Here is a 175,797-nt window from a genome sequence, read left to right as displayed (position 1 = left end):
TGGGCCTGGCGTGCGCGCCGGTGGGGGTGCGGGCCCTGGTGTTGGGGGCGATGGATCGTGGGGAGATCGGGTGGGGTCGGGCGCGGGCGTTCTGGCGGCGGTGCGCCCGGTTGCCGGTCGCGTAGGCCGAAGCCGTCGCGGAAGGGCTGTTCGGGTGCGACCCGGCGACGGCCGTCGCGGAGCGGGTGGACGGCGAGGGTGAGCTGGTGGTGCGGCCGTGGCGCGAGGGTGACTATGTCGCGGCGTTGGAGCGGGAGGCGGTACGGGCCGAGGGTCAGGACGTGATCGCCGAGCGGGAACGGCGCCGTCGGGCGTATGAGCAGCGGCACGCCGAACTCGTCGTGGCCGATGACGGGAGTGCGGCGTTGACGCTGGTCGGGTCGTTGGTCTCGTTGTGCGCGGCCCACACCCGCATCGATCGCGCCGCGCGGTTGCTGCGCACCCAGGGCGACCCGCGGACCCTGCCCCAGCTGCACTGCGACGTCGCCGCGGCCCTGCTCATCCACGGCACCCTGCCCCAGGCCCAGGCCCAGGCCCAGGCCCAGGCCCAGGCAGAGGAGGAGCTGGCGGTGGCGGACCTGGAGTCGATGGCACGGGTGCTGCACGCACTGCCCCCGATCGATCTGCAGGTCATCGTGCCCTGGGACACCCTCACCGGCACCCCCGCAACCCCCGCAGAACCGGCAGGCCCTTCTAGAGTCCCGCACGGCCAGGGGGCGCCCGGGTGCACCCCGGCCAGCGAGGACACCCAGGCCGGCGCTGGGGTCGGCGTCGGTGCTGGTGCTGGGGTGGGGTTGGTGGTCGGGGACCGCCCGGTGTACGTCTCGCCCGGGCAGGTCAGGGAGCTCGCGCTGGTCCCGGGCACGACGGTGCACCGGTTGCTGACCGATCCCGCGGACGGGCGGCTGATCGAGCGGACCCGGCAGCAATACCGCCCGGACGCGGACATGCGCGCCCACGTCATCGCTGCTGACGTGTTCTCCCGCGCGCCGGGCTCACGAACTCCTGCCGGCCGGTGCGAGCTGGACCACGTCACGCCCTGGGGCGCCCAGGGCGGGGTCACCGGCACGAGCAACCTCGTCGCGCTGTCGAAGCGGGCGCACCAGGCCAAGACCCTGCACCTGGCCACCGCCACCGTCAACCAGATGCGGGACCTGACCTGGACCACCCTGCTCGGACAGGTCCACACCACCCGCTCCCACGACTACCGACAACACACCCGCCCAGCGCCGGGTTCAGCACCCCCGGAGCACAGCCAGATCGGCCCGGAGGCGCTCGGCCCTGCCGGGCTGCGCCAGGCGCTGGACACCATCGCACCGGTGAACCCCGCCCCTGACGGCCATCGTGGGCAGCACCCCTCACAGCGGGCCGACATCGACCACCGCAGAGACACCGTGGCCCGCGTCCTGTACGCGGCCCTGGCCCACCGCGGACCCCACGCGCTGCTCACCGACGACGACGACCACCCCGGCTCCGCCGAGCACGGCGGACACCTCGGCGGCTGGCTCTTCATCACCCACACCACCCCCAGCAGATCCCGACGCCACGGACCACGACCAGAAACCCCCACCCCCGCCGACATCCTCCACCTCACCACCCCCGAGGAGAACACCCCTCCACCTGTGGGCCCGGATGACGAGCCCCCACCCTTCTGATCGCGGTCGTCCGCAGCAGTGGGCACAGACCCCTCGGGCGAGCCGTTAGCCTTGGTGGCCGGCGCAGCGCAGGACCGGCCGCGCCCGGGCCTCTAGCTCAATTGGCAGAGCTGCGGACTTTTAATCCGTAGGTTGTGGGTTCGAGTCCCACGGGGCCCACTTCGGAGTTACTGCTGGTCAGAGGGGGTGCCGCTCCGACTGATAGCCCTTCCGAGGAAACGGTCGGCGGCTGTTGAGCCGTCACGTAGGCCGTCACCGCCGACCACCCAGATTGCCGTCGAGTTCCACGGCCGCGCGAGCCCCTGCACATCCCGACGGGACGTCGACTCGTTAGATTGCGCTGGTGGAAGGACGCGATGGCACCGTGCGCTGGAACTTCCGTGAGGCGGAAGCCAGCGACACCGCAGCAGCGCAGGCCGCCTACAGGCAGATCGTCGACCACCTGGCGGTGACGGTGGACTTCCCGCACTGGCATACCGAGAACCGTCCGAGCGAAGCAGAGGTCCAGGAATGGATCGAGGCCGGCGAGCTGTACCTCACCCTTGACCAGGCCGGCGGGCGGATCGCCGGCGTCGTCGTGCTGAACCACGCCGCCCCCGACGCATACCTGCATGCACCGTGGGCCCTCGAGGTCCCCCCCGAGCAGATCCTCGTGGTTCACGCCCTGGCTGTATCCCCAGACTTCCTTCGCCAAGGCGTGGCGCGCTTCCTCGTCGAAGCGTCGCTCGACGTGGCCAGGGAGAAGGGCTGCCGCTCGGTCCGGCTCGACACCTACGTCGAGAACATCGCCGCTCGCGAGCTGTACACCCGCTGCGGGTTCACCGATCTAGGAGTCCACACACTGCACTACGAAGGCACTGACCTGAACCAGTTCCACCTCTTCGAGCGCGGGCTCTAGCGTTGCGGCGAGGGCCGACTCCGAGTTCGCCGCCGTGAAGCCGCGGCTGCACGACCTCGCGACCGAGCCACCTCGTTAAGGTGTGAAGATGGACGGATGAAGACTGTCATCCTCGTCCTGCTCGCGCTCTGGCTCGTGTTCGCCGTCCTCGGCGCGGTGCTGGAGGGCCTCTTCTGGCTCACGGTCATCGGCCTCGTCGCTTTCGCCGCCACCGCAGCCTGGGGATGGCTCAAGCTGCGGCGGTGACCCTGGTTGCTGCAGATCGCAGCGACGCGCGGGCCACAGCCGCCAAGCGGCGACCGTGACCCACGCGTCAACGCCACTCGGTCACTCGGACCGTCGTGACCCGGATCGGTGGGTGATCAGCAACCCGCCAAGGCCTACTGCCATGGCGACCAGCCCTGTCGTCAAGAGGGTGACGTTCATCCCGCCTCCGTCGCCGCCACCGGTCTGGACGCCACCGACGGGCCACGTCCGGACCTGCTCGTCGATGGGTCCTGGTTCACTCGGCTGAGGACCTCGCGGGCCCGGCTCGGTGGGCACAGGGTTGACGGGTCCCGGCTCAGTGGGCTCGGGCTCCGTCGGGACCGGTTCCGTGGGCACGGGCTCCGTCGGCACCGGCTCCGTGGGCACGGGGATCGTCGGCTCGGGCTCCGTCGGGACCGGCTCCGTGGGCACAGGCTCCGTCGGCACCGGCTCCGTGGGCACGGGGATCGTCGGCTCGGGCTCCGTCGGGACCGGCTCCGTGGGCACAGGCTCCGTCGGCTCCGGGATCGTCGGCTCCGGCTCAGTCGGCACGGGCTCCGTCGGGACCGGCTCAGTCGGCACGGGCTCGGTCGGCTCCGGGATCGTGGGCTCCGGCTCCGTCGGCACGGGCTCGGTCGGCTCCGGGATCGTCGGCTCCGGCTCCGTCGGCACGGGCTCGGTCGGCTCCGGGATCGTCGGCTCCGGCTCGGTCGGAACCGGTCCGGTCTCGCACGCGGGGACGGTGATGGTGTTGGTGTCCAGGGTGACGGCGCCGTTGCGAGCCAGCAGCCTGCCCTGCACGGTCGCGCCCGTGGTGGCGGTGATCGACGTCAGGGCCATCACGGTGCCGGCGAAGGCGGTGGTGGTGCCGATGGTCGCCGAGCTGCCGACCTGCCAGTAGACGTCGCAGGCGTCAGCACCGTTGATGAAGACGATCGAGCTGCTCGACCCGGTGATGAGTGTGCTGGCGGCCTGGAAGATGAAGACGGGGTCGATCTCGTTCCCGCCGTCGAGGGTCAGCTGACCGTTCAGGGCCAGGGCGTCCCCGGTATACACACCCGGGGTGAGGGACTGCCCCGCCAGGTCCGCGGTGATCGTGACATCCGTGGCTCGGCCGGCCGCGTCGTTGTAGGCGGTGGTCAGGTCGTCCTGGGCCACACCCGCCACCGCGTCGGCGGCATGCACCTCGCCGTTCACCACACCGGGAGGAAATCCGGTGATCGCGGTGCCGGGAGCGACGCCGAGGTCCCCATTGATCACTGAGGGGCCGGTATTCGTCACTGCGGATCCACCGAGGACGGCATAGCTGGTCGCAGTCCCCAACCCGACGCGGTCCAGCGCCGCCACCGGGCCGACCCCCGTCACGACGACGAGCGCCAGGGCCACCCCCAGCCCGAGCAGCACAGCGAAGAATTTTTGGGGCAGAAGAGAGTGGCGGTGAATGGCGTGAGCCGGCATGAATGCCCCAGACTGAGCGCTGAGCGCGGATGTATCGGAACCGCAATTCTAACATGAACCACACCACACCAAATACCTCTGCATATTACTGACCTCGGCACACTGGCAATCTCGAAGAAAACTGCACGCCGAATTTTGAGGTGATAGTTTACGCCGTTCACTCTGGCCATGGGTGCCAAACTTGGTCACGTTTTGACAGGTTGGGTCATGTTTTGACAGGTGCACTCGCTCAGACCCCCTCACCCGCCACAACGACCCCACTGCGAGCCGTCCCCCACCTCTCTGTCGGACCCGGCACCCATACTGAGAACAACCCGACAGACGGAGGAGATCCCGTGACACCAACCCTCACCCCTGAGCAGGCACGCCAGGTCCCCGGCATCGTCCGCTCCTATCTCACCGCTCGTGACTCCGGCCGGTATGCCGACGCCGCCGCGCTCTTCGCCCCCGACTCCGTGGTGGTGGACGACGGCCGGACGTACACCGGCATCGACGCGATCGCCGACTGGGTCACCGAGTCCGCGACCGCGGTCGAGCACACCACCACGCTGCTGGAGCACAGCGTCGTCGACGCCGAGACCGTCGACCTGCTCGTCCGTATCGACGGCGCCTTCCCCGGCGGGACCGCCACCCTGCGTCAGCGCTTCCACACCGACTTCGGTGTGATCCGACGTCTCACCATCGAACCGGCACCGGAAGCGGGCCTGACCCCTGGGTGACGCTGGCCTGTGGTCTACGGGGCGAGCCGCTTGTGCACCCCGTCGCACCAGGGCAGCCGCTGACTGGCCCCGCACCGGCAGAGTGCGACGACCGGGCGGGTGACGGCATGCGTGACACCCTCGGCGTCGATGACGGTCCGGGCACGGCGCACCAGCAGCGGCCCGTCCGGGCACTCGGTGAGCCGGACCTCCTCGGCCGGCAGCGGGGTGGCCACCGGCGGTCGGTCCGCGCTCATGCGGCCACACGCGACCAGGGCGGCAGCGGCACTTCCAGGCATGACCGCCCTTCACCCCAGGCCGCCATCGCCTGCTCGGCGACCAGGCCCTCCACGTGCAGCCCCAGCACGGCGCCGACGAGCAGGGTGTCCAACGCCTGCGGGTCGTCCGCCACCAAGGCACCGCACAGGTCACGCACCGCGACCTGCTCGTGGGCGGCGTCCGCCTCCACGTGCTCGTCGAAGTACCGCCAGGCCGCCTCGGGAAGCCCCAGCCGTCGCGCCCCTGCGACGTAGAGCTTGGACGGCAAGGCGCTGGTCGTCTCCACCATCGTGAGGTGCCCGACGACGGCAGGAGCCCACCGACGCCGAGCCGCGAGCCAGCCCAGTGTCACGTTGGCCAGCAGCACGGGCGTGGGCCAGGCGTCGGCATACCCGCCGTAGGAGCCGTCCAGACCCACGGCCCGCATGGCCCGGGCGAAGAGTTCGGAGTGCATGGCGGTCGGGTCACCGCTGCCGTACTCGTCGAACTGGATCTCCATCAACGCCACCTTGGCGGCCCCGGGGATGCGCGGGACGGCGAAGGTGTGCGGGTCCGCCTCCTTGAGCTGGGAGGCGGACCGGAGCACGAGCATCTCGCGCCACTGCTCGGTCGTCATCGACGAACGTGCCCAGGCCGAGACCGACGGCGCGAAGGCGGCGACCCGGTCGGGCAGGGAGAAGAGGGTGGCGGTGAGATCGGCCTGCGCCTCCGGCAGCAGGGCCTCCACGACGGGAGCGGCGACGCTCAGCAGCTCCTCCTGCAGAGCGGCCTCCAGCCGCGTGCGCACCTCGAGGACGGCCAGGTCCCACTCCAGGTCGGCGAGGACATCGGCATACCCGTGGTAGCTCAGCCCCTGCACCAGCCAGAGCGCGAGGAGGGCGTCCTCGTTGTCGATGACCCGCGAGGCCGGCTCCGCCTGCCCCACCGCCCGGAGCCCGTCCTGGGTCGTCGGGGATGCGTCACGCAGGTGGTCGATCACCGCACGCGACACCGGTCCACGTGCTGCAGGCAGCCTCACCTGGTCTCCTCTCGTCGGAGCTCCTCACGGTAGGTCGTCCGGGCCGACGGCGCGCCCCCATCCGACCGCCGGGGCCCGTGCGCGGAGTGAGCACCGGAGCGCGAGCATTTATCAACCAGATGGTTGACGACGCTGGAAGGCCGCGCTACCTTGGTATTCCACCGCTTGGTTGACAAGGAGTATCGATGAGCGACCAGCTGTCCAAGGTCTTCTCCGCCCTCGCGGACCCCACCCGTCGGGACCTGGTGTCCCGCCTCGCGGCCGGTGACGCCACCGTCGGCGCCCTGGCCGAGCCCTACGAGGTCTCCCTGCAGGCGGTGTCCAAGCACCTCAGGGTGCTCGAGGACGCCGGCCTGGTCAGCCGTACCCGGGAGGCGCAGCGCCGCCCGGTCCACCTGGAGGCACAGGTGCTGCACCTGATGACGCGGTGGATCGAGCGCTACGCCCGGAAGGCGGAGGAGCGCTACCAGCGCCTGGACGAGGTCCTGGCCGAGCTCGACGAGACCGGGGACACCCGCCCCCGGCAGCACACCCCCACGGAAGGACAGGCGTCATGACTATCACCACCACGGCCCGCATCGAGGCCGACGAGCACGTCCCGATGATCCACATCTACCGGGAGTTCGCGGCGAGCCCCGCCCAGCTGTTCCGGGCGCACACCGACCCCGAGCTCTTCACGCGCTGGATCGGACCCGCCGACATCGGTGCCGACGTCGACTACTGGGACGCCCGCGACGGCGGGTCCTGGCGCTACACCGCGGGCCGCGAGGAGTGGTCCACGTCGTTCCGCGGCTGCTTCCACACGGTCAGCCCGGAGCGCCTGGTGCAGACCTTCACCTGGGAGGAGATGCCCGATGCCGTCGCGCTGGAGACGCTGACCTTCACCGACCTCGGCGACGGGCGCACCCTGCTGCACGCCACCAGCCTGCGCGACTCCTTCGAGGCCCGCGACCAGTGGCTGGCCAGCGGGATGGAGACCGGCGTCTCCGAGGGGTACGCGGCGCTGGACGCCCTGCTGGAGGACGGCACGGTGTGAGCTGTATTCCGACCGCCCCGGCCGCCCGCCACCGCGTCATCTCGAGCCGGTTCGGCGAGCTGGTCCGGGACACCCGGGACTGGCGGGCCCCGACCCCGGTGGCCGACTGGCGGGCCCGCGACGTCCTCGGCCACCTGATCGACTGGCTGCCCGGACTGCTGGCCTCGGGCAGCGCGGTCCACCTGGAGGACGGCCCGGCCGTCGAGCAGGACCCGGTGGGCGCGTGGACGGCACGGGCCCGGGCGGTCCAGGCGCTCCTCGAGGACCCGGTCGTCGCGACCCGACCGTTCGCTGATCCGCACATCGGCGAGCTGACGCTCGCCCAGGCCCTCGACCGGTTCTGGACCCCGGACGTCTTCCTGCACAGCTGGGACCTGGCCCGCGCCACCGGCCAGGAGTCCACCCTGGACCCCGACCTGTGCCGCGAGCTGCTCGCGGGGATGCAGCCGGTAGAGGAGATGATGCGCTCCTCGGGACAGTACGGACCCCCGGTGCCCGTCGACGAGGACGCCTCGCCGCAGGACCAGCTCCTCGGTTTCATCGGTCGCAACCCGCACTGGCACGTGTGACCCGCGCGCAGGGTCGGCCGGGTCAGCCCTAGCCGGACCTGACCACCTCGGAGGTGGCCACGTCGTCGACGATGTCGATGACGATCCGGGACATCTCGATGAGCCCGCCGTAGAGCGGCCAGCGCAGGTCCGGGAGTCCGCCGTCGGAGAGGTCGGAGGCAAGCCGGTCGGTCCACCCGCGCAGCTCCTGGACGTCCGCCTTCGGGTCCTCGACCCTGCGTCCCAGCTCGTCCAGCAGGTCGATGAACGGCTCACGGAAGCCGGGTTCCCACTCCTCCGCGTCTGCGGTGGACTCGTGGATGAGCCGGGACATCCCCCGCACCTGCGCGATGCCCTCCTCCAGCCGGCCCAGCACCCGGGACAGCTCCTCACCGCTGGAGGCGCGACCACGCCGCGGGTTGCCCCAGGTGCTCTCTCTGGCCTCGTAGACCAGGGTCCAGGCGGTGTCCAGCCGTCGGTCCAGCGTGCGGGTGCGGTCCACCCAGTCGCCGGTGAGCTGGTCGTCAGCCCGCTCGCGCAGGCCCGCCGCCATGTCCTGCAGCAGCCGGCCCAGCCCCCGGTCGATCTCCTCGATCTGCTGACGCGCGCTCTGGTCCCGCAACGGAGCCACCACGACGGTGTTGACGACCAGGGCGACCGCCACCCCGATGGCGGTCGCGGCCAGCCGGTCGGCGAGCCCGCTCCAGCTGGTTTCCGTAGAGGCCGTGATGACGAAGAGCACCGTGGTGGCGACGGTGATCCCCTCCGCCCGCATCAGCCCGACCCGGGCCAGCAGCATCGCGACCAGCAGCGCGACCGCCAGGGTGAGGGCACCGTGCCCTCCCAGGAGGACCGCGGCGAAGGCGAGCGTCACCCCGACGGAGGTGGCGAGCATCGCCTGCGCCCCGCGGGAGAGGGTGCGGTAGACGGTGGCGTGCACCGTCAGCAGCGCGGTCCACGGGGCGAGGAAGGCCTGGTCCAGACCGAGGGCGGCGTCCGCCACCAACCAGGCCGTGACCGCCGCGATCACGCTCTTGACGACCTGCACCAGGTCGCTGCGGACGTCAGGACGGCTCAGCCAGCGCAGGACGCGCTGCGGACGGGACGACATGACCTCGACTATGGCATCCGGCCGGTATACCGCACCAGCAGCCGACGCGGTCAGCACCCCTGCGTCAGGGGGTGCGCTCCAGCACCCGCCCGAGGAAGCGCTGCACCGCGGCCCGCTCCTCGGTGCTCATCTCGTCGAAGAACAGGCGACGCACCGTGCGCACGTGGTCCGGTGCGGCGGCCTGCAGTGCCTGCTCCCCGGCGTCGGTCAGCACCACGAACGAGCCACGGCCGTCCTCGGCGCACTCGATCTTCTCCACCAGCCCGCGCCCGGCCATCCGCCGCAGGTGGTGCGAGAGCCGGGACCTCTCCCAGTGCATCTCCTCCGCGAGGGCGGAGATCCGCAGACGCCCCTCGGGCGCCTCGGACAGCCGGACCAGCGTCTCGAAGTCCTGCAACGACAGCTGACTGTCCTCGTGCAGCGCCCGCCCCAACGCGGAGGGCAGCTCCGTCTGTACCCGCAGCCAGGTACGCCACAGGTCCATCTCGGTCTCGTCGAGCCACGGGGCCCCAGGGATAGACATGACTCCAGAGTAACACTTGCGTGACACGTCATACAGGTCTAGAGTAGTCGTTGAAGCATCAACAACCTCTGCGGAAGGACACCACATGAGCACCCTCAACCAGCTCGACGGCACCTACACCATCGACCCCTCGCACAGCCGGATCGGCTTCTCCACCCGGCACGCCATGGTCACCAAGGTCCGCGGCGCGTTCAACGAGGTCGAAGGCACCGCCACCACGGGCCCCGACCTGCAGGACGCCCGCATCGAGCTCGCCATGCAGGTGGCCTCGGTCGACACCCGCTCGGCCGACCGTGACGGCCACCTGAAGTCGGCAGACTTCTTCGACGTCGAGAACTACCCGACCATGACCTTCGCCTCGACCGAGGTCACCGCTGTCGACGGTGACACCCTGCGCGTCACCGGCGACCTGACCATCAAGGACGTGACCCGTCCGGTCACCGTCGACTTCGAGTTCGCCGGCGGCGCCACCGACCCCTTCGGCAACGAGCGCGTCGGCTTCGAGGGCAGCACCGTCGTCAACCGCAAGGACTTCGGCCTGACCTGGAACGCGGCGCTGGAGACCGGCGGCGTCCTGGTGGCCGAGAAGGTCACCCTGGAGTTCGAGATCTCGGCCATCAAGTCGGCCTGACCTCCTCCACCCCACAGACTCCCCGGGCCGGCCCCACCGGCCCAGGAGACCCGAACGGCCCCGCCGCGCCTCGAGCGCAGCGGGGCCGTTCGGCCATGCAGCAAGCATGCAGGGGCGGGTCACCCCGATGGTGCGGCGTTCCGACCCTCAGTCGCGGAACTGGGTGAAGTCCGCGGTCTCCGGGTCCGGGAACATCCGCTGGTCGCTGTCCATCGCGGTGAGCGCGGCCATCTGCTCGTTGTCCAGCTCGAAGCCGAAGACGTCGGCGTTGGAGGCGATCCGCGCAGGGGTGGCGGACTTGGGGATCACGATCCGGCCCTGCTGCAGGTGCCAGCGGATGACCACCTGGCCGGGCGTGACGTCCAGCATCTCGGCGATCCGGGTGACCGCCGGGGCCTGCAGGTCCTCGCCCTGGCCGATCGGGGCATAGGCCTCGACCGCCAGCCCGGCCGCGGTGGAGGCCTCCTGGGTGTCGGTCTGCTGGAAGCTCGGGTGCACCTCGATCTGGTTCACCGCGGGCACCACCTGGGCGGTCTCCAGCAGTCGGGCCAGGTGGTTGGGCAGGAAGTTGGAGACGCCGATGGCGCGCGCACCGCCGTCGGCGTAGACCTCCTGCAGCACCTCCCAGGTCTCGGCGGCCAGACCCCTGCTCGGCACCGGCCAGTGGACCAGGTAGAGGTCGATCGCGTCGACCCCGAGAGCCTCGCGGGAGGCCTCGAAGGCGTCCCGGGCGCGGTCCCGGCCCTGGTCGCCGTTGCGCAGCTTGGTGGTGATGAAGACCTCGTCGCGGGCCAGCCCGCTCGCCTTCAGGGCGGCGCCGACGCCGGCCTCGTTGTAGTAGCCGGCCGCGGTGTCGATGTGCCGGTAGCCGGCCTCCAGCGCGGTCTCCACGATCCGCTGCGTCTCGGCCTCGTCGACGCGGAAGGTCCCGAAGCCGAGCTGGGGGATCTGCACGCCGTTGTTCAAGGTGATCATGGGCTGAGTCGTCATCCCGCAAGCCTACGTCGGGCACACTGGCAGGTATGTCGTGGGATGAGCCTCCCGACGGTCCGCGCCCAGGGGATCCACGGGACAGCACACCCTTCGAGCGCGCCGCAGCCCGCCTGCGGCTGCAGCTCCCGGGCCTCATCGAGCGGCGGGTCCCGGTGCGCGGCCTCACCCCCGGGCCGGTGCACGGGGTGGGCCGGCTGCGGATGGCCGACTCCACCACCTACCTGGTCGGCAGCGTCGAGCCCGGGGACCTGGGACGGCTCACCCGCTTCCTGCACGACCGGCGCTCCATCACCCTGGCCGGCTGGGAGAGCAGCCCGGCGGGCCTGCTGCTGACCCTGGGCGGGACCCTCGGCCGGGAGCCGGTCCGGCTGTGGCTGCTGGGGCCTGATCAGCCCGACTGAGCCGCCCGGCCGACCGCGCGCAGCATCGCCTGCGCCTTGTCCTGGGTCTCGGCATACTCCTGGGCCGGGTCCGACAGCGCGGTGACAGCCCCACCGACGCCGAAGGTGACGTCACCGTCGCTCCAGGTCAGCGTCCGGATCACGATCGAGGTGTCCATCGAGCCGTTGGCACCGACCCAGCCGATCGCCCCGGAGTAGACGCCGCGGGCGGCGCCCTCCAGGGCGTCCAGGATCTCCATCGTGCGCACCTTGGGGGCGCCGGTCATCGAGCCGCCCGGGAAGCAGGCCCGCAGCACGTCGGTGGGTGTCATCCCGGGCGCCAGCTCGCCGCGCACCGTGGAGACCAGCTGGTGCACGGTGGCGTAGCTCTCCACCGCGAAGATCTCCGGCACGTGCACGCTGCCGGTGCGGCAGACCCGGTGCAGGTCGTTGCGGAGCAGGTCGACGATCATCAGGTTCTCCGCGCGGTCCTTGACCGCCGTGGCCAGGTCGTCGGCCAGGGCGACGTCCTCGTCGGGGGTGGCCCCGCGGGGCCGGGTTCCCTTGATCGGGCGGGCCTCGACGACCCCGTCGCGCACCGACACGAAGCGCTCCGGCGACCCCGAGAGCACGCTCAGCCCGGCGCTGCGCAGCCACGCACCCCTGGGCACCGGGGAGGCCTCCCGCAGCGCCAGGTACAGCTCCCGCTCGTCCAGCCCGGCGCCGGTGACCGCGCAGGAGGTGGTCAGGCACACCTCGTAGGACTCGCCCCGGGCGATCTCCTGCTGCGCCCGCCGCACCAGCCGGGTGTACGCCTGCTCGTCGTGCCTCGCGGTGACCAGCGACGCGCCACGGTCCTGATCCTGCCGGGCCGTGGACGGGGCAGCAGGAGTCGGGGCGGCGGGGCGCGGGCGGGCAGCGGCCACCGCGTCCCGGACCGTCCCCACCCAGCGCCGCTGCTCGTCGGCCACCGCCGCATCCTCCAGCCAGAGCGCCCAGACGTCCCCGTCCTCGTGGTCCACGACCACCCCGCGGTCGGCCAGCACGAACCAGGCGTCCGGCCACCGGGAGCGGTGCGCGGCCGACCCCCCGGTCTCGGCCTTCAGCTCGTAGCCCCAGTAGCCGACGACGCCCGGTCGCCAGCCGAACGGTGTCGACGGGTCCTCCCCCACCAGCTGCCACCGCCCCAGCAGCTCGTCCAGCCGGTCCAGCAGCGGCGGGTGCTCACCGACCCGGTGGGTCAGCTCCTGCGCGAGCGGGCCGCGGGAGTCGACCAGCAGCGACCAGCCCCGCCCGTCCGAGGCGTCCAGCCACACGGAGCCGGCCGCGTCGCCGAGCAGGGCCTCGTGCAGGGCAGGCGCGTCCACCGGTCCGGGCACCCGGGCCGTCCGCACCGTCAGCCTCCGTCGCTCCCCGCCCGGCCGGAGGTCGTGCCGGCCCAGCGCGTCGCCGACCGCGACCATGCCCTCACCGGTACCGCCGGATCCGACGCCGGACCGGGGCACCCCGGCCAGATCCAGGAAGTTCGCGATGATCCGCTCACCGTGCCCGGAGAGCACCGACTCCGGGTGGAACTGCACCCCCCAGCGCGGGGCACCTGGCTCCGCGAGCGCCATCACCGACCCGTCGTCCAGGGCCCGCGCCGTGACCTGCAACGACGAGACCAGCGGCTCGGCGACCTCCAGCGAGTGGTAGCGGACCACCCGCACCGGGGAGGGGACGCCGACGAACAGGCCGGTGCCCCCGTGCGCGACCTCGCTGACGATGCCGTGCCGGGGCAGCGCCATCTCGACCACCTGCTCACCGGCCCGGTGCGCCATCCCCTGGTGGCCCAGGCATACCCCCAGGACGGGAACCTCCCGCTGGCTCAGGGCCAGGTCCGACAGACCCATGTCCGTGGCCACCTGCGGCCGGCCCGGACCGGGACCGACGACGATCGCGGCGAACCTGCGCAGCTCCGCGGTGTCGGCGGGGTGGTCGTGGCCCATCAGCACGGGCGGGCGGCCCAGCACACGGTGCAGCAGGTCGACGATGTTGTAGGTGAAGCTGTCGACGTTGTCGATCAGCAGCACCTCGCTCGGCGTTTGCTCGGCCACCGCCTCAGCCACGGGGGCGCAGCCGCACCTGCGGCAGCACCGGGGCGGGCAGCGCCTCCAGGCCCGGGTGCTGCACCGCACCGAACCGGCCCTGCGGGAACGCCCCGGTGGCCAGCTCCTGCTGCCACCGTTGCCGCGCCTCGACCACGTCCTCGTGCGAGCGTCCGATGAAGTTCCACCACATGACGATCTGCTCACCGAAGGGCGGGCCGCCGAGCAGCAGCACCCTGGCCCCCTGCTCCCCCGCCCGGAGCCGCAGCCGGTCCCGGCCGGGCCCGAGGTAGGCCAGGTGCGCGGGCGCCACCTCGCGACCCTCCACCTGGACCTGCCCGGTGTCGCCGAGCACCCCGTGCTCGAAGCCCGGGTCCACCGCCAGCTCGAGCTCTGCGCCGGGCTCCAACCGCACCTCGGCGCCGAGCAGCGGGGTGTAGGTGCGGACCGGCGAGAGGAGCTCGCGGTCCCCCGGCAGGCCCAGGGCACCGAGGAACAGGCTGACCCGTGCCCCCGGCAGGGTCACCGGCTCCGGGACGTGATGCTCGAAGGAGGGCGCCACGTCGGCGTCCGCGCTCGGCAGCGCCACCCACAGCTGGGCGCCGTGCAGCACCGCGGGCGCGCCGGGACCGGTCACCGAGACCTCCGAGTGGCAGACCCCGTGCCCGGCGGTCATCAGGTTGAGCTCGCCGGGGCGCACCACGGCCTGCACCCCGGTGGAGTCACGGTGCTCGATCTCCCCGCTGAACAGCCAGGACACCGTCTGCAGCGCGGTGTGCGGGTGCGGCGGCACCACCATCCCGCGGCCCTCGACCGGGTCCGGACCGTAGTGGTCCACGAAGCACCACGCCCCGATCATGGTCCGCTCCCGGGAGGGCAGGGTGCGCCGCACGGTCATCGCCCGGGGGCCGCCCAGCGGCACCTCGCGGGGCGGCAGCACCGACAGCTCCAGCGGTTGCGGCCGCTGCGCGCCGCAGGTCGTCTCGTCCGGCCGCGTCTCCAGCGAACTCATGCCCCCAGTCTCCCACCGTGACCAACGTCTCGTCGTCGTCGGCATACCCGAGGGGCCGGACGGGAAGCCTGAGGGGCCACGATGCGGTTGACTCAGGTATGAGCACCGACACCCAGACCCCCGCCCCGCACAGGGTCCTCGTCATCGGCTCCGGCTTCGGCGGCCTGTTCGCCGCCAAGGCCCTGTCCGATCCCTCGGTCCAGGTCCTGATGGTGGCGCGCACCGGTCACCACCTCTTCCAGCCGCTGCTCTACCAGGTGGCCACCGGCATCCTCTCCGAGGGCGTCATCGCCCCGCCGACCCGCGACATCTTCGCCGGCCAGGCGAACACCACCGTCATGCTCGGGGATGTCGAGGCGATCGACCTCGAGGAGCGCACGGTGAGCACCGTGACCGCGGGCGAGGACATGGTCTACACCTACGACAGCCTCGTCCTGGCGGCCGGCGCCAACCAGTCCTGGTTCGGCAGCCCGCACTTCGCCGAGTACGCGCCCGGGATGAAGTCGATCGACGACGCGCTCGAGCTGCGCGGGCGGATCTACGGCGCCTTCGAGCTGGCCGAGATCGCGGCGGCCGCCGGGCGCGAGGAGGACGTGCGGCAGCTGCTCACCTTCGTCGTCGTGGGGGCCGGGCCGACCGGGGTGGAGATGGCCGGGCAGCTGGCCGAGCTGAGCAAGCGCACGCTGCGCAAGGAGTTCCGGCACATCGACCCGACCAGCGCCCGGATCCTGCTGGTGGACGCCGCCGACCAGGTGCTGGGCAGCTTCGGCGACTCGCTGGCCGGCAAGACCGAGATCGCGCTGGCGAACCTGGGCATCGAGGTGAAGCTGGGCCGGATGGTCGTCGACGTGGACGAGGGCGGGGTCGTCCTGCAGTCGATGTCCGACGGCGCCCAGGAGCGGATCGAGTCCCGCACCAAGGTGTGGGCGGCCGGCGTCCAGGGCAACCCCCTGGGCCGCAAGGTCGCCGAGCAGGCCGGCGCCGAGCTGGACCGCTCCGGCCGGGTGAAGGTGCTGCCCGACCTGACCCTGCCCGGACACCCCGAGGTGTTCGTGGTCGGTGACCTGGCCGCCGTCGACGGGGTGCCGGGCGTCGCGCAGGGCGCCATCCAGGGCGGCCGGCACGCCGCCGACCAGATCCTGCGCCGGCTCCGCGGGGACGAGACCGGTCAGGCCTTCGAGTACCACGACAAGGGGTCGATGGCCACCATCTCCCGGTTCCGCGCGGTGATGAAGCGGGGCCGGCTCGAGCTCACCGGCTACCCCGCCTGGATCGGCTGGCTCGCGGTGCACCTCTTCTACATCATCGGCTTCAAGAGCCAGCTGGCCACACTGATGCACTGGGCGGTGAGCTTCGTCGGCCGGGACCGGTCCGAGCGGACGGTCACCGAGCAGCAGGTGTACGCGCGGCTCGCGCTGGAGTACCTGGGCGACGACTTCCGCAAGCCGCCGCGCACCAAGTAGTCAGGCGCGGGTCATCGGCAGGTGCGGGATGCCGTCCTCGAGGAAGTCGGGGCCGCCGCGGACGAACCCGAACCGCTCGTACCAGCCCTCCAGGTAGGCCTGGGCCTCGATCGTCACCGGACCGTCACCCAGCAGCCGCAGCGCCTCGGTGACCAGGCGGGCGGCATACCCCTGACCGCGGTGGCCGGTGTGCGTGGCCACCCGCCCCAGGTGCCGGGCACCGTCGGCGTCGACGAGGGTGCGCAGGCAGGCTGCGACCTGCCCGTCCACCTCCACCCACAGGTGCCGGGTGCCCGGCTCGACGTCCCGTCCGTCGATCTCCGGGTAGGGGCACTGCTGCTCCACCACGAAGACGTCGACCCGCAGCCGCAGCAGGTCGTGCAGGGTGCGCGGGTCGAGCTCGGCGAAGGGTGCGGTGCGGACGCTCGTCATGGCACGAGCGTAGGACCTCACCCCGGCCTACGCTGAGGCCATGACTGCTGGGCCGAACCCGCTGGAGCCGGTGGACGCGCTGCGCCGGATCGCCTTCCTGCTCGAGCGCGAACGCGCCGAGACCCGCCGGGTGGAGGCCTACCGGAAAGCGGCGGCGGTGATCCTCCCGCTCGGCGAGCAGGGCGTCCGGGACCGGGTCACCGCCGGCACCCTGACCGAGCTGCCGGGGATCGGGCCCTCGACGTCCGCGGTGATCGAGCAGGTGGTCGCCGGAGCCGTCCCGGACAAGCTCACCGACCTGGAGTCCCGGGCCGGCGAGCCGCTGGTGACCGGCGGGGAGCGGGTGCGGGAGGCGTTGCGCGGTGACCTGCACAGCCACTCCGACTGGTCCGACGGGGGCAGCCCGATCGAGGAGATGGTGGCCAGCGCGATGGAGCTGGGCCACGAGTACCTGGCGCTGACCGACCACTCCCCCCGGCTGACGGTGGCGCACGGGCTCACCGCGGACCGGCTGCGGCGCCAGCTGGCGGTGGTGGACGCGGTCAACGCGCACACCGCGCCCGGGTTCACCCTGCTCAAGGCCATCGAGGTCGACATCCTCGACGACGGGGGCCTGGACCAGGACCCCGACCTGCTCGCCGAGCTCGACGTCCGGGTCGCCTCCGTGCACTCGAAGCTGCGGATGGAACGGGCGGCGATGACCCGCCGGATGGTGGCTGCCGTCCGCAACCCGTTGACCTCGGTGCTGGGGCACTGCACCGGGCGCCGGGTGTCCCCCCGCCGGGGGGACCGCGGGGCGCGCAGCGGCTCCGGGACGCGACCGCCCAGCGACTTCGACGCCGCCGCCGTGTTCGCGGCCTGCGCCGAGACCGGGACGGCGGTGGAGATCAACAGCCGGCCGGAGCGCCAGGACCCCCCGGGTGAGCTGCTCCGCCAAGCCATCGACGCGGGGTGCCTGTTCGCCCTCAGCACCGACGCGCACGCCCCCGGGCAGCTGGACTTCCTGGACTACGGCTGCGAGCGCGCGCAGCGCCACGGGGTGCCCCTGGAGCGGGTCGTGAACACCTGGCCGGTCGAGCGTCTGCGGGAGTGGGCGAGGCCCTCGAACGGGGCCTGAGGAGGCGTTTTGATTCTTGGCGCGACGATCACGTATGCTCGCACCCGTCCTCAACGGATAGGTCCCCATCGTCTAGTGGCCTAGGACCCCGCCCTTTCACGGCGGTAACACGGGTTCGAATCCCGTTGGGGATGCACCACAGGTCTCGACCTGAAATCGAGGCCCCGTAGCGCAGTTGGTTAGCGCGCCGCCCTGTCACGGCGGAGGTCGCGGGTTCGAGTCCCGTCGGGGTCGCAGAGTGTGAGCGGCGTGGTCACCGGAGCAGTCCGGTGGCCACGCCGGATCACTACTCCGGCCAGGTAGCTCAGTTGGTACGAGCGTTCGACTGAAAATCGAAAGGTCGGCGGTTCGACCCCGCCCCTGGCCACGCGACAAGCCGCGGGTCTGCCCCTGAGACACCCGCGGCTTTCGCGTACCCGGGGCCAACCCCTTCTCTCCCACCGAGCGTCGGGTGTGGTTGCCGGCCATCACTTTGCCAACAGACTCGTGACTGTGGTGAAGTTAGGGTGTCCTAAGTCGCCCGTCCCAGGAGCCGTCCCATGTCCCGCACCCTGCGCCTCGCCCTGACCTCCACCGTGCTCGCCGCGACCCTGGCCGCCTGCGGCGGCACCGAGGGCGGTAGCGACGACACCACCACCGATGACACCACCAGCACGGACGACGACGGGGCCTCGGCGGACGCGACCGGGGGCGACGGCACCGTCACCCTCTACTCGGGCCGCAACGAGGACCTGGTCCAGCCGGTCATCGACCAGTTCACCGAGGCGACCGGCATCGAGGTCGAGGTGCGCTACGCAGGCACCGCCGAGATGGCGGCCCAGCTCCTGGAGGAGGGCGAGAACTCCCCCGCCGAGGCCTTCCTCGCCCAGGACGCAGGCGCCCTGGGGGCGGTGGCCGCGGGCGGTCTGCTCCAGGAGCTGCCGCAGGAGACGCTGGACGCCGTCCCTGAGACCTTCCGGTCCGCGGACGGCACCTGGGTGGGCCTGACCGGACGGTCCCGGGTGCTGGTCTACAACAAGGACCTGGTCTCGGAGGACGAGCTGCCGGCCTCGGTCGACGAGCTGACCGAGCCGCAGTGGGAGGGCCGGGTCGGCCTGGCCCCGACCAACGCCAGCTTCCAGGCCTTCATCACCGCGATGCGGGTGCTCGAGGGCGACGACGCGGCGACGTCGTGGATGGCCGACATGGCGGCCAACGACCCCCAGCTGCGCGAGGGCAACGGACCGATCGTCGCCGACGTCGAGGCCGGCACGATGGATGCCGGGCTGGTCAACCACTACTACCTCTACGAGGTGGCACAGGAGCAGGGCGTCGAGGTCGAGGATCTGGGCTCCGCGCTGCACTTCTTCTCCGAGGGGGACACCGGCGCGCTGGTCAACATCTCCGGCATCGGGATGGTGGGCGAGCAGGCAGACGGCGAGGCCCAGCTGCTCATCGACCACCTGCTCTCCACCGAGGGGCAGACCTACTTCGTCGAGGAGACGTCCGAGTACCCGATGATCGAGGGCCTCGGCGCCCCCGAGGGTCTGCCCGCCCTCGAGGAGCTGCAGACCCCGGAGATCGACCTCAACGACCTCGAGGACCTGCAGACCACGGTGCAGATGATCACCGAGTCGGGGCTGCTCTGACCTCTCGTCCACCGGGCAGATGGCTCGTCGCCGGGGCCCTCGCCGCCACAGCGGTGGCCCTGGTCCCGCTGGTCTACCTGCTGCTCCGGACCGCCCAGGAGGGTCTGCCCGCCTGGTGGGAGCTGGTCACCACCGAGCGGGTCGCACGGCTGACCGCCACCTCGCTCCTGCTGGCGGCGGTGGTCACCTCCGCCTGCGTCGTCATCGGGGTCGGCGCGGCCTGGCTGGTGACCCGGTCCGACGTGCCCGGCCGCGCGCCGCTGGCGGTGCTGCTGGCCCTGCCGCTGGCCGTCCCCAGCTACGTCGCCGCCTTCACCTGGGTCTCCGTCTCCGATCTGCTCCCCTTCGTGCAGGCCGGACGGTTCGAGGGCTTCGTGGCTGCTGCCGTGGTGCTCACCCTCTACACCTACCCCTACGTCTACCTGCCCGTCGCGGCGGCGCTCGCCCGGGTCGACCCCAGCCAGGAGGAGGTCGCACGCTCCCTGGGACGGGGTCCGTGGGACACCGTGCTCAGCGTCACCCTGCCGCAGGTGCGCCCCGCGATCGCCGGCGGCGGCCTGCTGGCCGCGCTCTACGTCCTCTCCGACTTCGGTGCCGTCTCGATCCTGCGCCTGGACACCTTCACCCGCGCCATCTTCACCGCGCTGTCGACGGGCTTCAACCGCTCCATGGCCGTGAGCCTGGCGGTGCTGCTGGTGCTGCTCACCGTCGTCATCCTCTACGGCGAGGGGATCAGCCGCCGGGCCGGGGCACGGTATGCCTCCCCCTCCGGGGTGCGCCCCGCACGGGCTCTCGGGCTGGGCGCCTGGCGCTGGCCGGGGTTCGCCGGCATCGTCGCGGTGCTGGTGGCCGCCCTCGGGGTGCCGGCCGCGTCCCTGGCCCGGTGGATCGGCGCCGGCACCTCCACCGACCAGGTCTGGGACCGGCTCGGTGACGCCGCCTGGGGCTCGCTGACCGCGTCCCTGCTGGGGGCCGGGCTGACGATGCTCCTCGCGCTGCCGCTCGGCGTCCTGGCCGCCCGGCACCCCGGGCGCCTGAGCGCGCTGCTGGAGCGGACGGCCTACCTCGCGCACGCCCTGCCGGGGGTGGTCGTGGGGCTGTCGCTGGTGTCCCTGGGGGTCACCCTGCTGCTGCCGCTGTACCAGACCACGGCCTTGCTGGCGCTGGCCTACGCCACCCTCTTCCTTCCCCTGGGGGTCGCGGCGGTCGCCGGTGCGGCGGCTCAGGCACCCCCGTCGTTGGAGGAGGCGGCCCAGTCCCTGGGCACCACCCCCGCGGCGGTCTTCCGCCGGGTCACCCTGCCGCTGACCCTGCCCGGTCTGGGCGCGGGAGCGGCCCTGGTCTTCCTCACCGCCATGAAGGAGCTGCCGGCCACCCTGCTGCTGCGCCCGACCGGCATGGACACCCTGGCCACCCGCCTGTGGGGGGCCACCGGTGTGGGCCGCTACGCCGAGGCGGCCCCGTACGCCCTGGTCCTGGTGGCGCTGGCCGCGATCCCGACCTGGGTCGTGGTCCGGCGCACCGGCATCGTGCCCGCCGTCACGGGCCCGGTGCCCCGCGCCGGCGCAGCCCGCCGTCGGCCCGGCGTCCGGCGGGCGCCGGACCCTGACCTGGTGCGCGACGTGGCACCATGAGGATCACCATGCCCCGTGTGCCCGCGCCCACGCCGGCCGCTGCCGCGCCGGCGCCCACGACCCCGACGCACGCCGTCGAGGTCGCGTCGGTGTCGAAGTCCTTCGGCGACGTGCTCGCCCTGGACCAGGTGTCGCTGCACCTGGACGACGGTGAGTTCGTCGCGGTCCTGGGGCCGTCCGGATGCGGCAAGACCACGCTGCTGCGCTGCGTCGCGGGGTTCGAGCGGATCGACGCCGGGCGGATCTCGTTGCGCGAGCACGCGGTCGCCCTCCCGGGGATTCATCTGCCCACCCACCGTCGTCAGGTGGCGGTGGTCCCGCAGGAGGGGTCTCTCTTCCCGCACCTCACGGTTGCCGACAACGTCGGCTTCGGGCTGAGCCGCCGCAGCGGCCGTGGCCGGGCCGCACGGGTGGCGGCCTGCCTGGAGCTGGTCGGCCTGGACGGGCTCGGTGCGCGCTGGCCGCACGAGATCTCCGGGGGCCAGCGTCAGCGGGTCGCGCTGGCCCGGGCCTTGGCGCCCGACCCCTCGCTGGTGCTCCTGGACGAGCCCTTCAGCGCCCTGGACGCCTCGCTGCGCACGGAGCTGCGCGCGGTCGTCCGGGACGCGCTGCGCCAGGCGGGCGCCACCGCCGTGCTGGTGACGCACGACCAGGGCGAGGCGTTGTCGATGGCGGACCGGGTGGCGGTGATGCGCGAGGGCCGCATCCGCCAGGTCGGCACCCCCGAGCAGGTGTATGCCGCGCCCACCGACGCCTGGGTCGCCCGGTTCGTCGGCGAGGCCGACCTGCTGCCGCTGGGACCCCTGACCGAGGGCACGACCGGGGGCTCGCGGATGACCTCGCCGCTGGGCCCGGTGACGCTCTCCCCGGCCGGCGTCGCACCGGGGACGACCCATGTCGTCGTCCGTCCGGAGCAGGTGCTGCTCGACCAGGGCGGGGTGCCGGCGACCGTGCGCGCGGTCGACTTCCACGGTCACGACGCCCTGGTGACCCTGACGGTGGAGGACGGGACCGTGCTGCGCGCACGGTGCGGCCCGTGGCCCCCCGCGGTCGGGGACCGGGTCCGGGCCCGGGTGTCCGGGGTATGCCGCGCCGTTCCCGGCGAGGAACGGGACGGCCCCGGCGGCCTCCCTGGCGGCCGCGGCGGCACGGGATGAGCGCCCAGCGCGTCGGACGGCTCAAGGCGCTGGCCGGGTCGCCCCGCGCGCTGCGCCACGGGATGAACGCCTGGCCGCCCTTCGCGTTCACCGGCATCCGCATCCTGGACATCTCGCCCGGCTTCCGTCGGGTGCGGGTCCGCCTCCGCCGCAGCCCGCTGACCAGCAACTACGTCGGCACCCTCTTCGGCGGGTCGATCTTCGCGATGACCGACCCGTTCTGGATGCTGATGGTGCTGCGTTCCCTGGGCCCCGGCTATGTCGTCTGGGACAGGGCGGCGGAGGTCGAGTTCGTCTCCCCCGGCCGGTCCACGGTGACCGCGACCTTCGAGCTCACCGACGAGGTGCTGACCGAGATCCGGGACGCGGCCGCGGACGGGAGCAAGGTGCTGCGCTGGTTCGGGACCGAGGTGGTCACCGACGACGGCACCGTCGTCGCCCGGGTCCGCAAGCAGCTCTACGTGCGGCTCAGGCGAGCGCCTGCCGGATGAGCCCGTGCAGGGCGACCATCCCATCCCGGGAGAGCACGGACTCCGCGTGCCCCTGGACGCTGGCCACACCGGCCCCGCGCAGGCCCACCACCGCGTCGTCGGGCTGGTGCACCGCCTGCTCCAGCACCCTGTCCCCGAGCGCCGGCTCACCGGGGCGCGCGACGAAGGTGTTGTAGAAGCCGATCCGGCGCACGTCGCCCCACAGGTCGACGGGCAGCTGCACGCCCTGGTTCGGCGACGGCAGCTTGGTCACCCGGAGCCCGGCCATCGAGGCCAGCACCTGGTGGGACAGGCAGACGGCCAGCACCGGCAGCTGCTGCTCCAGGCGCGCGCGCAGCAGGCCGTGCAGCCGCGCGATCCGCGGGTCGTCCAGGTTCGTCGGGTCGCCGGGGCCGGGCCCGAAGAGGACCAGGTCCCAGCCCGGCATACCGCTCGCGCCCCGGTCCCCCACCCTCCGGGTCACCTCCTGCTCGGTGACGCTCTCCCAGCGGCGCACCTGGGCCGACATCCCCACGTGCCGGACCATGTGCGCCAGCATCTGGGTCCAGGTGTCCTCGGCGTCGACGACTAGCACCCGGCGACCGACCAGGGTGGGGTCGGGCCGGGCCTCCTGCGGGCTCAGCCAGAACGGGGAGAGCGAGTCGTTGCGCAGCGCCAGGTCGTGGGCGACCCCGGGCAACGAGACCAGGTCGAGGGCGTGCCGCAGCTCGCGGCGCTCCCGCAGCCCGAGCGCGGCCAACACCCCCCGGGCCTTGGCCGCGGTCTCCGCGCACTCGGAGACCGGGTCGCTGTGCCGGACCAGGGTCGCGCCAGCGCTGACGGTGATCCCACCGGCGCCGTCCAGGTGGGCGGTGCGGATGAGGATCGGGGCGTCCAGGCGCTCGGACCCCTCCTCGTCGAGGTCGATGAGGGCGAGCACCCCGGAGTAGTACCGCCGCCCGGTGGGCTCGTGCCGGGCGATCACCGTGCAGGCGTTCTCCATCGGGGAGCCGGTCACCGTGGGGGCGAACATCGTCGCCCGGAGCACGTCGCGCACGTCCGCCTCGCTGCGGCCGTCCAGCAGGTACTCGGTATGGGTCAGGTGCGCCATCTGCTTGAGGTAGGGCCCGGTGATCCGCCCGCCGTCCGAGCAGATCTGCGCCATCATCTTCATCTCCTCGTCGACCACCATGAAGAGCTCCTCGGTCTCCTTGGTGTCCTTGACGAAGGCACTGAAGGCCTCCTGCATGAGTGCCCCGTCAGGCCCCGGGTCGACCGGGTGCCGGAAGGTGCCGGAGATCGGGTTCATCCACACCCGGCCCTCGCGCACGCTCACGTGCCGCTCCGGGGTCGCCCCGACCAGGGTGTGCCCGGGGGTGTGCATCGCGAAGGTCCAGTAGGCGCCGCGCTCGTCGACGAGCAGCGTCCGCAGCCAGGTCAGCGCGGCCGTCGCCGGGTCGGCGTCGGTGCGCGCCTCCACGTCCCGCCGGATGACGAAGTTGGCGCCCTGCCCGTCCCCGATCTCCTCCTCGATGACCCGCGCGACGGTGGCCGCGTAGTCGTCGTCGCTGACGCTGAACCGCTCCCCGGTCACCTCGACCGGGGCGGTGGGCAGCGCCGCGACCAGGTCCTCCAGCTCCAGCCGCTGCACCGCGGTCGGCAGCAGCACCCGCAGCGGGGTGCCGTCGTCGTGCACGGCGAAGCCGCGCTCGGCGATCTGCCGGAACGGGACGGCGGCCAGCACCGGCGCACCGGGGGTGGGTCGGGGCAGCTGGGCCAGCTCGTCCAGGTCGACCACGTCACCGACCAGGACCTCGACCCGCTCCTCGTCCTCGCGCCAGAGGATCGCCCAGGACTGGCCGGAGGGGTCGGCGACGATCTGGTCCAGCAGCGAAGCGGGCATGGGCGGAAGTCTGTCACGCGAGACATCAACGCACCGGCCTCATGACGTAAATAAGGTGAGGGTAACCTTGGGACCTCATCCCCCGCGAAGGAGCCCTGCATGTACGGAACGGTCGTGCGCACCGAGCAGCTCACCCCGCAGCTGCTCCGCGTCGTCCTCGGTGGCGAGGGTCTGGCCGACTTCGCCGACCCGCCCTCGGCCGACGCCTACGTCAACGCCTTCTTCCTGCCGGAGCAGGCCGACTACGCGCCGCCCTTCGACACGGAGACGGTGCGCGACCTGCCCCGGGACCGGCGCCCCTACCCCCGGCGCTACACCGTCCGCGGCTGGGACCGGGCGACCGGCGAGCTCACCATCGACTTCGTGGTGCACGGCGACGTGGGGTATGCCGGTCGCTGGGCCACGCACGCGGCTCCCGGCGACCGCCTGGAGCTGCGCGGACCGGCGGGCGACTACTCCCCGCCCGCCACCGCCGACGCCTACCTGCTCGTCGGCGACGAGAGCGCGGTGCCGGCGATCGCGGCCTGCGCCGAGGCGGTGCCCGCCGGGGCCCCGGTGACGGTGCTGCTGGAGGTCGAGGACGCGGCCGGACGGTGCGAGATCGCCTCTCCGGGCGAGCTGACCGTGCACTGGGTGCACCGGGCGGGGGTCGACGGGGCGGAGCTGGACACGCTGCTGGCCGACGCGGTCGCCGCGCTGCCCCGCCCTACGGGCACGCTGAGCGCCTTCGTGCACGGCGAGGCCGAGTCGATCCGGGCGGTCCGCCGGGTGCTGCTGGGCCAGGGGCGGGTGTCCCCCGAGCTGCTGTCCTGCTCGCCGTACTGGCGCCGCGGTCACACCGACGAGCAGTGGCGCACCGTCAAGCGCGACTGGGTCCGGGAGATGCACGCCGACCAGCCGTAGGCATACCTCTCCCGGACCCGCGTCGGCTCAGTGGGTGACCGCTCCCACGGACGCCGACCGGACGAGCGCGACGTACTTGGCGAGCACCCCGCGACGGGCCCGTTCGGGCGGCTCCGGGGCCGACCACTCGGTATGCCGTCGCTCCAGCTCGGCGGCGTCCACACCCAGGTCGAGCCGGCCGCCGGCGACGTCGAGGGTGATCGGGTCACCGTCGCGCACCAGGGCGATCGGGCCACCGTCGGTGGCCTCGGGGGCGATGTGCCCCACGCACAGGCCGGTGGTCCCGCCGGAGAACCGGCCGTCGGTGACCAGCAGCACCTCCTTGCCCAGCCCGGCACCCTTGATCGCCCCGGTGATCGCGAGCATCTCGCGCATCCCGGGCCCGCCCTTGGGGCCCTCGTAGCGGATGACGACCACGTCCCCGGCGGTGACGCTGCCGTCCTCGAGCGCGTCCATCGCCGCCCGCTCGCCGTCGAAGACGCGCGCGGTGCCCTCGAAGACGTCGGAGTCGAAGCCGGCCGACTTCACCACCGCTCCGTCCGGGGCCAGCGACCCCTCCAGGATCGTCAGCCCTCCGGTGGCGTGGATCGGGTTGTCCATCGCCCGCAGCACGGTGCCGTCCAGCGGCGGCGCGTTCAGCTCGGCCAGGTTCTCGGCCATCGTCCGGCCGGTGACGGTGAGCACGTCCCCGTGCAGCAGGTCGGCGTCCAGCAGCGCCTGCATCACCACCGGGATGCCGCCGATCCGGTCGATGTCGACCATCACGTGCTGGCCGAACGGCTTCACGTCGGCCAGGTGCGGGACGCGTCTGCCGATCCGCCGGAAGTCGTCCAGGGACAACTCCACCTCGGCCTCGCTGGCGATCGCCAGCAGGTGCAGCACCGCGTTGGTGGAGCCGCCGAAGGCCATCGTCACCGCGATCGCGTTCTCGAAGGCCTCCCGGGTGAGGATCTGCCGGGCGGTGATGCCCTGGCGGAGCATCCCCACCACGGCCTCCCCGCTGCGGCGGGCGAACCCGTCCCGGCGCCGGTCGGTGGCCGGCGGTGCCGCCGACCCGGGCAGCGACATCCCGAGGGCCTCGGCGGCGGCGGCCATCGTGTTGGCCGTGTAGAAGCCGCCGCAGGCACCCTCCCCGGGGCAGATGGCCCGCTCGATGACGTCCACGTCCTCCCGGGACATCAGCCCGCGCGAGCACGCACCGACCGCCTCGAAGGCGTCGATGATCGTCACCTCCCGCTCGCTGCCGTCCGAGAGCTTGGCGCGCCCGGGCAGGATCGAGCCGGCGTAGACGAAGACCGAGGCCAGGTCCAGCCGGGCGGCCGACATCAGCATCCCGGGCAGCGACTTGTCGCACCCGGCGAGCAGCACCGAGCCGTCCAGCCGCTCGGCCGACATCACCGTCTCGACGGAGTCGGCGATGACCTCGCGGGAGACGAGGGAGTAGTGCATGCCCTCGTGGCCCATCGAGATGCCGTCGCTGACCGAGATGGTCCCGAACTCCAGCGGGTAGCCGCCGGCGCCGTGCACCCCGTCCTTGACCGCCTTGGCGAGCCGCTCCAGCGACAGGTTGCAGGGGGTGATCTCGTTCCAGCTGCTGGCCACCCCGATCTGCGGCTTGACCCAGTCGTCGTCGCCCATCCCGACGGCCCGGAGCATGCCGCGTGCGGCGGTCTTCTCCAGGCCGTCGGTGACGTCCCGGGAGCGGGGCTTGACGTCGACCTCAGCCACGGGCGGCCGACCCCTCGACGTAGTCCTTGTCGGACTCGTGCCCCTTGACCCAGGACATCATCCCGCGCAGCTCCCTGCCCACGTCCTCGATCGGGTGGGCGGCACCCTTGGCGCGCAGCTCGCGGAACTCCGGGGCCCCGGCGTCCTGGTCGGTGATGAACCGGTCGGCGAAGGCGCCGTTGCGCACGTCCGCCAGCACGGCCTGCATGTTCTTCTTGACGCTGGGGTCGATGACCCGCGGTCCGGAGACGTAGTCGCCGTACTCGGCGGTGTCGGAGATCGACCAGCGCTGCTTGGCGATGCCGCCCTCGTACATGAGGTCGACGATCAGCTTGAGCTCGTGCAGGCACTCGAAGTAGGCGATCTCCGGCTGGTAGCCCGCCTCGATGAGGGTCTCGAAGCCGTACTGCACGAGCTGGCTCATGCCGCCGCAGAGCACCGCCTGCTCACCGAAGAGGTCGGTCTCCGTCTCCTCGGTGAAGGTGGTCTCGATGCCGCCGGCGCGCAGCCCGCCGATGGCCGAGGCGTAGCTCAGCGCCAGCGCCTTGGCGTTGCCGGTGGGGTCCTGCTCCACCGCGATCAGCACCGGCACGCCGCGCCCGTCGACGTACTCGCGGCGCACCAGGTGCCCCGGGCCCTTGGGAGCGACCATGCACACGTCCACGTCGGCGGGCGGCGTGATGTAGCCGAACCGGATGTTGAAGCCGTGGCTGAAGAACAGCGCGTCGCCCGGCTTGAGGTTCGGCTCGACGGCCTCGGCGTAGACGAGCCGCTGCACGTGGTCGGGGACGAGGACCATGACGACGTCCGCCTCGGCGCAGGCCTGCGCGGGGGTGAGGACACGCAGGCCCTCGGCCTCGGCCTTGGCCCGGCTGCTGCTGCCCTCGGCGAGACCGACGCGCACGTCGACCCCGGAGTCGCGCAGCGACAGGGCGTGCGCGTGACCCTGGCTGCCGTAGCCGAGCACGGCCACCTTGCGCGAGGAGATCAGGGCGAGGTCGGCGTCGTCGTCGTAGTACATGGTGGCCATGGGGTGAGCTTCTCCTGTGGGTGGGGAACGGTGACGTGGTGGTGCTGGTGGTGGTGCAGGTATGCCCTGATCGGGAGGGCGGTCAGAAGGCGGCGGCCGCCATCGCGCCGACCGGGCGCGGGCCGTTGTCGTTGATCTGCCACAGCTTGGCGCGGATGGCCTCGGCGTCCTCGATCTCCTCGATGTGGATGACCTCGACGAGCTTGTCCAGCTGGCTGGTGACCTTGTGCAGCTGCTCGGCGTTGACGTTCACCACGACCGTCATCCGGGACACCTTGTTGTCCTCGGTCGGGCCGACCACGAGGTGGTCGATGTTGAAGTTGCGGCGGGCGAACAGGACCGAGACCCGGGCCAGGACGCCGGGGTTGTTCTCGACCAGGACGGACAGGGCGTGGCGGGTGCGGGCGACGTCGTCGCTCATGGTGGTGCCTTTCGTCGGTGCTGCGGTGCTGCGCGGGATGCGCGGTGGTCGGTATGCCGGCGCGGGGGTGGGTACCTCCGCGGCGGTCGGTGGGTATCCGGACAGAAGGGTCAATCGTCCTCCCCGAAGTCGGGTCGCACGTCGCGTGCGTGCTGGATCTCGTCGTTGCTGGTGCCGGCGGGGACCATCGGCCAGACCATCGCGTCCTGGCTCACCCGGAAGTCCACGACGACCGGCTGGTCGTCCACCTCCATGGCGGCCTCGATGGTGGCGTCGACGTCGCCGGCGTTGTCGCAGCGCAGCCCCACGCAGCCGTAGGCCTGGGCCAGGGTCGCGAAGTCGGGGATCTGCATGGACGGGAGCTGGGAGTGGCTGAAGCGCTCGGAGTAGAACAGCGCCTGCCACTGCTTGACCATCCCCAGGCCGGCGTTGTTGATGATCGCCACCTTGATCGGGATGCCCTCGACGGCGCAGGTCGCCAGCTCCTGGTTGGTCATCTGGAAGCAGCCGTCGCCGTCGATCGCCCAGACGGTGGCGTCGGGCCGACCCACCTTCGCGCCCATCGCGGCGGGGACGGCATACCCCATGGTGCCCAGGCCCCCGGAGTTGAGCCAGTGCCGCGGCCGGTCGTAGGTGATGAACTGGCTGGCCCACATCTGGTGCTGGCCGACGCCGGAGGCGAAGACGGTGTCCGGGCCGGAGATGGCCCCCAGCCGCTCGATCACCAGCTGCGGCGCCATCGCCCCGTCCGAGGGGGTCTCGTAGCCCAGCGGGTAGCGCCGCTTCCAGCCCTGGCAGCGGCGGACCCAGGCCTCGTGGTCGGGCACCGCGCCGGCGGCGGTGCGTGTGGTCCACTCGGTCACCAGCCCGCGGATGCTCTCCTTGGCGTCGCCGACCAGGCCGACGGCGGTCGGGAAGTTCTTGCCGATCTCGGCCGGGTCGATGTCGGCGTGCACGATCGTGGCGTCCGGGGCGAAGGTGTGCTTGGCCCCGGTGACCCGGTCGTCGAAGCGCGCACCCAGGCTGATGATGAGGTCCGACTTCTGCAGGGTGGCGACCCCGGAGACGCTGCCGTGCATGCCGGGCATCCCCATGTGCTGGGGGTGGCTGTCCGGGAAGGCGCCGCGGGCCATCAGCGTGGTGACCACCGGTATGCCGGTCAGCTCGGCCAGCTGCAGGACCTGCTCGGAGGCGTTGGAGCGCACACACCCGCCACCCACGTAGAGCACCGGACGGCGGGCGGTGAGCATCAGCTCCACCGCGTCCCGGACCGCCTCGGGCGCGGGCCCGACAGGGGTGCGGTAGCCCGGCAGCGGCAGCTGCAGCAGGGACTCGTCGGCCGCGGCGACCAGGGCGTCCTTGGACACGTCGACCAGCACGGGGCCGGGGCGGCCGGTGGAGGCGATGTGGAAGGCGGAGGCGATCGTCGCCGCGATCTCCTCGGGGCGGGTGACCAGGAAGGAGTGCTTGGTCACCGGCATCGAGATGGACCGGATGTCGGCCTCCTGGAAGGCGTCCGAGCCCATCGCGGTGCTGGCGACGTTGCCGGTGATGGCCACCATCGGCACCGAGTCCATGTTGGCGTCGGCCAGCGGGGTGACGAGGTTGGTGGCGCCCGGGCCGGAGGTGGCCATGCACACACCCACCCGGCCGGTGGCGGCGGCATACCCCTGGGCGGCGTGCCCGGCACCCTGCTCGTGCCGGACCAGGATGTGCCGCACCTTCGCCCCGTAGAGCGCGTCGTAGAGCGGGAGCACGGCACCACCAGGGAGCCCGAAGACGTGCTCCACCCCGAGCCGCTCGAGGGTCGCGACGATGGCCTGCGCCCCGTTGCGCGGGGTGCCGGAGGGCGCGTCGGGGCCGGTGGTGGCGGGGGCGGTCACGGTGGCGCCGTCCGTGAGGCGATCACTGGTCAGGTGCGTCGCGGTCATGGGAGGGTTCCTGCCTGCTGAGGGTGGTTGTCGGGATCGTGGCAACAAAAAACCCCTCGGCCCGGTGGGCAGACGAGGGGAGGACGCGGCGGCGGTGGAGCCGGGACGCGTCCCTAGGTAATAAGTACGAGTGCACAGAACTGCATGAGAGCCATACAACCCCCTGGGCGACGTCGCGTCAACCCCCTGCATGGATATGTGACCCAGTGCACAGTCATGCATCGTCCGAGATTTATCGACATATCGTTGACACATCACGACACGTCACGCTATTCTTGCGTAAGACGCCGGGCGTGACACCGGCGACACCTCACGGACGAAGGAGACACCCATGACTTCACGACACCAGCACGGACAGGGACCCGGCTTCGGGGGCCTCGGCGGGCTCGAGGACCAGATCTTCGGCCCGAACGGCCTGCTCGGACAGGTCCTCGGCAACCAGGGATCGGCCGGCGGCTGGCCGGGCGCCGGCGCACGGCACGGCGGCCCGCGGCCCGGACCCGGCGGAGACCGGCGACGTGCCCGCCGCGGCGACGTCCGCAACGCGGTGCTGCACCTGCTGGGCCGGGAGCCGATGAACGGCTACCAGCTCATGCAGGAGATCGCGCAGAGCTCCGGCGGTGCCTGGCAGCCCAGCTCCGGCGCCATCTACCCCGCCCTCGCCCAGCTCGAGGACGAAGGCCTGGTCGCCCAGACCGAGGTCGAGGGCCGACGCGCCTACCGGCTGACCGACGAGGGCCGGGTCGCCGCGGACGCGCTCCCGCCGCAGGGCTGGGCCAGCGAGGAGGACACCGCCGGTGACGACGCCTGGGGCGAGCAGGTCGGCGGCCCCGGTCGTGGTGGTCCGGGGCGTGGCGGGCGTGGCGGCCCGGGACGTCCTGGTCGTGCCGGACCGGGCGGCCCAGGACGTGACCACGAGCACGCCGGTGGTCGCAGCGGCGGCTGGGCCGCGGCCGGCCGCAGCAACGGCACCCTGCTCAAGGCCCTCGGCAGCGTGGCGCTGGCCGCCCAGGCGGTCGGCCAGGTCGGCGACCAGGACCTCAGCCGCCAGGCCGCGGACCTGCTCGACCGCACCCGGCGCGACCTCTACCGGATGCTGGCCGAGACCGAGGTGGCCAAGGACAACGACGACCACCACGAGGACGACGAGATCACCGAGGCGGAGATCCTCGACGAGGGCTGACGCCTGTGCGATAACGGTGTGTCACATCCGTCACCATCACGACGGATGTGACACACCGTTCCTGCACATCCGTGGTGCGATGGCGGCCACCCCGATCCCCCGCGGCGGGCGGGCGCGCGGCGCCCACCGGGCCCACGGCATACTGGTGCCATGGCCGATCACTATGACGTTGTTGTCCTGGGCGCCGGCCCCGGTGGGTATGTCGCGGCGATCCGCGCCTCCCAGCTGGGCAAGAAGGTGGCCGTCGTCGAGAAGCAGTACTGGGGCGGGGTCTGCCTCAACGTCGGGTGCATCCCGAGCAAGGCGCTGCTGAGGAACGCGGAGATCGCGCACCTCCTCGCGCACGACAAGGCCAAGTACGGCATCGAAGGGGACGCCACGATGGCCTACGGCCCGACGTTCCAGCGCAGCCGCAAGGTCAGCGCGGGCATCGTCAAGGGCGTCCACTTCCTGATGAAGAAGAACAAGATCACCGAGGTGGACGGCTGGGGCACGCTCACCTCCGCCACCTCGATGGACGTGGCGGTCGAGGGCGGCGAGAAGAAGGAGCTGACCTTCGACAACCTCATCCTGGCCACCGGCTCGGTCACCAAGATGCTGCCCGGCGTCGAGGTCAGCAAGAACGTCGTCACCTACGAGGAGCAGATCCTCGACGAGGAGCTGCCCGGCTCGATCGTCATCGCCGGCTCCGGCGCCATCGGCGTGGAGTTCGCCTACGTGATGGCCAACTTCGGGGTCGACGTCACCATCGTGGAGTACCTCGACCGGCTGGTGCCGCTGGAGGAGCCCGAGGTCTCCAAGGTCCTGGCCAAGGAGTACAAGAAGCTCGGTATCACCCTGATGACGAGCACCAAGGTGGAGAACGTCGAGGACACCGGCTCCGGGGTGAAGGTCACCGTCGCCCCCGCGGACGGCGGCGACAGCCAGGTGCTGGAGGCCGACAAGCTGCTCTCCGCGATCGGCTTCGCCCCGCGTGTCGAGGGCTTCGGGCTGGAGAACACCGGCGTCGAGCTCACCGAGCGTGGCGCCATCGCGATCGACGACTACATGCGCACCAACGTCGACGGGGTGTATGCCATCGGTGACGTCACCGCCAAGCTGATGCTGGCGCACGTCGCCGAGGCGCAGGGCATCGTCGCCGCGGAGACGCTCTCCGGTGCCGAGACGATGCCGCTGGACTACCGCTTCATCCCCCGCGCCACCTACTGCCACCCGCAGATCGCGTCGATGGGCCTCACCGAGCAGGCGGCCAAGGACGCCGGCCACGAGGTGAAGACCACGACCTTCCCGTTCTCGGCCAACGGCAAGGCCATGGGCCGCGGCGACGGCGTCGGTTTCGTCAAGGTGGTGGCCGACGCGGAGCACAACGAGATCATCGGCGCCCACCTGGTCGGCCCCGAGGTCACCGAGCTGCTGCCGATCCTCAACCTGGCGCAGACCTGGGACCTCACCGCCGACGAGATGTCGCGCACCGTCTTCGCCCACCCGACCCTCGGGGAGGCCGTCAAGGAGGCCGTGCACGGCATCGCCGGGCACATGATCAACCTCTAGTCGGGGAGGACGCGACCCGTGGCGGCCCGGTGGAGCATCGGCCGCGCGGCCGTGCTGGTCGCCGGGCTCACCGGGGTCTCCACCCTCCTGGGGTTCGTCCGGGACGCCGTCATCGCGGCCGTCTACGGCGCCGGCCCGCAGCTGGACGCCTACTTCGTCGCGCTCGGGCTCGCCAACATCGTGCTGGGCCTGCTCGGCACCTCGCTGACCCGGGCCGCGACGCCGGTGCTGGCCCGGGAGGCCGACGGCGAAGAGGTATGCCGCGGCCACCGCACCTTCGACGTGGTCATCTCCACCTCGGTGGTCGCCATCGGTGCCCTCAGCGTGGCCCTCGGGGTGGCCGCCGCACCGGTGTCCCGGGTGCTGGCACCCGGGCTCACCGGCGAGGGTGCGGACCTGCTCGTCCTGCTCACCCGGATCGTGCTGGTCACCACCGTGCTGGTGGCGGCGACCGACCTGCTGGTGGCGCTCGCGCAGGCGCACGGGGTCTTCCGCTGGGGGGCGCTGCAGGGGGTGCCGTTCAACCTGGTGATGATCGCCTCCGCCGGGCTGCTCGGCCCGCACCTGGGCATGGTGGCGCTGGCCGCCGGCTTCGTGGTGGGCTCGCTCGCCCGGCTCGGGCTGCAGCTGGTGCCGCTGGTCCGGCACCGGTGGCCGGTGCGTGCCCGATGGGACCTGCGCTCCCCCGGGGTCCGCGAGATGGGTGCGCTGCTCCCCCCGCTGGTCGTCGGCCAGGCGGTGCTCAACGTCAACACCCTGGTGGACCGGGCGGTCGCCTCGACGGTGGGCGAGGGGGCCGTGTCCGCGGTCTTCCTCGGTTGGCGGCTGGTGAACCTGCCCGAGATGCTCGTGGTCGCCGCCCTGGTGGCGCCGCTCTACCCCGCGATGGCCGCAGCCGCCGACGACCCGGCCCGGATGCGCCACCTGGTGCACCGCGGGCTCGCCGTCTCGCTGACCCTGCTGTGCCCGGTGGCGGTGGCCCTGCTGGTGGCGCCCGAGGCGGTGGTCACCCTGGCCTTCGGCCGGGGCGCCTTCGACGAGCAGGCCGTCGCCCTGACCGCGGTGGCCGTGCTGTGCTTCCTGCCGGGGCTGCTCGCGCTCGCCTGCCGACAGGTGGTGGTGAGCGCGTGCTACGCCGTCGGGGACGTGCGCTGGCCGGTGGCGGTCGGCGTCCTGGCGATGGTGGTCAACGTCGTCGGCGACCTCACCCTCGCCCCGATCTGGGGGGTGGCCGGCATCGTGGCCGCGACCTCCGCCTCGCTGGTGCTGGCGGCCGTCCTCAACGGCTGGCTGGCCGCGACCCGGCACGGGCTGCTCGGGGGCCGGGCGACCGGGACGCTGCTGCTGCGGACCGTGGTCGCCACGACCGGCTCCGCGGCCACCGCCGCGCTCCTGCTGGCCTGGGCCGACCCCGGCGCGGCCTGGGCCAGGGCGGGCCTCGCCCTGGTCGGCGCGGCGCTGGCCTACCAGCTGATGCTGGCCTTCATGCGGGCTCCCGAGCGCTTCGTGGCGCTCGAGGTGGTGCGGCGGGTGCGCTCGCGCTGACCGGGAGGTCGTCGCCCCGGTCCGTCACCAGCCGGCCGGCGAGCAGCCCGAGGACCGGCCCGGGGTCGTCCCGGCGCAGCAGGCTGTGCTGCGCCCCCACGGCCCAGCGCAGGCTGGAGCAGACGTCCGCCGGGAGCCCTCCGCGGCGTTCCCGCACCGCGCGCCGCAGGTCTCCGGGGAGCCAGTGGTAGCGCACCCCCACCCGACCGTCCGGCAGCGCGGGGACCGGGAGCCCGACCGCGGCCCGCAACGAGGCGTCCACCAGACCGGGACGCGCCCGCTCACCAAGGGCCAGCGAGCCGTAGAACCGTCCGTTGAGGTCGATCAGCCGCGGGACCCTGTCCGGGCCGAGGAGGAACTGCAGCTCCACCAGCCCGGTCCATCCCAGCTCCCGGAGCAGCGCCTCGCTGCGGGCCGCCAGGTCGAGGTCGAGGGGCACCGTGACCGCGCGGGCCGAGGCACCCGAGGGGGTCGGCCACAACCGCGGCGAGACCTGCGCCACCCTGCCGGTGAGCCGCCCCTCGTGCATCACCCCCACCACGGCGGACAGCCGCCCGTGCACCATCTCCTGCAGCACCGGCTCGTCCTCGTCACCGCCGAAGCTGGCCAGGTGCGCCCGCAGCTGCTCCTCGGTCTCGCAGACCAGCGCCTCGATGCGGTGTCGTCGGTGCTGTCCGGGGGCCCAGTGCGACCGGTTCTTCACGACGACCGGTGGGCGCAGCCGCTCGTCCTGGCCGACGGTGAGGGTCTGGGTCACCGGGGTCCCCACCCCCACCCGCTCGGCGAGGCGGGCCAGCTCCACCTTGTCCATGGCCGCCGTCACCACCGACCGGGGCGGGTGGGCCACCGGCAGCGGCAACGCGTCCCGGTAGTGGGAGAGCGCCGACATCCAGTCGTCCCCGGACCCGACGACCACGTCGTAGGCACCCTGCTCCTGCGCGCTGCGGACGCCGGCGAGGAAGGCCTGGCCGTCCCCGGTCGGCCGAGGCACGACGTGCACGCGGCTCACCCCCCGGGAGGCCCCCACCAGCCCGCCGTCACGTCGTGGCGACCCGACACCGACCCGCCACCCTGCCTGGGCCAGGGCCCGTGCGGCGGTGACGACACCCCGGTCCCGGACGTGCGCCAGCAGCAGCACAGATCCGACGGAGGAGGCCATACCGACCAGCCTAGGCCGTGCGGGCCCGGTGCCGGGTGAGGATCGCCGCCGCGCCGCGCGATGCACCCACCCGGACGCCCCACGGACGAGCACGGGCGACACCGCGGGGGTTATCCCCCGGGCGGCTCCGGTCGCCAACCGGCTGCCGGGCGGACGTCCGCCCGGGGACCCTGGAGGTATGGACGAGAACCTCACCCCCACCTCCCCCCACTCCCTGCCACCGATCCTGCCCGCCCAGCGCACCGGCCCGTCCGGCACTGACTCCACCGGTCCCGGCCGCTCCGGCGGCGCGCTGGAGGGGGCCTACGCGGCCCTGCGCCGGCTGCCGGCCCGGGACACCGGCCACGCCGTCCTCGGCGGCGTCTGCGCCACGGTCGCCGACCGGCTGGGCGTCGCCCCCGTCGCGGTCCGCGCGGTCGCGGTGGTGAGTGCCTTCGTCGGCGGGCTCGGCGTCGGCCTCTACCTGCTGGCCTGGGCGCTGCTGCCGGACCGCGCCGGCAGCACCCACCTGGAGCAGGGCCTGAGCGGGGGCAGCGGCCGCTCGCTGGTCGTGCTGGCGCTCGGTCTCCTCGCCGCCCTCAGCCTGCTGACCGGCGGGATGTCCGTCCTGGCCTCGGCGCTGCCGGCGGTGATGGCGCTCGCGGTCCTGGTCGGTGGGGGCGTCTGGGCCTGGGGACGCCTCACCGACCGGGGCGAGGGGGGACGTCGCAGCGGGCATACCTCGGTCTGAGCCCGGACCGGAGCAGGAAGCGCCTCAGCCCGCCACCGCGGCGGGTCGGGGCGCTCCGCTGTGCAGCTGGCGCGCGGCGATCAGGGCCAGCACCCCGCCGAAGGCGCTGAGCACCAGGCCCGGGCCCGGCAGCCACCCCTGGACGCCGACGAGCTGCAGCACGTGCACCACCTGCCAGACCGGCAGCACGATCGCGACGACCGCCGAGAGCGCGGCCTGCACCATCGCCACCCTGTGCAGCCGGGGCGGCAGCAGGGCACCGGCGATCGCGAGCATCCCCACGTAGAAGACCCACAGCCCGCCGCCCACCGCACCGCTGACCGCCCCCGCCTGGGTGTACACCCAGGGCAGCCAGCCGCCGAGCGCCATGAACGCCCCCGCGGCCAGCAGCCGCAGCTGTCCCGGTGCTCGTCGCTGGCGCATGCCCGGCACTCTAACCCCCGACCTGCGCGAACCCGGCCGGAACGACGGCTTCCGGCCCCGTCACCCGGCCCCGCAGCCGCCGGGGTATGCCCACTCGTCGCGCGGATCGTGCCGCTCGGCGCACCCGGGGCACCGTTCACCGACCCGCCTCCCCCGGCTGCTTGCCCCACCGTCACGACCTCGTGTTGCGTGGTCGCCGCGGCACCAACCCTGGCCGCTCGTCCCGCTGAGCAAGGAGGCTCGATGCTAGACGCCGACCAACGCCGGGAGTACTGGCGGCGCAACGTCCGACTGATGTCCGTCCTGCTGGTCATCTGGGCCCTGGTGTCCTTCGGCGCCGGCATCATCTTCGTCGACCCGCTGAACAATCTCAGCATCTTCGGCATACCGCTGGGCTTCTGGTTCGCCCAGCAGGGCTCGATCGTCGTGTTCGTCCTGCTCATCGCCTTCTACGTGTGGCGGATGGACAAGCTGGACGCCGAGTTCGGCATCGAGGAGTACGACCAGGAGGTGCACGGACATTGAGCCCCATCCAGGCATGGACGCTCGTCTTCGTCGTCCTCACGTTCGGCATCTACATCTGGATCGCCTACCGCAGCCGGGTCTCCGACACGGCCGGTTTCTACGTCGCGGGCGGGGGCATCCCGGCACCCGCCAACGGTGCCGCGATCGCGGCCGACTGGATGAGCGCCGCGTCGTTCATCTCGATGGCGGGTCTCGTCGCCTTCAGCCAGAACGGGTATGCCGGGTCCGTCTACCTCATGGGGTGGACCGGCGGCTACGTGCTGCTGGCGCTGCTGCTCGCCCCCTACCTGCGCAAGTTCGGCAAGTACACGGTCCCCGACTTCGTCGGTGACCGTTACAACGAGACCGCCCGCCTGGTCTCCGTCGTCTGCGCCCTGGTCGTCTCCTTCGTCTACGTGGCCGGTCAGATGGCCGGCGTCGGCGTCGTCTTCCAGCGGTTCCTGGGCGTGGACCAGACCTGGGGCGTCGTGCTGGGGATGACGATCGTCTTCCTCTATGCCGTCCTGGGCGGCATGAAGGGCATCACCTGGACCCAGGTGGCGCAGTACTCCGTGCTGATCGTCGCCTACCTCATCCCGGCGGTCGCGATCTCCCTGCAGCTGGCCGGGAACCCGTTCCCGCAGATCGGGTTCGGCGCCATCCTGGAGGACCTCAACGGTCTGCAGGAGGACCTCGGGCTGGCCGCCTACACGGAGGCCTTCACCCAGACCTCCATGGTCAACATGGTGCTCATCACCGCGGCTCTGATGTTCGGCACCGCCGGGCTGCCGCACGTGATCGTGCGCTTCTACACCGCACGGTCGGTGCGCGCGGCACGCTACTCGGCGTTGTGGGCGCTGTTCTTCATCGCGCTGCTCTACACGACCGCCCCGGCCATCGGCGCCTTCACCAAGTACAACGTGCTCACCCAGATCCCGGGCACAGCGGTGGACGCGACCCCCGAGTGGTTCAACAACTGGCGTGACGTGGGCCTGATCACCGTCGACGACGCCAACGGCAACGGCATCATCGACGTGGCCGGCGCGATCGGTGAGGGCACCGAGCTGATGATCAACAACGACATCGTGGTGCTGGCCACCCCGGAGATCGCCGGGCTGCCCGCCCCTATCGTGGGGCTGGTCGCCGCCGGTGGCCTGGCCGCGGCCCTGTCCACGGCCTCCGGCCTGCTGCTGGTCATCTCCAGCTCGGTCGCCAACGACATCTACTACAAGAAGATCAACCCGCGGGCCAGCGACGCCCAGCAGCTGCGGGTCGGTCGGATCGCCATGGGCGCCGCCATCCTGGTCGCCGGCTACCTGGGCATCAACCCGCCCGGGTTCGTCGCAGAGGTGGTCGCGCTCGCGTTCGGCCTGGCGGCGGCGTCCTTCTTCCCGATCCTCTTCCTGGGGATCTTCTGGAAGAAGGCCACCGCCACGGCAGCCGCCTCCGGCATGGCCGTGGGGCTGGGCGTGACGCTGCTCTACCAGCTCTGGACGCTGCCGACGTTCTTCGGCAACGCCCCGATCTGGGACATCCCGGCGACCGGGATCGGCACCATCGGGATGATCCTCAACCTCATCACGATCGTCGTCGTCTCCCAGTTCACGGAGAAGCCGAGCGAGCTGATGCAGAAGGTGGTCGAGGACGTCCGCTACCCGGGCCGTTCCGAGCTGGTCGCCGCGCACGCGGCGGGTCACCTGGAGGACCTCGCCGGGGGCGAGGACCTGCGGCACGACGGCCACGACGGACACGGGGGTGACGGCGAGCACCGCTGAGTCCCCCTCCCCGGACCCCGGACGCGCGTTCTGCCCTGCAGAGCGCGCGTCCGGCTGTGCGGGGCAGAACGGTGCGAGGCCGGCGGCGCGGGGTCGACGGCACCCGGCCGGCGGGGCGAGGAACCGGCGCGGGTGACGCGACGTCATACCGGCACGCCTCACCGCCACCCGCGCAGCACAGGAGCCCGCCATGACACCGACGTCCGGCCGCACCCGCACCCTCGCCGTCACCGCGGCCCTGGTCGCCGTTCCCCTGGCCCTGGCGGCCTGCACCCCCGGGGACGTGCTGGCTCCGCCCCGGGCGGCCGCCGCGGAGCTGACCGACTTCTCCTCCTGCGACGAGCTGCTGGACTGGTTCCACGAGCACGCCCTGGAGCGGGTCGGGCCGTGGGGCTTCGGCACCGGCGGCTCCTGGGGGGACATGGCGACCGCCGACGCCGGTGCCGACAGCGCCGGGGGCGTGAGCATGCCCAGCTCAGCAGGCTCCGCCGAGATGAGTGCCGGGGACGACTTCTCCGGGACCAACAACCAGGAGGAGGGGGTCGAGGAACCGGACCTGCTGCAGACGGACGGCGAGGTCGTCGTCACCGTCCGCGGTCAGCAGCTCGTCGTGGTGGACGTCGCGGCCGGGGAGAAGGTCGGCTCGCTGCGCCTGCCCGGCCGGGGCGAGGGTTCCGAGCTGCTGCTGGACCGGGAGCAGGATCGGGCACTGGTGCTGTCCCGGGAGTGGCCGCAGGCGTCCCCGCTGCCCGCGATGGACGGGGTGAGCACGGCGCCCGCCTTCCCCACCTCCCGCACCGTGGTCACCCTGGTCGACCTGTCCGACCCGAGCTCCCCGGTGGCCCAGGGCAGCCTCCGCCTGGAGGGCGACTACCGGTCGGCCCGGATGCACGACGGGGCCGCGCGGGTGGTGCTGGTCACCCAGCCCCCGGGGCTCGCCCTGACACAGCCCCGCTCCGGGAGCCTCGCCGCGGAGGGCGAGGCGGAGCGGGCCAACCGGGCCATCATCGAGGAGTCCACGCTGGACGACTGGCTCCCGCACCTGCAGAGCATGGGCACCGGGGACGGCTCGACCGGCAGCACGGACCCCGAGCGGGCGGTGCCCTGCGAGCAGATCGCCCGCCCGGCCGAGTTCTCCGGCCTGTCGACGATGTCGGTGCTCACCTTCGACCTGGGTGCCGGGTCGCTGCAGACGACCTCCTCCGCCGGGGTGGTGGCCACCGGCTCCACGGTGTACGCCTCCACCGACCGGCTGGTGGTGGCGACCAGCCCGTGGGAGGCCTGGCCGGTGGACGGGACCTCCACGGCGAGCGACTCAGCCGTCGGTCCCGGCCCGCGCGGAGAGGTCAGCACGACGCTGCACACCTTCGACCTCACCGCCCCGGACGGCACCCGCTACCTGGCCTCGGGGTCGGTCCCGGGCCGCCTGCTCAACCAGTTCAGCCTGGACGAGAGCGACGGGGTGATCCGGGTCGCCACCACCAGCGAGGGCGACCCCGGGACCCCCTCGAGCAGCTCGCTGGTGGTGCTCGCCGAGGAGGATGGCCGGCTCGTCGAGCAGGGACGCGTCGACGGGCTCGGGGAGACCGAGCGGATCTACGCGGTGCGCTACCTGACCCCGGAGACCGCGGCGGTCGTCACCTTCCGGGAGACGGACCCGCTCTACCTGGTGGACACCTCGGACCCGACCGCGCCCGAGGTCACCGGTGAGCTGAAGATCCCTGGCTACTCGGCATACCTGCACCCGGTCGGGGAGGACCTGCTGCTCGGCATCGGGCAGGACGCGACGCAGGACGGCGTGACGACCGGGCTGCAGGCCGCGATCTTCGACATCTCGGACCTCACCGCACCGACGCAGGTGGCCAAGCAGACCTGGACCGACCACAGCTCGGACGCCGAGCACGACCACCGCGCGTTCCGGTACTGGCCCGCTACCGGGCAGCTGCTGCTGCCCGCCCACGCCTGGTCCGAGAAGGGCGACTGGACCGGGGTGGTCTCCGCGAGCGTCGACGGGACCTCGCTGGACCAGGGTCCGCGGCTGCAGCTCGGGAGCTCCGGGACCGGGCAGTGGGACCAGGCCCGCCGCATCCTGGTGATCGGTGACCAGGCCTGGGTGCTGGGCGAGCACTCGCTGCACGTGGCCGACCTCGACACGCTCGAGCGTCAGGACGAGATCATCCTGTAGAGGGCTGTGGTGGGCGGGCCACGCAGGGACGGACCCTGCCGACGATCCTGGGCTCCACCGAAGATCAACGTCATACAAACCCTATACCCGAAGATTCCACGAAACCGCCGCCTCCTATGCCGCTGATGTCGCATTGACTTCGGAGAACGTGCCCTGGTAGACAGATCCCCATGAGGACCGACACCCGCCGAATGCGTCGCTGCTGAGCCCACCCCTCGCAGCCGACCAGCAGTGACCCCCAGGGTCCCGGCCCGGTCCACCCCCGCTGCCGAGGCGGGCTCAGCAGAGTGACCACCACCCTGCTCACCCCACCCTCAGCGGAAGAAGCTTCGACATGGCGACCTACACCGACTTCACCACCCGGCAGATCCACGCCGGCCAGACCCCCGACTCCCAGACGGGCGCGCGGGCACTGCCCATCTACCAGACCACCTCCTATGTCTTCGACAGCGCCGACCAGGCCGCGGACCGGTTCGCGCTCGCCGAGCTCGGCCCGATCTACACCCGGATCACCAACCCGACCACCGAGACGGTGGAGAACCGGATCGCCGACCTGGAGGGCGGGGTCGGCGCGCTGCTGGTGGCCTCCGGGTCCTCGGCGATCACCCTGGCCGTACTCAACCTGGCAGGAGCCGGTGACCACGTCGTCTCCTCCCCCAGCCTCTACGGCGGCACCCAGAACCTGTTCGCGCACACGCTGCCCCGGCTCGGCATCGAGGTCACCTTCGTCGACGACCCGGCGGACCCGGCCAGCTGGCGTGCGGCAACCCGGCCGAACACCAAGGCCTTCTTCGGGGAGACGATCGCCAACCCCAGCAGCGACGTGCTCGACATCCGCGCGGTCGCCGACGAGGCGCACACCGCCGGGGTGCCGCTGATCGTCGACAACACCGTCGCGACGCCCTACCTGTCACGCCCGATCGAGCACGGCGCCGACGTGGTGGTGCACTCGGCCACCAAGTACCTGGGCGGCCACGGCACCGCGATCGCGGGCGCCATCGTCGACGCCGGGCGGTTCGACTACGGCGCCGAGGAGGGTCGTTTCCCGGGCTTCACCGAGCCGGACCCCAGCTACAACGGGCTGGTCTACGCCGAGGCGCTCGGCGAGGGCGGCCTGCTGGGCGCCAACGTGTCCTACATCATCAAGGCGCGCGTCCAGCTGCTCCGCGACCTGGGGCCGGCCGTCTCGCCCTTCAACGCCTTCCTCATCGCGCAGGGCCTGGAGACCCTGTCGCTGCGCATCGACCGGCACGTGCAGAACGCCCAGCGGGTGGCGCAGTGGCTCTCCGCCCACGAGCAGGTGCGCTCGGTCGCCTACGCCGGACTGCCCGAGCACCCCTCCTACGAGCGGGCCCGGACCTACCTGCCCGGTGGCGCCGGCGCGGTGCTCGCCTTCGAGATCGAAGGGGGCGCAGCCGCCGGACGGGCGTTCGTCTCCGCCCTGGAGCTGCACAGCCACGTGGCCAACATCGGTGACGTCCGCTCGCTGGTGATCCACCCGGCCTCGACGACGCACAGCCAGCTCTCCGAGCAGGCCCAGCTCGCCGCCGGGGTGACCCCGGGGCTGGTCCGCCTCTCGGTCGGGATCGAGGGTGTCGAGGACATCCTGGCCGACCTGGAGTCCGGCTTCACCGCCGCGGCAGCGGTCGCCCGCGACAGCGCGGCGGCCTGAGGATGAGCGCCGAACCGGTCACGCCGCCGCCCGCCTCCGGCCCCGGCCCCGGCCCCGGCCCCGGCCCCGGCCCGACCGCACGCTCGCACCGGCGCACCCAGCCGGTGGGCACCCTGGCGCTGGAGTCGGGGACGGCGCTGGAGGACGTGCGGGTCAGCTACCGGACCTGGGGGCGGCTGAACGCCGACCGCTCCAACGCGGTGCTGGTGCTGCACGCCCTCACCGGTGACAGCCTCGTCGTCGGCGAGCGGGCACCGGGCCAGCCCACCGCCGGGTGGTGGCCGGGGCTCATCGGCCCGGGCGCCCCGATCGACACCGACGAGTACTTCGTCATCGCCCCCGACGTCCTCGGTGGCTGCCGCGGGACCACCGGGCCGTCGGCCCCGGCCCCGGACGGGCGTCCGTACGGCAGCTCGTTCCCCTCGATCACCGTGCGTGACCAGGTGCGGGCCGAGGCGCTGCTCGCCGACGCGCTGGGCATCGGCACCTTCGCGCTGGTGGTCGGCGGCTCCGTCGGGGGTATGCGCTCGCTGGAGTGGGCGGCGACCTTCCCGGGCCGGGTCAGGCGCTGCGTGGTGCTGGCGGCCAGCGCGGCCGCGAGCGCCGACCAGATCGCCTGGTCGGTCCCGCAGCTGCACGCGATCCGGCTGGACCCCGGCTTCCACGGCGGCGACTACTACCCGGGCCCGGGCCCGCGATCCGGCCTGGAGGTGGCGCGCCAGATCGCGCACACGACCTACCGGTCGGCCGACGAGCTGGGTGCACGCTTCGGCGGCCTCGCGCAGGCCGGGGAGGAGCCGCTGCACGGGGGACGGTATGCGGTGCAGTCCTACCTGGAGCACCACGGCAAGAAGCTGGTCCGCCGTTTCGACGCCAACTCCTACCTGGTGCTGACCGAGGCGATGAACAGCCACGACGTCGGCCGAGGGCGCGGCGGGGTGGAGGCCGCCCTGCGGCGGGTCACCGCGGAGCTGACGGTGGCGGTGGTGAGCAGCGACCGCCTCTTCACCCCGGCCGACGGCGAGGTCGTGGCCCAGGCCCCCGCGTGCCGTGAGCTGGCCGTGATCGACTCGCCCTACGGCCACGACGCCTTCCTGATCGAGACCGAGCAGGTCTTCGCGGTCATCACCCGGGCCCTGGCCGGCGCCCCGGTCCCGCCGGCGAACCGGCCGCCCCGCCGGGCCGAGCCGGCGACCCGCCGGGGCTGCGCCGAGCCCGCGCCCGGGGTCGGCGCGGCCGGGCAGCAGGACACTCCCCGGCTGGTCGGCAGCGGCCTCTGGTAGGGGGCTCGGCCACACCCGGGGGAACCGCCCGGGCCCGCGACTCGTCAACCCCGTAGGATCGATGATCACCGGGGAAAGGAGTCCTCATGCCTGACTGGCTACGCGATTCACCGCAGTGGCTGTGGTGGGTGGGTGCCGCCCTGGCCTTCGGGATCGTCGAGATGACCACCCTCGACCTGCTCTTCCTGATGCTGGCGCTGGGGGCGCTGGTCGCCGCGATCGTGGCGGGCACCGGCATCGACCTGATCTGGCAGGTCCTCATCTTCGCCGTCTCGGCCGGGCTGTTCGTCGTCGCCCTGCGACCGGTGGCGCTGCGCTACATACAGCTGGAGGGCCGGGGTGGGCCGATGAACGTGGAGGGCAACATCGGCCAGACCGCCACCGTGCTGCAGCAGGTCACCGACCGTTCCGGTCGGGTGAAGCTACGCGGGGAGGAGTGGAGCGCCCGGGCCGAGCTGGAGGGGCAGACCTTCGAGCCGGGCGCGCTGGTGGACGTCGTCCGCATCGACGGCGCGACCGCCGTGGTGACGCCGTCCACCCCCGAGGACAAGCCCTTCGACCTGGAGCCGCCGCCCCGGACCTGAGCGGCGCACCGACCTGGCAGTACACAACAAGGAGATCGCAACCACATGGAACCCGTAGACTTCATCATCTGGGCGGTGGTGATCCTGGTGGCGCTCTTCGCCATCACCGCCATCGCCCGCGCCATCCGGATCGTGCCGCAGGCCACCAGCGTCATCGTCGAGCGGCTCGGCAAGTACGACCGGACGCTGGACGCCGGTCTGCACTTCCTGGTGCCCTTCGTCGACCGGCCGCGCGCCGTGGTCGACCTGCGTGAGCAGGTCGTCAGCTTCCCGCCGCAGCCGGTGATCACCAGCGACAACCTGGTGGTCTCGATCGACACCGTCATCTACTTCCAGCCGACCGACCCGAAGTCCGCGACCTACGAGATCGCGAACTACATCCAGGGCATCGAGCAGCTGACCGTCACCACCCTGCGCAACGTCATCGGCTCGCTCGACCTCGAGCAGACGCTGACCAGCCGCGACATGATCAACGGCCAGCTGCGCGGGGTGCTCGACGAGGCCACCGGCCGCTGGGGCATCCGGGTCAACCGGGTGGAGCTCAAGGCGATCGACCCGCCCGCCAGCGTGCAGGACTCGATGGAGAAGCAGATGCGCGCCGAGCGTGACCGTCGCGCCGCGATCCTGAACGCCGAGGGTGTCAAGGGCAGCCAGATCCTCACCGCCGAGGGCGAGAAGCAGGCCCAGATCCTGCGCGCCGAGGGTACGGCCCAGTCCGCGATCCTCGAGTCCCAGGGTGAGGCCCGCGCGATCCTGCAGGTCTTCGACGCCATCCACAAGGGCAACCCGGACAGCAAGCTGCTGGCCTACCAGTACCTGCAGATGCTGCCCGAGATCGCCAAGGGCGACTCCAACCAGATGTGGGTCGTCCCGACCGAGCTCACCGCCGCCCTCGCCGGCATCGGCAACGCGCTCGGCGGCGGCAAGGGACCGGACACCGCGGGCCTGGACGCCCCCTCCAGCGGGATCAGCTCCGAGGTCGGCGACATCGACCTGGGCGAGGACGTCCCCGTGCTGGAGGACCCCCGTGAGGCCCTGCGCCGGGCCCGCGAGGAGGCCGAGGGCGCGACCCGCGACGCCGAGATCTCGACCCGCAAGCGCTCCAAGCAGGACGCCGACGCCGCCATCGCCGAGGCCGCCGAGAAGGCCCGTCAGGCCGCCAAGCCGCACGCGGCCGGGCAGCAGGACGAGGCCTCGCAGGCCGAGCTCGGCACCCTGGAGCAGGAGTCGCCGGTCGTGCCGGACCTCCCGCAGCAGGACACCGGCTCCGCGCAGCCGGAGCGGACGGGCGAGCAGCAGGACCCGGAGCGCCGCGACGGCTGAGCACCGACGACGGCCCCGCCACCGGGGCCGACCGACCCGCAGGGGCGTGACACCGCACGGTGCCACGCCCCTGCGGCGTCCCCGCCCCCTCTCTCCCACCGGGCGTCGCTCGTGGTTGCCCCCGGACCCACCGGGCGTCGCTCGTGGTTGCCCCCGGACCCACCGGGCGTCGCTCGTGGTTGCCCCCGACGCGTCCTTAGAGTGGCGGGATGTGGATTCGTGACGTGCGCCCCTGGGGCGGTCCCGCTGCCGACATCCGACTGGAGGGCGAGGCCATCGCCGAGGTATGCACCCACGGCGGCCGCGGGCGCCCCCGTGCCGAGGGTGGGTCGCCCGGCGTGAGCGAGGACGGGCATACCGAGGAGCTGGACGGGCGCGGCCGGCTGCTGCTGCCCGCCTTCGCGGACGTCCACGTGCACCTCGACTCGACCCGGCTCGGGCTGCCGTTCCGGCCGCACACGGGCGGGCCGGGCGTGTGGACGATGATGCTGAACGACCGCGAGCACTGGCGCGACGCCGAGGTGGGGATCGTGGAGCGCGCCACGCATACCCTCGGGCTGATGATCGCCCGCGGGACGACACGGGTGCGCTCCTTCGCGCAGGTCGACACGGACGCCGGGCTGGAACGGCTGGAGGCCGTGCTGGCCGCCCGGGACGCCCACCGGCACCGGGCCGAGGTGCAGGTCATCGCCTTCCCGCAGGCCGGGCTGCTGCGCGAGCAGGGCTCCGCCGCCGTGCTCGAGGACGCCCTGCGCGCCGGGGCCGACGTGGTCGGCGGCATCGACCCGTGCACCCTGGACCGCGACCCCGTCCGCCACCTGGACATCGTCTTCGACCTCGCGCAGCGGTATGCCGTGCCGGTCGACATCCACCTGCACGAGCCCGGGGAGCTGGGCCGCTTCTCCGCCGACCTGATCCTCGAACGGACCGAGGCGCTGGGGATGCAGGGTGAGGTGCTGATCTCGCACGGGTACGGGCTGTGGGACGGCACCCAGGAGCAGACCACGACCTTGGTGGAGAGGTTCGCCGCGGCCGACATCGCCACCGCGACGATCGCCCCGGGAGGGCGCCAGACGCTGCCGCTGCAGCAGCTGGCCGAGGCCGGTGTCCGGGTGGGGCTCGGCGAGGACGGCCAGCGCGACTACTGGTCGCCGTACGGCAACGCGGACATGCTGGACCGGACCTGGCAGCTCGCGTTCACCCACGGCTTCCGGGCGGACGAGCTGGTGGAGCACGCACTGGCGGTGGGCACCCGTGGCGGGGCCGGCATCATGGACGCCTCGCTGACCCGGCTCACGGGCGTCACCGACCGTCCCGGGCTCGCCGTCGGTGACCGGGCCGACCTGCTCCTGGTGGCCGGGGACGCCCCGACCGCAGCGGTGATGGACCGGCCCACGGACCGCACGGTGCTGCACCGGGGCAGGGTCGTCGCCGACGCCCTCGTCCTGACCTGAGCGGGCCCGGCCGCGGGACCCTCAGAGGTCCAGCTGCGCCACGACCATCCGGGCGATGCGTTCCGGCGGGTTCGCGACGTCGATCGTCACCCCGCGCTCGTCGGGTCCGAGCGGCTCCAGGGTGTCGAGCTGGGACTCCAGCAGCGAGGGTGGCATGAAGTGGTCCCGACCGCTCATCCGCTCCAGCAGCAGACCCTTGTCCCCGAGCAGGTGCACGAAGTAGGTCCCGGCACCACCCTCGCGGAGCAGATCGCGGTAGTTGGTCCGCAGCGCTGAGCAGGTGAGGATCGTGGGCCGACCCTGCCCGTCGTGCTCGGCCGTCCAGTCCGCCAACGACCGCAACCACGGCCACCGGTCGGCGTCGACCAGGGGCCGCCCGCCGGCCATCTTGTCCACGTTGGACTGCGGGTGGAAGTCGTCGCCCTCGGCCATCTCCCACCCGAGCCGGTCCCGCAGCGCGGTGGCGATGGTGCTCTTGCCCGTCCCGGAGACGCCCATGATCACCAGGTGCAGCGGCACCCCGGTGGCAGGGTCGGGCAGCGGCGTCATGGCACCACCATCCACAGCCCGAGGGCGATCACGAAGATGGACAGCCCGAGCGTGGTCTCCATCACGGTCCAGGTCTTCAGCGTCGTCCTGACGTCCATCCCGAAGAACCGGCTGACCAGCCAGAAGCCGGAGTCGTTCACGTGCGAGAGCACCGTCGCGCCGGCGGCGATCGCCAGCACCAGGCAGGCGATCTTGAGGTCGGAGAGCCCCTCGGCGGTGACCGCGGCCGAGATGAGACCGGCGGTCGTGGTCAGCGCGACCGTCGCCGAACCCTGGGCGACCCGGAGCAGGGTGGCGATCAGGAAGGCGGAGACGATGATCGGCAGCCCCAGGTCGGCCATGCTCTCCGACAGCGCTGCCCCGATCCCCGAGTAGCGCAGGACCCCGCCGAACATGCCGCCGGCACCGGTGATCAGGATGATCGCGCAGATCGGGCCCAGGGCGTCGTTGAGCAGGCCCTCGATGGTGGACAACGAGCGGCCCTTGGTGCCGAGGACGTAGGTCGCGACCAGCAGCGTGATGAGCAGCGCTACCGGTGTCTGCCCGAGGAAGATCAGCACGTCCAGCGCGGCACCGTCCCCGAGCACCCCGGCCGCCCGCAGGGTGGCCGTCCCGGTGTTCAGCGCGATCAGCAGGAAGGGCAGCAGCAGCAGTCCGAGGACCAGCCCGAACGAGGGCGGGGCCGCCTGCGGGGAGATGTCGGACGGTCCGCCCGCCCCGCCGGTGTCGTCGGCACCGGAGTCGGTCCCGCCGTCGGTGCCCGACCCGCCATCGGTGCCGGACCCGCCGCCACCGACGGAGACCGTGCTGCGCGACATCGCCTCGTTGATCGGGACCATGATCTTGCCGGCATAGGCGGTGGTGAACAGGTAGACGCCGACGTACCAGGCGACGAACGCCACCGGTATACCGATCAGCATGCTGAGCCCGATCGACCCACCCAGCTCGGTCGCGGCGGTGACCGGACCCGGGTGCGGCGGCACGATCGCGTGCATCGCCGCGAAGGCACCGGCGGCGGGGATGGCATACATGAGCACCGAGCCGCCGAACCTGCGGGCGACCGAGAAGATGATCGGCAGGAAGACGACCAGCCCGGCGTCGAAGAAGATCGGCACGCCGAAGAGCAGCGCCGCGACGCCGAGCGCGAACGGTGCACGTTGCTCACCGAACCGGCTGATCATCGTGTCGGCCAGCACCTGGGCGCCGCCGGTGACCTCCAGGATCCGGCCGATCATCGCGCCCAGCCCGACCAGCAGCGCCACCTGGCCCAAGGTGCTGCCGAAGAAGCTGACGGCCACCTCGGCCAGGTCTCCGAACGGTATGCCCGCCGCCAGTCCGGTGATGAAGCTGACCACGATGAGCGCCACGAAGGCGTGCATCTTGAGCCTGATGATGAGGAAGAGCAGGACGGCGACCGCGACCGCCGCGATCGTCAGCAGCACCCCCGCGCCGTAGACAGGTTCCATCGGTTCCATGGCGACTCCCGGGTCGTCGTTGACGTAGACGTGCCCACGGTAGACCCCGGGTACGACCGACGTGTGCGCGGCGACCACGAGCGACGCTCGGTGGGTCTGAGTGCAACCACGAGCGACGCTCGGTCGAGAAGAGTGGGCTGGAGGGAGCCGGTCAGGACGGGATGAGGGTGGCCAGCACCTCGGTGACCAGCGCCGCCTGGGCGTCGACCACGTCGTACGGCAGCCCATCACCCGCCTGGTCCGCGAGCACCGACAGCTCCGTGCAGCCCAGCAGGACCGCGTCGGCGTCGCCGCGCAGCCGTCCCACGAGGTCGAGGAAGTCCCCGGTCGGCACCTCGACCCCGGCCTTGACCCCCTGGTAGATCACCGCCATCACCTCGGCCTGGCCGGCCGCCTCCGGCAGCAGCACCTGGGCCCCGGCGGCCTCGAGCGCCCGCTGGTAGAGCCCGCTGCCCCGGGTGCCGTCGGTGGCCAGCAGCATCACCCGGGGTCGACGGGCGGCATCACCACCCCCGGCCCCCGCACCGTCAGCGCCCCCAGGACCACCTGCGGCCCGGACCGCTCCCCGGGCGCCCACCTCGATCAGCGACAGCAGCGGCACCGGCAGGTCGGCGGGCAGGAAGGCGTGTGCCGTGTTGCAGACGATCACCGCGAGGTCGGCCCCCAGCCGCCCCAGCAGCTCCAGGTCCCCCATCAGGTAGGGCACCGGGTCGGCGGTGGTGTCGTCCTGCAGCCGGGCGGTCCGGTCGGGCGTGGTGGCGTGCCCGAGGACGACCGTGTCGATGTGGTCCTGGTCCCGGGCCGCCGGGGTCGCCCGCACCAGCGCATCCAGGAAGGTGACGGTGGCGGCCGGGCCCATCCCGCCGAGCACGCCCAGCACCGGACGCCGCCAGGTGTCCGGCAGCAGCCGCTCGTCGCGTCCCCCGCTCATCCGGTCACCGGCGAGCGATGGTGGGTGGCGAAGTCCCGCACGTAGTGCACGTCGTTCTTCAGCTGCGCGAGACGGCGCTCACGACCGTGGTCGGCGGCATACCGCAGCGGGCGCAGCACCCGGCCCTCCCGGCGGATCCGCCGCAACCGGGTGCGGACCCGGTCGTCCGTCACGTACCGCATCAGCAGCGGCACCGGCACGATCGAGTAGAGCCAGTCGTCGGTCTCCGCGCCCATCTCGACGTCCTCGAGCGGGTCCCGGCCCTCCACGTGCTCGCGCACCATCGGCACCAGGAAGGGGTGCCCGGCGGCGCTCATGTAGGCGTGCGAGCGCCCGAGCCGCGGGTTGAGCTCGAAGACGTGGCCGGTGTCGTCGCGCGGGTCCACCTTGACGTCGAAGTTGGCGTAGCCGGTCCACCCCACGTGCTCCAGCAGCCCGCGCACCTGCTCGGTGGCGACCGAGTGCTCGCCGTGCACGACGGCCAGCGGGTTCCCGATCAGCATCGGGTCGTGGTCCTCCAGCAGCACCTGCCCCATCCGCCCCCAGCGCACCCGCCCGGAGGCGTCCGAGTAGGTGGTGAGCACCCGCATCTGGTCGTCGCCGCCGGGGATCCGCTCCTGCACGACCAACCCCCCGGTATACCCGGCCGCGGCCAGCTGCTGCCGCAGGGCGGTGAGCTCGGCGGGTGAGTCGCAGTAGGCGACCTTCTGCTTCCCGGCGTACAGCAGGGTGCCGAAGGAGACGGAGTCGGCGGCCTTGACCACCACCGGCCAGCGCAGGTCACCCAGCAGGCCCACGGCCTCCTGCGCCCCGGCGGTGTCCGGGACGAAGGAGGTCCGGGGGTGGGCCACCCCCAGCTCGCCGCAGAGCCGCGCGAACTGCTCCTTGTCGGAGAGCCGCTCCATCAGGTCGACGTCCGGGTAGGGCACCGCGAACCGCTCGTCCAGCCGGGGGGCGAGCCGCGAGAGCGTGGTGCACCAGGAGTCGATGATCCCGAGCACCAGCACGCGGCGACCGGGGTGCGCGTCCGCGATGCCGCGCAACGTCGCCAGCAGCGTCTCGTCGTCGTCCATCCCCGGGCACGCCACGTGGTCCAGCACCGCCGAGCCGCGGACCGCGTAGGGCACCGTCCGACTGACCACGCTCGCGCGCACCCCGAGGTCGGCGTGGAAGGCCCGCGCCAGGGTGTAGGCCGCGAGCTCCGCGCCCAGGATCACGGGGACGAAGGGCACGGTGGTGGGGTACGGCGCCATGGCCTGGAAGTTATCAGCCACCGCTGGCCGGGCCCTGCACGTCGTCGGCGACGTCCCGCCACCCCTCCGAGCCGGTCCCCGGCAGCGGCTCGGCCCGGCCGCCGGTCAGCTCGGAGACGAGGGCGGGCAGGTCACCCGCCTCGGTGACCGGCACCTGCAGCCGCAGGGTCACCCCGGCGCCGTAGCGGACGTCCCCGATGCCCACGCCACGCGCCCGCAGGTCGTGCTCGACCCGCCCCGCGACGTCGTGGCCGACCTGCACGTCGACCTCGCGGACACGGACCCGGGTCAAGGTGCTCGCCTCCTCGACGGCTGCCCGGACCGCGCCTCCGTAGGCGCGGGCCAGGCCACCGGTGCCCAGCAGCGTCCCGCCGAACCACCGGGTGACGACCGCGACCACGTCGGTGAGCCCGGCATGGGTGAGCACCTCGAGCATCGGCATACCGGCCGAGCCCGCGGGTTCCCCGTCGTCGTTGCTCCGCACGGTCGCCCCGTCCGGGCCCAGCACGAAGGCCGAGCAGTGGTGGCCGGCACCCCAGTGCTCGGTGCGCGCCTCCTCGACCACCGCCCGCGCGCCCGCCTCGTCCTCGACCCGGCGCAGCCAGCACTCGAACACCGAGCGCCGCTCCTCGGTCCGGGTCCGGACCGGGGCGGCGAGCGTGCGGCAGGTGGTCGGTTCCACCCACGCAGGCTACGCCCAGCAGCCGTCCATACTGTTGGGGTATGACGCGTCTGCCCAGGATCCCGCTCGCCCTGCTGCTTACCGGCGCCCTCGTGCTGGCCCCCGGGGCGGCCCAGGCGCACGACGAGCTCACCGGCTCCGAGCCGGTGGACGGTGCGACCGCCGAGGCGCCGGAGGAGGTCACGCTCACCTACAGCGGTCAGATCGCGACCGTCGGGGCGACGGTGCAGGTCACCGACGAGGACGGCCAGGAGGTCACCGACGGCGATCCCGAGGTGGAGGGCACGAGCGTCGTGCAGGACCTGGTCGACGACCTGCCCGACGGTGAGTATGCCGTCGCCTGGCGGGTCACCAGCGAGGACGGACACCCGATCTCCGGTGAGTTCGGCTTCGCCGTGACCGGCTCGCAGGAGCAGGCCACCGAGGAGGAGACCAGCGCCGAGGAGAGCAGCGCACCCGCACCCACCGAGGAGACCGGTGCGGCGGAGACGACCGAGCCGGAGCCGACGACCGCGGAGGCCACCGAGGAGGAAACCGAGGACGCTGGCAGGGAGACCACGACCGAGGGGACCTCGGAGGCCACCGACGCCGCCACCGAGGCGAGCACCGACAGCGACTCGGGCGGACTGCCCTTCTGGGCCTGGGCCTTCATCGCGGCCGCCGTCCTCGGACTGGGCGCCGCGCTGGCCATGTCCTGGAGCCGCGCCCGCCGCTGAGCACCGTGTCGCGCAGGGTGCAGACCCGGGCGCGATGCGGGACGTGAGGGTCCTCTCATGTACCGTAGGCAGCACGGATTACACACATACCCGGGCCGGCTCCGCGACCTGAGCAATCAGCCAGCGATGCCGCTCCGGCTGACTCGATACAAGGGGGTCTCGCCATGGGGCGCGGCCGGGCCAAGGCAAAACAGATCAAGGTTGCACGGAAGCTGAAGTACTCGGCACCGGAGACCGATCTTTCGGCACTCGAGCGTGAGCTGCACGGCTCACGGGACGGAGACCTAGGACGCTCCGTACCCGCCGCCGAGGAGGAGCCGGACGAGGACGACGACCCCTACTCCGCCTACGTGGCGGACGACGAGGGTGAGGACGACGACTACGGGTCCTGGACGGCGGGCGACGGGCGCTGAGTCCCAGGAACCGCCAGGAGGCCCGGTGGACCCATGAGGACTCCACGGTCACGGGTCGAGGCAGACGGAACCGCGGCTGGGTACTCATTCCCCTGGTCGCGGTCATCGTCGTCGCGGCCACCGTGGGGTATGTCCGTTTCATGGGCTTCGAGACCATCAGCTACGAACTCCGGCACTGCCAGGAGACGCTGAGCGGGGACGCCGACTGGGAGCAGGTGCAAGCCGCGGCCTGCGACCCCCAGGACGCCGCGACGACCACCGTGGAGTTGGTGCACGAAGGTGGTGCGGAGTCCCCGGACAGCACCTCTGGCTCCGTCTACACCTTCGAGGACTGGCCGGTGAACTCTCCGTCGCACAGCATCTCGGTGACCACCTCGGAGGCCGTCAGCTCGGTGATCGTGGTCGAGCCGACGAACGAGGTCGTCAGGGACGAGCTGACCAGTGACGCGTCGGACACCCGCTGGAGCGGGTTCATCGGCTCGCGTGGTCCGACCGAGTACTGGGTGCTCGTCACGCCCTGAGGCGCGGCACGTCCAGGCGCTTGGTCGGGCATACCCAGACGCCCGGTCGGGCATTACGGGACGCCCGGTCAGGCATCTCGGGACGCCCGGTCAGGTGTAGGCGCCCACGACGCGGACGGTGCCGCCGTCCACGCCCTTGGCGCCCTGCACGACCGTGACGTCGTCGTGGTCCGGCTGCCCGGGCTGCGGGTCGCCCAGGTCGACGGTGCCGATCTGCCAGGTGTCGATCTTGGCGTCCGTCAGCAGCGAGGTCGCCCGTCCGGCCAGCTCGGCGTCCACGACCGCGACGAAGCCGACCCCCATGTTGAGGGTCTGCTCCAGGTCGGCCAGCGGCACCCGCCCCAGCTCACGGACCAGGGTGAAGACCGGCGGCAGCTGCCAGCAGCGTTCGATGGTGGCGGTCGCCCCGGCCGGCAGCACCCGCGCCAGGTTCGCGGCCAGGCCTCCCCCGGTGACGTGCGAGAGCGCGTGCACCCCACCGTCCAGGGCGCGGATGAGCGAGAGCAACGGCAGCGAGTAGATCCGGGTCGGCTCGAGGCACTCCTCACCGAGCGTGCGCCCCAGCTCGGGCACCTCCCGCTCCCAGCCCCAACCGGCGGCCTCGACCACCCGGCGCACCAGGGAGTAGCCGTTGCTGTGCAGGCCCGAGCTGGCCAGCGCGAGCACCACGTCCCCGGAGCGCACCCGCTGCGGGCCCAGCACCTCGTCGCGCTCGACCACCCCGGTGGCCGCCCCCGCCAGGTCGTACTCGTCCGGGTCCAGCAGACCCGGGTGCTCGGCGGTCTCGCCACCGACCAGGGCCACCCCCGCGAGCTCGCAGCCGCGGGCGATGCCCGAGACGATCGCCGCGATGCGTTCGGGGACCACCTGGCCGCAGGCGATGTAGTCGGTCATGAAGAGCGGCTCGGCACCGCTGACCACGATGTCGTCGACGACCATCCCGACCAGGTCCTGGCCGATGGTGTCGTGCACGTCCATCGCCTGCGCGATCGCGACCTTGGTCCCCACCCCGTCGGTCGAGGTCGCCAGCACGGGCGCCCGCATGCCGCGCAGCGCGGAGGCGTCGAACATCCCGGCGAAGCCGCCGAGCCCGCCCAGCACCTCGGGCCGCTGCGCTCGGCGCACCGACTCCTTCATCAGCTCGACGGCGCGGTCGCCGGCGTGCACGTCGACCCCGGCGCTGGCGTAGGTGATCGGCTGGTCGGTCATCGGTGTCCCCTCGAAGTGGTCATCGGGTGGCAGCGGACGGCAGACGGCGTGGGCGTATGCCGGGTCGGGCTCAGGGCCGGCGGACGGCCGCGTCGGCGCCCGGGGAGGCGGTGACGCCGACGCCTTCGACGTCCAGGGTCCCCACGTCGGTCGGGTCGGTGCCCTCGTGCACCACCGGGAACTGCAGCTCGAGGACGTCCTTGCCGAGCTGGCCCTCCTCGGGCAGCCCGATCGGGTACTCCCCGGAGAAGCAGGCGGTGCACAGGCTGGAGCGGGGCTGCTCGGTGGCGGCGACCATCCCGTCCTCGGAGATGTAGCCGAGGGAGTCCGCCCCGATGCTGGTGCAGATGTCACCGCTCTCCAGCCCGGTCGCGATCAGCTCGGCCCGGGTCGCGAAGTCGATCCCGTAGAAGCAGGGCCAGCGCACCGGCGGCGAGGAGATGCGCACGTGCACCTCCGCGGCACCGGCCTCGCGCAGCATCCGGACCAGCGCGCGCTGGGTGTTGCCGCGGACGATGGAGTCGTCGACGACCACCAGGCGCTTGCCCTTGATCACCTCGCGCAGCGGGTTGAGCTTGAGCCGGATCCCCAGCTGCCGGATGGTCTGGCTGGGCGCGATGAAGGTGCGGCCGACATAGGCGTTCTTCACCAGCCCCTGGCCGTAGGGGATCCCCGACTCCTGGGCGTACCCGATGGCGGCGGGCGTCCCGGACTCCGGGGTGGGCATCACCATGTCCGCGTCGACGGGGTGCTCGCGCGCCAGCTGACGGCCCATCTCGACCCGGCTGTTGTAGACCTCGCGACCGGCGATGGTGGTGTCCGGCCGGGCCAGGTAGACCCACTCGAAGACGCAGCGCTTGGGCGCGGCCTCGGCGAACCGGCGCGAACGCAGCCCGTCGGCGTCGATGGCGATCAGCTCGCCGGGCTCGATCTCACGGACCACGGACGCGCCCACGATGTCCAGCGCCGCCGTCTCCGAGGCGACCACCCAGCCACGCTCCAGCCGGCCCAGGACCAGGGGGCGCACACCCTGCGGGTCGCGGGCGGCATACAGCGTGGACTCGTCGCAGAAGACCAGGCTGAACGCGCCGCGCAGCTGCGGCAGCACCTGCATCGCGGCCTCCTCCAGCGGGAGGTCCTGGTCGGCGGTGAGCAGGCCGGTGACGATCGCGGTGTCGGTGGTGCTGCCCCGGCTCACCTCGCCGCCCGAGCGTGACAGGTCACCGCCGTGCGCCTGGCGCAGCAGGTCCCGTAGCTCGGCGGTGTTGATCAGGTTGCCGTTGTGCGCGAGCGCCACGGTGCCGTCGGCGGTCCCGCCGAGCGTGGGCTGGGCGTTCTGCCAGCTGTTGCGGCCGGTGGTGGAGTAGCGACAGTGGCCGACCGCCAGGTAGCCCTGCAACGAGGCCAGGGCTGACTCGTCGAAGACCTGGCTGACCAGCCCCACGTCCTTGTAGACCACCAGCCGCGAGCCGTCGCTGGTGGCGATCCCGGCCGCCTCCTGGCCCCGGTGCTGCAGGGCGTAGAGGCCGTAGTAGGTGAGCTTGGCGACCTCCTCACCGGGCGCCCAGACCCCGAAGACACCACAGGCGTCCTGGGGCAGGCGTTCCTCGGGCAGGAGGTCGTGCGAGAGCCGTCCGTCAGCGCGAGCCACGACCTCATCGTCCCACAGCCGCAGCGTGCCGGACACCCACGTCCCGCCGGTGCGACCCCGTCAGGACCCGAGCCGCGGCCGGTCGGCGACGAGATAGGCGAGCGCCCCCAGCGAACCGCCCACCCCGACCCCGAGCACGGTGAAGATCAGGTACTCCTCCAGGCCGTTGACGTAGGGCACGTCGTCGCCGAGGACGGCCACCAGCAGGCAGATCACCACCCCGGTCACAGCACCGACCACCAGGTACCTGACCAGGCTCGGGTGACGCGGCGCCATCGCTCAGTCCCGCTGGCTCAGCCGGTCCAGGACCAGGTAGAGGATCGCCGCGGCGAAGCTGGTGAAGATGGCCCCGATGGTGCCGAGCAGGACGATCTGCTGCAGCACGGTGCTGCCCGCCACCTCGGGTCCGCGCAGGGCCACCACGACCCCCAGCACGAAACCGACCAGGCCCCCCACCACGAGGAACCTGCTCAGCTGCGGGCGGCGGTGGACCCGCTGGGGTCGCGGCTGCGGGCCCGGGCCGGTGGGCGGCGCACTGGTGTCGTCTCGGTCGGGTACCACCACACCAGTATCCCCCTCCGCGGCGGTGCCGCGGAGGGGGCCCGGTCCGTGCTCACTCCTGCGGGAGGTTGCCGGTCGTCGAGCTGCCCGAGGGCCGAGCCGCGGGCGGGGCGGCCGCGCCGAAGAGCGCCTGCAGCTGCGCCTGGACGGCCGGGTGCACCGCCGACTCGCCCCCGACGACGGTGATCAGCGGGAAGGAGAACCCGGTGATCAGCCGGTCGACCTCACTGATCACCGCGGCGGGCACGGCCTCCGGCCGGGTCAGCGCCACCCCGGCACCGGTCCGGGCCGCCACCGGGACCGCGGTCAGGCTGTCCGGGAAGTCCTGGCCGGTGGCGACCAGCACCTTGCCCTCGGCCGGGAACTGCTCCAGCACGGCGGCGGCGGTCGCATACCTGTCGGCGCCCTGGTAGCGCGTCCACGGCTGGCCGCCGGCGACCTCGTCCAGGACGGCGTCCCCGAGCACGGCGGTCCCACCGGCGGCGTAGACGTGGTCGTAGTCGAGGGCGGTGAGCGCGGCGCCGGTGGCCGACGGCACCTCGTCGCTGCGGACCAGCACCAGCGGAGCCTGGTGCCGCGCGGCCAGTGCGCTCAGGACGAGCGCGTCCGGGAAGGCCTGCCCCGAGGCCACGAAGACCTCCGGGCTGCTGTCCTGGATCACCTGCTGGGCGACCAGCCCGGCGGTCGCGTAACGATCCGCGCCGGAGATCCGCTGCACGGTCGCGGCCGGCAGGCTCGCCTGCACGTCCTCCAGGACGGCGTCCCCGACCGCGGCGCTCCCACCGACGACCAGGACGTCCTCCGGGGACAGCCGGGTGAGCTCGGCACCGGTGGCCGCGGACAGGCCGCCGGGATGGGTGAGCAGCAGCGGGGCCCCGAGCTGGCCGGCCCAGGGCGCTGCGGCCAACGCGTCCGGGAAGTCCCGGGCGGTCGCGATGACGACGGTGTCGGCCGACACGAACTTCTGCTCGGAGAGCATCGCCGCGGTCTCGATCCGGGTCGGGCCACCGATCCGCTCCACGTCGAAGGCGCAGGGCCCGTCGACGTCGTCGGGGTAGAACGGGTCGACGACGTCCAGGGTGCCGACCTCGACGTCGGCCCCGTCCACGTCGCTGATGACGATGCCCACCCCCGGTGCCCCGCCGCCGTAGAGGCCGACGAAGGACAGGAAGGCGGACAGGTCACGGGTGGTGCCGACCTCGACCTCCAGGGTGCGGCTGTCCTTGAGCGCACCGTCGTCCCACACCTCGAAGCGCACCCGGTCGAAGCCGCCGACGTCGTCCGTGGTGCCGGTCACCCGGGCGTCGATGACGTACTCGTTGCGGCTGCAGTCGTCGTTGACGAACTGCACCCCGGTGATCTCGTGCTCCTCCAGGGTCGCGGCGAGCGCGGGGGCGCCGGCCAGACCGGTGGCGAGCAGCCCGAGGGCGGTACCGGCGGCCGTGCTCGGGCCACCGCCTCGACCGGGTCTGCCGCGTCGGCCGGGTCGGGCAGCGGGGTGGGTGGGGCGTGCGGTGCGTCTCATCCTGGGGCCTCTCCACGGGCCGGTCGACCTGCGACCGGGCGGCGCCGGGAGACCTGGGTGCCTCCGCTGGGCGTCGCCCCCTGAGAGCACCGACCCGGCCGCTGGATACCCCGCGGCCGGCCGGTCGGTCAGGACCGGGAGCCGGCGAGCGCCTCCAGCACCCGCACGTCCGCCCGGTAGGGCGCCTCCGCACGGGGCCAGTGCACGACGACGTCGGTGAACCCGGCCTGCTGCGCGCGCCCGATCCGGTCCTGGACCTCGTCCAGGCTGCTCAGCGCGGGCGCCCCGGCGTCCAGCGAGAGGTAGCGCTCCAGCGGCCGGTCCCGGCCCGCCCCGGCCTCCAGCTCGTCGACCCGGGCGGCGAGCTCGCCCACCCCGCGCCACCAGGCGTCCAGGCCGTCCTCGGCGGCATCGGGCGGCCCCGTGGTGAGCCACCCGGTGCCGTGCGCGACCGCCAGCCGCATCGCGCGGGGCCCGTTGGCGGCGACGACGAAGGGCACCCGGGGCTGCTGGACGCAGCGGGGACGCGCCCCGGCCCCGGCCACGGTGAAGAACTCGCCCTCGGCCTCGACGTGGTCCTCGGTCAGCAGCCGGTCCAGCAGCGGCACGAACTCCTCGAAGCGGGCGGTGCGCTCGCCGCGGCTGTGCTCGTCGCCGAGCAGTCGGCTGTCCAGGTCGCCCCCGGCGCCCAGACCGAGCAGCACCCGACCGGCGCTGAGGTCGTCCAGGGTGGTCACGTCCTTGGCCAGCAGGGCCGGGTGCCGGAAGTTCGGGGACGCGACGAAGGTGCCGAGTCGGACCCGGTCGGTGACCATGGCGGCCGCCGCGAGGGTGGCGACGGTCGAGTGCCAGGGCGCCTGCGGCAGCCCTGCCCAGACCAGGTGGTCGTAGGTCCAGGCGTGCTCGAAGCCCCAGTCCTCGACCTGCCGCCACAACGGCTCGGCCTCGCGCCAGGGGTGCTCGGGCAGGATGCAGACACCGATCCTCATGGGAGCCGAGGCTAACGCGAGCGGTCCCGCCTCAGCCGACCGGTGCGCGCTCCGGCTCGAGCTCGTGCGCGTCCACGAGCGACTGCGGGACGGTGGCGCCGACCAGCAGGGTGGCCAGCAGCATCACCGAGGCCACCCCCACCAGCACCACCGGGATGCCGAAGAGCTCGGCGACCTGGCCGCCTGCCAGGGCACCCAGCGGCATCGCCCCGAAGACCAGCACCCGGGAGGCGCCGCCGACCCGGCCCAGCACGTGGTCCTGGACCATCCGCGGTCGGATCGACCCGGAGACGATGTTGCCGACCACCCCGAGCGGCCCGACGCCCAGCAGGAAGATCGCCAGGCCCCAGGCCGTGGGCCACAGCAGCGGCATCAGGTTGAGGACGCCGTTGAGCCCCCAGCAGACGACCAGGACGCTCATCTCGGACCACCGCCGCAGCAGCCGTCCGGCCACCATGCTGCCGAGCAGCGCCCCGGCCGGGAGCGCCACCATGACCAGCGAGAACAGCTGCGGGGACAGACCCCCGACGGACTCCGGGCCGACCATCCACAGGATGATCACCGCGCTGAAGGCGGTGGACGCGAAGTTCCACAGCCCTGCGGCCAGGGCCAGCGGACGCAGCACCGGGTGGGCCCACAGGGTGCGCATCCCCGAGGTCAGCTCGGCCCACCGGGTCCCGGCGCTCTCCGCCTCGGGCCGGCTCGCGGCATACCGGCCACGCAGCCCGAGCGCGAGGGCCAGCACCGCGGCGACGGCGACCAGTGCGGAGGTCCCGACCAGCCAGGCGGCCCCCAGTGCCACCAGGATCCCGGCCAGCGGCGGCCCGGCGAAGCCGTTGCAGAAGTGCTGCACCGCCAGCAGTCGGGAGTTCGCCCGGCGCAGCCGTCCCGCGTCGCGCCCCACCAGCGCCGGCACCTGGGCGGCGGCGGCCAGGTCGGCGAAGACCTCGGTGACACCGTAGCCGAGCGCGAGCACGATGAGCACCCCGATGGTGAGGAGGTCGGCCCACGCGAGCAGCGCGACCCCGCCGAGCAGTGCCGCGCGGACCAGCAGGCTGCAGATCATCGTCCGGCGACGGTCCCAACGGTCGACCAGGACACCTGCGGGGATGCCGCACACCAGCCACGGGAGCCACACCGCGGCCGTCAGCACCCCCATCAGCAGCGGTGACCGGGTCAACGTGACCGCCAGCAGCGGCACCCCGATCTGGACGACCCCGTCGGCGAGGTTGGCCAGGCCGACGGCGGACAGGTGGCTGCCGAACGGGCGCCCCAGCGGCGACCCGGTGCTCCTCGGCGTGGTGGTGGTGCCGGTCATGGCGTGCTCCCCTATGCTCAGTGCAGAAGAAGTTATGCAAACAACTCTTTGCAAAGGTACCTCTGCACCATGACCGAGCGCAAGGCCTCCGCCGTCACCGCCCGATCCGTCGACGCCGCGACCCTCAAGGCGTTCGCCCACCCGCTGCGGATGCGGATGTACGACCACCTCAAGGACCACGGCGCCGCGACCGCCTCGATGCTGGCCCGGGCGATGGGCGAGAGCACGGGGCAGACGAGCTACCACCTGCGCCAGCTCGAGCGGCACGGGCTGGTCGAGGAGGAGACCGGGCGCGGCTCGGCACGCGAGCGCTGGTGGGTGGCCGTCGGCTTCTCCTTCGGCCCCGAGGTCGCGGCCGGCGACGCGGACGACGGGACGCGGACGGCCGCCCAGGCGGTGATGCACCACCAGCTGCGGACCCGGACCGCCCGGCTGCAGGAGTGGGTCGACCGGATGGACGACGAGGACCCGGGCTGGGCGGCGGCCTCGCTGTCGAACGAGGTCACCACCCTGCTGACGGTGAGCGAGGTGGAGTCGCTCTCCGACGCCCTGGCCGAGGTGCTGCGCGAGCACCTGGACCGGGCCAAGGCCGCCCGGGACGCCGGGCAGGGCGAGGGGCGGCGGATGGTGAAGCTCTACCAGCAGGTCTTCCCGCTCCCGGCGAGCGACGACGGCGCTGGTGGCGACGGCGCTGGCTGAGTGCTACCGCAGCGGCAGGTATGCCGTGAGGTCGGCCCGCTGCCCGGAGGCCCGGACGGTGCCGTCGGCCACCGCCGCCGGCCATGTGGTGCGGCCGGTCACCAGCTCCAGCCAGGTCTGCGGGTCGGTCTCGATGACGTTGGTCGGGGTGCCCCGGGTGTGCCGCGGCCCCTCGATCACCTGCGCCGCGGCATACGGGGGCACCCGCACCTCGACCGAGCGGCCGGGGGCCCGCGCGACCAGCTCCTCCATGGCGTAGCGCACCGCGGTGGCCAGCACCCCGCGCCCCAGCTCCTCCCCCGGCTGCAGCGCCTCCCAGGCGGCCAGCGCCTGCTCGCCGTCGGCGACGTCGACGCGGCGTCGGGCCGGCATCAGCCGACCGGGTCGCGCTCGATCGGGCAGGACATGCACCGCGGACCGCCGCGCCCCCGACCCAGCTCGGAGCCGCCGATCTCCAGCACCTCGACGCCTTGCCGGCGCAGGTAGCCGTTGGTGACGGTGTTGCGCTCGTAGCCGACGACCACCCCGGGCTCCAGCGCCAGCACGTTGCAGCCGTCGTCCCACTGCTCCCGCGCCGCCGCCCGCGGGTCCTGGTCCGCGGCGAGGACCCGCAGCTTCTCCAGGCCCAGGGAGTGGGCGATCACCTGCTCCATCTTCTCCGGCTGGTGCCGCTCGATGACCAGCTGGAGCTCGCCGTCCACCTCGTCACCGGCGGTCATCGTCCAGGAGGTGAGGTCGGGCAGGCCGGTGTAGCGGGTGAAGGTCTCCTGGTCGACCATCGTCATCACGGTGTCCAGGTGCATGACCGCCCGCGCCTTGGGCATGTCCAGCGCCACCACGGTATGCGCGTCGCCGGCGGCGAGGATGGTGCGGGCCAGCCGCTCCACCCCCATCGTGGTGGTCCGCTCCGACAGACCCACCAGCACCACCCCGTTGCCGGGCACCAGGATGTCCCCGCCCTCGGCGGTGGCCGGTCCGTCCTCGATCCCGTGGCTCCACCACCGCGTCCCGGACCCCGCGAACATCGGGTGGTACCGGTAGATCGCGTCGTAGTGCACCGTCTCCCGGCGCCGCGCCTTCTTGTGCATCGAGTTGACGGCGACGCCGCCGTAGACCCAGGCGGAGGTGTCCCGGGTGAAGAGGTGGTTGGGCAGCGGCGCGAGCACCGAGTCGTGCAGGCCGAGCTGGTCGACGACGACGGAGCGCGGGCTGCCGATCCTGGCCAGCACCTCGGCCTTGGTGATCCCCCCGATGAGGTGGGTGGTCAGCTCCGCGTCGTCCATCTCGTCGAACATCACCCGCAGCTCCTGCGCGGCCTGCGGGCCGACGTGCCGCTCGTCGAGGCTGTGGTCCAGCACGTGGTCGCGGGCCGCGGGCACCGCCAGCGCCTCCCGCAGCAGGGTGTCGAAGTGGTGCACGGTGACGCCGCGCTCGGTCATCACCTGGACGAAGTAGTCGTGCTCGGCCTGCGCCCGCTCGACCCAGAGGATCTCGTCGAAGAGGTAGCGGTCCTTGTTGTCCGGCGTCAGCCGGTGCATCTCGAGCCCCGGCCGGTGGACGATCACCTGGCGCAGACGGCCGACCTCGGAACCGACGTGGTAGCTCATGGCGGGATCCTTTCGCGGACTGGTGCCGGTCATCCTGCCACGCACCGACCCGGCACGGCAGGGCATGAAGAACCCCTCGCGCACCTGGAAGAGCTCGGCTGCCCTTGCTGCATTCCTGCCCTGGGGGAGTTCACCGAGGTACCACCGCACGAGGGGTCCGTGGACCAGTCTAGGACCTGGGACCGGCGCCTTCCAAGCCGTCCGCCGGCAGGCACGGTTTTGGCTGCCCCGAGGGCTCTCGGGTATCGTCTCCGGCGGAGGATTCGCATAGTGGCCTAGTGCGCTCGCTTGGAAAGCGAGTTGGGATAAAACCCTCGGGGGTTCGAATCCCCCATCCTCCGCCGAGGCGTCACGACGCCGGCACCAGGACCCGGGGCGCGATCAGCGCCCCGGGTCCTCGTGCGTCCCCCGGCGCAGCAGCCAGATCGCGACCAGAGAGACCAGTGCGAACCCGGCGGCCACCACGCGGAGCGCCTGGTCGGCCCCCGGGCCGTAGATCGCGGCCGGGTCCACGGACCCCTCGCCGACCCGCGCCAGCACCAGCGACGACGCCCCGAGCAGGGCGATCCCGGCACCGGCACCGATGGTGAAGGCGCTCTCCTGGATCGCCCCGGCGTCAGCCGTCCGGTCCTCCGGCGCCGAGCTCATGATGAGGTTGGCCCCGATCGTCATGATCACCCCGGTCCCCAGCCCGAGCACCACCATGGCGGCGACCCGGAGCCCGGGGCCGGGACCGGCCAGGGCCAGCATCCCCAGCCCGGTCGCCGCGGCCCCCACCCCCACCATCAGGGTCCGTTCCGGCGCCAGCAGGTCCTGCACGCGGGGTGCGAGGACGGCCCCCAGGGCGCTGGCCAGGGCCAGCGGCATGAGCGCCCAGCCGGCACCGATGGCGGTCATCCCCTCCACCTCCTGGAAGCGTTGGGTGAGGACGAACAGCACCCCCGCGAACGCCCCGTTGGCGATGAGGACGACCACGGTGGAGGCGGTGAAGGAGGGCAGCCGGAAGAGGCGCACGTCGAGGAAGGCCCGCGGCAGCCGCAGCTGCCGGAGCACGAAGAGGACGAGCAGCAGCGCCCCGGTCAGGGCGCCGGCCAGGCTCAGCACCACCGGCACCTCCTCCTGGGCCAGCCCCTTCAGGCCGGCCACGACCAGCGCCACCCCGCTGACCGAGGCCAGCACGCTGGGCAGGTCGAAGACCGGCGGGTCCGGGTTGCGGGTCTCCGCCAGGACCATCGCGGCGGCGACGGCGCACAGCAGCAGCACCGGGACATTCACCGCGAACAGCCAGCGCCAGTGCCCCCACTCCACCAGCGCACCCCCGACCAGCGGCCCGAAGGCCGAACCGACGCTGAAGCTGGCCGCCCAGACCCCGTAGGCGACCGCCCGCAGCCGGATCCCGGGGAAGGTGACCCGGATGATGGTGACCGTGCCGGCGATGAGCATCGCGCTGCTGGCGCCCTGGACGGCCCGGGCGAGGACCAGCACGGTGGCGCTGGGGGCGGTCGCCGCGACCGCGGCCGTGGTCGCCGCCAGCAGCAGCCCGGCGAGGTAGACACGCTTGCGGCCCACCGTGTCGGCCAGCACCGCGGCCGGCAGCAGCAGGGCCCCGGCGACCAGGCCGTAGACGTCGGCGATCCACAGACCCTGCAACGGTCCGGCGGACAGGTCGGCCGTGATCCGGGGCAGCCCCACCGTGACCTTGGTGAGATCGGTCCCGCCGGTGAACATCACCGCGGCGAAGACGACCAGGGTCGCCTTCATCCGCAGGGTAAGCCGTAGCCGGTCGGTGCCAGGGGTGGAGAAGGGAGTGCGAGCGGGCATACCCCCAGGTTCTACGCGCCCGACGACCGTTCGGTCCAGGTTCCGATACTCACGTATGCCGTGCACCATGGGTGCATGATCGATCCGCGTCTGCAGCTGCTCATCGCCGTCAGCGAGTACGGCACGGTGACCGGCGCCGGGGAGGCCCTGCAGCGCAGCCCGTCCGGGGTCTCCAAGCAGCTCAAGGAGCTCGCGGCGGACCTGGACATCACCCTGCTCGAGCGGCAGGGCCGCGGGGTGCGGCTCACCCCCGCCGGTCAGCGGCTGGTCGAGCACGCCCGGGTGATGAATGCCCAGTGGGAGCGGGCGCTGGGCGAGACGGCCCTGGCCGCGACCGAGCTCTGCGGCAGGGTCGACATCGGGGCCTTCCCGACCGCCCTGGCGGCGATCGTCGCCCCGGCCGTGGTGTCCCTGCGCCGGGACCACCCGGGGCTGCAGCCGCGGGTGCACGAGCTCTACTCCGGGACGCCGTTGCGCGAGCTGGAGACCGGGGCGATCGACGTGGGGCTGCTGGTCGGGGCGGCGGGCAGGACGGCGGCGGGGACCCGGCCGCGGCAGGTCAGCGTCACCGAGCTCGCGACCGACCCGATCGACCTGCTGGTGCACCGTGGGCACCGGCTCGCCGGCCCGGGCCCGGTGGACCTCGCGGACGCGGCCGACGAGGACTGGATCACCGGCCGCCCGGGACAGGACGCGTTCCTGGAGCTGGTCCCGGCGGCCCGCGCGGCCGGGTTCGTGCCCCGGGTGGTGCACCACGCCCAGGAGTTCGCGGCCACCAGCGCGCTGGTGGCCGCCGGTCTCGGGGTGGCCGCGGTGCCGCGCCTGGCCACCGTGATGCCGCACCCCGACGTGGTCCGGGTCACCCTGGCCGGCCCGAGGGTGCCGGCCCGGACGATCCTGGTGGCGGTGCGCGCCGGTTCGGAGGACAACCCACGGATCACCGTGTGCGTGGCCGCCCTGCGGGCCGCGGCGGCCGAGGCGCTCAGCGCCGGCGCCGCGTCCCGAAGATCGACCGGGTGACCTCGCGGCCGATGACCGTGCCGGCCGAGCGCAGCATCGACCGGACGGCGCTGGAGCCCAGCACCTGGTCCATCATCCCCTCCTCCTGCGGGGCGCGGCGGCTCCCCCGGGACGGGCGTGGAGCAACCCGCCCGTCGTCCTCGGCGCGGTCGCCGGCGGTGCGCTCCGCCGCCGTACGCTGCGCCTCCTGCTCCAGCGCGCGGGCGGTCTCCTGCATCCGCTGCGCCAGGACCTCCTGCGCGGACTCGCGGTCCAGCGCCTCGCCATACCTCGCGGTCAGCGACGAGCCGGCCACCACGGTGCGCAGCACCTCCTCGTCGGCGGGGCCGATCCGGGCCTGCGGCGCGCGCAGCATGGTGCGGGCCACCGGGGTGGGTGCCCCCTCCTCACCGAGCACCGTGACGACCGCCTCGCCGGTACGCAGCGAGGTCAGCACCTCGGCGAGGTCGTCGTCGCTGGTCGGGAAGGTGGACACGGTGGCGCGCAGAGCCTTGGCGTCGTTGGGGGTGTGCGCCCGCAGCGCGTGCTGGACCCGGTTGCCGAGCTGGGCGAGCACCGGGTCGGGGACGTCGGTGGGCGTCTGGGTGACGAAGAAGACCCCGACCCCCTTGGACCGGATCAGCCGGACGGCCTGCTCGACGGCGGTGAGGAAGGCGTCGGAGGCGTCGTCGAAGAGCAGGTGCGCCTCGTCGAAGAAGAACACCAGTCTCGGCTTGTCCGGGTTGCCGACCTCGGGCAGGTCGGCGAAGAGCTCCGCGAGCAGCCACATGAGGAAGGTGGAGAACAGGACCGGCTTGTCCTGCACGCCCGGCAGCTCCAGCAACGAGATGACGCCCTTGCCGTCGGCGGTGGTGCGCAGCAGGTCCTCGGGCTCGAACTCCGGCTCCCCGAAGAAGACGTCGCCCCCGGCGGCGGAGAGGGCGACCAGCTCCCGCAGGATCACCCCGGCGGTGGAGGTCGCCAGACCCCCCAGGTCCTTGAGGTCGCCCTTGCCCTCGTCGGAGACCAGGTGCTGGATGACGGCGGTGAGGTCCTTGAGGTCGAGCAGCGCCAGGCCCTGCTGGTCCGCCCAGTGGAAGACCAGCCCCAGGCTGGACTCCTGGGTCTTGTTCAGCCGCAGCACCTTGGCCAGCAGGGTCGGGCCGAAGCCGGTCACCGTGGCACGCACCGGGGCGCCGACGCCGTGGCCGCCCAGGTTGAGCAGCTCGACGGGGTAGGCCGCGGGCGTCCAGTCCTGCGCCAGGCCGGTCATCCGCTCCTCGATCTTCGCGCCTCCCGTGGCCGGGCCGGCCAGCCCGGTGAGGTCACCCTTGACGTCGGCCAGGAAGACCGGGACCCCGGCGTCCGAGAGCTGCTCGGCGAGCACCTGCAGGGTGACGGTCTTGCCGGTGCCGGTCGCCCCGGCGACCAGCCCGTGCCGGTTCATCGAGGCCAGCGGGATCCTCACCACCGCCTCCGGGACCACGTCCTGGCCCACCACCGCACCGCCGAGCGTGATGCTCGGGCCGGTGAAGGCATACCCCTCGCGGAGCCGATCGGCCTGGGTGCTCGTGCTGCTCTGCTCGCTCACACCCCAGACAATAGACTTCCGGCCATGATCTTCAAGGGCGTGGGCGACGCGCGACCGTACCCTGCGCACGGGTTGGACGAGGCCGCCGACTGGGCGCACCTGCCGCCGCGGATGCTGCGCCTGGACGAGCTGGTGACGACCCGGGCGGAGCTGGACCTGCGCGCGCTGCTCTCCGCCGACTCCACCTTCTACGGCGACATCTTCTGTCACGTGGTGCGGTGGCGCGGCGACCTCTACCTGGAGGACGGCCTGCACCGCGCCCTGCGGGCTGCGCTGCAGGGTCGACCGGCCGTGCACGGGCGTGTCCTCGACCTCGACTCCCCGTCGAGTCGATAACCTGCCAGGTCGGAGAGGAGTCCACCCGTGGGATATGTGCGCACGGCCGGTATGTCCACGGCTGCCCGTCGGTCGCGTCGTCGCGCCGCCCTGGTGATCACGGCCGTGCTGGTGGCGCTGCTGGTGGCACTGCTGGTGGCGATGGCCTACGTCCGGGGCTGGGTCGGCTCCGAGGACGAGGGCAGCGACGACGCCACCACCGCGACCGCGACGCAGGCGCCGGGACCGGACCCCGCCGACGTGGTCGTCAACATCTTCAACGCGACCGACCGGGCCGGCCTCGCCGGCCGGGCCAGCGAAGGGGTGGGGGCCCTCGACTTCACCGTGGACGGGGTCGGCAACTCCTCGGAGGCTATCGAGGGCGCAGGCAGGATCGTGCACGGCCCCACCGGTCTGGAGGGGGCCGAGCTGCTCGCCGAGTCGTTGCCGCAGGACGTCGAGCTGGTGCAGGACGAGCGCGAGGACGAGACCCTCGACCTCGTCCTCGGCAACGCCTGGGAGGACCTGCCGACGCCTGAGGGCGACGGCGAGGGTGACGCCGAGGGCGACGGATGAGCACGCACGAGGCCTGGGTGACCCGGCGGGTCGAGGCGTCCCCGGAGGCGGTGTGGGAGGTCGTCACCGACCTGGAGGCGGCGCAGGAACGACTCTCCCAGGTGACCCAGCTGCACGTGATCACCCCCGGCCCGTATGCCGTCGGCACCGGGTGGCGGGAGACGCGCCGGATGATGGGCGCCTCGGACACCCAGGACCTGTGGGTCGTCGAGAACGACCCCTACCGGCGGACCGTCACCGAGGCACGCTCCGGGGGGACGACCTACCGGACGGCCCTGTCCCTGGAGGCGCTGGAGGACGGTGCCGCCACCCAGCTCTCGGTGCACTTCAGCGGGTCGACGGCGGAGTCGGGTGCCCTGCAGCGGCTCGCGCTGAAGGTGGTCGGTCCGCTCGGGCTGAAGCTCACCGAGAAGGCGCTGCGCACCGAGCTCGACGACATCGCCGCCGCCGCGGAGTCGCTGCACCGCTGAGTCGGCCGAGGGGCCAGCCGTCGTCCACAGCGACGGGCCTCGCCGGTGCTGTCCTCGGGCGTGCTGGCATACCCTGGCGGTATGTACCGCTTCGAGCCCCCGCCGCCCCCGGAGTTCGGTGGTGGCGGCGCCGAGCCGGAGAACCCCTACGCGGCACAGGCCCCGCCGCCCCGGCCCACCGGGACCCCGGAGAACCCGTACGCCCTCTCCCCCGGCGCCCCCTGGGGGCCGCCGGGCGCGAACCACCACCCGCGCGGGACGACCGCGCTGGTGCTGGGCGTGCTCAGCGTCTGCGGGGTGGCGATCCTGGGGCCGATCGCCTGGGCGATGGCGCACGGCGCCCTCAAGGAGGCCGACCACTCCCCGTACCCGGTGACCAACCGGGGGCACCTGGTCGGCGCCCAGGTGATGGGCATGATCGGGTCGCTGTTCGTGCTGCTGGGCTTCGTCTGGACGGTCGTCGTGGTGCTGATCGTCGCCGGCGCCTGAGACGGCTCAGCCCCGGTCGCCGACCGACGGGTCGGTGTGCGTCAGCAGCTCCTGCACCACCACCCCGTGCAGCGCGGGTGGTGGGTACTCGTGTCCCATCCCCTGCAGCACCACCAGCCGGGCGCCGGGCACCGCGGCGGCGAGCGCCCGGCCGTGCGGCAGGGGGAAGAGCGGGTCGTCGGAGCCGTGCAGCACCAGCGTCGGCACCCGCAGGTGGTGGACGTCGGGCGGGAGTCCGACCGCCGGGTCCTCGTCCCCGGTGATCACCAGCCAGTGATTGTCCGCTGAGGCCGGGGACGCACTGCGCGCCAGCACCCGCCGGGCCACCCGGGTCGCTCGTTCCTCGTCGAAGCCGAGGCCGCCGGCGAACGGCCGCTCCGCCTCGACCAGGTGGGTCAGGAGGGACCGGTGGTCGCCCGGGTCGGGAGCCACCGGAGGCTGCGCGAAGAAGGAGGCCACGACGGGCATCGGCCCCGGGAGCTCCTCGGAGAGGCCGCCGATCGCGGAGGTCGCGATCAGGGTCAGGCTCGCGACGAGCTCCGGGTGCTGCAGGGCCACGCTCTGCACGATCCCCCCGCCCATCGAGAGGCCCACCAGGTGCACCGGTCCCCCCTCCGCGACCAGGTGACCGACCAGGGCCAGGCAGTCCCGGGTCAGCTGCTCACCGTCGTAGGTGGGTGCCCCGGGTGGGTCCCAGCTGGAGGCGCCGGTGTCCCGGTGGTCGTAGCGCACGACCCGGCGTCCGCCGCGGGCGATGCCCAGGCAGAACTCGTCCTCCCACCCGTCCATCGACCCCGCCGCGCCGGCGACGAGCAGCAGCGTCGGGTCGGCGGGAGCACCGAACCCCTGCACGCACAGCTCGGCCCCGTCGACCGGGAGCCGGTACTCCCGGTCCTGCGCAGGGGTGGGCGGCGTCATCGCCCCAGGATCGCAGAACCTCCTCCACCCCGACGGGCTCGTCGGCACGTCTGGCGCGTCCGGCACGACGAAGGGCCGGACCCGTGCGAGACGGATCCGGCCCTTCCGATGTCCTGCGACATCTCCTGGCGGTGGCGGTGGGATTTGAACCCACGGAGGATTTGCACCCTCACACGCTTTCGAGGCGTGCTCCTTAGGCCGCTCGGACACGCCACCGCAGATCAGGCTACCTGAGTCGGTGCGGCTGGAAAAAATCCCTCAGCAGGTCGGCGTTCTCCTGCGCCAGTACGCCCCCCACCACCTCCACCCGGTGCAGCGAGCGCCGGTCCCGGGGCAGGTCCCACACCGAGCCGCAGGCCCCCGCCTTCTCGTCCCAGGCTCCGAAGACGATCCGGTCCACCCGCGCCAGCACGGCTGCACCGGCGCACATGGCGCAGGGCTCCAGGGTGACCACCAACGTGCACCCCGCCAGCCGCCAGGAGCGCAGTGCCTCCCCCGCCTGCCGCAACGCGACGATCTCGGCGTGCCCGGTGGGGTCCGCGTGCTCCTCGCGGACGTTGTGCCCGCGCCCCAGCACCGCACCGTCCGGGTCCAGCACCAGCGCACCGATCGGCACGTCGCCGTCGGCCCCCCGACCGGGCGCCACCCGCCGGGCCTCGTCCATCGCCGCCCGGACCTGGTCGGCATACCCCCGGGACGCCCAGGCCGGACCGGCCGGGGGGCGCACGGGCGGGGTGCCGGGAGGGGGGCTCACGGCCTAGAGTCTGGCGTATGCGCGTCCACGTTGCCGACCACCCGCTCATCGCCCACAAGCTGACGTACCTGCGGGACCGGCGGACGGACACCCCCACGTTCCGGCGGCTCGCCGACGAGCTGGTGACCCTGCTGGCCTACGAGGCGACCCGTGAGGTCCGGGTGGCTCCCTTCGAGATCGAGACGCCGGTGGCGGCGACGACCGGGATCCACCTGGCCAGCCCCAAGCCGCTGGTGGTGCCGATCCTGCGCGCCGGGCTGGGCATGCTGGACGGGATGATGCGGATGCTGCCGACCGCCGAGGTCGGCTTCCTCGGGATGGAGCGCAACGAGGAGACCCTGGAGGCGCACACCTACGCCAACCGGCTGCCGGACGACCTGGACAAGCGGCAGTGCTACGTGCTGGACCCGATGCTGGCCACCGGCGGCACGCTGATCGCCGCCATCCGCTACCTGGTCGACCTGGGCGCCGACGACATCACCGCGATCACCCTGCTGTCCGCACCGGAGGGCATCGAGAAGGTGCAGGCCGGGCTGGCCGACGTGGAGCCGCCGGTCACCCTGGTCACCGGGGCCATCGACGAGCGGCTGGACGAGCGCGGCTACATCGTGCCCGGCCTCGGGGACGCCGGCGACCGCCTCTACGGCGTCGTCTAGGACAGGCCGGCCCGGTATGCCGCTGCCGTCGCAGCCGCGGGTCTCCGCCCGGTCGGCGGTCGAGCCCTTCCACGTGATGGAGGTGCTCAAGGCGGCCGCCGCCCGGCAGCGCAGCCACGGCGACGTCATCATGCTCTGCGCCGGGCAGCCCTCCACCCCGGCCCCGGCACCGGCCCGGGAGGCCGCGATCCAGGCGTTGGACGCCGACGTCCTCGGCTACACCGAGGCCACCGGGATCCTGCCGCTGCGGACGGCGATCGCCGAGTTCCACCGGCGCACCGCCGGGATCGAGGTCGCCGCGGACGACGTGGTGGTCTTCCCGGGCTCCTCGGGCGCCTTCACCACGCTCTTCCTCGCGGCCTTCGACGCCGGTGACCGGGTCGCGATGACCCGGCCCGGGTACCCGGCATACCGCAACAGCCTGGCGGCGCTGGGGTGCGAGGTCGTCGAGCTCGACTGCGGGCCGCGGACCCGCTTCCAGCCGACCGTGGCGATGCTGGAGGCGATGCCCGAGCCGCCCGCCGGGCTGATCGTCGCCTCGCCGGCCAACCCGACCGGGACCGTCATCGACGCCGACGAGCTGGCCGACCTGGCGCGGTGGTGCGACGAGCACGGGACGCTGCTGGTCAGCGACGAGATCTACCACGGGCTCAGCTACGGCCGGGAGGTGAGCTCGGCCTGGGCGACGTCCCGGGAGAGCGTCGTCGTGGGGTCGGTCAGCAAGTACTTCTCGATGACCGGGTGGCGGGTGGGGTGGGTGCTTGCGCCGCCGGGGCTGCGCCGGCCCCTGGAGGTGCTCACCGGCAACCTCAACATCTGCCCGCCGGCGATCGGGCAGCACGCCGCGATCGCGGCCCTCGGCGTGGACGCGACGGCCGAGCTGGACGGGCACCGGACCCGGTATGCCGCGAACCGCGAGCTGCTGCTGCGCCGGCTCCCGGAGATCGGGCTGCACGACTACGCCCCGCCGGACGGGGCGTTCTACGCCTGGTGCGACATCGGGCACCTGACCCAGGACTCGACCGCGTGGTGCCGGGCGGTGCTGGACGACTGCGGCGTCGCGCTCACCCCCGGGGTCGACTTCGACACGGTGGAGGGCCACCGCAAGGTGCGGCTCAGCTTCGCCGGGTCGACCCAGGACGTCGACGAGGCCCTGACCCGGATGGCCGCCTCGCCCCTGCTCCGCCCCTGACCATCCCTCCCCTTCCCTTCCCTCACCCCGACCAGATCCACCTCCCCACCGGGCGTCGCCCGTGGTTGCCCTCAGACCGACCGGGCGTCGAGTGTGGTTGCCCTCAGACCGACCGAGCGTCGAGTGTGGTGACCTCGGGCGCCACCGGCTCCACCGACCGCGGCACCCGGGCACGGAGCTGGCCGGCCAGCGCCCCGGCGAGCGCGAGACCGACGCCGACCAGCTGCACGGTGCCGAACGGCTCCGCCAGCAGCGCCACCCCGAGCCCGGTCCCCACCACCGGGTTCACCAGCCCGAGCAGGGCGGTCGACCCCGCACTCATCCGGGTCAGGCCGGTGAACCAGCACACGTAGGCCACCGCCGTGCCGATGACGCTGAGGTAGGCATAGGCGCCGGCCGCCGCGAGGTCGATCTGCGGTGGCGCACCCTCCACCACCCAGGCGACCGGCAGCAGCACCAGTCCTCCGGCGAGCAGCGTCCAGCTCGTCATCGGCAGCAGACCGGCCGGGGAGGGCCACCGCTTGATGAGCACGAACCCGAGCGCCGAGCTGGCGACCGCGCCGACCGAGGCGGCCAGGCCCACCGGGTCGACACCGCCCGGGACCTCCGCCGCGAGCAGCGCCACACCGCATATCCCGATGAGACCGCCGACGACCTGCCAGCGCCTCGGCCGCTCCCGCAGCAGCACCCAGGCCAGGGCCATCACCACCAGTGGCGAGAGCGCGGTGGTGGTCGCCGCGAGTCCGCTGGGCAGCCGGTATGCCGCGACGAAGAGCAGTGCGAAGAAGAGTCCGATGTTGAGCACCCCGAGGACGGCGGCACGCCACCACCAGGACCCGTGCGGCAGCCGACGGGTGAGCACCAGCAGCAGGAGCCCCGCCGGCAGCGCGCGGACGACGGCCGAGAAGAGCGGCCGGCCGTCAGGGAGCCAGAGCTGGGTGACCGCGTAGGTCGACCCCCACGCCACCGGCGCCACCAGGGTGATGAGGACGAGGGCGGTGCGCGAGAGCGGCGGCTGCGGCTCGTTAGTTTCCACGGAAGACACTATAGTTTCCGTGGAAGATATCTGCAACGTGCGGGCTAAGGTATGCCCGTGACGGACAGCGACCCGGTCGACGCGATCCTCGAGCAGTGGCGCCGCGAGCGCCCGGACCTCGACGTCTCCCCCATGGGGGTCATCGGCAGGATCAGCCGGTTGGGCGACGAGCTCGACGCCCGGTTGCGCCCGACCTTCGCCGCGAGCGGGCTGGGTGAGGGCGAGTTCGACGTGCTGGCCACGCTGCGGCGCAGCGGGCCGGGGGCCGAGCTCACCCCCGGCGAGCTCACGGCGTCGATGATGGTGACCTCGGGCGCCGTGTCCAAGCGTCTCGACCGGCTGGTGGGAGCGGGGCTCGTCCATCGCCGCAGCAGCGACCAGGACGCACGGTCACGGCTGGTCTCCCTCACCGAGCAGGGCCGCGGGCTGGTCGATGCAGCGGTCGAGGCACACCTGGCGAACGAGGAACGTCTGCTCGCCGGGCTCTCGCCGGAGGAGCGTCGGCAGCTCGCCGGCCTGCTCCGCAGACTCACGCTCTCGCTACCGGCGGGGTGAGGGCATACCGGGGCATCCGCGCGCGACGCCCGGTGGGATGGACGGGTGACGACACGCAGGACGGGCGCGCGCGTGCACGGCAGCTCCCGCCACATCTGCCACACTGACAACAGATCCGTGTCCACCGTCCCGTGAGGAGAGCCCGCCATGCCGAGCACGGTCAAGAAGATCCTGCATTGGCTGCTGTGGGGCTTCCTCATCTACGCGGTCATCACCAACCCCGACCGCGCCGCGGACATCGTCCGTGCCGTGTGGGACATCATCAGCGAAGGTTTCCTCAACATCGGCCGGTTCTTCAACCAGCTGATGGGGAGCTGACCCGGGGCCGTCGTGCGCCCCCACCGCACCCACGTCCCCGAGCCTCCGGGAGGCCGCCGGGTGGCCGAGCGCTACCTGCTCCGCGGTGAGCACACGGTCGTCGTCACCCGCCGTCACTGGGTGAAGCTGACCGGGCCCGCGGTCGCGGTGACGCTCGCCCTGGCGCTGACCCTGTGGGTCGCGGCCTCGGGCACCGTCGGCAACGGGTTGAACCTGGTGCTGGTGCTGCTCGGCGTGGTCGCCGCCTGGGCCGGGTGGCGCTGGCTGGAGTGGCGCAAGGAGTGGTTCATCGCCACCGACCGGCGGCTGCTGCGCACCTACGGCATCCTCACCCAGCGGGTGGCGATGATGCCGCTGGCCAAGGTCACCGACATGAGCTACGACCGGTCCATCCTCGGCCGGCTGCTCGGCTACGGCCAGTTCGTGATGGAGTCGGCCGGCCAGGACCAGGCGCTCAGCGAGATCACCTTCGTCCCCGACCCGGACGAGAAGTACCAGGCCATGTGCGAGACCATCTTCGGCCGCGAGATCAGCGACCCGGGCGAGGACGGCGTGCACTGGGAGGACGGCTACGACGACGACCAGGTCCGCGACGAGGGGCGGCACTGGGAGCCGGTGGACCGCTCCCAGCTCCCGTACGACTGGGAGTGGGTCGGTGAGGAGGCTCGCGGCGCCCGCGCCGCCACCCGTCGCCGGGTCGCCGTCGACCCGGACCCGACACCGCTGCGCTGAGACGCGGCCGGCCGGGGCGATGACCACCCGGCACAGACCTCAGCGGTGGTCGCCCAGCTCCAGCACCCACCGGCCCCCGTGCTCGCGGAAACCGATCCGCTCGTAGTACGGGTGCTGCATCCCCGCGGGCGAGAGCACCCGCTCGAAACCCCGACGCTCGAACAGCCCCGACTCACCGAAGACGAACTCCCCCGGCGAGAAGTCCCGGAAGCTGGGCGTCACCCAGTCCAGCACCACCTCGGCGGTGCCCTCCCCCGCGTCCCGGGCCAGCACGACGCCCACGGTGACGTCGCCCTGCAGCACCAGGTATGCCGAGTCCTGCGCCGTCGGCCGGTACCGGAAGCCGTCGTTGTGCCGGGCGATGTCCTCGCCGTGCACGTCCAGCACGTGGCCCAGGAACCGGTCGTCGGGCTCGACCTCCAGCACCGTGTAGGACGCCGCGTCGTGCCGGGACCGCAGCATCCGCCACAGGTAGACGATGTTGATGACGGCCAGCACCACGTTGAGCCCCACCATCGGCCAGACACCCACCGAGGCGTTGTAGCCGATCAGCACCAGGCAGCCCACCAGGTTGATCCCGCGCAGCCGCAGCACCCGGGTCTGCAGCAACGACACGACCAGGACGGCCGACCCGGTCCATCCCACGAGCTCGATCCAGTTCATGGACCTGAGGGTAGGGGTCGAGGACGGGCATACCTAGAATCTGTCGTCATGGCAGTCCGTCCCATCACCGTCATCGGCCACAAGGCCCTCCACGCACCGACCAAGAAGGTGCGTGAGATCACCGACGAGGTCCGCACCCTGGTCGCCGACATGTTCGACACCATGGAGGCCGCCGAGGGCGTCGGCCTCGCCGCCAACCAGGTCGGCTCGCGGGCCCGGATCTTCGTCTACGACTGCCCGCCGGAGCGCGGGGACGACGGTGAGCACGCGCGCGGCGTCGTGGTGAACCCGGTGCTCGAGCGGCTGGGCAGCCCTGCCCCGCTGGACGAGGAGGAGGACGGCGAGGGGTGCCTGTCGGTGCCCGGCGAGTGGTTCCCGCTCGCCCGCCACCCGCGGGCCCGGGTCACCGGCACCGACCTGGAGGGCAACGAGGTCGTCGTCGAGGGCGTGGGACTGCTCGCCCGCTGCCTGCAGCACGAGACCGACCACCTGGACGGCTACCTCTACGTCGACCGGCTCACCGGCCCCATCAAGACCGAGGCGCGGGAAGCCGTCAAGGACCGCGGCTGGGCGGCCGACGGCATCCTGCGCTGGGACCCCGCCTCCACCACCGCCGACAAGGTCTGAACGAGGGGCCGGACAGCCAGTGGACGCCTCGTCGCGGATCGGACGCCGCACCCTGCTGGCGGTGGGCGGCGCGTTGCCGCTAGCGGCCTGCGTGGGCGGGGGCGGGACGAGCGGTTCCGACCCCACCGGCTCCGGGAGCGGACGCCTCTCCTACGGCGACGACCCCTCCCAGTGGGCGCAGCGCCAGGTCCCGGAGGGCCCGAGCCGGGGCACCGTGGTGGTCATCCACGGAGGCTTCTGGCGGGCCCGCTACGGCGCCGACCTGGGCGAGCCGCTGGCCCAGGACCTGACGGCCCGTGGGTGGACCACGCTGAACGTGGAGTACCGCCGGGTGGGCAACGGCGGCGGCTTCCCGCAGACCTTCGACGACGTGCACGCCGCGCTCGAGCTGGTGCAGGGCCCTGGGCCGGTGGTCACTCTGGGCCACTCGGCCGGTGGGCACCTGGCGGCCTGGGCCGCTGGGCGTCTGCGCACCGGGGAGTGGACCGGGCAGGTCGAGGTCACGCACGTGATCTCCCAGGCCGGGGTCCTCGACCTGACCGCCGCGTACCGGGCCGGCCTGGGCTCCGGGGCGGTCCACGACCTGCTGGGGGTCGGTCCGGAGGACCCCCGCTACGACCTGGTCGACCCGCGACGGCAGGTCCCCCTCGAGGTCCCCCTGTGGGCGGTGCACGCCCCGGACGACGGCCAGGTGCCGATCAGCCAGTCCGTCGACTACGTCACTGCTGCCACCGCGGCCGGCGGCGACGCGGAGCTGGCCGAGGTCACCGGCGGCCACTTCGACCTCATCGACGTCGACTCCGCAGCCTGGACCCGGATCGTGCAGATCCTGGACGGCATCAGCCCGGCCTGAGCCCAGAGCCGCGCACTCGTGGGCACGTCCTGCATCGGTGTCGTCCTGCATCACGACACCAGTGCCACGGGTGCGCACGGGTGCAGGACCTGTCCGTCCCAGGTGGCCCCGGTGCGGTCCCCGTGCTGACGCACCTCCGCGGCGATCCGCTCCGCGCTCCGGCACACGCCGAGGCGCGCCTGCTCGACCAGGGCCCGGATCCGCTCGGGCCTGGCGAGGTCGGCCCAGACGAGACGCGCCACGCCGTAGCCGAGGGCACGGATGGCGTCCTCGCGGCGCTTCTCCCGCACCAGGGCCTGCCTTCCCTGCGCCCCGGCATACTTCACCTGGCCGTCCACCTCGACCACCACACCGAGGTCCGGCAGCAAGAAGTCGACGCGGGCCACGAAGCGGCCTCCCTCGTCCAGCACGGTGAACTGGGGGACGACGCGGTATCCGAGGGCCAGCAGCTCCAGCCGCGCCCGCGACTCGGCCGCCGACTCCGCGGTGGGACTCGCCCGGTCCACCACGAACCGTGCTCCCGTCACCCCCGGGGTATGCCGCATCCGCCCGAGCCAGGCGCCCATCTCCTCCCTCGTCGCGAGCCCGAGCCTCAGCGCTGCGTCAGCGACACCGATCCCTGCGCGGACCCCGGCCTCCAGGGCGGTGCCCACCACGGCCAGGCCAGGGGCGACCACGGCCTGCCCGCTCACACTCCCGAAGGCGTCAGGCACGCCAGGGCAGCGGTGCACGGTGAAGGTCTCGTGGCTGCGGGTGGCGGCGGTACCGGTCCGCCGGGTGACGTGCACCCGACGGAGGTCCCCGGCCGGGTCGGGACGCAGGTAGGCGCCTCGGACGACACGGCGCAGACTCCCGCTCCGGGTCAGCCGCCGCAGGTCCGGGGCGCCGAGTCCCAGACGCGCCGCCTCGGACGCGGTGATGACGCCGTCGTGGGCGTCGAGGAAACCGTCGAGGCGCTGGATGTCGTCCATGGGCCGACCCTGCCGCCCTCCCGGCAACGGCACCAGGAGCACTCAGCGAACTGTGGACGGTCGGCATACCGGACGGAGGGTGTGGACGGCGCCACGACGGGCAGGAACGGGACAGCCCGCCATGCCCCCGGCCGGGGCTACATGTCCTCTAGCTCGCGGCCCTTCGTCTCCGGGACCCACTTCAGCACGAAGAAGAAGGACAGCAGGGCGAAGATCGTGTAGAAGCCGTAGGCGAAGCCCAGCCCCAGGTCGGCCATCGCCGGGAAGCTCGTCGAGATGGCGAAGTTGGCCAGCCACTGTGCGGCGGCGGCCAGTCCCAGCGCGGTGGCCCGGATCCGGTTGTTGAACATCTCGCCGAGCAGCACCCACACGCCCGGCCCCCAGGACATCCCGAAGAAGACCACGAAGGCGTTGGCCGCGACCAGGGCCACCAGCCCGCTGGTGTCACCCAGCTCCGGGTTGCCGCCGACGACCGGGGCGTTGGCGAAGATCCAGGCCATCGTCCCCAGCGAGAAGAACATCCCGAACGAGCCGGTCAGCAGCAGCTTGCGCCGGCCGATCTTGTCGATCAGCGCGATCGCCACGATGGTCACCACGATGTTGGTGACCGAGGTGATCACCGTCTGGGTGAGCGCGTCCTCCTCGGTGAAGCCGACGGCCTGCCACAGCGTGGAGGAGTAGTAGAAGATGACGTTGATACCGACGAACTGCTGGAAGACGGACAGCGCGATCCCGATCCAGACGATCGGCAGCAGCCCCCCGGTCGACTTCATCAGGTCGGCCCAGGAGGCGCGCGCCTCCCGCCGCACCGTGCGCTGGATCTCGCTGATCCGCTCCGCTATACCCTTGCGCATCACCCGGCTCAGCACCTCGCGGGCCTCGTCCACCCGGCCGAGGCTGACCAGGTAGCGCGGCGACTCCGGGATGGTGGTGGCCAGCACGCCGTAGGCGAGCGCCGGGATGATCTCGGCCCAGAACATCCACCGCCAGGCGGTGCTGCCCCAGAGCGCCTCCCCGGACCCGCCCGCGACGCCGGCCAGGAAGTAGTCGGACAGCAGCGCCACGAAGATGCCGCTGACGATCGCCAGCTGCTGCAGCGAGCCCAGCCGGCCCCGGATCGAGGCCGGGGCGATCTCGGCGATGTAGGCCGGCGCGATCACCGAGGCGGCCCCGACACCGATCCCGCCGACGACCCGCCAGAAGATCATGTCCCAGGGCCCGAAGGCCAGGCCGGTGCCGATCGCCGAGATGGTGAACAGCGCCGAGGCCAGCATCATCACCCGGATGCGGCCGTACCGTTCGGCCAGCCGACCGGCCAGGTAGGCGCCGACCACACAGCCGAGGAGCGCCGAGCTGACGACGAAGCCGGTCAGCACCGACCCCATACCGAAGTCCTCGCGGATGGCGTTGACGGCACCGTTGATGACCGCCGTGTCGAAGCCGAAGAGGAAGCCGCCCAACGCCGCGACCGAGGCCAGCAGCACCGCCTTCCCGAGGTGGTAGTCGCGATCGCCCACCTGTACCTGCGCGTTCCCTGCCATCCGAGCCACCTCTTCCGTCCGTCCCCGTCGACGCTGATCCCGGACAGTGTGCCTCTCCGGGGCCAGGTCCGCGACCGCACACGCGCTACCGTGTGCGGGACCTTTCCCTGCCCCCGACGACGAGGACGTGGCACATGCGGCTGGCCAGCAGACTGGACGACCTGGGTACCGAGACGGCGTTCGCGGTGGCGACCGCCGCCGCCGACTGGAGGGCGAGGGGGAACGAGGTGTTCCCCTTCCACCTCGGCGACCTGGACTTCCCGCTCGCCGGCCATATCGTCGAGGCGATGAACGAGGCCATCGCGGACGGCCGCACCGGCTACTGCCCGGGTCCGGGCATCCCCGAGCTGCGCGCCGCGCTCGCCGACGACATCGGCAGCCGCCGGGGTATGTCCTTCGGTCCGGAGCACGTCACCGTCATGACCGGCGGCAAGCCGGTGATCACCAAGTTCCTGCAGGCCGTGATGAACCCCGGCGACGAGGTCCTCTACCCCAACCCCGGGTTCCCCATCTACGAGTCGCAGATCGAGTACCACGGCGGCGTCTCGCGCGCCTACCGCTACCTGCCGACCGACGACGGCTTCGACATCGACCTGGACCAGGTGCGCAGCCAGATCACCGACCGGACCGTCGCGATCATCTACAACGACCTGCAGAACCCGATCTCGGCGGAGTCCTCGGCGGCCGAGCGGGAGGCCATCGCGGCGCTGGCCATCGAGCACGACCTCTGGGTGCTCAGCGACGAGGCGTACTTCGAGATGCGCTACGAGGGCGAGTCCACCTCGATCGCCAGCCTTCCCGGGATGGCGGAGCGGACGTGCATCCTCTACACGTTCTCCAAGAAGTTCGCGATGACCGGGTCCCGGCTGGGCTGCGCGGTCGCACCCACCGAGCTGGGCACGGTCTTCTCCACGATGAACACCAACGACGAGTCCTGCACCACCCACTACGTGCAGTGGGCCGGGATCGCCGCGCTGCAAGGGACCCAGCAGCCGGTGGCCGACATGCTCGACACCCTCAAGGGTCGGCGGGACGCCGCCTGCGAGATCGTGAACTCCATCCCCGGGATGTCGGTGGAGACGCCGCGCTCCACCTTCTACCTCTTCCCGGACGTGACCGAGGCGGTCGAGCTGGTCGGCGCCCGCGACCTGGCGGACTTCGCCCAGCAGGCGCTGCACAGCACCGGCGTCAGCTTCTGCACCCGCAACCACTTCGGCCGGCCGCAACCGGGTGAGGACCGCCGCTACATCCGCTTCGCCTACTCCGGCCTGTCCGAGGAGAAGATCCGCCGCGGCCTGGGCGGACTGCGCGACTGGGTGGAGGCCTCCCGATGAGCCGCGTCGTCGTCACCGGCAGGATCCCCAAGCCGGGCCTGGACATCCTGCGCCGCGCCGGGCACGAGGTGGACGTCTGGGACAGCGAGGACACCCAGCCCCGGGACCGGCTGCTCGAGCAGGTCCGCGGTGCGGACGCCCTGCTCACGCTGCTCACCGAGCAGGTGGACGGCGAGCTGCTGGACGCCGCCGGGGAGCAGCTGCAGGTGGTGGCCAACGTCGCGGTCGGCTACAACAACGTCGACGTCCCCGCCTGCCGGGAGCGGGGCGTGGTCGCGACCAACACCCCGGGCGTGCTCACCGACGCCACCGCGGACATCGCGATGGCGCTCATCCTGATGGCCAGCCGCCGGCTCGGCGAGGGCGAGCGCATCATCCGCGCCGGCCAGCCGTGGCAGTGGGGCATGTTCTACCTGCTCGGCTCCGGCCTGCAGCGCAAGACGCTCGGTGTCGTCGGGCTCGGCAGCATCGGCGCCGCCACCGCGCGCCGCGCCCGGGCGTTCGGGATGAACATCATCTACAGCTCGCGCTCGGCGGCCCCCCGCGAGCTCGAGCTGGAGCTGGGCGCGCACCGGGTCGACATGGACACCCTGATCGCGGAGAGCGACGTGCTGTCCCTGCACTGCCCGTACTCCCCCGCCACCCACCACCTGCTCAGCACCGAGGAGTTCGCGGCGATGAAGCCGACCTCCTACGTGGTCAACACCGCCCGCGGACCCGTCATCGACGAGGCCGCCCTGGTCCGGGCGCTGCAGGACGGGCAGATCGCCGGCGCCGGGCTGGACGTCTTCGAGGACGAGCCGCAGGTGCACCCGGGCCTGCTGGACTGCGAGAACGCGGTACTGGTGCCGCACCTGGGCTCGGCCACCATCGAGACCCGGACCGCGATGGCCACCCTCGCCGCGGACAACGCGGTGTCCGTGCTGGCCGGCGAGGAGCCGCCGACGCCGATCCGCTAGGACGGGCAGGCGGGAGCGCGCGACGCCGTCTGGCACGATGGGCGGTGCGAGCCGAGGCACAGGGAGGTATGCCGGTGGGGACCGCACGGAGCACCCTGGACCGCGAGGACGCGGACGCGGTGCGGGAGCAGGAGATCGAGCGGTATGCCGTCCTGACCACCCCGCCGGGGCGGGAGCTGCAGGCCCTGGTCGAGCTGACGGCGCAGATCTTCGCCGTCCCGACGGCGGCGATCAACCTGGTCACCGGCACGGCGCAGCACCAGGTCGCGACCGCCGGTTTCGAGCCGTCGGTGTGCGCCCGCTCCGACTCGATGTGCGCCGCGGTGCTCGCAGAGCCCGCGGCGGTCGCCGTGGCGGACGCGCGGGACGACCCCCGCTTCGCGGACAACCCCTTCGTCACCGGTGTCATCGGCGCGGTCCGCTTCTACGCCTCGGCCCCGCTGCTCACCCCGGCCGGGGTGCCGATCGGCCGGCTCTGCGTCTTCGACGACGCACCCCGACGGATCGAGGAGCCGGAGCGCCGACGGCTGGCCGTCCTGGCCGAGCGCATCATGGACGTCCTGGAGCTGAGGTTCACCACGCAGCAGGTCGAGCGGACCCTGGGTGAGCTGACCAGCGCGCAGCAGGAGCTGCGCCGGTCCAACGAGGCGCTCCTGCACTTCGCCGGCCAGGTGAGCCACGACCTGCGCAACCCGCTCCAGGTCATCCGGTCCAACGCCGAGCTGCTGGGGATGGAGCCGGTCGTGGCGACCGACCCGGCGCTGTCCTCCGTCGTCGAGCAGATCACCGAGTCGACCACCGAGATGGCGTCCCTGATCCGGGACGTCCTCGCGGACGCGCGGGCCGGGAGCCTGCCACGACGCGAGCCCGTCGACCTGAGGGAGACGGTGGACCGGGCCCTGCGCGACCTCGCCCCCCAGGTCCGGGAGAGCGGTGCCGACGTCACGGTCGGCGACCTGCCCCGGGTCCACGCCGACCCGGAGCTGCTCTACGCCGTCATGGTCAACCTGCTCAGCAACGCCCTGAAGTTCCGGCGCCCCGGCACCCGGCCGACGATCGAGGTCCGGGCGCGACGGCATACCTCCCGGTGGCGCGTCACCGTCAGCGACGACGGGACCGGGGTGCCGCCCGGCACGGAGTCGGCGGTCTTCCTGCCCTACGTCCGGGCGGCGGCCAGCACCGGCACGGGCACCGAGGGGCACGGCATCGGGCTGGCGACGGTGCACCGCATCGTGCACGCGCACGGCGGCGAGGTGGGTCTGGAGCCGCGGTCCGGCGGGGGGACGACGGCCTGGTTCGAGCTGCCCGCCGGGCCGGCCGACACGGGCGGTGAGCAACCCCCTGCTCAGGCTCCTGATCGGTAGCCCAACTGGGGCACTCCTGTGGACCGCGCGTGGAGGACGCGTGGAACGACGCCTCGTAGCGTTGTACCCATCAGTACGAACCACGCAGGACGCCTCGCCCGAGGCCCGCACCCAGGAGCAACGACACCATGAAGACCTCCACCACCTCCAAGATCCTCGCCCCGCTGGCCGTCCTCCTCGCCGCCGGCGCGCTGGCCGTGGGCTCGGGCGCCACCTTCGCCTCCGACTCCAGCAACACGATCAGCGCGGTCACCTCCGGCACGCTCACGCAGAGCAACAGCAAGCAGGGCCAGGCGATCTTCAACCTGACCAACATCAAGCCCGGTGACACCGTCAACGGTTCGCTGACCATCACGAACACCGGGTCCCTGCCGGCCGCGTTCTCGCTCACCGAGACCGCCTCCACCAACGGCTTCTCCAACGAGTACCTGCAGCTGGTCATCACCAACACCACCACCGGCACCCAGGTCTACTCCGGCACCTTCGGCGGGCTCGAGGACGGCCTGAAGAACGAGCTCGGTGTCGTGCAGCCGGCCGTGGCCAACGCCTACACCTTCTCCGTCAGCCTGGACAAGGCCGCCCCGAACAGCCAGCAGGGCAAGACCGCCTCCGCCTCCTACGCGTGGAGCTCGGTCCAGCTCGACGGCACCACCGTCGACCAGTGATGCACGCCGCCCGCCGCACGGCCCGTCTCCTGGGCCGGCTCACGCTGGCCCTGGTCGTGCTCGGGTGCGGCGCCTACCTGCTGCCCAGCCTGATGGGGTACGAGCGGTACGTCATCACCGGTGGCTCGATGTCCGGCTCGATAGAGAAGGGCTCGGTCGTCTTCACGCAGGCCCGTCCCGTGGCCGACCTGGAGGTCGGTGACGTCATCACCTACCTGCCGCCCGCGGACAGCGGAGTCGGCACCCTGGTCACCCACCGGATCTCCGAGATCGAGCAGGACGACGACGGCCGGTCGGTGCTGCGGACCAAGGGCGACGCCAACGCCTCCGTGGACCCCTGGACGTTCTCGCTGCTCGCCGACACCCAGCCGGTGGTCGCCGGCTCGGTGCCCGCGCTGGGCTATCCGCTGATGGCCCTGGCGGACCGTGGCACCCGCATGCTGGTGATCGGGGTCCCGGCGGGCGCCATCGCCCTGTTCGCGCTCGTCGAGCTGGGCCGCAACATCGCCGGCCTCTCCACCGCCCGACGTGGTCCGGCGGGCACGGACGGCACACTCGCCCCCGTCACGACCGCCCTCGCCCCCACTCCCGCCCCGAGCTCCTGAGGACCCATCGTGCTGACCCGCCGCACCGCCCCGCTGCTGCTCCTCGCCGCTCTGCTGGTGCTGGCGGCGGCCGTCAGCGGGTTCTCCGGCGCGGTCCTCACCTCGGGGACGACGAACACGGGCACGGTCCGGGCGGCGCTCGACTGGACGCCCCCCACGGTCGCGATGGTGGACCCCGGTCCCGCCCTGACGGGCACCGTCACGGTACGTGCGACGGCCACCGACGGCGAGACCGGTGTCACCGGCGTCACGCTGGAGTACCAGCGGGTGGGGACCGCGTCCTGGACGACCGTGTGCACCGACGGCACCGCCCCGTACTCGTGCTCGTGGAACGTCGGTTCCCTGGCGGACGGGCCCTACGACCTGCGGGCCCGTGCCGTCGACGGGGCCGACAACGTCGCCACCTCGACCACCGTCCGCACGGCCGTCACCAACGGCACGACACTGGTCCTGGCGCAGCCGGCCGACGCCGTCCGCGGCACCGTGCCGCTGACCGCGACGCTCTACAACACACTCTTCACCTACTCCATCCGGTTCGAGTACCTGTCGCCCGGGTCCTCGACCTGGCGGTCCGCCTGCTCCGGCAGCGGACGCGAGGTGACCTGCGACTGGAGCACCGCCGGTCTGCCGGACGGTGTCTACGACCTGCGCGCCAGCAGCACGGTCTTCTTCAGCACGGTCACCTCGAACATCGTCCGCGTCACGGTCGACAACACCGCCCCCATCGTCACCATGACCAACCCGGGGTCGCCGCTGAGCGGCACCCGCACCTTCGCCGCGACGGCGTCCGACGCCACCTCCGGGGTGGAGCGGGTGGCCCTGCAGGCCGCCCGGGGCTCCGGTACCTGGACGACGCTGTGCACGCCGGCCGCGGCACCCTGGTCGTGCTCCTACGACACCCGCCTCCTCCAGAACGGCACCTACTCCTTCCGCGCGGTCGCCACCGACAGGGCGGGTAACACCGCCACCTCGGCGGTCGTGGCGAGCCGCACGGTCAGCAACCAGGCGGGCGGGCAGGTCGGCAGCGCCCGGGACGCCCAGGCACCCGCGGCGGAACGACGTGCCGCCGCGGCCCCGACCGAGTCGCCCGAGCCCGAGCCCGAGCCGACGCCGGCACCGGAGCCCACGCCCGAGACGACGCCGGCGCCCACTCCCGAGCCGGAGCCCACGGCGACGACCGAGCCCGAGCCGCCGCCCGTCCCGCTGGCCGCCGCCGACGTCCAGACGACGGAGGGGGGCGGCGAGGCCGGCCTCGTCGAGCAGGGGGACACCCTCACCTTCACGTACGCGTCCGAGCTGGACCTCGGTTCGGTGGCCACCGGCTGGTCCGGCGAGGCCACGCCGGTCACCGTGCAGCTGCGGGACGGGGCCGTCGCCCCGGACGCCGCCGACACCCTCGAGGTCCTCCAGGACGGGGCTCCCGTGGCCCTCGGACAGGTCGTCCTGCACCAGGACCACGTCGCCCCCGGGGCCACGGTCCTGCTCGAGGCCACCATGACGGCCGGCACCGTGACGGTGGACGGGACCGTCCGCAGCACGATCACCGTGCGGCTCGGCGCACCCCTCGAGGGCGCGGACGCCCTGCTCTCCGGCACCGGTGCCGGCACCATGGTGTGGACCCCGTCGTCGACCGCGACCGACCTCCGGGGCGAAGCCTGCTCCGCCGACGCCGTGTCCGAGAGCGGCCCCGCGGACCGGGACTTCTAGCCCGTGCCGCAGGACGGTCCCGACCCGCACCTATCCTCGGTACCCATGAGCCTCGTGGTGGTCGTCGAGGACGACGACAAGATCGCAGCCCCCCTCGTCCGCACCCTGGAGCGGGAAGGACATACCGTCGAGCGGTTCGCCGAGGGCCGTCCCGCGGTCCAGCGCCTCGGCGGGCCGGACGGGGCGGTCGTCGACCTGCTGCTGCTCGACCTGGGCCTGCCGGACATGGACGGCCTGGACGTGTGCCGGCACGTCCGGGAGGCCGGCTACGTCGGCGGGATCATCATCCTGACCGCCCGTGACGGCGAGCTGGACCGGGTCGTCGGCCTCGACCAGGGCGCCGACGACTACCTGGCCAAGCCGTTCGCGCTGGCGGAGCTGCTGGCCCGCACCCGGGCGCTGCTGCGCCGCAGCCCCTACCGCCCCGACACCACGCCCACGACACCCCAGGACGGCGACCCCTCCGCCGCGAGCACTCCCGACCCCCGTCCCCCGTCGGTCGCGACCGCCAGGACCGGGCTGCGGGTCGACGGTGACGCCCGCCGCGTCTGGGTGGGGGACAGCGAGATCACCCCGACCTCCAAGGAGTTCGACGTGCTGGCGATGCTGGACGTCCGCCGCGGCGCCGTGGTCAGCCGGGAGGACCTCATCAGCGAGGTCTGGGACGAGAACTGGTTCGGCTCGACCAAGACCCTGGACACCACGGTCGGTCGGCTGCGTCAGAAGCTCGAGGAGGCCCGGGCGCCGGCGCGTATCACCACGGTGCGCGGCGTCGGTTTCCGGCTCGAGGACGCGCCGGGTGCGTAGCCGTCTGGCCGCCACCCTCGTCGGGGTGGTCACGCTCGTCACCCTCGTCCTCGCTCTTGCGGCCGGCGGATCCCTGGCGGCGCAGGCCCGCGGCGACGAGGTCGCCCGCCTCGAGCGGTCCGCGGACCTGGCGGCCACCCTCCTCGCTGCCCGGCTGGCGGAGCCGACAGGGGAGGGCGAGGATCTCCTGGCGCCGCTCGCCCCGCTCCTGGGACCTGGCGACAGCCTGTCCTACTCCGCCCCCGACGGCGTCGAGCTGCAGATCGGGGACTTCCCCTCCACCGACCTGCCGACGGAGCTGGTGCAGACCCGCGCCGTCCCCGGGGGCGGGGACCTCGCCCTCTCCGGGCCCGGCGACCAGGTCTGGGACCAGGTCACCGGCCCACTCCTGCGGCTGCTCGGGCTCGGTCTGCTCCTGGTGCTGGCGACGGTGGTCCTGGCACGGGTGCTGGCCGACCGGCTCACCCGGCCCTTCCGCGAGCTGGCCACCACTGCCGACGCCATCGCTGACGGCCGGTTCGACGTGCCCGTGCCGCACTCCCGGTTCGCCGAGGCGGAGGCGGTCGGGGACGCGCTGCGGCGCACCTCGGCCCACCTGGCCGACCGGGAGAGGCGCGAGCGCGACGTCGCCGTGAACGCTTCGCACGAGCTGAGGTCCCCGATCAGCGCGCTGCGGATGGGGATCGAGGACCTGGCCTCCTGGCCGCAGACCCATCCCGAGGTGGCCGAGGAGCTGACCGGCTACCTGCCCCAGCTGGACAGGCTCAGCACCGCGGTGCGCAGCTACCTGGACACGGCCGACCACGAGCGCCTGAGCGACCTGGAGGTGGTCGACCTGGCCGCGCTGGTGCACACGGCGGTGGAACGGTGCCGTACCCGGGTGGCGTCCGTCGACCCGGCGCCGGTCCTCGTCGTCGTGGATGAGCCCCTGGGCGGGCTCCCGGTGCGCGCACGGGCGTCGTCGGTGGGGCAGATCCTGGACCATCTGCTGCGGCACGCCACCGACCGGAACGCCAGCCACGTCCTGGTCGAGGTCGACGACGCCCACGACTTCGGGAGGGTCCGGTTCGTGATCCTGAACGCCGATGTCCCCACGGACGACGGCGGGGACCGGGCCACGGCCACGCGGATCGCGATGACGGTGGGCGGGAGGGTGTCCGTCCTGGACGACGACATCGTCCTCACCCTCCTCCGGGCCGACGACGTGCACGGCGGCAGCGGCGGCTGATCGGATCGACCGCCCCGCAGATGCGACAGGCCCCCACCGCGTGCGGTGGGGGCCTGTCTCCATCTGTCTCAACACAGAGCGCGCCCGAAGGGATTCGAACCCCTAACCTTCTGATCCGTAGTCAGATGCTCTATCCGTTGAGCTACGGGCGCTGGCGAGGAGCAATGCTAGCCGAAGTGCCAGACGCGACGAAATCCGCCGTCCCGGCGAGCAGGCGGGCCGGAGGTGCGATCATGGGACCACCGACGGAGGAGGTCCAAGCGATGAGCATCGTGCCGGGCGAGGAGCCCAGGTCCCGTGACGAGGAACCACTGATGGCCGAGGAGCCGCTGCCGCCGGGCAACGGCGACATCGAGGCGAAGGTCGAGGAGCTCGACCAGCGGCTCCGCGAGTCCGGGTCGGACGAGGTCGCGGAGGCGCAGGAGTCCAAGGAGTCGCCGGACAGCCCGGACGACACCGAGGACGAGCAGGAGGACGTGTCCTGACGCACGACACGAAGAACCCCCGAGCCGGTGGCTCGGGGGTTCTCGCGTCCTCACGGACGGGGCGGAGGTGGAGGGATTTGAACCCTCGATCGGGCTATAAACCCGAAACCCGCTTAGCAGGCGGGCGCCATAGACCGGACTAGGCGACACCTCCCCAGGCGTGGATCAGGTTACCCGGCATGCTGGCGACGACCAAACACGCGTTCCCAGGTCTCCACCAGTCTGTCCTGATAGGAGATCATGGTCGACATCTGACCGAAAGGCTCACCCCTCCATGACCGTGCCCAGCGACGGATCCGGCCCGCCCGCCGGCAGCCCCGGCTCCCGTTCCGAGTATGCGTCCCGGCGAGCCGGGCGTTCCTCGAGCCTGCGCCGCGCCCTCGGGCTCACGGCGCTCAGCGCGGTCATCCCCGGTTCCGGCCTGCTGCCCACCAGCCGCCGCCGGCTCGGGCTCGTCATCCTCGCCCTGGCGGCCCTGTCCCTCCTCGTCGTCGGCGGGTATGCCCTCAGCAACGGCCTGACCAGTACCGCCCTGCAGACCGCCTCCGACACCGGTCGGCTGCAGGCGATCGCCGTCCTGCTGGTGCTGGGGACGGTCGTCTGGGTGGGGGCGGTGGCTCTCACCGCCGTGCTCACCTCACCGCGCCGGGCGAGCCGAGGGCAGCGCACGGGCCTGGTCGCCTTCACCGTGCTGCTCTGCGTCGCGGTCTCCGCGCCCGCCGCCGTGGGGGTGCGCTACATCTCGGCCCACGTGAGCGCGGTCGACAAGGTCTTCGCCGACGGCAACGTCGGTGGGGGCGACGGCGGGTCGAGCTCCACGTCCGTCGTCGGTGACGACCCGGACGACCCGTTCAAGGACCAGCCCAGGGTCAACGTCCTGCTCCTCGGCTCGGACGCGGCCGACGCCCGGGAGGGCACCCGGACGGACACCATGATCGTGGCCAGCGTCGACACCCGCACCGGTGACAGCATCCTCTTCTCGATTCCCCGGAACCTGCAGCAGGTGCCCCTCCCCCGGGACAACCCGCTGTACGACGTCTACGGCAGCACCTACGACTGCGGCGACCAGTGCCTGATGAACAGCATCTGGACCGAGGCGGAGCTCACCGCCGAGGAGCACCCCGAGTGGTACGAGGACGACGCCACCCCGGGTCAGACCGCCACCCGCGAGGTGATCTCCACCATCCTCGGCATCCCCCTGCACCACACCGTCATCGTCAACATGGAGGGGTTCGCCGACCTGGTGGACGCCATGGGCGGGGTGCAGGTCAACGTCCAGGAGGAGATCCCGATCGGCGGCTACACCTACACCGATGCGTCGGGGACGCTGCAGCTGGACCCGAACTCCGACTACACGATCCTGCAGCCCGGCAGCCAGCGGCTCGACGGTGCGCAGGCCCTGGCCTACTCACGGTCCCGGGTCACCACGGACGACTTCTCCCGGATGCGCCGGCAGCGGTGCGTGGTGGCGGCGGTGGTGGACCAGGTCAACCCGCTCACGATGCTGCAGCGCTACCCGCAGATCATCGGTGCCGTGGGGGACAACGTGCTCACCGACCTGCCCCAGCAGGACATGGACGAGTGGGCGGAGCTGGTGCTGCAGATGCAGGACGGGACGATGAGCAGCCTGCCGTTCACCGAGGCGAACATCAACACCGTGGACCCCAACTACTCGGGGATCCGCTACCAGGTCTACGAGGCGCTGCACGCCACCCCGGTCGCCGAGCCCGAGGCCACGTCGGAGCCCTCGGCAGCCCCCGACGACGCCGAGGAGAGCAGCGAGCCGGCTGAGCCGGAGCCGACCGAGGACGACGCCGCGGAGACCACGGAGGAGCCGACCGACGAGCTGGAGAGCGTCGGCGCGGTCTGCGGCTGAGGCATACCCGGACAGCGAGAAGGGCCCCCGTCACCACGGTGACGGGGGCCCTTCCTCAGGTCTGCTGCGAGATGAACCTCAGAGCGGACGGACGGCGTCGGCCTGCGGACCCTTGGGGCCCTGCGTGACCTCGAACTCGACCCGCTGGGCCTCGTCGAGCGACTTGTAGCCGCTGGCGTCGATGGCCGAGTAGTGGACGAACACGTCGGGCCCACCCCCGTCCTGCTCGATGAAGCCGAAGCCCTTCTCCGAGTTGAACCACTTGACGGTTCCCTGTGCCATGCGCTCTCTACCTTCTGTCGTGCTGTTCCAGATGCCCGACCACGCTATCAGCCACGGCGACGGCGCCGACCGCGCCCAGACGGGTGACGTGCCATGATGGATGCCGTCCAGGCGACCCCACGGGCCGCCGACACTGGAGGGTTCGCATAGCGGCCGAGTGCAGGCGCCTTGAAAGCGCCCGAGGGAAACCTCCGTGGGTTCGAATCCCACACCCTCCGCCGCTGACGGTTCACCCGTGCCCCGCCGCGGGATCGCTGTATGGTCGGGGCTGATACACGACCCACCATGAGAGGAGCCGTCATGAACAAGTTGATGCTGCTCGTCGGCGCCGCCGCGGGCTACGTCCTCGGCGCCCGTGCCGGACGCGAGCGCTACGACCAGATCGCCGACCAGGCCAACAAGGCCTGGAGCAGCCCGAAGGTCCAGGAGACCGTCGAGCAGGTGCGGGCCAAGGCACCGGAGGTGGCCTCCAAGGTCACCGACCAGGCCAAGGCCAAGGCCGACGAGGTGAAGTCCAAGGTCAGTGGCACCGAGACCACCGACGCGGACGGCACCTACGAGAACGCCACCGGCAGCCTGGACGGCGGCGGCGAGGCGACCGTGGACGCGACCGGCTTCGGCCCGGGCGGCGACAAGCTGCCCTGACGTCCGTCACGACGGCGGCCCACCCCGATCGGGGTGGGCCGCCGTCGTCTGTGCCCGGTTCCGGAGCTGCCGGCAGGGTGGTGCCGGGCTCAGATCCAGAGGGCTGGCTCGTCGTAGAGCGCCTGCTCGGGATCCAGACCCATGTCGGGTCGCCGCACCTGGGCCGGTATGCCGGTGGCCACGCTCATCGCGGGCACGTCCTTGGTGACGACCGCGTTGGCACCCACCTGGGCCCCGTGCCCGACCGTGACGTCGCCGAGGATCTTCGCCCCGGCACCGACCGTCACCCCGTCACCGAGCGTGGGGTGCCGCTTGACCGGCTCCATCGAACGGCCGCCGAGGGTGACGCCGTGGTAGAGCATCACGTCGTCCCCGACCTCCGCCGTCTCGCCGATGACGACACCCATCCCGTGGTCCACGAAGAACCGGCGACCGATGGTCGCGCCCGGGTGGATCTCGATGCCGGTGGCGGCGCGGGTGGCCTGCGACAGCAGCCGGGCGGGCAGCCGGGCCCCCGACAGCCAGAGCGCGTGGCTGGCGCGGTGCGACCAGAGGGCGTGCAGCCCCGGTGAGGCCAGCGCCATCTCGATCCGGCTGGTGGTGGCCGGGTCCCGGGCGATCGCGGCGTCCAGGTCCTCCCGGACCGCGTCCACCACGCTGCCGAGGACCCCGCCGGCACGCGCGCGGAGGGAGGCGGCGCGGCGGCTCATCCGGTCAGGCCCTCGAAGAGCACGGTGGACAGGTAGCGCTCACCGAAGTCGCAGACGATGACCACGATGGTCTTGCCGGCGCTCTCCGGGCGCTTGGCGATCTCCAGGGCGGCGTGCACGTTGGCACCGGTGGAGATGCCGGACAGGATGCCCTCCTGGGTGGCGAGGGCCTTGGCGACCCGCAGCGCGTCGTCCAGGGAGACGTCGACGACCTCGTCGTAGAGGTCGGTGTCGAGGATGTCGGGGATGAAGTTCGCGCCCAGGCCCTGGATCTTGTGCGGGCCCGGCTGTCCACCGGACAGGATCGGGCTGTCCAGCGGCTCCACGGCGACCAGGTGCAGGTCCGGCTTCTGCTCCTTGAGGTAGCCACCACCGCCGGTGATGGTGCCACCGGTGCCGACGCCGGCCACGAAGATGTCGACCTGGCCGTCGGTGTCACGCCAGATCTCCGGCCCGGTGGTCTCCCGGTGCACCTTGACGTTCGCCGGGTTGGCGAACTGCCGGGCCCGCACGGCACCCTGCGTCTCGGCGATCTCGTCGGCCTTGGCGACCGCCCCCTTCATCCCCTCCGCACCGGGGGTGAGGATCAGCTCTGCACCGTAGGCGCGCAGCAGCGCGCGGCGCTCCATGCTCATGGTCTCGGGCATCGCCAGCACCACGCGGTAGCCGCGGGCCGCACCGACCATGGCCAGCGCGATGCCGGTGTTGCCGGAGGTGCCCTCGACGATGGTGCCGCCGGGCTTGAGCTCGCCGGACGCGACCGCGGCGTCGATGATCGCGGCTCCGATCCGGTCCTTGACCGAGGCGGCCGGGTTCTGCGACTCGAGCTTGACCAGTACCTGAGCCCCGTCCGCGATGCCGTCGGTGAGGCGGTTCAGGCGGACCAGCGGGGTGTTGCCGATGATCTGGGTGATGTCGTCGTGGACGGGCACAGGAGTGGCCTTTCGTCGGGTACGCGGTGTGGAAATGCTTCTGTGAAGTTATACATCGCGCAACACGTCGTTATTCCACCGGGGCGCGCGGCCCCGGTCCGGGCAGTCCGTGGGTGGCGCCGACTACGCTGCGGTCATGTCCTTCGGTGTGTTGCAGGTGCTGGCCATCGTCGTCGCGGCCCTGGTGACCCTGGCTGCGGTGGCCCTCTTCGTCCGTACGGTCTCGAGCATGGTCGGCCGGTTCCGGCTCGGCCAGCCCGAGCAACGCACCGACGACCCCGGTCGCCGCACCACCACGATGCTGCGCGAGGTGTTCGGGCATACCCGGATGGCGCGCAAGCCGTGGGTGGCGGTGGCGCACTGGGTGGTGATGGTCTCCTTCGGGCTGCTGTTCCTGACCCTGGTCACCGCCTACGGGCAGCTGGTCTCGCCGACCTTCGCGCTGCCGCTGATCGGTCACTTCTGGCCCTACGAGTGGGCCACCGAGCTCTTCGGCTGGGGCGCGGTGCTCGGCATCCTGGCGTTGATCGTGGTCCGGCAGCGCGAGCACCCGCGCCGGTCCGGGCGCCGGTCCCGCTTCTGGGGCTCCACGTTCTGGCAGGCCTACGTGGTGGAGCTGGTCATCCTCGGCGTCGGCGTCTGCATCGTCGCGCTGCGCGCCCTGGAGTATGCGCTGGGTCGCGCCACCGGCGAGGCCTGGGCCACTGCGCTGCACTTCCCGCTCACCGCCTGGCTCGGCGCACCGCTGCAGGACCTCGCGGTCGGGACGCTGGAGGGATGGGTCGTCGCCGTGGCCCTGGCCAAGATCCTGATCTCGATGACCTGGCTGATCATCATCGCCAGGACGCCCACCATGGGGGTGGCCTGGCACCGCTTCCTCGCGTTCTTCAACATCTGGCTGCGGCGCCACCCGGACGGCGCGACCTCGCTCGGCGCGGTCCAGCCGATCAGCGTCGGCGGCCAGGAGATCGACTTCGAGAACATCGAGGAGCTCGACGAGGACGCCGCGCTGGGCGTCGGCAAGGTCGAGGACTTCACCTGGAAGGGCCTGCTCGACTTCTCCACCTGCACCGAGTGCGGCCGCTGCCAGGACCAGTGCCCCGCCTGGCACACCGACAAGCCGCTCTCGCCCAAGATGCTCGTCAAGAACCTGCGCGACCACCACCACGCGGTGGCCCCCTGGCTGCAGGCGGGAGCCGACCACCGGGAGGCGGCGGAGAAGGCGTTGGCCGACGCCGGCGGCGCCGGCGCCACCGGTCTGCCGGAGACGCTGCACGGGATCCCGACCGCCTCCGTCATCGCCGCCCAGCGCCCGCTGGTCGGCGAGACCGAGGGTGACCCGACGGTGCCGGACGGCGGGGCGGTGATCGACCCCGAGGTGCTGTGGTCGTGCACCACCTGCGGGGCGTGCGTCGAGCAGTGCCCCGTCGACATCGAGCACGTCGACGCCATCGTGGACATGCGCCGCTACCAGAACCTCATCGAGTCGGCCTTCCCCTCCGAGCTCGGGGGGCTCTTCAAGAACCTGGAGAACAAGGGCAACCCCTGGGGGATGAACGCCAAGCTCCGGATGGACTGGGCCAAGGGGCTCGACTTCGACGTGCGCACGGTCGGTGGCGGCAGCAACGCGGTCGAGGACCTCGGCGAGGTCGACTACCTCTTCTGGGTGGGCTGCGCCGGGGCCTTCGAGGACCGCGCCAAGAAGACGACCCGCGCGGTCGCCGAGCTGCTGCACACCGCCGGGGTGTCCTTCGCGGTGCTCGGTGACGGGGAGACCTGCACCGGGGACCCCGCGCGGCGCAGCGGCAACGAGTTCCTCTTCCAGATGCTGGCGATGCAGAACGTGGAGACCCTCACCGAGGCGGGCGCCACCAAGATCGTCGTCACCTGCGCGCACTGCTTCAACACCATCAAGAACGAGTACCCGCAGGTCGGCGGCACCTTCGAGGTGGTCCACCACACCCAGCTGCTGAACAAGCTGGTCCGGGAGAAGCGGCTCACCCCGGTGTCCCGCCCGGACGAGGCCGACGCCAGCGGCGTCGCCTCCACCGCGGCCTCGGTGACCTACCACGACCCGTGCTACCTGGGCCGGCACAACCAGGTGTACGCCCCGCCGCGGGAGCTGCTCGGCGCGCTGCCCGGGGTGGAGCTGACGGAGATGCCCCGGCACGGGGAGAAGTCGTTCTGCTGCGGCGCCGGTGGGGCCCGTATGTGGATGGAGGAGAAGCTCGGCACCCGGATCAACCTGAACCGCACCGAGGAGGCGCTGGCGACCGGCGCCGACCGGATCGCGATCGGCTGCCCCTTCTGCCGGGTGATGCTGTCCGACGGCCTCACCCAGAAGCAGGCCGAGGGCGCCCGCGAGGAGGTCGAGGTGGTGGACGTGGCCCAGATGCTGCTGGCCGCCGTGCGCCGCGGCGAGCCCGCCGCGCCCGCCTGACCGGGCGTCCCGAAATGCCCGACCGAGCGTCCCGAGTTGCCGAACCGGGCGTCCCGAGTTGCCGGACCGGGCGTCTCGAGTTGCCGGACCTGGCGTCCCGAAATGCCGAACCGAGCGTCCCGAGTTGCCGAACCGAGCGTCCCGGAGTGTCAGCCCTCGGTGCGGCGGACGTCCACCCGGGTGAAGTTCGACCAGGACCTGCTCGCGGTCGGACCCCGCTGCCCCTGGTAGTGGCTGCCCTTCTGCGAGCTGCCGTAGGGATGCTCGGAGGCCGAGCTGAGCTGGAAGAAGCACAGCTGCCCGATCTTCATCCCGGGATGCAGCACGATCGGCAAGGTCGCCACGTTGGACAGCTCCAGCGTCACGTGCCCGGTGAAACCCGGATCCACGAAGCCGGCAGTGGCGTGCGTCAGCAACCCCAGCCTGCCCAGCGAGGACTTGCCCTCCACCCGGGCAGCGACGTCGTCCGGCAGCGAGACCTCCTCGTAGGTCGAGCCCAGGACGAACTCGCCGGGGTGCAGCACGAAGGTGTCACCCGGGTCGACCTCGACCAGGCGGGTGAGGTCGGGCTGTTCCTGGGCCGGGTCGATCACCGCGTACTTGTGGTTGTCGAACAACCGGAAGTAGCGATCCAGGCGCACATCGATGCTCGACGGCTGGACCATCGCCGGATCCCAGGGCTCGAGACGGACCCTGCCCGCGTCGATCTGGGCGTGGATGTCGCGGTCGGAGAGCAGCACGCTGACACCCTAACCGGGGGGCGACTTGGAGGGCGCCCACGGTCCGGTTAATATGGCTGCCCGACCCTGGTTCAGGGTCCTGCGGGCGTAGTTCAATGGTAGAACATCAGCTTCCCAAGCTGAATACGCGAGTTCGATTCTCGTCGCCCGCTCTCTCAGCCCTCGGGCACGTCCCGGTCGGTCAGGCCGCGTGAGTTCTCCCGCACCCAGTCCGCATAGCCATCGGTGCTGTGCAGCACCGGCACCGCCACCACCTCGGGCACGTCGTAGGCATGGATCGCGCGCACCACCTCCACCACCCGGGGAAACGCCGACTCCGTGGTCTTGACCAGCAGGAGCCACTCCTCGTTCCGGTGCACCTCGCCGCGCCAGGTGTAGACCGAGACCATCGGCCCCAGCACCTGCACGCAGGCCGCCAGCTGTCGGGCCACCAGGTCGTCGGCGATCCGCTTGGCGGCGTCCGGGTCCGGCACGCTGATCCTGGCCTCGACGAGGGCCGGGAGGCCCGCGATCATCCGGCCACCTCGCGCAGCGCCTCGGCGAGGATGTCGACGCCGCGGGTGGCGTCCTCATGGCTGATCACGCACGGCGGCACCAGGTGCACCCGGTTCGCGACGGCCAGCGGCCACATACCCCGCGCGACGCAGGCCGCGTGCACCGCCTTCATCGTCGCCGCGTCCGCCGGCTCCCGTGTCTGCCGGTCGGCGACCAGCTCGGCCACCCAGAAGACCCCCAGACCGCGCACGTCGCCCACCAGGTCACTGACCCCGGTCAGCGCCTCTGCGGCGGGACCGAGGCTGCGTCGGCCCACCTCGGCGGCGTGCTCGACGATCCCCTCCTCGCGCATGATGGTGATCGCCGCGACCGCAGACGCCGTCGCCAGGGCGTGCCCGGAGTAGGTGAGCCCGCCCGGGAAGGGCCGGTCGTCGAAGGTCGCCGCGATCTCGTCGGAGATGACGACCCCGCCCAGCGGGACGTAGCCGGAGTTCACGCCCTTGGCGAAGGTGATCAGGTCCGGGCGCACCCCCCAGTGGTCGAGGGCGAACCAGGCACCGGTGCGGCCGAAGCCGGCCATCACCTCGTCCAGGACCAGCAGGATGCCGTACTCGTCGCACAGCTCGCGCACCCCGTCCAGGTACCCCGGCGGCGGCACCAGGATGCCGTTGGAGCCGACGACCGTCTCGAGGAAGATCGCCGCCACCTGGTGCGGCCCCTCGGCCTCCACCGTGTGCCGCAGGTGCCGCAGCGCCCGCTCGCCCTCCTCCTGCTCGCTGCTCGCGCCGAACTCGCTGCGGTACAGGTGCGGTCCCCAGAAGTGGACGACCCCCGGCATACCGGGGGTTGCGCCCCAGCGTCGCGGTTCCCCGGTCAGCGTGATCGCGGCGGCCGTCGCCCCGTGATAGCTGCGGTATGCCGCGAGCACCGTGTGCCGACCGGTGTGCGCCCGGGCCATCCGCAGGGCGTTCTCGTTGGCCTCCGCGCCACCGTTGGTGAAGAAGACCTTGTTCAGGCCCTCCGGTGCCACCCCGGCGATCAGCGCGGCCGCCTCGGCGCGGCTCTCCTCGGCGAAGGCGGGTGCCACCGTCGTCAGCCGGCCCGCGGCCTCGGCGATCGCGGCGCTGAGCCGGGGGTGCTGGTACCCGATGTTGACGTTGACCAGCTGGGAGGTGAAGTCGAGGAAGCGTCGACCCTGGTGGTCCCAGAAGTACGCCCCCTCTCCTCCGGCCAGCGGTAGGGGGTCGATGGCCCGCTGAGCGGACCAGGAAGTCATCACGTGGGCGCGGGACAGGTCACGGATACGTGCCTCGCGCGCCGGATCGGCGGTGATCGTCATACCGACAACTCTAGGCCCGTGGACCTCCCCTGGTGCGGTGACCTCACCGGACGGCAGGATGGGGGCATGGCTGAGGCACTGGCGCACACCACCGGCCCGACGGACTCTCCCCTGCTGGAGCAGACGATCGGCGACAACCTGGACGCCACGGCGCTGCAGCACGGCGACCGCGAGGCGCTCGTCGACGTCCCCGGCGGGCGACGCTGGACCTACACCGAGCTGGTCAACGACGTGAACCAGATGGCGCGGGCGTTCATCGCCTCCGGGGTGCGCACCGGGGACCGGGTCGGCATCTGGGCGCCCAACTGCGCCGAGTGGACCCTGGTGCAGCTGGCGACCGCCAAGATCGGTGCCGTCCTGGTCACCATCAACCCGGCATACCGGACGCACGAGCTGTCCTTCGTGCTGCGCCAGGCGGGGGTGAGCACCCTGGTGACCGCGGAGTCCTTCCGGGGCAGCGACTACCCGGAGATGGTCGCGCAGGTCCGTGGCGAGTGCCCGGACCTCGTCCAGGTGCTGGTCATCGGCCAGGAGAGCTGGGAGGCGCTGCTCGGCGGGGCGCACCAGGTCAGCCCGGCGCGGCTCGGCGAGCTGCAGGCCGAGCTGTCGCCGGAGGACCCGATCAACATCCAGTACACCTCCGGGACCACCGGCTTCCCCAAGGGCGCCACCCTCTCGCACCGCAACATCCTCAACAACGGGTGGTTCGTCGGGGAGGGGTGCCGGTACCGGGCGCGCGACATCATCTGCATCCCGGTGCCCTTCTACCACTGCTTCGGGATGGTGATGGGCAACCTTGCGGCCGTCACCCACGGTGCGTGCATGGTCATCCCCGGTCCCGGCTTCGACGCGGCGGCGACGCTGCGCGCAGTGCGTCAGGAGCAGTGCACCTCGCTCTACGGCGTGCCCACCATGTTCATCGCCCTCAAGGAGCTCATCGAGGCCGAGGAGGAGTTCACCGAGGAGGACCTGACCTCGGTGCGGACCGGGATCATGGCCGGTTCGCTGTGCCCGGAGTCGGTGATGCGGTGGCTGATCGACGCCGGGGTGCGGGAGATGACGATCTGCTACGGGATGACCGAGACGTCGCCGGTCTCGACGCAGACCTCACCGACGGACCCGTTCGAGAAGAAGGTCGGCACGGTCGGGAGGGTCGGGCCGCACCTGGAGGTGCAGATCGTCGACCCGGTGACGCGCGAGGTGGTGCCGCGCGGGGAGCCCGGGGAGTTCTGCACCAAGGGGTACTCGGTGATGCTCGGCTACTGGGAGGACCCGGAGCGGACCGCCGAGGTGCTGCACGACGGGTGGATGACCACCGGCGACATCGGGGTGATGGACGACCAGGGGTATGTGCAGATCACCGGCCGAATCAAGGACATGGTGATCCGGGGCGGCGAGAACATCTACCCCCGCGAGGTCGAGGAGTTCCTGCTCACCCACCCGGACGTCGTCGACGCCCAGGTCGTCGGGGTCCCGGACGAGCGCTACGGCGAGGAGCTGATGGCCTGGGTGCGGATGCGCAAGGGTGCCGAGCCGCTGACCGTCGAGGCGGTCACCGAGTTCTGCGCGGGCTCGCTGGCGAGGTACAAGATCCCCCGGCACGTGCAGGTGATCGACGAGTTCCCGATGACGGTGACGGGCAAGGTGCGCAAGGTCGAGCTGCGGGAGCGTGGCGAGCAGCTGCTCCACCCGACGACCTGACCCGCAACCTCTCCCCCACCCCCAACCCTCAACCCCGACCGAGCGTCCGTTGTGGGTGCCCCCACACCCACCGAGCGTCGACCGTGGTTGCTCAGGCAGCCTTGCCGGCGACCAGGTCCCGGGTGATCTCGAGATGCCCGAGGTGTTGGCAGAGTTCCTCCAGGACGTGCAGCAGTATGCCTTCCGCGCTGCCCACCCAGAACGTGCCCCGTGCGCGAGCGAGACTGGACGGTGCCTGGTCGTGCCTCATGGACGCCAGGTCCACCAACAGCTGGGCACGTACCGCGCGGGCCTGGATGATGAGCCCGTCGACGTCCCCCGCCTGCTGGAACTCGACGCTGCGGTCGCGCCCCGTCGGTAGGCCGAGCACGTCCTCCCGTGTCCACTGGGCCGTCATACCCAGGCAGTGGTAGAGGATCTGGTAGGCCGAGTTGGCCCCAGGAAGAGCGGGGACGACGTTGACGTCCGTGGCGTCCATCCCGGCGACCACGTCGATCATCTCGTCGAGCTTGGCGATGACGAACTGTCCGAGTACCGAGCGCTCCATGGCCCCAGCCTGCCAGCAACCACAGCCGACGCCCGGTGGGGCTGAGGGCAACCACAGCCGACGCCCGGTCGGGAAGGGGACGCTCGCTCGGGAAGGAAGGGGGCGCGGACGGACGGATCAGGCGGGCGGCGTGAAGCGCCCGTCGATCGCGGTCCAGCCACCATCGACCATCACCTGGCTACCGGTGACGAAGCTGGCCGCGTCCGAGGCCAGCCAGCAGGTCGCCCCGACCATCTCCTCGGGCCGCGCCCAGCGACCCAGGGCCGACTTCTCGGCATACGCCCTGCCCCAGTCCTCCTGGTCCCGGATCTGCTGGGTCAGCGGCGTCTCGACCACCCCGGGTGCGACCGCGTTGATCCGCACGCCGGCCGGCCCGAGCTCCGCGGCCCAGGTGCGGACCAGCTGCATGGCACCCGCCTTGGTCGCGGCATACACCCCCTGCCCGGGCTCGACGGTCACCGCCCGGATCGAGGTCAGCACCACGATCGACCCACTCCCGCGCTCCACCATCTGCGGCGCGAACGCCCGCACCGCGGTGAACGTCCCGCGAAGGTTCAGGTCGACCACCCGGTCGAACTCCTCCGCCGTGTAGTCCAGCAGCCGCTTGCGCACGTTCATGGCGGCGGTCAGGACGAGCACGTCGACCTGCCCCAGCTGCTGCGCGACCCCCCGCACCGAGGCCTCGTCCAGCACGTCCACCGGGTATGCCGCCCCGCCCGGCGCGCGCACCGCCGCCGCTTCCGCGGTGGCCAGGTCCTTGTCCAGGCAGCTGACCCGTGCCCCCTGGGCGGCCAGGCCGGCGACCATCTCGGCACCGATCCCGCCACAGCCGAGGACGACGGCGTGCCGGTCGTCGAGACGGAACATCTGGGCGTAGTCGAGGCTCATGCCCTCACGCTACGACGTCCCGGCGTCCACGTCTCAGGTGAAGACGATCGTCCGCCCACCGCGGAGCACGACGCGGTGCTCCGCGTGCCAGCGGATGGCCCGCGAGAAGGCGGCGGCTTCCAGCTCCTGGCCCTGCTGGGCCAGCTGGGACGGGGTCAGCCGGTGGTCTACCCGTCGGAAGTCCTGCTCGATGATCGGCCCCTCGTCCAGGTCGGCCGTCACGTAGTGCGCGGTCGCACCGATGACCTTCACCCCTCGGTCGTGCGCCTGCGTGTAGGGCTTGGCGCCCTTGAAGCTGGGCAGCAACGAGTGGTGGATGTTGATGATGCGTCCGGAGTAGTCCCGGCACAGGTCGGGCGACAGGACCTGCATGTAACGGGCCAATGCGATCGTGTCGACCGCGTGCTCGTCGAGGAGGTCGCGCAGGTCGGACTCGGCCCGGGGCTTGGTGTCCGCGGTGACGGGGATGTGGTGGAAGGGGATGTCGTGCCACTCCGCGAGGCCTCGGAAGTCCTCGTGGTTGGAGACGATCGCCGGGATGACGACCGGCAGCTGGCCGGTCCGGCTGCGGTAGAGCAGGTCGTTCAGGCAGTGCCCCATCCTGCTCACCATCACCAGCAGCCGCAGCGGCTCCGCCCGGTCGCGCACCTCCCACTGCCCGGTGAAGGCCTGGGCGACGGGGGCCAGGGCCGCCCGCAGGGTCTCGACGTCGACCGGCGCTCCCTCACGGGTCGCCTCGACACGCAGGTGGAACTCACCGCTGCTCGGGTCCGCGAACTGCTGCGAGTCGGTGATCGTCAGGTCGTGCTCGAGCATCGCCCCCGCGACCGCGTGCACGATGCCCTTCCGGTCGGGGCAGGAGAGGGTCAGGACGACGTCACGCTGGGTCTCGGGTGTCACGGGAGCCGAGTGTATGCCGCATCAGTCCGGTCGCGGGCAGAACGCTCGCCCGGTCGGGACACAAGGCTCGCCCGGTCACAGCACAACGCTCGCCCGGTCAGAGCACAAGGCTCGCCCGGTCGGAGGTGGGTCAGGTCAGGGGGCTGCGGAGGGGAAGGCGTCGCGGTAGCTGCGCCAGGTGCCGGCGGGGGTGGTCACCGTGTCCGCCGCCAGCATGGCCCGGACGACGGCCCGGGTCACCACCTCGCCGGCCGCGTGCAGCATCGCGTGGAAGGCGGCGCTGTCCGGCCCGGTCCCTTCCCCGGCCCACGTCCCGGTGCTCAGCCCGAAGAGCGTGTCCCCGTCGAACATCGTGTGGATCGGGTTGATCGCCCTCGCCATCCCGTCGTGCCCGCTGCCCGCCAGCCGACCGCACTGCGCCGTCGTCAGCGCCGCGTCGGTGGCGACCACGCCGATCGTGGTGGCGAGCGTGCGCGGCACCCGGCTGGTCGGGTTCGCCTCCGCCGCCGCCTGCCGCGCCGCCTGCAGGTCCTCCTGGCCGGGGGGCCGGGGCCTGGCCCCCTCCGGCCACCCCGGTATGCCGTGCAGGTCCCCCTCGAGCAGGTGCCGGGCACCCCACAGCTCACCCGTCGCCGGGTCCACCGCGGAGCCGACGGCATTCACCACGACCAGCGCCGCCACCGTGGAGCCGTTCTCGAGCACCGTGCTGGCGGCCCCGATCCCGCCCCGTAGCCCCCCGGCCTGTGTTCCGGTGCCGGCCCCCACGCTCCCGAGCACCGGACCGGCCCCGCCCGCCGACGCGCACGCCTGCTGCCCGAAACCCGCGTCCGGCACGGCACCGAAGTCGCCGCCCCGACCGAGGTCGAAGACCACCGCGCCCGGGACGATCGGCACCACCTCCCCCGGGCCGCCCATCACCAGGCCCCGGCCCTGGGCATACAGGTGCCGCATCACCCCGTCCGCGGCGGCCAGGCCGAAGGCGGAGCCGCCGGAGAGGGTCACCGCGTGCACCCGCTCCACCATGTTGCGGGGGTCGAGCAGGTCGGTCTCCCGCGTCCCGGGGCCACCGCCGCGCACGTCCACCCCGGCGACCGCGCCCTCGGGCGGGCACAGCACGACGGTGGTGCCGGTGAGGTGTCCGGCGTCGGTGCGCTCATGGTGACCGACCGAGAGGCCGGTCACGTCGAGCAGGGAATTCGTCGGGCCGGGACGCTGGGTCATGGTTCTCACCCTGTCACGCGAGCGCGATCCGTCCTACGATCGCGCGATGGGTACCCACCACAGTGCACCGACGATCTCGACCGCCTACCTCGACCAGCTCGAGGCGAGCACCCGGGCCACGATGGCCGCGGCGGAACCCCCGGTGAGCGAGTTCACCGGCGCCCCGGAGCAGGACCGTGCCCGGCTGGGCACTGCCGTCGAGGAGGCCCGCGAGGACCTGCTCGGCATCGTGCACCGCCTGCACCAGGACCCCGAGCTCGCCTACCAGGAGGAACGCTCCGCGGCGCTGCTGGCCCGGGTCATCACCGAGCGCACCGGCCTCGACGTGCAGGTGGGCGCCCACGGTGTGGCCACCGCGCTGCGGGCCGAGGTCGCCACCCCCGGCTTCGACCCGGACCGGCACCGCACGGTGGCCGTGCTCAGCGAGTACGACGCGCTGCCCGGCATCGGGCACGCCTGCGGGCACAACGTCATCGCCGCGACCGGCGTCGGGGCCTTCGTGGCGCTGGCCGCCCTGGTGGCCGACGGCTCCAGCGAGGTCCAGGGCCGGGTGGTCTTCCTCGGCACCCCGGCCGAGGAGGGGCATACCGGCAAGGAGGTGATGGCCGCCGGCGGCGCCTGGGACGGCCTCGACGCGGCGGTGATGACGCACCCGTTCGGGTACGACGTGGTCGACACCCTGTTCCTGGGTCGTCGGCTGCTGTCGGTCACCTTCACCGGCACCGCGGCGCACGCCTCCGCGCAGCCGTTCCAGGGGCGCAACGCGCTGGACGCGGCGGCCCTGGCCTACCAGGGGATCGGCCTGCTCCGCCAGCAGATGGCGCCCTCGGACCGGGTGCACGCGGTGATCGCCGACGGCGGCACCCGCCCCTCCATCATCACCGCGAGCGCCCGGATGGACCTCTACGTGCGTTCGGCCTTCCCGGAGACCCTGGTGGACCTGTCCGCCCGGGTCGAGCGGATCATGAGCGGCGCTGCGTTGATGACCGACACCACGGTGGACTGGGAGTGGGATCACTACCCGCCCTCGCTGCCGGTGCGTGGCAACGCGGCCCTGGGCGGCCGCTGGGTCGCCAGCCTCGCCGAGCGGGGCCGGGAGGTACTGCCCGCCGGGGTCGTCCCCGACGTGCTCGCCGGGTCCACCGACTTCGGCAACGTCAGCGTCCGGGTGCCCGGCATCCACCCGATGATCGCCATCGCCGACCCGGACGCGGCCCTGCACACGGAGGCCTTCGCCGCGGCTGCCGCCACCCCGCGCGCCGAGCAGGCCGCGCTGGACGGCGCTGTCGGTCTGGCGCACACGGCCTGGGACTTCCTGGCCGACGACGCGCTGGCCGAGGCGGCCCGCGCCGAGTTCGAGGAGGCCGGCGGCGTGCTGGATCCGGCCACCTTCTTCGACGGCACCGACGGAGCCGACGAAGCCGGCTCCACGGGCGGCACGCCCGGACAGGAGGACGAGCGGTGAGCACCCAGAGCGCGACCACCCGACGCCCGGGCCTGGGCGACCGGCTGCTGACCACGATCGAGCGGTGGGGAAACAAGCTGCCCGAGCCGTTCACCCTCTTCCTCATCCTCTTCCTGATCACCGGGGTGGTCTCGACGGCGATGGCGCTGGCCGACGTCAGCGTCACCGTCCCCGGCTCCTCCGAGGGCCCGATCAGCATCCGCGGCCTGTTCACCGGCGAGGGGATGGCCTGGTTCACCAGCAACATCGGTGCCAACTACGTCGGTTTCCCGCCGCTGCAGACGGTGATCACGATCCTGCTGGCGGTCGGGGTCGCGGAGAAGACCGGGATGCTGTCCGCGGTGGTCCGGCAGGCGTTCGGGTCCGCACCGCGGTGGATGCTCCCGTATGTCGTCGGCGTGGTCGGGGTGACCGGCTCGGTGATGGCCGACTCCGCGTTCATCGTCATCCCGCCGCTGGCCGCGCTGGTCTTCAAGGCCGCCGGACGGCACCCGGTCGCCGGGCTGCTGGGCGGGTTCGCAGCGGTCGGTGCCGGCTACTCCACGGCCCTGGTGCCGACCTCGCTGGACGCCCTCTTCGCCGGGATCACCACCGGGGTCATGGAGTCGCTGCCCGGGCTGGACACCACCCCGGTCAACCCGGTCTCCAACTACTACTTCAACATCGTCGCGGCGCTGCTGCTGGGCGCCATCTGCGGGTTCATCATCGACCGCGTGCTGGAGCCGCGGATGGTCCGCCAGGACGTGCCGACCGAGCAGGTCAGCCGGGACGAGGTGGCTGCCGTCAGCAGCGAGACCGCGGGCGGCGGCAGCAGCGACGAGGCTCTGGCCGAGGACACCCGGACCCAGGAGAGCGGGCCCGACGACACCCCGGACGACGAGCTCTCCGCCCAGCTGGAGCCGCGCGAGAAGCGCGGGCTGCTGCTCTCCCTGCTCGGGGCCGGCGTGCTCACCGCGGTGATCCTGGTCTCGACGCTGGTGCCGACCTCGCCGTGGCGCAACGAGGAGGGCGGCTTCCTGCCGAGCTCACCGCTGCTGGACTCGATCGTCTTCGTCGTCTTCGCCTACTTCATGGTGATGGGCATCGTCTACGGCGCGGTGGTCGGCACCGTGACCGGGATGGGCGACATCGTCTCGATGATGGGCCGGGCCCTGGGCGACATGATGAGCTTCCTGGTGCTGGCGTTCATCCTGGGCCAGTTCATCGCGCTCTTCGCCTGGACCGGGATCGGGTCCTGGATCGCGGTCCAGGGCGCCTCCGGGCTCGAGGCCAGTGGGCTCACCGGCTTCCCGGCGGTGGTCGGCTTCGTGCTGCTCGCCTCGCTGCTCAACCTGTTCATCGTGTCCGGGTCCTCGATGTGGACCCTGATGGCGGCGGTCTTCGTGCCGATGTTCGCGCTGATCGGGCTGGAGCCCGCGTTCACCCAGGCCGCCTTCCGGGTCGGTGACTCGGCGACCCAGATCATCACCCCGCTCAACCCCTACATGATCGTCATCCTGGGCCTCCTGCGCCGCTACGAGCCCGATGCCGGCCTGGGCACCGTCATGTCCCGGCTGATCGTCTTCGTGGTGCCCTTCTGGCTGGCCTGGATGAGCCTGGTCGCGGTCTGGTACTTCGCCGACCTGCCCCTGGGTCCGGGGAACGGGATCTTCCTGCCCTGAGTCGGGCATACCGGTGCCGTCGCCCCCCTCCCCCGGGACCGCGGTCGGTCTAGCAGGACCTCCATCGCGCTATAGGGCGATGAAGGTCTCGCTAGGCCGACCGCACTCGGGGACGGGCGCGGGCCCGGCCACGGGCCAGCAGCAGCGGCAGCGCGCCGAGCGCCAGCACGACGAGCAGATGCACCGTGGGGTGCTGCCCGCCCTCCTGCAGCCAGCCGGGCCATCCGGCGGGGACCCCGAACGCGGTCACGCCGTCGGCCGACCCCGTCGTCCTGGCTTCGACCACCGTGTCCGCGTCGGGCCTGCTCGCGTAGGCCCACACCACCAACGCCGCCGAGGCAGCCGCGAACCCGAGCGGCAGTCCCGCCCGCACGCCGGTCCTGCCGCCCCGGGGCACCAGCAGCACGACCGCCAGCACCAGCGCCCCGAGCACCGGGACCGCCAGTAGCGGCAGCACCGGCAGGGTGGGCGAGCCGACCGTGACGAGCTGGTTGTCCAGGTCGATCTGCACCCCGTTCTCGGCGGCCCGGATCCGCAGGCTCAGCAGCCCGACACCGGCCGCCAGGACGACCCCCAGGAGCGCCCCGCCCAGCCACGCGGCGAGCGGCGGCAGCGGCCCCGGCACCACCGGGTCGGCACGTCCGCCCGACACGTCGGTCACCTGGTCGGGCCCGGACACCTCGGCTCGCTCACTGCTCATGCCGCTCCACGCTAACGGCCGGCCCCGCCCGCGGCTACCTCCGCGCACCCGCCCGCACGTCACCGACCAGCAGGTATGCCGTCGTCCGGGTCACGGCGGGGCGTCTCACCACCGAAGGTGCGCGGGTGCGCGGCACGGCGAACGCGGGGTCACAACCCGTCGGCCACGCCCTGGGCCAGGTCCCGGGCGGTGCGCCCGGCGAGTGCGGACTGCAGGTCCGGGATGGCGGCCACCAGGGACCGGGTGTACTCGTGCTGCGGGTCGGCGAAGAGCTGTTCGGTGGGTGCCACCTCGACGATCTCACCACGGCGCATCACCGCCACCCGGTCGCACACGTGGCGGACCACGGACAGGTCGTGGCTGACGAAGACGAGGCTGAGGTGATAGGCCTCGACCACCTCGTCGATGAGGTTGAGGACCTGGGCACGGACCGAGACGTCCAGCGCCGAGACCGGCTCGTCGGCGACCAGGATGTCGGGGTCGGGGGCGAGCGCACGGGCGACCGAGATGCGTTGCCGCTGGCCGCCGGAGAACTGGTGCGGGTAGCGGTCGCCCGCCTCCGCGGAGAGGCCCACCCGTTCCAGCAGCTCGGTCACCCGGTCGGCGTTCCCGTCGCGCCTGCCCTGGGCCACCAGGGGCTCGGCGACGATGTCCCGCACCCGCATCCGGGGGTCCAGGCTGCTCATCGGGTCCTGGAAGACGAGCTGCAGCTGCTCGCGCAGCCATCCCAGGCGACGGGCCGACTGGTCGTGCACCGGGCGACCGTCGATGATGATCTCACCGGAGCTCGGCCGGTCCAGCCCGCAGATCATCCGCAGCAGGGTGGACTTGCCGGAGCCGGACTCCCCCACGATCCCGACCCGCTCCCCGCGCTCGACGCTCAGGCTGACCCCGCGCACGGCGTGCACCACCGGGGGCGCCTCGCGCAGCGACGTGCGGGGCCGCCGGAAGTCCCGGCATACCTCGCGGAGCTCGATCACCGGGCCGTCAGTCGTCATCAGCAACCATTCCTGACGCTCGGTGGGGGTGGGAGGAACCGTTCGCGACGCTCGGTCGGGAGTCGTCGGCGGGTGTGGAGTCGTCGGCCGGTCGGGAGTCGGTGCTCGGTCGGGAGTCCGCGCCCGCCGGGGAGTCTGCCTCGGACGGGGTGTGCGGGTGGAAGCAGGCGTAGCCGCGGGCACGCTCGCCGGCCGGGTGCTCTCCGCGGGAGGTCCAGGACGGCACCTGCGCGCAGGTCTCGGTGGCGTGCCCGCAGCGGGTCCGGAAGACGCAGCCGGCCGGGAACCGCCCGGCGGAGGGGACCGTGCCCGGGATCGTCGGCAGCGCCGCCCGGCCCCGTCGGCCGTGGTCGCCGGTGAGGTCGGAGGCGGCGATGAGGCCCTGGGTGTAGCGGTGCCGGGGGTCGGCGAAGACCTCGGTGACCGGCCCGGCCTCCACGATCCGCCCGCCGTACATCACCAGCACCCGCTCGCAGACCGTCGCGACGACGGCCAGGTCGTGGGTGATGAACAGCAGCGCGGCCTCCCGGTCCTCGACCCCGCGGACCACCAGGTCCAGCACGGTGGCCTGCACGGTCACGTCCAGCGCGGTGGTGGGCTCGTCGCAGATCAGCAGCGCCGGGTCGTTGGCCAGCGCGATCGCCAGCACCACCCGCTGCCGCTGCCCGCCGGAGAGCTCGTGCGGGTAGGCCCGGGCCAGGTGGGAGGGGTCCGGCAGCCCCACCTGCTCCAGCAGCTCGACCACCCGGGAGCGGGCCTGGGCCTTGCTGCGGGTGCCGTGGATGAGCATCACCTCGGCCACCTGGGCACCGACCCGCATGGTCGGGTTGAGGGCGGTCATCGGCTCCTGGAAGACCATCGACATGGCGTCGCCGCGCAGCCGCGCCATCCCCCGCTCCCCCAGCTCGAGCAGGTTGTGGGCGGCGGGGGTGCGCCCTGCCAGGCGCACGTCACCGGTGGCGTGCAGGCCCTCGCCCAGCAGGCCCATCACGGCGAGCGCGGTCAGCGACTTGCCGGAGCCCGACTCGCCGATCAGCCCGACCCGTTCGCCGCGCTCGATGGACAGGCTCACCTCGTCGAGCAGCGCGATGTCACCGGTCCGCACGGACAGGTCCCGGACGTCCAGCACGGTGCTGCTCATCGGCTCTCCAGCTTGGGGTCCAGCCAGTCCCGCAGGCCGTCCCCGAAGAGGTTGAAGCCGAGCACCGAGACCGCGATCGCGGCACCGGGGATCAGCGCGAGGTGCGGTGCGGACCGCAGCGTGGTCTGGGCCTCGAAGAGCATCCGCCCCCAGGAGGCCTGGCCGGTCGGGGTGCCCAGGCCGAGGTAGGCCAGCGCCGCCTCGGCCAGGATGGCGATCGCGAAGGAGACCGACGCCTGGACGATGATGAGCCCGGCCACGTTGGGCAGCACGTGCCGCACCGCGATCGCCAGCGGTGACCGGCCCGCGGCCCGGGCCGCGACGACATACTCCGTCTTCATCACCCCGAGCGCCCCGGACCGGGTGATCCGGGCGAACGCCGGGATGGTCGCGACGCCGATGGCGATCATCGCGACCCGGGTCGAGCCGCCGTAGAGGGCGGCGAACATGATCGCCAGCAGCAGCGCCGGGAACGCCAGCAGCACGTCGTTGGAGCGCATCACCAGCTGCCCCAGCCAGCCCGGGGTCATCGCCGCCAGGATCCCCAGCGGCACCCCGATGACCGCGGCGACCCCGACCGCCACGAAACCGACGTAGAGGGTGGTCCGGGCGCCGACCAGGATCTGGGTGAGTACGTCCCGGCGCAGCCGGTCGGTGCCGAGCCAGTGCTCCGCGTTCGGTGTCTGGTATGCCTCGACCGGCAGCACCCGCATCGGCGCGTACGGGGTCCACACGTAGGAGACCAGCGCCAGCGCGACGACCACCAGCACGAGCGCACCACCGACCAGCAGCGAGGGGTTGAGCGCGCGGCGGGCGCCCCCACCGGCCGGGGCCTGGCTCGCCTGACCGTCCGCTGCGCCGTCACTGCCGGACGCACCGTCGGCGGGTATGCCCTGGGTCACCTCGCTCATCGTGACCCCGCCCGGAGCCGGGGGTCGATGACCAGGTAGAGGGTGTCCACGATGAAGTTGATCACCAGCACCGCCACCACCAGCACCATCACCACGGCCTGCACGGTGAGCAGCTCACGCTGGGCCACCGAGTCCAGCAGCAGCGACCCCAGGCCGGGGATCACGAAGACCCGCTCGATGACCACGGCGCCGATGAGCAGGGTCGCCAGCTGCAGGCCGAGGACGGTGACGACGGGCACCGCGGCGTTGCGCAGCCCGTGCCGCCACAGCGCCTGCACCGGGCGCAGGCCCTTGGCCCTGGCGGTGCGCAGGTAGTCCTCGCGCAGCACGTCCAGCACCGCGGAGCGGACGTAGCGGGCCAGCACCGCGGCCTGCACCAGGGCCAGCGAGATCGTCGGCAGCGCCAGCCGCTGCAGGAAGCCGACCGGGTCCTGCGCCGGGACCACCCAGCCGCCGGCAGGCACCCAGCCCAAATTCACCGCGAAGACCGAGATGAGCACGATGCCGGCCAGGAACGCCGGGACTGCGACCCCGACCTGGGACAGCGCCGAGAGCACCACCCCGTCCACGTGCCGGTGCCGGACGGCCATCCACACCCCGACCGGGACCGCCACCACGATCGCCACCACCATCGCGGTCAGCACCAGGATCAGCGTGACCTGCAGCCGGTCGGCGATCTGCGGCCCGATCTCGGACCGGGAGATGAACTCGATGCCCGGGTCGAAGGTGACCATCCCGCGCATCCAGTCCAGGTACTGCACCAGCACCGGCCGGTCCAGCCCGAACTCGGTCCGCAGCCGCGCCACGGCGTCGTCGGAGGCGTTGATGCCCAGGGCCACCCGGGCGGGGTCGCCGGGCAGCACCCGCATGAAGCCGAAGACCACCAGCGAGGCAGCGAGCACGCTCAGGGCGAGCACCGCAGCGCGGTGCAGCAGACGGAGAAGCATCGGTGTGCGTCAGCCCCGCGCCAGCTTGGACAGGTCGAACGACTCCTTGATCGCGTTGGTCGGCAGCCCGGTGATGTCCGGGTCGGAGACCATCAGGTTGGGCAGCAGGAAGAGGAAGTCGGCGGCGGCGTCCTCGCTGATCAGCGCGGCGGCCTCCTGCATCGCGGCGACCTGCTCCTCCTCGGTGCCGGCGTCGGCCTCGGCGAACAGCGCCTGGACCTCCTCGGTGCCGTAGGTCGTGTAGTAGTCCGGGCTGCCGAAGACGTTGGCCATGTCGCGGGGCTCCACGTGGCTGACGATCGACATGTCGAAGTCCTTGTTGGTGAAGACCGTCTCCAGCCACGCCGCCGGGAACTCCAGCTGGTCGATGGTGACCGACAGGCCGGCGTCCTCCAGCATCGACTCGACCACGGTGCCGCAGGAGACGGCGTACGGCAGGCTCGGGATGCGCAGCCGCAGCTCGGTGCCTTCGGCGCCGGCCTCCGCGATGAGCCGCTGCGCCTCCTCCATGTCGTAGGGGAAGTCGCCGGTGCGGTCCTCGTACCAGGGGTCGGTCGGCGGGACCATCGAGCCGATGAGCTCGCCGCGTCCGGCCCAGCAGGTGTCCAGCAGCGCCTGGTGGTCGATGGCGTGCCGGACGGCCGCGCGCAGGTCGGGGTCCGCGAGCGCCTCACCCTCGGACTGGTTCATCGAGAGGACGATCTCGCCGTTGGTGGTGCCCTCGATGATCTGGTAGTCCCCGCCCTCGAACTCGGCCAGCGACTCCGGGGCCTGGACCGTGCCGACCACGTCGATCGCGTCGGTCAGCATGGCGTTGTTCAGCGCGTTGGCGTCCTGGTAGTAGCGCATCTCCACGGTGGAGAAGTAGGGCACCTCCCCGTGGTAGTCGTCGTTGCGGTTGAGGGTGACCATCGAGCCCCGGTCCCAGGAGCCGAAGGTGTAGGGCCCGGTGCCGATGGCCTCCTCGGCGAGGTTGTCGACGCCCTCGGTGTCGAACATGGCGCCCACCCGGGTGGTGAGGGCATACAGGAAGGAGTTGCTGGGCTGGGTCAGGGTGACCTCGAGGGTCGTCTCGTCCGTCGCCTCGACCGACTCGACCACGTCGAGCTGGGACGCGAGGCTGATGGTCCAGTCGTCCGAGGAGACCCGCTCCAGGGAGAAGGCGGCGTCCTCGGCGGTGAACTCGCTGCCGTCGGAGAAGGTGACGCCCTCTTCCAGCGTGAAGGTGTACGTCAGCCGGTCCTCGCTGATCTCCCACTCGGTGGCCAGCGCCGGGATGATCTCGCCGGTCTCCACGTCGACGGTGACCAGCGTCTCGTAGATGTTGTCCAGCAGCAGCTGCGGGATGGCCGCGCCGTCGGTGGTGGTGAAGTCCAGGCTCGCGGGCTCGGCGACCAGGCCGACCCGGACGGTCTCCTGCGAGCCGCCGCCCTCCCCCGAGGCGTCGTCGGTGCTGCCGGCGCCCTCGCCGCCGCCCTGGTCGTCCTCGCTGGTGGGCGTGCTGGTGCTGGAGCCGGCACTGCATCCGGCGAGCAGGGCGCTGGCCGCGATCGCGGCGATCAGGGGGCGGGTCCGCGTCGACATCCTCATGAGCGCACATCCTTGTCCACAATCGTCCCGCGCGCCAGCCCCCGTGCCGTCTAGGGTCGAGGTGTGACCTCAGCAGACGACGCCCACGCCCGCACCGTCCTCCTCGCCCCGGACAAGTTCCGCGGGTCGCTCACCGCTCCGGAGGTGGTCGCCGCGGCGCGCGCCGGGGCCGAGGAGCTGGGCTGGAGGGTGATCGAGCGACCGATGGCCGACGGCGGCGAGGGCATGCTGGACGCTTTCGGCGGGGCGAACCGCACCTCCACCGTGACCGGGCCCGGCGGCATCGCGGTCGAGGCCCGATGGCGGTTCGGTGAGGACCGCGTCGCGGTGGTCGAGTCGGCGGCGGCCAGCGGGTTGCAGATGGCCGGCGGCAAGGAGGGCAACGACCCGATGACCGCCACGAGCACCGGCACCGGTGAGCTGATCGCCGAGGCGGTGCTCGCCGGGGCGCGACGGGTGATCGTCGGGCTGGGCGGGTCGGCGATGAGCGACGGCGGGACCGGTGCGGTGACCGCGGTGCTCGACGCGCTGGACGGGCAGCGACCGGGCGATCGCGGGTGCGAGCTGCTGGCCGCCTGCGACGTGCAGACCGGATTCGCCGACGCCGCCATCGTCTTCGGCCCGCAGAAGGGCGCCTCCTCCCAGCAGATCGTCGAGCTCACCGGCAGGTTGTTCGAGATCCAGGGCGAGTATGTCGAGAGGTTCGGGGTCGACGTCTCCGGTGTCCCCGGGGCCGGCGCCGCCGGTGGCCTGGGCGGCGGCCTGGTCGCCCTCGGCGGCGAGCTGGTGCCGGGCCTGGCGCTGGTCGCCGGGCAGGTGGGGCTGGCGGACGCGGTCGCGGCAGCGGACGCCGTCGTCACCGGTGAGGGCGCCCTGGACGCCGAGTCCTTCAACGGCAAGGTCGTCGGCGGGGTGGTGGACGCGGCCGAGCCGTACGGCATACCTGTGGTGGTCGTCGCCGGGACCGTGCGCCCGGACGCGCCGGAGGCCAGGCTCTCCCGGCTGCACGTGGTCGACCTGTCCGAGACGTACGGGGCCTCGGCGTCCTGGGACGACACGGCCCGGTGCGTGGCCAGCGCCGTGCGGGCGCAGCTGGCCGCCCTCGCCCCCTGAGCAGCACGACGCTCGCCCGGTCGAGACACGACGCTCGCCCGGTCGAGACACGACGCTCGCCCGGTCGCTAAACTATCCGGAAGAACCGTGTACCGCCGGTACCGCATACTTCCTGGAGGACCAGCGTGGGTCACTACCGCAGCAACGTGCGCGACGCCGAGTTCATGCTCTTCGACGTCCTCGGACGCCAGCAGATCCTGGGCCGGGCGCCGTACGAGGAGATCGACATCGAGACCGCGCGGGAGGCGCTGCGCCAGGTCGCCGAGCTGGCCGAGGGGCCGATCGCTGCGTCCTTCACCGAGTCCGACCGCACCCCGCCCGTGCTGGACCCGGCCACCGGCACGCTGAGCATGCCGGACAGCTTCGTCCGGTCGTACCAGGCCTGGGTCGACAACGAGTGGTGGCGCCTGGAGATCGACCAGGGCCTCGGCGGCACCCCCGGCCCGCCCAGCCTGACCTGGGCGCTGTCCGAGCTGGTGCTCGGCGCCAACCCCGGGGTCAAGATGTTCGCGGCCGGCTATACCTTCGCCAACGCCCTCTACCGGCTCGGCACCCCCGACCAGCAGCGCCTCGCCCGGCTGATGGTCGACCACGCCTGGGGCGCCACCATGATGCTCACCGAGCCGGACGCCGGCAGCGACGTCGGCGCGGGGCGGACCAAGGCGGTCGACGCCGGGGACGGCACCTGGCACCTGAGCGGCACCAAGCGCTTCATCACCAGCGGGATCGCGCCCTTCTACGACAACGTCGTGCACTTCGTGCTGGCCCGCCCCGAGGGGGCCGGCCCCGGCACCAAGGGGCTGTCGCTGTTCCTGGTCAGCGACCGGCACGTGACCGACCTCGACACCGGCGAGCTCGGCGACCGCAACGGCGTGACGATCACCGGGATCGAGCACAAGATGGGGCTCAAGGTGTCCACCACCTGCGAGGTCGCCTTCGGGGAGGACGCCTCGCGCCCCGCGGTCGGGGTGCTGCTCGGGGAGGTCCACGACGGCATCGCGCAGATGTTCCGGATCATCGAGTACGCCCGGATGCTGGTCGGCACGAAGGCGATCGCCACCCTCTCGACCGGCTACCTCAACGCGCTCGCGTACGCCAAGGAACGGGTACAGGGTGCCGACCTGACCCAGATGGCCGACAAGACGGCGCCCCGGGTGACGATCACCCACCACCCGGACGTGCGGCGGTCGCTGATGCTGCAGAAGTCGTACGCCGAGGGGCTGCGCGCACTGATGCTCTACACAGCGAGCTACCAGGACACGATCCACGGGGCGCAGGACCTCGCCGACCGGGAGGGTGCCGACGACGGCGACGCAGGCTCCGAGGGGGACGGAGGCTCCGAGGAGCTGCGGCTGGCGGCCCGGGTCAACGACCTGCTGCTGCCGCTGGTCAAGGGCTGCGGCTCCGAGCGCGCGTTCACCCTGCTCGGCACCGAGTCGCTGCAGACCCTGGGCGGCTCCGGCTTCCTAGAGGACTACCCGATCGAGCAGTACCTGCGCGACGCCAAGATCGACAGCCTCTACGAGGGCACCACCGCCATCCAGGGCATGGACTTCTTCTTCCGCAAGATCCTGCGCGACCGCGGGGTCGCCCTCGCGCACCTGGCCGGCGAGGTGCAGGCGACCGCGAGCGCGCAGCTCGACGACGGCCTGGGCGGGACCCGGGCCGCGGTGCTGCGGGCACTCGGTGAGGTGCAGCAGATGGTCGAGTTCATGAGCGGCCGGGCGCAGGCGTCGCAGACGGAGCCCAGCCAGGTGTATGCCGTCGGTCTCGGCACCACCCGTCTGCTGCTGGCCGTGGGTGACCTGCTCATCGGCTGGCTGCTGCTGCGTCAGGCGGAGGTCGCCCAGCGCCTGCTGGACGCCGGTGAGCCGGGCGAGAGCGGAGCGGGCCGGGACCCGGCATACCTGCAGGGGAAGGTGGCCGCGGCGCGGTTCTTCGCCACCGAGGTGCTGCCCCGGCTGAGCGCGGACCGGCGCACCATCACCGCGGCCGACGCGGACGCGGTGGCCAGCATCATGGACCTCCCCGAGGCCGCCTTCTGACCGAGCGTCCCGAAATGCCCGACCAGGCGTCCCGAAATGCCCGACCGAACGTCTCGTGTTGCCGGACCGAGCGTCCCGCAATGCCCGACCGAACGTCTCGTGTTGCCGGACCGAGCGTCTCGTCGTGACACCCGATGGTTCAATGAGCCGATGGCGCTCGAGACATACCCCGTCACCCCGGACCGCTTCGAGGACTTCGCCGACGTCATCAACCCGAACCGGCGCGCCACCCACTGCTGGTGCCTGTCGCACCGGCTGCGAGCCGGCGAGATCGAGGAGCTGGGCGGCGGGAGCCGGGCGCGTGCCGCCCGCAGGCTCACCGAGCGCGAGCACCCGCCGGGGGTCGTCCTGTATGCCGACGACGTCCCGGTGGCGTGGTGCAACATCGGGCGCCGGGCCGACATCCCGCGCCTCGCGGGCTCGCGCCTGATCCGCCCGGTGGACGAGGTCGACGTCTGGAGCATCATCTGCGTCGTGGTCCGCGGCGGGCACCGCAAACGGGGCCTCACCACTCCGCTGATCGAGGGCGCGGTGGGGTATGCCGCCGCGCAGGGCGCTCCGGCGGTGGAGGCATACCCCGTGGAGACGTCGGGGCGGATGGACACCACGATGGCCTTCGTCGGCACCCGGGCGATGTTCGAGAAGGTCGGGTTCGAGGTCGTCGGGACGACGGACGCCGTCGCCAGCAAATTGCCGCGTCTGGTCATGCGTCGGACGCTCTGACGCGTACGGATCGGCATCACGAGACGCCCGGTCCCGCACAACGAGACGCCCGGTCCCGCACAACCAGACGCCGGTCCGGCACAACCAGACGCCCGGTCCGGCATCACGAGACGCCCGGTCCGGCACCACGAGACGCCCGGTCCGGCACAACCAGACGCCCGGTCCGGCACAACCAGACGCCCGGTCCGGCACCACGAGACGCCCGGTCCGGCACGACGAGACGCCCGGTCGGGTGGGGGCGGGGTGAGGCGAGGTGAAGGGGCAGGTGTGGTCAGCGGTAGCGCTTCAACCGGAACACGAAGCTCCGCATCGCCACGTACATGAAGACCGCCTCGCAGGCGCCGGCCGCCAGCCGGGCCACCAGGTACTGCACGCCCAGCGCCTCCAGGGTGCTGGACAGCAGCAGGATGAACAGCAGGTAGTTCACCACCACGGTGAGCACGTACCGCCCGGTCTGCCGGCCCAGCGGGCCGTGCGACTGGAAGTTCAGCCACCGGTTGAGCAGGAACGCCAGCCCGAACGCGACGACATACCCCAGGGTCACCGCCGCCGGGTACGGCCAGGCAAGCACGTCGTGCAGCACCGCGAGCAGGCTCAGGTCCACCGCATAGGTGAAGCTGCTGATGACCGCGAAGCCGATCGCGGTCTCGGGGACGACCCGACGCACGGGCCCGGGGAGGGCGGCGTGGCCACGGGCTCGGGCCCGGGCGAACGCCTCAGCGGCGTCCAGGGATCCTCATCAGGTCCGCCGGGGTCCGCCTGCAACCGTGCTCAGTAGCCCTCGGGACCACCGCGGTGACGCACGTCGGTGTCGTTGTGCCGGTCGACGATCTCGCGGTGCGTGGTGTTCGTGCGCTGGGTGTTCAGCACCAGACCGAGCAGCAGGGACAGCACACCGGCCGCCATCAGGATGTAGCCGACGGTGATGAGGTTGACGCCGTCGATCGCGTCCTGGACCGCGAAGGACAGGATGGCCCCCACGACGAGCAGGAAGATACCAAGGCCGATGCCCATGGGTGATCCTTTCGATTGGTTCGACCGTCAGCCTAACCCGGTCCGACTCACAGACGCCGGTCCGCGAGCACCGGGAACTTCTCCCGGGCCCGGGCCACCTCGGTGGTGTCGATCTCCACCGAGAGCACCTCCTCGCCGGTCCCGGCCTCGCCGAGCACGGTCCCCCACGGGTCGACGACCGCGCTCCGGCCGCCCATCTCCACCCCGGCGTGCGTCCCCGCGGTGTTGCAGGCGATGACGAAGCACTGGTCCTCCAGGGCCCGTGCCCGCAGCAGCAGCCGCCAGTGCTCGACCCGCGCCATCGGCCACGCCGCGGGGATGAGGAAGAGCCCGGCGCCCAGGTCCAGCTGGGCCCGGTAGAGCTCGGGGAAGCGCAGGTCGTAGCAGGTCGACAGGCCCGTCCGCAGTCCGTCCGCGGGGGCCGGCAGGTCGGTGACGACCAGGTCGGGGCCGGCCTCCATCAGCTTCGGCTCTCCCCCGCCGAAGCCGAACCGGTGCACCTTCCGGTAGCGGGCGCAGACCCGCCCGTCCGGGTCGAGCACCACCGAGGTGTTCCACAGGTGGCGACCCTCCGGGCCCGGCTGGTCGGTGCGCTCCACCACGGACCCGGTATGCACCACCGCACCCCTGCCCCGTGCCGCCCGCGCGACCGGCACCAGGGCCGGGGGCAGGTCGACGTCGCCGCCGGACAGGTCCTGGCTGCGCCCCTCCCACTCGGTGGAGGCGAACCCGCCAGCGCTCCACAGCTCGGGCAGCACCACCAGATCGTGCCCCGGGGCATGCCGGGCGACCAGCCCGGCGACCCGCTCGGAGCGTTCTTCGACCGACTCGTCGGCACCCTCGGCATACCCGAGCTGGATGATCGCGACCTTCACCGTCTGCTCCTGTCCCGCTCCGCCAGCCGCTGCAGGTGGGCGTTGTAGGCGACCAGCTCTGCGTCGTCGTCGCGCAGGGCCTGCCGGTCGGAGCGGACGCTCTCCCGCTCGTCCCGGCGCATCCAGTCCACCATGACCATCAGCACCAGCACCACCGTGGGCAGCTCGCCGACGCCCCAGGCGATGCCGCCGGCGGTCTGCTGGTCGACGAGCAGGTCGTCAACCCAGGGGACCTCGATGGTCTTGAAGAACTCCGGCTCCAGCAGCCAGGTGCCCTGCATCAGCGCCAGCCCGAAGAAGGCGTGCGCGGCCAGCGTCCCGAGCAGCACCAGGATGCGCAGCGGCGGCGACCACTTGGCCGGGCCCGGGTCCTGTCCGACCAGGGACCAGACGAAGGCGAAGCCGGTGAGGCTGAAGTGCACGACCATCAGCACGTGCCCGGTGTGCGAGGTGAGTGCCCAGCCGAACAGCCCGGTCCAGTAGAACGCGATGAGGCTGCCGAAGAAGATGGCGCCGGCGACCACCGGGTTGACCACGAAGGTGGCCCACCGCGAGTGCACCACCGCGACCAGCACCTCGCGCGGGCCGAGCGTCTTGTCCTTGCGGGCCGGCAGCGTCCGGTACGCCAGCGTGATCGCCTGCGCCGGGACCAGCAGGATCGGCACCCCCATCATCAGCACCATGTGCATGATCATGTGCTGGGAGAACATGATCCGCCCGTAGACCCCGGGGGCACCGCTGGTGGCGTAGACGAAGACGGCCCAGCCGAGCACCCACAGCAGCAGCCGCCACAGCGGCCACGCGTCGCCGCGCCGGCGCAGCTTCACCACTCCGGCCAGGTATGCCCCGACCGCCACCAGCGCGACCAGCAGGAAGAGCCAGTTGACCTGCCAGGTGTCGAGCAGCCGGGCCGGCTCGAAGGGCTCGGGCAGCGGGTAGCCGGTCAGGGCGTAGGCCGGGCTGGACGCGTCGGTCTCCGACTCCACCACCGGCGGCGGGGTGCGGGAGAGCACCGAGCCCAGCGCGATCGCGGTGCCCATCACCGCGAGCTCGCCGGAGGCGAGCGCCGCGAAGAGCCAGGGCCGGTCGGTGCCCCGGGCGATGATGATCCGGCGCTGCACCGCACCCATCACCCCGAGGACCGTGAGCAGCCCGACCTTGGCCCAGATCACCACCCAGTAGGGGCTGACCAGGTCGTCAAGGTCGTCGACCATGAGCAGCGCGAAGAGCACCCCGGAGAGGGACACCGAGACGAAGGACCACAGGGCCAGGGTCGAGTAGCGGCGCAGCGTGTCCGGCAGGGCCGTGCCCAGCACCGGCAGCAGCAGCCCGATCGCCATCAGGCCGCCGACCCAGACGGTGATGCCGCCCAGGTGCAGCAGCAGCGCGGTGACCGCGGTCTCGTGCCCGTCGGTGCCGCTGGAGTGCCCCCCGTAGGAGAGAGGGACCAGGGCGAACAGGGCCAGACCCGCCACCCAGGCCAACGCCCCGCGGGTGCGGGCCAGCGCCGCGAACGGCACCAGCGCGGCCAGCATCAGCGTCTCCACCAGCCGCAGCCGCATCACCTCCAGGCCCCAGATGTTGGTGATCATGTCCTGCAGGTAGCCGGGTGCCGACGGGGGCAGCCCGGCCAGGTCCCCGAAGCCGAGCACCAGGATCCCGGCCGAGGCGAGGCACCACAGCAGGGCGGAGGCGGTGGCCACCCGTGCCGCGGCGCCCCGGCGGTCGGTGTCCCGGCCCTCGCGGACCAGGAAGGCCGCGACCACCAGCAGCCCGATGGTGAGCGCGGCCGCCAGGTGGTGGACCACCTCCAGCAGCACCATCCCCCAGCGGACCAGCGGACCAGCGTCCCCGAGCAGCAGCGGGGCGGTGGCCCCGCTGAGCGCTGCGGCCGGCACCGCCACCACCAGCGCGGTGAGCACGGTGATGACGACGAGCGGCCAGCGCAGGGGCTCGCGGGCGGACTGCTGCCGGGGCGGACGCACAGGCGAACCCTGCGGCGCGGTGGCGACGGGCATACCCCCATGCTAGGCGTCGCCGTTAGGCTGCCTGCATGGTTGTCCATCCCTCGCCCCCGACTGACGTCCCGAGCCTGATCGAGGCCTACCGGCACGAGCTGACGTCGTTGGTGAACACCTGCGACGGGCTCCGCGGAAGCGAGTGGGACGTGCCCACCCAGTGCCCCGGGTGGACGGTGCACGACCACGTGGCGCACGTGGTCCACCTCGAGGACTACCTGTCCGGGTCGGACCACCCGGCCGGTGGGGAGGACATCCGGGTCGGGGACCCCGAGCACGTGCGCAACGACTTCGGGGTCTGGATCGAGCAGGGCGTCCGCGCCCGCCGGTCCGTCCCGCCGGAGGCCCTGCTGGCCGAGCTGCGCACCCTCGTCGAGGTCCGCACCGCCAACCTCTACGACCTGGACCCCACGCTCGAGACGCCGGTCCGCCACGTGATGGACCAGGAGACGACCTTCGAGGAGCTGGCCCGGCTGCGGCTGTGCGACATCTGGACCCACGAGCAGGACATCCGCCACGCGGTCGACCGGCCCGGCTCCCTGGACGGTCCGGGCGCCGCGCAGTGGACGTCCTGGGTGCTGGCCGCGCTGCCGCGGGTGGTGCTGCGCCGGGTGCGCCCGGAGCCGGGAACCACCGTCATCGTGGAGAGCACCGGGCCGGTCACCGGTCGGGCCGGGGTGCGGATCGACGTCGACAGCGACGGCCAGCCCGTCGCCCACGAGCTGTTCTCGGGGCACGCCGAGTCGACGGAGGACGGGCACGGGGTGCACGACGAGGCGACCCCGGAGCAGGTCACCACCATCTCGCTGTCCACCGACTCGCTCGCCCGCCGGGCCGCCGGCCGGGTCAGCACCCAGGACACGGCACACCAGGTGCACGGCGACGAGGACCTCGCGGCGCGGGTCCTGGACGCCCTTTCGCTCACCCCCTGAGCGTCGACCGGCGCCGGCTCAGCGGCGGGCGGCGCGGCTGAAGAACCACAGGCCGCCGACGAAGATCGCCAGCACCAGCAGCGCGGTCCCGGCGACGTAGATCCCCGGCTCCCACTGCACCGTGAACTCGGCCAGCACCCCGACCGCGGCCACCGCCAGCGCGCCCTGACCGGCCAGGCGGGTCGCCCGGAACTGCACCAGCCGTTCCGCCTGGTCGACCTCGCTGCCGGTGACCAGCCGGGCCGCCGGCTCGAGCCGCCGGGTCACCCCGTGCAGGACGCCGTAGCCGAGGAAGAACAGGGCCCCGATCACCGCGACCCGCAGGTTGCCGCGGGAGACGCCCACCACGAAGAAGGCCACCGCACCGAGGGTGGTGAGCAGGGTGAGCAGCCGGTCCTTCAGGCGGGGGCGGGAGGCCATGCGCCGATGGTATGCCGCGTCCGCGCCACGGCGGCCACCCGCCGCACCACGTAGGCTCCTCGCCGTGACAGACACCCCCGACCACGCCGTGCCCACCCGCACCACGCCGATGACACGCAGCCGGCTGCTGCTGCCCCTCGACCTCGCCCGCGGCTTCCTGATCGGGATGGCCGAGCTCATCCCGGGGGTCTCGGGGGGCACCGTGGCCCTGGTCACCGGCCTCTACGAACAGCTCATCGGCTCCGCGTCGCACGTCGTCTCGGCCGCGAAGGCGCTGGTCGTCGGGGGCGAGGAGGGCACCGGGCGGGTCGCCGGCGCCGTCGCCCACCTGCGGCGCACCGACTGGTGGCTGCTGGTGCCGGTGCTGGTCGGGATGGCGCTGGCGGTGCTGACGATGGCCGGGGTGATGAGCACCTTCGTGACCTCCTCGCCCGAGCACGCCCGGGGCCTCTTCCTCGGGATGGTCGCGATGAGCGTCGCGGTCCCGCTCCGGATGCTGCCTGCCCGGACCCGGCCGATGTGGGCGGACCTGCTGCTGGTGGCGGGCGCCGCAGTCGTGGCCTGGCTGCTGATCGGGCTGGCCGACGGCGGCAGCGTCAGCGACCCGGCGTTGCCGGTGGTCTTCCTCGCCGCGGCGGTGGCCATCTGCGCACTGGTCGTGCCCGGGGTCTCCGGGTCCTTCTTCCTGCTCGCCGTCGGCCTCTACACGGTGACCCTGGACGCGGTGGACTCCCGCGACCTCACCTACATCGCCGTCTTCGCGCTGGGGGCCATCACCGGGTTGGCGTCCTTCGTGCAGCTGATCACCTGGCTGCTGGCCCACGCCCGGCGGGCCACGCTGCTGGTGATGGCCGGCTTCATGATCGGCTCGCTGCGCGCGCTGTGGCCGTGGCAGCAGTCGGCCGGCGGCGAGGACAGTGCACCCGGGGCGCTGGTGGCGCCCTACGCGCCGGTGCTGGGGCCGGCGCTGCTGGTGCTGCTGGGAGCAGGCGTGGTGCTGGTGCTGGTCGTCATCGAGGCACGGGCGGGGGACGCCGTGGAGCCGGCCGGCGGAGGCACCGAGCACCGTCAGCACGACTGACCGTACGGAGACGACCGCGGGTTCTCGTGCCATGGCACGAGAACCCGCGGTCGTTCTTCAGCCGTCGGCCTCCGCGCGGCTCAGACCCAGGCGAGCGCCTTGGCCGGGTCCTCCAGCAGCGCGGCCAGGTCGGCCAGGAACATCGAGCCCATCTCGCCGTCGATCAGCCGGTGGTCGAAGCTCACCGCGAGCTGGGTCACCCAGCGCGGCTCGATCCGCTCGTCGGCGCCCTCACCGACGACCCACGGCATACGCCGGACCGCGCCGAAGCAGACGATCGCGGACTCCCCCGGGTTGATGATCGGGGTGCCGGTGTCGACGCCGAAGACGCCGACGTTGGTGATGGTGATGGTGCCGCCGGACATGTCCGCCGGTTGGGTGCGCCCGGCCTTGGCGGTGGCGACCAGGTCGGTCATCGCCTCGGCCAGCTGGCGCAGGTCCATCAGGTCGGCGTCCTTGATGTTGGGCACGACCAGCCCGCGCGGGGTGGCCGCCGCGATGCCCAGGTTGACGTAGTTGCGCTGCACGATCTGTTGCGCCTGCTCGTCCCAGACCGCGTTCATCCCCGGGTTGCGGCGGACCGCGACCGTCATCGCCTTGGCGAGCACCAGCAGCGGGTTGATCCTCAGGTCAGACATGCCGGACGAGCGGTCCTTCTTCAGCCGGTCGACGAGCTCCATGGTGCGGCTCACGTCGACGGTGATGAACTCGGTGACGTGCGGGGCGGTGAACGCCGACCCGACCATCGCCTGCGCGGTCATCTTCCGGACGCCCTTGACGTCCACCCGCTCCTCGCGCTCCCCGGAGCGGCTGAGGGTGGGCCGCTGGTATGCCTGCCCACCACCGGAGATGCTCGGTGCGGTCTCAGGGCCACCACCAGCGACGCCCGGTCGGGAGGAGGGGGCCGGCGCGGTCGCCGTGCTGGCACCGGTCACCTCGGCGCCGGTCACCTCGGCCCCGGTCGCGGCCAGGTGGGCGTCGACGTCGGAGCGGCGGACCACGCCGTCCTCACCGGCCGGGGACACCGCGGTGATGTCGACCCCGCGGTCCTTGGCGTACTTGCGCACCGGCGGCGTCGACTTGGCCCGTCGGGCGGGGGCCTGCTCCGCCTCGGCCTCGGCGCCGGAGGCCCCGCTGCGGCGGCGACGCCGGCTGGTGGAGCCCTCGATCGCGCCGTAGCCGACGAGCATCGGCTCCCGCTTGCCGCCCTCGGAGCCACCGCCCTCCGGCGGGGTCGGGACCAGGTCGTCCGAGGCCGCGGTGCCGGCGTCCGTGACGTCGTCCGACGCGCCCTGGGCACCGTCGCCCGGAACCGCGGACCCGGAGCCGCCGCCGTCCCCGGTGTCGATGACCACGATCCCGGCGCCGACCTCGACCTCCTCGCCCTCGGCGGCCAGGATCTTGGTGACGGTGCCGGCATACGGGATGGGCAACTCGACCAGCGACTTCGCGGTCTCCACCTCGACCACGATGTCGTTGACCTTCACGGTGTCGCCCTCGGCGACCTTCCACTGGATGATGGTGGCCTCGACCAGACCCTCGCCCGGGTCCGGCAGCTTGAACTCTGGCACGATCCTCGCCTCTCGGTGATCAGACGTCGAGCAGGGTCTCGACCGCGTGCAGCACACGGTCGAGGTCGGGCAGGAAGACTTCCTCGTGCCGGCTCGGCGGGTAGGGGATGTTGTAGCCGCCGACCCGCAGGACCGGCGCCTCCAGGCGGTAGAAGCAGTGCTCCTGGACGTGCGCCGCCAGCTCGGAGGTGATGCTGGCGAAGGTCTGCGCCTCCGAGAGCGCGATGCACCGGCCGGTCTTGTTCACCGACGCCTCGATCACGTCGGTGTCCAGCGGCGACAGCGAGCGCAGGTCGACGACCTCGATCGAGGGGCCGTCCTCCAGCTCGGCGGCCTGGGCCGCGGCCAGCGCCACCTTGACCATCGGGCCGTAGGTCAGCACGGTGACGTCGCTGCCCTCGGTCCGCACCACGGCCTGGTCCAGGTCGTGCGGTGCCGCGGCCAGGTCGACCGGCCCGGTGGCCAGGTCCAGCACGCCGCGCTCGTGGTAGCGACGCTTCGGCTCGTAGAAGATCACCGGGTCGTCGCTGGCGATGGCCTGCTGCATCATCCAGTAGGCGTCCTCGGTCGAGGAGCAGGTCACCACCCGCAGGCCCGCGGTGTGCGCGAAGTAGGACTCGTTGGACTCGCTGTGGTGCTCGACCGCACCGATCCCGCCGCCGTAGGGGATGCGCACCACCATCGGCACCTTGAGGGCGCCGAGGCTGCGGTTGTGCATCTTGGCGACCTGGCTGATCATCTGGTCGAAGGCGGGGTAGACGAAGCCGTCGAACTGGATCTCCACCACCGGCCGGTAGCCGCGCAGGGCCAGCCCGACGGCGGCGCCCATGATCCCGGACTCGGCCAGCGGGGTGTCGATGACGCGGTCCTCGCCGAAGTCCTTCTGCAGGCCCTCGGTGATCCGGAAGACACCGCCGAGCTTGCCGACGTCCTCCCCCATCAGGACCACCTTGGGGTCCCGGTCCATCGCCGCGCGCATCCCGGCGTTGAGCGCCTTCGCGATCGTCATCCGGGTGCCGGTCGACGGCGTGCTGGTCTGGGTGCTCATCCTCGCCCTCCTCAGTCCTCGAAGCCGGACTGGTAGTCGGCGAAGCTGGCGGCCTCGCGCTCGATGAGCCGGTGCGGCTCGGCGTACACGTGCGCGAACATCTCCTCGTGCGGCGGGTCGGGCATCGTCTGGCAGGCGTGCCGGATCCGGGCGGCGAGCTCGTCTGCCTCGGTCTCGACCGCGGTCGCCCACGCGTCGTCGATGTCGCCGGAGGCCCGCAGGTATGCCGTCATCCGGTCGATCGGGTCCTTCGCCCGCCAGGCGTCGACCTCGGCGGAGATCCGGTACTTGGTCGGGTCGTCGGAGGTGGTGTGCGCCCCCATCCGGTAGGTGAACGCCTCGATCAGCGTCGGCCCCTGACCGGAGCGCGCCCGGTCCAGGGCGTACCGGGTGACCGCGTAGCTGGCGAGCACGTCGTTGCCGTCCACCCGGATGCCGGGGAAGCCGAAACCGTCCGCGCGGCGGTAGGGCGGCACCGTGAACTGCCGTTCGTTAGGCTCCGAGATCGCCCAGTGGTTGTTCTGCACGAAGAAGACGACCGGTGCGTGGGTGACGGCCGCGAAGACCAGGGCCTCGTTGAAGTCGCCCTGCGCGGTGCCGCCGTCGCCGGTGAAGGCCATCACCGCGGTGTCTCGGTCCACGTCACCGGTGCCGACGTCGCCGTCCTGGGTGACACCCATGGCATACCCGACCGCGTGCAGCATCTGGTTGCCGATGACGATCGTGTAGAGGTGGAAGTTGTTCTCGTTGGAGTCCCAGCCACCGTGGTTCACCCCGCGGAACATGCCGAGCAGGTTCTCCGGCGGGACGCCCTTGCACCAGGCGACGCCGTGCTCGCGGTACCCCGGGAAGGCGTAGTCCTGCGGGCGCATCGCGCGTCCGGCACCGACCTGCGCGGCCTCCTGGCCGAGCAGGCTGGGCCACAGCCCGAGCTCGCCCTGACGCTGCAGCGCGAACCCCTCGGAGTCGACGCGGCGCACCAGGATCAGGTCGCGCAGCATGGCGCGCATCTGGTCGGCGTCGATGTCGTCGAGGTAGGAGGCGTACTGCTCGTTGGCCGGCGTCAGCTCCGTGCGGGTGCCGTCGGCCTCCAGGAACTGCACCATGTCCGGTCCACCGTCGGTGATGTCCCGCTCGGGCGGGTGGTGACCGGGTGCGGCGGCGCGCCGGGGCGCGACCTCGTCGTCGCTCACGCGAACTCCTTCGTGCTGGGGGCTGGGCCGAACGTTACCGCAGACGTCAACCTGACCCGAGGGCATCGGGAGGGTCAGTCCACCCGGCGCGGGCTGGGCAGCAGCGCACCGACCACCATCGACACGATCGAGATGATGATCGAGCCGAGCACGGCGTCCCAGAAGAAGGACTCGACGTGGAAGTCCAGGTTGAGCAGCCCGGACACCCACGAGGTCAGCGACAGCATGAACGCGTTGATGACGAAGAGGAAGAGGCCCAGGGTGAGCACGATGAGCGGGATCGACAGCACCTGGACAACGGGGCGGACCAGGGCGTTGAGCACACCGAAGATGGCGGCGACGAGCGCGATGGTGAGGACCATCTGCCCGCCCTCGCCACCGAACTCGATGCCGGAGATGAGCGCGGCGGCAACCCAGAGGGCGACGCCGTTGGCGACGATGTCGAAGATCAGTCTCATGGTTCGATGATCCCACGCGACGCCGGGTCGCACGCAGTCCGCGCGCGACCCGGCGTCCTCGTGTCCCGGCCGGGCCGGGGGCCGGGTCAGAGGTCGGCGTCCCCGGCCCGCTCGGACTGCCGGACCGCGTCCGCGAGCCGGTCCTCGCGGACGGTGTCCGCCGCGGCACGCCGCTCCCGTGCCTCCGAGGGGACGGCCCGCTGCGACAGCGCCGGGGCGGCGGGCTGCAGGTCGGCGAAGTCGCCGAGCAGGGCACCGCGCACCCGGTTGCCGTCGCCCACCGGGGCCGGGTCGTTGCCCTCCCCGGCCAGGTCGCCGCGCACGATGTTGTCGTCGACCGTCACGCCGCCGGTGGTGCCGTCCACCTGGACGTCTCCGCCCCAGTAGCCGACCTGGCCCTCGCAGTCGCCCAGCGGACCGCTGCCGCCCAGCTGGACACCGAGCTGGTTGGTGGAGAGCAGCGCGTCGCCGTGCACCTCGCTCGCGCACACCAGCGCCCCGAACTCGTTGTCCCGGACGGTCAGGTCGCCCTCGACGACGGTGTCGACGAGGTCGGTGAACTCGATGCCGTCACCGCTCAGCCACCCGTCGACGGTGGAGGACTCCAGCAGCACGTAGCCGCCGGTGGCGGAGACCCGGCCACCGAAGGCCGCGCCCTCGCCGAGCAGGAAGGGCGACTGCGTCTCCTCCTCGGCCGCGGTCCCGGTGTAGGCACCCAGCGAGGTGTTCTCCACCGCGGTGCCGAAGCCGCCCCGGTTCGCCACGTTGCCCTCCAGGGTGCTGTCGACCGCGTCGAGGTAGGCGTCCCGCTGCAGGACGACGTTGCCGCCGACGGTGGCGTCCACGAGCACCAGGTCCGCGCCCGCCTGGACCCGGACGGCTCCGGTCACGGTGGTCCCCTCCAGCGTGCAGGAGGCCCCGGCGGGGACCACCAGGTCGCCGGGCACGGTGACCGCGCCGCCCACGCCGACGCACCGGGTGACGAACGGGGCCTGGCCGGGCATACCGGCGGCGGTGAGGGTGGTGACGGACAGGGCGGCCACGGTGAGGACGGGCAGCAGCTTCATGGTCTTCCGTTTCTGTTCGCGGGTCTCGGTCGGTTCGTACGGTCGCCATCCCAGCAGCGCGAGGTTGATCCCAGGTGGCGGTCACCGGGCGGGGAGGTGACCTCCGCCCGACCAGGGCGCCACATCTGCGTCGACGGGCTCACCGGAGCTGGGTCAGGGCGACGCTCAGGTAGACCAGCCCCCCGGCGACCACCCCGTACGCGGCGACCCGGGGCAGCAGGGTCGACATCCGGGTCAGCACCGCGGAGGAGGAGCGACCACCGATCAGGGCGGTGCCCTTGAGGGTCGCCACCCCCACCCCGGTGAGGGTGCACGCCATCCCGACGCCGAACATGAGGACCAGCAGCACCGCGAACAGCACCCGCCCGGTCAGCAGCCCGCTGACCAGCACCATGAAGGCGGACGGCGAGGGCATCAGTCCCCCGGAGAGGCCGAGCGCGAGCAGACCCTTCCGGCTCCATGGCGAGGGGGCGCCGGCCCCGTGGTGATGATGGTGATGGTGGCTGTGGCTGTGGTCGTGATCGTGGTGGTGGCCGTGCCGCCGACGCACCAGGTGCACCCCCACCCCGACGATGACCAGCCCGGCCAGCACCTGCAGCCCCTGGGTGATCCGCTCGGTCCCCAGGTCCGAGACGACACCGACGTTCACCCAGGCCACGGCCAGCACCAGCGCCGAGACGGTGTGCATCCCGGCCACCACGCCGCCGAGGTATGCCGCGTCCCGGTAACGCCCGTGCGCGCCGATGAGGTAGGCGGCGGTGATCCCCTTGCCGTGCCCGGGCGCGACCGCATGCGCCGCGCCCACGCCGAGCGCCAGGACGACCGCCAGCAGCTGGTACGTCGGGGTGTCGAACAGGCTGATCAGGGTGTTCTCCACCTCGCCGCCGGTCACCGGGCGGCCCGCCGCCGGCGCAGCGCCCAGGGAACACCGACCGCGGCCAGCGCGCCCACCGCGAGCGCGCCACCGACCAGCGCGAGCGAGGCGCCTACCGGCCCGGAACCGGAACCGGCGAGGCTGACCTGGTGGGTGGGTCGGGCGGCGGTGAACAACGTCCGGGCGCCGTCGTCCCCGGCCTCGAGGACGGTCCGGTAGGCGGGGTTGACGTCGGTCAGCACGGCCAGCGTGACCAGCACGTCCGACGTCCCCTCCGGGCAGGTGAAGGTCAGCCGGGCGCCGTCGGCGAGCACGTCGTCCACCTCCTCGACCTCCTGGTCGCAGGACCGGCCACCGGGGGTGGCGACCCGGATGTGGTCGGCCAGGTAGTCCCGCACCAGGGGGGAGGTGGCCAGCACCTCGGCGCCGGTGCTGTCCGCGGCCACCTCGGCGAAGGCCCCGGTGTGCTCGCCCACCACCATCCAGTCGTCGGCCGCCCCGGTCCAGGTCATCGTCAGCACCGTGCCGGACCGGTCCAGGGTGGCCGCCAGCGGCGGCCCGAAGGGGTGCGCGGCGGCGGGCTCGGCGGCGAGGACACCCAGGAGCAGCAGCGCCCCGGACGGCGCCCAGCGCCGGGGACCGGCGGAGGCAGCAGGCATGGTGGTCAGACCTTTCGGGTGTCCGGGGGCGGCGGGCGCGGCCAGTGAAGGGGCGCGAGACGCACGGCGGGTCACCAGCGGGTGAACGAGGACCACCGGGGGCGTGAACGGGTTCCCGCATACCTGCTGTGCACCCTCGGTCCCCGACGACTTCACCATCCATTCGGTTGCTGCCCGCCCCAGGGCAACCCGCGGTGACCAGGGTGGCGGGTGTCCGATCCCGCACACCTCGAGAGGTAGTTCGATGACTCGCAGTACTGGCCCGCACGGTCACCGCCGACGCCGGCTCCGCACCGGTGCCCTGGTCTCGGCCGGCGCCCTCCTGCTCGGCGGGCCCCTGATGGGCACGGCGCTCGGTGACGCACTCGTCGCCGAGCCCTACCCGGACGCCGAGCGGCACGCACCCTCCCCGATGCCCGACCGGGTCATCCTCACCCCGACCGAGGACACCGCCACCTCGCAGGCCGTCAGCTGGCGCACCAGCAGCGAGGTGATGACGGCGCAGGCGGAGATCAGCCCGATGGCCCCCGGTCCCTCCTTCGACGACGCCGCGACCGCCGTCCCGGCGCAGAGCACCGAGCCGATGATGGCCGACCTGGGCTTCCCGGTCCGTTTCCACACCGTGACCTTCGAGGGCCTGGACGCCGACACCGACTACCTCTACCGGGTGGGGGACGGCACCAACTGGAGCGAGTGGATGGAGTTCCAGACGGCCAGCGGCGAGGCCGAGCCGTTCTCCTTCATCTACTACGGGGACGCCCAGAACGAGGTCCACGAGCACGTGTCCCGAGTCTTCCGACGGGCCTTCGTGGACCGCCCCCAGGCCGACCTCATCGTGCACGCCGGCGACCTCGTCGACGTGTCCACCCGGGACAACGAGTGGGGCGAGTGGTTCGACGCCGCCGGCTGGATCAACGGTGGCATCAACAGCCTCGCCATCCCCGGCAACCACGAGTACCGCAGCGGGGTGCTGGCCCCCTACTGGGACAAGCAGTTCGCCTTCCCCGACAACGGCCCGGAGAGCGTCAACGCCGAGCACCCGGAGACCGCCTACCACGTGGACTACGAGGGGGTGCGCTTCATCGGGCTGAACTCCAACCTCAACAACGACGAGGACATGCAGGCGCAGGCCGACTACCTGGACCAGGCGCTGGAGGAGAACCCGGGGAAGTGGAGCGTCGTCACCTTCCACCACCCGGTCTTCGCGATGACCGGCAGCCGCAACAACCAGCGGGTGCGCGACTACTGGGACCCGATCCTCCAGGAGCACGACGTCGACCTGGTGCTGCAGGGTCACGACCACACCTACGGCCGTGGACACCAGCAGAACGCCGAGCAGGGACGCTCCGGGATCCACGACGGCACCGTCTACGTGGTGTCGGTGTCCGGGGCCAAGATGTACTCCCTGAACGACCTGGGGAACTGGACCGACAACGGCGGTCAGCCGGTCTCCACCGCGGAGGGCGTCCAGCTGTACCAGCTGATCGACGTCGACGACGACACCATCAGCTACGAGGCGCGGACCGCCGACGGGGTGTTCCACGACGGCGTGCGGATCGAGAAGCGCAGCAACGGCGCCAAGCAGGTCTACACCGTCGACGAGGACGGCAACCGGGTCAAGCCCGGCCGGGGCTGAGCGCTCCGCCCTCGCCGACCGGCGGCAGCCGGGCGCGCCGACCGGGTCCTCCGTCCGGAGGGCCCGGTCGGGCACGCCGATACGCTGTGCCCATGACCGAGCAGACCTCCCGCGTCCGCCTGCGGACCGCCCTCGCCGGCGTCCCGGCCTACGTCCCCGGCAAGCCCCCCGCCCCGGTCGAGGGCCTCACGGCATACAAGATCTCCTCGAACGAGAACCCGCACCCGCCGCTGCCCTCGGTGCTGGAGGCGATCTCCGAGGCGGCCTCCCGGGTCAACCGTTACCCCGACATGGGGGTGGTCTCCCTGACCCAGGCGCTGGCCGACGACCTCGGCGTCCCGGCCGAGCAGGTCGCCACCGGCACCGGCAGCGTCGCCGTGCTCACCCAGCTGGTCGCGATCACCTGCGACCCGGGGGACGAGGTGGTCTACGCCTGGCGCAGCTTCGAGGCCTACCCGATCGTCGTGGCGCTCTCCGGTGCCACCTCGGTCCAGGTGCCGCTGGAGGAGGGCACGGCGCGGCACGACCTGGACGCGATGGCCGCCGCGATCACCGACCGCACCCGGCTGGTGCTCGTCTGCACCCCCAACAACCCCACCGGCCCGGCGGTTCGCGCCACGGAGCTCGAGGCCTTCCTGGAGAAGGTCCCGCAGGACGTGCTGGTCGTCATCGACGAGGCATACCTGGAGTTCACCACCGAGGCGGACGTGCCGGACGCCCTGGCCGTTGCCGCCGGGCGCCCGAACGTGGTCGTGCTGCGCACCTTCTCCAAGGCGTACGGACTGGCCGGGCTGCGTGTGGGGTATGCCGTCGCGCACCCGGAGGTGGCGACCGCGCTGCGCAAGGCGGCCACCCCGTTCGGGGTCACCGACCTGGCCCAGCAGGCGGCCATCGCCAGCCTCGCCGCCCGGGACGAGCTGCTCGGACGGGTCGAGGGCCTGGTCGCCGAGCGGGAGCGGGTCGTCGCGGCGCTGCGCGAGCAGGGCTGGGACGTGCCGCAGGCGCAGGGCAACTTCCTGTGGCTGCCGCTGGGTGACGACGCCGTGCCGTTCGCGCAGGCCGCGCAGGCCCGAGGGCTGATGGTGCGCCCGTTCGCCGGGGACGGGGTCCGCTGCACCATCGGTGAGACCGAGGCCAACGACCGGCTGGTCGAGGTCGCCGGGGCCTGGCTGATCCGCTGAGGTCCTAGCGCTGGCGTCGGCGCAGCCACACCCGGATCGCCGTCGACAGGGCATACGTCATTCCCCAGCTGGTCACCAGCACCAGCAGCGTCGGGACCAGCACCCCCTCCCCCTGCTGGGCGACGGCGAGCCCGAAGAACCACGGGACGGTCATCCCCGCCGCGCCGGCGGTGGCCATCATCCAGGGGCGGCCCCGCAGGCCGGCGATGAGCTGGGCGGCGCCCGCCATGATCGCCAGGTTGCCGTAGGCCATCACCAGCTGGAAGAGCTCTCCGGAGCCCCGCTGGACGCTCCAGGACTGACCGCTGACCCAGGCCAGGATGCCGCCCAGGATCATGATCGGCAGCCCCTTGCGCAGCGATCCGGTGTCCACGGCGGTGGAGCCGTGGGGGGACAGCGTCATCGGGCCTCCTCGTCGTCCCTCCCGACAATAGTCCCTGTTCCTGTCCCCGCCCCTGGGCGTGGCGACCGCGCGCCGCCGGTCACTCACTGCCCCGCAGACCACAGCAGCACCAACCTGCCAGGAAAAGCAGATCTGCCGCTGCGACAACAGCGGCGGATCCGAGCTTTCTCGGCAGGGCATCCCCGTGGGGCGTGCCCGGCAGGCGACACCGGTGACGGACCCCGGCGATAGCATCACCCTCACGTGCCCGTCACTCGAGGGAGAGTCCACCCGATGGAGGAGAGCATCCAGCCGGCCGAGGCCGTCGTGGAGGCGATGCCGGAGGTGCTCCGGCTCGGTGCGGACTTCCCCGCGCCGACCCGCGAGCAGTGGGAGGCCCAGGTGGCCCGCACCCTCAACCGCCGGCGCCCGCCGGACCGGCAGCTCGACCTGGAGCAGTGCCTGGAGTCGCTGCGCACCCGCACCGTCGACGGCCTACGGATCGAGCCGCTCTACGAACGTGACGAGCGCACCCTGGGGATGCCCGGCGAGGCGCCCTTCCGGCGCGGGCTGTCCGTGGGCTCGGGGCAGATGGACGCCTGGGACGTGCGAGCCCTGCACGACGACCCGGACGCCGGCGCCGGGCACGACGCGGTGCTCACCGACCTGGAGCGGGGGGCCACCTCGATCTGGGTGAAGGTCGGCTCCGGGGCGGTCGCGCCGGGCGACCTGGCCCAGGTGCTGGGCGGCGTCGAGCTGGACCTGGCCCCGGTCGTCGTCTCCAGCGAGGACGACCAGGTGGGGGCGGCCCGCGCGCTGCTGGAGGTATGCCGGGAGCGTGGCGGCCGGGGGGTGGCCGGCAACCTCGGGCTGGACCCGATCGGACTGGCCGCGGTCACCGGCACCGCGGTGGACCTGTCGCCGGTCGCCGAACTGACCCGCGAGACCGGGGCCGAGCACCCCGGGATGCGGGCGCTGACCGTGGACGCGGGGGTGTTCCACGACGCCGGCGCCGCCGACGTCGACGAGCTGGCGTTCGCGCTGGCCACAGGGGTCGACTACCTGCGGGCCCTCGAGGCCGCCGGGGTGGCCCCGGCGCAGGGGGTGGGCCAGATCGACTTCCGGGTCTCCGCCGGCGCCGACCAGTTCCTGACGATCGCCCGGCTGCGGGCGCTGCGCCAGCTGTGGGCCCGCGTGGGTGAGGCGTGCGGGGTGCCCGCCGAGCACCGTGGGGCCCGCCAGCACGCGGTCACCTCGTGGCGGATGCTCACCCGCGACGACCCCTGGGTCAACATGCTGCGGGTCACCACCGCCACCTTCGCGGCGGTCGCCGGGGGTGCCGAGGCGGTCACCGTGCTCCCCTTCGACCACGTGCACGGCTACCCGGACGCGTTCTCCCGCCGGGTCGCCCGGAACACCCAGGTGGTGCTCGCCGAGGAGTCCAACATCGGCCGGGTCACCGACCCCGCCGGGGGCTCCTGGTACGTCGAGTCGCTCACCGACCAGCTCGCGGAGCGGGCCTGGGAGCTGTTCCAGCGCCTCGAGGCCGAGGGCGGCATGGCCAGGGCACTGACCGGCTCCACCCTGGTCTCCGACACCCTCGCCGCGAGCCGCGCCGAGCGCGCCGACCGGATCGCCCACCGCAGCGCCGCGATCACCGGGGTGAGCACCTTCCCTGCCGCCCCGGCGCCGCCGCTGCCCCGGACACCCCGTCCGGAACCTGCCGGGGGTGGTCTGCCCCGGGTCCGGGACGCGGCGGTCTTCGAGGCCCTGCACGACCGGGCGGCCGGTGCCGAGGGCGCCCGGGTCTTCCTGGCCACCCTGGGCCTGCGGCGGGACTACGGGGCCCGCGAGACCTTCGCGTCCGGTCTGCTGGCCGCCGCAGGCATCGCCACCACGGCGACCGAGTCGACCGATCCCGCAGAGCAGGCCGACGGGTTCACGGCTTCCGGCAGCATGGTCGCGCTGCTCTGCTCCTCCCCCGCGCTGTATGCCGAGCACGGCCCCGCGGTGGCGCGGGCGCTACGTCAGGCGGGTGCCCGGAAGGTGCTGCTGGCCGGGTCCGCGCACGAGCTGGGCGACGCCGAGGAGCAGACCCTGGTGGACGGCACGGTCCGCACCGGGATGGACGCGGTCGCCTTCCTCGACGACCTGCTCGACACCCTGGAGGTGCCCCGGTGATCCCCGACTTCAGCACCGTCCCCCTGGTTTCCCCACCGAGCGTCGCGAGTGGTTCCCCTGAGACCGACCGAGCGTCGCGGATGGTTGCCCCCGACCCCGACCGGGCGTCGCCCGAGGCGGGGCAGGAGCAGCCCGGCGAGGGATGGCATACCCCTGAGCACATCCGGGTCCCCCCGGTCTACGGCGAGGAGCAGCGCGCGCCGCTCGACTTCCTGGACACCTACCCGGGGCTGCCGCCGTTCCTGCGCGGGCCGTACCCGACGATGTACGTCAACCAGCCCTGGACGATCCGGCAGTATGCCGGTTTCTCGACCGCGACCGAGTCCAACGCGTTCTACCGCCGCAACCTCGCGGCCGGCCAGAAGGGGCTGTCCGTCGCCTTCGACCTGGCGACCCACCGCGGCTACGACTCCGACCACCCGCGGGTCGAGGGGGACGTCGGGATGGCCGGCGTCGCGATCGACTCGATCCTGGACATGCGCCAGCTCTTCGACCGCATCCCGCTGGACCAGATGTCGGTGTCGATGACCATGAACGGCGCGGTGCTGCCGATCCTGGCGCTCTACGTGGTGGCCGCCGAGGAGCAGGGGGTGGCTCCGGAGCAGCTGTCCGGGACCATCCAGAACGACATCCTCAAGGAGTTCATGGTCCGCAACACCTACATCTACCCGCCGGGCCCCTCCATGCGGATCATCTCCGACATCTTCTCCTGGACCAGCGCCCGGATGCCCCGCTTCAACTCCATCTCGATCTCCGGGTACCACATCCAGGAGGCCGGGGCCACGGCCGACCTGGAGCTGGCGTACACGCTGGCCGACGGGGTCGAGTACCTGCGCGCCGGGCAGGCGGCGGGCCTGCCGGTGGACTCGTTCGCGCCCCGGCTGTCGTTCTTCTGGGGCATCGGGATGAACTTCTACATGGAGGTCGCGAAGCTGCGCGCGGCCCGGCTGCTGTGGGCCCGGCTGGTGCAGCGCCTCGACCCGCAGGACCCGAAGTCGCTGTCGCTGCGCACGCACAGCCAGACCTCCGGCTGGTCGCTGACCGCGCAGGACGTCTACAACAACGTGACCCGCACCTGCATCGAGGCGATGGCCGCGACCCAGGGGCATACCCAGTCGCTGCACACCAACGCCCTGGACGAGGCGATCGCGCTGCCCACCGACTTCAGCGCACGGATCGCGCGCAACACCCAGCTCTTCCTGCAGCAGGAGTCCGGCACCACCCGGGTCATCGACCCGTGGGGTGGAAGCGCGTATGTCGAGCGCCTCACCCATGACCTGGCGCGGGCCGCCTGGGCGCACATCGAGGAGGTCGAGGAGGCCGGCGGGATGGCGGCCGCCATCGAGGAGGGCATCCCCAAGATGCGCATCGAGGAGGCCGCCGCCCGCACCCAGGCCCGGATCGACGGCGGGGTCCAGCCCCTGGTCGGGGTGAACCGCTACCCGTTGGACCACCCGGAGCCGCTCGAGGTGCTGAAGATCGACAACGCGCAGGTCCGCCGCGACCAGCTCGCCAAGTTGGAGCGGCTGCGGGCCGAGCGCGACGAGGAGGCCTGCCGGCGCGCGCTGGAGGCGCTGACCGCGGCGGCCGGGAACGAGGAGCGCTCCGACGAGGACGACCTCTGGGGCAACCTGCTGGCGCTGGCCATCGACGCCGCGCGGGCGCACGCCACCGTCGGCGAGATCTCGGACGCGCTGGAGCAGGTCTTCGGCCGGTTCACCGCGCAGGTCCGCACGATCAGCGGGGTCTACTCGAAGGAAGCCATGGGATCGACGTCGCTGGAGCACACGCAGGCGCTGGTGGAGGAGTTCGAGCAGGCGGAGGGCCGCCGGCCCCGCATCCTGGTCGCCAAGATGGGCCAGGACGGGCACGACCGCGGGCAGAAGGTGATCGCCACCGCCTTCGCCGACCTGGGCTTCGACGTGGACGTGGGCCCGCTCTTCCAGACCCCGGCCGAGGCGGCCCGCCAGGCGGTGGAGGGTGATGTGCACGTCGTGGGGGTGTCGTCGCTGGCCGCCGGCCACCTCTACCTGGTGCCCGCCGTGCGGCGCGAGCTGGATGCGCTGGGCCGGGAGGACATGATGATCGTCGTCGGCGGGGTCATCCCCGAGGGGGACATGGAGGAGCTGCGCTCGGTCGGCGCGGACGCGATCTACCCGCCGGGCACGGTGATCCCCACCGCGGCGGCGGACCTGGTCCGTGAGCTGGGGCGGCGGCTCGGACACGACGGCAGCAACAGCCACGACGGCAGCGACGCCGCCGCGGACGGCGCTGCCGGGAACGGCGGGGAGCCGCCGGGTGCCTAGGCCGGTCGACGTCGACGACCTCGCGGCCGGGGTGCGGGCGGGGTCGCGTGCCCACCTGGCCCGGGCCATCACCCTGGTGGAGTCCAGCCGGGCCGACCACCGGGTCGCCGCGCGGGCGCTGCTGCAGGAGCTGGGCACATACCCGGGACCCACCGCGGTCCGGCTCGGGATCTCCGGCGTGCCGGGCGCGGGGAAGTCGACCTTCATCAACGCGCTCGGGCTGCGGCTCCTCGAGCGCGGTCACCGGGTCGCGGTGCTGGCCGTCGACCCCTCCTCGTCCCGCTCCGGCGGGTCGATCCTGGGCGACCGGACCCGGATGGGCGAGCTCGCGACCGCGGACGGGGCGTTCGTGCGGCCGAGCCCGACCGGGCTGCACCTGGGCGGTGTCGCACGGGCCACACGGGAGTCGATGGTGGTCGTCGAGGCCGCCGGTTTCGACGTGGTGGTCGTGGAGACGGTCGGCGTCGGGCAGTCCGAGGTGGCGGTGGCCGAGATGGTCGACACGTTCCTGCTGCTCACCCTGGCGCGGGCCGGGGACCAGCTGCAGGGGATCAAGCGCGGGATCCTGGAGATCGCGGACGTCATCGCCGTCAACAAAGCCGACGGCCGGCACGCGGTCGAGGCGAAGGGCACCGCCCGGGAGCTGGCCATCGCGATGCGGCTGCTGCGCGGCGACCACGAGGGACGCCGGGTCCCGGTGCTGACCTGCAGCGCCCTCGAGGGCAGCGGGCTGGACGAGGTCTGGGAACAGGTGCTGGCCCACCGCGAGCACCTGGCCCGTGACGGGGGGCTCGAGCAGCGGCGTGCCGACCAGCAGCTGCAGTGGCTGTGGTCACTGCTGCAGACCGAGCTGTGGTCCAGCTTCCGCGCCTCCCCCGGGGTGCGGGAGGAGGCACGGTCCGTGGAGACGGAGCTGCGCGAGCACCGGCTCAGCGCGGTCGAGGGGGCGCAACGGATGCTGGGCGCGTTCGCCCGGGACGTGCCCGACCTGCCGTGGGCGCGGCGCCCCGAGGCCTGAGACCGGCTCAGGCGCCCTGCCACACCACCTGGAACGGGGCGCTGCTGGACATCCGCGCCTCGATCCCGCGGGTGACGAACTCCTTGGCCGAGCGGGCCGCGTCGAACGGGGTGGCCCCCAGCGCCAGCTTCGCGGCGACGGCGGCGGCCAGCGTGCACCCGGCGCCGGCGACCTGCACGCCGTCGCCGATCTTGGGCGCGCGCAGCACCTCGGTGCGCTCGGCGTCGACGTAGACGTCGACCGCGTCGTCACCGGGCAGGTGCACCCCGCCCTTGGCCAGGACGGCGGCGCCGCTGGACTCGTGGATACGGCGGGCGGCCGCGGTCAGCTGCTCGACGTCGTCGATCCGGTCCACCCCGGCCAGCGACATCGTCTCGAAGTGGTTCGGGGTGACGAAGGTGGCCTGCGGCAGCACCTGCGCCGTGAGCGCTTCGTCCGTGTCCAGCGCCGCACCGGGCTCCTGGCCCTTGCAGATCAGCACCGGGTCGAGCACCACGTGGCCGAAGGTGCGCTCGCGCAGCACCCCGGCGACGGTCTCGATGGTGACCGGCGTCCCGAGCATGCCGATCTTGACCACGTCGAGCTGGTCCGGACCGTAGGCGGTGGTGATCGCCTCGAGCTGGTCGCGGATCACCTGCGGCTCGACCCGGACGAACCGGTGACCCCAGTCCGCGTTCGGGTCGAAGGAGACGATGCAGGTGAGCGCCATGCAGCCGAAGACGCCGTGCTGCTGGAAGGTCCGCAGGTCGACCTGGGCGCCGGCGCCGCCGGTGGCTTCGGAGCCGGCGATCGTCAGGGCGAGGGGCAGGGTCTGGGAGGTGGCCATGGCCTCATCCTCCCAAATCTGCGCGACCTCAGCCGCCACCGGTGCTCTCGGGGACGGGGGTGACCGACTCCCCGGCGTAGCTGGCGACCTGCCCGGGACGGACCTGGGTGCCGCGACGCAGTGACGGCTCGCCGTCCAGGGTCACCTCACCGTTCTCGATGACCATCCGCGCCATCGCCCCGTCCGGCACCAGCCCGGCCAGCTTGAGCAGCTGGCCGAGCCGGATGCTGGCGTCCCGGATCGGGACCTCCTGCACGGAGCCGGTGTCGGCATACCCCTCCACCAGGTCCTGGTGCTCAGGGTGCTTCTCCAGGTATGCCGGCACGAACGGGCAGGTGGGGCGCACCCGCAGGCCCTCGGCGCGCGCGTGCTGCAACGCCTCCTCGACCAGCCGGCCACCGAGCCCCTGGCCGCTGGCGGCCGGCTCGACCACGGTGTGCTGCAGGTCCAGCACGCCGTCGACGAGCTGGTAGCTGAGGTAGCCCACCGCGGAGGCCTGCTCGTCCCGGGCCTCCCAGCGCTGGCTCTCGGGCAGGTGCACGATCGATGTCATGACTCCAGGGTAGGCGCGTCCTCGCTCTCCTCGGCATCATCGCCGTCGCCCATCCGGTCCGGACGGCCCCCGGGGCCACCGGCCGGGCCATCGGCGGGCGGGCCGGTGAAGGACTCGTCGAGCATCTCGGTGACCCGCTCCTCCTGGTCGGCGAGGATGGCGTCGACCAGCGTCTGCCGGTCCACACCCGCCTCGTCGGCGATGTCGCCGAGGGTGCTCCCGTCGTGCAGCTGCTCGACGAGCTCGTCGGTGCTCAGCCCGAGGGTCTCGGCGGCGGTGTCCAGGTGGCCGACCGGGCCGGGGCCGTGGCCGGGCCCATGTCCGGGGCCGGGACCTTCGGGGAGGTCACCCTCGGGCAGCGCCTCGGCCTCGGTGTCTTCGCTGTCGGTGTCCTCGGTGTCGGTCGCAGCGTCCTCGGTGGTCGTGGTGGTGCTCTGGTCGGTGCCGGTCTCCTCGGCGATGCTCGGGGCGGCCACCCCGAACCCGATGATCGTCGCGGCGAGCGCGGAGGCGCTGAGCATGCCTACGGTGGAGGTCTTCACGAGCTGGTCCTTCCGTCGGGCCGCGGCGGGTGCTGCGGCATGACCCCAGCCTCCGGCGCCCCGGTATGGCCTCCCCCAGGACCGCCTGTGGACCACCTGTCAGAGCCAGTCCACCCGGCCCGCGAGTGCGGCATACCCGACGAACGCGACGACGTCCAGCAGCGTGTGCGCGACGACCAGCGGCATCACCCGACGGGTCCGGGTGTAGAACCAGCCCAGGATGATGCCCATCGCGACGTTGCCGATGAACCCGCCGAACCCCTGGTAGAGGTGGTACCCGCCGCGGATCAGCGCGGAGGTCAGGATGATCGTCCAGGTGGACCACCCGGCCTGCGCCCAGCGGGTGAAGAGGTAGCCGACCATCAGCACCTCCTCCAGCAGCGAGTTCTGGACGGCGGCGAGGATCAGCACCGGGATCGCCCACCACACCTCGGGCAGGTTCGCCGGGGCGACCGTGGTGTTCAGGCCCAGCTCGCGGGCGGTGAGGTAGAGCGCCAGCCCGGGTATGCCGATGACCGCCGCGAGCAGGGTGCCGCGGGCCAGGTCGCGCACGGGTCGGCGCAGGTCGAGGCCGATGAGCAGCCAGGGCCGGGGCCGGTCCCGGGCCAGCAGGTGCAGGGCGAGCAGGACCGGCACCAGCGCCAGCGCCACCCCGACCAGCTGGTAGGTGAGGTCCAGCCAGGGTCGTCCCGGCGCCGAGCTGGTGTTCATGCTGGTGGTCTGCGCCGACAGGGACTGCTCGGCGGTCAGCTTGCGGACCAGGCTGAGCAACGCCCAGATCGCGGAGGCGCCCAGGCTCACGCCCAGGACCAGCCACGTCTCGACGAGGAGGACGCGACGCGGTGGGGTGGTCCCGGTGGCGGGCTGGGCTTCCATGCCGCTCACGCTAGCGAGCCACCCGGCCGGCCCACGCGCAGGTGTGCCTCGGCCCCGAAGCCCCGCGCTTCTTCGGTCACCCCACGGGTGGTGGACCGCCCCCACGCTGTAGTCGTGGGGGGACCGCGCAGGCGTGGGGCCGGCGAAGATCCGTGGGGTCAGCCGGGACACGTGGGGCATGGACAGGTATGCCGCTCCCTCACGTCGCGCCGAACGGGCACCACGCGCAGCCCGCGGCACCATCCGGCGAGGACATCTCCTCCGGTGCCCGTCCACCGTCTCGAACCGTCGGCGTCGGACTTCTCAGACCCGCTCAGGACTCAGTCGTCATCCCATTCGTCATCGTCATCGTCGTCATCGTCGTCATCGTCATCGTCATCGTCGTCGCACTCTTCCCACTCGTCGTCGTCCCAGCACATCCCGGGCGGGTTGACCGGAGCAGGCGCGGGGGCAGGAGCAGGCGCCGGGGCGGGAGCCGGCGCAGGGGCGGGTGCAGGAGCCGGAGCAGGCGCGGCCTCGCGCTCCCGCTCGGCCTCACGTGCCGCCTCCTCCGCCGCTCGAGCGGCCTCCTCGGCCTGGCGTGCCTCGGCCGCGGCCTTCTCGGCAGCCTCCCGTTCCTTCTCCACCTCTGCACGCTCGGCGGCGACCCGGTCCTGCTCGGCCTGGCTGAGCGCGGCGTCGAAGACCGCGGTCAGGCCACCGGCCCCGTCCTGCACCGCACCGACCAGCAGCCCGGCGGCGGCGGGGTCGAGGATCGTCACCGAGCGGGCGGCCACCCCGTCCAGCGCGGCGGTCGCGGTGAGGTCGGTGGCGCCCTCCAGGGACGCGGCCTGCGAGTCGGCTCCCGGTTCCAGCTGGCCGGCGACGACCACCCCGGCGGACTCCTGCGTCTCGGCCGCGGCGTCGAACCACAGCCAGATCCCGGACAGGCCGATCAGGACCAGCGTCAGGGCGGAGGCGAGCAGCTTCATGGTCTCGATCCTGCCTCACCCTGAGGAGAGCGCTGTGAGACGCGGATGAGAAGGCTCTCATCCGTCCCCGCGGCCTCCAGCCACGCCCACTCGTCCTGCGCCCAGGAGAGCACGGTGTCCCGCCACCGCGGGCGGAAGGCATACACCGCGACCAGCCTGGCCACGGTCGCGCGGTATGCCTGTGCCCACCGCTGGGGGTCGACCTCCGCCGCGACCGCCACCCGGACGGTGGCCTCGGCCACCACCTGCGCGGAGGTGGGCGACCAGGCGCCCTGGGCCTCCCGCAAGCCGGCGTGCACCGCGAGGTTGGCCAGGTCCAGGGCGGGCTCGGCGCGGCACAGGGTGTCCAGGTCGAGGACCGCCAGGTGCTGTCCGTCCCAGAGCAGCTGGCCGTCGTGGAGGTCTCGGTGCGTGGGGACCAGCCGGGTCGGCGGCAGGGCCTGGAGCTCGGCCGCGGTGCGGGTGAGGCGCTCGGCCCACGGTGTCCCGGCCAGCACCCCGACGCCCAGGGCACGGTCCCGCCAGGTGTGCAGCACCTCGGCCTCGTCCACCGCGGTGTGCGCGGGCAGGCCCGGCGCCTCGAGCCGCTGCAGCTGTGACCAGGCCTGCGCCCAACCGTCCCAGAGCGTCGGCCACGCCCCATCCGCGGACAGGCGCTGCACGGGGGTGCCCGGCAGCGCCGCGAAGCGCACCGTGTCCTCGCCCTCGTCCAGCACCGCCGCGGCGAGCAGGCCGGCCTGCTCCACCAGCCCGGCCCCGGTCCGGGAGGCCTGCGCCACGGCGGGACCACGCCCGGCACGGACCACCTTGACGTAGCCGTCGGGGCGGCGCACGACCGCCCGTCGCCCGGCTCGGTGCACGAGCAGGCTGCCGCCGCGGGCGACCGCGGCGAGCGAGGGCAGCCGTGGGTCCTCAGCGTGCGGCAGCAGGTGCAGGGTGCCGTCGGTGCGCAGGGTGCCGGCGCGCAGCAGCCCGGCGTCGTCGTGCCCCTCGACGGCGACGGAGGCACCGGTGCTCCCGGCACCGCCCCCGCTGCCCGACCCACCGCCCGGCGCGGCCCCCCCGCGTTGTGCGGACCCGCCGGGCCACGCCCGTTCGACGCGTACCCGGGTGCCGTGGTCCTCGACCGCTGCCGGCACCTGCCACCCCGGTGTCCGGTCCGCGAGCTCGAGGGCGAGCCGGGCCAGCCGTGTGGTCCGCGCCTGCCAGCCGGGTCGCTGCCCGCGCCACGGCTCGCTGATCCGGCTCAGCAGGGCGGCGGCCACCCACGGCCCCGGGACTGCTGCCCCGCCGTAGCCCTCGACCAGCGCCGTCAGGTCGGCAGGGTCCTCCTCCTCGGCGTCGACGAGGGTCGCTGCCTGCGCGCTGGCCAGGTCGAGCTCCGGGGGGCCGACGCAGGCCCGGTCCAGGTCGGTCAGCCACAGCCGCCGCTCTCCCGCCAGGCACTGGTCGAGCGAGAAGTCGCCGTGCAGCACCACCGGCGCCGACCCTGCCAGGTCGGCCGGCAGGCTCTCCCACGCCAGCCGCACCGGGTATGCCTGGTCGGGCGCGACCCGCTCCAGCAGGTCCATCGCCCGGCCGGCGGCCTGGCGCACCTCGGACCACCCCCGCCGTGGCAGCTCCGGTAGGCGCGTGGGGTCGAGACCGTGCAGCCGGGCCAGCAGCCCACCGGCCTCGGCGAGCTGCTCATCGGTGTGCGCCTGGGCCAGGTCGTGCCCCTCGACCCATGGCCACACCGAGAGCCGGGAGGTGCTGGTCAGCCCCACCCGCTCGGCCGGGACCTGGGTGAGCACCGGCATACCCTGCTCCGCCAGGGCGGCGCCGAGGGCCCTCAGCGACCGGCGGTGCCTGTCCACCGTCACCCGCACCACGTGCCCACCGATGCGGGCGACCACCCGACGCGACGGGTTGTAGCGGAGCAGGGTCACGTCCGGTCCGTTCAGGTCCAGCCCGGCGCGGGCCAGCGGGGTCATCAGGTCGAGGTCGGTGGCCACGCCGCCCCAGAGCAGGTCGGCGTCCCATTGGGGCAGCGGCAGGGTGGACAGCTGCCGGTCCAGCCCCAGCTCCTCGGCGCGGGCACGAGCCTTGGCGCCCTTCACCCGGGCCTCCCCGACCAGCACCTGCGCCCACCCCTGGACGGCACCGTCCGGGGTGAGCAGCACCGCCGTGTGACGGACCCCCGGCTTGGGCCGCAGGTGCGCCACCCGGACCGGGGTGCGCAGCAGGGCAGAGAGCCGCTGCGGGTCCAGCAGCAGCTCCAGCGTGGGGTCCTCAGCCATGGTTCTCCTCCAGGACGTCGTCGAGCCGGGCGAGCTCGGCGGGGCCGCTCCAGCGCACCCGGCCCTGCTCGATGATGCAGACCCGGTCGGCGCGGCGCGCGACCTCGACGTCGTGGGTGATCATCACCGTGGTCCGGCCGCGGCTGAGCGCGTCGAGCGCCTCCCCGACGAGGGTGACGTTCTCCGGGTCCAGGCCGGTCGTCGGCTCGTCCAGCACCAGCACCGGGGCGTCTCGCAGGAAGGCACGGGCCAGCGAGATCCGCTGCTTCTGCCCACCGGAGAGGCTGCTGCCGCGCTCGCTGACCACGGTCTGCAGGCCCTCGGGCAGGTCCTGGGTGAACTGGCTGACCCTGGCCAGGTCGGCGGCCCGCCGGATCTCCCGGTCGGTGGCCTCGGGCCGCCCCTGGCGGATGTTGTCCTCGATGGTGCCGGTGAACAGCACCGCGTCCTGCTGCACCAGAGCCACCCGGGAGCGCAGCTCCTTCAGGTCCAGGTCGCGCAGGTCGTGCCCGTCCAGGCGCACGCTGCCCTGGTCGGGGTCCAGCAACCGCAGCAGCAGCGAGGCGACCGTCGACTTGCCCGAGCCCGAGGGCCCGACCAGGGCGACCCGCTCGCCGGGGGCGATGCTCAGGTCGAGCCCGCGCAGCACCGGCACACCGGGCACGAAGGACAGCTGCACCCCGGTGAGGTCCAGCCGGCCACGCACCGGACCGAGCGGCACCGGGACGGCCGGGGAGACTATGTCCGGGGTGACGTCCAGCAGGTCCGCGACCCGCTCGCCGGAAGCGGTGGCCCGGGCCACCCGGCCGGTGTACTTGGCCAGGTCCCGCAGCGGCTTCATCGACGTCTTCAGGTAGGTCAGGAAGATCACCATGTCGCCGGGGGTCATCGCCCCCTGCAGCACCCGGGTCCCGCCGAGCAGCAGCACCGCGGCGGTGGCGACGCCGACCAGCACGTCGGTGCGCCGCTCCAGCCCGGCGGCCAGCCGCCGGGCGACGACGCCCTCCTTGAGGGACCGGTCGTTGGAGCCGCGGAAGGTCGCCGAACGGTCGTCCTCCATCCCGTATGCCTGCACGTGCGCCATCCCGGCGAGCGTCTCCTGGGCCACGTTGGCCAGGTCGCCCTCGCTGCGACGGGTCTTGCGGGAGGCGGTGGTGATCTTGCCGGTGCTGAGCCGGGAGAACATCAGGAAGATGAGGATCGCGGCGAGCACGATGAAGGCCAGCACCGGGTCCAGCCAGGTCATCACCCCGAGCATGGCGATCAGCGTGAAGACGTTGACGATGAGCGGCATACCGGCGGTGACCGCGACCTCCTGCAGCCGACCTACGTCGGCGACCAGGCGCTGCACGACATCGCCCGAGCGGGCGGTCCCGTGGTAGGTCCGGGACAGGCCCTGGACGTGGTCGAAGACCTGGGCCCGCAGCTTGGTCGCGATCCGGGAGCCGCCGAGCGCGAAGGCGACCGTGGCGCCGTAGTTGCAGACGGCACGCAACCCGATGATGGCGATCGTCGCCAGCCCGCAGGCCACCAGCAGCTGCACCGAGGCGGCCGGGCCGGGCTCGGCCAAATTCGCCCCCAGGCTGCGGGTGAGGGCGTCGATGACGAACTTGGTGGGCCACGGCTCGAGCACCCGGAAGACGACCTCCAGGACCAGCAGCCCCCCGCCCCCGGCGAGCAGCGCGCGCTGACCGTTCAGGTGGGGGCCCACCAGCTCGAGCGTGCGACGCAGCGCAGACCGCTCCGGCGGCGCCTCCTCGGTCTCGATCTCCTCGGTCTGCTCGGGGTCGGTCTGCTCGGGGTCGGCCCGCTTCGACTCGGTCTGCTTCGCGCGACGGCTCATCGGGCCACCGCCGCCAGGGGTGCCAGGGGCGCCAAGGTGGCCTCCAGCACGTGACCCCAGGAGTGCTGCTGCTCCATCAGGGCCCGCCCGGCCGCCCCCATCGCCCGGGCCCGGGCGGGGTCGGCGGCGAGGGAGTCGATGGCGGCGGCGAGCGCGGCCGGGTCCGAGGGCGGCACGAGCAGCCCGGTCTCGCCGTGGCGGACCACCTCGGGGATCTGCCCGATCCGGGAGGCCACCACCGGCAGCGCGGCGGCACCGTACTCGTAGACCTTGAGCGGGGAGAAGTAGTGGTCCTGATCGGGTGCCTGCGGGTACGGGGCGACGGCGACCAGGGCCCCCTCCAGCGCGGCCGGGACCTGCTCGGGCGGGAGCGCCCCGGTGAGCTCGACCGACAGACCGGTGCTGCGGGCATACTCCTCGATGCTCTGCCGCTGCGGGCCGTCGCCGATGATCCGCAGCCGCCACGGCACCTGCGCCAGGACCGCGGCCTCCAGCAGGTGCTCCACCCCGTGCCAGGGCTTGAGGGTGCCGACGAAGACGACGACCGGGGCACCGTCGAGGTCCGGCGTGACCGGGCGGATGCGGTCGGTGTTGACGCCGTTGGGCACGACGACGACCTCGGGGCCGGGGCCTCCCAGCGGGTCGACCCGCTCGCTGACCCAGTCGGCGACCGGGGTGCTGACGCAGGCGACGACATCGGCGGCGCCGACCTGGGCGGTGAGCGCGGCCTCGGCGGCGATCCCGTCGACGAGGACCCGGTGCGTCCGCTGCTCGTCGACCAGCGGCGCGTTGACCTCGAGCACCGTGCTGGGGGCGGCGCCCGGCAGCGCCGTCGCGGCCCGCTCGCGGACGTCGTGCAGGACGGTGGAGAAGAGCGAGTAGCGCTCGTGGACGACGTCCGGCGCGGACAGCGCGACGAGGCGCCCGATCTCGGCGGCGGCACGCTGCTGGGCGACCTCCCGCTCGGCGGGGTCAGCGCCCTTGCCGACGGGCACGTGGTGGACCACCAGGTCGGCGAGGTCGGCGGGGACGTCCTCACCGAGGCGGACGGCATACACCTCCACCTCGGCGCCGCGGGCCCGCCAGGCGCGGATCATCTCCTGGATGTGGACGCTGGCCCCCTTGGTGCCGAAGACCGGGATGCCGGGATCGGCGCAGACGTAGGCGACGCGGGTCATACCAGTGCTCCTGTGGTGGTGGCGGCCAGCAGCGCCGCCTGGGTGGTGGTGTCGAAGTCGCGCTCGACCGCGGACCGGGCGGCGCGGGCCACCTCGACCCGTGGCCAGCCGGGGTCGGCGACCTGCTGCAGCGCGTCGGCGACCCGGGAGACGAGCCCGGCGCGGTCGCGGGACAGCAGGATCCCGGTGGCGGGGGCGTCCGCGGTGGCGGGGTGGATCGCCTCGGGTATGCCGGTGACGTCGGTCGCGACGCAGGGCACCCCGCTGGCCATCGCCTCGAGCAGCACGGTCGGCAGACCGTCGGCGTTGCCGTCCGCGCCGACCACGCAGGGGGCGACCATGACGTCGGCCCAGTCCAGCTCGGCGACCAGCTCGGCCTGGCTGCGTGAGCCCACCAGGCTGACCGCGTCCTGCAGCCCGGCGGCGGCGACCTGCGCGGCGAGGTCGGCAGCGAGCTCTCCCTCGCCGACGATCCGGACCTCGGCCCGCAGGCTCTGGGCGCGCAGCCCGGCGACGGCGTCGACGAGGAAGGAGAAGCCCTTCTTCTCCACCAGCCGCCCGACGGCCAGCACGTGCAGCGCGGGGCCGGGCGTCGCCGGGTCGCGGTAGGTGAAGCGGGACAGCTCCAGGCCGTTGCGGACCAGCACCACCTTGTCGCCCAGGTCGGGGTCGATCTCGGTGAGCAGGAAGCGGGCGTTGTAGTCGCTGATGGTGACCACGGTCTCGGCCCGGCGCAGCACCTCGCGCAGCACGACCCGGTCCACGTCGTCGTGGAAGAGGTCCTTGGCGTGGGTGGTGACGCTGAACGGGATGTCGAGCAGCGCGGCCGCGATCGCGGTGCACCAGGACGCCATGTTCGCGAAGTGCACGTGCACCCGGTCGATGCCGTCCCGGCGCAGCCGCAGCGCGAGGTCGACGGCCTGGCCGACGTCGGAGGGGTCGAGCCGGACGAGCAGCGGCATCAGCGCGCCGAGACGCTCGCCGAACCCGGGCAGCTCGGCCTGGGCGCGCGCCAGGGTCTCCCACTCGGCGCTGAGCTTGTAGGGGCGGGGTACGTGCGTCACCGGGGCCCGCACCTGGGCCAGCTGCGGGTGGAAGCGGGAGTCGGTGGTGGGGCGCAGCGCGTAGATGGACAGCGTCTCCCCGGCGGCCTCCCGGGCCAGGATCTCGGTGACGATGAAGGTCTCGGAGAACCGGGGGTAGACCTTGACGACGTAGGCCGTGCGGGGCTGGTCAGACGGCAACGGAGAGCTCCTTCCGGGGCGGGGCGGCGAGGTCGCCGACGGGGGTGAGGGCGGTGGCACCGACGGTCGGGGCACCGACGCTGGCCAGGGGCGCACCGAAGGGGGCTGCGCCCAGGGCGTCGGGGGCGGGGCGGGTCAACCGGGCCGCGGAGCTGGCGACGGTGCGCAGCCCACCCAGGTCGAGGCCGGAGCGGTCCACACGCCGGCGGACGGCACCGGCCCACCAGCGGCTGATGGCCGTCGGGGTGAGGTCGGGCTCGCGGAGCACGTCGGCGGCCCCGACCGCGGCGAGCGCCCGGGCCCGGATCAGCTGCTCGGTGCGCGGGTACTCTCGTGGCACGAGCAGGGCCGGGACGTCGGTGGCCAGGGTCTCGGTGACCGTGTTGTAGCCGGCCATCGAGACCGAGGCCGCGGCCTGCCGGATGAGACCGGCGGCGTCCGAGACGCTGCGGGCGACGGTGGTCCCGGGGGCGGCGTCCCGCTCCACGCTGCGGTGGTCGGAGTCGGACATCTGCGGGCCGGTGACCAGCAGGTGCCGGTGCCCGGCGGGGACGGTGGCCCGGGCCGCCGCGCGGCACAGCCGCATCCCGTCGCTGCCGCCGCCCGCGGTGGTGATCAGGTAGGGCTGCTCCGGCTCGAGGTCCGAGGGGTCCTCGGCCCGACCGTGGGCCAGGAAGCCCTGGTAGCGGACCATGTCGTGCAGGCCACGGGGCAGCTCGCCGGAGGTGCGCAGGTCGTGGACGCTCGGGTCGCCGTAGACCCAGATCTCGTCGTAGATCTCCCGGATCAGCCCGGGCGGGGTGCGCTTCCACTCGGCCTCCAGGGCCTCCGGCTCGTCGAGCACGTCGCGCAGGCCGAGCACGAACCGGGTGTGCGGCAGCTCCCGGCGCATGGCGTGCAGCCCGGCCCGCAGCTCACCGCCGACCCCGAGCGCGTGCCGGTCGACGACGACCAGGTCGGGCCGCAGGGTGAGCCCGGTGGCACGGAAGATCTCGCCGCGCACGGAGATGACGGCGTCCATCCCGAGGGTGAGGTGGCGCGGGCCGTAATGCGGGCCGGTCTTGCCGACCGAGGGCAGCGTGACCACGTCGAAGCCGGCCGGCAGCGACCGGGAGGCCGCCCCGGCGACCCCGTTGACCAGCAGCCCGGTGACCGCGCGGCCGGTAAGGGCGGGCAGCCGGCGGGACAGGGTGTGCGCCAGCGCACGGTTCCGGCGGAAGTGACCGAGGCCCTGGGAGTCGTGCGAGTAGAAGAGCGCCCGCAGCGGTTCGGTGACCGTGTCCATGGCGTCCGCCTTTCGTCGAGACTCGCGATGACGGGTCGTCTCCGCGTGTGCTCGCTGAGTCAACACCCGCCGCATGAGGTGGCCATGACACCGTGATGAGAGGGCTCTCATCCCAGGTCAGCGGGGTGCTCGCACGGCTGGCCCGGGCGGTCCGGCGCGGGGGTTTCTTGGTCGTCTACCTCGAGGTATGCCTGTCTCCCCCGCGACTCCTCGATGGCCCCCCGCTCGACGGGATCGCCCCACGGTTGCACCGGCGGGGGCTTCCACAGAACGCGGGGCCATCAAGGAACTGCGGGTCGCTGCGGACCGAGGGGCGCCCGACGACCCGGCGAGCGGCATACCTCGAGCGAGCTGCCCCTCACCGCGGTGGCTACGGGTAGCCAGGGCAACAGAAACCCACCGCGGTGGCTTGGGGGCGAGAGCGGCTGAGGGCTGGCAGGCACGGCAGGGCATCGCCCCACGGATGTTCGGGCGCCCTACGGCTGCCGGAGAGCCCCACCGGTGCAGCGGCGGGGGCATCCACGAAGCGTGGGGCCGTCGAGCACATGCGGGGGCACCGGACCACAGAGGGCCACCAGGGCCGCACCAGGGCTGGCACGAGACTGCCGAACCCCTCAGTGCTCGAAGCGGTACCCGACCCCCCGGACGGTCGTGATGCGCTCGCTGCCGAGCTTGGCCCGCAGGTAGCGGATGTAGACGTCGACGACGTTGGAGGTGCCGGTGACCTCGAAGCCCCACACCCGGTCCAGCAGCTGGTCCCGGCTGAGCACCTGTCCGGCGTGCTCCATCAGCTCTCGGGCCAGTGAGAACTCCCTCGCGGACAGCTCCACCGCACGGCCGTCGACGCTGGCGGAACGAGCGCCGATGTCGAGCCTGACCCCGGCGGCCTCGAGCACGTCGTCCTGCCGCCCGTTGCCCTGCTGCTCCGCGTGCTGACGCAGCCGCACCCGGATCCGGGCCCGCAGCTCCTCGACCCGGAACGGCTTGGGCAGGTAGTCCTCGGCCCCGCTCTCCAGGCCGTGCACGGTGTCCTCGACGGAGTCCCGGGCGGTGCACATGATGACCGGGACCGGCTCGTCCATGGTCCGCAGCATCCGCAGCACGGTGAAGCCGTCCATCTTCGGCAGCCCGACGTCCAGCACCACCAGGTCCACGCTGCCCCCGGTCGCCAGCTCCAGCGCCGCCAGCCCGTCCCCGACGAGGGTGGTGCGGTGCCCGTCGGCGCGCAGCGCGCGGTCGATGACGCGGGCGATCCCTTCCTCGTCCTCCGCGATCAGGATGTGCGCCATGGCGGCGAGACTACCGGCCGGCGGGCTCGTCGCCGCCCGTCGACCCGTCCGGCAGCCAGATCGTGAACCGGGAGCCCAGACCCTCCACCGACCGCACCCCGACCGCCCCGCCGTGCGCCACCGCGATCGCCTGGACGATCGCCAGGCCCAGGCCGCTGCCGTCGACGTGGGCGGCGTTGTCGGCCCGCCCGAACCGGTCGAAGATCCGCGCCTGCGCCATCTCCGGTATGCCCGCGCCGTGGTCGGAGACCGACAGCGCCAGGTAGTGCCCCGCCTCCGCGGCCCCGGCGTCGCGCGCGCGGACACCCTCCTCGGAGGCCCGGTCCACCCAGCCCGTCGCCAGCTCGATGACGCTGCCCTCGGGGCTGAACTTCACCGCGTTGGCGACCAGCTGCACCACCGCCTGGATGAGCCGGTGCCGGTCCACCGGCAACGTCCCCTCGGCGTCGGCGGCCAGCTGCCACTGCCGTTGCCCCAGCGCGGTGACGCGCTCCATGCACTCCACCGCCAGCTCGGTCAGGTCGGTCGGCTGCGGGCGGACGAAGTCGTGCCGCTGGGAACGGGCCAGCATGAGCAGGTCGTCCACCAGCCGCTGCATCCGGTCGACCTCGTCGAGCAGCATCACCCGGGTGGCGACGACCTCCTCGGGGTCCTCGGCGCGCAGCAGCTCGGCGTTGCCGCGCAGGATCGTCAGCGGGGTGCGCAGCTCGTGCGCGGCGTCGTCGAGGAACTGGCGCTGGTCGTCCAGCAGCAGCTGCTGCCGGCGCAGGCCGTCGTCGATCCGGTCCAGCATCTCGTTGAAGGTCAGCGCCAGCTCGGCCACGTCGGTGTCGCCGGCGGCGGCCACGTCCACCCGGCGGGACAGGTCGTCGGTGCTGATCTCGGCGGTCGCCTCGCGCAGCTCGCGCAACGGGCGCAGCAGCCGGCCCAGCACCACGTGCGCCAGCACCCCGGCGACGACGAGCGAGGCCAGGGCGGTCGCGGCATACGTCCCGGTGCGCCGCCAGATCCGCCCCTCTTGCCGACCGATGTCGTTGACCACCACGAAGGTTCCGGTCCGGACCTCCTCGGGCAGCGCGACGTCGGCGACCATCACCCGCAGCTCGGTGTCCTGGGTGCGCAGCGACTCGATCCGGGCGCGGCCCTCCTCGACCTCCATCTCCTCGACCTTGGCCCGCACCTCCGGGTCATCGATGTCGAACGGCCGATCACCACCGCTCCTGAGCACCGCCTGCCCGTCCACCAGCGCCATGAACGCCTCGTCGTCCCCCGCCACCGCCGTCTCCAGGAACGAGCGGAACAGCACCGAGACGTCGTCGTAGGGGACGCCGTCCCGGGCCTGGCCACTCTGGGCCAGTACCTGCAACTCCTCGACCTCTTGGCGCAGCTCGTTGTCGACCCTCTCGTCCAACGAGGCGAACTGCACCACGGTGGACAGCACCCCGGTCAGCGCCAGCCCCAAGGCCATCAGCCCGATCATCATCGCCAGCAGCCGCTGCCGGACGGTCCAGCCGAACCGACGCCGGTCCCTGCCCGCTGCTGCGTCGCGGCCCGTGTCCCTGCTCACGGTCGCTCCAGCGCCCCATCGGCGAGCAGCGCGAAGGACACCAGCCAGTGGGTGGCCATGAAGTCACCGTCGGTGATCTGTCCCAGCACGGCGTCCTCCTGCTCGTCGGCCGCGGTGCGCAGCCGGTCGGCGGCGGGGCCCTGCACCCAGGGTGCCAGAGCGCGCAACGCCCACGCGCGGGACAGCGCCAACCCGAGCAGGTGCGCACCCTGGCCGTCGGCCGGGTCGAGGACGCGGGGCGCGGCCAGCAGGTGCTGGTGCTGCCCGGCGCCCAGGCCCGGCAGCACCAGGGCGAGCCAGGCCCGGGCCTGTTCCGGCGGCAGCACCCGGGTCATCAGCACCGCCTCGGTCAGCGCCGGGGAGAGGAAGTCGGTCCCGCCCGGCTCCTGCGCCGTGGGGGCGATCCCGTCCGCGCCGAACCAGGCGCGGGCGGCGTCGACGGTCGCGGACACCACGTCCTCGCGCCCGAGCCGGCGGTAGGCGTCGTGCAGCAGCACCAGGGCGAAGGCGTCGTTCTGGTGCTTGCCGTGGCGCACCGGGTATGCCTGCCGCGGCAGCCGCTCGACGACCCGGTCGGCGATCAGCGCGGTCAGCGGCTCCAGGGCGTCCGCCCAGCCCCGAGCGGCCTCGTCGCGACGGCCCAGCTCGGCGGTGGCGGCACCCAGCTGGGCCGCCCAGGCCCAGCCGTAGGGACGTTCGTAGCCGGGCCGGGCCCGCAGGTAGTCGGTCTCCACAGCCAGAGCCGGCCCGGTGAGCCGCTCCGCGAGCAGCGCCCGGGACGCCGCGCGCTCCTGCTCGCCCAGCGCGTCGGCATACCGGTCCAGGAGGGTGACCAGGGACCACTGCATGTGCACGCAGGAGTGCCAGTCGAGCGACCCGTGGAAGGCGGGGTGCAGGACGTGCGGCACCACCGCGGTGTCGTCCGGGCCGAGGACCACGTGCCCGGGTGCCCAGGGGTATGCCGTCCCGATCACCTGACGCGCGACCCGGGACCACGCGGAGAACGGGCGCCGGTCGGAGGTGTCGGTGATGTCCGTGGAGGGGTGCACAGGACCATTACTACACTCGCCGACCATGAGCACCGAGCCTCGGCACTACTTCACCGCGCTGGGCGAGGGGAGGTACCGGCCGACCGAGCACGTCCAGGGGGCCTGGTCGCCGGACGAGCAGCACGTCGCCCCGGTGATCGGCCTGCTGCTGCACGCCCTGGAGCTCAACCACCCCCGCACCGACGCCGAGCTCGCGTGGGCGCGGCTGTCGGTGGACATCCTGGGGTTCATCCGCCGCGAGGAGATGCAGGTCAGCACCCGGGTGCTGCGCCCCGGGCGGACGATCGAGCTGCTCGAGGCGAGCGTGGAGATCGGCGGCCGGGACGCGGTCCGGATGACCGCGTGGCGGCTGGTCACCCAGGACACCGCGGCGGTGGCCGCGACCGAGCACGAGCCGATGCCCGGCCCCGACGAGGCCGAGCCGTGGGCCGGCATGGACCACTGGGACGGCGGGTTCATCCGCTCGGGCGAGTTCCGCTCGGTCGGAGGGGCCAGGCCGGGGCGGGCCCGGACCTGGGTGCGCAGCACGGTGCCGCTGGTCGGCGGCGAGGACGCCTCGCCGCTGGCGTCCTGGGTGGGGCTGCTGGACACCGCGAACGGCACCGCCGGGCGGGCCGAGCCGGGCGAGTGGCTCTACCCGAACGTGGACCTGACGCTGCACCTGCACCGGCTGCCGCACGGCCCGTGGGTCGGGCTGGACACCCGGGTCTCCTGGGGGCCGACAGGGGTGGGCCTGACGTCCTCGGTGGTGCACGACGAGCAGGGGCCGGTCGGCACCCTCGCGCAGGCGTTGACGGTGCGGCCGGGCACCTCCGGGTAGGCCGCGCAGCAGACTGTGGTGCACGTCACAGTATCTGGGTGCAACGAATCCGCTCTCCACGACGTCTAGGTAAGTGTCGGTTCGGGACAGCCGACGCCCCGTCGGGTGGGGCCGCGTCAGACGCGGGACTCGGGGGGTAGAAGGAGGGTGGGGCGCTGGATCAGGGACCAGCGCCCCACCACCTTTTCACCCTTCGTGCGCCCGGGCCGGACACGACCTCGGACCTAGACTGGCGGGGACGATCCCACGGAGGTGTCATCCCATGACCCGCACCCGCAGCATCACGCCCCTGCTCGCCGCCATCGGCCTCAGCGCCGTCCTCGTCGGCTGCGGCCAGAGCGAGGCCCCCACCGGCTCCGCGCCGACCACGGAGGACGTCCAGGAGAGCACCACCCCACCCAGCGACGAGGACGACACCGCATCCCCCAGCGACGAGGACGAGAGCGACATGACCGGTGACAAGCCCGAGCAGACCAGGATCCCCGTCCCCGGTGAGGGCTCCGGCGCCACCGGAGAGCTCCCGCTCGGAGAGGTCTCCGACAGCGTCGCGTCCCGGGAGGACGTGCAGACGGCGGTGACCGCCGAGGCCGAGCGTTCCGGGGTCTCCGCCGAGGCCGTCACGGTCGCCGGCTATGCCGACGTCACCTGGTCCGACGGCTCGATCGGGTGCCCGAAGGACGGGATGATGTACACCCAGGCGCTCGTCCCCGGTCACCAGCTGATCCTCGAGGTGGACGGCGAGTACCGCAGCTACCACGCCGCGGAGGGCAAGCCCTTCAGCTACTGCGCCCAGCCGAGCCCGCCCACCTCGAGCGGTTCGGTGGGCGGCACCAGCGACAGCTGACCCCCTCCTCCCTGCCCCGACCGGGCGAGCGTTGTGCCCCGACCGGGCGAGCGCTCTGTCCGGACCGGGCGAGCGTTGTGCTCAGCCGAAGGCCGCCGCGAAGCCCCGCTCCAGGTCGGCCAGAAGGTCCTCCGGGTCCTCCAGGCCGACCGAGAGCCTGATCGTCCCCCCGGTGATCCCGGCGGCCAGCCGCGCCTCCTCCGGCAGCCGCCGATGGGTCGTGGTCGCCGGGTGCGTGGTCAACGACTTCGCGTCGCCGAGGTTGTTGGAGATGTCGACGACCTGCAGCGCGTTCATGAACGCGAACGCCTGCTCCTGACCGCCGTCCAGGGTGAAGGTGACGACGGTGCCCCCGCCGCTCATCTGCCGCCGGGCCAGCTCCCGCTGCGGGTGCGACTCCAGCCACGGGTGGAACACGCGCCGCACCCGCCCCTGCGCCTCGAGGTGGTGCGCCAGCCCCAGCGCGGTCTCGGCCATCCTGTCCACCCGCAGCCGTAGCGTCTCCAGCCCCTTCAGCGTCACCCAGGCGTTGAACGGCGACATCGCCGGCCCGGTATGCCGCAGCAGCGTCTGGATCGGCCCCGCCACCAGCTCCTCCGGTCCGAGGATCGCCCCGCCCATCACCCGCCCCTGACCGTCGATGTGCTTGGTCGTGGAGTAGACGACGATGTCGGCCCCGTGGTCCAGCGGCCGCGAGTGCACCGGCGTGCCGAAGACGTTGTCGACCACCACGACCGCCCCGGCCCGGTGCGCGATCTCGCTCACCGCGGCGATGTCGACCAGTTCCTGGGTGGGGTTGCTCGGCGTCTCGAAGAACACCGCGCGCGCCGGGGTGGACAGCGCCTCCTCCCACGCCGCCAGGTCGGTGCCGTCCACGAAGGTGCTCTCCACGCCCCAGCGCCGCAGCACCTCGTCCACCACCACGAAGCACGAGCCGAAGAGCGCCCGCGAGGCGACGATCCGGTCCCCCGCAGCGCACAGCCCGCCCAGCGCGGAGAAGACCGCGGACATCCCCGAGGCGGTCGCGCGGCATACCTCGGCGCCGTGCAGCAGCCGCATCCGCTCCTCCAGCATCGCCACGGTCGGGTTGCCGTAGCGGCTGTAGACGAACCGGTCGATCTCCTCGGCGAAGGCGGACTCGGCCTCCTCAGCGCTCGAGTAGACGTAGCCGGAGGTCGGGTAGATCGCCTCCGCGGTCTCGTCGAAGGGGCTCCGCATGAGCCCGCCACGCACCGCGAGCGTGTCCGGGCGCCAGTCTGCAGGGATGTCCATAGCGACCCAATGTAGGCCCGGGGGCGGGTGGTTCCGGCATCGGTCCGCACCCGACTCGGTATGCCGTCCCCGCAGGTCAGCGCGGGTGTCCGCAGACCCTTTCCCGCGCCGGGGCGGTGTCCGCAGGTCAGTCGGGCAGGGACGCCAGACCGCGCGGATCCACCGCGAGCCGCACCCTGTCACCGACCTGCACCCCGACGTCCTCACCGAGCGCATGGCAGCGCCCGACCCCGTCGACGTCCACCTCGAGGTGCACGGCGTCGGAGACGGTGAGGGCCCGGGACACCTCCCCGTGCAGCAGGCCGTCGGCCCGCTGCCGCAGCGCTCCCCGGCGCAACGCCAGGGTCACCCCACCGACGGCGGGCGCCACCCGGGCGGCGGCCTCCCCGGTGAGGAAGGTCTGGTAGCCGATGAACTCGGCGACCTCGCGGCTGACCGGGCTCGACCACACCTGAGCGGTCGGCCCTTCCTGGGCGATCCGGCCGGCCAGCATGACGGCCACCCGGTCGGCGACGGTGAAGGCCTCGTCGTGGTCGTGGGTGACCAGCATCGCGGTGGTGCCGGTGGTGGTAAGGATGTCGCGCAGGTCGCCGGCCAGCCGGTCCCGCAGCGACCGGTCCAGCGAGCTCAGCGGCTCGTCGAGCAGCAGCAGGGCCGGCTCGGCGGCGAGCGCCCGGGCCAGCGCCACCCGCTGCTGCTGGCCGCCGGACAGGGTGGCGGGGCGGCGGTCGGCATACCCGGGCAGACCGACCAGCCTGAGCAGCTCCTCGGCGCGCTGCCGCCGCCGGGCGCGCGGCACCCCTCGCAGCCGTAGCGGGTAGGCGATGTTGTCCCCGGCGGTGGCGTGCGCGAAGAGCTGCCCGTCCTGGAACATCAGCGCGAACCCGCGCCGGTGGGTCGGCACCGGGGCGAGGTCGGTGCCCCGCCAGCGCACCGCCCCGCCGGCCAACGGCTCCAGCCCGGCGACCGCCCGCAGCAGCGTCGACTTCCCGCAGCCGGAGGGCCCGAGCACCGCCAGCACCTCTCCCTCCTCCAGGCGCAGCGACACGTCGTCCACGGCCACCGTCTGGGGGAAGGTCACCCGTACCGCGTCCAGCTCCAGCATCAGAAGGCTCCTACCGATCCGACGCGCAGCCGTTCGACCACGCCCATGACGACCACCGTGACCAGGGCGAGCAGCACGCTCGCGGCCAGGGCCATGCCCAGGTGCTCGGCCCCCGGCCGGGAGATGAGCTGGTAGATCACCACTGGGACCGTGGGGCGGTCCGGGCGGGCGAGGAAGCTGGTGGCCCCGAACTCCCCCAGCGAGACGGCGAAGGCGAAGCCGGTGGCCGCGGCGACGGGGCGGGCGAGCACCGGGGCCTCGGCCGTCCACGCGGCCCGCCAGGGTCCGGCCCCGAGCGCCGCCGCGGCCTCCCGCTGCCGGGGATCGATCGAGCGCAGCACCGGGGCCAGGGTGCGCACCACCAGCGGCAGCGCGACCATCGCCTGGGCGATCGGCACCAGCACCGGGGAGGTGCGCAGGTCCAGCGGCGGCCGGTCCAGGGTGATCAGGAAGCCGAAGCCGACGGTGACCGCGGAGATCCCCAGCGGCAGCATGAACGCCCCGTCCAGGGTGGACACGGCGCGGGCCCAGCCGCGGGAGCGGGGACGGCGCGAGACCACGACCGAGACCAGCAGCCCGAGCACCATCGCCAGCACGGTCGCGTCCACCGCGGTGCGCAGCGAGTTCGCCATCGCCTCGCTGACGCTGACCCGCAGCGCGCTGGTCGCGTCCGGGTCGCCGAGCGCCCGGTAGTTCCCGAACCCCCAGCCGTCGGGCACCTGCAGCGAGCGCGCCACCAGCGTGCCGACCGGCAGCAGCACGAAGCCGACGGCCAGCCCGGTCATCGCCAGCGCCGGCAGGTCACCCCGCGTGGGCCGCCGGGCCGCGGCCTGCGCGCCCACCCGCTGCAGCGCCGTCTCGCGACGGGAGCGGGTGCGGGCGGCCAGCACCAGCATCGCCACCACGGCGACCAGCTGCAGCAGCGAGAGCACCGCGGCGCCCTGCAGGTCGAGGAAGTTCACGGTGAGCAGGTAGATCTCGGTCTCGATGGTCCCGTAGCGCAGCCCGCCGAGGGTCAGCACCACCCCGAAGGCGGTCGAGCAGAAGAGGAAGACCAGCGTCGCGGCGGCGACGATCCCCGGCGCGAGGGCGGGGAGGGTGACCGAGCGCCATACCTGCCAGGGGGAGGCGCCCAGCGCCGCGGCGGACTCCTCCGCCCGCCGGTCCAGGCCCTCCCACAGCCCGCCGACGGTGCGCACCACGACCGCCAGGTTGAAGAAGACGAAGGCGAGCAGGATCGGCACCCACGTCCCGTCCAGCCCGAGCCCGCCGAGCGGGCCGCCGGAGGAGAGCAGCGACCGGAACATCACCCCGACCACCACCGTCGGCATCACGAAGGGCATCACCACCAGCGCCCGCAGCACCCCCCGTCCGGGGAAGCGCAGCCGGTAGAGGGTGAAGGCCAGCGGCAGCCCGAGCACCAGGGTGAGGACGACGCCGGCGGTAGAGCTGACCAGGGTGAAGGTCAGCACCCGCAGGGTCCGCGACCGGCCCAGCACCTCCGGCACACCGGACAGGTCCAGGGCACCGTCGGGGAAGAGCCCGCGGGCGAGCATCCCGGAGACCGGCAGCACGAAGAAGACCGCCAGGAAGGCGAGCGGCACCAGCGCGGCCACCCCGAGCGCGAGCCCGGGCCTGGTCAGGTATGCCGTCGGCCGGCGCCGGCTGCGCACTCCCCCGCCCGGGTGGTCCCCCGGCGGGCGTCGCGGCGTCATCCGGTGGCGATGTCCGCCCACTCGCGCAGCCAGGTCTCCCGCTCGGCCTCGATCTGCTGCGGGTGCACCACGATCGGGCTCTCGGCGACCTGGGCCCACTGCGACCACAGCTCCGGCAGCGCCACCTCGTCGTCGACGGGGTAGACGTACATGGCGTCCGGGATGGCAGCCTGCACCTCCGCCGACAGCAGCCAGTCGATGACCGCCTCCGCACCCTGCGGGTTGGCCGCCCCCTCGAGCACCCCGGCGTACTCCACCTGGCGGAAGCAGGTGTCCAGCAGCGCCCGGCTGGTGGGCTCGAAGCCGCCCTCGGGGATGGTGGCAGGCGGACTGGAGGCGTAGGACAGCACGATCGGCCGGTCCCCCTCGCCGCCACCAGCGGTGAAGTCGACGGTGTAGGCGTCGGTCCAGCCGCTGGTGACCTTGGCGCCGTTGTCCATCAGGTCCTCCCAGTAGCCCTGCCACTGGTCCGGCCCGAACTCCCCGACCGTGGCCAGCAGGAACGCCATCCCGGGGCTGGAGGTGCTGGCGCCCGGGGTGACGAAGAGGTCCTCGTACTCCGGCTCGAGCAGGTCCGCCAGGGTCTCTGGCGGGGTGATGCCCTGGTTGGCGAACCAGTAGGTGTCGATGTTGACGCAGACGTCGCCGTAGTCGATCGGGGTCAGGTATGCGCTGCCGTCCGGCAGCGCGTGCTCCTCCGCCGACTCCGGCAGCTCCTCGGAGGTGTAGGCCGCGAGCGCCTCCTCGGCGATCACCCGGCTGGCGAAGGTGTTGTCGACCCCGAAGACGACGTCGGCGGTGGGGTTGCCGGCGGTGAGCACCAACTGGTTGGCCATCGCGCCGGCGTCGCCGGAGAGCTGGACCTCCAGGTCGTAGCCGGTGTCGGCCTCGAACTGGGCGATGAGCTCGTCCGGGAGGGTGAAGGAGTCGTGCGCGGCGAGGACGACGGTGCCGGTCTCGACGGGCTCAGGGTCCGGCTCGGCCGAGGCGTCGGAGCCGTCGGCATCGTCAGTGCTGTCGGCGCTGTCGTCCTCGGTGCCGTCGGCACTGTCGTCGGACCCGGCCTCGTCCTCCGTCCCGGCACTGGTGGGCGGCGACCCGGTGTCGTCCTCTCCTTCGCCGAGCAACGTGCAGGAGCTCAGGACGAGAGCGGTGGTGGCAGCCACGGCGATGCCGGTGGCAGCGGGGCGGTGGATGGTACGGGTACGGGTCATGCCGATTCTCCTCATCGACTTCCTTCGCCGGTGCTAGCCGGTGCAGGTTCGAGGGTCTGCGGCCGTGGCCGCACTCTCAGCGCTCGTGCGCTCCCCTGTCGTGGTCGTTCTCGACACTATCACCGGCGTCCCCCGGGTCCTCGTCCCCGGGGACGGCCTGCTCCGGCGGCCGGTATATGCGACCGCCGCTGCGTGGCTGCGGTGCCGGCGGGCGCGGGTCCAGCAGGTTGTCCATCCCGTCCAGCGTCCCCTTGGCATGGGTGGCGGCAATCGCGAAGATCACGATGCCCAGGATCGCCCAGATCAGCACGATGCCCCACGTCACGACGGCCCACACAGGCATACCGTCCAGCGCCGCAGGCATTGTCACTTTGCCCTTTCCTTACTTTTCGTCCAGATATCGACGGTTCGACCCCGGTTGAATTCGCGGTGACTTTATCAGCCGCACCCGGAGGCGAACGGCCTCATTCCTCAGGGTGAGACCGTTCTGAGGGCCCGAACTCCTGGTCACCGGCCCACCCCACTCCGACACGCCGCCCCGGGCCCGCTGTGACAGGATCGGGGCATGGGCAACATCGTCGCCAAACTGGCCACCACCGCCGCCGCCGTCGGCGCCAGCTTCATCGCGCACAAGCTGACCAACGGCACCTGGAAGTTCGTCACCGGTCGTGACTCCCCCGAGAACCCGGAGGACCCGGACATCGACTTCAAGGAGGCCGTCGCCTTCGCCGTCCTCTCGGGTGTCATCGTGGGTCTGTCCCGCATGATCGCCAACCGGCAGTCGTCCAAGGTGATCGCCAGAGCAAGCGGCAAGTCCTCCGAGCAGGTCGCGGACGCCAGCTGATTCGTGTGAATATCGTCACACCCTGGTGCCGGTGGACGCCTGGATCTTAGGTGTGGACCCCGGCCGCGGGACGTCTGTGCATACCTGATAGTTGCGCGCGTGGACGCGGGGCGTCATTCTTGAGCGGGTCTCACTACCCGCATTTCATGAAACCGCTCTCGACGCAAGGTTCTGATCGTGCGCCCACCTCCTCCCAGCCGCCTGCGCGACTTTGTCGTGCATGCCGTGTGGGCCCTGGGCGACGGCGGGATCTGGGCGTTCGCCGTCATCTTCTCGACGTGGCTGCGTTTTCAGTACGACGCCTCGCAGGCCTTCGTGAACGGCACCTGGATGGTGGCGGGCGCCGCCGCGCTCCTGCACATCACCATCGGCATGGTGCTCGGCCCCTATCTCGTCCGGCACGTGCGCGGCTCCTTCGAGGAGGTCACCGCGGTGACCCGGGCGGCGCTGATCACCGGGATCCTGCTCGCCGTCTGGGCGCTGTGGATCGACCCGGTCATCGTCCCCCGGTCGGTCCCTGCCATCGGCGGAGCGATCGCGCTCTCGATGATGTTGGCCCTGCGCTTCGTGGTCCGGTCCTACCGTTCCCGCGCCGCTGTCCGCCGCGAGGTCGACCACCGTGCGGTGATCTACGGCGCCGGCCACATGGGTCGCCGGCTGCTGGCCGACATGGTGGGCGACGACACCTCTCCGTTCCGCCCGGTCGCCCTGCTCGACGACGACCGCAGCAAGCGCAAGCTGCGGATCGGTGGTGTCCGGGTGCGGGGCACCGGGGAGGCGATGGGCAGGGTCGCCACCCGGTATGAGGCGACCCACCTTATCGTGGCCATCCCGCGGGCGGACGCCGCCTTCATGCGCCGGGTCAACGAGCTGGCCGGCGAGGCCGGGCTCACCGTCATGGTGCTGCCCACCCTCGGGGAGCTCCTGGACGCCGACCCGAGCGTCGCCGACCTGCGCGACCTGGACCTGGAGGACCTGCTCGGCCGACGGGCCACCGACCTGGACCAGAGCGCCATCGCCGACCACCTGACCGGCAAGGTCGTGCTGGTGACCGGGGCCGGCGGTTCGATCGGCGCCGAGCTGTGCCGGCAGATCAGCCGCTTCAACCCCTCCCGGCTGGTGCTCCTGGACCGGGACGAGTCGAACCTGCAGGCCACCCAGCTGTCGCTGACCGGTCGCAGCCTGCTGCAGCACGACGACCTGGCCCTGGCCGACATCTCCGATGCCGGGCTGGTGGACAGGGTCTTCGCCGAGCACCGGCCGGACGTGGTCTTCCACGCGGCGGCGCTCAAGCACCTGCCGCTGCTGGAGCGCTTCCCCCGGGAGGCCTGGCGGGTCAACGTGCTGGGCACCCTCAACGTGCTGCGCGCCTCCGCCAGCTACGGGGTGGGCACGTTCGTCAACATCAGCACCGACAAGGCGGCCAGCCCCACCTCGGTGCTCGGCTGGACCAAGCGGGCCACCGAGCGGCTCACGGCGCACTTCGCCTTCAGTCAGCCTGGCCGCTACGTCTCCGTCCGTTTCGGCAACGTGCTCGGCTCCCGCGGCTCGGTGATCCCGATCTTCGCCGACCAGATCGAGCGGGGCGGCCCGGTGACGGTCACCCACCCCGACGTCGAGCGCTACTTCATGCTCATCCCGGAGGCCTGCCAGCTCGTCATGCAGGCCGCTTCGATGGGCTCGGACGGCGACGTCCTGGTCCTCGACATGGGGACCCCCGTCCGGATCGCCGACATGGCCCGCACCCTGATCGCGATGTCCGGGGAGCGGGACGTCGAGATCGTCTTCACCGGCCTGCGGCGCGGGGAGAAGCTGACCGAGGAGCTCTTCGGCCTGGACGAGCAGATGCCGACCGGGCACGAGCTGCTCTGGTCGGTCCGGGTGCCCGGGCTGGATCCCGAGGACCTCCCGGACAGCCGGCTCGCGCGCACCCCCGAGCTGCTCGCCTGGCTGCGTGACCGCTCCGACCCCGCCGAGAGCGTACTCCGCTCGGTATGAGCGACGCTCATCCCGCCATGCTTGCCCTGGGCGCCATGGCCCTCACCGTCGCCTCGGCGCCGGTCCTTGCTCCGCAGTTGCGCGCGTGGGGCCTCGTGGACGTCCCGAACCACCGGTCGTCCCACGACACCCCCACCCTGCGAGGGGGTGGCGTCGCGCCGATGGTGGGGGTCCTTCTGGCGGCCACAGGGGCCACACTGCTGGGCGCGGACGGGATCCCCTGGACGGCTCTCGTCATCTGCGTCGCGGTGAGCCTCCTGGGTCTGGTGGTCGACCTCCGGGAGACGTCACCCCTCGTCCGGGTCGTCGCGTTGGCGCTGCTCGGTGCCGCACTCGGATCGCTCCTGGGAGACACAGGGCCGGCGCTCCTCGGAGCGGTTGCGATGCCGGTGATCGTGAACGTCGTCAACTTCATGGACGGCGTCAACGGCATCACGGTGCTCACGTCCGCCGCGTGGGGCCTCGTCGTCATCCTCGGGGCCACCAGCCCTGCCGCAGTCGCCCTCGCCGCCCTGACGCTGGGTGCGGCCATCGGCTTCCTGCCCTGGAACCTCCCTCGAGCACGGATGTTCCTCGGCGACTGCGGAAGCTACCTCTTTGGAGCTCTCATCGCGGCGGCGCTCCTCCTGGAGTACGAGGGCGGCCAGCGTCCGCTCCTGTTTGTCGCACCGCTCGTCCCCTACCTGCTCGACACCTGCAGCACAGTGATGCGCAGGGCCGCACGAGGGGAACGCCTGACCGAGGCACACCGCGAGCACCTCTATCAGCGGCTTGCCCGCCGCCCTGGGTGGACCCACGGACGCGTCGCTGCACTGTGGGCCGCTGCGGCCCTCGGGGTGAGTGGGATCTGGTGGCTGCTCGGGCACAATGGTGCCTCGTGAACGGCGCATCCAGGGTGAGATCCACCGGCCTCGGCCTCGTGGTCATCCTTGTCAACGTCCTGATCGTGGCTCTGATCGCACTGGGCTTCTCGCAACGCGGGTTCTCGGGTTGGTGGGACACTCTCACCGGCGACTGGTCCACGCCGTCGGTCACGGATCCCTATGGTGACGACAACGGCGCGATGACGTCCGCACCCCCCACTCAGGACGACGCCGCAGCGACGACGGGGCCACCTTCTACGCCTACGCCGGAGGAGGAGACAGAGCCCGAGCCACAGTCAGTGCGCGAGCGCTACGAGGACGGTGAGGAGCTCACGGTGCTGGTCCTGGGCGACCGGACCGGGACCCACGAGAACGACTGGGTAGCCGCATGGGCACGCCAGCTCGCCGACGGACCCCGTGAGGTAGGGCTGTCCACCACGCTCCCGAGCGATCCGACGCGATACGGGGACCTCCTCGAGCTGGGGGGTGAGGGGCCGACTCTGTCGATCTACAACGCGAGCATGGTGGACGGGACCCCCGGGTATGCCGCGGACCGGCTCGATCTGTTCGTCCAGGACGACCCTGACCTGGTTCTCGTGAACTTCGGGCGCGCCAACACTCCTGACAACCTGCCGGAGGCCCTCACCGACCTGCAGGAACAGTTGTCGCAGGAGCTCCCCGACGCCGAGGTCCGATACATCGTGCAACCACCGCGCCGGGACGGCCAGGCTACGGTGACCGAGACGGTGCGTGAGTGGGGCGAGGACGAGGGCGTCGACCTCATCGACGTGGCGCAGATCTTCGAGGACGAAGGGATCGTCGACGTCACCGTCTCGACGCGGGACCCGTTGAGCGTCAACATCTTCGGCGGAGAGCGCTGGGCACAGATCGTCCAGAGCGAGCTCTTCGGCGAGTCCGGTGACGGCGACCAGGCTGACCCGTCCCAGGAGGACGCCGGAACTGCCGAAGGGCCCGCGCCCACTGAAGGCGAGCCGGAGGACACGGGTCCCAACGAGGTGCCGCTACCGACCCAGTTGCCCGTGGAACCGACCTCCAACCCGACACCGTTCCAGCCCCCGGTCCCACCCAGGGAGCCACCGCCGGTCTCACCCGCGCCAAGCGAGCCCTCGCCGACAGAGCCCACGCCGACAGACCCGGCGGAGCCCACGGCACCCGAGCCGACGCAGCCCGAACCCACCGACCCGGGCCCCACCGACCCGGCTCCGACCGATCCGACGAGCCCACCGACGGACCCTGATCCGACGGATCCCGACACCGAGAGCGCACGCTCGCCGCGCGCCTCCTGATGACGCCCATGCGGATCCTGCTCCTGACCCACTACTACCCCCCGGAAGTGGGGCCCCCGCAGCTGCGCTGGTCCGCGCTCGTCCGAGAGTTCCAGGAACGGGGGCACGAGGTCCACGTCCTGGCGCCACCACCGCACTATCCCCTTGGCCGTCTTCTCCCTGGCACCACGGGAGACGACACCCGGGTCGGCAGCGTGGCGCACGGTGAGCACGGGGAGACGGTGCATCGCGTCACCTGGCGACCGTCCCCCACGGCCACCGCCCGCTCCACCCTGCTCGACCAGCTGTTGACCGCTGCTCACAGCGTGCTCACTGGTTGGAGCCGGCGCCACGAGGTGGCCCCCGACATCATCATCGCGACCGCGCCGGCCCTGCCCAGCATGGCTGCAGGATGGGCCCTCGCCCGTCTGCTCCGCCGTCCGCTGGTGCTGGAGATGCGCGACGCCTGGCCGGACCTTGCCACGGACGCACACCCACAAGACCCGTCGCTGTCCCACCGGCTTCGCGGGAGCGCTCTGAGGGCAGCCTCCGCAGGGATCACTGTGCTCCAGTCCAGGGCCGACCTGATCGTCACCACCACCACCAGTTTCGCCGAGGTGCTCCGCAGCCGAGGTATGCGCGACGTCGCCACCGTCCGGAACGCTCACCACGCGCTACCGGCTGTGGAACCGATCCCCCACGGGTCCAGGTCGAGCCGCGACACCCTCCGGATCGTCTACGTCGGGACCGTAGGGCGCGCGCAGGACCTCCAGACGGCCGTGCGAGCCCTGTCCAGAGTCGTCGCCGACGGGACGGACGCGCGTATACGCGTGGTCGGGACCGGGGCGCGGCTTTCTGCAGTGCAGTCGCTCGCACGCGAGCTGGGCGCCCCTGTCGAGTTCGTCGGTCCGGTTCCGAGGCACGAGCTTGCCGAGCACTACCGGTGGGCGGACACGCTGCTGGTGAGTCTGCGGGACTGGCGGGGACTGGCGTGGGCTGTGCCGTCGAAGCTGTACGAGGCGCTGGCGTTGGGCATCCACGTCTCCGGGGTGGTGGCAGGCGAAGCCCGGCAGATCATCGAGGACACCGGCGCCGGTTTCACCGTGCCCCCCGGCGACGACCTCGCGCTGGCCCGCCAGTGGGGCCTCCTCGCCGAAGACGGCCCACGACCGCGACGCGACGCCATGAGCGCCTGGGTGCGGGAGCATGCCCACGAGGAGGGGACGGCGACCACATACCTGCAGCAGCTCGCACGGGTCGTGGGCGCTCACAGCGACACGCCGCCACGAGGTATACGGCTCCTGACGCAGCGGGCCCGGCACCTGGCGGCGGCAGCCGGGACCGTCGTCTCGATGGCACGTGACGACACGGCCTGGCTGACCGTGCAGGCCGGTCGACGGTTGCCCGCGGCGTTGCGCACACGGCTCGGCCGTTGGGCCACCCAACGACCGGACGGGGTCCTGGGGGTCTGGGGCGAACTCCTCCTGGACCGCCCCGAGGAGGCGCGACACCGGTTGGCCGCAGTGGGCGCCCAAGGATCCTTGGCCGGCACGCTGTCCGTGCACGCAGGGACGGCCCCTGCGGCGACCGCGCCGGACGGGCACCGGGCACGCTGGGCCTGGCTGGTCGGCGACCTCGACGAAGCCACCCGCCTGGTGCAGAACGGCCACGTGGCCGAGCGGCTGCGCGACAAGGTCTTGGGCGACCTCGAGGCGCTGACAGGCGGACCGAGGCCGCTGCCGGAGGCACACCGCTCGTGGGAGACGGGGGTGGAACCACGGGTGCTGCACGTGCTCACCAACTCCCTGCCCCATACCCGGTCCGGTTACACGCTGCGTACCCATGCGCTGCTGACCGCCCAGCGCGATGCTGGGACGGCGGTGACGGCGATGACCCGCCCGGCCTACCCCGTCTCTGTGGGGAAGGTGCTGGCCGGCGGTTCGGACACCGTGGACCACATCTCCTACCACCGGTGCGTGCCCTGGGGACTTCCCCCGGGTGAGGCGCAACGCGTGGACGTCTGGGCAGAGCACCTGGTCAGGCTTGCCGAGCAGCATCGCGCGACGCACCTGCACTCGACCACCCACTACCCCAACGCACTCGCAGCGCAGGCGGCAGCACGTTCCCTCGGGTTGCCGTGGGTGCATGAGGTACGGGGCCAGCTCGAACGCACGTGGGCCTCCGCCCGGGCCCGTCACGGGGACCCCGACCCGACGCACTCTCAGCGCTACCTGGCCTGGAGGGCGCGGGAGAGCGAGCTCGCAGCCCAGGCCGACCACGTCATCACTCTTTCCCAGATGATGAAGGCCGATCTGGCCTCCCGCGGGGTGGCCGCTGACCGCATCACCGTCGTCCCCAACGGAATCGACCCGGCTTTGCTCGACCGGGACATCGACCCCGCCGAGGCCAGGCGCTCGCTCGGTCTCCCGGGCGGGGGTCTATGGGTGGGTGCCGTCACGTCCGTCGTCCACTACGAGGGCATGGAGGACCTCGTCGAAGCCGTGGCGATCGCCCGCCATCGTGGACTCGATGTGCGTGCGGCCATCGTGGGGGACGGCCTGGCCTGGCCTGCCCTGCAGCGCAGAGTCGGCGACCTGGGCCTGCAGGACGTGGTGCACCTGCCGGGACGGCTTCCCCGACAGGAGGCCCTGTGCTGGCTCGACGCCCTGGACGTGGTGGCCATTCCTCGGCGTGACTTCGACGTCACCAGGCTGGTGCCGCCGCTCAAGGTCGCCGAGGCCATGGGAGCGGGCAGGCCGGTGATTGCCTCGGACCTGCCGGTACTGGCAGAGACCGTGCGTCAGGGCGAGTGCGGGGTGCTCATCCCTCCCGGCGATCCACAGGCACTCGCCGATGCCATGACCACCATGGCTGACGCCGAGCGACGGGTGAACGTGGCACAGCGGGCACGCGCACATGCGTCCGCCCTCACCTGGCCGGCTCACGCCCGTGTGCTGACAGAGGTCTACGCCCGGATGACGGCTTCGGTGGCCTTCACCACACCCGGCTGATGCCGCGCGAGGACGACATCCGACATCAGGTGGTCACAGGGAGACCGTGCAGCCCGTGCGCTCCGACTCCAGGACCGCTTCTACGACGCGTGCGGTGTGCAGTCCTTCACGCATCGTGACGATGCCCGAGGGATCTCCGAGAACAGCATCCCTGAAAGCCTGGTGCTCACTGCGCAGCGGCTCGGTGCGCTGCAGTGCGTAGCGCACCGAGTCTCCCTCGCTGACCCCGCGGAAGGACGCCATGGTCTCCCAGACATTCGCTGCTCGTCCGTTGGCGTGGAAGGTCAGGTCCGCCTTGATGGTGTCGCTCACCAGCGCCCCGTTCTCCCCCGTCACCACCGTGATCCGCTCCTTGAAGGGCGACAGCCAGTTGACCATGTGGTTCGTGATGGTGCCATCAGCCAGACGACCGGCGATGGACACCATGTCCTCGTCCTCACGTCCCGAACGGCGTGTGGACATGCCACTGACCGTGGCATAGGCCGACTGGGCGACCCATGTGGTGAGGTCTAGGTCGTGGGTGGCCAGATCCTTGACCACACCTACGTCATGGATGCGGTTCGGGAACGTGCCTTGTCGACGGGTGCTGATCTGGTAGATCTGACCGAGCTGACCGTCGGCGATTCTGCTGCGCATCTCCTGAAGGGCAGGGTTGTAACGCTCGATGTAGCCGACCGCGCCGACCAGTTTCGCGGCTTCGAAGACCCGCGCGATCTCCTCTGCCTCATCGATGTCGAAGGCCAAGGGCTTCTCCACCAGGCAATGAACCCCCGCCTCGGCGAAGGTCAGCGCCACCTCGCGGTGGAACTGGGTGGGGACGGCCACGACCGCGTAGTCGATGCCGGCCTCGATCAACGATCGCGCGTCAGGCAGCACGTCCAGTCCCGAGGCAGCACCGTGGAGATCACCCCCAGGGTCCGCAACCGCCACAAGGTCCACCCCGTCAAGAGCCCGCAGGTTGCGGGCGTGGTGGCGGCCCATCATGCCCAGCCCGATCAAGCCGGCACGCAAGTTCGTCGCCATGATCACGCACCGCCCTTGGCGACAGCGTTCACGGCCGCGACGATGTGATCCCGGTCCTCGTCGCTGACGCTCGGGTGAACTGGTAGCGACAGCACCTCGCGGGCAAGCATCTCGGTGACCGGCAGCTCGACATCCTCCTGGAAGGTCGCAAGGCGGTGCACCGGTGTCGGGTAGTAGACACCGCATCCCACGTGATGCTCTTCACGCAGCGCAGTTGCGAACGCGTCCCGCTCGGTTGCTGTCGCACCTTCCAGGCGAACGGTGTACTGGTGATAGACGTGCGTCGCACGGTCGCGGACCGTGGGAACGACGACGCCCGCCAGGTGTGCGTCGAAGAAGGTGGCGAGCTCCTGTCGCCGAGCCGTCCACCCCGGCAGCTTCCGCAGCTGGACCCGTCCGATCGCGGCATGGATGTCGGTCATCCTGTTGTTGAGGCCGACCACTTCATTGGCGTACTGCTTCTCCATACCCTGGTTACGCAGCAGCCGCACCGTCCGTGCGCCCTCGTCGGTGGCACAGGCGACCATGCCGCCTTCACCGGACGTCATGTTCTTCGTGGGATAGAGCGAGAACATGGCAGCGTCGCCGAACGCGCCTACCTGATGGCCGTCCCACGTGGCTCCATGTGCCTGCGCCGCGTCCTCGAACACCCACAGTTGGTGCTCGGCAGCGATTCGCACGATCTCGTCGATCGGCGCCGGGTGGCCGTAGAGGTGCACGGGCTGGATACCGACCGTCCGCTCGGTGATCGCCCGTCGCACGGCGTCGGGGTCGAGTGTGAACGTCTCCGGATCCACGTCGACGAACACCGGGACGGCCCCTGTGATCGCCACCGAGTTCGCCGTCGCGGCGAAGGTGAACGACGGCACGATCACCTCATCCCCCGGCTTCAGCCCCAGAGCGAGCATCCCGAGGTGCTGACCCGAGGTGCCGGAGTTGACGGCGACGCACTCCCGGCCCTCGACCAGCGCGGCCGAGAACTCCTGCTCGAAAGCAGCTACCTCCGGGCCTTGTGCCACCATTCCCGAAGCGAGCACTCGGGTGACTGCGTCCTGCTCGTCCTGACCGATGATCGGCTTGGCCGGGGGGATGAAGGTGCGTTCGCTGGGCACGGTAAAGGCTCCTGGTGAAGTGGGTGCGTGTGATGTCATGCGCTGGCGTCTTCGGAGGCGGTGGCAGAGCCGTCACCCAGAACCATCCGTGGGATCCCGGGCCAGTCCTTGGACGAGGTGATGTTCCGCCCGTCCACCACCAGCTTGACGCCGGGCACGCTCGCACTGGTCAGCTCTGCGTACTCGGGGTGGTTGGTCTGGATGACCACGAGATCCGCGGGCTCGCCGACGGCGTAGGGGTCCCAGCCAAAGCCCGTCAGCTCGTCGTCGGTGTAGTACGGATCGTGCACGGCGACCGACGCGCCGCGCCTACGTAGTTCCTCGACCACAGCGAAGACGCCGGAGAAGGCAGTCTCCTTGACACCGGTGCGGTAGGAGGCGCCGAGGACGACCGCCCGCATGCCCGTCAGCTCTCCCAGCAGGCTGACGGCGCGCTCGACCAGGCGGCCCGGCATCGAGGCGTTCAGTTTGCGGGCTGTGCGTACCGTGTCCGCCTCAGGATGGGTGGAGAGGTAGAGGCGCGGGTAGACCGGGATGCAGTGCCCACCCACGGCGATGCCGGGCTGGTGGATGTGCGAGTACGGCTGTGAGTTGGAAGCCTCGATGACCTTGTAGACGTCGATGCCGTGGTCCTGAGCGAAGAGGGCGAACTCGTTCGCCAACCCGATGTTGACGTCGCGGTATGTCGTCTCAGCCAGTTTGGCGAGCTCTGAGGCTTCTGGCGAGCCGAGGTCCCACACCCCATTGGGGCGGGGAAGGTCGGGACGCGGGTCGAAGGTCAGGGCCGACTCATAGAATTCACGAGCCCGCTCGGCCCCCGCATCGCTGATGGCCCCGATGAGCTTGGGGTACTTCCGCAGATCCTCGAACACGCGCCCGGTCAGTACCCGTTCGGGGGAGAAGACCGCAAAGAAGTCACGCGACTCCTTCAGCCCGGAGATCTCCTCGATCACGGGCACAAAGCGCGATCGGAGGGTCCCTACGGGCAGCGTGGTCTCATAAGAGACCAAGGTGCCCGGGCTCAGGTGCTCGGCAAGAGATCGGGTCGCGCTGTCCATCCAGGCGAAGTCCGGCTCCCATGTCTCTTCGTCGACGAAGAGCGGAACCACGACCACCACCACATCCGCCTGCGGCACGGCATCGGCATAGTCCGTGGTCGCGCGCAATCTCCCCGAGGGGACGTGCTCGGCAAGCTTCTCTCCCAACTGCGCCTCCCCGGGAAAGGGCTCCGCCGCCTGATTGATCAACGAAACCTGGAGCGGGTTGATGTCCACGCCGACCACCTCGTGCCCAGAATCAGCGAACTGGACCGCCAGTGGCAAGCCGATCTTGCCCAGCGCTATCACAGCAGTTTTCATCGATGCCCTTTCACCGTTGCCCTCTCGCGCAACCCTAACGGGACGCGCTGGCAACGCGGAAAGCGGACCGCATACCCTGAGACACGTGAAGATCCTCAGCGTCGTCGGCGCCCGTCCGCAGTTCGTCAAACTGGCCCCGGTGGCCGATGCATGTCGGGGGCGCGGAGTGGAGCACATCATCGTGCACACCGGCCAGCACTACGACCCGATGCTTTCCGATGTCTTCTTCGCCGACCTCCACATTCCCGACCCCGACGTCCACCTCGACGTCGGCTCAGCCGGCCACGGCGCGCAGACCGGCGCCATCCTCGCGCGGATGGACGAGGTCCTGCTTGAGCATCGACCCGACTGGGTGCTGGTCTACGGCGACACCAACTCCACACTGGCCGGTGCACTCTCCGCGGTGAAACTGCACCTACCGGTCGCGCACCTGGAAGCAGGCCTGCGCTCCTTCAACCGAGCCATGCCTGAGGAGCACAACCGTGTCCTCACCGATCACGCCGCCGACCTACTGCTGGCCCCTACCCAGGTGGCCATGGATCACCTGGCCAATGAGGGCTTGGCCGCCCGGTCAACGCTCGTCGGTGACGTCATGGTGGATGTGCTGATGAAGGTCCGCTCCGAACTCACCGACCCCGAAGCCGTGCTGGCCGACCTCGGCCTCGAGCGGGGCAGCTTCTCCATCGCCACGATCCACCGAGCCGAGAACACCGACGACCCGCTACGGCTCGCGGGAATCATCCAGGGCCTGCAGCAGATCGACCACCCGGTCGTCCTATTGGCCCACCCGCGTCTGCGAGACCGGGCCCAGGCACAGGCGCTGGAACTGGAAGGCGGCGCCTTGACTGTGCGCGACCCGCTGCCCTACCCCGCGCTCATCGGCGCAGTCGACGCGGCTCGAGGCGTGGTGACCGACTCCGGAGGCCTGCAGAAGGAGGCCTTCGCCCTCCGCACCCCATGCACCACCGTGCGCAGCGAGACCGAATGGGTCGAGACCGTCGAGCTGGGCTGGAACGTCCTCATCGACCCCCGGACCGGCACCGCTGGTCAAATCGCCTGCGCCGCCTCCCGCCCACACCCCACGGCTACCGACGCCACCCCCTACGGCGACGGCCACGCCGCCACCGCCGTCCTCGACGCCCTACTCGACGGCGCCGACATGGTCGTCTAGGAAAGCGCTCACGCTCACCCACCACCACCACCACCACCACCACCGCCGCTGTAGGCACCCGAAACTAGGTGCCCCTTAAGACAGGCTCGGGTTACGCTGCCCCCACTGGTCGCACGAACCGTGCCGCGACGAAGGACCAGCGAGAGGGTGCGATGAACCACGACGCGGTTCCCTGCGAATCACCCGGCCCAGCCAGCGCTCGGGCCGCCGATGTCCGACAGGCCTACCTTGCTATCAGCCAAGAGGGCCTGCGGCGCATGGGCGAAAAGATCGCGGACGATCCTGCCTACACCTCCAACGAGCACGGACACTTCGCCTGGGACATCTCACTCGCCATACGCGCTGCCTGCCTGATGTGGAAGGTCACCCAGGACCCCGCGCACATGGAGCAGGCAACGACATGGGCGAGGCACGTCGCAGATCGCACCGACGAGGTTGCGGGCCGAACCGACTACCGCGGCCGAAGTGGACCCGTGTGGTCGGCCGGCGCACGCTACACCGCTGGGACGGCCACGGTGGGAACCTTGCGCGACCTGCCGATCCGCCTGCAGGCCGCCGCGGAGCGAGTCGTGATTGAGCGTCCCAGCAACACGACTGCTCGCGTCCACGCGGTGGTCGACGGAGAGAGGGTGTGGTCCTCCCCA

At 72.4% G+C, this 175,797-nt stretch carries 166 protein-coding genes, 10 tRNA genes and 1 other RNA gene; 85 read left to right on the top strand and 92 right to left on the bottom strand.

The window, feature by feature from the left end:
* The first annotated feature begins 185 nt into the window (after positions 1-185).
* From ACI3EY_RS14800 to ACI3EY_RS14785, 4 genes are all read left to right on the top strand, one after another.
* Positions 186-1,655, top strand: a complete 1,470-nt coding sequence (locus ACI3EY_RS14800; protein ID WP_405040915.1) for an HNH endonuclease — start codon at positions 186-188, stop codon at positions 1,653-1,655.
* A gap of 86 nt (positions 1,656-1,741) precedes the next feature.
* A tRNA-Lys gene (locus ACI3EY_RS14795) sits at positions 1,742-1,814 on the top strand.
* A 184-nt stretch (positions 1,815-1,998) separates the two neighbouring features.
* Positions 1,999-2,553, top strand: a complete 555-nt coding sequence (locus ACI3EY_RS14790) for a GNAT family N-acetyltransferase (protein WP_405040914.1) — start codon at positions 1,999-2,001, stop codon at positions 2,551-2,553.
* 96 nt (positions 2,554-2,649) lie between these two features.
* On the top strand, positions 2,650-2,799 hold the full coding sequence (locus tag ACI3EY_RS14785) for a hypothetical protein (protein WP_405036194.1): 150 nt from the start codon (positions 2,650-2,652) through the stop codon (positions 2,797-2,799).
* An 81-nt stretch (positions 2,800-2,880) separates the two neighbouring features.
* Here ACI3EY_RS14785 and ACI3EY_RS14780 read toward each other — a convergent pair whose 3' ends face one another.
* Entirely contained in the window at positions 2,881-4,203 is a 1,323-nt protein-coding gene (locus ACI3EY_RS14780; RefSeq protein ID WP_405040913.1) for an ice-binding family protein, read from the bottom strand.
* A gap of 389 nt (positions 4,204-4,592) precedes the next feature.
* Here ACI3EY_RS14780 and ACI3EY_RS14775 point away from each other — a divergent pair, with 389 nt between their 5' ends.
* Entirely contained in the window at positions 4,593-4,976 is a 384-nt protein-coding gene (locus ACI3EY_RS14775) for a nuclear transport factor 2 family protein (RefSeq protein ID WP_405040912.1), read from the top strand.
* A gap of 14 nt (positions 4,977-4,990) precedes the next feature.
* Here the strand turns inward: ACI3EY_RS14775 and ACI3EY_RS14770 are convergent, their stop codons facing one another.
* Positions 4,991-5,212, bottom strand: coding sequence for a CDGSH iron-sulfur domain-containing protein (locus ACI3EY_RS14770; RefSeq protein WP_405040911.1), 222 nt, complete (start codon positions 5,210-5,212; stop codon positions 4,991-4,993).
* Entirely contained in the window at positions 5,209-6,252 is a 1,044-nt protein-coding gene (locus ACI3EY_RS14765) for an iron-containing redox enzyme family protein (protein WP_405040910.1), read from the bottom strand. Before ACI3EY_RS14765 ends, ACI3EY_RS14770 begins: the two co-directional genes overlap by 4 nt.
* 185 nt (positions 6,253-6,437) lie before the next feature.
* On the opposite strand from ACI3EY_RS14765, the gene ACI3EY_RS14760 reads away from it, so the two are divergent.
* From ACI3EY_RS14760 to ACI3EY_RS14750, 3 genes are read left to right on the top strand one after another with little or no spacing between them, the layout of a single operon-like run.
* Positions 6,438-6,809 carry an ArsR/SmtB family transcription factor gene (locus ACI3EY_RS14760; RefSeq protein ID WP_405040909.1) on the top strand — a complete coding sequence of 124 codons (372 nt, stop codon included), beginning with the start codon at positions 6,438-6,440 and terminating at the stop codon, positions 6,807-6,809.
* Positions 6,806-7,288 carry an SRPBCC domain-containing protein gene (locus ACI3EY_RS14755; protein ID WP_405040908.1) on the top strand — a complete coding sequence of 161 codons (483 nt, stop codon included), beginning with the start codon at positions 6,806-6,808 and terminating at the stop codon, positions 7,286-7,288. The genes ACI3EY_RS14760 and ACI3EY_RS14755 overlap by 4 nt, the downstream gene beginning before the upstream one ends.
* Positions 7,285-7,857 (top strand): TIGR03086 family metal-binding protein, encoded by a 573-nt coding sequence (locus ACI3EY_RS14750; protein ID WP_405040907.1) that lies wholly within the window; start codon positions 7,285-7,287, stop codon positions 7,855-7,857. The genes ACI3EY_RS14755 and ACI3EY_RS14750 overlap by 4 nt, the downstream gene beginning before the upstream one ends.
* A gap of 28 nt (positions 7,858-7,885) precedes the next feature.
* Here ACI3EY_RS14750 and ACI3EY_RS14745 read toward each other — a convergent pair whose 3' ends face one another.
* Together ACI3EY_RS14745 and ACI3EY_RS14740 are read right to left on the bottom strand one after the other, a co-directional pair.
* Complete coding sequence (locus tag ACI3EY_RS14745) at positions 7,886-8,947, bottom strand: FUSC family protein (protein ID WP_405040906.1); 1,062 nt, start codon at positions 8,945-8,947, stop codon at positions 7,886-7,888.
* A gap of 64 nt (positions 8,948-9,011) precedes the next feature.
* The gene (locus ACI3EY_RS14740) at positions 9,012-9,470 is read right to left on the bottom strand and encodes a MarR family winged helix-turn-helix transcriptional regulator (protein ID WP_405036184.1); all 459 of its coding nucleotides are present in this window, start codon (positions 9,468-9,470) and stop codon (positions 9,012-9,014) included.
* An 85-nt stretch (positions 9,471-9,555) separates the two neighbouring features.
* Here ACI3EY_RS14740 and ACI3EY_RS14735 point away from each other — a divergent pair, with 85 nt between their 5' ends.
* Positions 9,556-10,101: a YceI family protein gene (locus ACI3EY_RS14735; protein WP_405036183.1), complete on the top strand. Its 546-nt coding sequence runs from the start codon at positions 9,556-9,558 to the stop codon at positions 10,099-10,101.
* 147 nt (positions 10,102-10,248) lie between these two features.
* Here ACI3EY_RS14735 and ACI3EY_RS14730 read toward each other — a convergent pair whose 3' ends face one another.
* Entirely contained in the window at positions 10,249-11,091 is an 843-nt protein-coding gene (locus ACI3EY_RS14730) for an aldo/keto reductase (RefSeq protein WP_405036182.1), read from the bottom strand.
* Positions 11,092-11,123: 32 nt separating this feature from the next.
* On the opposite strand from ACI3EY_RS14730, the gene ACI3EY_RS14725 reads away from it, so the two are divergent.
* Complete coding sequence (locus tag ACI3EY_RS14725; protein ID WP_405040905.1) at positions 11,124-11,495, top strand: hypothetical protein; 372 nt, start codon at positions 11,124-11,126, stop codon at positions 11,493-11,495.
* Here ACI3EY_RS14725 and pabB read toward each other — a convergent pair.
* Both pabB and ACI3EY_RS14715 read right to left on the bottom strand, forming a co-directional pair.
* Positions 11,483-13,570, bottom strand: a complete 2,088-nt coding sequence (gene pabB, locus ACI3EY_RS14720; protein WP_405040904.1) for an aminodeoxychorismate synthase component I — start codon at positions 13,568-13,570, stop codon at positions 11,483-11,485. The two genes, ACI3EY_RS14725 and pabB, sit on opposite strands and share 13 nt — an antisense overlap.
* A 4-nt stretch (positions 13,571-13,574) precedes the next feature.
* Entirely contained in the window at positions 13,575-14,573 is a 999-nt protein-coding gene (locus tag ACI3EY_RS14715) for a pirin family protein (protein ID WP_405040903.1), read from the bottom strand.
* A 98-nt stretch (positions 14,574-14,671) separates the two neighbouring features.
* Between ACI3EY_RS14715 and ACI3EY_RS14710 the strand changes: the two genes are divergently transcribed.
* On the top strand, positions 14,672-16,036 hold the full coding sequence (locus ACI3EY_RS14710) for an NAD(P)/FAD-dependent oxidoreductase (protein WP_405040902.1): 1,365 nt from the start codon (positions 14,672-14,674) through the stop codon (positions 16,034-16,036).
* Here ACI3EY_RS14710 and ACI3EY_RS14705 read toward each other — a convergent pair whose 3' ends face one another.
* On the bottom strand, positions 16,037-16,468 hold the full coding sequence (locus ACI3EY_RS14705; protein WP_405040901.1) for a GNAT family N-acetyltransferase: 432 nt from the start codon (positions 16,466-16,468) through the stop codon (positions 16,037-16,039). It lies immediately after the preceding gene.
* A 40-nt stretch (positions 16,469-16,508) separates the two neighbouring features.
* Between ACI3EY_RS14705 and ACI3EY_RS14700 the strand changes: the two genes are divergently transcribed.
* The 8 genes from ACI3EY_RS14700 to ACI3EY_RS14665 all read left to right on the top strand — a co-directional run bounded on the left by ACI3EY_RS14700 (position 16,509) and on the right by ACI3EY_RS14665 (position 22,495).
* Positions 16,509-17,585 carry a PHP domain-containing protein gene (locus tag ACI3EY_RS14700; RefSeq protein ID WP_405040900.1) on the top strand — a complete coding sequence of 359 codons (1,077 nt, stop codon included), beginning with the start codon at positions 16,509-16,511 and terminating at the stop codon, positions 17,583-17,585.
* Between the two features lie 61 nt (positions 17,586-17,646).
* A tRNA-Glu gene (locus ACI3EY_RS14695) sits at positions 17,647-17,719 on the top strand.
* 26 nt (positions 17,720-17,745) lie between these two features.
* Positions 17,746-17,819 (top strand) — tRNA-Asp (locus ACI3EY_RS14690).
* Between the two features lie 59 nt (positions 17,820-17,878).
* Positions 17,879-17,952 (top strand) — tRNA-Phe (locus ACI3EY_RS14685).
* Positions 17,953-18,124: 172 nt separating this feature from the next.
* Entirely contained in the window at positions 18,125-19,213 is a 1,089-nt protein-coding gene (locus ACI3EY_RS14680; RefSeq protein ID WP_405040899.1) for an iron ABC transporter substrate-binding protein, read from the top strand.
* A 53-nt stretch (positions 19,214-19,266) separates the two neighbouring features.
* Complete coding sequence (locus ACI3EY_RS14675; RefSeq protein ID WP_405040898.1) at positions 19,267-20,847, top strand: ABC transporter permease; 1,581 nt, start codon at positions 19,267-19,269, stop codon at positions 20,845-20,847.
* A complete protein-coding gene (locus ACI3EY_RS14670) occupies positions 20,844-22,004 on the top strand; it encodes an ABC transporter ATP-binding protein (RefSeq protein ID WP_405040897.1) in 1,161 nt (386 codons plus the stop codon). The genes ACI3EY_RS14675 and ACI3EY_RS14670 overlap by 4 nt, the downstream gene beginning before the upstream one ends.
* Positions 22,001-22,495, top strand: coding sequence for a DUF4442 domain-containing protein (locus ACI3EY_RS14665; protein WP_405040896.1), 495 nt, complete (start codon positions 22,001-22,003; stop codon positions 22,493-22,495). The genes ACI3EY_RS14670 and ACI3EY_RS14665 overlap by 4 nt, the downstream gene beginning before the upstream one ends.
* Here the strand turns inward: ACI3EY_RS14665 and ACI3EY_RS14660 are convergent.
* Complete coding sequence (locus tag ACI3EY_RS14660; protein ID WP_405040895.1) at positions 22,473-24,377, bottom strand: anthranilate synthase family protein; 1,905 nt, start codon at positions 24,375-24,377, stop codon at positions 22,473-22,475. The genes ACI3EY_RS14665 and ACI3EY_RS14660 overlap by 23 nt on opposite strands.
* 99 nt (positions 24,378-24,476) lie before the next feature.
* Between ACI3EY_RS14660 and ACI3EY_RS14655 the strand changes: the two genes are divergently transcribed.
* On the top strand, positions 24,477-25,280 hold the full coding sequence (locus tag ACI3EY_RS14655) for a siderophore-interacting protein (RefSeq protein WP_405036171.1): 804 nt from the start codon (positions 24,477-24,479) through the stop codon (positions 25,278-25,280).
* 27 nt (positions 25,281-25,307) lie between these two features.
* On the opposite strand, the gene ilvD is transcribed toward ACI3EY_RS14655, so the two are convergent.
* The 4 genes from ilvD to ACI3EY_RS14635 all read right to left on the bottom strand — a co-directional run bounded on the left by ilvD (position 25,308) and on the right by ACI3EY_RS14635 (position 30,390).
* Positions 25,308-27,008: a dihydroxy-acid dehydratase gene (gene ilvD / locus ACI3EY_RS14650; RefSeq protein WP_405036170.1), complete on the bottom strand. Its 1,701-nt coding sequence runs from the start codon at positions 27,006-27,008 to the stop codon at positions 25,308-25,310.
* The gene (gene ilvC, locus ACI3EY_RS14645) at positions 27,001-28,038 is read right to left on the bottom strand and encodes a ketol-acid reductoisomerase (protein WP_405036169.1); all 1,038 of its coding nucleotides are present in this window, start codon (positions 28,036-28,038) and stop codon (positions 27,001-27,003) included. The genes ilvD and ilvC overlap by 8 nt, the downstream gene beginning before the upstream one ends.
* An 82-nt stretch (positions 28,039-28,120) precedes the next feature.
* Positions 28,121-28,459: an acetolactate synthase small subunit gene (gene ilvN / locus ACI3EY_RS14640; RefSeq protein ID WP_405036168.1), complete on the bottom strand. Its 339-nt coding sequence runs from the start codon at positions 28,457-28,459 to the stop codon at positions 28,121-28,123.
* Between the two features lie 110 nt (positions 28,460-28,569).
* Complete coding sequence (locus ACI3EY_RS14635; protein ID WP_405040894.1) at positions 28,570-30,390, bottom strand: acetolactate synthase large subunit; 1,821 nt, start codon at positions 30,388-30,390, stop codon at positions 28,570-28,572.
* 331 nt (positions 30,391-30,721) lie between these two features.
* Between ACI3EY_RS14635 and ACI3EY_RS14630 the strand changes: the two genes are divergently transcribed.
* From ACI3EY_RS14630 to murJ, 3 genes are all read left to right on the top strand, one after another.
* Entirely contained in the window at positions 30,722-31,573 is an 852-nt protein-coding gene (locus ACI3EY_RS14630; RefSeq protein WP_405040893.1) for a PadR family transcriptional regulator, read from the top strand.
* Between the two features lie 150 nt (positions 31,574-31,723).
* Positions 31,724-33,124 carry a dihydrolipoyl dehydrogenase gene (gene lpdA / locus ACI3EY_RS14625; RefSeq protein ID WP_405040892.1) on the top strand — a complete coding sequence of 467 codons (1,401 nt, stop codon included), beginning with the start codon at positions 31,724-31,726 and terminating at the stop codon, positions 33,122-33,124.
* Between the two features lie 18 nt (positions 33,125-33,142).
* Positions 33,143-34,669, top strand: coding sequence for a murein biosynthesis integral membrane protein MurJ (gene murJ, locus ACI3EY_RS14620; RefSeq protein WP_405040891.1), 1,527 nt, complete (start codon positions 33,143-33,145; stop codon positions 34,667-34,669).
* On the opposite strand, the gene ACI3EY_RS14615 is transcribed toward murJ, so the two are convergent.
* A complete protein-coding gene (locus tag ACI3EY_RS14615; protein ID WP_405040890.1) occupies positions 34,608-35,828 on the bottom strand; it encodes a hypothetical protein in 1,221 nt (406 codons plus the stop codon). The genes murJ and ACI3EY_RS14615 overlap by 62 nt on opposite strands.
* A 178-nt stretch (positions 35,829-36,006) precedes the next feature.
* Between ACI3EY_RS14615 and ACI3EY_RS14610 the strand changes: the two genes are divergently transcribed.
* Positions 36,007-36,558 (top strand): PspC domain-containing protein, encoded by a 552-nt coding sequence (locus tag ACI3EY_RS14610; protein ID WP_405040889.1) that lies wholly within the window; start codon positions 36,007-36,009, stop codon positions 36,556-36,558.
* Between the two features lie 24 nt (positions 36,559-36,582).
* Here ACI3EY_RS14610 and ACI3EY_RS14605 read toward each other — a convergent pair whose 3' ends face one another.
* Positions 36,583-36,981: a hypothetical protein gene (locus tag ACI3EY_RS14605; protein ID WP_405040888.1), complete on the bottom strand. Its 399-nt coding sequence runs from the start codon at positions 36,979-36,981 to the stop codon at positions 36,583-36,585.
* 243 nt (positions 36,982-37,224) lie between these two features.
* Between ACI3EY_RS14605 and ACI3EY_RS14600 the strand changes: the two genes are divergently transcribed.
* The 8 genes from ACI3EY_RS14600 (at position 37,225) to ACI3EY_RS14565 (ending at position 47,761) form a co-directional block, all read left to right on the top strand.
* Positions 37,225-37,506, top strand: a complete 282-nt coding sequence (locus ACI3EY_RS14600) for a DUF4212 domain-containing protein (protein WP_405036519.1) — start codon at positions 37,225-37,227, stop codon at positions 37,504-37,506.
* Positions 37,503-39,260: a sodium:solute symporter family protein gene (locus ACI3EY_RS14595; RefSeq protein ID WP_405036520.1), complete on the top strand. Its 1,758-nt coding sequence runs from the start codon at positions 37,503-37,505 to the stop codon at positions 39,258-39,260. The genes ACI3EY_RS14600 and ACI3EY_RS14595 overlap by 4 nt, the downstream gene beginning before the upstream one ends.
* Before the next feature lie 190 nt (positions 39,261-39,450).
* On the top strand, positions 39,451-41,445 hold the full coding sequence (locus tag ACI3EY_RS14590; RefSeq protein ID WP_405040887.1) for a beta-propeller domain-containing protein: 1,995 nt from the start codon (positions 39,451-39,453) through the stop codon (positions 41,443-41,445).
* 334 nt (positions 41,446-41,779) lie between these two features.
* The gene (locus tag ACI3EY_RS14585; protein ID WP_405040886.1) at positions 41,780-43,117 is read left to right on the top strand and encodes a bifunctional o-acetylhomoserine/o-acetylserine sulfhydrylase; all 1,338 of its coding nucleotides are present in this window, start codon (positions 41,780-41,782) and stop codon (positions 43,115-43,117) included.
* A 2-nt stretch (positions 43,118-43,119) separates the two neighbouring features.
* Positions 43,120-44,400, top strand: coding sequence for a homoserine O-acetyltransferase MetX (gene metX, locus ACI3EY_RS14580; RefSeq protein ID WP_405040885.1), 1,281 nt, complete (start codon positions 43,120-43,122; stop codon positions 44,398-44,400).
* Positions 44,401-44,486: 86 nt separating this feature from the next.
* On the top strand, positions 44,487-44,984 hold the full coding sequence (locus tag ACI3EY_RS14575; protein ID WP_405040884.1) for an NfeD family protein: 498 nt from the start codon (positions 44,487-44,489) through the stop codon (positions 44,982-44,984).
* 45 nt (positions 44,985-45,029) lie between these two features.
* Positions 45,030-46,307 carry an SPFH domain-containing protein gene (locus ACI3EY_RS14570; protein ID WP_405040883.1) on the top strand — a complete coding sequence of 426 codons (1,278 nt, stop codon included), beginning with the start codon at positions 45,030-45,032 and terminating at the stop codon, positions 46,305-46,307.
* Between the two features lie 209 nt (positions 46,308-46,516).
* Positions 46,517-47,761, top strand: a complete 1,245-nt coding sequence (locus tag ACI3EY_RS14565) for an amidohydrolase family protein (RefSeq protein ID WP_405040882.1) — start codon at positions 46,517-46,519, stop codon at positions 47,759-47,761.
* A gap of 21 nt (positions 47,762-47,782) precedes the next feature.
* Here ACI3EY_RS14565 and ACI3EY_RS14560 read toward each other — a convergent pair whose 3' ends face one another.
* The 5 genes from ACI3EY_RS14560 to ACI3EY_RS14540 all read right to left on the bottom strand — a co-directional run bounded on the left by ACI3EY_RS14560 (position 47,783) and on the right by ACI3EY_RS14540 (position 52,651).
* Positions 47,783-48,310 (bottom strand): gluconokinase, encoded by a 528-nt coding sequence (locus ACI3EY_RS14560; protein ID WP_405040881.1) that lies wholly within the window; start codon positions 48,308-48,310, stop codon positions 47,783-47,785.
* On the bottom strand, positions 48,307-49,785 hold the full coding sequence (locus tag ACI3EY_RS14555) for a GntP family permease (protein WP_405040880.1): 1,479 nt from the start codon (positions 49,783-49,785) through the stop codon (positions 48,307-48,309). Before ACI3EY_RS14555 ends, ACI3EY_RS14560 begins: the two co-directional genes overlap by 4 nt.
* A gap of 151 nt (positions 49,786-49,936) precedes the next feature.
* Complete coding sequence (locus ACI3EY_RS14550) at positions 49,937-50,716, bottom strand: aspartate/glutamate racemase family protein (protein WP_405040879.1); 780 nt, start codon at positions 50,714-50,716, stop codon at positions 49,937-49,939.
* Positions 50,713-51,969 (bottom strand): carboxylate--amine ligase, encoded by a 1,257-nt coding sequence (locus tag ACI3EY_RS14545; protein ID WP_405040878.1) that lies wholly within the window; start codon positions 51,967-51,969, stop codon positions 50,713-50,715. The genes ACI3EY_RS14550 and ACI3EY_RS14545 overlap by 4 nt, the downstream gene beginning before the upstream one ends.
* Positions 51,970-51,982: 13 nt before the next feature.
* Positions 51,983-52,651, bottom strand: coding sequence for an IMPACT family protein (locus tag ACI3EY_RS14540; protein WP_405040877.1), 669 nt, complete (start codon positions 52,649-52,651; stop codon positions 51,983-51,985).
* 41 nt (positions 52,652-52,692) lie between these two features.
* Between ACI3EY_RS14540 and ACI3EY_RS14535 the strand changes: the two genes are divergently transcribed.
* From ACI3EY_RS14535 to ACI3EY_RS14525, 3 genes are all read left to right on the top strand, one after another.
* Complete coding sequence (locus ACI3EY_RS14535) at positions 52,693-53,367, top strand: copper resistance CopC family protein (RefSeq protein ID WP_405040876.1); 675 nt, start codon at positions 52,693-52,695, stop codon at positions 53,365-53,367.
* 164 nt (positions 53,368-53,531) lie between these two features.
* Positions 53,532-53,780, top strand: a complete 249-nt coding sequence (locus tag ACI3EY_RS14530; protein WP_405036533.1) for a DUF3073 domain-containing protein — start codon at positions 53,532-53,534, stop codon at positions 53,778-53,780.
* A 140-nt stretch (positions 53,781-53,920) separates the two neighbouring features.
* Entirely contained in the window at positions 53,921-54,301 is a 381-nt protein-coding gene (locus tag ACI3EY_RS14525; RefSeq protein WP_405036534.1) for a hypothetical protein, read from the top strand.
* Between the two features lie 90 nt (positions 54,302-54,391).
* On the opposite strand, the gene purM is transcribed toward ACI3EY_RS14525, so the two are convergent.
* The 7 genes from purM to ACI3EY_RS14490 all read right to left on the bottom strand — a co-directional run bounded on the left by purM (position 54,392) and on the right by ACI3EY_RS14490 (position 61,554).
* Positions 54,392-55,510, bottom strand: coding sequence for a phosphoribosylformylglycinamidine cyclo-ligase (purM, locus tag ACI3EY_RS14520; RefSeq protein ID WP_405040875.1), 1,119 nt, complete (start codon positions 55,508-55,510; stop codon positions 54,392-54,394).
* Between the two features lie 70 nt (positions 55,511-55,580).
* Positions 55,581-57,161 carry an amidophosphoribosyltransferase gene (purF, locus tag ACI3EY_RS14515; protein ID WP_405036536.1) on the bottom strand — a complete coding sequence of 527 codons (1,581 nt, stop codon included), beginning with the start codon at positions 57,159-57,161 and terminating at the stop codon, positions 55,581-55,583.
* 60 nt (positions 57,162-57,221) lie between these two features.
* Positions 57,222-57,437, bottom strand: a complete 216-nt coding sequence (locus tag ACI3EY_RS14510; RefSeq protein WP_405036537.1) for a hypothetical protein — start codon at positions 57,435-57,437, stop codon at positions 57,222-57,224.
* A 3-nt stretch (positions 57,438-57,440) separates the two neighbouring features.
* The gene (locus ACI3EY_RS14505) at positions 57,441-57,722 is read right to left on the bottom strand and encodes a hypothetical protein (RefSeq protein ID WP_405036538.1); all 282 of its coding nucleotides are present in this window, start codon (positions 57,720-57,722) and stop codon (positions 57,441-57,443) included.
* 52 nt (positions 57,723-57,774) lie between these two features.
* A complete protein-coding gene (locus ACI3EY_RS14500; RefSeq protein WP_405040874.1) occupies positions 57,775-59,247 on the bottom strand; it encodes a cell wall-binding repeat-containing protein in 1,473 nt (490 codons plus the stop codon).
* 128 nt (positions 59,248-59,375) lie between these two features.
* Positions 59,376-60,236, bottom strand: a complete 861-nt coding sequence (locus ACI3EY_RS14495) for an LLM class flavin-dependent oxidoreductase (RefSeq protein WP_405040873.1) — start codon at positions 60,234-60,236, stop codon at positions 59,376-59,378.
* 31 nt (positions 60,237-60,267) lie between these two features.
* Positions 60,268-61,554: an MFS transporter gene (locus ACI3EY_RS14490; protein ID WP_405036541.1), complete on the bottom strand. Its 1,287-nt coding sequence runs from the start codon at positions 61,552-61,554 to the stop codon at positions 60,268-60,270.
* 69 nt (positions 61,555-61,623) lie between these two features.
* Between ACI3EY_RS14490 and ACI3EY_RS14485 the strand changes: the two genes are divergently transcribed.
* Positions 61,624-62,253 (top strand): winged helix-turn-helix domain-containing protein, encoded by a 630-nt coding sequence (locus tag ACI3EY_RS14485; RefSeq protein ID WP_405036542.1) that lies wholly within the window; start codon positions 61,624-61,626, stop codon positions 62,251-62,253.
* 3 nt (positions 62,254-62,256) lie between these two features.
* Here ACI3EY_RS14485 and ACI3EY_RS14480 read toward each other — a convergent pair whose 3' ends face one another.
* From ACI3EY_RS14480 to ffs, 3 genes are all read right to left on the bottom strand, one after another.
* The gene (locus ACI3EY_RS14480; RefSeq protein ID WP_405040872.1) at positions 62,257-62,625 is read right to left on the bottom strand and encodes a sterol carrier family protein; all 369 of its coding nucleotides are present in this window, start codon (positions 62,623-62,625) and stop codon (positions 62,257-62,259) included.
* Complete coding sequence (locus tag ACI3EY_RS14475) at positions 62,625-63,860, bottom strand: arginine deiminase (protein WP_405036544.1); 1,236 nt, start codon at positions 63,858-63,860, stop codon at positions 62,625-62,627. The genes ACI3EY_RS14480 and ACI3EY_RS14475 overlap by 1 nt, the downstream gene beginning before the upstream one ends.
* Positions 63,861-63,924: 64 nt before the next feature.
* An RNA gene (gene ffs, locus ACI3EY_RS14470) (signal recognition particle sRNA small type) lies at positions 63,925-64,021 on the bottom strand.
* A 95-nt stretch (positions 64,022-64,116) separates the two neighbouring features.
* On the opposite strand from ffs, the gene ACI3EY_RS14465 reads away from it, so the two are divergent.
* Positions 64,117-64,201 (top strand) — tRNA-Ser (locus tag ACI3EY_RS14465).
* 40 nt (positions 64,202-64,241) lie between these two features.
* Here ACI3EY_RS14465 and ACI3EY_RS14460 read toward each other — a convergent pair.
* The gene (locus tag ACI3EY_RS14460; RefSeq protein ID WP_405040871.1) at positions 64,242-65,681 is read right to left on the bottom strand and encodes an MFS transporter; all 1,440 of its coding nucleotides are present in this window, start codon (positions 65,679-65,681) and stop codon (positions 64,242-64,244) included.
* Positions 65,682-65,756: 75 nt separating this feature from the next.
* On the opposite strand from ACI3EY_RS14460, the gene ACI3EY_RS14455 reads away from it, so the two are divergent.
* A complete protein-coding gene (locus tag ACI3EY_RS14455; RefSeq protein ID WP_405040870.1) occupies positions 65,757-66,701 on the top strand; it encodes a LysR family transcriptional regulator in 945 nt (314 codons plus the stop codon).
* On the opposite strand, the gene ACI3EY_RS14450 is transcribed toward ACI3EY_RS14455, so the two are convergent.
* Positions 66,664-68,271 carry a helicase HerA-like domain-containing protein gene (locus ACI3EY_RS14450; RefSeq protein WP_405040869.1) on the bottom strand — a complete coding sequence of 536 codons (1,608 nt, stop codon included), beginning with the start codon at positions 68,269-68,271 and terminating at the stop codon, positions 66,664-66,666. The two genes, ACI3EY_RS14455 and ACI3EY_RS14450, sit on opposite strands and share 38 nt — an antisense overlap.
* A gap of 24 nt (positions 68,272-68,295) precedes the next feature.
* Between ACI3EY_RS14450 and ACI3EY_RS14445 the strand changes: the two genes are divergently transcribed.
* From ACI3EY_RS14445 to ACI3EY_RS14430, 4 genes are all read left to right on the top strand, one after another.
* Positions 68,296-68,607 (top strand): type II toxin-antitoxin system VapB family antitoxin, encoded by a 312-nt coding sequence (locus ACI3EY_RS14445; protein WP_405036548.1) that lies wholly within the window; start codon positions 68,296-68,298, stop codon positions 68,605-68,607.
* A gap of 27 nt (positions 68,608-68,634) precedes the next feature.
* On the top strand, positions 68,635-69,162 hold the full coding sequence (locus ACI3EY_RS14440; protein ID WP_405040868.1) for a LytR C-terminal domain-containing protein: 528 nt from the start codon (positions 68,635-68,637) through the stop codon (positions 69,160-69,162).
* Positions 69,159-69,632, top strand: coding sequence for an SRPBCC family protein (locus ACI3EY_RS14435; RefSeq protein WP_405036550.1), 474 nt, complete (start codon positions 69,159-69,161; stop codon positions 69,630-69,632). Before ACI3EY_RS14440 ends, ACI3EY_RS14435 begins: the two co-directional genes overlap by 4 nt.
* Before the next feature lie 81 nt (positions 69,633-69,713).
* Entirely contained in the window at positions 69,714-70,121 is a 408-nt protein-coding gene (locus ACI3EY_RS14430) for a hypothetical protein (protein WP_405040867.1), read from the top strand.
* Between the two features lie 6 nt (positions 70,122-70,127).
* Here the strand turns inward: ACI3EY_RS14430 and ACI3EY_RS14425 are convergent, their stop codons facing one another.
* From ACI3EY_RS14425 to ACI3EY_RS14415, 3 genes are all read right to left on the bottom strand, one after another.
* Positions 70,128-71,039, bottom strand: coding sequence for an alpha/beta fold hydrolase (locus ACI3EY_RS14425; protein WP_405040866.1), 912 nt, complete (start codon positions 71,037-71,039; stop codon positions 70,128-70,130).
* Between the two features lie 126 nt (positions 71,040-71,165).
* Positions 71,166-71,255: transfer RNA gene (locus ACI3EY_RS14420), tRNA-Ser, on the bottom strand.
* Positions 71,256-71,265: 10 nt separating this feature from the next.
* Positions 71,266-71,793: a nucleoside deaminase gene (locus ACI3EY_RS14415; protein WP_405036553.1), complete on the bottom strand. Its 528-nt coding sequence runs from the start codon at positions 71,791-71,793 to the stop codon at positions 71,266-71,268.
* A gap of 17 nt (positions 71,794-71,810) precedes the next feature.
* Between ACI3EY_RS14415 and upp the strand changes: the two genes are divergently transcribed.
* Together upp and ACI3EY_RS14405 are read left to right on the top strand one after the other, a co-directional pair.
* Positions 71,811-72,449, top strand: coding sequence for a uracil phosphoribosyltransferase (gene upp / locus ACI3EY_RS14410; RefSeq protein WP_405036554.1), 639 nt, complete (start codon positions 71,811-71,813; stop codon positions 72,447-72,449).
* Positions 72,450-72,465: 16 nt separating this feature from the next.
* Positions 72,466-73,641, top strand: coding sequence for an aminotransferase class I/II-fold pyridoxal phosphate-dependent enzyme (locus ACI3EY_RS14405; protein ID WP_405036555.1), 1,176 nt, complete (start codon positions 72,466-72,468; stop codon positions 73,639-73,641).
* Positions 73,642-73,744: 103 nt separating this feature from the next.
* Here the strand turns inward: ACI3EY_RS14405 and ACI3EY_RS14400 are convergent, their stop codons facing one another.
* Positions 73,745-74,677, bottom strand: a complete 933-nt coding sequence (locus ACI3EY_RS14400) for a DMT family transporter (protein WP_405040865.1) — start codon at positions 74,675-74,677, stop codon at positions 73,745-73,747.
* A gap of 51 nt (positions 74,678-74,728) precedes the next feature.
* Here ACI3EY_RS14400 and ACI3EY_RS14395 point away from each other — a divergent pair, with 51 nt between their 5' ends.
* The 3 genes from ACI3EY_RS14395 to ACI3EY_RS14385 all read left to right on the top strand — a co-directional run bounded on the left by ACI3EY_RS14395 (position 74,729) and on the right by ACI3EY_RS14385 (position 76,282).
* The gene (locus ACI3EY_RS14395) at positions 74,729-75,232 is read left to right on the top strand and encodes a MarR family winged helix-turn-helix transcriptional regulator (RefSeq protein ID WP_405040864.1); all 504 of its coding nucleotides are present in this window, start codon (positions 74,729-74,731) and stop codon (positions 75,230-75,232) included.
* 147 nt (positions 75,233-75,379) lie between these two features.
* On the top strand, positions 75,380-75,550 hold the full coding sequence (locus tag ACI3EY_RS14390) for a hypothetical protein (protein WP_405036558.1): 171 nt from the start codon (positions 75,380-75,382) through the stop codon (positions 75,548-75,550).
* A gap of 60 nt (positions 75,551-75,610) precedes the next feature.
* Positions 75,611-76,282: a PH domain-containing protein gene (locus ACI3EY_RS14385; RefSeq protein ID WP_405040863.1), complete on the top strand. Its 672-nt coding sequence runs from the start codon at positions 75,611-75,613 to the stop codon at positions 76,280-76,282.
* Positions 76,283-76,321: 39 nt separating this feature from the next.
* Here ACI3EY_RS14385 and ACI3EY_RS14380 read toward each other — a convergent pair whose 3' ends face one another.
* On the bottom strand, positions 76,322-76,945 hold the full coding sequence (locus tag ACI3EY_RS14380) for a hypothetical protein (protein ID WP_405040862.1): 624 nt from the start codon (positions 76,943-76,945) through the stop codon (positions 76,322-76,324).
* A 48-nt stretch (positions 76,946-76,993) separates the two neighbouring features.
* On the opposite strand from ACI3EY_RS14380, the gene def reads away from it, so the two are divergent.
* Together def and ACI3EY_RS14370 are read left to right on the top strand one after the other, a co-directional pair.
* Positions 76,994-77,572: a peptide deformylase gene (gene def / locus ACI3EY_RS14375; RefSeq protein WP_405040861.1), complete on the top strand. Its 579-nt coding sequence runs from the start codon at positions 76,994-76,996 to the stop codon at positions 77,570-77,572.
* 19 nt (positions 77,573-77,591) lie between these two features.
* Positions 77,592-78,425, top strand: coding sequence for an alpha/beta hydrolase (locus ACI3EY_RS14370; RefSeq protein ID WP_405040860.1), 834 nt, complete (start codon positions 77,592-77,594; stop codon positions 78,423-78,425).
* A gap of 50 nt (positions 78,426-78,475) precedes the next feature.
* Here ACI3EY_RS14370 and ACI3EY_RS14365 read toward each other — a convergent pair whose 3' ends face one another.
* Positions 78,476-79,396, bottom strand: a complete 921-nt coding sequence (locus ACI3EY_RS14365; protein WP_405040859.1) for a type IV toxin-antitoxin system AbiEi family antitoxin domain-containing protein — start codon at positions 79,394-79,396, stop codon at positions 78,476-78,478.
* A gap of 137 nt (positions 79,397-79,533) precedes the next feature.
* On the bottom strand, positions 79,534-80,937 hold the full coding sequence (locus tag ACI3EY_RS14360; RefSeq protein ID WP_405040858.1) for a sugar porter family MFS transporter: 1,404 nt from the start codon (positions 80,935-80,937) through the stop codon (positions 79,534-79,536).
* A gap of 134 nt (positions 80,938-81,071) precedes the next feature.
* Between ACI3EY_RS14360 and ACI3EY_RS14355 the strand changes: the two genes are divergently transcribed.
* The 8 genes from ACI3EY_RS14355 to ACI3EY_RS14320 all read left to right on the top strand — a co-directional run bounded on the left by ACI3EY_RS14355 (position 81,072) and on the right by ACI3EY_RS14320 (position 89,606).
* Positions 81,072-82,271 (top strand): pyridoxal phosphate-dependent aminotransferase, encoded by a 1,200-nt coding sequence (locus ACI3EY_RS14355; RefSeq protein WP_405036565.1) that lies wholly within the window; start codon positions 81,072-81,074, stop codon positions 82,269-82,271.
* A complete protein-coding gene (locus ACI3EY_RS14350) occupies positions 82,268-83,230 on the top strand; it encodes a 2-hydroxyacid dehydrogenase (protein WP_405036566.1) in 963 nt (320 codons plus the stop codon). Before ACI3EY_RS14355 ends, ACI3EY_RS14350 begins: the two co-directional genes overlap by 4 nt.
* 74 nt (positions 83,231-83,304) lie before the next feature.
* Positions 83,305-84,594 (top strand): sensor histidine kinase, encoded by a 1,290-nt coding sequence (locus tag ACI3EY_RS14345; protein ID WP_405040857.1) that lies wholly within the window; start codon positions 83,305-83,307, stop codon positions 84,592-84,594.
* 128 nt (positions 84,595-84,722) lie between these two features.
* The gene (locus tag ACI3EY_RS14340; RefSeq protein WP_405036568.1) at positions 84,723-85,259 is read left to right on the top strand and encodes a TasA family protein; all 537 of its coding nucleotides are present in this window, start codon (positions 84,723-84,725) and stop codon (positions 85,257-85,259) included.
* Complete coding sequence (locus tag ACI3EY_RS14335) at positions 85,259-85,864, top strand: signal peptidase I (RefSeq protein ID WP_405040916.1); 606 nt, start codon at positions 85,259-85,261, stop codon at positions 85,862-85,864. Before ACI3EY_RS14340 ends, ACI3EY_RS14335 begins: the two co-directional genes overlap by 1 nt.
* Positions 85,865-85,873: 9 nt before the next feature.
* The gene (locus tag ACI3EY_RS14330; RefSeq protein WP_405040856.1) at positions 85,874-87,571 is read left to right on the top strand and encodes an Ig-like domain-containing protein; all 1,698 of its coding nucleotides are present in this window, start codon (positions 85,874-85,876) and stop codon (positions 87,569-87,571) included.
* Positions 87,572-87,616: 45 nt separating this feature from the next.
* Positions 87,617-88,378 (top strand): response regulator transcription factor, encoded by a 762-nt coding sequence (locus tag ACI3EY_RS14325; protein ID WP_405040855.1) that lies wholly within the window; start codon positions 87,617-87,619, stop codon positions 88,376-88,378.
* On the top strand, positions 88,371-89,606 hold the full coding sequence (locus ACI3EY_RS14320) for a sensor histidine kinase (RefSeq protein ID WP_405036571.1): 1,236 nt from the start codon (positions 88,371-88,373) through the stop codon (positions 89,604-89,606). The genes ACI3EY_RS14325 and ACI3EY_RS14320 overlap by 8 nt, the downstream gene beginning before the upstream one ends.
* A gap of 79 nt (positions 89,607-89,685) precedes the next feature.
* On the opposite strand, the gene ACI3EY_RS14315 is transcribed toward ACI3EY_RS14320, so the two are convergent.
* Positions 89,686-89,758: transfer RNA gene (locus ACI3EY_RS14315), tRNA-Arg, on the bottom strand.
* A gap of 111 nt (positions 89,759-89,869) precedes the next feature.
* Between ACI3EY_RS14315 and ACI3EY_RS14310 the strand changes: the two genes are divergently transcribed.
* Entirely contained in the window at positions 89,870-90,091 is a 222-nt protein-coding gene (locus tag ACI3EY_RS14310; protein WP_405040854.1) for a hypothetical protein, read from the top strand.
* 62 nt (positions 90,092-90,153) lie between these two features.
* On the opposite strand, the gene ACI3EY_RS14305 is transcribed toward ACI3EY_RS14310, so the two are convergent.
* Positions 90,154-90,245: transfer RNA gene (locus tag ACI3EY_RS14305), tRNA-Ser, on the bottom strand.
* Positions 90,246-90,365: 120 nt separating this feature from the next.
* On the opposite strand from ACI3EY_RS14305, the gene ACI3EY_RS14300 reads away from it, so the two are divergent.
* The gene (locus ACI3EY_RS14300) at positions 90,366-91,967 is read left to right on the top strand and encodes an LCP family protein (protein WP_405036573.1); all 1,602 of its coding nucleotides are present in this window, start codon (positions 90,366-90,368) and stop codon (positions 91,965-91,967) included.
* Positions 91,968-92,045: 78 nt separating this feature from the next.
* Here ACI3EY_RS14300 and ACI3EY_RS14295 read toward each other — a convergent pair whose 3' ends face one another.
* A complete protein-coding gene (locus tag ACI3EY_RS14295; protein ID WP_405036574.1) occupies positions 92,046-92,249 on the bottom strand; it encodes a cold-shock protein in 204 nt (67 codons plus the stop codon).
* Between the two features lie 135 nt (positions 92,250-92,384).
* On the opposite strand from ACI3EY_RS14295, the gene ACI3EY_RS14290 reads away from it, so the two are divergent.
* A tRNA-Ser gene (locus tag ACI3EY_RS14290) sits at positions 92,385-92,467 on the top strand.
* Between the two features lie 82 nt (positions 92,468-92,549).
* Positions 92,550-92,894 carry a YtxH domain-containing protein gene (locus ACI3EY_RS14285; protein ID WP_405040853.1) on the top strand — a complete coding sequence of 115 codons (345 nt, stop codon included), beginning with the start codon at positions 92,550-92,552 and terminating at the stop codon, positions 92,892-92,894.
* Positions 92,895-92,983: 89 nt separating this feature from the next.
* Here the strand turns inward: ACI3EY_RS14285 and epsC are convergent, their stop codons facing one another.
* Positions 92,984-93,604 carry a serine O-acetyltransferase EpsC gene (epsC, locus tag ACI3EY_RS14280; RefSeq protein ID WP_405040852.1) on the bottom strand — a complete coding sequence of 207 codons (621 nt, stop codon included), beginning with the start codon at positions 93,602-93,604 and terminating at the stop codon, positions 92,984-92,986.
* On the bottom strand, positions 93,601-94,536 hold the full coding sequence (cysK, locus tag ACI3EY_RS14275) for a cysteine synthase A (protein WP_405040851.1): 936 nt from the start codon (positions 94,534-94,536) through the stop codon (positions 93,601-93,603). The genes epsC and cysK overlap by 4 nt, the downstream gene beginning before the upstream one ends.
* A gap of 136 nt (positions 94,537-94,672) precedes the next feature.
* Here cysK and ACI3EY_RS14270 point away from each other — a divergent pair, with 136 nt between their 5' ends.
* Positions 94,673-96,976 (top strand): (Fe-S)-binding protein, encoded by a 2,304-nt coding sequence (locus ACI3EY_RS14270; RefSeq protein ID WP_405040850.1) that lies wholly within the window; start codon positions 94,673-94,675, stop codon positions 96,974-96,976.
* Between the two features lie 149 nt (positions 96,977-97,125).
* Here the strand turns inward: ACI3EY_RS14270 and dcd are convergent, their stop codons facing one another.
* On the bottom strand, positions 97,126-97,716 hold the full coding sequence (gene dcd, locus ACI3EY_RS14265) for a dCTP deaminase (protein WP_405036579.1): 591 nt from the start codon (positions 97,714-97,716) through the stop codon (positions 97,126-97,128).
* 81 nt (positions 97,717-97,797) lie between these two features.
* Here dcd and ACI3EY_RS14260 point away from each other — a divergent pair.
* Positions 97,798-97,868, top strand: a tRNA-Gly gene (locus ACI3EY_RS14260).
* A gap of 3 nt (positions 97,869-97,871) precedes the next feature.
* On the opposite strand, the gene cutA is transcribed toward ACI3EY_RS14260, so the two are convergent.
* The gene (cutA, locus tag ACI3EY_RS14255) at positions 97,872-98,231 is read right to left on the bottom strand and encodes a divalent-cation tolerance protein CutA (RefSeq protein ID WP_405040849.1); all 360 of its coding nucleotides are present in this window, start codon (positions 98,229-98,231) and stop codon (positions 97,872-97,874) included.
* Positions 98,228-99,550: an aminotransferase class III-fold pyridoxal phosphate-dependent enzyme gene (locus ACI3EY_RS14250; protein ID WP_405040848.1), complete on the bottom strand. Its 1,323-nt coding sequence runs from the start codon at positions 99,548-99,550 to the stop codon at positions 98,228-98,230. The genes cutA and ACI3EY_RS14250 overlap by 4 nt, the downstream gene beginning before the upstream one ends.
* A 66-nt stretch (positions 99,551-99,616) precedes the next feature.
* On the opposite strand from ACI3EY_RS14250, the gene ACI3EY_RS14245 reads away from it, so the two are divergent.
* On the top strand, positions 99,617-101,251 hold the full coding sequence (locus ACI3EY_RS14245; RefSeq protein WP_405040847.1) for an AMP-binding protein: 1,635 nt from the start codon (positions 99,617-99,619) through the stop codon (positions 101,249-101,251).
* A 91-nt stretch (positions 101,252-101,342) separates the two neighbouring features.
* Here the strand turns inward: ACI3EY_RS14245 and ACI3EY_RS14240 are convergent, their stop codons facing one another.
* The 4 genes from ACI3EY_RS14240 to ACI3EY_RS14225 all read right to left on the bottom strand — a co-directional run bounded on the left by ACI3EY_RS14240 (position 101,343) and on the right by ACI3EY_RS14225 (position 104,807).
* A complete protein-coding gene (locus ACI3EY_RS14240; protein ID WP_405040846.1) occupies positions 101,343-101,798 on the bottom strand; it encodes a mycothiol transferase in 456 nt (151 codons plus the stop codon).
* A 117-nt stretch (positions 101,799-101,915) separates the two neighbouring features.
* Entirely contained in the window at positions 101,916-102,686 is a 771-nt protein-coding gene (locus ACI3EY_RS14235) for an SDR family NAD(P)-dependent oxidoreductase (RefSeq protein ID WP_405036584.1), read from the bottom strand.
* A gap of 33 nt (positions 102,687-102,719) precedes the next feature.
* On the bottom strand, positions 102,720-103,586 hold the full coding sequence (gene purU, locus ACI3EY_RS14230; protein ID WP_405040845.1) for a formyltetrahydrofolate deformylase: 867 nt from the start codon (positions 103,584-103,586) through the stop codon (positions 102,720-102,722).
* Positions 103,587-103,721: 135 nt separating this feature from the next.
* The gene (locus ACI3EY_RS14225) at positions 103,722-104,807 is read right to left on the bottom strand and encodes a P1 family peptidase (RefSeq protein ID WP_405040844.1); all 1,086 of its coding nucleotides are present in this window, start codon (positions 104,805-104,807) and stop codon (positions 103,722-103,724) included.
* Between the two features lie 46 nt (positions 104,808-104,853).
* Here ACI3EY_RS14225 and ACI3EY_RS14220 point away from each other — a divergent pair, with 46 nt between their 5' ends.
* Both ACI3EY_RS14220 and ACI3EY_RS14215 read left to right on the top strand, forming a co-directional pair.
* Positions 104,854-106,272: an amidohydrolase gene (locus tag ACI3EY_RS14220; RefSeq protein ID WP_405040843.1), complete on the top strand. Its 1,419-nt coding sequence runs from the start codon at positions 104,854-104,856 to the stop codon at positions 106,270-106,272.
* Positions 106,269-107,933, top strand: coding sequence for an AbgT family transporter (locus tag ACI3EY_RS14215; RefSeq protein ID WP_405040842.1), 1,665 nt, complete (start codon positions 106,269-106,271; stop codon positions 107,931-107,933). The genes ACI3EY_RS14220 and ACI3EY_RS14215 overlap by 4 nt, the downstream gene beginning before the upstream one ends.
* A 91-nt stretch (positions 107,934-108,024) precedes the next feature.
* On the opposite strand, the gene ACI3EY_RS14210 is transcribed toward ACI3EY_RS14215, so the two are convergent.
* The 6 genes from ACI3EY_RS14210 to ACI3EY_RS14185 form a co-directional block, all read right to left on the bottom strand.
* Positions 108,025-108,633 (bottom strand): hypothetical protein, encoded by a 609-nt coding sequence (locus ACI3EY_RS14210; protein ID WP_405040841.1) that lies wholly within the window; start codon positions 108,631-108,633, stop codon positions 108,025-108,027.
* 149 nt (positions 108,634-108,782) lie between these two features.
* Positions 108,783-109,631 (bottom strand): ATP-binding cassette domain-containing protein, encoded by an 849-nt coding sequence (locus tag ACI3EY_RS14205; protein ID WP_405036590.1) that lies wholly within the window; start codon positions 109,629-109,631, stop codon positions 108,783-108,785.
* Positions 109,621-110,772: an ABC transporter ATP-binding protein gene (locus ACI3EY_RS14200; protein ID WP_405040840.1), complete on the bottom strand. Its 1,152-nt coding sequence runs from the start codon at positions 110,770-110,772 to the stop codon at positions 109,621-109,623. Before ACI3EY_RS14200 ends, ACI3EY_RS14205 begins: the two co-directional genes overlap by 11 nt.
* Positions 110,769-111,683 carry an ABC transporter permease gene (locus tag ACI3EY_RS14195; protein WP_405040839.1) on the bottom strand — a complete coding sequence of 305 codons (915 nt, stop codon included), beginning with the start codon at positions 111,681-111,683 and terminating at the stop codon, positions 110,769-110,771. Before ACI3EY_RS14195 ends, ACI3EY_RS14200 begins: the two co-directional genes overlap by 4 nt.
* Complete coding sequence (locus ACI3EY_RS14190; RefSeq protein WP_405036593.1) at positions 111,680-112,630, bottom strand: ABC transporter permease; 951 nt, start codon at positions 112,628-112,630, stop codon at positions 111,680-111,682. Before ACI3EY_RS14190 ends, ACI3EY_RS14195 begins: the two co-directional genes overlap by 4 nt.
* 9 nt (positions 112,631-112,639) lie before the next feature.
* Positions 112,640-114,220 carry an ABC transporter substrate-binding protein gene (locus ACI3EY_RS14185; RefSeq protein WP_405040838.1) on the bottom strand — a complete coding sequence of 527 codons (1,581 nt, stop codon included), beginning with the start codon at positions 114,218-114,220 and terminating at the stop codon, positions 112,640-112,642.
* Between the two features lie 63 nt (positions 114,221-114,283).
* Between ACI3EY_RS14185 and ACI3EY_RS14180 the strand changes: the two genes are divergently transcribed.
* From ACI3EY_RS14180 to ACI3EY_RS14170, 3 genes are all read left to right on the top strand, one after another.
* Complete coding sequence (locus ACI3EY_RS14180) at positions 114,284-115,333, top strand: glycerate kinase (protein ID WP_405040837.1); 1,050 nt, start codon at positions 114,284-114,286, stop codon at positions 115,331-115,333.
* 125 nt (positions 115,334-115,458) lie between these two features.
* Positions 115,459-117,378: an acyl-CoA dehydrogenase gene (locus ACI3EY_RS14175; RefSeq protein WP_405040836.1), complete on the top strand. Its 1,920-nt coding sequence runs from the start codon at positions 115,459-115,461 to the stop codon at positions 117,376-117,378.
* A 150-nt stretch (positions 117,379-117,528) separates the two neighbouring features.
* Positions 117,529-118,101, top strand: coding sequence for a GNAT family N-acetyltransferase (locus ACI3EY_RS14170; RefSeq protein WP_405040835.1), 573 nt, complete (start codon positions 117,529-117,531; stop codon positions 118,099-118,101).
* Positions 118,102-118,372: 271 nt separating this feature from the next.
* Here ACI3EY_RS14170 and ACI3EY_RS14165 read toward each other — a convergent pair whose 3' ends face one another.
* From ACI3EY_RS14165 to ACI3EY_RS14150, 4 genes are all read right to left on the bottom strand, one after another.
* Positions 118,373-118,768: a GtrA family protein gene (locus ACI3EY_RS14165; RefSeq protein WP_405040834.1), complete on the bottom strand. Its 396-nt coding sequence runs from the start codon at positions 118,766-118,768 to the stop codon at positions 118,373-118,375.
* Between the two features lie 104 nt (positions 118,769-118,872).
* Positions 118,873-119,115: a DUF6458 family protein gene (locus ACI3EY_RS14160; protein WP_405036599.1), complete on the bottom strand. Its 243-nt coding sequence runs from the start codon at positions 119,113-119,115 to the stop codon at positions 118,873-118,875.
* A 47-nt stretch (positions 119,116-119,162) separates the two neighbouring features.
* Complete coding sequence (locus ACI3EY_RS14155) at positions 119,163-119,990, bottom strand: carbon-nitrogen family hydrolase (RefSeq protein ID WP_405040833.1); 828 nt, start codon at positions 119,988-119,990, stop codon at positions 119,163-119,165.
* Positions 119,987-122,008 (bottom strand): bifunctional copper resistance protein CopD/cytochrome c oxidase assembly protein, encoded by a 2,022-nt coding sequence (locus ACI3EY_RS14150; RefSeq protein WP_405040832.1) that lies wholly within the window; start codon positions 122,006-122,008, stop codon positions 119,987-119,989. Before ACI3EY_RS14150 ends, ACI3EY_RS14155 begins: the two co-directional genes overlap by 4 nt.
* Before the next feature lie 35 nt (positions 122,009-122,043).
* Here ACI3EY_RS14150 and ACI3EY_RS14145 point away from each other — a divergent pair, with 35 nt between their 5' ends.
* Positions 122,044-122,940 carry a maleylpyruvate isomerase family mycothiol-dependent enzyme gene (locus ACI3EY_RS14145; RefSeq protein ID WP_405036602.1) on the top strand — a complete coding sequence of 299 codons (897 nt, stop codon included), beginning with the start codon at positions 122,044-122,046 and terminating at the stop codon, positions 122,938-122,940.
* Between the two features lie 18 nt (positions 122,941-122,958).
* Here the strand turns inward: ACI3EY_RS14145 and ACI3EY_RS14140 are convergent, their stop codons facing one another.
* Positions 122,959-123,360: a hypothetical protein gene (locus ACI3EY_RS14140; RefSeq protein WP_405036603.1), complete on the bottom strand. Its 402-nt coding sequence runs from the start codon at positions 123,358-123,360 to the stop codon at positions 122,959-122,961.
* Positions 123,361-123,424: 64 nt separating this feature from the next.
* Here ACI3EY_RS14140 and ACI3EY_RS14135 point away from each other — a divergent pair, with 64 nt between their 5' ends.
* On the top strand, positions 123,425-124,441 hold the full coding sequence (locus ACI3EY_RS14135; protein ID WP_405036604.1) for a DUF368 domain-containing protein: 1,017 nt from the start codon (positions 123,425-123,427) through the stop codon (positions 124,439-124,441).
* A gap of 80 nt (positions 124,442-124,521) precedes the next feature.
* Here ACI3EY_RS14135 and ACI3EY_RS14130 read toward each other — a convergent pair whose 3' ends face one another.
* The 7 genes from ACI3EY_RS14130 to ACI3EY_RS14100 form a co-directional block, all read right to left on the bottom strand.
* On the bottom strand, positions 124,522-126,012 hold the full coding sequence (locus ACI3EY_RS14130; RefSeq protein ID WP_405040831.1) for a dihydrolipoamide acetyltransferase family protein: 1,491 nt from the start codon (positions 126,010-126,012) through the stop codon (positions 124,522-124,524).
* A gap of 19 nt (positions 126,013-126,031) precedes the next feature.
* A complete protein-coding gene (locus ACI3EY_RS14125; protein ID WP_405036606.1) occupies positions 126,032-127,060 on the bottom strand; it encodes an alpha-ketoacid dehydrogenase subunit beta in 1,029 nt (342 codons plus the stop codon).
* Positions 127,061-127,071: 11 nt separating this feature from the next.
* The gene (gene pdhA, locus ACI3EY_RS14120) at positions 127,072-128,253 is read right to left on the bottom strand and encodes a pyruvate dehydrogenase (acetyl-transferring) E1 component subunit alpha (protein WP_405036607.1); all 1,182 of its coding nucleotides are present in this window, start codon (positions 128,251-128,253) and stop codon (positions 127,072-127,074) included.
* A 74-nt stretch (positions 128,254-128,327) separates the two neighbouring features.
* Positions 128,328-128,711: a phage holin family protein gene (locus ACI3EY_RS14115; protein WP_405036608.1), complete on the bottom strand. Its 384-nt coding sequence runs from the start codon at positions 128,709-128,711 to the stop codon at positions 128,328-128,330.
* Positions 128,712-128,797: 86 nt separating this feature from the next.
* Positions 128,798-129,778 carry a hypothetical protein gene (locus tag ACI3EY_RS14110; protein WP_405036609.1) on the bottom strand — a complete coding sequence of 327 codons (981 nt, stop codon included), beginning with the start codon at positions 129,776-129,778 and terminating at the stop codon, positions 128,798-128,800.
* A gap of 139 nt (positions 129,779-129,917) precedes the next feature.
* Complete coding sequence (locus ACI3EY_RS14105; RefSeq protein WP_405040830.1) at positions 129,918-130,670, bottom strand: HoxN/HupN/NixA family nickel/cobalt transporter; 753 nt, start codon at positions 130,668-130,670, stop codon at positions 129,918-129,920.
* On the bottom strand, positions 130,667-131,311 hold the full coding sequence (locus tag ACI3EY_RS14100) for a hypothetical protein (RefSeq protein WP_405040829.1): 645 nt from the start codon (positions 131,309-131,311) through the stop codon (positions 130,667-130,669). Before ACI3EY_RS14100 ends, ACI3EY_RS14105 begins: the two co-directional genes overlap by 4 nt.
* Positions 131,312-131,555: 244 nt before the next feature.
* Here ACI3EY_RS14100 and ACI3EY_RS14095 point away from each other — a divergent pair, with 244 nt between their 5' ends.
* The gene (locus tag ACI3EY_RS14095) at positions 131,556-132,947 is read left to right on the top strand and encodes a purple acid phosphatase family protein (protein ID WP_405040828.1); all 1,392 of its coding nucleotides are present in this window, start codon (positions 131,556-131,558) and stop codon (positions 132,945-132,947) included.
* A 92-nt stretch (positions 132,948-133,039) separates the two neighbouring features.
* Positions 133,040-134,128 carry a histidinol-phosphate transaminase gene (gene hisC, locus ACI3EY_RS14090; RefSeq protein WP_405040827.1) on the top strand — a complete coding sequence of 363 codons (1,089 nt, stop codon included), beginning with the start codon at positions 133,040-133,042 and terminating at the stop codon, positions 134,126-134,128.
* 4 nt (positions 134,129-134,132) lie between these two features.
* Here hisC and ACI3EY_RS14085 read toward each other — a convergent pair whose 3' ends face one another.
* A complete protein-coding gene (locus tag ACI3EY_RS14085) occupies positions 134,133-134,531 on the bottom strand; it encodes a hypothetical protein (RefSeq protein WP_405040826.1) in 399 nt (132 codons plus the stop codon).
* Between the two features lie 273 nt (positions 134,532-134,804).
* Between ACI3EY_RS14085 and mutA the strand changes: the two genes are divergently transcribed.
* The 3 genes from mutA to meaB all read left to right on the top strand — a co-directional run bounded on the left by mutA (position 134,805) and on the right by meaB (position 140,015).
* Positions 134,805-136,691, top strand: a complete 1,887-nt coding sequence (gene mutA / locus ACI3EY_RS14080) for a methylmalonyl-CoA mutase small subunit (protein ID WP_405040825.1) — start codon at positions 134,805-134,807, stop codon at positions 136,689-136,691.
* 80 nt (positions 136,692-136,771) lie between these two features.
* Positions 136,772-138,997 (top strand): methylmalonyl-CoA mutase, encoded by a 2,226-nt coding sequence (scpA, locus tag ACI3EY_RS14075; RefSeq protein WP_405040824.1) that lies wholly within the window; start codon positions 136,772-136,774, stop codon positions 138,995-138,997.
* Complete coding sequence (meaB, locus tag ACI3EY_RS14070) at positions 138,990-140,015, top strand: methylmalonyl Co-A mutase-associated GTPase MeaB (RefSeq protein WP_405040823.1); 1,026 nt, start codon at positions 138,990-138,992, stop codon at positions 140,013-140,015. Before scpA ends, meaB begins: the two co-directional genes overlap by 8 nt.
* Positions 140,016-140,022: 7 nt before the next feature.
* Here meaB and ACI3EY_RS14065 read toward each other — a convergent pair whose 3' ends face one another.
* The 13 genes from ACI3EY_RS14065 to ACI3EY_RS14005 form a co-directional block, all read right to left on the bottom strand.
* Positions 140,023-140,841 (bottom strand): bifunctional hydroxymethylpyrimidine kinase/phosphomethylpyrimidine kinase, encoded by an 819-nt coding sequence (locus tag ACI3EY_RS14065; protein WP_405040822.1) that lies wholly within the window; start codon positions 140,839-140,841, stop codon positions 140,023-140,025.
* A 28-nt stretch (positions 140,842-140,869) separates the two neighbouring features.
* Complete coding sequence (locus tag ACI3EY_RS14060; RefSeq protein ID WP_405040821.1) at positions 140,870-141,394, bottom strand: GNAT family N-acetyltransferase; 525 nt, start codon at positions 141,392-141,394, stop codon at positions 140,870-140,872.
* Positions 141,391-141,936: a hypothetical protein gene (locus tag ACI3EY_RS14055; protein ID WP_405040820.1), complete on the bottom strand. Its 546-nt coding sequence runs from the start codon at positions 141,934-141,936 to the stop codon at positions 141,391-141,393. The genes ACI3EY_RS14060 and ACI3EY_RS14055 overlap by 4 nt, the downstream gene beginning before the upstream one ends.
* Positions 141,937-142,035: 99 nt before the next feature.
* Entirely contained in the window at positions 142,036-142,812 is a 777-nt protein-coding gene (locus ACI3EY_RS14050) for a CPBP family intramembrane glutamic endopeptidase (RefSeq protein ID WP_405040819.1), read from the bottom strand.
* Positions 142,813-143,132: 320 nt separating this feature from the next.
* Complete coding sequence (locus ACI3EY_RS14045) at positions 143,133-143,783, bottom strand: hypothetical protein (protein WP_405040818.1); 651 nt, start codon at positions 143,781-143,783, stop codon at positions 143,133-143,135.
* A complete protein-coding gene (locus ACI3EY_RS14040) occupies positions 143,780-146,062 on the bottom strand; it encodes a phosphotransferase (RefSeq protein ID WP_405040817.1) in 2,283 nt (760 codons plus the stop codon). The genes ACI3EY_RS14045 and ACI3EY_RS14040 overlap by 4 nt, the downstream gene beginning before the upstream one ends.
* The gene (locus ACI3EY_RS14035; protein ID WP_405040816.1) at positions 146,055-147,905 is read right to left on the bottom strand and encodes an ABC transporter ATP-binding protein; all 1,851 of its coding nucleotides are present in this window, start codon (positions 147,903-147,905) and stop codon (positions 146,055-146,057) included. The genes ACI3EY_RS14040 and ACI3EY_RS14035 overlap by 8 nt, the downstream gene beginning before the upstream one ends.
* Positions 147,902-149,083 carry a glycosyltransferase family 4 protein gene (locus ACI3EY_RS14030; protein WP_405040815.1) on the bottom strand — a complete coding sequence of 394 codons (1,182 nt, stop codon included), beginning with the start codon at positions 149,081-149,083 and terminating at the stop codon, positions 147,902-147,904. The genes ACI3EY_RS14035 and ACI3EY_RS14030 overlap by 4 nt, the downstream gene beginning before the upstream one ends.
* Entirely contained in the window at positions 149,080-150,327 is a 1,248-nt protein-coding gene (locus ACI3EY_RS14025) for a glycosyltransferase (RefSeq protein ID WP_405040814.1), read from the bottom strand. Before ACI3EY_RS14025 ends, ACI3EY_RS14030 begins: the two co-directional genes overlap by 4 nt.
* Positions 150,317-151,612, bottom strand: coding sequence for a glycosyltransferase family protein (locus ACI3EY_RS14020; RefSeq protein WP_405040813.1), 1,296 nt, complete (start codon positions 151,610-151,612; stop codon positions 150,317-150,319). The genes ACI3EY_RS14025 and ACI3EY_RS14020 overlap by 11 nt, the downstream gene beginning before the upstream one ends.
* Before the next feature lie 614 nt (positions 151,613-152,226).
* A complete protein-coding gene (locus tag ACI3EY_RS14015; protein WP_405040812.1) occupies positions 152,227-152,901 on the bottom strand; it encodes a response regulator transcription factor in 675 nt (224 codons plus the stop codon).
* Between the two features lie 10 nt (positions 152,902-152,911).
* Complete coding sequence (locus tag ACI3EY_RS14010) at positions 152,912-154,468, bottom strand: sensor histidine kinase (RefSeq protein ID WP_405040811.1); 1,557 nt, start codon at positions 154,466-154,468, stop codon at positions 152,912-152,914.
* Positions 154,465-155,517, bottom strand: coding sequence for a DUF2891 family protein (locus ACI3EY_RS14005; protein ID WP_405040810.1), 1,053 nt, complete (start codon positions 155,515-155,517; stop codon positions 154,465-154,467). The genes ACI3EY_RS14010 and ACI3EY_RS14005 overlap by 4 nt, the downstream gene beginning before the upstream one ends.
* 25 nt (positions 155,518-155,542) lie before the next feature.
* On the opposite strand from ACI3EY_RS14005, the gene ACI3EY_RS14000 reads away from it, so the two are divergent.
* Together ACI3EY_RS14000 and ACI3EY_RS13995 are read left to right on the top strand one after the other, a co-directional pair.
* Positions 155,543-156,337 (top strand): thioesterase family protein, encoded by a 795-nt coding sequence (locus ACI3EY_RS14000; RefSeq protein ID WP_405040809.1) that lies wholly within the window; start codon positions 155,543-155,545, stop codon positions 156,335-156,337.
* Between the two features lie 262 nt (positions 156,338-156,599).
* Positions 156,600-157,181, top strand: a complete 582-nt coding sequence (locus ACI3EY_RS13995; RefSeq protein ID WP_405040808.1) for a hypothetical protein — start codon at positions 156,600-156,602, stop codon at positions 157,179-157,181.
* A gap of 81 nt (positions 157,182-157,262) precedes the next feature.
* Here ACI3EY_RS13995 and ACI3EY_RS13990 read toward each other — a convergent pair whose 3' ends face one another.
* The 5 genes from ACI3EY_RS13990 to ACI3EY_RS13970 form a co-directional block, all read right to left on the bottom strand.
* On the bottom strand, positions 157,263-158,453 hold the full coding sequence (locus ACI3EY_RS13990) for an O-succinylhomoserine sulfhydrylase (RefSeq protein WP_405036633.1): 1,191 nt from the start codon (positions 158,451-158,453) through the stop codon (positions 157,263-157,265).
* Between the two features lie 127 nt (positions 158,454-158,580).
* Positions 158,581-159,558: an ABC transporter ATP-binding protein gene (locus ACI3EY_RS13985; protein ID WP_405040807.1), complete on the bottom strand. Its 978-nt coding sequence runs from the start codon at positions 159,556-159,558 to the stop codon at positions 158,581-158,583.
* Positions 159,558-161,273, bottom strand: coding sequence for an ABC transporter permease (locus ACI3EY_RS13980; RefSeq protein WP_405040806.1), 1,716 nt, complete (start codon positions 161,271-161,273; stop codon positions 159,558-159,560). Before ACI3EY_RS13980 ends, ACI3EY_RS13985 begins: the two co-directional genes overlap by 1 nt.
* Positions 161,270-162,487 carry a thiamine ABC transporter substrate-binding protein gene (locus ACI3EY_RS13975; RefSeq protein ID WP_405040805.1) on the bottom strand — a complete coding sequence of 406 codons (1,218 nt, stop codon included), beginning with the start codon at positions 162,485-162,487 and terminating at the stop codon, positions 161,270-161,272. Before ACI3EY_RS13975 ends, ACI3EY_RS13980 begins: the two co-directional genes overlap by 4 nt.
* 76 nt (positions 162,488-162,563) lie before the next feature.
* Positions 162,564-162,857, bottom strand: coding sequence for a hypothetical protein (locus tag ACI3EY_RS13970; protein ID WP_405040804.1), 294 nt, complete (start codon positions 162,855-162,857; stop codon positions 162,564-162,566).
* A gap of 195 nt (positions 162,858-163,052) precedes the next feature.
* On the opposite strand from ACI3EY_RS13970, the gene ACI3EY_RS13965 reads away from it, so the two are divergent.
* From ACI3EY_RS13965 to ACI3EY_RS13945, 5 genes are all read left to right on the top strand, one after another.
* Positions 163,053-163,331, top strand: coding sequence for a DUF4235 domain-containing protein (locus ACI3EY_RS13965; protein WP_405040803.1), 279 nt, complete (start codon positions 163,053-163,055; stop codon positions 163,329-163,331).
* Between the two features lie 177 nt (positions 163,332-163,508).
* A complete protein-coding gene (locus ACI3EY_RS13960; protein WP_405040802.1) occupies positions 163,509-165,329 on the top strand; it encodes a polysaccharide biosynthesis protein in 1,821 nt (606 codons plus the stop codon).
* On the top strand, positions 165,326-166,210 hold the full coding sequence (locus ACI3EY_RS13955; RefSeq protein ID WP_405040801.1) for an MraY family glycosyltransferase: 885 nt from the start codon (positions 165,326-165,328) through the stop codon (positions 166,208-166,210). Before ACI3EY_RS13960 ends, ACI3EY_RS13955 begins: the two co-directional genes overlap by 4 nt.
* Positions 166,144-167,499, top strand: coding sequence for an SGNH/GDSL hydrolase family protein (locus tag ACI3EY_RS13950; protein ID WP_405040800.1), 1,356 nt, complete (start codon positions 166,144-166,146; stop codon positions 167,497-167,499). The genes ACI3EY_RS13955 and ACI3EY_RS13950 overlap by 67 nt, the downstream gene beginning before the upstream one ends.
* Before the next feature lie 8 nt (positions 167,500-167,507).
* Positions 167,508-170,489: a glycosyltransferase gene (locus ACI3EY_RS13945; RefSeq protein ID WP_405040799.1), complete on the top strand. Its 2,982-nt coding sequence runs from the start codon at positions 167,508-167,510 to the stop codon at positions 170,487-170,489.
* A gap of 33 nt (positions 170,490-170,522) precedes the next feature.
* Here the strand turns inward: ACI3EY_RS13945 and ACI3EY_RS13940 are convergent, their stop codons facing one another.
* Genes ACI3EY_RS13940 through ACI3EY_RS13930 form a run of 3 tightly spaced genes read right to left on the bottom strand, consistent with a single transcriptional unit; the run spans position 170,523 to position 173,982 of the window.
* Complete coding sequence (locus tag ACI3EY_RS13940; RefSeq protein WP_405040798.1) at positions 170,523-171,512, bottom strand: Gfo/Idh/MocA family protein; 990 nt, start codon at positions 171,510-171,512, stop codon at positions 170,523-170,525.
* A gap of 2 nt (positions 171,513-171,514) precedes the next feature.
* Entirely contained in the window at positions 171,515-172,624 is a 1,110-nt protein-coding gene (locus tag ACI3EY_RS13935) for a DegT/DnrJ/EryC1/StrS family aminotransferase (RefSeq protein ID WP_405040797.1), read from the bottom strand.
* Positions 172,625-172,659: 35 nt separating this feature from the next.
* Positions 172,660-173,982 (bottom strand): nucleotide sugar dehydrogenase, encoded by a 1,323-nt coding sequence (locus ACI3EY_RS13930; RefSeq protein WP_405040796.1) that lies wholly within the window; start codon positions 173,980-173,982, stop codon positions 172,660-172,662.
* Positions 173,983-174,067: 85 nt separating this feature from the next.
* Between ACI3EY_RS13930 and wecB the strand changes: the two genes are divergently transcribed.
* Together wecB and ACI3EY_RS13920 are read left to right on the top strand one after the other, a co-directional pair.
* Positions 174,068-175,153, top strand: a complete 1,086-nt coding sequence (gene wecB / locus ACI3EY_RS13925) for a non-hydrolyzing UDP-N-acetylglucosamine 2-epimerase (RefSeq protein ID WP_405040795.1) — start codon at positions 174,068-174,070, stop codon at positions 175,151-175,153.
* Between the two features lie 152 nt (positions 175,154-175,305).
* Positions 175,306-175,797: hypothetical protein (locus ACI3EY_RS13920; RefSeq protein ID WP_405040794.1), on the top strand; the 492-nt coding region annotated here is incomplete at its 3' end.

This window comes from Serinicoccus shuyuelongi, from assembly GCF_045032955.1.
Lineage (GTDB): Bacteria > Actinomycetota > Actinomycetes > Actinomycetales > Dermatophilaceae > Ornithinicoccus.
Note: the sequence above shows the minus strand (reverse complement) of the source record. Positions and strands in the feature narration are given on the sequence as shown.

What these genes read in the sequence shown, in the direction of transcription:
- ACI3EY_RS14715 (WP_405040903.1), bottom strand. Translation starts at nt 14,573, where the DNA reads ATGAGTTCGCTGGAGACGCGGCCGGACGAGACGACCTGCGGCGCGCAG.
- ACI3EY_RS14680 (WP_405040899.1), top strand. Translation starts at nt 18,125, where the DNA reads ATGTCCCGCACCCTGCGCCTCGCCCTGACCTCCACCGTGCTCGCCGCG.
- ACI3EY_RS14340 (WP_405036568.1), top strand. Translation starts at nt 84,723, where the DNA reads ATGAAGACCTCCACCACCTCCAAGATCCTCGCCCCGCTGGCCGTCCTC.
- ACI3EY_RS14430 (WP_405040867.1), top strand. Translation starts at nt 69,714, where the DNA reads ATGTACCGCTTCGAGCCCCCGCCGCCCCCGGAGTTCGGTGGTGGCGGC.
- ACI3EY_RS14205 (WP_405036590.1), bottom strand. Translation starts at nt 109,631, where the DNA reads ATGACGACTGACGGCCCGGTGATCGAGCTCCGCGAGGTATGCCGGGAC.
- purM (WP_405040875.1), bottom strand. Translation starts at nt 55,510, where the DNA reads ATGACCGACCAGCCGATCACCTACGCCAGCGCCGGGGTCGACGTGCAC.
- ACI3EY_RS14555 (WP_405040880.1), bottom strand. Translation starts at nt 49,785, where the DNA reads ATGGAACCGATGGAACCTGTCTACGGCGCGGGGGTGCTGCTGACGATC.
- ACI3EY_RS14535 (WP_405040876.1), top strand. Translation starts at nt 52,693, where the DNA reads ATGACGCGTCTGCCCAGGATCCCGCTCGCCCTGCTGCTTACCGGCGCC.
- ACI3EY_RS14475 (WP_405036544.1), bottom strand. Translation starts at nt 63,860, where the DNA reads ATGAGCTACCACGTCGGTTCCGAGGTCGGCCGTCTGCGCCAGGTGATC.
- ACI3EY_RS14100 (WP_405040829.1), bottom strand. Translation starts at nt 131,311, where the DNA reads ATGCCTGCTGCCTCCGCCGGTCCCCGGCGCTGGGCGCCGTCCGGGGCG.
- ACI3EY_RS14185 (WP_405040838.1), bottom strand. Translation starts at nt 114,220, where the DNA reads ATGAGGATGTCGACGCGGACCCGCCCCCTGATCGCCGCGATCGCGGCC.
- ACI3EY_RS14200 (WP_405040840.1), bottom strand. Translation starts at nt 110,772, where the DNA reads ATGAGCAGCACCGTGCTGGACGTCCGGGACCTGTCCGTGCGGACCGGT.
- ACI3EY_RS14060 (WP_405040821.1), bottom strand. Translation starts at nt 141,394, where the DNA reads ATGACATCGATCGTGCACCTGCCCGAGAGCCAGCGCTGGGAGGCCCGG.
- ACI3EY_RS14195 (WP_405040839.1), bottom strand. Translation starts at nt 111,683, where the DNA reads ATGAGCGAGGTGACCCAGGGCATACCCGCCGACGGTGCGTCCGGCAGT.
- ACI3EY_RS14710 (WP_405040902.1), top strand. Translation starts at nt 14,672, where the DNA reads ATGAGCACCGACACCCAGACCCCCGCCCCGCACAGGGTCCTCGTCATC.
- ACI3EY_RS14590 (WP_405040887.1), top strand. Translation starts at nt 39,451, where the DNA reads ATGACACCGACGTCCGGCCGCACCCGCACCCTCGCCGTCACCGCGGCC.
- ACI3EY_RS14660 (WP_405040895.1), bottom strand. Translation starts at nt 24,377, where the DNA reads ATGCCCGCTTCGCTGCTGGACCAGATCGTCGCCGACCCCTCCGGCCAG.
- ACI3EY_RS14405 (WP_405036555.1), top strand. Translation starts at nt 72,466, where the DNA reads ATGCCGCTGCCGTCGCAGCCGCGGGTCTCCGCCCGGTCGGCGGTCGAG.
- ACI3EY_RS14000 (WP_405040809.1), top strand. Translation starts at nt 155,543, where the DNA reads ATGAGCACCGAGCCTCGGCACTACTTCACCGCGCTGGGCGAGGGGAGG.
- ACI3EY_RS14425 (WP_405040866.1), bottom strand. Translation starts at nt 71,039, where the DNA reads ATGACGCCGCCCACCCCTGCGCAGGACCGGGAGTACCGGCTCCCGGTC.
- ACI3EY_RS14095 (WP_405040828.1), top strand. Translation starts at nt 131,556, where the DNA reads ATGACTCGCAGTACTGGCCCGCACGGTCACCGCCGACGCCGGCTCCGC.
- ACI3EY_RS14700 (WP_405040900.1), top strand. Translation starts at nt 16,509, where the DNA reads ATGACTGCTGGGCCGAACCCGCTGGAGCCGGTGGACGCGCTGCGCCGG.
- ACI3EY_RS14785 (WP_405036194.1), top strand. Translation starts at nt 2,650, where the DNA reads ATGAAGACTGTCATCCTCGTCCTGCTCGCGCTCTGGCTCGTGTTCGCC.
- ACI3EY_RS14560 (WP_405040881.1), bottom strand. Translation starts at nt 48,310, where the DNA reads ATGACGCCGCTGCCCGACCCTGCCACCGGGGTGCCGCTGCACCTGGTG.
- ACI3EY_RS14395 (WP_405040864.1), top strand. Translation starts at nt 74,729, where the DNA reads ATGCCCGTGACGGACAGCGACCCGGTCGACGCGATCCTCGAGCAGTGG.
- epsC (WP_405040852.1), bottom strand. Translation starts at nt 93,604, where the DNA reads ATGAGCCGCCGCGCCGCCTCCCTCCGCGCGCGTGCCGGCGGGGTCCTC.
- ACI3EY_RS14225 (WP_405040844.1), bottom strand. Translation starts at nt 104,807, where the DNA reads ATGACCCAGCGTCCCGGCCCGACGAATTCCCTGCTCGACGTGACCGGC.
- ACI3EY_RS13940 (WP_405040798.1), bottom strand. Translation starts at nt 171,512, where the DNA reads ATGGCGACGAACTTGCGTGCCGGCTTGATCGGGCTGGGCATGATGGGC.
- ACI3EY_RS14610 (WP_405040889.1), top strand. Translation starts at nt 36,007, where the DNA reads ATGGACGAGAACCTCACCCCCACCTCCCCCCACTCCCTGCCACCGATC.
- ACI3EY_RS14270 (WP_405040850.1), top strand. Translation starts at nt 94,673, where the DNA reads ATGTCCTTCGGTGTGTTGCAGGTGCTGGCCATCGTCGTCGCGGCCCTG.
- ACI3EY_RS14115 (WP_405036608.1), bottom strand. Translation starts at nt 128,711, where the DNA reads ATGAGACTGATCTTCGACATCGTCGCCAACGGCGTCGCCCTCTGGGTT.
- ACI3EY_RS13995 (WP_405040808.1), top strand. Translation starts at nt 156,600, where the DNA reads ATGACCCGCACCCGCAGCATCACGCCCCTGCTCGCCGCCATCGGCCTC.
- ACI3EY_RS14245 (WP_405040847.1), top strand. Translation starts at nt 99,617, where the DNA reads ATGGCTGAGGCACTGGCGCACACCACCGGCCCGACGGACTCTCCCCTG.
- ACI3EY_RS14490 (WP_405036541.1), bottom strand. Translation starts at nt 61,554, where the DNA reads ATGACCGGCACCACCACCACGCCGAGGAGCACCGGGTCGCCGCTGGGG.
- ACI3EY_RS14480 (WP_405040872.1), bottom strand. Translation starts at nt 62,625, where the DNA reads ATGCCGGCCCGACGCCGCGTCGACGTCGCCGACGGCGAGCAGGCGCTG.
- ACI3EY_RS14140 (WP_405036603.1), bottom strand. Translation starts at nt 123,360, where the DNA reads ATGGCCTCCCGCCCCCGCCTGAAGGACCGGCTGCTCACCCTGCTCACC.
- ACI3EY_RS14350 (WP_405036566.1), top strand. Translation starts at nt 82,268, where the DNA reads ATGAGCCGCGTCGTCGTCACCGGCAGGATCCCCAAGCCGGGCCTGGAC.
- ACI3EY_RS14110 (WP_405036609.1), bottom strand. Translation starts at nt 129,778, where the DNA reads ATGAAGCTGCTGCCCGTCCTCACCGTGGCCGCCCTGTCCGTCACCACC.
- ACI3EY_RS13930 (WP_405040796.1), bottom strand. Translation starts at nt 173,982, where the DNA reads ATGAAAACTGCTGTGATAGCGCTGGGCAAGATCGGCTTGCCACTGGCG.
- ACI3EY_RS14360 (WP_405040858.1), bottom strand. Translation starts at nt 80,937, where the DNA reads ATGGCAGGGAACGCGCAGGTACAGGTGGGCGATCGCGACTACCACCTC.
- ACI3EY_RS14460 (WP_405040871.1), bottom strand. Translation starts at nt 65,681, where the DNA reads ATGCCCGCTCGCACTCCCTTCTCCACCCCTGGCACCGACCGGCTACGG.
- ACI3EY_RS14145 (WP_405036602.1), top strand. Translation starts at nt 122,044, where the DNA reads ATGGTTGTCCATCCCTCGCCCCCGACTGACGTCCCGAGCCTGATCGAG.
- ACI3EY_RS14760 (WP_405040909.1), top strand. Translation starts at nt 6,438, where the DNA reads ATGAGCGACCAGCTGTCCAAGGTCTTCTCCGCCCTCGCGGACCCCACC.
- ACI3EY_RS14065 (WP_405040822.1), bottom strand. Translation starts at nt 140,841, where the DNA reads ATGGCCACCTCCCAGACCCTGCCCCTCGCCCTGACGATCGCCGGCTCC.
- mutA (WP_405040825.1), top strand. Translation starts at nt 134,805, where the DNA reads ATGGAGGAGAGCATCCAGCCGGCCGAGGCCGTCGTGGAGGCGATGCCG.
- lpdA (WP_405040892.1), top strand. Translation starts at nt 31,724, where the DNA reads ATGGCCGATCACTATGACGTTGTTGTCCTGGGCGCCGGCCCCGGTGGG.
- ACI3EY_RS14510 (WP_405036537.1), bottom strand. Translation starts at nt 57,437, where the DNA reads ATGGCGCCGCGTCACCCGAGCCTGGTCAGGTACCTGGTGGTCGGTGCT.
- ACI3EY_RS14600 (WP_405036519.1), top strand. Translation starts at nt 37,225, where the DNA reads ATGCTAGACGCCGACCAACGCCGGGAGTACTGGCGGCGCAACGTCCGA.
- ACI3EY_RS13965 (WP_405040803.1), top strand. Translation starts at nt 163,053, where the DNA reads ATGGGCAACATCGTCGCCAAACTGGCCACCACCGCCGCCGCCGTCGGC.
- ACI3EY_RS14455 (WP_405040870.1), top strand. Translation starts at nt 65,757, where the DNA reads ATGATCGATCCGCGTCTGCAGCTGCTCATCGCCGTCAGCGAGTACGGC.
- ACI3EY_RS13955 (WP_405040801.1), top strand. Translation starts at nt 165,326, where the DNA reads ATGAGCGACGCTCATCCCGCCATGCTTGCCCTGGGCGCCATGGCCCTC.
- ACI3EY_RS14670 (WP_405040897.1), top strand. Translation starts at nt 20,844, where the DNA reads ATGAGGATCACCATGCCCCGTGTGCCCGCGCCCACGCCGGCCGCTGCC.
- ACI3EY_RS14300 (WP_405036573.1), top strand. Translation starts at nt 90,366, where the DNA reads ATGACCGTGCCCAGCGACGGATCCGGCCCGCCCGCCGGCAGCCCCGGC.
- ACI3EY_RS14565 (WP_405040882.1), top strand. Translation starts at nt 46,517, where the DNA reads ATGTGGATTCGTGACGTGCGCCCCTGGGGCGGTCCCGCTGCCGACATC.
- ACI3EY_RS14285 (WP_405040853.1), top strand. Translation starts at nt 92,550, where the DNA reads ATGAACAAGTTGATGCTGCTCGTCGGCGCCGCCGCGGGCTACGTCCTC.
- ACI3EY_RS14035 (WP_405040816.1), bottom strand. Translation starts at nt 147,905, where the DNA reads ATGAGCCGTCGCGCGAAGCAGACCGAGTCGAAGCGGGCCGACCCCGAG.
- ACI3EY_RS14235 (WP_405036584.1), bottom strand. Translation starts at nt 102,686, where the DNA reads ATGAGCCTCGACTACGCCCAGATGTTCCGTCTCGACGACCGGCACGCC.
- ACI3EY_RS14500 (WP_405040874.1), bottom strand. Translation starts at nt 59,247, where the DNA reads ATGAGACGCACCGCACGCCCCACCCACCCCGCTGCCCGACCCGGCCGA.
- ACI3EY_RS14085 (WP_405040826.1), bottom strand. Translation starts at nt 134,531, where the DNA reads ATGACGCTGTCCCCCCACGGCTCCACCGCCGTGGACACCGGATCGCTG.
- ACI3EY_RS13945 (WP_405040799.1), top strand. Translation starts at nt 167,508, where the DNA reads ATGCGGATCCTGCTCCTGACCCACTACTACCCCCCGGAAGTGGGGCCC.
- ACI3EY_RS14745 (WP_405040906.1), bottom strand. Translation starts at nt 8,947, where the DNA reads ATGTCGTCCCGTCCGCAGCGCGTCCTGCGCTGGCTGAGCCGTCCTGAC.
- ilvN (WP_405036168.1), bottom strand. Translation starts at nt 28,459, where the DNA reads ATGAGCGACGACGTCGCCCGCACCCGCCACGCCCTGTCCGTCCTGGTC.
- ACI3EY_RS13980 (WP_405040806.1), bottom strand. Translation starts at nt 161,273, where the DNA reads ATGACGCCGCGACGCCCGCCGGGGGACCACCCGGGCGGGGGAGTGCGC.
- ACI3EY_RS14435 (WP_405036550.1), top strand. Translation starts at nt 69,159, where the DNA reads ATGAGCACGCACGAGGCCTGGGTGACCCGGCGGGTCGAGGCGTCCCCG.
- ACI3EY_RS14380 (WP_405040862.1), bottom strand. Translation starts at nt 76,945, where the DNA reads ATGAACTGGATCGAGCTCGTGGGATGGACCGGGTCGGCCGTCCTGGTC.
- ACI3EY_RS14635 (WP_405040894.1), bottom strand. Translation starts at nt 30,390, where the DNA reads ATGACCGCGACGCACCTGACCAGTGATCGCCTCACGGACGGCGCCACC.
- ACI3EY_RS14335 (WP_405040916.1), top strand. Translation starts at nt 85,259, where the DNA reads ATGCACGCCGCCCGCCGCACGGCCCGTCTCCTGGGCCGGCTCACGCTG.
- ACI3EY_RS14740 (WP_405036184.1), bottom strand. Translation starts at nt 9,470, where the DNA reads ATGTCTATCCCTGGGGCCCCGTGGCTCGACGAGACCGAGATGGACCTG.
- ACI3EY_RS14030 (WP_405040815.1), bottom strand. Translation starts at nt 149,083, where the DNA reads ATGACCCGCGTCGCCTACGTCTGCGCCGATCCCGGCATCCCGGTCTTC.
- ACI3EY_RS14655 (WP_405036171.1), top strand. Translation starts at nt 24,477, where the DNA reads ATGTACGGAACGGTCGTGCGCACCGAGCAGCTCACCCCGCAGCTGCTC.
- ACI3EY_RS14050 (WP_405040819.1), bottom strand. Translation starts at nt 142,812, where the DNA reads ATGGAAGCCCAGCCCGCCACCGGGACCACCCCACCGCGTCGCGTCCTC.
- ACI3EY_RS14125 (WP_405036606.1), bottom strand. Translation starts at nt 127,060, where the DNA reads ATGAGCACCCAGACCAGCACGCCGTCGACCGGCACCCGGATGACGATC.
- ACI3EY_RS14210 (WP_405040841.1), bottom strand. Translation starts at nt 108,633, where the DNA reads ATGAGCAGTGAGCGAGCCGAGGTGTCCGGGCCCGACCAGGTGACCGAC.
- ACI3EY_RS14705 (WP_405040901.1), bottom strand. Translation starts at nt 16,468, where the DNA reads ATGACGAGCGTCCGCACCGCACCCTTCGCCGAGCTCGACCCGCGCACC.
- ACI3EY_RS14550 (WP_405040879.1), bottom strand. Translation starts at nt 50,716, where the DNA reads ATGAGCGGGGGACGCGACGAGCGGCTGCTGCCGGACACCTGGCGGCGT.
- scpA (WP_405040824.1), top strand. Translation starts at nt 136,772, where the DNA reads ATGGTTGCCCCCGACCCCGACCGGGCGTCGCCCGAGGCGGGGCAGGAG.
- ACI3EY_RS14190 (WP_405036593.1), bottom strand. Translation starts at nt 112,630, where the DNA reads ATGCTTCTCCGTCTGCTGCACCGCGCTGCGGTGCTCGCCCTGAGCGTG.
- ACI3EY_RS14585 (WP_405040886.1), top strand. Translation starts at nt 41,780, where the DNA reads ATGGCGACCTACACCGACTTCACCACCCGGCAGATCCACGCCGGCCAG.
- ACI3EY_RS13990 (WP_405036633.1), bottom strand. Translation starts at nt 158,453, where the DNA reads ATGGACATCCCTGCAGACTGGCGCCCGGACACGCTCGCGGTGCGTGGC.
- ilvC (WP_405036169.1), bottom strand. Translation starts at nt 28,038, where the DNA reads ATGGCCACCATGTACTACGACGACGACGCCGACCTCGCCCTGATCTCC.
- ACI3EY_RS14390 (WP_405036558.1), top strand. Translation starts at nt 75,380, where the DNA reads ATGCCGAGCACGGTCAAGAAGATCCTGCATTGGCTGCTGTGGGGCTTC.
- cutA (WP_405040849.1), bottom strand. Translation starts at nt 98,231, where the DNA reads ATGATCGCGGGCCTCCCGGCCCTCGTCGAGGCCAGGATCAGCGTGCCG.
- ACI3EY_RS14485 (WP_405036542.1), top strand. Translation starts at nt 61,624, where the DNA reads ATGACCGAGCGCAAGGCCTCCGCCGTCACCGCCCGATCCGTCGACGCC.
- ACI3EY_RS14295 (WP_405036574.1), bottom strand. Translation starts at nt 92,249, where the DNA reads ATGGCACAGGGAACCGTCAAGTGGTTCAACTCGGAGAAGGGCTTCGGC.
- ACI3EY_RS14570 (WP_405040883.1), top strand. Translation starts at nt 45,030, where the DNA reads ATGGAACCCGTAGACTTCATCATCTGGGCGGTGGTGATCCTGGTGGCG.
- ACI3EY_RS14160 (WP_405036599.1), bottom strand. Translation starts at nt 119,115, where the DNA reads ATGGGCATCGGCCTTGGTATCTTCCTGCTCGTCGTGGGGGCCATCCTG.
- ACI3EY_RS14355 (WP_405036565.1), top strand. Translation starts at nt 81,072, where the DNA reads ATGCGGCTGGCCAGCAGACTGGACGACCTGGGTACCGAGACGGCGTTC.
- ACI3EY_RS14325 (WP_405040855.1), top strand. Translation starts at nt 87,617, where the DNA reads ATGAGCCTCGTGGTGGTCGTCGAGGACGACGACAAGATCGCAGCCCCC.
- ACI3EY_RS14545 (WP_405040878.1), bottom strand. Translation starts at nt 51,969, where the DNA reads ATGGCGCCGTACCCCACCACCGTGCCCTTCGTCCCCGTGATCCTGGGC.
- ACI3EY_RS14020 (WP_405040813.1), bottom strand. Translation starts at nt 151,612, where the DNA reads ATGGACACGGTCACCGAACCGCTGCGGGCGCTCTTCTACTCGCACGAC.
- ACI3EY_RS14530 (WP_405036533.1), top strand. Translation starts at nt 53,532, where the DNA reads ATGGGGCGCGGCCGGGCCAAGGCAAAACAGATCAAGGTTGCACGGAAG.
- ACI3EY_RS14220 (WP_405040843.1), top strand. Translation starts at nt 104,854, where the DNA reads ATGGGTACCCACCACAGTGCACCGACGATCTCGACCGCCTACCTCGAC.
- ACI3EY_RS14525 (WP_405036534.1), top strand. Translation starts at nt 53,921, where the DNA reads ATGGGCTTCGAGACCATCAGCTACGAACTCCGGCACTGCCAGGAGACG.
- ACI3EY_RS14495 (WP_405040873.1), bottom strand. Translation starts at nt 60,236, where the DNA reads ATGAGGATCGGTGTCTGCATCCTGCCCGAGCACCCCTGGCGCGAGGCC.
- ACI3EY_RS14015 (WP_405040812.1), bottom strand. Translation starts at nt 152,901, where the DNA reads ATGGCGCACATCCTGATCGCGGAGGACGAGGAAGGGATCGCCCGCGTC.
- ACI3EY_RS14615 (WP_405040890.1), bottom strand. Translation starts at nt 35,828, where the DNA reads ATGGCCTCCTCCGTCGGATCTGTGCTGCTGCTGGCGCACGTCCGGGAC.
- ACI3EY_RS14365 (WP_405040859.1), bottom strand. Translation starts at nt 79,396, where the DNA reads ATGGACGACATCCAGCGCCTCGACGGTTTCCTCGACGCCCACGACGGC.
- ACI3EY_RS14605 (WP_405040888.1), bottom strand. Translation starts at nt 36,981, where the DNA reads ATGCGCCAGCGACGAGCACCGGGACAGCTGCGGCTGCTGGCCGCGGGG.
- ACI3EY_RS14725 (WP_405040905.1), top strand. Translation starts at nt 11,124, where the DNA reads ATGTCGTGGGATGAGCCTCCCGACGGTCCGCGCCCAGGGGATCCACGG.
- ACI3EY_RS14045 (WP_405040818.1), bottom strand. Translation starts at nt 143,783, where the DNA reads ATGAAGCTGCTCGCCTCCGCCCTGACGCTGGTCCTGATCGGCCTGTCC.
- ACI3EY_RS14630 (WP_405040893.1), top strand. Translation starts at nt 30,722, where the DNA reads ATGACTTCACGACACCAGCACGGACAGGGACCCGGCTTCGGGGGCCTC.
- ACI3EY_RS13985 (WP_405040807.1), bottom strand. Translation starts at nt 159,558, where the DNA reads ATGCTGGAGCTGGACGCGGTACGGGTGACCTTCCCCCAGACGGTGGCC.
- ACI3EY_RS14240 (WP_405040846.1), bottom strand. Translation starts at nt 101,798, where the DNA reads ATGGAGCGCTCGGTACTCGGACAGTTCGTCATCGCCAAGCTCGACGAG.
- ACI3EY_RS14755 (WP_405040908.1), top strand. Translation starts at nt 6,806, where the DNA reads ATGACTATCACCACCACGGCCCGCATCGAGGCCGACGAGCACGTCCCG.
- metX (WP_405040885.1), top strand. Translation starts at nt 43,120, where the DNA reads ATGAGCGCCGAACCGGTCACGCCGCCGCCCGCCTCCGGCCCCGGCCCC.
- def (WP_405040861.1), top strand. Translation starts at nt 76,994, where the DNA reads ATGGCAGTCCGTCCCATCACCGTCATCGGCCACAAGGCCCTCCACGCA.
- ACI3EY_RS14150 (WP_405040832.1), bottom strand. Translation starts at nt 122,008, where the DNA reads ATGCCCGTCGCCACCGCGCCGCAGGGTTCGCCTGTGCGTCCGCCCCGG.
- ACI3EY_RS14250 (WP_405040848.1), bottom strand. Translation starts at nt 99,550, where the DNA reads ATGACGATCACCGCCGATCCGGCGCGCGAGGCACGTATCCGTGACCTG.
- ACI3EY_RS14445 (WP_405036548.1), top strand. Translation starts at nt 68,296, where the DNA reads ATGATCTTCAAGGGCGTGGGCGACGCGCGACCGTACCCTGCGCACGGG.
- ACI3EY_RS14310 (WP_405040854.1), top strand. Translation starts at nt 89,870, where the DNA reads ATGAGCATCGTGCCGGGCGAGGAGCCCAGGTCCCGTGACGAGGAACCA.
- ACI3EY_RS14170 (WP_405040835.1), top strand. Translation starts at nt 117,529, where the DNA reads ATGGCGCTCGAGACATACCCCGTCACCCCGGACCGCTTCGAGGACTTC.
- hisC (WP_405040827.1), top strand. Translation starts at nt 133,040, where the DNA reads ATGACCGAGCAGACCTCCCGCGTCCGCCTGCGGACCGCCCTCGCCGGC.
- ACI3EY_RS14770 (WP_405040911.1), bottom strand. Translation starts at nt 5,212, where the DNA reads ATGAGCGCGGACCGACCGCCGGTGGCCACCCCGCTGCCGGCCGAGGAG.
- ACI3EY_RS14730 (WP_405036182.1), bottom strand. Translation starts at nt 11,091, where the DNA reads ATGACGACTCAGCCCATGATCACCTTGAACAACGGCGTGCAGATCCCC.
- ACI3EY_RS14040 (WP_405040817.1), bottom strand. Translation starts at nt 146,062, where the DNA reads ATGGCTGAGGACCCCACGCTGGAGCTGCTGCTGGACCCGCAGCGGCTC.
- upp (WP_405036554.1), top strand. Translation starts at nt 71,811, where the DNA reads ATGCGCGTCCACGTTGCCGACCACCCGCTCATCGCCCACAAGCTGACG.
- ACI3EY_RS14665 (WP_405040896.1), top strand. Translation starts at nt 22,001, where the DNA reads ATGAGCGCCCAGCGCGTCGGACGGCTCAAGGCGCTGGCCGGGTCGCCC.
- ACI3EY_RS14575 (WP_405040884.1), top strand. Translation starts at nt 44,487, where the DNA reads ATGCCTGACTGGCTACGCGATTCACCGCAGTGGCTGTGGTGGGTGGGT.
- ACI3EY_RS14735 (WP_405036183.1), top strand. Translation starts at nt 9,556, where the DNA reads ATGAGCACCCTCAACCAGCTCGACGGCACCTACACCATCGACCCCTCG.
- ACI3EY_RS13975 (WP_405040805.1), bottom strand. Translation starts at nt 162,487, where the DNA reads ATGACCCGTACCCGTACCATCCACCGCCCCGCTGCCACCGGCATCGCC.